Raw genomic sequence first — 161,627 nt, forward strand, 5'->3', positions numbered from 1 at the left:
CCACACCCCCCACCGGGTGTGCCGGCAACCACGGGGCCCCCCGCGGGTACCGGCGCACAAACCGCCGGGGGGGGGGGGGCCCGTCGGGGGGGGGGGCGGGGGGGGGCCCCCGGGCGGGGGCCCCGCCTCCGTCACGTCCTCGGTCAGTTCGCACCGGCGCGCCAGGCCTCCAGTCCGGCCGCCGACGCGGCCTTCGCCTGGTGCAGGGTGCGCTGCGCGAGCGCGGCCGGATGGGTCTCCAGCTGCTGGATCCAGCCCCGGCCCGCGTTCGCCAGGGTCACGCAGACCAGGACCGTACCGGTCAGTCCTACGAGGGCGCCGATTCCCGTGAGGGCCACGCCGACAGTGAGCATGCCGCGGTTCACCTGAAAACCGTCGATGAATTTCTGATTGGTCGCCATAGCACCACCATCGGGCCGCCTCCCGGGCCCCGCACGCCGAACGGGCCCCGCGTTGCCCCCTGCGCGTGGCTCAGCGCGCGCCGCCCGCCAACCCTGCCTAGGGTCGGCCCCGGGGGCCGAAGGAGGAGAACGCGATGACCGAGCAGCCGGCCCGGATCGACCTGAACGCGCTGGCCGAGGAGCACGCCGCCAAGGCCGCCACCAGCCCGCACGGCCGCAGCGCCCACCTGCTGCTGCACGACGGCGTCCTGCGGCAGACGGTGATCGCGCTGCGCGCCGGGGCCTCGCTGGACGAGCACAACGCCCCGGTCGCCGCCAGCCTCCAGGTGCTGCGCGGCCGGGTCGCGCTGACCGTGGCCGGCCGGCAGCAGGACGCGTCGGCGGGCGAGCTGCACTCCGTCCCGCAGGAGCGGCACGGCCTGCTCGCCCACACCGACGCGGTGGTGCTGCTCACCGCCGTCACCGCCTGACGCCGCCTCAGGACCGGCCGAGCACCTCGCCGGACACCAGCGCCATCGCCCGCAGGTAGTCCTCGCCGCCGGGCACCCCGTCCGGGTCGATCAGCCAGTGCGCGGCCTGGCCGAGCAGCAGCGACTGGTAGAACACGCCCTTGGCGAGCTCGTCCGGGGTGTCCTCGTGCTCGGCCTTCCCCTGGAACAGCGCGGCCAGGCCGAGCCGGCCCAGCTTCTGCGCCTCGGCCAGCTGCTCGCGCAGCTTCGGCAGGTTCTCCAGCTGCCCGAGGATCTCGAACTGCACCGTCCACAGGCCCCGATGGGTGGCGAAGCTGTCCCGCATCGCGTCCCAGGAGCGGACGAACCGCTCTTTCGGGTCGGCGATGTCCGCCGAGGAGGCCAGTGCGGAGCCGATGGCGCTGCCCCACTCCCCCATCGCCTCCACCAGCGCCTGGATCAGCAGCGCGTCCTTGGAGCCGTAGTGGTAGCCGATCGCGGCGAGGCTGACGCCCGCCCCGGTGGCGATGTCCCGGGCGGTGGTGCGCCCGTAGCCCTTCTCGTACAGGCAGTGCTTGGCGCTGGCCAGCAGGTCCTCGCGATTTCCCATGCGCCGATGCTACGGCAGTCCAAGACGGTTGTCTCGCTCGAACGTCTGGCACACCCGATTTAGACGCTTGTACTAGACAGCCGTGCAAGACGTCCGTACAGTCCTCGGCATGACCTCCGACCACGGCCGCGCCGGCCGACGCGAATGGCTGGGCCTCGCCCTCCTCCTGCTGCCGACCCTCGTCCTCGCCATGGACATGGGCGTGCTGTTCTTCGCCGTCCCGTTCATCGCCACCGACCTGCGGCCCAGCGGCACCCAGCAGCTGTGGATCATGGACATGTACTCGTTCCTGCTGGCCGGGCTGCTGATCCCGATGGGCGCCCTGGGCGACCGGATCGGCCGGCGCAAGCTGCTGATCGGCGGCACCGCCGCCTTCGCCGCCGCCTCACTGGTGGCCGCCTGGGCGGACGGGGCGAACCAGCTGATCGCCGCCCGGGCCCTGCTGGGCATCGCCGGAGCGGTCTTCGGGCCCTCCACCCTGGCCCTGGTGCGCAACATGTTCCCGGACGCCAAGCAGCGGCAGGCCGCGATCGGCGCCTGGAGCGGCGTGATGATGGCCGGCGCCACCCTCGGGCCGGTGGTCGGCGGGCTACTGCTGGAGCACTACTGGTGGGGCTCGGCCTTCCTGATCGCCGTCCCCGTGATGCTGCTGGTGATGGCCGCCGCGCCGTTCCTGCTCCCCGAGTACCGCGCCCCGCAGGAGGGCCGCTTCGACCTGCTCGGCGCCGCCCTGTCCATCGGCACGGTGCTGCCGGTCGTCTACGGCATCAAGACCCTCGCGGTGGACGGCTGGAGCCCGCTCCCGGTGCTCGCCCTCGTCGCCGGCCTGCTGATCGGCGCCGGCCTCGCCGTGCGGCTGCGCACCGCCGCGAACCCGCTGCTCGACGTCTCGCTGTTCCGGATCCGCACCTACAGCGGGGCGATCACCGTCAACACCATCGCGATGTTCGCCATGATGGGCTTCTGCCTCTTCACCTCCCAGTACCTGCAGCTGGTCAAGGGCTACGGCCCGCTCGCCGCCTCGCTGTGGGCGCTGCTGCCCAGCGTCGGGGTCGGCGCGGCGGTCGGCGGCTTCGGCACCCTGGCCGGCAAGGTGCGGCCCGCGATCCTGCTCACCAGCGGCTTCCTGGCCAGCGCCGTCGGCTTCGCCGCGATGGCCTTCGTCGTCCCCGGCTCCTCGCTGGCCCTGCCGCTGGTCGCCGCCGGGATCATCGCCGCCGGCGCGGTCGGCACCGTCAGCATCACCGGGGAAATGGTGCTCTCCGCCGCCCCCGCCGAACGGGCCGGCGCCGCCGGGGCCACCTCCGAGACCGCCCAGGAACTCGGCAGCTCGCTCGGCATCGCGGTGCTCGGCGCGGCCGGCGCCGCGATCTACCGGGCCCGGATGGACGGCTCCGCCCCCGACGCCGCCCGCGACACCCTCGGCGGGGCCGTCACCACCGCCGCCCGGCTGCCCGCCGACGCCGCCGACCGACTTCTCGCCACCGCCCGCGACGCCTTCACCGCCGGAATGCACGTCGCCGCGGTGGTCGGAGTCCTGGTGATGCTCGGCGCCGCGCTCGCCGCCCACCTGCTGATGCGCCACCTGCGCCCCGTCGGACAGCCCGCCGCGAAGAACTCCCAGGTGGTACAGACCACATGACCCGTATCACCTGCATTTCGGCCGCTGTTTGCCAGCGGGTGTATACGTTCGCCGATAACGCCAGGCATACTGGCCGAGTCGGGCGTTCCGTCCGGCCCAGACGTCACAGCGAGAACTTCCACGAAAGGACCGGTGGTCAGGGATGTTCCGTAACGGTCTTGAGCCCTGGCACATCGCCATCATGGTGGTGGTGCTGGTCCTGCTGTTCGGCTCGAAGAAGCTGCCCGAGATGGCCCGCGGCCTCGGCAAGTCGATGCGCATCCTGAAGGCCGAGACGAAGGCCCTGCGCGAGGACGACGCCCCCGCCGCCGAGGCGCAGAACGGCACCGCCACCTCGCAGGCCGAAGCGCCCCGCCAGGCCGTCGAGCCGACCGTCGTCACCAAGGCCACCGAGACGCCCAAGTCGACCACGGCCTGACACCCGCCGGCCCCCGGGCCGACGCCACAAGGTTTTCCGGAACCCCCGCACCGCCCCTCGGCGGTCCGGGGGTTCCGGCATGTCGGCGCACTCCGAGTGGCTGGCTGAATTGTTCCGGTATCTCCTGGTATTCACCTGACGGCGGATCACCTGGGAGCACTGATGACGGCCGAGTCCCCGGACGAGAGCGAAGTCGCCGCCCTGCGCGCCAGGGTCGCCTCCCTGGAGTCGCAGGAGAAGCCCCGCCGGCACCGGGTCCGGTCGTTCTTCGCCGTCGTGCTGATCGTGCTGGCCGCGCTGCTCACCCCATTGGCGGTGGTCGCCTCCTGGAGCCGGGCGCAGGTCACCGACACCAACCGCTTCGTGTCCACGCTGGCCCCGCTGTCGTCCGACCCGGCCGTACAGGGCGCGGTCGCCAACCGGGCGACGAACGCGATCATGGAGCAGCTGCCGGTCTCCGACCTGCTGAACGAGGTGGCGCCCCCCGACCGGCCGGCCCTGAACGCCGCACTCGGCAGGATCGGGCCGGCACTGACCGACGGGCTGACCGGGTTCGTCCACGACCAGGTGCTGAACGTCGTCCAGTCGGACGCGTTCGCCGGCATCTGGGAGAACATCCTGCGCAACGCGCACGCCACGTTCACCAAGGTGCTGACCGGGCAGGGCGGCGGCGCCGTACAGGTCAAGGGCGACACCGTCACCCTCGACCTGGCGCCGGTGATCACCCAGGTCAAGGACCGGCTGGTGGCGAACGGGGTGGGGCTGGCGGCGAAGATCCCCGAGGTGCACACCGACTTCGTCCTGGTGCAGTCGGACGCCGTGAAGAAGGCCCAGACCGGGCTGCGGCTGCTCGACGTGGCCGGGCTCTGGGTGCCGGTGCTGGCGGTGCTGTGCGCCGTCGGCGGCATCCTGCTGGCGGTGCACCACCGCCGGGCCACCGTCGGGGCGGCGCTCGGCATGGCCTTCGCGGCGGTACTGCTCGGCATCGGACTGACCGTGTTCCGGGCGCTGTACCTCGACAAGCTGCCCGCCGACGTCGACCAGGCCGCCGCGATGGCGGTCTACGACACCATGGTCCGCTACCTGCGGGCCGCCGTCCGGATGCTGCTGGCGCTGGGCATCGTGATCGCGCTCGCGGCCTGGCTGACCGGCTCCGGCCGGCGGGCCGGCTGGGTGCGGCAGCTGTGGCAGGCCGGCCTGGGCGCCGTCCGGCGGGCCGCCGAGGGCATCGGGATGCGGCTCGGCCCGGTCGGCCGGTTCGTGCACCGGCGGAAGGCCTGGCTGGGCTGGGGCGCCGTCCTGGTGGCCGCGATCGTGCTGCTCACCTGGGGCTATCCGACGGCGGTGGTGGTGCTCTGGATCGCGGTGGTGCTGCTGGCCGTGCTGGCGGTGCTGGAGTTCCTCGACACGCCCCCCGAAGAGCCTGTGGCGCCGTCGGACGGAACCGGTGGCGGCGACGGGAAGGCCGGGCCGGCATGAAAGAGCTGGCCCGGACGTACCTCGCCCTGCTGGGCGGGCCGGTAGTGCTGCTGACGGCCTTCTTCACGATCCCGCTGGACTGGTTCGGGCCGCACCACCCACTGCTCAGCTGGGTGACCTTCATCGTCCTGCTCGCACTGGTCGGGGTGGGCCTGCTGCGCGAGGCCCGGCGGCAGTTCCTGGGCCTGTCGGGGCGGCACATCCCGGTGATCCTGACGCTGCTGTCCGGGGCGCTGGTGGTGTTCTCCGCGGCGTACCTGGGGATGTCCAAGCAGCCGGGTGAGCTGGTGGGCCTGACCACCAAGGTCGACGCGCTGTACTTCACGGTGATCACCATGGCGACCGTCGGCTACGGCGACATCCACCCGTCCGGACAGGTGGCCCGGGTCGTGGTGATGATCCAAGTGCTGTACACCGTGGTGTTCCTGACGACGGGTGTGGCGGCGCTGTCCCGCCAGGTGCGGACCCGGGCCATCAGCCGGGCCCGCGGCGGCCAGTAGGACTACTGCTCGTCCGCCTTCGCCTGGGTGTGCACGGCGGAGAGCAGCGCGTTCAGGCGGTTGTTCCAGCCGTTCAGCGTGGCGTTGTCGACGGCCTTGCGCTTCGCGAGGTCGCGCAGCACCCGCTGGGCGTCCTTGAGGGTGCTCTCGGCGTCGTCGGCGCGGTGGTCGCCCACGGCCTGGGCGGCCTGGTCGAGGAGGTTCGTCAGGGTGTCCTGGCGGTCGCGTTCGTGGGCGAAGGCGGCCTGGGCGATGTCGGCGCGCAGCTGGGCGATCTGGGCGGCCACGGTGGGCTTGGCACTGGTGGACGGCTTGGCGCTCGCGGACGGCTTGGCCGAGGCGCTCGTGGACGGGGAGGCCACGGGGGCGCTGCTGTTCGCGGCGGGCGGCGAAGCGGAAGTGGCGGGCTGGGCCGCCGGGGTGGAGTCGCCGCCGCTGAGCGAGAACGCGGCGATGCCGGCCACGCAGGCGAACACGGCGGCGCCGACGCCCGCGTACACCAGCGGGTTGCGGCCGCGCCGGGGCGGCGGCGGCTCCTCCTCCCGGCGGGCGGACATCGGCATCGGCATCGGCATCGGCATCGGCGGGAGCACCGAGGTGCGGTGCTGCTCGGTCCACGGCCGGTGCTGCGGGGGCGGCGGCACGGTCGCGGGGACGGGCGGCAGCACCTGGGTGGCGGCGCCGAGCAGTTCGGCGGTGCGGTCGGCGGGAGTGGCCGGGACGGCGGCGAGCAGCTCGGCGGCGGCCGCGTTCGCGTCGGCGGGGCGTTCGGCGGCGTGCTTGGCGAGCAGCCGCAGGATCGCGGCGTCCAGCGCGGGCGGCACGTCGGGGCGGACGGTGGTGACCGGCACCGGGTACTCGGTGACGTGCTTGAAGGCGATCGCGACGGGGGTGTCGGCGGTGAACGGCGGTGCGCCGGTGAGCATCTCGAACAGCACGCAGCCGACGGCGTACAGGTCGGCACGGGCGTCGACCTCACCGGCGGTGGCCTGCTCCGGGGAGAGGTAGGCGGCGGTGCCCACCACCGAGGCGGCCTGGGTGAGCTGCTGGCCGGAGGAGGAGCCGACCCGGGCGATGCCGAAGTCCACCACCTTCACCCCGCCGTCGTGGGTGATCATGATGTTGCCGGGCTTGATGTCGCGGTGCACCAGGCCCTGGGCGTGCGCGGCGGCCAGCCCGTCCAGCACGGCGGCGGCGATGCCGACGGCGCGCTCCACCGGCAGGGTGCCCAGGTCGGCGATCAGCTTGCCCAGGGTGTCGCCGTGCACCAGCTCCATCACCAGGTACGGGGAGCCCTGGTCGAGGCCGGAGTCGAAGACCGTGACGATCCGCGGGTGCGACAGCAGCGCGGCCAGCCGGGCCTCGCGGGCGAACCGCTCGGCGAACCGGGGGTCGTCGGCGAGCCCGCCGTTGAGCACCTTCACCGCGACCGGGCGGCCCAACTGGTGGTCCAGGGCCCGGTAGACGGTGGCCATCCCGCCGACGCCGAGTATCTCGCCGAGCTCGTAGCGCCCGTTCAGCGCGCGTCCGATCATCGGATACTCCCCTCACCTCGGTCGGGCTCCCGTGAACCATAGCGGGCACCCGCCCGCGTCGTGCCGCGGGCGCTGTACCGGTCCGGCTACGGGCGCTGGACCAGCAGGGCGGCGATCAGGGCGGCCAGCGCGGCGGTGAGCAGGGCGCGGGCGGTCCGCGGCGAGCCGTGCACGGCCAGCCGGGCCGCGCGCTCGGCGCGGGGCGAGGTACGCGGGAAGCTCATCGCCAGCTCGCCTGGCGGTGCGTCAGGTCGGTCACCGGGGACTCCAGAGGTTTCGGGCGGGACGCCGGGGTGAGCCCCGGACGGACGGTGGACCCGGGGGAGTTCAGCCGTCCGTCCGGAGCGGTTCCGGACGGCCGCGGACCCGGGGGAGTCCATGGGCCGACCGGAGGGGTTTCCGGACGGGCGGGGCCCGGGGGAGCCATCTCGCCCGTCCGGAGTGCGGTCCGGGCGGCCGGCGGACACAGGGGAATCCGCCGGCCGTCCGGAGTCGGTGTCAGTCCTGGTCGTCGCCCCCGCCCCTGGACTGCTGGTTGCCGCCGCGAGCGGGCCGCCCCGGCGCGGCGGCCGACGCGGACGCGGACGCGGACGGGCCGGCCGACGGACGGCCGCGGCCGTTCTGCCCGTTGCCGTCCCGCCCGTTCTGCCCGTTCTGCCCGTTGCCGGTCTGGCCGGTCTGGTCGCTGTCGTTCCGGTCGCCGCCGTGGGCGGCGAGCTGCGCGCAGTACCCGGTCACCTTCTCCGCGGCGCCGGCCGCGCGCAGCAGCTCGGCCAGCGCCGGGTCGGCGGCGGCCTCCTTCGGCTTGGCGCCGGACGAGACCCGCGTCGTGAAGCCCCGGCACAGGGTGGCCAGGTCGGGCGCCTGCCCGGGGTCGGCGGACGCCGGGCCGGACGGCCGGTCGGACGCGCCGCCCGGGCGGGTGGCGGCGTTGGACGGCTTGGCGGTGCGGCTCGGGGTGCCGGTCGGCGATCCGTCCGGCGCGTTCGGGGACGACGCGGGCGCGGCGGCGGCCGGCGGGGCCGGGGCGGGACCGCCCAGGACCTCGGGCAGCCGGCCCGTCCCGGCGGCGACTCCGCCGACGGCGGTCACGCCCAGCGCGACGGCCATGGCCTTCGCGCTGAGGGCCCGCGCGAGCGCGGTGTCCGCCATCTTTCGTCTCCGGTGCTGACTGGGGGCCGGCTGGCGACGAGCCTGCCGGAACGCGGCCATGGCCCCCTCTTCGCCGGGCAGCGGACCGTCGTCCGCCGTCCCGGTCGCCGCGGCGGCGGCGAGCAGTGCGGCGAGCTCGGGCCGTCCTGGCGCGGGCTGCTGCCCGGCGGAGGGGTCCTGACCGGCCTCCGGGTCGACCGTCGCGCCGCGGAGCAGCTGCTCCGCGGCGGCGCGATCGATCCGGCGGGATCGGTTGGTGCTCATCTCATATCCCTCAGCGTCGGCACCTGCGCCGGTGTCACACCCTGCGCGGAGATTTTTTTCCCGGCCCCCCGACGGGGCAGCCCGGCGACCGCTCCCCCGGTCTGGTCAAGCGTCTTGGCGAGCCGCCGCAGCCCCCGGTGCGCGGCCATCCGGACGCTGCCGGCCCGTTTGCCCAGCACCTTCGCGGCGCTCTCCGCGTCCAGCCCGAGCACCACCCGCAGCAGCACCGCCTCGGCCTGGTCGGGCGGCAGCGAGGCGATCAGCGCGAGCGCGTCGGAGGTGGCGACGGTGGTCATCGCCTGGCCCGCGGTGTCCTCGACGGCGGCCAGTTCGGCCAGGTACTCCACCGGCAGGTCGGCGACCGGCCGGCGGCGCACCCGGCGCAGGTGGTCCATGGCGCGGTTGCGGGCGATGGTCGCGGCCCAGCCGCGGAAGCCGTCCGCGTCGCCCCGGAAACCCGGCAGGTCACGGGCGATCTGCAGCCACGCCTCGGAGGCGATGTCCTCGGCGTCCTCGGCCTTGCCGCCGACCAGGACCCGCAGGTAGCGCAGCAGCCCGGGCTGGACGGCCCGGAACAGGACCCGGAACGCCTCCTCGTCGCCGTGCTGGGCGGCCAGGACGGCGGCGGCGAGATCCGCCCGCCGGCCGGCCGGGCGGTCCGGCGCGTCCGGACGGCCGCGCCGGTCGCCGTCGCCCGCCCCGTGGTGTTCAGCACTGTGCACCCGCCACATGATGCGCCATCCGGGTGCCCGGCCCAGCCGCGGGGCGTGGCACGGGCGGTGACGGAGCGGTGGCTGCCCGGTGTGGGGCCGGGTGCCGCCGGGTGTGCGCGCGGCGCAGGCCGGCGGCACGTCAGCTTCGGGACCAAGGACCCGGCCCGGGCTGACCTTCGTCCCGCCGGCTGCTGTCGTTCGCCCGCGGATTCGCCCCACTCCCCCGCCATACGGTGCAAACAGGGACATTCCGTCCCGACCCGGAGCCCGGCGGCCGCCCGCCCGCTCCGCTGCACGAGCCATCGAACCGGGAGACGCCATGAGCACCGCCCAGGAGCTGTACACGACGGGAATCCGCGAGCACTTCGCGCCCGCCCTGCGCGCCCTGGGCCTCCAGGGCTGGCGCCACTCGTTCTCGCTGCCGGACCGCGACCGGTGGGCGGTGCTCGGCGTGCAGGCGGTACACGCGGACGGACGGGTGCGCTACACCGTCAACCTCTCCGTCACCGACAAGGCCGCCTGGGACCGGCGGAGCATCCGCCCCTGCGCCAACACCCCTACGGGGCTTGAGCGTTGGCGCGCCCCGATCGGCGAGGTGATGCCGGTCGGCGGCGAGGTCTGGTGGGAGGTCGCGCCCGGCCCGCGCTGGCTGGTCGCCGTCGAGGACTCGGTGGCCGCCGTCCGCGGCTACGCGCTGCCCGAACTGCGCCGCCGGCTGCGCCCCGACGACCGCGGGCCCTACCTGCTGCCGGCCGCCCTCGACGGCGTCAACAACGCCCTCGCGATCGCCGGCGTCGCCCGCATCCAGCGCGCCGAACTCACCGACCACATCCTCGAGTTGCACGGCGCGTGGAGCCGCCACGACCCGGCCGCCCGGCAGGTCCTGGCCGGCGCCGCCCGCGGCTTCCTGTCCGCCCGCGACCGGCGGTTCCGGCTGGTCCGGGCGCTCGACACCCTCGGCCGCCCGCTGTGGGAGTTCCCGGCCGGGAACCACGGCGAAGCGGACTGAGTCTTTCCCAGTACCGGCACGCGCCGGCACAGAAACACCTCCGGGGGGAAGCACATGACGGGGACCGCCACGACGTCCGCGCCGACACTGTCGCACGAGCAGCGCCAACTCGACTGGGACGGCTGCCTGAACGTCCGCGACCTGGGCGGCCTGCCCACCCGCGACGGCCGGCTCACCCGCACCGGCGCGATCGTCCGCGCGGACAACCTCGACCGGCTCACCGCCGAGGGCCAGAACGCCCTGCTCGGCTACGGCGTGCGCACCGTCATCGACCTGCGCAACCCCGTCGAGTACCGGCCGCTGCTGCCCACCCCCGACACCGTCGACCTGGTCCGCGTCCCGCTCGACGCACTGGCCGGCCCCGACTGGTGGGCCCGCTTCGGCGCCCTCGACGGCACCCCGCTGTCCTTCCGCCCCTACCTCGACCACTGCCGGGACGCCGTCGCCCAACTCGTCACCGCCGTCGCCCGCGCCCGGGACGGCGGCATCGTCGTGCACTGCGGCGCCGGCCGCGACCGCACCGGTCTGGCCGCGCTCGTCCTGCTCGCCCTCGCCGGCGTCGAACCCGCCGCGATCGCCGAGGACTACCTGCTGTCCGCCGCGAACCTGCGGCCGCTGTGGACCCTCCTCGACCGCCCCGGCGAAGAGGCCGACATCGCCCGCGTCCTCGCCGACGCCGGCACCACCGCCGAAGGCGCCCTGCACGCGGTGCTCACCGAATTCGACGCCGCGCAGTGGCTGCCCGCCGCCGACGTCGCCGCGCTCCGAACCCGCCTGCTCTCCGCCAACTGACGCCCCATCAAATGGTTCGCGCCCCACGGCGGGCGCGAACCATACTGCGCCGCATGGTGGACTTCTCCGTTTTCGACACCCGCGGCTACCCGACCGTCGACGTCCGCACCGGCTACGCCGGCTGGGTCGACAGCTACGAACAGACCGTGCAGGACGCGATGGACCTCGACGTCCTGGCCCGACTCGCCGTCCCCGCCTGGTCCGACGCCCGCACCGCCGTCGACCTCGGCTGCGGCACCGGCCGCACCGGCGCCTGGCTGCGCGACCGCGGCGTCGGCGCGATCGACGGCGTCGACCTCACCCCCGAGATGCTCGCCCGCGCCCGCGAACGCGGCGCCCACCGCACCCTCACCGAGGCCGACCTCGCCGCCACCGGACTGCCCACCGCCGCGTACGACCTGGCGGCCTGCTCCCTGGTCGACGAACACCTCGCCGACCTCACCCCCCTCTACCGCGAGGCCCACCGCCTGGTCCGGCCCGGCGGCCTGTTCGTCCTGGTCGGCCTCCACCCCGCCTTCATCATGTCCGCCGGCATGCCCACCCACTACGACGGCCCCGACGGCCCCGTCGCCATCACCACCCACGTCCACCTGGTCAGCGACCACCTCACCGCCGGCCTCGCCGCCGGCTGGCACCTCGCCGAAATGCGCGAACAGACCGTCGGCGACGAATGGATCGCCCTCAAGCCCAAGTGGTCCACCCACCGCGGCCAACCGGTCTCCGCGGCCTACGTCTGGCAAGCGTGAACCCAGGGGCGCGTGGGGGCACCTCCCAGCCCCCTAGGGCTGGGGGAGAACTGCGCGAAGCGGAAGGACCCAACCGCAAGATCGCGACGCCGAACAATGACTTGCACGCGCTCGCGACCGTCCAGACCCGCTCAGAACCCCGAGTTCGGCGCCGTCACCACCCGCGTCCGCCCATCCGCCCTCGCAGCCAGCCCCGCCTCCAAGCGGAGCGCCCTCGCCGGCCCGAGCAGGGCCATCGCCTCGGGGACGGTCGCCCACCGGTACGCGTCCAACTCGCCGGCCGGCAGCGCGATGGGGGTGTCCGCCGGGAAGACGCCCAGGTCGAAGAGGAAGTGGCAGGCGGGGTGGCCGAGTTCGCCGCTGGGGTGGGTCCAGGCGACGGCCAGCAGGTCGCCCGCCTCGCGGTGCAGCCCGGTCTCCTCGTGGAGTTCGCGGGTGGCGCACTGCTGCGCGTTCTCGCCGAGGTCGACGGTGCCGCCGACGAACTGCCAGGCGTCCCGGTAGCCGGCCTTGACGATCAGGACCCGTCCGTCGGGGTCGGTGATCAGGCAGCCCGCGGCGGCGTACACGCGGGGCAGGGAGGCGAGCCAGTCCTCACGGGAGGCGAACTCGGGGGCGTCGGCCATGTCACTCCTTCGGCGGGGGTGGGGGGCGTGCGGCCCCACTCTCCCACCCCCTCCGAAGCGCGTGCACCGAGGGTTCCCGTGCCGGACGGCTCAGTGTTCGGAGTGCCGTTCCGCGCCGCGGTGCCGGTGTCCGGGCAGTTCGGTGTGTGCGGCGGGCCCGTCGGCCGGGCCCGCCGTGGCGGGTGTCCGGCGTCCGCCGTGGCTGAACACGGCGTCGCCCGGGTAACCAGCCGTCTCGGCGGCGCGCGTGGTGTCGGTGTGCAGTTGCGGCGCGAGAGGCGCCGGGTCGGCCTCCATGGTGCGGTCCTGCAGCACCTGATGGCTGCCCTCGCGGAGCCTGATCATCCCGTCGGTCGGTTGCTTGGTCATCGCCGGCCTCCCTTCATCGGCTTCGTCAGCCCGATATGCCCATTATCGGCCCGTATCCCTCGCGACGCCTTGAACTCCCTTTACCGAAAGGCCAGCTCAGGCCCCCCGCGATATGGGACCATGCCCCGTGGCCACGGTGATACAAGCCGACGAATCCCAGGAACAGCGCACCACACAATCCGCCCCGCGCGGCGCCCAGACGGACCGGGTCCGGCACCCGGCCGCCCTGATCCGCCTGGTCTCCGGGTTGTGCTGGATCGCCCTGGTGTTGCTGCTGGCGGGCTACGCCCGCTCCTCCGCGCTCGGTCTGGACACCGACGTCTCGCGCGTCACCGACCAGATGCCCTGGCCGCCGGTCAAGCTCGCGGCCGCGCTGTGCGGCGGCGCCCTGCTGCTGGTGCCGCTGGGCTACGCCGTCGACCGGCTGCTGCACGCCGACGGCCGCCGGGTCGCGGACGGTGTCCTCGCCGCCGTCGGCGCGTACGGCCTCTCGCTTCTCCTGGACCTGCTGGCCGGCGACCTCACCACGCTCACCCACCCGCTGTCCGGCGGCGACGGCCGCACCGACCCGGTGTACGGGCACCTCGCGCCGGTGCTGGCGTTCATGACCGCGATCGGGACCACCGGCATGCGCCGCTGGCGCAGCGCGCTGGCCGTCACCCTGACGCTGTCCGGCCTGTCCGGGCTGATCACCGGGTACGCCACCCCGCTGTCGCTGGTGCTGTCGCTGCTGCTCGGCTGGACCACCGCGCACGCCACCCGGTACGCCGTCGGCGAGCCGGTCGGCACGCCCACCGAGGACCAGATCGCCGCCGCGCTGACCGCCTGCGGCGTTCGCCCCGACGCGGTGCTCGCGCTCGGCCCGAGCCGCTACCTGGTCACCCAGCACGACGGCCGCCCCGACCTGGACGTCCACCTGCTCGACCGGCACGTCCAGGCCAGCGGACTGCTCGGCCACCTGTGGCTGGCGCTGCGCCTGCGCACCGCGCCCCGCCCGCTCGGCCTGCGCCCGCTGCGCGCCGGGCTCGAACACCAGACCCTGCTCGGCCACGCCGCGACCGCCGCCGGTGCCCGCACCCGTACACCCGTCGCCGCCGTCGAACTGGGCCCGGACGCCGCGCTGGTCGCCTACCGGCGGATCGACGCCAGCCCGTTCGCCGAACTGTTCACCGAGTGCACCCCGGCCGCTGCCGGGGAAGAACCGGCCGCCGCCGACCCCGGCATCACCCCCACCGACGCGGAACTCCGCGACGCCTGGCAGCAGTTGGCGCTGCTGCAGCGCCGCCGGATCGCCCACCGCACGATCTCCCCGCAGACCGTCCTGCTGGACGCCGAGGGCCGGGTTCACCTGGTCGGACTGGCCCGCGGCGAGATCGCGGCCAGTGACCTGCTGCTGCGCCTGGACGTCGCCGGGATGCTCGCCGTCCTCGCCGTGCACGCGGGGCCGGAACGGGCGGTGCGGGCCGCGATCGACGTCCTCGGCCGGGGCCCGGTCGGCGCCGCGCTGCCGCTGCTCCAGCCGATCGCGCTGGCCCGGGACACCCGCGCCGCGCTCGCCCGACACAAGCAGCTGGCCGGCGAACTGCGCGCCGAGGTGCAGCGGCAGATGCCGCAGGCCGCCACCGAACCCGTCCGGCTGGAGCGGCTGCGCCCGCGCACGCTGCTCAGCATCGTCGCCGGGATCGCGGTCGGGTACGCGCTGCTGAACTTCCTGTTCAACACCGACGTCAACCCGGTCACGCTGGTCGCCGACTCCGACCCGCTGTGGCTGGCCGGCGCGGTGCTCTGGGCCGCGGCCAGCTACCCCGTCGCGACCTTCGCGTTCAGCGGCTTCGTCCCCGAGAAGCTGTCGTTCCGCTCCACGCTGGCCGCCCAGGTCGCCGGCGCCTTCGTCAAGGTGGCCGCCCCGGGCGGCGTCGGCGGCCTCGCCCTGAACACCCGCTACCTGCAGTGCGCGAACATCCCCACCGCGCAGGCGATGTCCAGCATCGGCGTCAGCCAGCTGTTCGGCCTGGTGCTGCACATGATGCAGCTCGCCGTGTTCAGCGCGCTGGTCGGCGTGGACACCACGTCCGGCGACGACTCCTCGGCCCTGACCGGCGGCTGGGTGCTGTGGCTGGCCGGGTTGGCCGCCGCGGTCGTCGCGGTGTCGATCGCCGCAGTGCCGTCGCTGCGGCGGCGCGCCCAGACCCTGCTGCGGCCGCTGCGCGCCGAGGTACTGCCGCGCCTGCTCGACCTGGCCCAGCGGCCCGGCAGGCTCGCCACCGGCGTGGCCGGACAGCTGCTGGTGTCGATGTGCTTCGTGGCCTGCCTGTACTGCTGCACCCGCGCGGTCGGCCAGCACCCCGGGTTCAACGCCGTCGCGGTGAGCTTCCTGGCCGGCAACGCGGCCGGCAACGTGGTGCCGACGCCGGGCGGCGTGGGCGGCGTGGAGGGTCTGACCGCAGGAATGCTCAAGGCGACCGCGGGCATCGATTACGGCACCGCGCTCGCCGCGGTGATGCTGTACCGGCTGCTCACTTTCGTCCTGCCGGTGCTGCCGGGCTGGGCGGCGTTCACCTGGCTGAAGCGCCGCCGGGCGATCTGACCCGCTCCGGTCACTCGCCCCGGTGGTCCTCGTCCCCCACCGCGACCTCCCGGACCTGCTCCACCGCGTCCCCCTCGGCCGCCGGTGCCGCCCCCAGCTCACGCTGCCGCCGCAACACCTCCAGGTCATCCACCTCCGGCTCCACCGCCTCCCGCTCCGCGTCCCCCGCATCCAGCACGGTCGGGGTCGGCTCGTCGACGTCCTCGGGGTATTCGGGGTTCTCCGCATTCAGGCGCATACCACCAGTATCCGGCGCAACCCCGCATAACGGTCACCTTTGGAACGGCGGGTCCCGCACCCGCGCGGAGCGCGTGCGCCCCGGGTGCGCTCGTACGGTGGTCGGTGGGGCCCGTGTGGTGGAGGGTGGTCGGGATGCTGGTGGCGGAGGTGGCCGGGGCGTCGGCGCGGTTGGCGGGGACGACGGCGCGGTCGGAGAAGGTACGGGTGCTGGCGGAGCTGTTCGGGCGGGTGTCGGCCGAGGAGGCGCCGCTGGTGGTGGCGTACCTGGCGGGGCGGTTGCCGCAGCGGAAGGTCGGGGTGGGGTGGCAGACCTTGCGGGAGCGGCCGGAGCCCGCCGCCGGGGCGACTCTCGGGGTGCTGGAGCTGGACCGCCGGCTGTCCGCCCTCGCGGCCCTCGCCGGTCCCGGCTCGCAGCGCGAACGCCGACGCCAGGTGGGCGAGTTGATGGCGCTGGCCACCGGGCAGGAGCAGCACTTCCTGCTCGGGCTGCTCTCCGGCGAGCTGCGCCAGGGCGCGCTGGACGCGGTGGCGGTGGAGGGCCTGGCGGCAGCCGTCGGCGCACCGGCGGAGGCGGTTCGACGGGCACTCATGCTGTCGGGCGAACTCGGGCCGCTGGCAGGCCGGTTGGTCGAGCAGGGCCCGGCCGCGCTGGACGCCTTCCGGCTGACCGTCGGCCGCCCGGTGCAGCCGATGCTGGCGCAGAGCGCGAAGGACGTCGACGAGGCCCTGGACCGGCTCGGCCCGTGCGCGGTGGAGGAGAAACTGGACGGCATCCGGATCCAGGCGCACCGGCACGGCGACACGGTGCGCCTCTACACCCGGACGCTCGCCGAGATCACCGCCCGGCTGCCCGAAGTGGTCGCGCTGGTAAGGGAGTTGCCTCAGGAGCGGCTCATCCTCGACGGCGAGGTGCTGGCGCTGGACGAGGAGGGGCTGCCGCGGCCGTTCCAGCAGACGTCCGGCCGGGTCGGCTCGCACGGCGAGCACACCGAACTCCCGCTGTCCGCCGTCTTCTTCGACCTGCTGCTGACCGGCGACCGGGACCTGCTGGGCGCCCCCGCCGCCGAACGCCGCGCCGAACTCGCCGCCCTGGTCCCGGAATCCGCCCGGGTCCGGCACCTCCGGGTGGACGACCCGTCCGATCCCGAACAGCGGCAGCTGGCCCGCGAGTTCACCCGCGCCGCGACCGCCGAGCACCGGCACGAGGGGGTGGTGGTGAAGTCGCTGGACGCGCCGTACAGCGCGGGGCGGCGCGGTTCGTCCTGGCTGAAGGTGAAGCCCGTCCACACCCTCGACCTGGTGGTGCTGGCCGCCGAGTGGGGGCACGGACGGCGCACCGGCCGGCTGTCCAACCTGCACCTCGGGGCGCGGCGGCCGGACGGCACGTTCGCGATGCTCGGCAAGACGTTCAAGGGCCTCACCGACAGTCTGCTGGAGTGGCAGACGGCGCGGCTGCGGGAGTTGGCGGTCCGCGAGGAACGCTGGGGTGTGGTGGTGCGGCCCGAGCTGGTGGTGGAGATCGCCTTCGACGGCGTCCAGCGTTCCAGCCGCTACCCGGAGGGGGTGACGCTGCGCTTCGCCCGGGTGCTGCGCTACCGGGAGGACAAGCGCGCGGCCGAGGCGGACACGGTGGAGTCGGTGGCGGCGCTGCTTCCTTGACGGCCCATGACATCGGAGGACCCCCAGCGAAACCCGCCCTTAATGCCCCATCATCGCTCCTGCAAACAAGTTGCAATAGGGTGGCCCTCGCAACGGATCATCCGTCGACCGAGAGGGGCTGCTCACCCATGGGTGCCTACACGCTGCCTGACCTGCCCTACGACTACTCCGCCCTGGAGCGGGCGATGTCCGCCGAAATCCTGGAGCTCCACCACTCCAAGCACCACCAGGCGTACGTCAACGGCGCCAACCTGACGCTGGAACAGCTCGCCGAGGCCCGCGACAAGGAGCAGTTCGGCTCGCTGGTCGGCCTGCAGAAGACCCTCGCCTTCAACCTGTCCGGCCACGTCCTGCACTCGCTGTTCTGGCAGAACCTCTCCCCCGAGGGCGGCGACCGCCCGGACGGCGCGCTCGCCGACGCCATCGCCGAGCACTTCGGCAGCTTCGAGGCGTTCAAGCAGCAGCTGACCACCGCCACCGTCGGCGTCCAGGGCTCCGGCTGGGGCATCCTCTCCTGGGAGCCGCTCGGCAAGCGCCTGATCGTCGAGCAGGTCTACGACCACCACGGCAACGTCGGCCAGGGCACCGTCCCGCTGCTCGCCTTCGACGCCTGGGAGCACGCCTACTACCTGCAGTACAAGAACGTCCGCCCCGACTACGTCACCCGCCTCTGGGACGTCGTCAACTGGCAGGACGTCACCACCCGTTTCACCGCCGCCACTTCCGCCTGACGGCCGCACCTCCGCCGGGGCCCGCCACCGCGGCAGGCCCCGGCTCGGCCGTGCGCGCGGCCCCGCTACCGTGGGCGGCATGAACGCGGTACAGGAGTTCGAGACCCACCGGCCGCGGCTGTTCTCGCTCGCGTACCGGATGCTCGGATCCGCCGCGGAGGCCGAGGACGCCGTGCAGGACGCCTACCTGCGCTGGCACGGGGCGCTGCGGGAGCAGATCGCCGCGCCCGGGCCGTGGCTGAACAAGGTGCTCACCAACCTGTGCCTGAACCGCCTCACCTCCGCCCGGGCCCGGCGCGAGGAGTACCCGGGCACCTGGCTGCCCGAACCGGTCGCCACCGGCGCCGGCGCCCTCGGGCCGATGGAGCACGCCGAGCAGCGCGAGGCGGTGTCCTTCGCGGTCCTCACCCTGATGGAGCGGCTCACCCCGCCCGAGCGGGCCTCGGTGGTGCTGCGCGACGCGTTCGGCTACAGCCACCGCGAGATCGCCGGCGTCCTGGACTGCTCCGAGCCCGCCGCCCGCCAGCTCTACCACCGCGGCCACCGGCACCTGACCGACGACGCCCCGCAGCCCGCACCCGACCCGGCCCAGAACGCCGCCCTGCTGCAACGCTTCCTCTCCGCCGCGGCCGACGGCGCACTCGACCGGCTCGAACAACTCCTCGCCGAACAGGTCGTGGTGTGGGCGGACGGCGGCGGCAAGGTCCGGGCCGCGCTGCGCCCGGTGACCGGCCGCGACAAGGTCACCCGCTTCCTCGCCGGGCTGTTCGCCCGCTTCACCACCGGCGTCCGGTTCGAGGCCGCCGAGGCCAACGGGCTTCCGGCGATACTCGGCTGGGAGGGCGACCGGCTCACCTCGCTGGGCTCCATCGACGTCGGCCCGGACGGCGTCACCACCGTCCGGATCCTGCGCAACCCCGACAAACTCGCCCACTTCGCGGCCCACCACCGCCCGCTGTCACAGAACGCCTGACCGCCCGGTTCCTTCCTGTACCGACCCTCCTGGAAGGAACCACCACCATGAACGACCGCACCATGCTGGTGACCGGCGCGACCGGCGTACTCGGCCGCGAAATCCTGCGCCGGGCGCACGAAACCGGCTGCCCGGTCCGCGCCCTGACCCGCCGCACCACCCCGCCGGACCTCCCGGGCGCGACCGGCACCGACTGGCGCACCGGCGACCTCGTCACCAACGTCGGCCTGGACGCCGCCCTGATCGGCGTCGACACGGTGATCCACTGCGCCAGCGACCCGCGCCGCCCCAAGGACGACCTGCCGGCCTTCCGCCACCTGCTCGACGCGGCCCGCCGGGCCGGCGTCCGGCACATCGTCAACATCTCGATCGTCGGAATCGACCAGGTCCCGCTGAAGTACTACCGCGTCAAACTGGAGGTCGAGCGCCTGCTCGCCGAGTCCGGCCTCGGCTGGACCAATCTGCGCGCCACCCAGTTCCCCCAGCTCCTCGACGGCATGCTCACCACCCTCGCCCGGCTGCCCGTCCTCCCGATGCTCGCCGGCACCCCCTGCCAGCCCGTCCACCCCGCCGAGGTCGCCGACCGCCTGATCACCCTCGCCCTCGGCCAACCCGTTGGCCACGCACCGGACTTCGGCGGCCCCGAGATCCACCCCTCCACCGAGCTCGCCGCCAGTTGGCTCCGCGCCACCCACCCTCGACGCCGCCGCGTCCTCCCCGTCCACCTCCCCGGCCGCCTCGGCACCGCCCTCCGCCAGGGCCACCTCACCACCCCCGCCCACCCCGACGGCACCACCACCTGGTCCGACTACCTCGCCACCCGCCGCGCCTGACCTCCCCGGGGCCGCACCTACCCTCCCGTGCGGCCCCCGATCAGCGGTCCAGGAACACTCCTGATGCGGCCGACCGCGCAGCGCCTTCAGCAGGGTTCCGCCGCCGCTCACCGACGGCGCGCCAGCGCCCGCCACCGCCACGGCGTCAGCCACCAGGCCGCCGCGCCCACCGCGAGCGAACCCGCCGCCAGTACCCAGCAGGCCGCACTCCGCGGGTCCGCCCACGGCCAGTTCCACCAGCGCACCGCTCCGGACGCGTCCCAGCCCAGGTACGTCAGTGGGAAGAAGGTGGCAATCGGCAGGACCCAGACCTGCCGACGCCCGAGCAGTCGCCCCGAGAGCACCGCGAGCCCGCACCAGATCAGCACGGCCCGCCCCACCATGACCGCGCTCGCCGGACCGGAGACGATCGCCTCCACGCCGCCCGCCAGGCCCAGCGCCACCGCCCCGGCGGCCAGCAGCTGGACCCGTTCGGCCCGCCGCATCCGGAGCCCGCCCACCGCTTCCCAGCTGTCCATCCCGCTGTGCAGTGATCCCGCCACCAGTGCCGCCCAGACGGCGGCCAGCACCATCCGCAGCTGCATGGTGCTGTCGCCGTACGCCCCGGGAAGCGCCATCGCGACCGAGCCGAACCACAGCTGGACCCCCGTCAACCCCGCGGCGGCGAGCGCCGCCCAGCCGGCCCGACGCGGGCGCGCGAACAGCATCAACCCGTTCTCAGCCACAGTCGCCGCCGCGCGGCAGCCGCTGGTCCACCCAGGCGAGCTGCACCTCCTCGGGCTGGGCGACCAGCCGCCCAACCGCCTCCTGGTCGACGCCGGGCGGCCCGCCGTGGACACTCGCCGGAACGCCGTGACCCGCGAACCGGGCGGTCAGCCAGGCGATCAGCTCCCACTGGCCGGCCCCCTCCCGCCCGCACGACAGCGGGACCGTCTCCGCGGCAGTCCCGATCGCCATCGCCGTCGCCACCTCCCAGACCTCGCCCTCCCGCAGGACGAACCCGTTCCCACGATCGAGCTCCCGCCCGTCCAGCCCCTCCTCCGCGAACTGCGCCGGCACCCGGAACCGCCCGTCAGGAAGCGCCGCCGCCCGCTCGGCCAGCTCCCGCAGCTCGGGCAGGTAACGCCGGCTCTCCGGCCACACGCAGATCTTCGGCACCCCGTCGGTACACAGCGGACGGGAGGGCGCAGACCGCTGCACCACCAGCGGTCCGGCAAGCGCCCACAGCACCAGCGAACCGGCCAGGGCCAGCACCCCTCCCGCCGTGCCGAACGACCTGGCGCGCCACTTCGGCCCGTGCCCCACGGTGCGCACCTGCCGTCCGGCACCCACGGCGAGCCCGACCAGCGCCAGCGCGGCGGCAGCCCGGGCGAGCAGCGGCCAGGCCGCGACCGTCCGGGCCGGATACCCGGACAGCACGGCGAGACCGACACCCGGTGACATGCCCTGCGGCACGAACCCGACCAGCCCGAGAAACACCAGGCACCCCAGCGTGCACACCACCGGAACGACGAAAAGCGACCGGCCCCCGCGCCCCGCCAGGTGCCCCAACGCCGTGCACCCGGTGATCAGCACCGCCCCCATGTTTTCTTCGGGGTGAAGTAGGGCCACGGCTTCGGTCTGTTCGGGAGCCGGTGGTTCATCGGTGAGTTTGGGAGCCAGTCGGTGTGATGGTGTGGAACATGCCGCTTTCGGAGTAATCATGGGGGCTTGCGCCGTCTGGCCGTCACTCTGTGCCTGTTGATCACGGTCCAGGTCAGGGAGACCGCTGGTGCACAGGTCACGTGAGTGGCTGTTCGAGAGGATCCGCCGGGCCAAGCGTGAGCAGGGGTTGTCGGGGCGGGAGCTCGCGGCGCGGTTCAAGGTGTCGCGGAACACGGTGAAAAAGGCGTTGGAGTCGCCGGTGCCGCCGAAGCGCAAGTCGCCGCCGCCGCGCAAGAGCGTGCTGGAGCCGGTGAGGGGTTTCATCGACGCGATGCTGCGCGAGGACCTGGACGCCCCGGCGAAGCAGAAGCACACGATCCCGCGGATCATCGAGCGCCTGGCCGCAGAGCACGACTTCGAGCAGGCCCGTCCCACCACGGTCTGGGACTACGTGTCCAAGCGGCGTCCGGAGATCCGCGCGGAGGCGCTGGAGGGCCGCCGGCATCTGGACGGGATGGTGCCGCAGGCGAAGAGGCCGGGCGAGGAGGCGGAGGTCGACTTCGCGGACTTCTGGCTGGACCTGGCCGGGCAGCGGCGCAAGTGCGTGCTGTTCACGCTGCGGCTTTCCTACTCGGGCAAAGCGGTGCACCGGGTCTATGCGACCGCGTCCCAGGAGGCCTTCCTTGAAGGGCACCTGGAGGCGTTCACGGTGCTGGGCGGGGTGCCGTCGGTGCACATCCGGTACGACAACCTGAAGCCGGCGGTCAAGCAGGTGCTGTTCGGGCGCTCGCGGCTGGAGTCGGCGCGGTGGGCGTCGTTCAAGTCCTGGTACCAGTTCTCGGCGTTCTACTGCGCGCCCGGCGAGGACGGCGCCCACGAGAAGGGCGGGGTGGAGCACGAGGGCGGCCGGTTCCGCCGCAAGCACCTGGTCCCGCCGCCGGTGGTCGACTCGCTGGCGGAGCTGAACGAGCGCCTGGCCGCGATCGACATCGCGGAGGACGCCCGGCACATCCACGGCCGGCCGACCTCGCTCGGCTTCGACTTCGAGGCCGAGCGGGACCGGCTGCGGCCGCTGCCGGCGGACGACTACGACTGCGGGATCGACCTGAGCCCGACGGTCGCGCGGAACTCCCGGATCACGGTGCGGCAGTGCTACTACTCGGTGCCGGCGAAGTTCATCGGCACCAAGGTGCGCGTCAAGCTGCGGGCGAACGAGTTGTGGGTGTTCGACGGGCGCAAGGTCGTCGCCCGCCACCCCCGGCTGACGCGCCGCTACACCTACCACGACTTCCTGGACCACTACCTGGAGATCCTGCTGGCCAAGCCCGGCGCGTTCGCCGGGGCCTCCGCGCTCGCGCAGGCCCGGGCGGAGGGCGGATTCACCAAGGTCCACGAGGCGTTCTGGGCGGCGGCGAAGACCCGGGCCGGTGACCGCGAGGGAACCAGGATGCTGATCGAGGTGTTGCTGCTGCACCGCCAGCTCCCGCCCGAGGCGCTGGTGGCGGCGATGGAGACCTGTCTGCGGGTCGGGTCGGTCTCCACCGACCTGGTCGTGATCGAGGCCCGCAAGGCGATGGAAGGCACCGACGCTGACGACGCCGAGCTCCTGGCCGACACCGGCGGGTCGGCCACGGACGGCTCCACCTCCGCGCCCGCGGCCGCCGGAGCCCAGGTGATCTCCCTGCACGCGCGCCGCCTGCCGCCCGATTCGCGCCCGGCACTGCCCGACATGAGCAAGTACGACCGGTTGCTGAGCCCGGTCGCCAGCCGCGACCGCCAGACCCAGAAAGGCCACGGCGCATGAGGCCGACCATCACCGTCACCGACCAGGACGACGAGCAGGACACCGGAAAGGTCCCCGCCCGCAGGATGTCGCTGCCCGGCGACCCGGAGGACATGCTGATCGACGAGGCCTGCCGCGAGCTTCGCCTGCCGGCGTTCCGCGAGCGGTTCATCGACCTGGCCTCAACCGCCCGGCGCGAACAGGCCACCTACAAACAGTTCCTGCTGGACCTGCTGCAGGTCGAACTCGCCGACCGGGACCTTCGCCGCCAGCAGCGGTTGCTGCGGCTGGCCCGCTTCCCGCGCCCGAAGCGGCTGGAGGACTTCGACTTCGAGAAGAACCCCCAACGTCACCCCCGAGGTCGTCGCGGACCTCAAGTCCCCGACCTGGGTCCGCGAGGGTCGGCCGCTGGTGCTGATCGGCGACTCCGGTACCGGCAAGTCCCATCTGCTGATCGGTATCGGCACCGCGATCGCCGAGACCGGCCTGTCAGTGCGCTACACCACCACCAGCGCGCTGGTGAACGAGCTCGCCGAGGCCGACGCGAGCCGGCGCCTGTCCTCCGTGATCGCCCGCTACAGCAAGATCGATCTTCTGTGCCTGGACGAGTTCGGCTACCTCAACCTGGACCGCAAGGGCGCCAAGCTGCTGTTCCAGATCTTCACCGAACGCGAGGAGCGCAAGGCCACCGCGGTCGCCACGAACTCACCCTTCACCGAATGGGACAAGACCTTCGGCGACGCCCGCCTCTGCGCGGCCATCGCCGACCGGATCACCTTCCGCTGCACCCTGATCCAGACCGGCACCGAGTCCTACCGCTACCAGGCCACCCAGGAATCCCTCTTCCCCGCCGCGAACTGACACGCCGCAGCGAGACGAAGCCGAATGTGAATACGAAGTCGAACGACTGATCAACCGATTGAAGACCTGCCGGGCCATGGCCACACATTCCGACTAAAGACGTACGTCTACAACGGCACCGTGACCGTTGCAATTGGATCGGCGGGGCCCCGGTGTCCCGGAATGTCCGGGTTCATTGGGCATGGCTGCTGCCTGTCGTCAAACGATCGTTTGACGACAGATGCGGGCTCGGCTGCTGGAGGCGCCGGCGGCCGAGCGCCGCAGCGGTGCGAGGCCGACGGAAGCCAGACCACATCAGCGATTGACTACTTCCAGTTACTGCGTGGATACAATACGTGCCGTTGGGTGGTGTGCAGCCGCCCGCCCCTTCGTTGGAAGGCAGTACGCATGGCTCGTACCTCTACACGTCCTCTGCGCGGTGTGGCCCTGGCCGCCGCGGTCCTCGGCTCGGTGCTGTCGCTCACGGCCGCCGCACCCCCGGCGAGCGCCGAACGCGGCCGGGCCGCACAGACACTGAACTGGGTTGCGCTGGGAGACTCCTACAGCGCGAATGTGATGGTCCCTCCATGGGACGCCCCCGCTGACAGCGACGGGTGTGGCCGTTCCGGGTCCAACTGGGAGGCGATGCTGAAGCAGGACCTCAACGCGGCGCACCCCGGTTGGGTGAACTTGACCGACGTGACATGCGGTGGAGCTACGGTCGCGCAAGGGGTTCTCGGGCCCCAGCCGGCTGACCTGCTCTTCGGCCCACCCATCAACGGCAAGGAGCATGGCGGCTGGGTTACCAAGGCGCCGCAGATCGACGCGGTCGACGCCAATACCGACATCGTCACTGTCGGCATCGGCGGCAACGACTTCGGCTTCGGGGAAATCCTGAACAACTGCCTGGCCATCGGCGCCGAGCAGACGCTGCCTGTCAAGTACTGCAAGACCTACTACGAGTCCGAGGAAGGGCAGCACTGGCTCAACGAGCGCTGGCAGATCCTCGAGGACGGTCTGCAGGCCACTCTGGCGGACATCCACTCCCGGGCTCCTCAGGCGAAGGTGTTCCTGCTCGGATACCCCGCCATCGCGCCTTCCGTGTACGGCTGCTCGTACGGCAACTTCCACCAGCTCGGCACGGTCCGGCTGACCAACGACGCACCGTACCTGAACTCCCTGCAGCAGCAGCTGAACCAGCGGATCGCAGATACGGCCGGCGAGAACCAGGCCACGTATGTCGACACCTACACCTCGAGTGAGGGGCATGGCGTGTGCGCCACCGGCTCCAACCGCTGGATGTACGGCGTCTTCTCGAACCTGGTCATGCCGCCCGGAGTGGACAAGCCCGCCGACCCGGCGCAGTACCAGTGCCCGGCCCGCGAACTGGTACCCGCGGGGCTCCCCATGGGCGAGGCATGCACCTTCGTCCACCCCAACTACTACGGCGCGCTCAACCAGCGCAACCAGGCAGAAGCTGCGTTCCAGGCCGCCGGCCTGACCCCGTAAGCGACCGGCCCGCCGACGTGCGACCACCCAGCGCCCCGGCGCTGGGTGGTTGTTCAGTCCGGCCCACCCCCGTCGTCGTCCTCGTCCAGCTCTGGCGCGTCCGGGTCGCGCGGCGGGCGCAGGGCGCCGGCGGTCGGGACGCTGGTGGTGAAGCTGTAGCGGTGCTAGACGGCCATGATCGTTCTCGCCAATAACCGCTGTATCAATGTTCCCCGAGGCCGGAAACCACTCACACCCGGAAGGGCCTGGCCCACGGGCCCAGCCCTTGGCCGTGCCCAAGGGCGAGCCCTGGCCGCGACTTGTCAGGGAGGCGACCCGGGCCCGCGGCCAACCTACCGACGCCCTCACCCCGGCCTCTCCGGACACTCCGCCCGCACCCGCTGGCTCACCCGATCAGTGGCTCCCAATCTCGCCGAAACGGCTCTCGAACTCACCGAAGAACGCCCGCCACAGTCGAGTACGTCAGCGCCACGAACGGCCTACCCCTGGCTCCCGTTCACGCCGAAGAACTGGCTCTCATATGACCCGACAAAATCAGCCCCCAGCAGCACGTAGCCGGGCCACCAGAAACCCGGCCCGCCGTCGCGCACCGTCACCGCGACCGCGGTCAACACGCCGACCGCGTACGCCGCCAGACCGTACGTCAGGCCTGCCGCCACCTGCACGGCCTCGATCCGCCACGACGGCCGGGCCGCGGCGAACCCGACCACCACACCGGCACGGCGCCGGGCGGCCGCCGCCCAGGCCGCCGCACCCGCCATCGCCGGCCCGAGGTAGAACGCCGGGATCTGCGCGGCCGCACTGGCCTGCGACCACACCCCGATCCACGACCTGTCCCGCCCGAACAGCACCAGCAGCACCACCGCCACCAGCACGGGAAACACCCACCGCAGCGGCGAGCGGCGCAGCTCCGTCCGGTACGCCCGGCTCATCGGCCCACCGCCTGCCGCCCGTCGAGGGCGCGCATGTAGCCGCGCTCCAGCGGGCTGTCACCCGGATCGCCCGGACGCGCCAACGCCGCCAACTCCCCCGGCGTGCCCCGGAAGACGAGACGTCCACCGTCCATCACCGCGACCTGGTCGCACACCGCCGCGACATCCTCCACCAGGTGGGTGCTGAGCACCACGCCCGCCCCGGCCAACGAACGGATCAGGGCGCGGAACTCCAGCCGCTGCGCCGGATCCAGACCGACCGTGGGCTCGTCCAGCAGCACCACCTCGGGCTCACCCACCAGCGCGGCAGCGATCCCGGCCCGGCGGAGCATCCCGCCGGACAGCGACTTCATCCGGGCCCGCGCCCGGTCACCGAGCCCGACCGCCTCGACCGCCTTCCGGGCAGCCTCCGCTGCCCGCGCGTCGGGCACCTCGCGCAACCAGGCGCAGTAGCGGACGAACTCCTCCACCGTGTACCCCGGGAAGTACCCGAAGTCCTGCGGCAGAAAGCCGATCCGCCGCCGGGCCACCCGCGCCGCCCTCTCCGAATCGACCGGTCCCCCGCACACCTCCAGCGTCCCGCCGAGCGGCGGCGCCACCGTGGCAAGCGTCCGTAACAGGGTGCTCTTCCCCGCCCCGTTCGGCCCGAGCAGCCCCAACACGCCTTCCCCGACCGCCAGATCCAGCCCCTCGATCACCCGCCGCCCCCGGTACCCCTGCACCAGCCCGACCACCCGCACCCTCGGCTCCACGCCGCGCCTCCCCACCTCAGCCGCACCTCACAGCGCCCCCTGCGACACACCACCGCCGCCTTCCCACAGGCCGGGGAACGCCAACATCACTGAATGACCTGGGCCTCTCTCTGAGCCGCCTATGGGATTCGAACCCATGACCTACGCATTACGAGCCCGGGAGCGATCATGCTGGTGGCTGCCAGCATCGATCACCTGGTGATTAACCCGCAGGTCAGGACATTGCACCGTGATCCACGATCCTGCCTGAGCCAGCACGTGTTGCCCCGTCCGCTCACGCATCGCTCACGAACTCCGTCGGCCGTGGCGCGCTGCGGCGGTGCATCTACGGCACGGCTCGGATAGGCCCTTCATTGAAGATCAATTGTCCGTAGCGCGGGCGGCAAGTGTGCACGGTAGGGGATCAGGCCCAGGCGCCGCTGCCTGACCGTGGCAGCAACGGAGACGTGGGCCCGCACGGTCGCTCCGGTTGGGGCCTTGACCACGACGGTCAAGGTCTCGTCTCCGATCAAGGGGACCGAGCTCGTCGCCTTGAACCGCCATTCGGGGTCGCTGTCGTGCTCACCCATGCCCACCAGGAACAGGTGCTCCTGCTGCTGATCGGGAGTGACATCCAGGGTGGACTCAACGATGGCGAGTTTGGCGGTCAGGGCGACCCGGCCCACTCGACCGGCGGGAGCGAGACGCTTCTTCGGGGCGATGGACCAGGCGATCGGCTGTCGGTCCGCAGGCTCGTCGGGCGCCTCCAATCGGATGCCGAGGCCGGCATCGACGAACGGGTCGTCATTGTCAGACGGCCGGAACGCGCACACCAGGCTGAGGAGCAGGTAGTCGCTGTGCGCGGACTCCGACTCCAGGAAGTCACGCCACTCCTCGTCCCCCTGCGCCGCCTGCTCAGCCGTGAGCCGACGCACCACAGCCACTCCGAGGGACACTCGGCCCCGCAACGGAGATGACGTAGTCGGAGTGTTGAGTCGCGGCACCGGGCGGAGCTCTACATCCCGCAGGACAGGTGCGTCGATGCTGACGTGGTTCACTGCGCTACTCCTCGAGGTGTGTGCGGCGCGCGCCAGTCGCCGATGAAACAGAACGAACCCCAGTCCCGGTACGCGGGGTGCTTGGTACGCGTGTGGCACTGAGCGGAACGGAACGCGGACCGACGGTCTCCGTTTCCGCAGAGCTGTCGGTATAGCTTGGCAAAGAAGTCGGTGGCCACGTCCGGATGCACCGGCCACAAGCATCCGATGACGGCCGAGGCGCCCGCGGCCAGGAAGGCCGCCGGCAAGCCACGCAGGTTGTCGTTCACGTCGTAGCGGCCCAAGGCCGACTCGCACGAGCTCATGGTGACGAGTTCGACGCCCCGCAGGTCGGTTCTGAGGATGTCGTGCGCGAAGACTCGGCCGTCGTTGTCGAAATCGGGTGACAGAAAGAGACACTGGTACCAGGAGGCCCACTCATTGTGCGCGCCATGCGCCGCCACATGCACGTAACGCGAGGTGCCGAGCTCGCGCAGGAAGCGGCTGGGCGTGGCGGCAGCTCCAAGCACGGCTCGGCCACCCATCGACGCCGCCACCGAGGACGCATGGTGCTCCAACGCCGTCTCGGCGACTAGGCCGTGCCGCACACCGCCGGTCGCCGACCCGAACGCCACGAGCTCATGGCGTGCTGTGGGCGGCGTCAGCTCAGCGGTGGTGGCACGGAGCGAAGCGAGGCTCGAAAGCTGTGTCACGGTCCAGTCGTCCGCCACCAGCCCGTCTGCAACGGGAAGCAGCGGATAGGGGACGAAGTGGAGTGGCCCGTTCGGCCAGATGCACAGATGCCGCTTGCCTTCGACCTGCCAATGCCCCATCAGCTCCCCGAATCCGGCCAGGCATTGTGTACCGGCGTACTCCAAAGCGGTGCCCGCCTCGCGGCTCACCAGGCGGTGCAGCGGGTCGGCGGTGACGGCCTGTCGCAGCACGGAAACGGGGCTGGCCACTGGGTGGATAAGCATCGTGTGGAGACCGCGAGTGAGGCGGAGCAGGTCGCCGCCGACGTCGTTGAACGCGACGGTCCGCAGGCGCACCTCCTCGCGCGTCACCGCCAGGCCCACCGTCCCAGTGCGGAGGTCCGTCCCGTTCGGCCCCGGGAACTGCCCCAGGAACAACGACAGCAACACCGTGTCCTCCGGGAGCAGCGTCTGGACCTCGCCCAGCCCCAGGAGGGCGTTGCGCGGGAGGTTTCGGGTCAGGTGGAGTTCCATGCTGATCCGGCGGTCGACGGCCCGCTGCAGATTGCGCTGCCGAGCATCAGGGCCGCTCTCGGGTTCGGCCTCGCCGGTGCCGACGTAGCAGAGGATGGCGTCGTCCGGGCTCAGCGTCCCTTCCGCAGGCGGCGGTTGAGCGGCGTCGAGGCTCGCCTGGTCGATCGCGGCGGCGAGCGCACGTGATGGGGTAAACGGACCGGAGCGTTCGACTGCGATCGAGAAGTCCATACCCTTGGCCACTTGGTGCAGCAGGAAAACGGTGGTCGCATCGACGCGGGCGTGCGCAGAGAGGAGGGCGCCGAGGGAGAGGTACAGCTCTCGGAGCTTCCAGGCGACTCCCTCGTCCGTACTCGCTCGGAGAGAAGTCATACTGCCCAGCAGTGCAGCTGCAGCGATACTTGCTTCCGGATGGTCGCAGTCCCGGACACAGGCCAACCCGGCTTCGAAGGCATACAGCGCCAGATCCTCCTGGTCGGCCATCGTGTACTGCGCGCCGGCCACGGCGAAGCACTCGGCCGCCATCGCCCAGTCCCCCGCGCGGTCAGCGTGCACGGCCAGGTCGTAGGACAAGCGGCCGTACAGGTGCGTCACCATCTCGACGTGCTGGTCCACCCAGTCCGGAGCCGATCGGACGGCCTCCAGGAGCAGGGTTCGGCCCAGGGACTGCTCGTCGTCCTCACCGCAATGCGCGGCGAGGTGGACCAGTGCCGCGGCCCGCTCGGCCGGCTTCCGGGGAGGGTCTGTGGTGAGCTCCTCCGTCGCGGCCCGGACTCCGCCCGGCACCGGGCAGTCGAGCGTGTCCTCATGGAGCAGGTGTACCTCGCTGGCCCAGCGCACCCGTTGCTGGTCGGGCTTCCGAAGCCGGAGGCCCGCTCCGTCAGCGGCCTCGATGAGTGCGGCCTCCAGATCCCGGTGCCCCGTCTCGGCCGCGAGGGCCAGTGCCTCCGTGAACAGGCTCGCTGCCTCGTGCTCGCCCTGGCGCTCCCGAACTTCGTCCAGTGGGACCGGCAGCAGGCCATCCAGTTCGCGGGGCAGGAACAGTTCACCGAGCAGGGCGAGTATCCGCAGCAGGTACAGGTAGCCGAGCGGATCGCGGAACGGGTCCAGGGTCCCGACAGCCTCCCGGGCCGCCGCCCTCGCCTCCTGGTCGTGCGAGGTCCCGGTAAGACCGGCGAGCATGGAGAGGGCCTCGACCAGAGCCTTGAGCGTTCGGCCGCGCTGGTGGCCGGTGGCGAACGCCGCGGCTTCCCTGAGCCGGGCCACGGCCTCCTCGACCGCATACCGCGGGTCCGGCATGGTGACGCCCTCCCACCGCCCGGTGTGGACGCCCATGTACCGGGCCTCGCGGTCGCGCCGGAGCTGCTGGGCCGAGGCGAACGACAGGTCCACCAGCCCCCCGGTGTACGGGGTCAGGCACAACAGGCCGTCCACGAACAGGGTCTCGGCGAGTTCGGCGGTATCCTGCACGGCGTCACGGCCACGTAGTACATCGATCTGCCGGCCGGCCACCTCGCGCGCATGCTGGAACAACACCCCGTTCGGCTGCTCGGCCAGGGCCAGCCGGGCCGCCTCGACGTACGTATCCGCTACCCACCACCACGGGCCGTCCCGATCGGTCCCCCAATGCCGCTCGGCCGCTGCCAGGGTCAGGGCCAGCACGGCAACCGCTCGCCGGGGAGTGCCAATCCTGACCAGGTCGACGGCCACCCTCACCACGATCCGAACGGCGGTCTCCGACAGTTCGCTGCCCGACTTGCCGACCTGCCGCAATGCCTCCTGCTCAGTGACGATCCGTTGGTCCACCTCGTCGCCGAGGGCGATCAGGCGACGTGCTTGAGCTGCCTCGGCCTCGGTCGGTGGCGCTGCAGGAGCCGACGCGTCCTGTGTGCCCTGATCAGTGCCGACGTCGCAAGCACGCCTCAGTCGGAGCGTGTGCTCCAGCAACAGCCCGGTCGCCTTGGCCAGGTTCGCACGGTCCGACCGCCGGCCGTGCTGCAGATCGAGGTCCGCTGCCCGACGCAGCCAGTCGACCGCCTCCCGTAACTGGGCGACGAGGTCACTCTGCTCAATGCCCGGCGCCTCGGCCTGGCGGCCGAACCCCGTCCCCACGCCGATCATCGCCGACACCTGCTCAGGAGATCCCGGTGCTGCCAGCTCCAGAGCCCGACGGTACGAGCGCGCGGCATCCGCCAGATCCGCCTGGTGCCCGGTCAGCTCGAAGTGGCCGACCTGGGCACTACCGAGGGTCAGCAGACGCGACGCGGTCCGCGAAGCCGACGACTCCGGCAGTGCCGCCACAGCGCTCAACAGCTCAACAGCCCGGTCCGCGTCAGCCAGCCGCGACTGATCGTCCCGCGCTGGCGCCATCGCCCGGTATTGGTGGGCCAGGCCCAGCAGGGTGTCCTGGTAGGCACCGTCGCCACCCCGTGGGACGCGCTGCAGTAGCCCAAGAGCCTCGTCCAGAGCAGCCCAGTCTTGCTGCTGCTCGAAGTCCACCACCAGATCGGCCGCATGCTCCAGCGGATCAGCCCATGGGTCGTGCCCAGTCTCCTGTACCAGCTTTGGCCAAAGCTCACGCGGGACTTTCCTGTGGTCCGCAAGGAACAGTAGACCGAAGAGATGGATCGCCATCTCGTGCTCCACCTGCGCGCGATCATCATCGCCAAGCGCTACCGCTCGTGCCCAGTGGAATGCGGCCGCTGTGTACAGAGCCTCGGTGTCTACGTGATGTGACCCCTGAACCTCCTCGGCGACGAGGGCCATGAGCCGCATGGCAGCATCGCGCCCCGCTTCATCAAGTAGCGCTTCCGTCTCAGACTGGTAGACGTACTCGGCAATCCGAGCATCCAAGTCCTCGACAAGTGCGTCCCGCATTGCTCCCCCGTGGTGACCGACCGTCATCGTGACACGATCCGGCTCACTTGACGGCGGAATGTCGGCACTGGCCCCTCGGGGCTTCGCCTGATGGGTGGACACGCTGATACTGGATCTGTTTGATCCGGAGGAACGAGAACACCGCCGATGGCGATGAAGGACTATTCGGACGGGGTCAAGGCCGATGCCGTGGCCCTGTACGAGTCCACGCCCGGGACGGCTGACAAGAACATCGCCGCTGACCTGGGCATCAACAGGGCGACCCTGCGGGAGGGGGTGCTACGAGACCGGGACCGCCGCGGCATCGCGCCCGCGGACGCCCGGCGTCCCGGGACGGGGCTGGCCCGGGCAGGGCAACCGGCTACGTCCGCCGATCCGGATTTACGGATCTGGCAGTTGGAAGCCCGGGTGGCCGGGCTTGAGGCGAGCGAGCGGAAGCAGGCCACCGAGTGGGACACCTTACAAGCGGCTCGGCGGCGCCCGTGCCAGAGCCGTCCGCCAGCGCGAGGGCCAGGTCCTGGCCGAACGGGTCCGCCGGATCACGGGGACTCCGGCGGTTCCTACGACTCGCCCGGGTGACCGCGGAACTGTGTGAACCGGAGAACGGGTCAACCACAAGCGGCGCCCCGGTCATGCGGACCCACTCCATCGCCGGTATCCGCCTGCGAAGAAGGGTCAGCACCACCGTCCCGGATCGGTTCCAACGGGACTTCACCGCCCCGAAACCGGGGCGCAAGTACATGGGCGACTCACGTATCTGCCGCTGGCAGGCGGGAAGTTCCTCTACTTGGCGACCGTGGTGAACTGCTTCAGCCGCAGGGTCGTGCGCTGATCGATCGGCGACCAGGACTTCACGTGCCGCACCACGCGGGAGAGTTGGCGACGGTGGACCGCTTTATTGGCGCGTGCTGAGTGTTACGAGATGACACCAGAGGGTCACCACTTCTGTGCGGTGACGACCGGGTGATCGGTGGATGATGCACCGATCTGGCAGGTGTAGCGGCCAATGCTTCGGCTCCCTACTACCATCTGCCTGGGGTGTCTTGGGACGGGGGCGAGAGTGAGCGGCGCAGATACTGCGCGTGTGCCGTATCGCCGCAACCGTCGCTCGTCCGGTTCTCCCGGATGGGCGCGCACCGAGCAGTGGTCAGAACGGGAAGCGAGACGAGAACCGAGCATGATGTACGACATCGCCGCCCCCGAACCTGCGGGCATGGTTGCTTCCCTCAGCTCGCTCGGGTACTCGTTGCCGGCCGCCATCGCAGATCTCGTGGACAACAGCATCTCCGCCGGAGCATCCACCATCGACGTCGAATTCACCTGGGCTGGACGGGACTCGTGGATAGCCGTGGTCGACGACGGTACCGGGATGGCCGCAGACGGGCTCGTGACCGCCATGACTGTCGCTGCCCGCGGACCTGCGACACCCCGCAGTGCGACAGACCTGGGGCGCTTCGGTGTCGGTCTCAAGTCGGCCTCCTTCTCACAGGCCCGCCAGCTCACCGTCGCCACCGCGACTAGCGGCCTGTGGCAGGTGCGCACGTGGGACCTCGACGTCGTCGAGAAGTCCGGAGAGTGGCGGTTGCTGCATGGTGCCGATGAGGAGACCACTGAGCTGCTCGAGAAGATCCGGGGGACGGCGGAGCACGGCACTGTCGTGCTCTGGCGACGCCTCAACGGTTACCACGCCGACTCGGTGGCGGTGGAGGACGAGCGGACCCAGAAGCAGTTCTATGCGGAGGCCGCCCGAACGGAGTCGCATCTGGGCATGGTCTTCGCCCGCTTCCTCACCGGAGGTCGGCGCCGCAACCTGCGGGTTTCCGGCAGCCCCGTCGAGCCCTGGGATCCGTTCCTGTCCCGCCACCCGTCCGTACAGCCACTTCCCGTCGAGCGTCTGCCGCTGGGATCAGGTTCCGTGCGGGTGGAGGCGTTCGTCCTCCCCAGCACACAGAGGCTCAGCCAGGACGAATACGAGAAGGCTGGCGGCCCACGTGGCTGGCTCGACCAGCAGGGGTTCTACGTGTATCGCCGGGACCGTCTGATCCTGGCCGGCGACTGGCTCGGGCAGCGCGGGTTGCGTCGCGAGGAGAAGTACAACCTGGCGCGGATCGCCATCGACATCCCTGCCGAGACGGATGTCGAGTGGGGGGTTGATGTCCGGAAGTCCAGCGTCGTCCCGCCCGTCGCCCTGCGTTCTCATCTGCGCCGCATCGCCCTTCAGGCCAGGAGAAGGGCCGCTGACGTCCTTCGCCACCGTGGGCAGATCGCAGCCCGAACGCATGGGGACCCGTTGCTGTACGCATGGAACGTCCGTCGTACCGACGACCGGGTCACCTGCAGGATCAACCGCGGGCATCCGCTCGTAAAGGCGGCTCTGCGTCCTGGCAGTACCAGCTCGGCCGACGTGCGTGCACTGATCCGTCTGCTCGAGGAGACCGTGCCAGTTACCGCCCTCCGGGTGATGCACGAGACGGACACCAGCGACGACCCCGAACCCTTCGGTGGTCCCGGAGCCGCCGATGCAGAGGCAACAGAGGTCGCACAGCGGATCTACGAGGCGCTGGTCTCCGACGGCCGCTCACCGGCCGCCGCTCGCGAACGCCTTCGGACGATGCCCCCCTTCGACCAGCTGGAGGGCTTCTGGAACGGGTGAACCAGACGATGTGTCAGTAGCCGACCCTAGCCTGCCCCCAACCGTTTCCGCCCAGCCGGAGGTCCGCTGTGAGTTCCAGCCCCGAGGACTCTCTTGAGTCCCTTGCCAAGGCCCGTCGCCTGGTTCTCGCGCTACTGTCGCAGGACCGTCAGCCGACACCAGCCGAGGTTCAGAACGCGGTCACCGTCATCTTCGGGATGCTGGCTGGCCAGGGCGAGGTCCTTGACCGGGACCAGCTGGCCAAGGAGATCGAGGTCCTGACTGCGGTGTTCCAGGAGGGCTCGTCCGGGCTGGAGAGCAGCAGCGGACACGAGCCATGGCTACCGGAGGCCAAGAACGACCGTTCCTGGGACTTCTGGGAGCGCTACCGCCGGTATTTGGAGGACGTCAGCAGCCTTCCCCCGCTCGTCGTACGTCGGTTGGACCAGAGCACGGACGACGTCCTGAGCCAGCTTGAGGACCCGCGCCGTGTCGGCTCATGGCGCCGGACCGGGCTCGTGATCGGCCAGGTCCAGTCGGGTAAGACCGGGCAGTACATCGGACTCGCTGCGAAGGCCGTGGACGCGGGATACCAGTTCGTGGTGATCCTCGCTGGCATTCACAACGACCTCCGGAGCCAGACCCAGCTGCGCGTCGACGAGGGGCTGCTCGGCTTCGATACCCAGCACCAGCAGCGGTCCAACCAGAACGGCAAGTCCCGCCTCATGGGCGCCGGCCGTATGCCCGGTGCCAAGAAGCTCGACATCGCGTCGCCCACCAACAGCTCGGAGAAGGGTGACTTCGGCCGACAGGCGGCGAACGCCGTCAACTTCCCGCTCGGTCGGTTTCCCGTGGTTCTCGTCATCAAGAAGCACTGGAAGATCCTCGAGTACCTGCGTACGTGGGTGACCGAGGTCCAGGGAACCGAGGACGAGACGGGGAACAAGGTCGTACGCGACATCCCACTGTTCGTCATCGACGACGAGGCGGACAACGCCTCCATCAACACCGAGCGCGATCCTGACGCGGATCCCACCAAGACCAACGGTGCGATCCGCGAACTCATGCAGAGCTTCGAGAAGTCGGCGTACGTCGGGTACACCGCCACCCCCTTCGCCAACATCTACATCGACCCCGACGTCGACCACGCCGAACTCGGCGCCGACCTCTTTCCCGACAGCTTCATCCGCACCTTGCCGTCTCCGACGAACTACCTCGGCCCAGAGCGGGTGTTCGGGCTCAAGGTCGACGCCGACGACGAGGAGGATGTGCCCCCGCTTCCGCTCGTACGCCCCGTGGAAGACGCGGAGAACTGGATTCCCAGCAAGCACAAGTCCTCCTACACGCCCTCCGACGACCTTCCTCCGTCCCTCCGCGAAGCAATTGCCTCCTTCGTGCTCGCCAGTGCGGCTCGAAGGGCACGGGGGCAGGTGAAGGTCCACAACTCGATGCTGGTGCACGTCACCCGCTTCACCGCGGTCCAGGGGATGGTCAAGGACCAAGTGGACGACCATCTGCGCCTCCTGGTGGACTCCCTCCGCGACCGGTACGGACAGGCTCCGCAGCGCATGGCAGAGCTTCAGGCCCTGTGGGAGCGGGACTTCGTCCAGACCACGGGCCACTTCACGGCGGACGAGGCACAGCGTCTCACTTGGGAGGAGGTGTCCACTCAGCTCCTGCCCGCACTACGCAAGATCGTGGTCAAGACGGTGAACGGCACCTCAAGAGACGCTCTTGACTACTACGAGCATCGGAGGGCGGGCCTCTCCGTCATCGCGGTCGGCGGCCAGAAGCTCTCCCGAGGGCTCACCCTGGATGGCCTGACCGTCAGTTACTACCTGCGTACGTCCAGCACGTACGACACCCTGCTTCAGATGGGCCGCTGGTTCGGGTACCGGCCTGGGCACGAGGATCTCTGCCGCCTCTACACCACTCCCGACCTGCAAGCCAAGTACATCGAGGTGACCGCCGCGACGGACGAACTGCGTCGTGAGGTGGAGGAGATGGCTGCCGTGGGCCTCACGCCTCGGCTCTTCGGCCTGAAAGTGCGCGCCTCATCACTGGGCCTCGCGGTCACGGCGGCCAACAAGATGCGTCAAGGCACGAAGGTGATGCTCAGCTACTCCGGTGAAGGGCCGGAGACGGTGATCTTCAATGTGGCCGACGGGGTCGTGGAGCACAACCTCAAGGTCCTCGGAGACTTCGTCCGGAGGCTCGACGGTCTCACGACTGCCAATCAGAAGAAGCCAGGCGCCAGCGTGGTGTGGGAACGGGTGCCCTCCGACGCCATCGTCGACTTCCTCTCGGGCTATGAGACCGATCGCATGGCACAGCGGGTCCGCCCCAGGCTCATTGCCAAGTACATCGAACAGTGCATGGCTGTTGGCGAGCTTCCGCAGTGGACGGTGCGATTGGTCGGCAAGCGGACCACGAAGGACGGGCAGAACGTCGCTGGCTACAGCGTAGGGCCTGTGGAGCGTACAGCGCTCAACGCCGTCAGGAGCGAGGGCCGCTACACGATTCGCCGGCTGCTCAGTCCACCCGACGAGTACCGTGATCTGGACGAAACGCAGGTGGAGGCCGCGAAGGAGAGGACGAAGGAGGCTGCGGCGCGCAAGAAGCGTGAGAAGGTCCCCCAGTCTCCTTCAGGCGAGCAGATCCGCTGGCAACGCCGAACCGACCAGGCGCAGCTGCTCATCTACCTGATCGAGCGCCCGGCAACCGAGGACGATTCAGCGCAGCCGCCGCTGGTGGGCTTCCAGTTGAGTTTCCCGCGTTCCGAGCGCCAGTCCGACACCGAGTACGTCGTCAACAGCATCTGGCAGAAGGAGGGCCTTGACGCCTTCGAAGACGACGAGGAGGACGGGGAGTGACCATCACCGAGGCTGAGTGGCATGACCTGGAGGCACCCCAGGACGCTCCCGGTCGATCCAGGATACGCCTGCATCCGGATGCGCCGGTGGACGTCTTTCTCTCGGTCTCCCACCCGGCACGGCAGCGCATGCTCGTTCTCAGGGCCGACGCCCGCTCGGCGGAGCACATTGTTCGATCCGTGAGCAGGCTGCCCCGTGCGGCCGGTCTCGAGATGAGCCTGAGCGCTGTGTCGCGTCTCGAGTACGAGCTCCAGGTGGTCCTGACTGCCAACGAGTTGCGGGAGGTGTTCAACCCGCTCGTCGCCGACGTCGCCGACACGGTCCGGGATGCCCCGGGGGCTGCAGCCGCTCTGACGGCAGCCGTGGAGAGGTTCGAGCGGTGGCAGGACCTCCTGCGCGCCGTGGGCAGGGACGGTCTCGGTCCCGAGGCCCGCCGGGGACTCGTCGGCGAGCTCCTGGTGCTGCACGACCACATCTTGCCCGTCGTCGCAGCAGATGCGGCCGTCGAGGCATGGACAGGACCGAGTGGGGCCAACCAGGACTTCCAGCTGCCGGGGGTCGCGGTGGAGACGAAAGCGAGCACCGCCAAGCAGCCCCGGAGCATCCGAATCGCAAGCGAGCGCCAGCTGGACGACACCGGAACGCCCTCGCTCCTGCTGTCGTTGGCCATGCTCGACGAACGCCGGGGCGGTTCGGGAGAGAGCCTGAACCGCTTGGTCGATCGGATACGGGACCGCCTCACCAGCCCTGCCGTGCGTGCCGCCTTCGACGGCCGACTCGTGCAGGCCGGCTACCTTCCTGGACAGCGTGACCTGTACGACGAGCCCCGCTACGCGCTCCGTGACCTGCGCTTCTGGCACGTACGAGAGAACTTCCCGAGAATCGTGGAGGCGGATCTTCCCGATGGTGTCGGAGACTGCACGTATCACGTGAGCACCTCGGGGCTGGATCAGCACCGCGCCAGCACCGACGAGGTGACTGCACTGATCGGGGGAACCGATGCCTGAGCTCGACCTGTCCCAGTATTCCCGCGACCTCGTCGCGGACGTCCAAGCGACCGCCGACGCCGAGGGGACCACCACCCCGGAAACGTTCACACGGCGGGTATTCGAGGACTTGGAGCAGGCCGGCATCGCGTCCAACACGTTCACCGCGTATCACGGTGCACATGGGCACCTGGTTCACGGGTACGGAATAGGTGACTCAGGGGAGTGCCTCGACCTCTTCGTCACGGACTTCGAGCTGGACCCCCTGCAGTCAAAGCTGACGAAGGGGCAAACCGAGACCGCGTTCAAACGGCTCCTCACGTTCGTCCGGCGCTGCCGGGACGGACTGCGCCAGCACATCGACGAGTCCTTCGACGTTTACGACATGTGTGCGGCGGTGGAGAAGGCGCTCACCGAGGTGCAGCGGATACGGCTCTTCCTCCTCAGCAACCGTGTCGGCACGGGCACTGTGGTCCCGCCCACCGACTTCGACGGGCTCCCCGTGACCCACGAGGTCTGGGACTTGGCGCGACTGCACCGCCACGCGACCTCCGGCAGCATCAGCGAGCCCATCGTGGTTTCGTTCGACCCTCCACTGTCCTGCGTCTCGGCGCCCAGCAGTGAGCCGGACCACTCGGTGACCCTGGCGGTTATCCCCGGTCAGAGACTGGCCGCGCTGTACGGGGAGTACGGCACGAGGCTGCTCGAACTGAACGTCCGTTCCTTCCTGCAGGCCCGTGGGTCGGTCAACCGCGGTATCCGGGAGACTCTGCTGAACTCTCCAGGCAGGTTCCTGGCATACAACAACGGCATCACTGCGACCGCCTCACAGGTCGAATTCGCCTGCGGTCCGGACGGCAGGCCGACGGGCATCTCCCGGGTGCACGGGCTCCAAGTGGTGAACGGCGGTCAGACGACGGCCTCGCTGCACTACGCGTCCAGCCGCGACAAGGCAGACCTGTCACAGGTGATGGTGCAGATGAAGCTGACCGAGGTCTCTCCGGAACGGCTCTCGGAGATCGTCCCGATGATCTCCGAGTACTCCAACACGCAGAACCGTGTGACGTTGGTCGACTTCAGCTCGAACCACGAGTACCACGTGGCCGTCCAGCGGATCACCAGGTCCCTGTGGGCGCCGGCGACTGACGGCAGCGGTCAGGAGACCCACTGGTTCTACGAGCGGGCTCGCGGCCAGTACACCGACGAGGTGGCCAAGGCCCGGACTCCCGCGAAGCAGCGCACGTTCAAGAAGCTCAACCCGACAAAGCAGAAGTTCACCAAGGCGGACCTCGCAAAGTACGTGAACTCCTGGAACCACCTTCCTTTCCAGGTTAGCCGTGGTGCGCAGAAGAACTTCGCCGTGTTCATGGACCAGATCGGTGAGGCGCCGCCTCGCGTCGACATCCAGTACTGCCAGCGCGTGATCGCCATGACCATCCTCTTCAAGGCGGTAGACCGCATCGCCGCGAACCACGAGGCTGGCAGCTATAAGAGCATGATCACGACGTACGCCATGGCCCGCCTGTCGCTCGCGACGGAGCAGCGCATCGACCTCGACAGGATCTGGCGGGAGCAGCAGATCTCCCCAGTCCTCGAGGCCGCGATCGATGACCTCTGCCCCAGGGTCATGAGGGCGGTGACCAGGCCGCGTGAGGGCAACCACGTGGGCGAATGGGCCAAGAAGGCCGTCTGCTGGGACGCTGTCTCCCGCGTGGCCTGGTCCGTGCCTCGGGACCTGGCGGCGGAGCTGCGTGACCGTCCGCTGGACGATCAGGCACTCGCTGGAGGCTCGGAGGGCGCCACAGGAGCGGGCGACGAGTTGGCTTCGATCCCCGCGGACGAGTGGTTCGCCATAGAACGCTGGGCGAAGGAGACACACAACCTCGACCCCTCGCAGCGCCAGCTCACCCAGTACGTCGGCCGGCGGCTCGAACTCGACCAGGCGATCCCCGAGGCACAGGCGGTACAGGCACTGCACGCTCGGAACGAGGCACTGTCCCTCGGGTTCCTTCCCGGCCCGTAGGCTCGACCCCTTGTCGGCCCTCAGAGCTCCCCACGTTCGAGTAGATCCCTTATGGCGTCCTCGGCGCGGCGGAGCACGATCCGCCCATTTCCGTCGCTGAAGGCGAGGAGGTCCGCCCCGGGGGCGATACCCGCCTCCGCGAGCAGACCGATCGGGAGCTCGACCAGACCCTGGTCGTCGACACGGAGCTCTGCAGGTTCCCGAAGCATGGGATGAGTGGGCCCCCCTCAACGCTCGTAGGGCTGACGACGGGCAGGCCGGAGGCATGACACGACGTGACGACGCAGAGTTGAGTCAGCACCCGAACAACCACCTGCGCGGCGCACGAGCAACACCGAGCCGGAGATGGCCCTCCGGTCGGCTGTCCACAAACTCGGCCCAGGTTCCGTCTACAGCGCAAGGTGGCTGCTCGTTGCACTGCGGACTTCGTCCTACCCAGGTACAGCGTGGCAGTGTTCGTCGACGGGTACTTCTGGCACGGTTGTCCTGTTCACGGTCCGAAGTCGTTCCGCAGCCCCAACGCCTCGCTGTGGGCACCGAAGATCGAGTCGAACAAGCAGAGGGACCGCCGCAACACCGAGGCCGCCGAAGCGGCTGACTGGATCGTCGTACGTGTCTGGGAGTGCGAGATCCGGAAGAACGCGGAACACGCCGCGCTCAGCGTGGCTCAGCAGTGCAACCGGCCTCGCGAGCCTAAGCCGGCACGGTCTCCCGACCGTGAGTCCGACTCATCGCGTCCGTGAACAGGTCGCTCGAGACGCTGTCTCTGGCAACGCAGTACTTGCTCAAGGGGCATTCGTCGCAGAGCGGCTCCTTGGCTCTGCAGACACTGCTCCCTATAAGGCGAAGCGCTGCCATACGCAGAGGCGCTTCCTCACCGGCCCCAACCAGCTTCACCAAGTCGACGCGGCCATCGCTGAGCCTGTTCGTGCGGTCCGAATCGCTACCGTGCAGACGGGCGGCGACGCGCAGCGCTCCCTGCCCCACCCACAGGAGGTCGTCACCGACGAGCAACTGGTAGAGCCTCGCCTCGGCTGGCTTGAGGTCCAGTTGCTCGCGGACCTTCTCTTCGTCACCCCAGACAGCCGATTTACCGACCAACGTCGCAAGCCGGTCAACCCGCTTCCTCGCCGCCTCGGTGGGTGCCGCCGCGGCGAGGGCCGTGAGCGCGGACTTGCTCAGACTCGTCCGCCCCCTCACAACCTTGACTATCCCGGCCAGCTGTGTCGGCTGCATCTTCGTCCCGGACAGTATGGCCACCACGGCTGCCTGCAACCCGGACATCTGCTCACCTGGAAGCTGGTACCAGTGCTCCGACTCGCGCTGGCCTTCGGCCCAAGCCGTCAGGTCCATTCGCACCGTACGCCATCGCGGCTGGAGTCCACCCTCGGGTGGCTGCTCGTCACTCACGGGCAGCAGCGCTTCGGCTGCGGCCTCACCGAGGAGTGGCGGCACCGCGTTACCGATCTGACGGAAGGCGTCACTGCGCGTGCCGGCGAAACGGAACCGGTCCGGGAAGGTCTGCACCCGTGCTGCCTCCCGCACGGTGAGCGTGCGCGGCTGGTCCGGGTGGATGTACCAGTAGCCGTCCTTGGCGATGTGGGCGGTGATCGACCTGCTGAGGTCCGACCAGTCGAGCTTTTTGTACTTGTCCGTGAAGTGGTCGGCCTTGTAGCGCTGCAGGTCCGGGGAAATCTCCGAGTACAGGGTCTTGGAGTCCATGCTGGAGAAGATCTCCCAGTCATCCTTCCGGACCCGTCGGGTCATGTGGTCCCAGACTTGGTCCTTGCGGGCCCACTTGCGCATGTCCTGCGCGAACTTGGAGGGCTTGGACGGGCTGGTGTATGGCAGCACACGCTGCCCAACACGCTCCGTGGCTACGACAGGCAGGGCAGGAAGGTCACCGATGGCGTCCTGGAGTGTGGTCCGGTTCTCCTGGTCCAGCTCTTGGCGCCACTCGAACCGCTCGACGTCGTTCCTCGCTAGGAGGATCAGACGCTTCCTGTGCTGGGGAACGCCGTAACGCCACGCGTCGACCAAGCGCACCTGCGTTGCGTAGCCGAGGTCCTCCAGCTGTTCCTCGATGGTGCGCACCACGAAGAAGTCGTCGCCGAGGCCCATGTCAGGCACGTTCTCCATGAGGACTGCACGCGGCCGGAGACGCTTAACGACGTCGAGATAGGCGCTCCACAGTTCCTTGCGGCGATCGTGGGGGTCACGCCCGTGATGCTCCACGAGACTGCGGATCTTGCTCCTGCCGGCCCTGCTGAACGGCTGACAGGGAGGGCCGCCTGCCACCAGGTCGATCTTGGCTGGTTCCAACAGCTCCACGAGGCGGTCGCGCTCGTCAGGGTTGCCCAGGTCCATCTTGAGGCTCATACCCGGGAAATTCGCTGCGTGCGTCTGAAGGGCTCGCTCGTCGAAGTCGACTGCGGCTGCGACCGTCCACTTGGCTCGCTCCAGCCCCAGGCTCAGTCCGCCCGCCCCGGAGAAGAGGTCGACGGCCAGACGCTTGCCGCTGCCGAAGCCGTTGAGCCACTTGACGAAGTTCTCGGGCTTGCAGCTGTTCCTGTGGCGCTTGAGTTCCAGGCAGTCGCTCCGCTCCAGAGGCACCCCGTAGTGCTGCTTGCGCACAGTGCGAACCTCCGTATGACGAGACGAACGAGCACCAGGAGATCACACATCTTCCGGCAGGATCAAGTGATCTGCTGTCTACCTCGGAGAACAACGTCGATCACTGCCTCCGAGGGCCCGCGGACGCTGCGCACTTGCCGTTGTCCGGCGCAACGCCAAAGGGGTGCCCAGCCGGAGATTGTACTGTGCGCCGCCGACAAGATCATCCAGGGGGCCCGATATGACGTGCCACATCATTAAGTCGGAAGATCGCATGCCTGGCAGACCGATGGACCAAGTGCTGACGGCCACAGGCCTGGCCATCTGGCGCGAGTCTCGCGCGCCCCGAGGCGCCGCAGTTGCCCACGCCGCCCTGAGTCTTCGACGATACCCCCACGGCGCGCGCCCCCGATCGTGTCCGTCATGCCCGGACCAACGACCGCTGGACCCTCCCGTTCCGGGGCGATGGCGCACGAAGACCTCGGAACGTATCGCGTTGTTGCCCGAGATCAAGGGAAACTGCGGTGGCAACGACATCCCTCACGCCGGACAAGCGGACGGGGCCAGCGGCGCCAGACGCCCCCAGTTGTTGATCTCCTTCCCACTCCATCACACCGTCCGCCTGATCCACGCCATCGAACTTCTCGGCGAGGCCCGCGCCATGGTGGGTGTCCCGTCCAACATCGGACTCAATCTCAATTCCACGCCAAGCTCGGAACCGGGACATGGTGTCGGATGCCGTGAGGCCGCTCGACCTGGCGGATGCCAGGCTCCTCAGCTTGGGCTGCGCCGGTGTAGAGCTAAGAGAATGTGGGTGCCACCGTCGCGCGCACCGAGGCTTGCGCAGGCCTCGGCCTCGTAGGCGAGGAAGCGTTCCCAGAGCCGAGGGCGGCCCTCGATGCTGGCGAGGACGGTTGGGTCTTCGAGGCTTGCCCAGTTGCTTGCCGATCCGGCGAGGATCTCGCCGCCGCACTCGGTGACGAGGGCGGTGAGCTGTTCCCAGGTGAACATGCGGCAGACGTGGGCCATGCCGGGTACGTGGCGGAGGTCACCGGTACGGACGACGGCGTCAGTGATGTCGGTGCCGTGGCGGACGGCAAGCTGGGCAGATCCGGGAAGGCGCGCTCGCCAGCTGCCCCAGAGGGACATGACCGAGGCGACGACGACGCCGTCGGGCTTCACGACGCGGAGGAGGCCGGCGAGGGCTTGGCGCTCTTGGTCGAAGGCGTACGAGAGTGGGCCGCCGTAGGCGAGGACCAGGTCGAACGATGCGTCGGGGAAGCGGCTGGTGTCTCGGATGTCGAGTGCGTGGCGGGCTTCGACGGCACGCTCGTGCCCAGCGGCGGTGACGTTGGCTTCGTTCAGGTGAAGTTGGACGGGTGAGATGTCGGTGACGACGATGCGGGCGCCGTGTTCGGCAAGCACCGTGGTGAAGCGGCCGAGACCGGCCCCGATCTCCAAAATGTGCTGATCTACCGTCAGGTATGGTTCCAGGAAACGACGGTGGATTTCGAAGGACACTCGACCCGCGACGCCCTTGGCGAGCCGGCCGTGCTCTTCCTCGCCGAAGGCGTCGTAGTAGCGGCGGATGGCGTCGACGGACTGATCGCTGTCTGGCGTCTCGTCCGGTGTGCCGGTCACCTGTCTCCGTCCGCGCCGTTTCGGCAATGTGGCTCCGCGCGCCGACCTCTGACCTGGGCTTCTCAAAACAGCGCGATTCGGGCAGCGCTCCGCCACTAGACTGCGGTCCCCGTCGTGATGCCGGCGAGAGCGCCGCCGCGACACTCCGCAGTTTCACCGAGAGGACGGTCTCCGGTCCTATGCGTTGGTCTCAGCTGTACGTGCCCACTCTCCGGGAGGACCCGGCGGACGCGGATGCGGTGAGCCACCGCCTGCTGGTGAGAGGAGGGTTCGTCCGGCAGCTGATGGCCGGCCACTACTCCCTGCTGCCGCTGGCGGTGCGCGTCCGCGCCAAGATCGTGGAGATCATCCGCGAGGAGATGACCGCCATCGGTGCGCAGGAGTTCGTCCTGCCCGCCCTGCACCCGGCGGAGATCTGGCAGCGCAGGAGGTGATGGGCGAGGAGATGTTCCGGCTGAAGGACCGCAAGGGTGCGGACCTGGCGCTGGGCATGACGCACGAGGAGATCTTCACCGTCCTGTCGCAGGAGCTGAAGTCGTACCGGGACCTGCCGCAGATGTGGTTCCAGTTCCAGACCAAGTTCCGCGACGAGGCCCGCCCGAAGAGCGGTCTGCTGCGGGTGCGCGAGTTCACGATGAAGGACTCGTACAGCTTCGACGTGGAGGCCGGCGGTCTCGACCGTTCCTTCGACCTGCACAAGGCCGCCTACGAGCGGATCTTCGCCCGCCTCGGGCTGTCGGCGATCCCGGTGCAGGCGTCCAGCGGCAGCATGGGTGGCAGCGCGTCGGTGGAGTTCATGAGCCCGTCGAACGCCGGCGAGGACCTGGTTGTCCGCTGCCCCGGCTGCGACTACGCCGCGAACACTGAGAGGGCGACCTCCGCACTGCCCACCGTGGTGGACGGCCCGGGCCTGGACGCCCCCGAGCGGTTCGACACCCCGAACGCGCGCACCATCGAGGAACTGTCCGTCCAGCACGGCGTCCCGGCCGAGCGGCAGATCAAGACGCTCGTGTACGTGGTCAACGACCGGCTGACCCTGATCCTGGTCCGCGGCGACCACGCCCTGGTCGAGCAGAAGCTCATCGACACCCTCGCCGCCAAGGCGGTGCGGCACGCGACTGCCGAGGAAATCCAGGCGGCCCTCGGTGCTTCCCCCGGCAGCCTGGGCGCGGTCGGCGTCACCGAGCTGCCCGTCCTCGCGGACGAGGCCCTGCGCGGCCGTACCGACATGACCACCGGCGCCAACGCCGACGGTGTCCACCTGCGCGGTGTGTCGGTCGAGCGGGACATCGCGGTGCAGCAGTGGGCGGACCTGCGCGAGGTGTCCGCCGGCGAGCCCTGCCCGCAGTGCGGCACGCCGCTGGAGGTGGTGGTCACGATCGAGGTGGGCCACATCTTCAAGCTCGGCCGCAAATACACCGAGACCCTCGGGGTGACCGTGCTCGGGCGGGACGGCGAGCGCGTCACACCGATCATGGGCAGCTACGGCATTGGCGTGGAGCGGGCGTTGGCATCCATCGTGGAGACGCACCACGACGACAAGGGCATCATCTGGCCGGTCGCGGTCGCCCCGTTCTAGGTGGCCGTCGTCATGCTCGGCACCAGCGACGAGAAGGTGGCCGAGGCCGCCGAAGGCCTGTACCGGCAGCTGCGGGGCGAGCGGGCAGACGTGCTGCTCGACGACCGCGACGAACGGCCCGGTGTGAAGTTCCGCGACGTCGAGCTGATCGGCATCCCGTACCGGATCACGGTCGGCGCCCGCGGCCTGGCCGACGGCACGGTCGAGGTCACCACCCGGGCCACCGGCGAGACCCAGTCCGTGCCGGTGGCCGAGGCGGTGGAACACGTCCGCAAGCTGCTGACCGCCGCTGCGTGACGTGCTGGCGCGTCAGCCGGACGCCCGGTGGAACGCCTCGGTGAGAAGCGTCTCCGGGTAGCAGCGAAGGATCTTCGCGACGCTGCGCGCCTGGGTCTCGTAGTGGCCCATGGCGCGCAGCTTCACTTCCAGCGCGTCGCCCATCGGCATCCGCAGGGTCGCCGGCAGCCGCGTCGCCTCGACCTGGCCGGGATCGAGGAAACCGGGCCTGGCCGGCTCGGTGTATGGGGTCGTGCTGGTCACCAGGAGCACGTCCGGGCCGGCGGCGTAGCGGTCGAGCGCGGCCAGGGCGATCCGATGTGCGGCTCGGTGGTCCGGGTGGCCGTTCATTCCGTTGGGCGGGAACGCCACCACGCGTGCGGGCTTCCAACGGCGCAGTGCTTCCAGAACGAGGGTTGTCCCGGTGGCCTCGTGGTCGGCGAAGCCACCGTCAGGCAGGTCGTGCACCTCGGCGCGGGTGACTCCGAGCGCCTCGGTGGCGGCGATCTCGTAGCGCATCGCTGACGCCTGCCCACACGCCAGGAAACAGCAAAAGACCCAGGTCACGGGCTATGTGACCTGGGCCTTCTCCGAGCCGCCTGCGGGATTCGAACCCGCGACCTACGCATTACGAGTGCGTTGCTCTGGCCAACTGAGCTAAGGCGGCACCGCTGCCGGGAGAGACCGGGCTGGTGGGCCCAGGGTCGCATTGGCAACGCGGGTCAGTCTACACAGTTTCCGGGGGTGGTCCGTACGCGGTGCTGGGTGGGCGGGTCAGGCGGAGGAGACGGCGAGCTTCGCGGCGAAGCCGGCGAAGAGGACGGCGACGGAGGAGGTGAGGCCGGCGGAGAGGCGCTTGCGGCGGCGGAAGGCGTTGGCGAGGGAGGTGCCGGCGAAGATCAGGAGGGAGAGGTAGAGGAAGGAGAAGGTCTGCAGGACGCTGCCGAGCAGGGCGAAGGAGAGGGCGGGCGCGCCGTAGCCGGCGTCCACGAACTGGGTGAAGAAGGAGAGCAGGAAGAGGATCGCCTTGGGGTTGAGCAGGCTTATGACCAGCGCGCGGCGGAACGGCCGCTCGGTGTCCTCGTCGGTGGGGTCGGCGGCGGAGGCGGTGGAGACGGCCGACCGCTCGCGCCACATCTGCCGGGCGGCGCGCAGCATGCCGAGGCCGATCCACAGCAGGTAGGCCGCGCCGCCGAACTTGACCACGGCGAAGACGGCGGGGTTGGCGCGCAGCAGGGAGGCCGCGCCGAGCGAGGTGAGGCTTATCAGGGTGAGGTCGCCGAGGAAGACGCCGCAGGCGGCGCGGTAGCCGGTGCGGACACCCTTGCGGGCGGCGACGGAGAGCACGTAGAGGGAGTTGGGTCCGGGCAGCAGGACGATGACCAGTGCGCCGAGGACGTAGGTGGTCAGGTCGTGGACGCCGAGCACTGCGGTCTCCAAGGTGTCCGGGAGGCAGGAACGCCGAAGGGGCTGCGCCATGTTAGCTCCAGCCCCTTCAGTCACATACGTCCCTGACAGAACCGTCCGTCATCCGGACAAAACGAACCCCGGCAGCGGATCGAGGACGGATCCGAGGACGGATCCCGCGACGGCTCCCGACAGGCCGCGTCAGTCCTTGCAGACCTTCCCGTTGTCGGGCGCCGCCCCGCCGAGCAGGTACCGGTTCACCGCGTCGTCGATGCAGGTGTTGTGCCGCCCGTACGCGGTGTGCCCGTCGCCGTCGTAGCTGAGCAGCCGCCCGGACTCCAGCTGCCCGGCCAGGGACTTGGCCCAGGCGTAGGGGGTGGCGGGGTCGCGGGTGGTGCCGACCACGACGATCGGGTCGGCACCGGCCGCGCGGACGGTGTGCGGGGCGCCGGTGGGCTTGACCGGCCAGTACGCGCAGCTGAGCGCCATCCAGGCCATGTCGCGGCCGAAGTGCGGCGCGGCCTTCTCGAAGTCCGGGAGTGCGGCGGTGACGGCCGCCGGGTCGGTGAACGAGGCCGGCAGGTCGAGGCAGTTGACGGCCATGTTGGCGTACATCAGGTTTTCGTACGAGCCGTCCTCGGAGCGGCTGTAGTACTCGTCGGCGAGCCGCAGCAGCCCGCTGCCGTTGCCGCCCTGCGCGGTGGCCAGGGCCGTGCGCAGGTGCGGCCACAGGGCCTCGGTGTACATCGCCTCGGCGACGCCGGTGAGCGCCTGGGCCTCGGTGAGCGGGCGGTTGGTGTCGGTGGGCATCGGCTGCGCGTCGAGCTTCTTGAACAGCGCGGTGAGCTGGTCGCCGGCCTCCTGCTCGGTGTGGCCGACGGGGCAGTCGTCGCGCTTGACGCAGTCCTTGGCGAACGCCGTCCACGCGGTCTCGAAGCCGCCGGCCTGGGTGAGGTTGCCGGTGCGGGCGTCCAGCGACGGGTCCATCGCGCCGTCCAGCACCACCTTGCCGACCTTGCTCGGGAACAGCCCCGCGTACGTGGCGCCGAGGAAGGTGCCGTACGACTTGCCGACGTAGTGGAGCTTCTGGTCGCCGACCAGTGCCCGCAGCATGTCCATGTCCCGGGCCGCCTCGACGGTGGAGACGTGGGCGAGCAGTTCACCGGCCCGGGCCGAGCAGCCCGCCGCGAACTCCTTGTCGACGGCCACCAGGGCGTCGATCTCGGACCGGTCGTCGGGGGTGATGTCGGCGGCCGCGTAGGCGTCCATCCGGTCGTCGGCGAGGCAGGTCACCGGCGCGGACTTGCCGACGCCGCGCGGGTCGAAGCCGACCAGGTCGTAGCTCGCCCGCACCCCGGGGTCGTAGCGCGACGCGATGGCCTGCACGTACTCGGTCGCCGAGCCGCCGGGGCCGCCGGGGTTGAGCATCAGCGAGCCCAGCCGGTGCGCCTTGTCGGTGGCGGGCTTGCGGATCGCGGACAGTTCCACGTCGTGGCCGTCGCCGGGGTGGGCGTAGTCCAGCGGCACCTTGAAGGTGGTGCACTCGAAGTCCGTGGTGCACGGCTTCCAGTTCAGCTGCTGCGCGTAGTAGGGCGCGAGGCCGGCCGGCAGGTCGGTGGGCAGCGGCTCCAGCGGGGTGGCGCCGTTCGCGGGAGCCGGGGCGGGCTGGCCGGGCGGGCCGCCCGCCGTGGGTGCCGGGTGGCCCGAGGTGCAGCCCGCCAGCAGCAGGGACGCGGCGGCGGCCAGCGCGGCGGCGGGCACGAGCCGGCGGGGTCGGGCGACTCTCATGAACGTGGGTCCTCTCCCCTGGAAGCGGGCCGACCCGGGAGCCGACCGTCCCGGCCGTCGCCGGAACACCCGAGCCTAGCGGCCGCAACCACCGCACCCGGGACGCCGCCCGGCCGCCACCTCGCTCGGCCGCCGGGCCCAAAATCCGATCACCACACTGACCAAATGCCCCTCAGGGCTTCGGCAGCTGCTCCGCCAGGTACTGCACCGCGACCCGCACCAACCGCATCCGTTCCCCGTCCGCCGAGAAGTCCTGGACGATGTCGGAGATCCGCACCTCCGCCCGCACCCCGGCGTCCCGCAGCGCCTCCCGCACCGCCCGGGCGGACTCCAGCCCGCCCGAGTCCCGCCTGGCCGCGGCCAGCAGCAGCCGCGCCGACGACCCGGCCGGCGCCTCGCCCGCGGCGCTCGCCAGCGCCCGCCCGTCGTACTGGCCGGACACCGCCGCGGCCGCCCCGTACAGGTCGGGTCTGGTCAGTCCGGCCGCAACCGCGCAGGGGGCGCCGTCGTCCACGCCCAGCACGGCCCAGCTGTCGGGGCCGGCCGGCCGGGTGCGGAAGACCGCGCCGACGGCCGCCCGCAGTGCCGCGTCGTCCGCGACCGCCTGCGGGGCGGCGGCCACCAGGTCGCAGGGGTGGCCGGTGCCGCTCGGGGCCTCGGGGGCGACCAGCACGAACGGGCGGGCCCTGCCCAGCTCGACGGCCGACGCCACGCCGTCGAACACGCCCGGCACGTCCTCGTCGGCGGTCCGCCCGGCCGTCCCGGAGTGCACCACGATCACCGGGAACCGGGCCGCCGGCTCCTCCTTGTACTCGGCGGGCAACCACACCCGCACCGCCCGCGGCCGCCCGTCCGGGCCGGGCACCTCGCCCTGCAGCAACTCGCCGCCCGCCGGACGGCTCACGTTGCTGAACAACGCCGGCACCGCCGGAGCCGACACCGGAGCCGACACCGGGGGCGCCGCCGGGACGGACCGCTCCGCGACGACCACCGCCCCCGCCTGCCGTACCGCCACCCGGCCGAAGTCCACCCCCGGCAGCACCGCCACCCCGAGCGCGCTCACGCACATCAGGCACACCACCGCCGCCCCGGCCCGCACCAGCACCGGCCGCGCCTCCGCCGCCAGCTCGTACGTCTGCGCGGCCCGCAGGTCCCGCCAGCGCGACATCGCCGACCGGGCCAGCCAACCGCCCGCCACCGCAGCCACCAGCAACAACAGGAAGAGGAGCGATCGGGGCATGGGGGACGCACCACCTCGGGGAAGGACCGGCCGGACGCGGGCGCGTGGCCAGTGCACAGGGTGCAAGACCGCGCGCCCGCGGACCGCCGGGCGGTACGGGCGACTCCCCACCTTCACTCGAACGAGCTAACGGCAACGGCCCCCGAAGCCTTCAGCCCATGGCCACGGCAACCGAGGCCATGGCCACGGCAACCGAGCCCGTCGCCACGGCAACCGAGCCCGTGGTCACGGCAACCGGCCCCACGGCCACCACAGCAGCTCAGCCGGCCCGCAGCGCCACCGTCATCGCCTCGACCGCCAGCAGCGGGTCGACGTTCCGGTACAGCGCCCGCCGGCAGGCCAGCACCGCCTCCATCCGGCGCAGCGTGTTCTCCGCCGCGCCCTCGCCGGCCACCCGCTGCACGGCCGTCCGCTGGTCCTCGTTGGCCAGCGCTCCGCCCGAGCCCAGTTGGATCGCCAGCACGTCCCGGTAGAAGCCCAGCAGGTCGCCGAGCGCCACGCCCAGCGTCTCCCGGCGGGTCCGGGTGGCCCGGCTCTTCTGCCGCTTCTCCAGATCCTTCACCGCGCCCGCCATGCCGCGCGGCGCCCGGCTGCCCTCGGCCGCGCCGTACGCGGCCCGCAGGTCGTCGGTCTCCTTGGCGTCCTGGGTCTCGGCCAGCGCCTCGGCGTCCGCCTTCGCGGTGTCGACCAGCCGCTGCGCGGCGGCCAGGCAGCCACCCAGGTCCGCGACCTCCAGCGGGATCCGCAGCACCTCGGCACGGCGGGCCCGGGCCTGCTCGTCCACCGCGAGCCGCCGGGACCGGTCGATGTCGCCCTGCCCGGCCAGCGCGGCCAGCCGGGCCGCCTCGGGCTCGACGCCGTCTCGCTGGACCAGCATGTCGGCGACGGCCTCCGCGGGGGGCGTGCGCAGCACCAGCAGCCGGCAGCGCGAGCGGATGGTCGGCAGCACGTCCTGCACGGACGGCGCGCACAGCAGCCACACCGTCCGCGGCGACGGCTCCTCGACGCCCTTCAGCAGCGCGTTCGCGGCCGCTTCGGTGAGGCGGTGCGCGGCGTCCACCAGGATCACCGACCAGCGGCCACCGGTCGGGTAGCTCGATGCCCGCAGCACCAGGTCGCGCATGTCGCCGACGCCGATCGACAGGCCGTCGGTCCGCACCTGCTTGACGTCGGCGTGGCTGCCGGAGAGCACGGTGTGGCAGCCGTCGCAGAACCCGCAGCCGGGCGTCCCGCCCAGGTCCAGGTCCGGGCTGGTGCACTGGAGGGCCGCCGCGAAGGCCCGGGCGGCCGTCACCTGCCCCGCGCCGGGCGGTCCGGTGAACAGCCAGGCGTGCGTCATCAGCGAGGCGTTGCCCTCGGGGGCTTCCCCGCGGCCCGCCAGCACGGAGGCCCGGGCCGCCCGCGCGGCCGCCTGCAACTGTTCGACCACCCGGTCCTGTCCGACCAGGTCGTCCCACACACTCACGCCGCGCTCCTCCTCGCCCACACCGACCCGACGAGCCTAACGCCGCGCGGAGACACCGACGGCGACGCGGAGACCCCGACGGCGCCCCCGGACGCGGCGCGGGGAGCTGCGCGGCCGGTCCTGCGCCGCGCGGCTCCCCGCGTCCCTACCGAATCCTGCCGCCGGTGGTCAGTCCTTACGGCGGCGCCAGCCCCGCTTCGGCTGCTCGTCCTGCGCCGTCCCGGGGGCCTCGGCCTCCCAGCGGGCCCACTCCTCGCGGGAGCCGAGCAGGCTGTCGGTCAGGCTGGGCAGGTCGTCGAGCGGGGTCTCCTCCGCCCAGTCCGGCCGGGGCCGCAGCTCGCGGGTGCGGGAGGAGTCGTCCTCGTCGCGGAACAGCCCGGGCGGCACCTGCTTGGCCTCGGGCTTGGACCCCGGGTCCGACTTGGGCTTGGGCGCCGGCTCGGCCTTGGGCAGCACCGCGGTCTCGGCGTCCTCGACCTTCGGCAGCACCGCGGTCTCGTCGACCTTCGGCAGCACCGCGGTCTCGTCGATCACCGGCTTCGGCAGCTCCCGGGTGGTCTCGCTGTCGGACTCGGCGGCCGGCTCCTCGACCTTGGGGAGCACAGCGGTCCGGTCCGCCTCGGCCTCGGCTGCCTTCCGGGCCTCCTCGGTCCGGTCCGCCTCGGCCTCGGCTGCCTTCCGGGCCTCCTCGGTCCGGTCCGCCTCGGCCTCGGCTGCCTTCCGGGCCTCCTCCGCACGCTGCAGCGCCTCTTCGGCGCGCCGCCGCTGCTCCTCTCGCTGCAGGTCGCGCTGGCGCTGGAGTTCGGCGCGGGCGGCCTCCTCGGCGGCGGCCCGGCGGGCGGCGGCGGCCTCGGCGGCGAGGCGGGCCTGTTCGGCGGCCTGCCGTTCGGCCTCCTCCTCGGCCTTGCGTGCGGCTTCCTTCTCGGCGGCGAGGCGGGCTTCCTCGGCGGCCTTGCGCGCGGCCTCGGCCTCGGCGCGGGCGGCTTCCTCGGCGGCCAGGCGGTCCTTCTCGGCCTGCTCGGCGCGCAGTTCCTCGAGCAGCGCGAGGCGCTTGCGCTCGGCCTCCTCGGCGGCCTTGCGGGCTGCTTCGGCCTCGGCGGCCTTGCGGGCGGCCTCCTCGCGGGCCTTGCGCTCCTGCTCGGCCTTGGCGGCCTTCTCCTGGTCGGAGAGCGGCAGCTCGCGGTCGAGCCGGTGCCGGATGGCGGTGGTGACGGTGGCGGGCGTCTGGCTGCCGTCGACGACCAGGTAGCGGGCGGGGTCGGCGGCGGCCAGCGCCAGGAACCCGGAGCGGACCCGCTGGTGGAACTCGGTGGGCTCGGACTCCAGCCGGTCGAGCGCCTCGGTGAAACGATCCCGCGCGGCGGTGGGGTCGACGTCGAGGACGACGGTCAGGTCGGGCACCAGCCCGCCGGTGGCCCAGCGGGAGATCCGGGCGACCTCGGTGGCCGCCAGGTCGCGGCCGGCGCCCTGGTAGGCGATGGAGGAGTCCATGTAGCGGTCGGTGATGACGACGGCGCCGCGCTCCAGGGCCGGCCGGATCACGTTCTCGACGTGCTCGGCCCGGTCGGCGGCGTAGATCAGCGCCTCGGCGCGGTGCGACAGGCCGGTGTTGCCGACGTCCAGGACGAGGGCGCGCAGCCGCTGCCCGATCGGGGAGCCGCCGGGCTCGCGGGTGACGACGACCTCGTGGCCCTTGGCGCGGATCCATTCGGCGAGCGCCTGCGACTGGGTGGACTTGCCGGCGCCGTCGCCGCCCTCCAGGGCGATGAAGTAGCCCTTGCCGGCCACCCGGTGCGGTGCGGCCCCGGCGCCGCCGCGGACGGCCTGGACGAGTTCGCGGCCGAACGGGACCACGCCGCGCTGGTCGTCGGTCTTCAGCAGGACGACGGCGGCGAGCACCAGGGTGAGCAGTCCGGCGGTGGAGACGGCGAGCGCGGCGCCGCCGTGGATGAAGGTGAAGCTGCCGGTGCCGACGTGGCCGAGCGAGACCTCGCCGTAGGCGGCGGCCAGCAGCGGCATGCCGATCAGGGCGACGGCGACGACCACCCGCAGCACGGCGTACAGGTGCTCGGTGACCTTGCCGAGGCGGATCTCCTCGATCTCCTGGGCGAGCAGCCCGCGTCCGGTGGCGATGACCACGCCGGCGGCGAGGCCGGCCAGCACGGTGAACAGCAGCACCAGGACGAAGTCGAGGACCAGCCCGGCGAGGATCAGCGCCACACCGGCGGTGACCAGGCCGAGGGCGAGCAGCCGACGGCGGGACAGGCCCGGCAGGGTGGCGCGGCTGAGCCGGATGCCGACGGCGGGCGCGCCGGCGGCGGCGAGCACCACCAGGCCGTAGCCGATCGGGCCGGCCAGGTGCTCGGTGGCGGTGAGCAGTCCGAGCGCGGCGACGCCGGCCATCGAGGCGTAGGCGGCGGCGATCGAGAAGGTGAAGTACGGGGCGGAGCCGGTACGGCCCTTCTTCAGGGACGGGCCGGGCGTGGCATCGGTGGGCGCGCGCAGGCCCTGCAACGGGGAGCGCGGCGCGGTGTTGGCGCCGGCGGGCAGCTCCTGGAAGTACAGCAGCCCGGCGTTGACGGCGAACAGCACGGCGGCGCCGAGCGCGGCGACGGTGAGCTGGTGGCCGCGCAGCCAGTGCAGGCCGACCGCGGCGAGCACGTTGTTCAGCAGCGTGAAGCCGATCAGGCCGGTGGCGGCCAGCGGCAGGGCGGCCCAGCCGGTGCGCAGGTCGAGGGTGCGGACGGCGTCCAGCGAGGCGGCGGCGGGCGGGCCCGCCTGTTCGGGGACGGCCAGCAGCGCGGGGACGGCGGATTCCTTGCCGATGGTCCAGACCCGTTCGGCGGCGCCGGCCACGAACACCGAGCCGAGCAGCGCCCACGTGGCGGAGCTGGGCGACCAGACCACCCACCAGGGGGCGAGGCCGATCAGCAGGGCGCGGACCAGGTCCGCGCCGAGCAGGCTCCAGCGCCGGTCGATCCGACCGCCGACCAGGGCGTGCACCGGGCCGAGCAGGGCCGCCCCGAACAGGCCGGAGGCGAGCAGCCGGGCCGCGAACAGGGCGGCGACGGCCAGCGCGAGCGAGCGGTAGCCGTGCCCGAACTGCCCGCCGAGCACGGCGGCGACCACGGTGAGCGGAACGAGCACCAGAACGGACAGCCGGTCGGCGGCACCGCCGAGCAGCTGGGTGGTCCACAGCTTCCGGTAGGGCCGCAGCCGGAGCAGCGCGCGGGCCCGTTCACCGGGTGTCCCCGCGGGGGCGACCTGGGCGGCGCGTGCGGTGGGGGGCAGCTCCTCGCTCGTCATACCGTCAGCGTAGCGAGTGCGCGGCCCCGACCTTAACGGGCCCGCCCGGATTCGAACAGGCCCGTTACGCAGCGTCCGTCAGCTCTCCTCGGATGTGTTCTCCGCGGTGGCGGACTCCTTCGCCGCCGTCTTCTTCGCCGTGGTGGTCTTCTTCGCGGCCGCGGTCTTCTTCACCGCGGTGGTCTTCTTCGCCGCAGTCTTCTTGGCCGCCGTGGTCTTCTTCGCGGCCGTGGCGGTCTTCTTCGCCGGGGCCTTCTTGGCGGCCTTCTTCACCGGTCCGCGGGCGCGCTTCTCGGCGAGCAGCTCGAACGCCCGCTCCGGGGTGATGGTCTCGACCTCGTCGTCCTTGCGGAGCGTCGCGTTGGTCTCCCCGTCGGTGACGTACGGGCCGAACCGGCCGTCCTTGACCACCACCGGCTTCTCGCTGACCGGGTCGTTGCCGAGCTCCTTCAGCGGGGCGGCCGCGGCGGCCCGGCCGCGCTGCTTGGGCTGGGCATAGATGGCCAGCGCCTCGTCCAGGGTGATGCTGAGCAGCTGGTCCTCGCTGGTCAGCGACCGCGAGTCGGTGCCGCGCTTGAGATACGGGCCGTAGCGGCCGTTCTGCGCGGTGATCTCGTTGCCCTCGGGGTCGGTGCCGACCACCCGGGGCAGCGAGAGCAGGCGCAGCGCGTCCTCGAGCGTGACGGTGTCCAGGTCCATGGTCTTGAACAGCGACGCGGTGCGCGGCTTGACGGCGTTCTTGCCGGTCTTCGGGGTGCCCTCGGGGAGCACCTCGGTGACGTACGGGCCGTAGCGGCCGGCCTTGGCGACCAGCGGGTTGCCGCTGATCGGGTCGGTGCCGAGCTCGCGCTCGCCGCTGGGCTTGGCGAACAGCTCCTCGGCGAGCTCGACGGTCAGCTCGTCCGGCGGCAGCTCGTCGGGGACGTCGGCGCGCTGCTCGGGCTCGCCCTCGACGGCGGCCGGGCGGGTCACGTACGGGCCGAACCGGCCGACCCGGAGCACGATGCCGTCGCCGATCGGGAAGGAGCTGATCTCCCGGGCGTCGATCGCGCCGAGGTCGGTGACCAGTTCCTTCAGGCCGCCGAGGTGGTCGCCGTCGCCGTTGCCCGCGTCGGCGGCGCCGGCTGTGGCGGATCCGTTGGCCTCGCCCTCACCGAAGTAGAAACGCTTGAGCCACGGCACGGACTCGGCCTGGCCGGCCGCGATCCGGTCGAGGTCGTCCTCCATCTTCGCGGTGAAGTCGTAGTCGACCAGCCGGCCGAAGTGCTTCTCCAGCAGGTTGACCACGGCGAAGGAGAGGAAGGAGGGCACCAGGGCGGTGCCCTTCTTGAAGACGTACTTCCGGTTGATGATCGTGTCGATGATCGACGCGTAGGTGGACGGGCGGCCGATCTCGCGGTCTTCCAGCTCCTTGACCAGCGAGGCCTCGGTGTAGCGGGCCGGCGGCTTGGTGGCGTGGCCCTCGGGGGTGAGCCGCTCGGCGGCCAGCGGGTCGCCCTCGGCGACCTGCGGCAGCCGGCGCTCGCGGTCGTCCAGCTCGGCGTTCGGGTCGTCGGCGCCCTCGACGTAGGCCTTCAGGAAGCCGTGGAAGGTGATGATCTTGCCGGAGGCGGAGAACTCGGCGTCCCGGCCGTCGGCGGAACGGCCGCCGACCTTGACGGTGACGGACTGGCCGACCGCGTCCTTCATCTGGGAGGCGACGGTGCGCATCCAGATCAGCTCGTACAGCCGGAAGTCGTCGCCGGACAGCCCGGTCTCGGCGGGTGTGCGGAACCGGTCGCCGGACGGGCGGATCGCCTCGTGCGCCTCCTGCGCGTTCTTCACCTTGGAGGCGTAGGTGCGCGGCGCGGACGGCAGGTAGTCGGCCCCGTACAGCTGGGTGACCTGCGCGCGGGCCGCGACGATCGCGGTCTCCGACAGCGTCGTCGAGTCGGTACGCATATAGGTGATGAAGCCGTTCTCGTACAGCTTCTGCGCGACCTGCATGGTCCGCTTGGCGCCGAAGCCCAGCTTGCGGCTGGCCTCCTGCTGCAGCGTGGTGGTGCGGAACGGCGCGTACGGGGAGCGGCGGTACGGCTTGGACTCGACGCTGCGGACGCTGAACGCGGTCTGCTCCAGGGCGGCGGCCAGCGTGCGGGCCGCCTGCTCGTCCAGGTGCAGGGTGTTCGCGGCGTTCTTCAGTCGGCCGTCGGTGCCGAAGTCGCGGCCGGTGGCGACCCGCTTGCCGTCGACGGAGACCAGCCGGGCGCCGAAGTTCTCGGGGTTGGCGGCGTCGGCGGCGGTGCGGCCGGTGGCGAAGGTGCCAACCAGGTCCCAGTAGGAGGCGGAGGTGAAGGCGATCCGCTCGCGCTCGCGCTCGACCACCAGGCGGGTGGCGACCGACTGGACGCGGCCCGCCGACAGCTTCGGCATGACCTTCTTCCACAGCACCGGGGAGACCTCGTAGCCGTAGAGGCGGTCCAGGATGCGGCGGGTCTCCTGCGCGTCGACCAGGCGCTTGTTCAGGTGGCGCGGGTTGCGCACGGCCTCCTGGATGGCGTCCTTGGTGATCTCGTGGAAGACCATCCGGTGCACCGGCACCTTCGGCTTCAGCACCTCCTGCAGGTGCCAGGCGATCGCCTCGCCCTCGCGGTCCTCATCGGTGGCCAGGAAGAGCTCGTCGGACTCCTTGAGCAGCGACTTCAGCTTGGTGACCTGGGACTTCTTGTCCGGGTTGACCACGTAGATCGGCGCGAAGTCGTGGTCCACGTCGACCCCGAGGCGGCGCACCTCGCCGGTGTACTCGTCCGGAACCTCGGCGGCCGTGCCGGGCAGGTCGCGGATGTGACCGACACTGGCCTCGACGATGTAGCCGGGGCCGAGGTAGCCCTTGATCGTCTTGGCCTTGGCCGGCGACTCGACGATGACGAGTCGCTTGCCGTGCGCGGTCTCGCTGCTCGGGGACACCTTCGCTCTTCTCTCCCGGTCGTAAACCAAAGCTCCTGGGCTGTCGCACCGCGACGGTCCCACCAGCGGAGTGTGACCGTACCCTGGCCACCCTTGTCAAACGGACGGATGCCGCTTTTTCACCGGCAAGGCCGACCGACGCCACTCGAACGGTAACCCGATGGCCGCTCTTCGGGCATGTCTTTCCGGGGCAAACAGGCCTTCCACCGGGCCCGGACCGACGCATCCACGGGCGGTCCGGGCGGGTTTCCGCGCACTCCGGGCACTGCGGAAAGCGGACCGGACGGCGGTGGAGAAAAGAGGAGCGGAACAGTGCGCTCCGTAATCGGGCGGGGCCCTCGCGGCGCAGGGCAGGGTCAGCGCAGGACGAGCGCGAGCAGGGTGGGGTCAGCGCAGGGCGAGCGCGAGCAGGGTGGGGTCAGCGCAGGGCGAGCGCGAGCAGGGACAGGCCACCCGCCAGCGCCGAGGTGCCGAGCAGCGCCCAGAACAGGTCGGCGGGCAGCGAGGGCAGTTCCTGGCGCGCGGCCAGCACCACCCGCTCCGGCCGCCTCGGGTCGTACGCGACCTGAACGGCCGCACCGGCGGCCAGCTGCGGCGGGCGGCGCAGCGGCGTGTGCCCGCGCGGACGGGCCAGCACCAGGTGTCCCAGCGGATCGGGGTGCAGTTCGTGGACGGTGCCGAGCCCGGCCTCGACGAACCCGTCGGCGGTGTCCACGGAGTAGGAGAGCAGCGGGCTGCTGTCCATCGCGTCGGTCCGGTCCCGGTCGGCGACCACCTGGGCGGTGGCGGGCACGCCGTACCGGCGCAGACGGTGGCGAAGGCGCAGTTCCACGGCGCACCACAGCAGCAGCGCGCTCCCGAAGACCACCAGGACCGCCCCGCCCACCAGCGTCGTCGGCGTCTCCACCAGGTCCTCCCCCGCACTGCCCACAGCCTGTGGACAGCACCCTGGCACTTGGTGGACAACCTGCGGCGGACTCCCGGCGTCCGAGGGGCCACACCCGGGGAACGCCCGGGTGAACACGGCCGCCGGCCGGGGCCTTCGGTGTCCAACGCGGCTGGACCGCACAGGTCACCCGAAGCACCGACCACGCGGACGCGTCATGCCGATACTTCAGGTGACCAATGTCACCGCCCGGACAACGACCGGTTCGGGCCCGGCCGGCTCCGCTCAGGGCCGGTTCAGCCTCGGCCGGTTCAGCCTCGGCCGGCTCCGCTCAGGGCCGGTTCAGCCTCGGCCGGCTCCGCTCAGGGCCGGTTCAGCCTCGGCCGGTTCAGCGGACCGGCTCGATGAACCCCTGCTCGGTGAGCAGCCGCAGCGACTCGGGCACCCGGGCCCGCAGCTGCGCCGCGTCCTCGCCGAGCAGCTGGGCGATCGCGTCGACGATCTCCCCGGCGGCCAGCGTGCCGTCGCAGACGCCGACGAAGCCCGCGCCGACGGTGTCCACCTTGGTGGCGCGCCGCATGCCCCGGTTGTGACGGAGCACCACGTGCTCGGGGTCCTCGGAGCCGGGTGCGCCGATCTGCTCCTGCACCACCTCGTCGGCGAGCAGGTAGCGGGCGGCCAGCAGCCCGGCGTCGTCGTGGCCGCGCAGGAAGTCCTGGCGGGCGAACCACTCCTCGATGTGCGGGCCGAGCGGCTGCTCCACCGGGTGCGGCCACTCCTCGATCCGCACCACCGGGTCGGCCGCGCCGGACGCCCGCAGGGTGATCCAGCCGAAGCCGATGCCCTCCACGCCGGCCGCCTCGAAGCTGTCCAGCCACTCCTCGTACCGGGTGCGGTACTCGTCGCCGCGGTGGTCGCCGCCGTCGCGCAGCCACAGTTCGGCGTACTGGGCGACGTCCTGCACCTCGCGCTGCACCACCCAGGCGTCCAAGCCGGTGCCGGCCACCCAGCCGGCCAGCCGGTCGCGCCAGTCCTCGCCCTTGACGTGCTGCCAGTTCGCCAGCAGCTGGCAGTAGCCGCCGGGCTCCAGGTGGTCGGCGGCGCCGCGCACCACACTGCGGCACAGCTCGTCGCCGGCCATCCCGCCGTCCCGGTAGGTGAACCGGCCGGCCGGGGAGATCACGAACGGCGGGTTGGAGACGATCAGGTCGAAGCGCCGCTCGCCGATCGGCTCGTACAGGCTGCCCTCGGCGGTGGTGACGTTGTCGAAGCCGGACAGCGCGGCGGTCAGCCGGGTGAAGTGCAGGGCGCGCGGGTTGAGGTCGGTGGCGGTGACCCGCTGGGCGTGCCGGGCCGCGTGCAGCGCCTGCACACCGGAGCCGGAGCCCAGGTCCAGCACCTCGCGGACCGGGCGGCGCACCGTCAGGTTGGCCAGCGTGGTGGACGCGCCGCCCACCCCGAGCACCAGGTCGCGGCGCTCGACGCCGGCGTCCGTCCGCCCGGAGCCGATGCCGCCCGCGCCGCCGACGGCGCAGCCGAGGTCGGACACCACCCAGGCGTCCGCGCTGGGCAGGCCGGCCACCTCGTCGGCGTACGGCCGCACGTCCACGATGGCGCGCAGCTCGGCGCCGTCGCGCACCAGCCAGCCGTCGGTCAGCAGGCCCTCGACGGGCAGGGCGGCCGCGGCGGCGGCCTCCGGCACCGGCTGTTGCAGCAGGAACAGCCGCACCAGGGTCTCCAGCGGCGAGCCGCCGCGGGTCGCCCGCAGCGCCGGGACGGCCTCGCTGCGGGCCAGCGCCGCGTACGCGGCCGGGCCGAGCAGGTCGAGCAATCCATCGGCGGTGAAGGAGGCCTTCAGCAGCGCCTCCCGCAGTTCCGCCGTCCGGGCGGTATCAAGAACGGGGCTGTTCGTCACCCCGCCATTCTCCCCCGTCCACCGGCGCGGCCCGTCCACCGCACCCGGCGACGGGCCGACCGGGCGTCAGCTCTTGCTCGGCGAAGCCGATCCGGCGCCCTGGTCGGGCGCCCCCGAGGACGGCGCGCCGGATGACGGGGCACCGTTGCCGCCGGGCGACGCGGACCCGGACGGGTTGGCGCCGGACGACGGGTTGGCGCTGCCGGACGGGTCGGCGGCGGGTGCGCCGGCGCCGGCCGCCTTGCAGCCGGGCTGCTTCTTGATCGCGTCGCCGAGGTCGCCGCTCTGCAGGGTGGCGAGCGCGCCGGTGGAGACCTGGGACAGGCGCTGCACCTGGTCGCCGACGCTGCGCAGGCCGTCCGCGAACTTGGCCTGATCGGCGTTGGTCAGCCCGTCCAGCTTCTTCTGCGCGTCCAGGTAGCCCTGGGCGACCTGCTTCAGCTCGTTGACGGCGTCCTGCTGGACCTTCGCCCCGTTGTCGATCTTCGGCACGCCGGCCTTGTCCACCGCGTCCGCCAACTGCTGGTTGGTGGTGGCCAGCGCGGCCAGGTCGGTGGACAGCCGCTTCTGCAGGTCGACGGGGGACTCGCCGTCCTTGACGTTCCCGGTGTCGGCGAGCGCCGCCCGGGACTGCGAGATCGGGTCCCGCGCGGCATCGCAGACGTTCTTCGCCCAGCCGTCGAGCTTTTTCGCCGAATCGTCGGCGGAACAGCCGACGGCGGCGAGCGCGAGCAGCGCGCCGAGCGTGGAGACGGTGACCAGTCGCTTCTTCACCGGGGCCCTTTCGGTCGCTGACACCCGGTCCCGGGCATCGACCAGCGAACCTACACGGCCACCCGCCCCCGGCTGCGCGGAAGGCCGCGGCCAGCGACATCCGGGCAGCTCAGCGGGCCCGGCCCGGCGCAGGGACTCCAGGCGGGAGCGCGCGGACGGGTCGGGGGTGGCGGCGTCGACGGGCTCGGTGGGCTGACTCCAGGCGGGAGCGCGCGGACGGGTCTCAGGCGTCGGGCGGGTCTCAGGCGTCGGCGTCGGGCGGGGCGACCGACCAGCTCATCCGGATCACACCGCCGTCGTCGCCGTTGCCGACCTCGACGTCCTCGACCAGGCCGGTGATGACCGCCAGGCCGAGCGCGTCCTCGTCCTCGGAGCCGCCGCCCGCGGCACCGGCGGCGTGCGCCGGGCCGGCCTCGTCGGCGACCTCGATGAGAAAACGCTTCTCCTGCTCGATCAACGCGACCCGGACCGCCCCGTCGACGCCGTTGCGCTGGTGCAGCGCCACCGCGCGGGAGCAGGCCTCGCCCACCGCGAGCCGCAACTCGTCGAGCACCGACTCGTCCACCCCCGCACGTCTGGCCACCGCGGCGGCCACCAAACGGGCGGTCCGCACGTGCTCGGGCAGTGCGCTGAATCGAAGTTCGACGGTTGCCATGTCTCCCCTCCGGGGTTGCTCCCCACCGCCGGGCACACCGGCCCGCACGGCGGAGGCGGGAACACCGACCGCGCCGGCCGGGCAGGGCTCAGCGCCCGGCCGACCGGCGGCGGTCGATCGAGAAGATTCGGTTGGAACGGCGGACCGACGGAAGGTCAGTCGGTCGCCGCGACGGCGTCGTCCACCGAGTTGTGGATCGGGAACACCTTGGTCAGACCGGTGATCCGGAAGATCTTCAGGATGCGCTCCTGGTTGCACACCAGGCGCAGCGAACCCTCGTGCGCGCGCACCCGCTTCAGGCCACCGACCAGCACACCGAGGCCGGTGGAGTCGAGGAAGTCCACGCCCTCCATGTCCACGACCAAGTGGTAGTTGCCGTCGTTGACGAGCTCGACAAGCTGCTCGCGCAGCTTGGGGGCGGTGTACACATCGATCTCGCCGCCAACCTCGACGACCGTGCGATCGCCGACAGTACGGGTCGACAGGGACAGGTCCACGGAACCTCCAGCACCTTGCCTTGCTACGTCATTGCGATCTTCAGCCCCACGGCTGCGACCACGTGGTCGCAGGCCCAGGGCGCGGCAAACCGGCAGGTCGGAGCCTCGGTTTCTGCGGCCCTCGGCCATGCGGCCGTCACGGGCTTCATTCAACCACTTGCGACCATGGGCGCACGATGGTTAACAGCGATTCTCCGTCACGCCGGTGACACACTGGGTCTTCATGCCGCCCCGTCACCACCAGCCCGAGGCCCTGCTCGCGACGCTTTCCACCGAGCGCGGCAGGTCGGATCGCCTCACCCATACGGAGCAATTGCCCGCACGCGAGGCGCGCTATGCGCCTTGGCCGGAAGGAATCCGTCAGGAGGTGGTCGCGGCCGCCGCCCAGCTCGGCGTGCTGCTGCCCTGGGCGCACCAGGCCGAGGCGATGGACCTGGCCGCGGCCGGGCGGACCACCGTGATCGCGACCGGTACCGCCTCGGGCAAGTCGCTGGGCTATCTGGCCCCCGTGCTGAGCGACCTGCTGACCGGCACCGAGGCCCGCAACGGGCGCGGCGCCACCGCGCTGTACCTCGCCCCCACCAAGGCGCTGGCCGCCGACCAGCGCCGGCGCGCCGCCGAACTCGTCCCCGACCGGGTCCGGGTGGCGCTCTACGACGGCGACACGCCCCCGCAGGAGCGCGAGTGGGTCCGCCAGTACGCGTCGTACGTGCTGACCAACCCCGACATGCTGCACCGCGGCATACTCCCCGCCCACCCACGTTGGTCGTCCTTCCTGAAGGCGCTGAAGTACGTGGTGATCGACGAGTGCCACACCTACCGTGGGGTGTTCGGCTCGCACGTCGCCCAGGTACTGCGCCGGCTGCGGCGGTTGTGCGCCCGCTACGGCGCGTCGCCGACCTTCCTGCTGGCCTCCGCCACCACCGCCGAGCCGGCCGTCACCGCGCAGCGGCTCACCGGCCTGCCCGCGACCGCCGTCACCGAGGACTGCTCGCCACGCGGCCCGATGGTGTTCGCGCTGTGGGAGCCGCCGCTGACCGAGAACGTCGGCGAGCACGGCGCGCCCGTCCGCCGCTCCGCCACCGCCGAGGCCGGCTACCTGCTCACCGACCTGGTCCACGGCGGCACCCGGACGGTGGCCTTCGTCCGCTCCCGCCGGGCCGCCGAACTGGTCGCCCTGCAGGCCCAGGAGCAGCTCGGCCAACCGCTCGCCGCCCGGGTCGCCGCCTACCGCGGCGGCTACCTGGCCGAGGAGCGGCGGGCCCTGGAGCGCGACCTGCACACCGGGCGCCTGCTCGGCCTGGCGTCCACCTCCGCACTGGAACTCGGCGTGGACGTCTCCGGCCTGGACGCCGTCCTGCTGGCCGGCTACCCCGGCACCCGGGCCTCGCTCTGGCAGCAGGCCGGACGCGCCGGACGCGAGGGCCAGGGCGCGCTGGCGGTGCTGATCGCCCGCGACGACCCGCTGGACACCTATCTCGTCCACCACCCCGACGCGCTGTTCGCCACCCCCGTCGAGGCGACCGTCCTCGACCCCGACAACCCGCACGTGCTCGCCCCGCACCTGTGCGCCGCCGCCGCGGAACTCCCGCTCACCGACGCCGACCTGGAACTGTTCGGCCCGTCCAGCGAGCCGCTGCTCCCGATACTGGAGCGACGCGGCCTGCTGCGCCGCCGGAGCGACGGCTCCTGGTACTGGACCCGCCGGGAGCGCGCCGTGGACGGCGTGGACTTGCGCGGCAGCGGCGGCAGCCCCGTGCAGATCGTCGAGGCGGACACCGGACGGCTGCTCGGCACCGTGGACGCGGAGGCCGCGCACACCACCGTGCACACCGGCGCCGTCCACCTGCACCAGGGACGTACCTATCTGGTCCGGGAGTTCGACCTGGAGTCCTCGGTCGCCCTGGTCTCCCCCGCGAATCCGCCGTACACCACCTCCGCTCGGGACGTCACCTCGATCTCGATCCTCTCCACCGACACCACCGAGGAGTGGGGCGAGGCCCGGCTCAGCTTCGGCTCGGTCGAGGTGGTCAACCAGGTCGTCGGCTACCTGCGCAAGCGGATCTCCACCGGCGAGATCCTCGGCGAGAGCAAGCTCGACCTGCCGCCCCGCACCCTGCGCACCCGCGCCGTCTGGTGGTCCGTCACCGAGGACCAACTCCTCGACGCGACCATCCCGTTCGACCAGCTCCCCGGCGCGGCCCATGCCGCCGAACACGCCTCGATCGGCCTCCTTCCACTGTTCGCCACCTGCGACCGCTGGGACATCGGGGGCGTCTCCGTACCGCTGCACCCCGACACCGGCCTTCCCACGGTCTTCGTCTACGACGGCCATTCCGGCGGCGCGGGCTTCGCCGAACGCGGCTTCCGCCGCGCCGTGGAGTGGCTGACCGCTACCCGGGACGCCATCGCCGCCTGCGAGTGCGACCGCGGTTGCCCGTCCTGCGTCCAGTCCCCCAAGTGCGGCAACGGCAACGATCCCCTCGACAAGGCCGCCGCCATCCGCCTGCTCACCACCCTCCTCGCCCACGCTCCCGACCGGCCGGACAGCACCGACACTCTCGGCCCCTCCGACGCCCCCGATGCCTCCGGCGACGGCGCGGCCGGCCCGCTCGACTGACGGCCCGTCCGTTTCAGCGGCGTTGTCGCCCCAGGCCCACAGCGGGCCGGCCCGGGAGCGGGCTCGGGCCGGCCCGAGCGGGACGGGCAGGCCCCGGATCGGGACCTGGACGACCACCTCCACCGCGTCCCGGTCCGGCAGGACGCGGCAGGAGACGAGATCGGCTCGCTCCTGGGCCCGGGTCAGTTCGACTGCCCGGCCACAGCCGCCGTCCGGGTCGAGCAGTAGGCGGTCGGCGGCGGCCAGCGCGGCCAGGTCAGCCGCCGACTCGGCGCGGTGGCGGGCGACCACGACCTGCCCCACCATCAGGCAGGCCGAGAAGACCACCACGCCCAGCAGGCCCAGCGCGACCAGCCACACCGTCGCCGACCCACGGTCGGACGCGGCGGCCTCGGCAGGCAGACGGTGTCGCTCTCGCACGGCAGTTACCTCCTCTCGACTTCAGCTTTCGTCGGTCAGCACGTCCTCGCGGGCGCTCACCGCGGTGGCGGTGAGGCGGACCGACAGGAGGGCGGCGAGGCGGCCTGGGCCCGGGCAGGGGGCCTCGACGGTGACGCGGGCGGTGGTCGCGTCCAGCGCGACGGCAACCTTCGCGCCCTCCGGGGCGGCTGCCGCGGCAACCGCTGCCGCGTCGCCGTCCCCGCGGGCGGCGGCCCGGGCGCCCGCCCGGGCCGCGTCCACACAGCGGATCTGGGCACCGGCGGCAACCACTCCCCAGATCAGCATCGCCGCGAGCAGCACCAGGGCAGGCAGGGCCACCGCTGTCTCGGCGGTGACCATCCCCGAGTCCGGCGCCCTCGTGCGGCCGGCCCGGCGCTCACGCCGCATGCAGGGCGCGATCGAGGATCTCCGACAGCGCGCCGGAGACCGTGCCACTGGTCACCACCTTGTAGAGCACCGCCGCGAAGGCACACGCCGCCACCGTGCCGATCGCGTATTCGGCCGTACTCATCCCGGCGTCCGGCGGCCCCTCCGCCATCGTTCGGTACCGGTGGCGCAGCCAGCCGCCGATTCTGCGGGTGGCGCGCACTGCGAGCGCCGGCCGGACAGGCGGGGAGAGAGTAATCATCGGTGAAATCCCTTCGTTGGAGTGGAAATTCGGCAGGTACGGATCAGAGCCGCTGGGAGAAGGTGCCGGTCAGGCCCATCACCACTGGCACAACGCCGATCAGCACGAACGCGGGCAGGAAGCAGAGCCCGAGCGGTGCGGTCGCCAGGACGCCGGCCCGGCGGACCCTCGCGTGCGCCGCCCGTGCGGCCGCCGCCCGCTGGGACTGTGCGAGGCCGGCGAGCGCGGTGGCCGGTGGTGCGCCGCTGAGGGTGGTGCGGGCCAGGCAGCGGGCGAGCGGGGCCATCGGTGGGCAGTCGGTGGCCAGTTGCTCCCAGCAACGCTCCGGGGAGGCACCGAGGGAGAGCTGGGCCGCGACGCCGGACAGGCGCTCCCGCATCGGGGACGGGACGCTGTCCGCGACCGCGAAGGCCGCTCCGGCCGGGGAACCGCTCGAACCGAGACAAGCCGCCAGCAGGTCGGCGGTCAACGGCAGTTGACGGACCAGCCAGTCATGCTCGGCGGTCCGCCGCCGCTCGCCGGGCGACCGAATCCTGGGCAGCGACCGCCACCCCGCCCAGCCCGCCACCAAACCGACCACCGGGCCCGCCCAGCCGCCGACCAGGACGGCGGCGGACACCCCGAGCAGCACGGCCAACGGCCGGTCGCCCACCACCCAGCGGATCGCCCGTCGTACGGCATCCCCGCCCCGGCCACCCCGCCCATCCCGCGCGGGGACGGCCGCCACTGCCGGGACGCAGCGCCCGACCCTGCGCCGGATCGCCCGCCCTCGCACCACCGCCAGTGCCTCGCCGGCCAGGCCCACGGCGGCCACCGGCACCAGGATCACCATGGCGCCCACCTCACCTCCATCGAAACCTCCACCAGAACCTCCATCGATGCCTCCGTCGACTCGAACTCGGATCATTCGTCGACCAGTTGGCGCGCATACCCACGCCGCCCGGCGGGTCACCCCGGCCCCGGACCGGGCCACCGGACCCGTTCACTCCCACCGGTCCGCCCGGACGGCCGGCTGGTCCCCCGCGAGGGGCGATGCGGCGGCAAGCCACCGGTCCTGCCGGGATCGGGAGATCCCACACCCGGAAGCCACCGCCCGGACCGAGTCGGACCGCGACTCGGACCGAACCTCGGGCTGAACCTCAGGCCGGACCGGACGGGGCCCGGCCGGGGCGTCCTCGGCTGCCCGGACGATCCGGGCGGTCCAGGCGATGCCGGCGGCCTCCAGGACAGCCCCAGCGAGCAGGCTGAGCAGGCCCGCCGGGGTGTGCAGTAGGACCTGCGCCGGTTGGGCGCCGAGCGTGCTGCCCAGCCCCATGCCCACGGCGGGCAGGGCGGCCAGCACGATCACGGTGGTGCGTGGACCTGCGAGTTCGCCCGCGATCTCCTCCGCGAGCGCCCGCTCGGCGCGCAGCGCGTCCGCGACCTGCTCAAGGCCGAACGCCAGCCCCGTACCGCTCTCGGTGCTGACCCGCCAGCAAGCCGCGACGGCCGCCGCGCCCTCCCCGCCGGGCAGTTCGGCCACCTGCCCGAGGGCTGCGGGCAGGTCCGCCCCGTAGCGGCCGGCGGCCAGCCGGGCAGTCGGCTCGGGGCCGAGGCGACCGGCCCAGTCGGGGGCGGCCCTGGAGATCACCGAGTGCATGGCCTGTTCGGGTGTCGCGCCGCTGCGCAGTTCGGCCGCCAGGCCGGCGCACAGGTCGATCACAGCCGCGGCCCGTCGCCGCGCCGCCCGACCCGCGGCGTACCGCGCACGCCATCTGCGGAGCGGAACCACCGCACAGGCCGCCCCGATCAACGGCAGCACCGAGGCGGTGCTCTGCCCGGCTGCCGCTCCAGCGGGGAACAGCAGCAGTTCGGGCACCAGCCAGCGCGGTCGCCGTCGCCGCCATCCCGCCCGAATCCGGGCGAGCCGACCGTCCGGCACCCGATGCCCGTTCAGCATCCGCCGCAGCCGCCCGTCACCACGCTGCCGGTGCCGGGCCGCCGCCAGCCAGACCGCCCCGAGCAACGCCGCGCCGAGCCCGGCGACCGCACCGAGCAAAGCTGCCGCGCCGGCGGCGCCGGCCGACGCCACCGCCGCCAGGGCCCCGAACTCCCCTGCCATCACGACCTCCTGACCTCGGAGCGCAGCAGTCGCCACGCCACCGCCCCGATCACGCAGAGCCCGACCACCCACAGCAGTTCGATCTGACGCAGCGTCATGACACCTCCACCTGGGGTTCGCAGGAGGGAACGTCAACCGAACCGGTGTCCTGCTCGACCGGATCGGGTTCGGAGACCGCCTCGGGGTGCGGGGGCAGCTCGACGCCGCGTTCGGCGCAGAGGTCCCGCAGCCTGGTCCAGCCGGGGCCGGGTCGGCTGCGTCCGTCACGGTCGAAGTGGACGGCGGCTGTGGTGCCCGTCAGGCCGCCCGGGTCGGCGATCAGCAGGTGCAGGCCGGTGACCCGGCGTCGGCCGTCGGCGCGGTCGCGTCCGAGGTGGACGACGGCGTCCAGCCCGGCCCGGAGCTGGCTGTGCAGCGACTGCCGGTCGAGTCCGGCGAGCGAGCCGAGGGCTTCCAGGCGGGCAGGCACGTCGGCCGCCGTGTTGGCGTGGACGGTGCCGCAGCCGCCTTCGTGGCCGGTGTTGAAGGCGGCCAGCAGGTCGACCACCTCGGCTCCGCGGACTTCTCCGACCACCAACCTGTCGGGTCGCATCCGGAGTGCCTGCCGCACCAGGTCGCGCAGGGTCAGTTCCCCCAGTGACTCCTGGTTGGGCGGGCGGGACTGGAGCCGGACGACGTGCGGATGGTCCGGCCGGAGTTCGGCGGAGTCCTCCGCCAGCACGATGCGTTCGTTGACCGGGACGAGCCCGAGCAGCGCTGCGAGCAGGGTGGTTTTGCCGCTGCCGGTACCGCCGGAGATCAGCAGCGACAGTCGGGCCCGGAGCGCGGCGGCCAGCAGGTCGGCGCCGGACGGTGGCAGGGCCCCGGCGGCCACCAGTTCGGCGAGGGTGAAGGGCGTGCTGCGGCACGTGCGAAGCGAGATGTGGGTGCAGTCGGCGGCGATCGGCGGGAGGACGGCGTGCAGGCGGGTGCCGTCGGACAGCCGGGCGTCCACCCAGGGTCGGGCGTCGTCCAGGCGTCGCCCGGCGGCGGTGGCCAGTCGGTGGGCGAGCCGGCGAACGGCATCGGTGTTCGGGAAGCGCACCTGGGGCGCGCGTTCCAGGCCCTTGCCTCGGTCGATCCAGATCTGGTCGGGTCCGTTGACCAGGACGTCGGTGACGCCGGGCTCGGCCAGCAGTGGGTCGAGCGGCCCGGCGCCGACGATCTCGGCGCGCAGACTGCGGACGGTGTTGAGCACGTCGGCCCCGCCGAGCGGTGGCCGGGCGGCGCGCAGCGCGGCGGCGACCGAGCCCGCAGTGGGTGCCGCGCCCGCCTCGGCGAGCCGAAGCCGGACGACATCGACGAGTTCGGCGGCCCCGTCCGCGGGCAGGCCGCCGGGCGGCCCGTCCCGTTCGGGCGCGGCCGACGCATGTCGGCGGACCAGGTAGCGCACCGGCGGGCCGGCTTCGGCCGGTGCGACGTCCTCGGCGGGCCCCGGCAGGGTGCCGCGCAGGGCCCGGGCGCGGGGTACGGGGATGCGCCGGTGGGTGCGGGTGATCGGCTGCCGGGCGGGCCTCGGCTCGCCGGTGTGCCCGTCGGTGGTGTCGGGGTGGGTGTCGACGGCGTGCAGGCGGTTGGCCATGGGTTCTCCTCAGGCCGCCACGACGGGCGGCATCGCTTCGGTCAGGAATTGCCCGCAGAAGCGGGCCAGCGGCCCGCCGTCCCGCAGGCCGGGCGGGGCGCCCCGTTCGGCGTCCAGGGCGAGGCCGGGCTCGGGGGCAAGCTCCCCGGCCAGGCGCAGGTGCAGGCCGCGGGCGACATCGGCGGCCGTGAGGCCGGACGGGCCGGGGGTGCGGACGACGGCCCGCAGGTCGGCGAGCCGTATCCGGACGGCCCCGGCGACCCGGTCGGCGGCGGCCAGCGCGCGCAGTTCGGCGGGAACCACGAGCAGCCCGGTGTCGGCCTGTTCGAGGGCCTGGGCGGCCGCCGCGTCGAGGTGTCTGGGCAGGTCGAGGACAACCAGCCCGCCGCGTCTGCGGGCGGCGGCCAGGACGCTGCACATGGCTTCGGCGGGGATGGTCAGGGTGTCGGAGCGGTCCCAGGACAGCGCGCTGAGCCGGTGTGGCTCGGGCAGCGCCCTGGCGAGCTCGGCACCGCTGATCCGGCCGCGCGAGGCGGCCAGGTCCGGCCAGCGCAGGCCGCCGGCCTGTTCGGCGCCGAGCAGGACGTCGAGTCCGCCGCCGAGTGGGTCACCGTCGATCAGCATCGTGCGGTGTCCGGCCCGGGCGGCGCGGACCGCGAGCGCGCAGGCCAGTGTGGAGGCCCCGGCGCCGCCGCGGCCGCCAAGCACGGCGACGGTGAGCGCGGGTGGTCCGACGCCTTCGGTGGCGTCGGCGATCCGGTCGAGCAGCCAGGGCTGCGCGTCCGGCAGGAACAGCACGTGCTCCGCGCCCAGCCGGACGGCGCGGACCCAGATCTCGCCGTCGTCGAGGTCGAGTCCGAGCAGCAGCACGCCGGGGCGGCGGGGCAGGCCAGCGCACTGCTCGGCGAGGTCGTCGCCGACCAGCACCAGTGGGGCGTTCTCCCACAGCGGGGCGGGCGGTGGGGCGCTGCTGAGCAGCCGTGGTTCGGCTCCGGCGGCGGCGCACAGACGGGTGAGCTGTTCGGCGAGGGTCTCGTCGCCGGTGAGGATCAGCGGCCCGGGCGGGGGCTCGGGGCCGGTGGCGTGCGGGTCGGTGACGAATGCGGACAAGGCGGGCCTCCGCGTGGTGCGGGATCGGTCTGACGGCGCGTCGGACGCGGCGGCCCGGGTGGGTCGGCGCGGCGACGCGGACACCACGGTGGAGCACGGCACGGAATGCGTCAGCCGAGTTCGCAATGCCTGTGGATAACTCGCCCCTGTGGATAACCGAGCTCACTCGGACGGGGGCCAAAACAGTTCGGAATTGACGCATCGGAGATGCCAATATGACGCTCAATCCGCTACGGAGAGTGACATATGACTGAGTGCGAAGAACCCTCGACAGCGGCTCGGAAACCGCCGGAACACCCCCTCCGAACCGCCCGTCACGCCACTCCCTGGAGGCTCAATTGCCTAGGAAAATGGCCCCGGACATGCGACGACCCCCGCCGGGGGGGAGAGCGGGGGTCGTCTATCCACGGCCCGACTCGGGGGGGAGGAGCCGGACCGGGTTAGCACGGTCGCGCGAACGATCCGTGACTTCCATGGTGTACCCGACCGCCCAGAAACACAAACCCGCACGCCCGCGGGTCCACCGAATGGCCGCCTGTTTTGCCGATCCCTCTATCCTCGGTTCCCGTGGACACCACCGAGAACGCCGACTTCGCCGACCGCGGTGCCGACTCCGACGCACCGGACTCCACCGAGCCCGTGACGGACACCACAGCGCCCGTCCGACCCGGATACGGCGTGCCGCGGACAGCCGCCTTCTTCGACCTCGACAAGACGATCATCGCCAAGTCCAGTGCCCTCGCCTTCAGCCGGCCGTTCTACCAGGGCGGCCTGATCAACCGTCGTTCGGTGGTGAAGAGCGCCTACGCCCAGTTCGTCTTCCTGGTCGGTGGCGCGGACCACGACCAGATGGAGAAGATGCGGGCCTACCTGTCGGCGCTCACCCGGGGCTGGAACGTCCAGCAGGTGCGGGAGATCGTCGCGGAGACCCTGCACGGCATGATCGACCCGATCATCTACGACGAGGCCGCGTCGCTGATCGAGCAGCACCACGCGGCCGGCCGGGACGTGGTGATCGTCAGCAGCTCCGGCTCCGAGGTGGTCGAGCCGATCGGCCAACTCCTGGGCGCCGACCACGTGATCGCCACCCGCCTGCACGTCGAGGACGGCCGCTACACCGGCGAGATCGAGTACTACGCGTACGCCGAGAACAAGGCCGCCGCGATCCGCGAGTTGGCCGAGCGAGAGGGCTACGACCTCGCCAACTGCTATGCGTACAGCGACTCCTCGACCGATCTGCCGATGCTGGAGACGGTCGGCCACCCGGCCGCGGTGAACCCGGACCGGGCGCTGCGCAAGGAGGCGGTGGCCCGCGAGTGGCCGGTGCTGGTGTTCAGCCGGCCGGTCGAACTGACGCGCAGGCTGCCAGAGTTCCACGCGCCCAGCCGTTCGGTGCTGGCCGCTGTGGCGGTCGGCGCGGCGGCGCTGACGGCCGGGGTGCTCTGGTACAGCGCGCGGCGCCGTCGCCCGGTGGTCTGAGGCCGCGCCGGGCGGATCGGTCCCGCGCGAAGCGGAACGACCCGACGCGGGGTGGAACGACCTCGCGTCGGGCGACGGTTCGCCATATCGGACAAACCGCACGGGAACCCGTCAAAGCATCCCTTTTCGGGTTCCCCTTTTGTCTGATCTGCGGTAGAAATGGGTTAGGCCCGCGAGACCCGGTCAGGACCCCAAAGGGGTCGTTCCGACAACGCAGTTCAGGCCCCACGGACCCGTGTACGGACAACTGGGCACCCACATGCAGCCGACCCGCTGTCGGGCCGCCGCACCAGGCGAAGGGCAACAGGACCCCGCCTGATGGGCATTGCACGGTGCATGCACTGGTAACCCGGTCTCCGTACCAGCGGCGACGCCCGGAAGTCTCGGACGTCGCCGCAACTGCATTACTGGGGCTTCCCGTTCAGCCCGGCCACCCGCCTCGAACGGTCGGAAGGTCAGACCATCCCGCGCTGCATCGCCTCGCACACCGCGGTGCTCTCGCGGACGCCGAGGCCGAGCCCGGCGGCGCAGTGGGTGAGCCAGCGGGCCATGCCCTCGGGGGTGCCCTCCAGGTAGCCGAGCAGGGCCTGCCGGTAGGCGGCGGTGCCGAGTTCGGCGAGGCCGACCTCGGCGGGGCAGATCGCCTTCGGGTCGAGGCCCTCGGCGATCAGCACGATCCGCTGGGCAGCCCGGGCGACCAGGCCGTTGTAACTGCCGAACGGGCGCAGCGCGAGCAGTTCGCCGTGCACGACGGCGGCGACCACCAGGGCGGGCGCGCCGCCGGTGGGGCGTTCGGCGCGGGCGGCCAGCAGTCCGGCGAGCTGGTCGAGGCGGGCGGCCGCCTCGTCGGCCGGGGGCGGCGGCGGGAGTTCGCCGACCGGACCGTCGGGCGCGGCGCCTTCGGTGGCGGCGATTTCGCGTGGGAACAGCGGTGCGGCGTTCTCACCGGCCCGGCGCGGGCGGCCGGCGGACGGGTCGGCCTCGCCGACGGCGAGCAGGTGGAGGCGGGCCAGCACCTGGAGCGGGGAGGTGCGCCAGACACTGAGCAGCTGGCCGGCCTCGGCGGAGAGGCGCAGGGCCGCGCCGATCGTCCGGGCATCGGGGTCGGCGCCGAAGTCGGTGCGGCGGCGGACCTCCTCCAGCGGCCAGTCGGCGCCCTCCAGGGCGGCGGAGGCGCGGGCGCCGCGCAGTGCGGACTCGGACGTCACCTCGCCGGCCCGGCGCCGCATCACGCGGTGTCCGTAGAGGCGGTCGACGTTCTTGCGCACCTCGGCGACGGCCTCGGGGACCCCGGCCAGCTGGGCCAGCGGGGCGAGCGGGTCTGTTCCTGTGGTCACCTACCCGAGAGTAATGAATCGTCCGGGCCGTCGGGCGGCAACCCCCGGGTCACCCTTTCGTGGCAATCCGCCTTTCCCCCATGTGCGACACCCCAAACCACCGCTAGCATGAGCCGCAATCGGTGACGATAACGATTTCCAACAAGCGTCCTGCCGCGGCGGCAGTGCCATCGCACCCCGCGGCAGCCCGTGGCACACAGAGCCACAGCACCCCAGAGCTACAGCACTACAGAGCCAAAGAGCCGGAGACTCAGATGAAGATCGCCTTCGTCGGCAAGGGCGGCAGCGGCAAGACCACCCTGTCCGCACTGTTCATCCGCCACCTGGCCGCCGCCGGCTGTCCGGTGGTCGCCGTCGATGCGGACATCAACCAGCATCTGGGCCCGGCCCTCGGCCTGACGGATGCCCAGGCGGCTTCGCTGCCCTCGCTCGGCGCGCACCTGCCGGAGATCAAGGAGTACCTGCGCGGCGCCAACCCGCTGATCCGCTCCGCCGAGGAAATGATCAAGACCACCCCGCCCGGCCCCGGCTCCCGGCTGCTGCGGATCGTCGAGGAGAACCCGGTGTACGCGGCCTGCGCCCGGCCGGTCGCCCTGGACGAGGGCTCGGTGCGGCTGCTGGCGACCGGCGCGTTCACCGAGGAGGACCTCGGGGTGGCCTGCTACCACTCCAAGGTCGGCGCCGTGGAACTGCTGCTCAACCACCTGCTGGACGGCCCGGACGAGTATCTGGTCACCGACATGACGGCCGGCTCTGACTCGTTCGCCTCCGGCCTGTTCACCCGCTTCGACCTGACCTTCCTGGTCGCCGAACCGACCCGCAAGGGCGTCTCGGTGTACCGCCAGTACAAGGAGTACGCCCAGGACTTCGACGTCCACCTGCGGGTGATCGGCAACAAGGTGCAGAGCGCGGACGACCTCGAGTTCCTGCGCCGCGAGGTCGGTGACGACCTGTACGCCTCGTTCGGGCACTCCGACTGGGTGCGGCGACTGGAGCGCGGGGACGAGCCGCCGCTGCGCGAGCTGGAACCGGCCAACCGAGAGGTGCTGGGCCGGCTGCGGACCGCCGCGGACGCCGCCCACCAACTGCGCGACCGCGGCCGCTACAGCGCCCAGGCGGTCCGCTTCCACCTGCGCAACGCGGAGAGCTGGGGCAACGCCAAGATCGGCGCGGACCTGGCCACCCAGGTGGACCCGGACTACGTGCTGGGCGCCGAACAGGCCCGGACCGCCGGGGTCTGAACCGCCCGCCCGAGGGGCCGGCCCGTCCTGCTGGACGGGCCGGCCCCTCGGCGTTTGCGACGAATTCCCGCTTGGTTCGAGTACCACACGATGTGGTGAAAAGCCCTTTTTGCGCTTCCACCGAACGCGCACGCTGTGCAAAGGTCTCATTACTCTCGGTTTACCAAGTCTTGAACCCGGGTCGCCACTGGCCGTCGCCGCGCACCCCGGTCCCCGCGCGGCCACCCACCGTCAGGCCGCCCCGCCACACCCGCTGCGACCCACGACAGCCGATCCGACCGAGACCTCACCGCCGGACCTGACTGCGTTCGTTCCCCCGGAAGAAGACGGGAAGAGACATGACCCTCGACATTTCCAGCGCCCCCATCGCCTCCGACACCACCGACCACGCCCCGCCGGGCACCCCCGCCACCCCGGACGGGGGCACCTCCGCCGGGCAGCGGGTGCGCGCGCTGCTGGCGCACGACCTGCCGGCCTCGCTCGCGGTGTTCCTGATCGCGGTGCCGTTCTCGCTCGGCATCGCGCTGGCCACCGGCGCGCCACTGACGGCCGGCCTGGTCGCGGCCGCCGTGGGCGGATTGGTGGCCGGCCTGCTCGGTGGGACCCACTTGCAGGTCAGCGGGCCCTCCGCCGCGCTCACCGTGGTCACCGCCGGGGTGATCGCCCAGTACGGCTGGCAGACCGCCTGCCTGGTGACGGTCGCCGCCGGCCTGCTGCAGCTGCTGCTCGGCTCGCTGCGGGTGGCCCGCGCCGCGCTCGCGGTCTCCCCCGCCGTGGTGCACGGCCTGCTGGCCGGAGTGGGCCTCACCATCGCTATTGCCCAACTGCACGTCATCCTCGGTGGTTCGCCGCAGAGTTCGGCCCTCGCCGACCTGCGCTCGCTCCCCGGCGAACTGGCCGGCCCGCACCCACCCGCGCTGGTGGTCGGCCTGCTCGCACTCGCCGTGCTCTTCGGCTGGCCGAGGCTCGGCCGGCTGCCCGGCCCGGTCGGCCGGTTCGGCACACGGCTGGCTCGGCTGCCCGCCGCCCTGGTCGCGGTCGCCGCCGCCACCACGCTGTCGCTGATCGCCGAACTGCGCCTCGCCCGGGTCGAACTCCCGGTCTGGGAGCACCACCAGTTCTTCTCGCCCCCCTCACCGGGCATGCCGGCCGGCCACTGGGCGGCCCTGCTCGGCCTGGTGCTCACGGTCGCCGCGGTGGCCGGTGTCGAGTCCCTGCTGTCCTCCGTCGCCGTCGACCGGATGACCCGCCGGGCCGGCGACCTGGATCGCGAACTGCGCGCCCAGGGTGTGTCCAACCTGCTCTCCGGGCTGCTCGGTGGCCTCCCGGTGGCCGGCGGCGCGGTGCGCTCCACCGCCAATGTGCAGGCGGGGGCGGCCACCCGGATGTCGGCGGTGCTGCACGGCTGCTGGGTGCTGGTCGCCGCGCTGGCGCTGACCGCCGGGCTGCGCCGGATCCCGCTGGCCGCACTCGCCGCGCTGGTGCTGGTGGTCGGCGTGCAGATGGTGAGCTTCGCGCACATCCGCCGGGTGCACCGGCACCGCGAGTTCCCGGTCTACCTGGCCACCGTGCTCGGCGTGGTGCTGCTCGGCGTCCCGCTCGGGGTGGTCCTCGGCGGCTCGGTCGCCGTGCTGCTCGCCCTCTACCGGCTGACGCGGGCGCACGTCGAGGTGATCGCCGAACCGGACGGCTCCTGCACCGTCCGCACCCACGGTCCGCTGACGTTCGTGGCGGTGCCCAGGCTGAGCCGGGCGTTCGCCCGGATCCCGGCCGGCGCCCGGGTGACGGTCCGGCACGACGGATCATTCCTCGACCACGCCGCGTTCGAGGCGTTGCACGCCTGGCGCGCCGACCATCAGGCCACGGGCGCCCAGGTCTCGATGCTGACCGACCGCCAGGCACAGGAGGTGCTCGACCCGGACGGCACCGTCCTGATCGACGACGCCCCGGGCGGGCACCGCTGCAGTGCCTGGACGCCCTGGGTCGGCCACCACTGCATCGAGCCGGACGAGGACGATCCGCACGTCCGGCTGCTGCACGGCGTGCGCGGCTTCCAGCAGCACACCGCCCCGCTGGTCCGCCAGGAACTGGCCCGGCTGGCCCGCGACGGCCAGACCCCCTCGCAGCTCTTCCTCACCTGCGCGGATTCCCGGATGGTCACCAGCATGATCACCAGCTCCGGCCCGGGCGATCTCTTCACCGTCCGCAATGTCGGCAACCTGGTGCCCGCCCCGTACGAACCGGGCGCGGCAGACGATTCGGTGGCCGCCGCCGTCCAGTACGCGGTGGAGGTGCTGGAGGTCGCCTCGATCACGGTCTGCGGGCACTCCGGCTGCGGCGCGATGAAGGCCCTGCTGGACGGGGTGACGGAGCAGACAGGGCCGCCCACGGCGCTGGCCCGGTGGCTGCGCAACGGACGCGGGTCACTGGCCCGACTGCGGCGGGCCCCAGCGGAGTTCGAGGGCCGCGCGGCGGCGGATGTGGCCGAGCAGCTGTGCATCACCAATGTGGTGCAGCAGCTCGACCAGTTGATGGCCAATCCGGCCGTCGAACGCCGGGTGTCGGACGGGTCGCTGCGCCTGGTCGGGATGTACTTCGACTTCGCCACCGCCCAGGCCTATGTGATGGACAGTCGGTCGGGCCGCTTCGCGCCGGTGCACGCGGAGGCCGAGCACCCAGCCGGGCAGACGCCGAAACCGGAACTGGCCGCGTAGCCGACAGCGCGACCGGGCAGCCGCCGGCCGTCGGCCACCGACCGCCGGAGACCCGACGCCGGCCGCAGTCCACGAACGGCAACCGCAAAGGCAGCCGCTGGGCGCAGACCGCCAACTGCCGGTCGTGAAGAAGAAGACAGGGGCGCATGGAGACAACTCCAGCGCCCCTGATTGTGCGTCAACCGCCGGTTCGGTGGTTGAGCAGGTTGGCCAGGTCCGCGGGGGTGACGTAGCCGGGCCAGCGATGGTCGTCGAACAGGTGGACGCCGGCGTCCTGGTAACACTGGTCGACCAGTTGCGAGCAGATCATGTGTTTGGTGGAGGCGACGTACTTGCGCAGCGGCGGGCCTGCGGGGAGGTGCAGGCGGTGGGCGGCGAGGGCGAGGTAGTCGGTGAAGGAGTAGGGGGTGCCGAGGTAGGAACGGGCAGCGGTGGTGATGGCGGTGCGCTGGTCGTCGGTGAGCGGTATGCGGCCGGTGGACCAGAGCACGGGGTGTCCGTCGTAGTCGCCGAGCGGATCGAGTGTCGCTCCGCCTGGCTGGGCCTCGACCACGTGGCCGTCGCCGACGAAGACGAAGGCGTGTTCGTAGTCGGAGAAGCCGTCGCCGTTGAGGAATTGTCCGATCCGGATCAGGCGGCCGGTGCGGCCGTCCATGCGGACGACCGCGAAGTCGCCCGGCCGGGGTGAGGTGTCGGTCATGCAGAACCCCCGTCACTGTCGCGTACGGTGATGGGTTGCGTACTGACAGTGGAGTACCGGGGCCGGGGGTCGTCAAGGTGCCGTGCGGGATTGATCGCCCCTGGGGGCGGGAAGTCGTCGGGTACGACCGGCCGAGCGGCATCGGAGGCATCCACCCGGGGCGCAGCCTCCTGCCGATCAAAGGTCTACACCAATTTTCCGGAGCCTCTTGTCAACACGGCTCTTGGCCTGGTGAGCTGTGCGCTGGGACACACGGGACCATCCTCCGCACGGGGTTCCCGGTATTTGAGACTCGATGAGGAGTGCGCGTTGAGCAACGAGAGCCTGGCCAACCTGCTCAAGGAGGAGCGGCGCTTCGCCCCGCCCGCGGAGCTCGCCGCCTCCGCCAACGTCACCGCCGACGCCTACGCCCAGGCCTCCGAGGACCGGCTGGCCTTCTGGGCCGAGCAGGCCCGCCGGCTGAGCTGGGCGGTCGAGCCCACCGAGACCCTGGACTGGTCGAACCCGCCGTTCGCCAAGTGGTTCGCGGACGGCAAGCTCAACGTGGCGTACAACTGCGTCGACCGCCACGTCGAGGCCGGCAACGGCGACCGGGTCGCGATCCACTTCGAGGGTGAGCCGGGCGACAGCCGGGCCATCACCTACGCGCAGCTGAAGGACGAGGTCTCCAAGGCCGCCAACGCGCTGCTGGAGCTGGGCGTGGCCAAGGGCGACCGAGTCGCCGTCTACCTGCCGATGATCCCCGAGGCGGTGGTCTCGATGCTTGCCTGCGCCCGCATCGGCGCCGCCCACTCGGTGGTCTTCGGCGGTTTCTCGGCCGACGCGGTCGCCTCCCGCATCCAGGACGCCGACGCCAAGGTGGTGATCACCGCCGACGGCGGCTACCGCCGCGGCAAGCCGTCCGCGCTGAAGCCGGCCATCGACGAGGCGCTGACCAAGGTCGACGGCGTGGAGAAGGTCCTGGTCGTGCGCCGCACCGGCGAGGAGGTGGCCTGGACCGAGGGCCGCGACGTCTGGTGGCACGAGCTGGTCGACAGCCAGTCCGCGGAGCACACCCCGGAGGCGCACGACGCCGAGCAGCCGCTGTTCATCCTCTACACCTCGGGCACCACCGGTAAGCCCAAGGGCATCCTGCACACCTCCGGCGGCTACCTGACCCAGGCGAGCTACACCCACCACGCGGTGTTCGACCTGAAGCCGGAGACCGACGTCTACTGGTGCACCGCCGACATCGGCTGGGTCACCGGCCACTCGTACATCGCCTACGGCCCGCTCGCCAACGGCGCCACCCAGGTGATCTACGAGGGCACCCCGGACACCCCGCACCAGGGCCGGTTCTGGGAGATCGTGCAGAAGTACGGCGTCACCATCCTCTACACGGCGCCCACCGCGATCCGCACCTTCATGAAGTGGGGCGACGACATCCCGGCCCGCTACGACCTGTCGAGCCTGCGGGTGCTGGGTTCGGTCGGCGAGCCGATCAACCCGGAGGCATGGGTCTGGTACCGGGAGCACATCGGCGCGGGCAAGACCCCGATCGTCGACACCTGGTGGCAGACCGAGACCGGCGCAATGATGATCAGCCCGCTGCCGGGCGTCACCGAGACCAAGCCTGGCTCGGCCCAGCGTGCCCTGCCGGGCATCGCCGCCACCGTGGTGGACGACGAGGCCCGCGAGGTGCCGAACGGCTCCGGCGGCTACCTGGTGCTGACCGAGCCGTGGCCGTCCATGCTGCGCACCATCTGGGGCGACGACCAGCGCTACATCGACACCTACTGGTCGCGCTTCGAAGGCCGCTACTTCGCCGGTGACGGTGCGAAGAAGGACGAGGACGGCGACATCTGGCTGCTCGGCCGGGTGGACGACGTGATGCTGGTGTCCGGTCACAACATCTCGACCACCGAGGTCGAGTCGGCGCTGGTCGGGCACCCGGCGGTGGCCGAGTCCGCGGTGGTCGGCGCGAGCGACGCCACCACCGGCCAGGCGATCGTGGCGTTCGTGATCCTGCGCGGCAGCGCCACCGACAGCCCCGACCTGATCGCGGAGCTGCGCAACCACGTGGGCAAGACGCTCGGCCCGATCGCCAAGCCGAAGCAGATCAAGGTGGTCTCCGAGCTGCCGAAGACCCGCTCCGGCAAGATCATGCGCCGCCTGCTGCGCGACATCGCCGAGGGCCGCGAGGTGGGCGACACCACCACGCTGGCCGACTCCACGGTGATGAACCTGATCCAGTCCCAGCTGCCGGGCGGCACCGAGGGCTGATCCACCGTCAGACAACGGGCCGGGCCCGCTCCGTGAGACCTCGGAGCGGGCCCGGCCCGTTGTCGTTCCCGGGCACCCAAACACTCATAAAGTGAGACAGAACGACATACCTCTTGCCGCACCCCGTTAGGATGTCAAGGAACCATCAAGGTTCTGAGGCGCGCCGGGAAGTCTGGTCGGCACTGCACCACCCGTGTGTCCGCATGCCGCCCGCCTCAGGAGGTCCCCCCGTGGCCAGCCCGTCCAACGAGCGCCGCCAGTTCCTTGGTCTGCTCCCGCTGCCCGAACGCCGCTTCATCGCCGACGCGCTGCGCACCGAGACGGTCGGCGGGGTACTGCTGCTGGGCGCCGCCCTGGTCGCGCTGATCTGGGCGAACGTCTGGCCGCACGCCTACGAGACGGTCCGCGGGCTGACCTTCGGCCCCTCCGAGCCGCTGCACCTGGACCTCCCGCTGGAGGCCTGGGTGCAGGACGGACTGCTGACGATCTTCTTCTTCGTCGCGGGCATCGAGCTGAAACGCGAGTTCGTGGCCGGGGAGCTGCGCACGCCGAGCGCGGCGCTGCTGCCGGTGGTGGCGGCGGTGTGCGGTGTGGCGCTGCCGGCGGTGCTGTACACGGTGGTGAACGTGGTCGGGAACGGCCATCCGGCGGGCTGGGCGATCCCGACCGCCACCGACATCGCGTTCGCGCTGGGCGTGCTGGCCGTGGTGGGCAGCCACCTGCCGTCCGCGCTGCGGGCGTTCCTGCTGACCCTGGCGGTGGTGGACGACCTGATCGCAATCCTGATCATCGCGGTCTTCTACTCGACCGGGATCACCTTCTGGGCGCTGGGCGCGGCGTTCGCGGGCCTGGTGCTGTTCTGGTTCCTGCACCGGCGCGGGCTGGGCCGCTGGTGGGTGATGGTGCCGCTGGGCGTGGTGATCTGGGCGCTGATGCACGAGAGCGGCGTCCACGCGACGGTGGCCGGTGTGGCGATGGGCCTGATCCTGCGCTGCCACCGCGAGGAGGGCGAGGAGCATTCCCCCGGCGAGCACGTCGAGCACCTGGTGCGTCCGCTGTCGGCGGGGTTCGCGGTGCCGATGTTCGCGCTGTTCGCTGCGGGGGTGCCGGTGTCCGCGAAGGCGCTGGGCGAGGTGTTCACCGAGGCCGCGCCGCTGGGCATCCTGATCGGCCTGCTGATCGGCAAGTCGGTGGGCATCTTCGGCGGTACCTGGCTGGCCGCCCGCTACACCAGGGCCACCCTGAACCCGCAGCTGACCTGGTCCGACATGTTCGCGCTGGCCACCGTGGCGGGCATCGGTTTCACAGTGTCGCTGCTGATCAGCGACCTGGCGTTCGTCGGCGACCCGCACCTGGCCGAGCTGTGCAAGGAGGCCGTCCTGGTCGGCTCGCTGACCTGCGCGGTGGTCGGCACCCTGCTGCTCAAGCGCCGCAACCGGTACTACCGGCAGCTGTGCGAGGACGAGGAGCGCGATTCGGACGGCGACGGCATCCCCGATGTGTACCAACAGCGGGGGTGACACGCCGTCCGCCGGGGACCCGGAGTGGTGCCCGACTCACCGGTAGGGGCATGATGCTGAGCTGACACCCGTGCGTGACGCACCCTCAGCGCGCCGCACCAAGCCCGCGAAGTGGAGACCGCCGATGGCCGCAGGAGCCACCAACCCGAACGGCAACGGCCGCATCCCGCACGAGGGCGAGCGCACCGTCGGCGAGCTGTTCGCCGCCGCCTCCGCCGAGCTCTCCAGCCTGGTGCACGACGAGATCGCGCTGGCCAAGGCCGAGATCAAGGCGGACGTGGTGCGCGGCGGCATCGGCACCGCGGCCGGGGTGGTGGCCGGCGTGGTGGCGCTGGCATCGATCCCGATGTTCTCGTTCGCCTTCGCCTGGGGCCTGCAGGCGCTGGGCATCACCACCGGCTGGTCGTTCGCCATCGTCGGCGGCGCGTACGTGCTGATCGCGCTGCTGCTGGCGTTCATGATGATCCGGTACTTCAAGAAGGTCCGGAAGCCGGAGCGCACCATCGCCGGTGCGCAGGCCACCGCGCAGGTGCTGAAGAACGCCCGGCCGCGGCCGGCCACCAAGGAAGAGATCGACCGGGCGCTGGGCCGGATCCAGTGACCGACGGCCGGTAACGGTTTACGCCCGGGTGTGAGTGCCGGGCAGGTACGGAGGGCGCGGGTATGACAGGCTGCGGGTATGTCGTTGGACCAGAAGCCCGTGGATGAGCCCGCCTCCGTTCCCGTCCGGCCGGGTGCCGGGGAGCCGTGGAGCGTCCGCTCGGCCGGGCCGTGGACGCACCGCGATCTGGCCGCGAACGGCGCGCGTTTCCACATCGCCGAACTCGGCGAGGGCCCGCTGGTGCTGCTGGTGCACGGCTGGCCCGAGTACTGGTGGGCGTGGCGGCACCAGCTGACGGCGCTCGCCGAGGCGGGCTTCCGGGCGGTGGCGCTGGACCTGCGCGGGATGGGCGGTTCGGACCGCACGCCGCGCGGCTACGACCCCGGCAACCTGGCGCTGGACGTCACCGGCGTGATCCGTTCGCTCGGCGAGCGGCAGGCGCACCTGGTGGGCCACGGCACCGGCGGCACGCTGGCCTGGGTGGCCGCGGTGATGCGCCCCTCGGTGATCCGCAGTCTGACGGTGGTGTCGGCCGCGCACCCGCGGCACCTGCGGCGGGCGCTGCTCACCGACCGCCGGCAGATCGCCGCGTTCGAACACGTGCTGGGCTTCCAGCGGCCGTGGATCCCGGAGCGCCGGCTGGTCGCGGACGACGGGGCGCTGGTCGGCGACTACCTGCGGGCCTGGACCGGGCCGAACACGCTGCCCGAGGAGGCGGTGACGTCCTACCGCCAGGCGATCCAGGTGCCCAGCACCGCGCACTGCTCGATCGAGCCGTACCGCTGGCTGATGCGCTCGATGGCCCGGCCGGACGGCATCCAGTTCGCGCGCCGGATGAAGAAGCAGATCACCGCGCCGGTGCTGCACGTGCAGGGTGCCGCCGACCCGGTGCTGCTGTCGCGCACCGCGCTAGGGGCGGGCGAGTTCGTCTCCGCGCCGTACCGGTGGCGACTGCTTCCGGGGGTGGGGCACTTCCCGCACGAGGAGGTGCCGGAGGAGTTCACGTCGGAGCTGATCGGGTGGGTCCGGCAGCACAAGGACGGCTGACCCTCCGACGCCAACGCCGGTACGCCGAAGCAGACTTGACGGCGTTCATATGACAAGCGCATAGGCCAGTCGCATGCCGCCAGGGCGGTTACTCCGGGCGGCCCCAGGGAATCCCTCCGGTATGACCTGGATGCCCGATCGAGAAGCCCAGCCGCGCCGAGGCCGCCGTGGCAGCAGCAACTCGCAGCAGCACGTTCCGCAGCCGGACTGGCCCTACCAGCCGACCGAGCGGACGCCACGCGGCGCGGGGTACCGGCTCGGAATTCCGAAGATCATCGGACGGCGCGCCCGCTGGGTCGGCGCGAGGCTCCGCCGGGAGGGGTGAGCCCGCGAAGCGGCCGGGGGCGCGAAACCGGGGGCGCGGGGAACTGCGCGACAAGCGCAAAGCCCGTCCGCAAGGTCGCGAGCACGTGCAAGTCATTGCCCTGCATCGCGATCTTGCGGTTGGAGCCTTCCGCTTCGCGCAGTTCCCCGCGCCCCTGGTGGGGCTTCAGCCCAGCACGCTCGGCGAGATCGCGGTGGACCAGAGCAGCAGACCGAAGGTCGCCACCGACATCACCGGGACCAGGATCTTGGTCTCCATGTCGTTGCCGGTGCGCTTGATCAGCACGACCTCGTAGCGCTCTTTGTGCGGCCACAGCAGTGGCGAGCCCTGCTTGGTCAGGCAGTCGCCGAGCAGGTGCGCCAGGGTGCCCAGGGCCACCGCGTACGGCAGCCAGCCCGGGGCGTCGGGCAGCCAGGTGAGCATGCCGAAGGTGCCGAGCGCGGCCAGGCCGACCACGATGATCCACGGCGCGTGCCCGTGGCCCGGCGGGTGCAGGCGCAGCGCCTTGATCGCCATGGCGAGCAGGAAGAACGTCAGGCCGATGGTGAAGTACCGGCCCAGGAAGGTGATGCCAGCCCAGCTGCCGGCGCCCATCAGGGCGACGAACAGCAGCGAGTGGGTGGCGTGCCGGTGGCCGCCGGAGGCCCAGGCGACGAAGCGGCACAGCGCCTTGGAGATGGGGCCGAGGAAGTTGGCGATCGTCCCGTCGTGGTGGTCGAGGTCCGGCAGCAGCGCCGCGCCCGCGCACAGCACGGTGCCCATCAGCACGCCGGCCGGCGTCAGGTGAATGCCCATCAGTGGTGGGACGAACGGCGCGGTGGCCGCGAACAGCAGCGCGCCGCTGACCGCGTGCGAGTGACCCATCATGACGTCTGTCGAACCTCCCGTCGGGCTCCGCCGGGGGCGACCCGGCTGGGCCGTTCGGGTGAGCTCCGCCGACGCTACCAGGCAGGGCCGACGGGTCGTCAGGGAACGCTCGGCGGGTGGACGGTCAGAGCGCGCAGCCCTCGGTGCCGACCTTGCCGGTGGCGGTGGCACCCTCGGTGACGTCCTCCTTCACCTCGGCGGCGGTCAGCACGTAGCCGGTGTCGGAGCTGTCCAGGGACTTGGCGAACACCACCCCGTACACCTGGCCGTCCGGGGTGAGCAGCGGGCCGCCGCTGTTGCCCTGGCGGACCAGTGAGCGGACCGAGTAGACGTCGCGGACCACCTGGCCGCGGTGGTAGATGTCCGGGCCGTTGGCCTGGATGCGACCGCGGATGCGGGCGGGCTGGACGTTGAAGGCGCCGTTCTCGGGGAAGCCCGCGACGATCGCCGAGTCGTTGGTCCGCGCCTCGCCGGCGAAGGTCAGCGGCGGGGCGTTCAGCCGGGGGACGTCCAGCACGGCGATGTCGCGCTGCCAGTCGTAGCGGACCACGGTGGCGTCGTAGAGCTGGCCGGTGCCGCCGATCTGCACGGTCGGCTCGTCGACGCCGCCGACCACGTGCGCGTTGGTCATCACCCGGTGCGGGGCGAACACGAAGCCGGAGCCCTCCAGGGTCTTGCCGCAGGAGGGGGCGGTGCCCAGCACCTTCACCAGCGAACCCTTGGCCTTCTGCACGCCCGCGCTGCCGGCCAGTGCCGGGTCGGGCGGTTCCACCTCGGTGATCGGCTCCTGCTCGAACGGGTTGAACACCTGCGGGAAGCCGTTGCGGGCGAGTTCCTTGCTGAAGTCGGAGAACCAGTTCGGGGCGTCGGACGGCAGCGCCGACTGCACCGAGCCGAGCACCTTGGAGGTGCGCACCTGCTTGGAGACCGTCGGCAGTGAGGTGCCCGCCAGTGCCGAGCCGATCAGCCAGGCCACCAGCAGCATGGACATCACGTTCACCAGCGAGCCGCCGACCGCGTCCAGCGCCTTGACCTTGCCGCGGCCGATCCGTCCGCGCAGCTTCCAGCCGAAGTGGGTGGTGATCGCCTGGCCGATCGCGGCGAGCACGATCACCACGACGACCGCCACCACCGAGGCGGTGGTGCCCTGGGAGAGGTGGCGCAGCAGGAGCGGGAGCAGCTGGACGGCGATCAGGCCGCCGCCGAGGAAACCGAGCACCGAGAGCACGCCGACCACGAAGCCCTGCCGATAGCCGGAGACGGCGAAGCCCAGTGCGGCGGCGATCAGCAGCAGATCCAGGACGTTCACCCGGATACCCTCCCACGTCCCACCGGGCGGGGGACACCGGCCACCGGTGGTCGCCCGATCGGGTCAGCCCGGCGGGCAACGCGCCCGGATTGGTTGCGACTGTCTGACCATCCGGACAGCTGACGAGGGACCAGGGAGTCGTGCCATGGAACAGCCCAGGTGGGACGTGCCCGTCGTGGAGCGCACCGAGTTCCAGCCGGCCCTGGACCTCCCGCCGTCCGCCCGCCAGAACCGGCTCACCGTGCTGCTGCGTCTGCTGCTGCTGATCCCGCAGTTCATCGTGCTGTGGCTGCTGTCGATTGTGGCCTTCGTGGTCACGGTGATCGGCTGGTTCGGCGCGCTGTTCACCGGCCGGCTCCCCCGGTTCGCCGCCGAGTGGCTCTCCGGGTACCTGGCGTACGACACCAGGGTCTACGCCTCGATGCTGCTGCTGGTCGACCGCTACCCGCCGTTCCGCTTCGCCGCACCCGAGCACCCGGTGCGGATCGAGGTGCGCCCCGGCGAGCCGCTGAACCGGCTCGCGGTGTTCTTCCGGCTGCTGCTGGTCATCCCCGCCGCGATCATCCAGGGCCTGCTGCAGGCCGGCTGGTGGACGCTGTCCGTGATCAACTGGCTGATCGTGCTGATCATGGGCCGGATGCCGCAGGCACTGTTCGAGGCCACCGCCGCCGTGCTGCGCTACCGGATGCGGTTCCAGGCGTACCTGATGATGCTCACCTCCGCCTACCCCAAGGGCGTGTTCGGTGACCCACCGAACTCCGAGCCGCAGCGCTCCGCGACCCGGCCGCTGGTGCTGACCGGGGCCGCGAAGGCGCTGCTGGTGATCTACCTGGTGCTCGGGGCGGCGTCGTGGGCGGCGAGCTCGGCGAGCGACGAGTGGAACAACGAGGACAAGAACCCCGGCACCAATGGCGTGATCTCGACGCTCGCCCCGCTGCGCGTCGAACGCTGAGCGGTGGTCAGGAGCGGTGGCGCAGCGACAGCGCCACCGCCTCCTCGGAGAGTTCGACGGTGCGGCCGCTGTCCCAGGGCCGCTCCAGGCCGCTGAAGTGCAGCACCCGGTCGATCACCCCCGCCGTGAAGCCCCACACCAGTCGGCCGGCCACCTGGAACGCCGGGCCGGTGGTCCCGGACGGGTGGCGCAGCCGGGCCCGGTTCGCCGGGTCGGTCAGCTCCGCCAGCGGCACCCGGAACACCGCGCCGGTCTCCGCCGGATCCACCACCGCGACCGGCGACTCGTGCCGCCACCAGCCGAGCACCGGCGTCACCACGAAGCCGCTCACCGGGATGTACAACGCGGGCAGCCGGGCGAACAGCTGCACGCCGGACGGGTCGAGCCCGGTCTCCTCGGTGGCCTCGCGGAGCGCCGCCGCCAGCGGGCCGGCGGTGGCCGGGTCGCCGTCCTCCGGGTCCAGCGCGCCGCCCGGGAAGGACGGCTGGCCGGCGTGCGAGCGCAGGCTGCGGGCCCGCTCGATCAGCAGCAGGTCCGGGCCGGTCGGGCCCTCGCCGAACAGCATCAGCACCGCCGACGGCCTGCCTCCCTCGGCGGGCGGCAGGAACCGGCTCAGCTGCTCCGGCACCGCCCGCTCGGCGGCGTCGCGCACCGGCAGCAGCCAGTCGGGCAGACCGTCCCGAAGCACTGAGGGCCCCGTCATGCCTTGCCTCCCACGTTCTTCCGGGCCGCCCGCACCGCGGCTGGGGCGGTGTCGGGCAGCGGGTGTCCGGCCGCGACCTCGGCGCGGGCCGCCGCCTCGCCCGGGAAGTCGGCCGGGGGGCGCAGACGCTGACCGGGCTGTCCGGCGAGCTCGTACTTGAGCAGCTTGCGGGCCTGCTCGGGGTCGGTCTCGCCGATGCCGTACGACGGGCAGAGCGGCGCGATCGGGCAGGCCCCGCAGGCGGGCTTGCGGGCGTGGCAGACCCGGCGGCCGTGGAACACCACGCGGTGCGAGAGCATCGTCCACTCGGACTTCGGGAAGATCGCCATGATGTCGGCCTCGACCTGCTCCGGGTCCTCGGCCGTGGTCCAGCCGAAGCGGCGGGAGAGGCGTCCGAAGTGCGTGTCGACGGTGACTCCTGCCCCTCCGAAAGCGTTCCCGATCACAACATTGGCGGTCTTGCGGCCGACTCCGGGGAGGGTGACCAGGTCCTCCAGTTTGCGCGGTACCTCGCCGTCGTAGCGGTCGCGGAGCGCGATCGACAGGCCGATCAGCGACTTCGCCTTGGCCCGGAAGAACCCCGTCGGGCGGACGATCTCCTCCAGCTCCTCGGGGACGGCCGCCGCGAGATCCTCCGGCGTCGGGTACTTGGCGAACAGTGCCGGGGTGGTCTGATTGACCCTCAGGTCCGTGGTCTGCGCCGACAGCACGGTCGCCACCAGCAGCTGGAACGGCCCGTCGAAGTCCAACTCCGGGTGCGCGTACGGGTAAAGCTCCGCCAGCTCACGGTTGATCTTCCGGGCCCTGCGCACCATCCCCAGGTGCGTCTCGGGCTTCTTCCGCCCGGCCTTCGCGACCTTGCTCTCTGCCATGCACGAAGGCTACGCCGATCTGCGGGGCCCCCGGCCGCTTTGCCCCGAGGACGACGCACTGCCCGGCGCTCCACCGGGGAGCGTCGGGCAGCCGGTGCGGACGGGGTGGATCAGGCGGCGGCCTCCACGGGCTCGGTGGCGGGGGCCGGGGTGCGCAGGGTCAGGAGCGAGGCCAGGGCGCCGAGCAGGGCCAGGGCGGCGGCGCCGAGGAAGGCGGCGGAGAAGCCGTGGGTCAGGGCGACCGGGTTGCCGATCTCACGGGCGCCGTTGGCGGCGGCGACGGCGGTCATGGCGGCCAGGCCCAGGGCCGAACCGACCTGGTAGGAGGTGTTGACGATGCCGGAGGCGAGGCCGCCCTCGGCGGGGTTCGGGACGGCGAGCGCGGTGCCCAGCGACGGGATGAAGGCGAGCGCCATGCCGACGGCGGCGAGCAGCGAGGCCGGCAGGACGTCGACCGCGAAGCTGCCGTCCGGGCGGGCCAGCGACAGCCAGTACATGCCGGCTGCGAGCGCGGCCAGGCCGGTGACGATCAGCGGCTTCGGGCCGAATCGGGCGATCAGGCGGGGCGCCAGGACGATCATCATCAGCATGATCGCGGCGGTCATCGGCAGCAGCGCCGCACCCGAGGCGAACGCCTTCAGGCCGAGCACCTGCTGCAGGTAGAGGTTGAGGAAGAACCACATCGGGATCCAGGCCGCCGCCATCAGCAGCTGCGCCAGGTTGGCGCCCGCCAGGTTCGGGCTGCGCCAGATGCCGAGGCGCATCAGCGGCTCGCTGCGGCGGGACTGGATGGCGACGAACGCGGCGATCAGCAGGAGACCGGCGGCCAGCACCAGCCAGGTCTGCGCGGAGTCCCAGCCGACCTCGGGGGCACGGACGATGGCGAACACGGTGACGGCGAGGCCGGCGGTGACGGTGATCGCGCCCAGCCAGTCGATCGAACCGCGGCGGACCGCGGCGGCGGGCATCACGGACGGGCTCATCGCGAGCACGATCAGCGCCACCGGGAGGTTGATCCAGAACACCCACTCCCAGCTGGCGTACTGGGTGATCAGACCGCCGAGGAAGACGCCCGCGGTGCCGCCGGCCGGGGCGGCCGCGCCGTACAGGGCGAAGGCCTTGGGCAGTTCGGTGGGACGTCCGCCGAACAGGGTCATCAGCAGGGTGAGCGCGGCCGGGGCGATCAGCGCCGAGCCGGCGCCCTGGGCGGCGCGGCCGACCAGTTCGACCCAGGCGGTGCCGGCCAGGCCGGCCACCAGGGAGCCGGCGGCGAGGACGATCCAGCCGGCGGCGAAGACGCGCTTGGCACCGAGCAGGTCGGACAGGCGGCCGCCGAGCAGCAGCAGACCGCCGAAGGCGATCACGTAGGCGTTGAACACCCAGGACAGGTTCTCCTGCGAGAACCCGAGCGCGGTCTGCATCTTCGGCAGGGCCACGCCGATGATCGAGGTGTCCATGATGACCATGAACTGGGCGAGGGCGATTAAGGCGAGCGCCGTCCAGCGGCGGGGTGTGGGGGGTGCGGTGAGGTCTGACATGGCCGGGGGCTCCTCTGGAGATATACCGGGAGGGGGTATGTGCGCGACGTGGGTGTGCGCGGGCCTGGAATCCGCGCGGGGGGTGGGGCGGCCGATCAGTGGTGGTGGGCCGACTCGCTGGGGGTCGGGCTCGGGGCCGGGGTGGTGGCGGGGGCGCCGTCCGCGCCGGCGGTGAGGGTGAAGACGGCGGTGTGGACGGTGCCCGCGTGCTGGAAGTCCAGGAACAGCCGATAGTCGCCCGCGGTGGGGGCGGTGGCCGCAAAGTCGATCTCCGGGCCGGGCTTGGTGACGCCGTCGCCGGGCTCGCCGTTCGGGTGGACGTGCAGGTAGCCGAGGTCTCCGGCGCGCAGCACCACCAGGTGGCCGTAGGCGGCGAGGTAGGGGTCGAGGTCGGCGACCGGCCGGCCGTCCTTCGACACCGCGAAGGCGAGCTTGCTCGCCTTGCCGGACGTCAGGTCGCCGGTGAGGGTCACGGTGTAGCCGTCGACGGCGACCGAGCGGCCGGTCTCCGGGAGGGCGGCCGGCTGGTAGTCGCCGCCGGCGTGCAGGTCCGCACCGAGCGTCAGCGCCTCGTCCCCCGCGGCCGGGGTGAAGTCGGCGAACACCCGGTAGTCGCCGGCCTTGGCGATGTTCGCCGGGACGCTCCAGGTACCGTCCGCCGCGCGGACCGGGTGCAGGTGCTGGAAGGACGTCAGGTCGCGGCTGGCGATGATCAGGTGGAGCTCCTTCTCGTGCGCCGGCCGGTACGCGGTGAGCGGCTTCCCGTCCGCGGCCAGCACCCGGAAGCTCAGCTCGGTCGGGCCGGCGGCCGGGACCACCGGGTGGTCGAGGCTCAGGGTGTAGCCGCCCTCCGAGATCTGCAGACCGCCGACCGGGTGGTCGTCCTTGCCGGCGCTGCCGCCGTGTTCCTCGTGACCGGCGGCGCCGTGGTTCTCGTCGGCGCCGTGCGCGGCGTGGGGCGCGGCCGGGGTGCCTCCGACGGCGTGGCCGACTCCGAAGGCGGCGCCGAACGCGACGGCGAGTCCGGACGCGAAGACGGCGACTTTGAGTGCGGTGTTCATGGCGGACTCCCTTGGCGTTGGCGGTGCCTTGCGACATCACGGAGTAGATACCCCCCAGGGGTATGTGTCAAGCGCCTCGAAGCGTGGAGACAGACCACTGCGAGGCTTGCGCGGAGCGAGAGTTGCGAGGTCAGGGGCGGTGCGGGCCGGGAACGGATCGGTGCCGGAAATTTTTCGCAGCCGGAGGAGTGGCCCGCCACCGGCGGGAACTACACCGGGCCCACACCCCCTATAGGGCCGGACCGGCCCTGGATTCGGACCGGGAAGCCCTTGCGCTGCATACCCCCCAGGGGTATAAATGTTGTCACCGGGAGGGATACCCCCTCCGGGTATTGAGAACTTCAACGGAGGATCCCATGTCCTGCTGCTCCAGCGACGGCACCTGCTCCACCACCGCGACCATCACCGCGCCGGCCGCCGTCACCACCGTGTTCGCGGTGTCGGGGATGACCTGCGGGCACTGCGAGAAGACCGTCGGCAAGGCGATCGGGGCGCTCGAGGGCGTCGAGGCCGTGCAGGTGGACGTGAAGAACGGGCTGGTCACCGTCGGTTCGGTGGCCGAGCTCGACGACGAGACGGTGCGCGCCGCCGTCGACGAGGCCGGCTACGAGCTGACCGGCCGCGCCTGAGGAACGAAGGAACCCGGCCACCCGCCGGGATGTTCGAGACCCACGAGGAGCCCCTGATGACCACCCAGGCAGCACCCGCCTCCACCGAGGTGGAACTCCGCATCGGCGGCATGACCTGTGCCTCTTGCGCCGCGCGGATCGAGAAGAAGCTCAACCGCATGGACGGCGTCCAGGCCACGGTCAACTACGCCACCGAGAAGGCCAAGGTGGTCATCGACGGGCCCGTGGAGGTCTCCGCCCTGATCGCCACCGTGGAAGCCACCGGCTACACGGCCGCGCTGCCGGAGCCCCCGGCCGAGGACAAGGGCGAGCAGGCCGCCGACGCGGCCGACGAGCTGGCCCCGCTGCGGCAGCGGCTGATCACCTCGCTGACCCTGGCCGTGCCGGTGATCGCGATGGCGATGGTGCCGGCGCTCCAGTTCGACAACTGGCAGTGGCTGTCGCTGACGCTGGCCGCACCGGTCGTGACATACGCGGCGTGGCCGTTCCACCGCGCCGCCTGGACCAACGCCAAGCACGGCGCCGCCACCATGGACACCCTGGTCTCGCTGGGCACCGGCGCCGCGTTCCTGTGGTCGCTGTGGGCGCTGTTCTTCGGCGACGCGGGCATGCCGGGCATGCGGCACGGCTTCGAGTTCACCATCGCCCGCTCCGACGGCGCGTCGAACATCTACCTGGAGGCGGCGGCCGGCGTCACCGCGTTCATCCTGGCCGGCCGGTACTTCGAGGCCCGGTCGAAGCGGACGGCGGGCGCGGCACTGAAGGCGCTGCTGGAACTGGGCGCGAAGGACGTGACGGTGCTGCGGGACGGCCGCGAGGTGCGGGTCCCGATCGGGCAGCTGGCCGTCGGGGACCGGTTCGTGGTCCGTCCCGGCGAGAAGATCGCCACCGACGGCACCGTGGTCGAGGGCAGCTCCGCCGTGGACGCCTCGATGCTGACCGGCGAATCGGTGCCGGTCGAGGTCGGCCCCGGCGACGCGGTGACGGGCGCGACCGTCAACGCGGGCGGCCGGCTGGTGATCGAGGCCACCCGGGTCGGTGCGGACACCCAGCTGGCCCGGATGGCGAAGCTGGTCGAGGACGCGCAGAACGGCAAGGCCGCCGCGCAGCGCCTGGCGGACCGGATCTCCGGCGTGTTCGTGCCGGTCGTGATCACCCTGGCGCTCGCCACCCTGGGCTACTGGCTGGGCACCGGCGAGGGCTGGACCGCCGCCTTCACCGCCGCCGTCGCCGTCCTGATCATCGCCTGCCCCTGCGCCCTGGGCCTGGCCACTCCGACCGCGCTGCTGGTCGGCACCGGTCGCGGTGCCCAGCTGGGCATCCTGATCAAGGGCCCCGAGGTTCTGGAGAACACCCGCAAGGTCGACACCATCGTGCTGGACAAGACCGGCACCGTGACCACCGGCAAGATGACCCTGGTCGGCGTGCACACCGTCGAGGGCACCACCGAGGACGAGGCGCTGCGGCTGGCCGGCGCGCTGGAGCACGCCTCCGAGCACCCGATCGCCCAGGCCGTGGCCACCGCCGCGCAGGAGAAGTTCGGTGAGCTGGAGGCGGTCGAGAGCTTCGAGAACGTCCCCGGCCTGGGTGTGCAGGGCGTGGTCGACGGCCACGCGGTGGTCGCCGGACGCGAGGCACTGCTGGCCGACTGGGCGCAGCACCTGCCGGCGGAGCTGGTGACCGCCAAGGCCGAGGCCGAGCGGGCCGGCCGGACCGCGATCGCGGTCGGCTGGGACGGCGCGGCGCGGGCCGTGCTGGAGGTGGCGGACGCGGTGAAGCCGACCAGTGCGGAGGCGATCGCCGAGCTGCGGGCGCTGGGCCTGCGTCCGGTGCTGCTGACCGGTGACAACAGGCTGGTGGCGGAGTCGGTGGCGGCCGAGGTTGGCATCCCCGCCGAGGACGTGATCGCCGAGGTGCTGCCGGAGGACAAGGTCGCCACCGTGCAGCGGCTGCAGGCCGAGGGCCGGACGGTCGCGATGGTCGGCGACGGCGTCAATGACGCGGCCGCCCTCGCCCAGGCCGACCTGGGCCTGGCCATCGGCACCGGCACCGACGCCGCCATCGAGGCCGCCGATCTGACCCTGGTCCGCGGCGACCTCCGCTCCGCGGCGGACGCGATCCGGCTGTCGCGGCGAACCCTCGCCACCATCAAGGGCAACCTGTTCTGGGCCTTCGCCTACAACGTCGCCGCCCTGCCGCTGGCGGCGACCGGCCTGCTCAACCCGATGATCGCGGGCGGCGCGATGGCCTTCTCCTCGGTCTTCGTGGTCGGCAACAGCCTGCGGCTGCGGACCTTCAAGGCCCGCTGAGCCTCAGGTGGAAGGAGTCCGGTCCGGGAGTCTCCCGGACCGGACTCCGGCGGTTCCCGGACCGACCGGTCGACCGATCAGTTTCTGAGAAGCCGGGGCGGTGGCCCCGTTCCTACGATGAAGAACGTCACCAGGGAACGGGACGGGAGAGCGGGTCATGGCGGAGAAGCACGAGGGTTTCACGGCGGACGAGCGCGCGGCGATGAAGGAGCGCGCCAAGGAGCTGAAGGCGGAGTCCAAGCGGGCCTCGGCCGCCGCCAAGGCCGCCGAGGCGGAGCGGGACTTGCTGGAGAAGATCGCCGAGATGCCGCCGGAGGACCGGCTGCTGGCGGAGCGTTTCCACGCGATCGTCACCTCGGTCGCGCCGGAGCTGGCGCCGAAGACCTGGTACGGGATGCCCGCGTACAACAACAAGGACGGCAAGCCGGTGTGCTTCTTCCAGAGCGCCGCCAAGTTCAAGTCCCGGTACGCGACCATCGGCTTCAGCGACCAGGCACGCCTGGACGACGGCGACCTGTGGCCGACGTCCTACGCGGTCGCCGACCTCGGCGAGGCCGAGTCGGCGCGCATCGCCGAGTTGGTGAAGCGCGCCGTCGGCTGAGCGGCCGGGTTCAGGGGGAGTACGCGCGCAGGGTGAGCAGAGCGGCGAGGGTGACGCCCGGGCGGGCCTCGTGCTCGGTGGACTCGGACCAGCGGGCCCAGTTGATCGGCCAGCCGCCGTCCGGGAGTTGGGCGGACACCAGATGCACGAGTCCGCGCTCCAGCTCGGCGTCGGAGAACCAGGCGCGGGCCAGACTGTCCGGGCGGGGCGCGAAGTCGTGCGGCAGGTGGTACTCGCGGGGCGCGTACCCGGGGGCGATCCGGACCTCCTCCGGGTGCGCCGGGTCCAGCAGCACCAGCTGCTGCTTGCGCACCAACTCGCCGAGGCGGGCGGCCTGTTCGGTCGCCCAGGCACGGTCCGGCGAGGTGTCCAGGATGCCGACGGCGGTGAACACCTCGTACGGGTGGGTGTGCTCGATCGCCTCGACGGCGCGGCGGCAGAACGCCTCGGCGGCCGTCAGCCACGGGTGCTGGACGCCGTGGCGCAGCAGCGGGGCGGCGATCTGGCCGGTGGAGAGCAGTTCGGCAGGCGGGTCGTCGGCGATCGGCAGGAACGGCGGGTGCGGGTAGCGGCGCAGGGTGGGCAGCACGGCGGGCACGCCGCCGTCCGGGGTGGTCAAAGTGACGGCCCAGTCGCAGAGTTCGCGGCCGCGCGGGCCGGTCAGCGCGCCGGCCTCGCCGAGGATGCGGGCGGCGGCACCGGCCGCCAGCGGCTGGGCGGCCGGGCCGCGGACGTCGGGTTCCAGGCCGTACGCCCAGCCGCCGTCCGGGGTGCGGTAGGCGTCCAGGGCGGCGAGGACGCCCGCTTGGTCCGGGGCGTCGAGCAGGTGGGTGAAGCGCCGCTGTTCCAGGACCCGGCCCGCGGTCCACAGGTAGTCGGCGGCGCGCTCGATCGTGCTGTCGTCGATCCATGCCATGACCCGACCGTAGGCCGCCGGAGGGGGACGCGTTCGGTGTTCGCGGGACGCCACGAGAAAGTCGCGAAAAAAGATTCACGGGGAGCGATGAGTTCCGCCCGGGCCGCCCGTCCATACCTGTGACGGCAACGACAGCAGACGACAGCGGCGGCCCCAGCGGCAGCGCGGAACGCGGAGGAACCCGGGATGAGCGTCAAGGGACCGGCCAGCTACTTCCCCTCCATCGAACAGAAGTACGGGCGTCCGATCGCCGACTGGCAGGAGCTGATCAGCAGCTCGCCGCTGACCAAGCACATGGAGCTGGTCACCTGGCTGAAGACCGAGCACGGCATCGGACACGGCCACGCCAACGCGCTGGTCGCCCACACGCTCGCCACCGCCGGCCGGCCCTGACCTCCCCCGGCCCCCACCACCCCCACCCCCCACCCCGCAGGAGTTGAAGATGACCGAGTACGTGACCTCCACCGACGGCACCCGGATCGCCTACCAGGCCGCGGGCGAGGGCCCCGCCGTGGTGATCGTGGACGGTGCGATGTGCCACCGCGGCTTCGGCCCGTCCGCCGGGATCGCCGGACAACTCGCAGACGGGCACCGGGTGTTCAGCTACGACCGGCGCGGGCGCGGGGAGAGCGGCGCGGACGGCGCGGACGGGGCGAGCGGCGCGGACGTCGTCGAGCGGGAGATCGAGGACCTGGCGGCGGTCGTCGCGGCGGCGGGCGGCAGCGCGACCGTGCTCGGACTGTCCTCCGGCGGTGCGCTGGCGCTTCGGGCGGCCGGCGCGGGCATCGGCGTCGAGCGGGTCGCCGTGTACGAGCCGCCGTTCAGCACCAGCGACGAGCAGCGGGCCCGGTTCGCGGACTACCGGGCGGGCGTGGCACAGGACGTCGCCGCCGGTGACCGCGGCGCGGCGATCGCCCGCTTCATGACCTTCGTCGGCACCCCCGAGCCGATGCTCGACGGGCTGCGCAACTCGCCCGTCTGGCCGCTGTTCGAGTCGGTCGCGCCGACGCTGGTCAACGACGCCGAGGTGCTGGACGGCGCGGCGGGCGCCGCCGTACCCACCGAGCTGCTGGCCGCGCTGACCGTGCCGGTGCTGGTCCTGGACGGCGGCCTCAGCACCGACCTGCTGCGGGACGCGGCCCGGGCGACCGCCACTGCGGCCGCCGGGTCCGCGTACCGCACCCTGGAGGGTCAGACCCACGAGGTGGCGCCGGAGGTGCTGGCGCCAGTGCTCGCGGAGTTCGTCGCCAAGGGCTGACCGTGCGGGCTCCGGTCGGTCGGGGCGGCCAACTGCCTCAGGGCGCGTCGACCAGGTGGCGGAGCAGCCGGCTGAGGGCGACTCCGTCCATGGCCGGGCGGCCCGGTCCGGGGAAGGCGGCGGGGGCGAAGAACGAACGGTCGGCGGCCTCGACGTCGGGGATCGCGGCGCGGGCCAGGCCGACGCCCTGCGAGGTGATGCGCAGGCGCAGGGACCGGGTGTCGTCCGGGTCGGTGGTGCGGGTCAGCAGGCCCTTGGCCTCCAGCTTCCGCACCACCTGCGAGGTGGTGCGGACGTCGGTACCGGCCTGCTGGGAAAGCTCCTGCTGATTGGGGGTCTTGCCCTGCTCGTTGAGCCACCAGGCGCAGGAGAGCAGGACGAACTGGGGGTGCGTCAGGTCGTAGGGGGCGAGCGCGGCGGCGACTTCGCGCTGCCAGCGCATGGTGGCGTGCCACAGCCAGAAGCCCGGGCTGTGCACCGGGCCGTCGGCCAGCAGGTCCTGCTCGACGATCGCCGCGTCTTCGGGGTGAATCTTCATCGGGCCACTCGCTCCGCCTGGGCCAGCAGGCCGGCCATTGCCTCGGGGAAGTCCTCGGTGATCATCGGGCCGAGCTCGGGGCCGAGCCCGTCGGCGTCGGGGCCGGTGATCTCGAGGCGGTGCAGGACGCGGGTGCCGCCGTCGGGCAGGGCGGTGAGGGTGTGCGAGAAGCTCAGCGTGGTCCCGCCGAACTCGGTCTCGTCGGCGTAGACATGGTTCTCCTCGATCCGGGTGATCACCGAGACGATCGGCTCCTGGCCGGTCGGCGTCATGGCGACCTTGCTGCCGACGGCGAACGGGCCGTCGAGCGTCACCGACTCCATCGAGGTGTCCCAGTTCGGCCAGGCGTTCAGGTCGCTGAGCACCGCCCAGACGGCGTGCGGCGCGGCGGTGGTGTCGGCGGTGTGCTCGTGCTGCCACATGGTGAGGTCCCCCTGCAGAGTCGGTCGTGTTTCCGAGTTGCTCTACGCAGAGATTATCTCCGCGTAGAGCAACTCGCAAGCGTGACCGAACCTGACCGAACCCGATCACTTCTGACCACACCCACCGACCCCCCACCCGCCCCCACCGCCCCCCAAAGCCCGTGCACCCCGATCCGCCCCCCTGCTACGGTCGGGACACTTCACCTGGCTGTCCCGAGGAGCAGACTCCGATGCATGATGCCCGCGCCCTGATCGACCTGGGGGACGAAGCCGTCCGGCGGCTCGCACGTCGCGGCTACCGGCTCGACCTGTCCGCACTGGAGGCCCTGCAGTCCCGGCGCAACGCGGGCATTCAGGCCGGTGACGAGCTGCGGGCCAGGTCGAAGCAGGTCGCGCAGGAGGTGCAGCGGACGGCGAAGCAGGGCGGGGACGTCTCGGAGCTGAAGGAGAGCGCCCGCGCGCTGAAGGAGCAGATCCAGCAGAACGAGGCCGAACTGGAGACGGTTCAGCAGGAGTTGACCGATCTGCTGCTGACCATCCCGAACCTGCCGGCCGACGAGGCGCCGGACGGGTTCTCGGACGAGGACGCCCTCGAGGTGCGCCGGGTCGGGGAGCCGCAGGCGTTCGGCTTCGCGCCCAAGGACCACGTCGACCTGGGCGAGACCATGGGCATCATGGACTTCGGCCGGGCCACCAAGCTGTCGGGTTCGCGGTTCAGCGTGCTGCGCGGCACCGGTGCGGCGCTGGAGCGGGCGATCGTCGCGCTGCTGCTGGACCTGCACACCCGCCGGCACGGCTACGTGGAGCACGCGGTGCCGTACCTGGTGAACCGACGCACGATGACGGGCACCGGCCAGCTGCCGAAGTTCGAGGAGGACCTGTTCCGGACGGGCGTCGCGGACCGGGACCTGTTCCTGATCCCGACCGCCGAGGTGCCGCTGACCAACCTGTACGCGGACGAGATCGTCGCCCCGGCCGAGCTGCCGCTGGCGCTCACCGCGCACACCCCGTGTTTCCGTTCGGAGGCCGGTTCGTACGGCCGCGACACCCGCGGGCTGATCCGGCTGCACCAGTTCTCGAAGGTGGAGATGGTGCGGATCTGCGCCGCCGAGCAGGCGCGGGAGCAGATGCTGCTGATGGTGTCGCACGCCGAGGCGTGCCTGCAGGAGCTGGAACTCGCCTACCGCGTGGTCACGTTGGCGGCCGGCGACACCGGCTTCTCCTCGCAGCTGACGTACGACCTGGAGGTGTGGCTGCCCAGCCAGGACACCTACCGGGAGATCTCCTCGGTGTCGGACTTCGGCACCTTCCAGGGCCGCCGGGCCGGTATCCGTACCCGCGACGAGAACGGCAAGCCGACCCCGGCCGCGACGGTGAACGGTTCGGGTCTGCCGCTGGGCCGCACCATCGCGGCGGTGCTGGAGCAGCACCAGCAGGCCGACGGTTCGGTGCTGCTGCCGAAGGCGCTGCACAAGTACCTCGGCTTCGCCCGGATCGCCGCCGACGGCACCCCCGTCGAGGAGTAGAGCCCGAGAGCCAGGACGGCGCGTGGCCACCCCGACGCAAGGGGCGGCCACGCGCCGTCGGCGTGTCCGGGCGCGGGTGCGGTCACAGCTACCGGTGCGTTCAGCCGGTCGGCAGCGTCGCCGCCACCCGCCAGCCGGGGCCGTGCGGGCCGGCGGTCAGTTCGCCGCCGAGGTCGGCGATCCGGGTGCGCAGGGCGGTCAGGCCGGTGCCGCCGCCGGGGCGGGCGTGGGGGTGGGCGGGGCCGGTGTCGGTAACGGTGACGGTGAGGCCGGTGCCGGGATGGTGGGCGACGGCGACGGTGATCCGGTCGGCGGCGGGCGCGTGGCGGCGGATGTTGGTGAGCGCTTCCAGCGCGACCCGGTAGGCGGCGTCCTCGACGGCGGGCGGCAGCGCGGGCAGATCGGTGGGGTGGTGCAGCGCGGGCCGGTCGGGGAAGTGGTCGAGCAGGGCGGGGAGTTCAGTGAGGGCGTGGCGGCGCGGGGCGGCGTCGTCGGGGGCGCGCAGGGTGTCGAGGGTGTGGTCCATGGAGGCGAGGGCGCGCTGTCCGGCGGCTTCCAGCCGGGTCAGCAGCCGGGCGTTCTCGTCCGGGTCGTAGCCGCTGACCTGGGCGGCCTGCACTTCGAGCAGGATGCCGGTGAGCTCGTGGGCGACGTAGTCGTGCAGGTCGCGAGCGACGGCGAGGCGCTGTTCGTGGCGGGCGTCGCGGACGGCGCGGGCCCGGCGGTCGTCCTGGCCGCGCAGGTAGAGGGCGGCGCCGAGGGCGGTGGCGACGGGGGCGACGGCGATCACCAGGCCGGCCACGGAGGCGTCCAGCGGCACGGGTTGGCGGAGCGCGAAGCGCAGCGGCAGGGCCAGGGCGGCGGCGGTGGTGAGCGCGCCGGCGGCCCAGGCGCGGCGGGCCGGCAGGCGTCGTACGGCGCGTACCACCAGGGCCAGCAGGGCGGCGAACTCGGCGGGCATCCAGAGCAGTTCCAGCCCGTGGTCGCCGAAGTAGCCGGCGTCGACGGCGAGTGAGAGCAGGGCGGCGGCGACGGGTGCGAGGACGGGTGAGCGCGGGCCGAGCGGTCGGTGCAGCGCGGCGAGGGCGAGGACCAGGACGGCGGTGCCGCCGGGGATCCAGCCGGCCGGGGGCCCGAGCACGGCCGGCACGAGCAGCAGCACGGCCGCGACGGCGGTGAGGGCGCGGCGGACGGTCATGCGGGCAGGTCGGTGAGGTAGCCGAGTTCGAAGGCGCGCATGGCGATGCCGACCCGGTTGCGGACGCCGAGTTTGCGCTGGATGTGTGCGACGTGGGTCTTCACGGTGCCGGCCGAGATGAACAGCGCGGCGGCGATGTCGGCGTTGGTGCGTCCGGCGGCGACTTCGCGGGTGATCTCCTGTTCGCGGGTGGTGAGGGGTTCGGCGAGCGGAGCGGCCTCGGGGCGGCGGCCGGTGACGTGCTGGAGCAGGCGGACGGTGACGGACGGGCTGATCAGGCTGTCGCCGGCTGTGGCGGCGCGGACGGCTTCGATCAGCAGGGCCGGTCCGGAGCGTTTGAGCAGGAAGCCGGAGGCGCCGCCGCGCAGCGCCGGGTACACGTACTCGTCGAGGTCGAACGTCGTCACCACGACCACTTTGACCTGTGGGTCGGCGGTGGGCCCGCAGAGTTGGCGGACGACTTCGAGGCCGTCCATCCGGGGCATCCGGACGTCGACGAGGGCGACGTCCGGGCGCAGCGCGCGGGCGGCTTCGACGGTGGCGATGCCGTCGGCGGCCTCGCCGACCACCTGGATGTCCGGTTGGGTTTCGAGGATGCGGCGCAGTCCGCGTCGCACCATCTCCTGGTCGTCGGCGAGCAGTACCCGGATGGTCACCCGGCGGATTCTGCCACAGCCCGATCGTCTTTCCGGGTCCGATGGTTGACGGGGCGTTACCGTCGGTGGATGGGTGAGGTGGTGCGGGCGAAGTGGCTGGCGCGGGCCGCGATCGGGTGCGGGACGGCGGCGGTCGGGGTGCTGGCGGCGGGGGCGGGGCTGCGCGGGGCGCTGGTGGTGGGGGTCGGGGTGGCGGCGTTGGCGCTGATCGCGGTGGGGGTGTGGTGGGCGTTGTCGCGGCGCGGGCCGGCGCGTTGGCTCGGGGCGCTGTTGGCGGTGGCGGCGCCGGTGGGTGCGGTGGCGCTGGTCGTCGGGGCGGAGACGTGGCCGTGGGTGCTGGGCGCGGTGGCGCTGTGGTCGGCGGGCCTGTCACTGGGACGGTCGGCGCTGCGCTCGGCGCGGGGGCCGCGCGAGGTGCGGGAGCGGGAGGCGCCGGGGCCGCGCAGGCCGGTGCTGATCATGAATCCGGAGTCCGGCGGCGGGAAGGTGCGGGAGTTCCGCTTGGCCGACCGGGCCCGGGAGTTGGGGGCCGAGGTGGTGCTGCTCGACCCCTCTGCCGGACCGGAGCAGGACGTGGCGCTGCTCGCGGAGCGGGCCGTGGCGGACGGCGCGGATCTGCTGGGTGTGGCCGGCGGGGACGGCACGCAGGCGCTGGTGGCACAGGTCGCGGCCCGGCACGGGTTGCCGTTCCTGGTGGTGGCGGCGGGCACCCGCAACCACTTCGCGCTGGATCTGGGCCTGGACCGGGACGACCCGGCGAGCGGCCTGGACGCGTTGACGGACGGTGTGGAGCTGCGGGTGGACCTGGGCGAGGTGGCGGGTCGGGCGTTCGTGAACAACGTGTCGTTCGGCACCTACGCGGAGGTCGTGCGGAATCCGGAGTACCGGGACGCGAAGGCGTCGACGATGCTGGCGATGCTGCCGGACCTGCTGGTGGGGTACGCGGGCGCGGAGCTGCGGGCCGAGGTGGGCGGGGAGGTGCTGGAGCGGCCGCACGCGGTGCTGGTCAGCAACAACCCGTACGACGCGGGGGACCTGCTGGATCCGGGGCGGCGTTCGCGGCTGGATCTGGGCCGGCTGGGGGTGCTGGGGGTGAGGGTGGACGGCGCGGCGCAGGCGGCGGAGCTGGCGTTGCGGGGTACGAATGCGGAGGCGGTGCGGACCCTGGTGGGGCGTGAGGTGCTGGTGACGGCGGAGGCGGCGAGGATTCCGGTGGCGGTGGACGGCGAGGCGTTGGAGCTGGACGTCCCGGTGCGGTGCGTGATCCGGCCGGGGGCGCTGCGGGTGCGGGTGCCGCGGCGCCGTCCGGGTGCGGTGCGGCCGGCGCCGCCGCTGTCATGGGGGCTGCTGTCGCGGCTGGCGGCGGGCCGCGTCGAGGCGAACGACGGTGCGCGGTGAGGGCGGTGGAGCGGTGGGTGCCGGCCGGGCGCCGGGTGATGGCGGACGTGTCGGCGGTGGACCTGGCGGTGTACGTGGCGATCGCGGCGACGCCGACGCCGGCGCTGGACGAGGGCCTGCGGCGGCTGTCGACGGCGGCGAACCACTCGAAGCTGTCGGTGGCGGTGGCGTGCGGCCTGGCGCTGGTGCCGGGGGCGTCGCGCCGGGCGGCGCTGGTGGGGCTGGGGTCGGTGGCGGTGGCGTCGGCGGCGGCGAACGTGGCGGGCAAGTCGCTGGCGCGGCGGGCCCGGCCGGACCGGGTGGCGGGGAAGGTGCCGCAGGCGCGGCAGGTGCCGATGCCGGAGTCGGGGTCGTTCCCGTCCGGGCACACCGCGTCGGCGTTCGCGTTCGCCACCGGAGTGGCCTCCCAACTGCCTTGGGCGGCGGCCCCGTTGGGCCTGCTCGCGGCGTCGGTGGGCTACTCGCGGGTGCACACAGGCGTGCACTACCCGGGGGACGTGGTGGCGGGCGCGCTGCTGGGGACGGTCGCGGGCAGTGTGGTGGCGGGCGTGGGCCGGCGGCTGGTGGCCCGTCAGGGAAGGTAGCGGTAGCCGAGGCCGGGTTCGGTGATCAGGTGGCGGGGGCGGTGCGGGTCGCGTTCGAGTTTGCGGCGCAGGGCCGCGAAGTGGACCCGCAGGTAGTTGCCGTGTTCTTCGTGGCCCGGTCCCCAGACGGCGGTGAGGAGTTGTTGGCGGCCGACGAGCCGGCCGGGGGCCGCGAGCAGCACGGAGAGCAGTTTCCATTCGATGGGGGTGAGGCGTACGGGGCCGTCGGGTCCGGTGGCGCGGGCGGCGGCGGGGTCGACGGCGTGGTCGCCGATCCGGGCGAGTGGCGGGGCGGTGGCGGGTGCGGGGCGGCGCAGGACGGCGCGGAGCCGGGCGAAGAGTTCGTCCATGACGAAGGGTTTGGTGAGGTAGTCGTCGGCGCCGCCGTCGAGGGCGTGGATGCGGTCGGCGGGGTCGGTGCGTCCGGAGAGCACGATGACGGGTGCGGAGCTGTGGCGGCGCAGGGCGCGCAGGACGTCCATGCCGTCCTGGTCGGGCAGGCCGAGGTCGAGCAGGACGGCGTCGGGCGGGGTCTGCTCGGCGAGTTCGAGGGCCTGTCGGGCGGTGCCTGCGGTGAGGGCCGCGTACTGGCGGGCGACCAGGTTGAGGCGCAGGGTGCGCAGCAGGCGGGGTTCGTCGTCGACGGCCAGGACGCGGGTCATGAGGCTTCCTGTTCGGTGGTGGCGGCGGGCAGGGTGAGCAGCAGGGTGGCGCCGCCGCCGGGGGTGTCCTCGACGTCGAGGCTGCCGCCCATGGCTTCGGCGAGGCCGCGGGAGAGGGCGAGGCCGAGGCCGAGGCCGGTGGTGTTGTCGGTGTCGCCGAGGCGTTGGAACGGCAGGAAGACGCGGTCGCGGTCCTCGGGCGGGATGCCGGGTCCGCGGTCGACGATGCGGATCTCGACGCGGTCGGCGTGGGCGGAGGCGGTGACCAGGACGGGTGCGCCGGGTGCGTTGTGCCGGAGCGCGTTGGTGACGACGTTGGCGAGGACGCGTTCGAGCAGTGGCGGGTCGGCGAGGACGGGCGGGGCGGTGTCGAGGTCGAGGGGTTGGACGGGCGCGTCGGGGTCGGGCAGTGAGTCGAGGGCGCGGGGCAGGATCTCGTCGAGGTGGGTGGGTTGCAGGTGCAGGGTGAGGGCGCCGGCCTGGAGGCGGCTGAGGTCGAGCAGGTTGTCGACGAGTCGGGTGAGTTCGACGAGGGATTCGTCGGCGAGGGCGAGCAGTTCGTTCCGGTCGTCGGCGGAGAATTCGACGTCGGGGCTGCGCAGGGAGCCGACGGAGGCGAGGGCGGTGGCGAGCGGGGTACGCAGGTCGTGGCTGACGGCGGCGAGCAGGGCGGTGCGCATCCGGTCGGCGGCGCGGATGGGTTCGACCTCGGCGGCGGCGGTGGCGAGGCGGTCGCGTTCGAGGGCGGCGGCGAGGTGGGCGGCGAACGCGGCGAGTACCCGGTGGTCGGTGTCGGACAGTCGGCGTCCGGTGAGGACGAGCAACGCGTCGGCGCCGACGGGCAGTTCGGTGGTTTCGGGGTGTTCGTCGGCGGCCGCGGGGGTGTCGGTGCGGGCGAGGACGTCGCCGGTGGCGGGGTCGAGCAGGGCGGCGGTGTCGAGGCCGAAGGAGGTGCGGGTGCGTTCGAGCAGGGCGGGGACGGCGTCGGCGCCGCGCAGGACGGAGCCGGCCAGGGTGGAGAGGGTTTCGGCTTCGGCGGTGGCGCGGGCGGCGCGGGCGGTCTGCCGGGTGGAGTGGTCGACGACGGTGGACACGCAGAGGGCGACGGCGGCGAAGACGGCGAGGGCGATGAAGTTGTTGGCCTCGCCGATGGTGAAGGTGTGCACGGGCGGGATGAAGTAGTAGTTCAGCAGCAGTGAGGCGACCACCGAGGCGAGCAGGGCGGAGGTCGCTCCGCCGAGCAACGCGACGGCGACGACGCCGAGTTGGAAGATCAGCGCGTCGGTGGTGAGGTTCAGCGCGTGGTGGCCCTGGGAGAGCACGGCGGTCAGCACCCAGGGGACGGCGAGTCCGGCGGCGTATCCGGCGAGGGTGCGGCGGCGGGAGTGCCGGCGGCCGAGCGAGGGGAGCCGGCCGCGGCCGGTGAACGCGTGGGTGACCATGTGGACGTCGATGTCCTCGGACCGGTCGACGGTGGTTTCGCCGATGCCGGGTCCGGTGAGGAAGCGGCTGGTGCGGCCGCGCCGGCTGGTGCCGAGGACGAGTTGGGTGGCGTCGCGGGCGCGGGCGAAGGTCAGCAGTGTTTCGGGGATGTCGTCGCCGACGACCAGGTGGTAGCTGCCGCCGAGGGATTCGACCAGGCTGCGCTGTTCGGCGAGCCGGCCGGGTGAGGCGCCGGCCAGGCCGTCGCTGCGGGTGACGTGCACGGCGAGGAGTTCGCCGCCGGCGGTGCGGTCGCAGATCCGGGCGGCGCGGCGGATCAGGGTGGGGCCTTCGGGTCCGCCGGTGAGGGCGACGACGACGCGTTCGCGGGTCTCCCAGACCCGGTCGATGTTGTGCACGGCCCGGTAGTCGCGCAGTCCTTCGTCGACCCGGCCGGCCAGCCAGAGCAGGGCGAGTTCGCGCAGTGCGGTGAGGTTGCCGACCCGGAAGTAGTTGGCGAGCGCGGCGTCGACCTTCTCGGCCTGGTAGACGTTGCCGTGGGCGAGGCGGCGGCGCAGTGCCTGCGGGGCCATGTCGACGAGTTCGATCTGGTCGGCGCGGCGCACCACTTCGTCGGGGACGGTTTCGCGCTGCGGTACGCCGGTGATCTTCTGCACCACGTCGTTGAGCGATTCGAGGTGCTGGATGTTGACGGTGGTGACGACGTCGATGCCGGCGGCGAGGAGTTCTTCGACGTCCTGCCAGCGCTTGGCGTGCCGTCCGCCGGGGATGTTGGTGTGGGCGAGTTCGTCGACCAGGGCGAGTTCGGGCCGTCGGGCCAGCAGCGCGTCCAGGTCGAGTTCGGCGAATTCGGCGTCGCGGTAGCGCCTTGTGGTGCGCGGGAGTTGTTCCAGTCCGTCGAGCAGCCGGGCGGTGCGGGGCCGGTTGTGCGTCTCCAGGAAGCCGACGACCACGTCGGTGCCGCGCTCCTGGCGGCGGTGCGCCTCGTCGAGCATCCGGTAGGTCTTGCCGACGCCGGGGGCCGCGCCCAGGTAGACCCGTAGCCGGCCCCGCCGGTGGGCGGGCATCCGGGCTCCGAAGGCCTGTCCTGGGTCAACTGGCATGGCGGCTCGTCTCACGGTCGGGTCGGTAGGGGCGGGTACGCGGCCGGCCGACCCGGGCGGGGGAGCGCCCGGGTCGGCCTGCTTCGGTAAGGGACGCATCGTCACTTCAGGTCGGCGACCGCACGGTTGAGCAGCACCACGTTGACGCCGCCCTGGCCGAGGAAGCCGAGCGAACGGCCGTCGGTGAACTCGCCGATCAGCCGGTCGAGTTGCTCGGGGCTGACGCCGCGGGCCCGGGCGACGCGCTGGACCTGTTCCTTGGCGTACGCGACGGAGATCTGCGGGTCGAGTCCGGAGCCGGAGGCGGTCAGCGCGTCCGGGGGGACGCTCGCCGGGTCGACGCCGTCGAACGCGGCGACGGCGGCGCGGCGCTCCTCGACGGCCTTCAGCAGGTCGGCGCTGTTCGGGCCGAGGTTGGACGCGCCGGAGGACTTCGGGTCGTAGCCGCCGGCCGACGGGCGGGGCTGGAACCACTTCGGGTCGGGCTGCGCCTGCTCGTCCGGGTCGTCGGGGTTCTGCTTGGGCAGGTCGAAGCTCTGGCCGAGCAGGCTGGAGCCGATCTCCTTGCCGTCGTTCTTCACCACCGAGCCGTTGGCCTTGGCGGGGAACGCGAGTTGGCTGATGCCGGTGATCAGCAGCGGGTAGGCGATGCCGAGGATCACGGTCATCACCAGCAGCATCCGCAGCGCGGTGAGGTGGGTACGCAGGAAGGTGGGCATGTCTCGTTCTCCTCTCTGTCAGCTCAGGCCGGGGACGAACTGGACGATCAGGTCGATGGCCTTGATGCCGACGAACGGCACCACCAGGCCCCCTATGCCGTAGACCCCGATGTTCCGGGACAGCAGCGAACTGGCGTCGGACGGACGGTACTTGACGCCGCGCAGGGCGAGCGGAATCAGGCCGATGATGACCAGGGCGTTGAAGATGATCGCCGAGGTGATCGCGGAGGTCGGGCTGTGCAGGCCCATGATGTTCAGGTGCCGCAGGCCGGGGTACACGCCGGCGAACATCGCGGGGATGATCGCGAAGTACTTGGCCACGTCGTTGGCGATCGAGAAGGTCGTCAACGCGCCGCGGGTGATGAGCAGTTGCTTGCCGATCTCGACGATCTCGATCAGCTTGGTCGGGTTGGAGTCCAGGTCCACCATGTTGCCGGCCTCCTTGGCCGCCATGGTGCCGGTGTTCATCGCCACGCCGACGTCGGCCTGGGCGAGCGCCGGGGCGTCGTTGGTGCCGTCGCCGGTCATCGCGACCAGCTTGCCGCCCTCCTGTTCCTTGCGGATCAGGGCCATCTTGTCCTCGGGGGTGGCCTCGGCGAGGAAGTCGTCGACGCCTGCCTCCTGGGCGATCGCCCGGGCGGTCAGCGGGTTGTCGCCGGTGATCATCACGGTCTTGATGCCCATCCGGCGCAGCTCCGCGAAGCGCTCGCGCATGCCCTCCTTGACCACGTCCTTGAGGTGGATCACGCCGAGCACCCGGGGCGGCCGTTCGCCCTCGCGGTCGGCGACCACCAGCGGGGTGCCACCGGCGGCGGAGATCCCGTCGACCAGCTGCGCGACCTCGGGGCCGACCGAACCGCCGTTGCCCGTCACCCAGTTGGCGACCGAGGCGGCCGCGCCCTTGCGGACCTCGCGGCCGTCCCCCTCGGGAAGGTTGACGCCCGACATCCGGGTCTGCGCGGTGAACGGCACCCATTCGGCGTGCGCCAACTCGCCCTGGGCGCGGGCCCGCAGGCCGTACCCGGTCTTGGCGAGCACCACGATCGAGCGGCCCTCGGGGGTCTCGTCGGCCAGCGAGGACAGCTGCGCGGCGTCCGCGAGTTCCTCGACGCTCACGCCCTCGGCGGGCTGGAACTCGGCGGCCTGCCGGTTGCCGAGCGTGATGGTGCCGGTCTTGTCGAGCAGCAGGGTGTTGACGTCGCCGGCGGCCTCCACGGCCCGGCCCGACATCGCCAGCACGTTGCGCTGCACCAGCCGGTCCATGCCGGCGATGCCGATCGCCGAGAGCAGCGCGCCGATGGTGGTCGGGATCAGCGCCACGATCAGCGCGACCAGCACCACGGTGGGCTGCGGGGCGCCCGCGTACGTCGCCATCGGCTGCAGGGTGACCACCGCGATCAGGAACACGATGGTCAGCGAGGCCAGCAGGATGTTCAGCGCGATCTCGTTCGGCGTCTTCTGCCGGGCCGCGCCCTCCACCAGGGCGATCATCCGGTCGATGAAGGTCTTGCCCGGTTCGGAGCTGATCTTCACCACGATCCGGTCGGACAGCACCTTGGTGCCGCCGGTGACGGCCGAGCGGTCGCCGCCGGACTCGCGGATCACCGGCGCGGACTCGCCGGTGATCGCCGACTCGTCGACGCTGGCGATGCCCTCGACCACGTCGCCGTCGCCCGGGATGACCTGCCCGGCCTCGACCACCACGTGGTCGCCGAGCCGCAGCGCGGTGCCCGGCACCTCCTCCTCGGTCTGCGCCGCAGGCCAGTTGACGAGACGTCGGGCCATGGTGTCGGACTTGGCACGGCGCAGCGTGTCGGCCTGTGCCTTGCCGCGGCCCTCGGCGACCGCCTCGGCCAGGTTGGCGAACACCGTGGTCAGCCAGAGCCAGACGGTGATCGCCCAGGCGAACACCGACGGGTCGGCGATCGCGGCGACGGTGGTGACCACCGAGCCGACCTCGACCACGAACATCACCGGGTTCTTCACCATCACCCGGGGGTCGAGCTTCTTCACCGCGTCGGGCAGCGAGGCGAGCAGCAGCTTCGGATCGAGCAGGCCCGCGGAGACTCTGTGCGGCGCCTGTTCGGGGGCCGCCGGTTCAAGGGTGGTGGACATCAGTGGAGACCTTCTGCGATCGGCCCGAGGGCCAGGGCCGGGAAGTAGGTGAGGCCGACGACGATCAGCACCACACCGGAGAGCAGTCCGACGAACAGCGGCTTGTGGGTGGGCAGGGTGCCCGCGCTCGCCGGGACGGGCTGCTGCTTGGCCAGCGAGCCGGCCAGTGCCAGCACGAACACCATCGGCAGGAACCGTCCGAACACCATCGCCAGGCCCAGCGCCGTGTCGTACCAGGTGGTGTTCACGGTGATGCCGGCGAACGCCGAGCCGTTGTTGTTCGCGGCCGAGGTGAACGCGTACAGCACCTCGGAGAAGCCGTGCGCCCCGGAGTTGAGCATCCCGGCGCGCTCGCCGGGCAGGGCGATCGCGGTGCCGGCGCCGATCAGCACGATCGTCGGGGTGGTGAGGATGTACAGCGAGGCGAACTTCATCTCCCGGCCGCCGAGCTTCTTGCCCAGGTACTCGGGGGTGCGGCCGACCATCAGACCGGCCACGAACACCGCGACGATCGCCAGGATCAGCATCCCGTACAGGCCGGAGCCGGTACCGCCGGGCGCGATCTCGCCGAGCATCATGTTGAAGATCGCCAGACCGCCGCCGAACGGCGAGTACGAGTCGTGGAAGGAGTTCACCGCACCTGTCGAGGTGAGCGTGGTGGACGCCGCGAACAGGCTCGACCCGGCGATGCCGAGCCGCTGCTCCTTGCCCTCCATCGCCGCGCCGGCGGCCTGCAGGGCGGTGCCGCCGTGCTGGTGCTCGAAGAACGTGATCAGCGCGGCCGAGGCCACCCAGAACAGGCCCATCACCGCGACGATCGCGTAGCCCTGGCGGTGGTCGCCGACCATCCGGCCGAAGGTGCGCGGCAGCGAGAACGCGATCACCAGTATCAGGAAGATCTCCACCAGGTTGGTGAAGCCGGTCGGGTTCTCGAACGGGTGCGCCGAGTTGGCGTTGTAGAAGCCGCCGCCGTTGGTGCCGAGCAGCTTGATGACCTCCTGCGAGGCCACCGGCCCGCCCGGGATCGCCTGCTGAGCGCCCGTCAGCGTGCCGACCTCGTGGAAACCGTGGAAGTTCTGCACCACGCCGTTCGCGGCCAGCACCAGCGCGAACACGATCGCGATCGGCAGCAGCAGGCGCAGCGAGATCCGGGTCAGGTCCACCCAGAAGTTGCCGACCCGGTCGGTGCGGTTGCGGGTGAAACCGCGGATCAGCGCCGCGACCACGGCGATGCCGACGGCCGCGGAGACGAAGTTCTGCACCGCCAGGCCCGTCATCTGCACCAGGTGGCCCATCGCGGACTCGCCGCTGTACGACTGCCAGTTGGTGTTGGCGGTGAACGAGATCGCGGTGTTCCAGGCCTGGTGCGCCTCCATCTCGGGCACGCCCAGGCTCAGCAGCAGGTGCGTCTGCAGCCGGATCAGCCCGTACAGGAACAGCACCGACAGCGTCGAGAACGCCAGCACCGACCGCAAGTACACCGGCCAGCGCTGGTCGGCGTCGCCGTCGACGCCGACCAGTCGGTACAGGGCCTTCTCGGCTCTCAGATGTTTCGCGGTGGTGAGCAGCCGCGCGATGTAGTCACCCAGCGGCCGGTAGCAGAGAGCCAGCGCACCGACCAGGGCGATCGCCTGGAGCCAGCCGGCAAGAGTGGCACTCATGTCAGAACTTCTCCGGGTGGATCAACGCGAGAACGAGGTAACCGACCAGCGCGGCGGCGACGATGAGACCGACGATGTTCTCCGCGGTCACAGCTTCTCCACCCCCCGCGCGATCAGGGCGATGACGGCGAACACGGCGACCGTGACACCGACATAGATCAGATCCGACATGGCATCCACCAAGGTGGCTCGGGACAACGGCCTGCGTATCTCGCCGGCCCTCAGAGCCAATCAGCGCAGCCGCCCGCATTTACGGTCCCTGACGCCCCCCATACGGGTGGTTCCCCAGCCTTGACGCCCCCTTGACGCCCCACCTCCGGGCCCGTGGGTGTGGGTCCGGCCCGGTGGCCTCACAACAGAGGAGAGGAGCCAGTCATGAGCCGGGCCGCGTCCGAGGAGACGGAGCTCATCCCCCGGCCGGACAAGACCCCGGCCGCCCTGAAAGCCGCGCTGGCCGTGGTCGCCCCCGACCGGCTACCGGAGATGATCGAGGGCCAGACCGGAGCCATGGCCGAGGCCATCGCCACCGGCGGCGTCCAGCCCATCCGCTCCTTCGTCGCGCACTGGGCTGCCGTGCTGGAGATCGAGCGCCTCCCGGCGGCCTCCCGGGCCTACCACCGGTCGAACTACCTCGCCAACCACGCGGCGAGCATCGAAGAGTGCCGTCGGCACGCCGTCACGGTCGCCGAGCTGTACCGAGCCGCGTTCGCGGCGGTGAACGAGTGAGCTGGAGCTGGGAGTATCCGCCCGACGCCGAACACGTCACCGGCGGGCTGCTCACCCACTACGTCGTGCCACGGCTGGAGCTCGTCGCGATCTGCCGGCCCACCGCGCCGGCGGCGGCGTGAGCCCGGGCCGCTCGGGGCTATGCGCCGAGTCGCTCGGCCAGGGCGGTCAGGGTCTCGCCGAGGGGGCGGTCGAGGTGGAGGGTGGCGAGGTCGTCGGCGCGGGTGGGGCCCTGGTTGATGATGGCGACGGGTTTGCCGGCCTTCGCGGTGCGGCGGACGAAGCGGAGGCCGGAGAGAACGGCCAGGGAGGAGCCGAGGACGAGCAGGGCGCGGGCTTCGTCGACCAGGCGGTAGCAGTGCTCGACGCGCGCCTTGGGGACGTTCTCACCGAAGAACACCACGTCGGGTTTGAGGACGCCGCCGCAGCGGGCGCAGTCGGCGACGGTGAAGGACGTCACCAGGTCGTCGGGGAGTTCGACGTCGCCGTCCGGGTTGATGCGTGAACCGGCCTCCCGGAAGGCGGGGTTGAGGGCGGTGAGGCGTTCGTCGAGTTCGGCGCGGGGACTGATCGCGGCGCAGGAGAGGCAGATCACCCGGTCGAGGCCGCCGTGCAGTTCGACGGCGTCGGTGGTGCCCGCGGCGCGGTGCAGGCCGTCGACGTTCTGGGTGATCACCGACGCGAGCGGTCCGGCGGCGCGCAGCCGGGCCACCGCGAGGTGGCCGGCGTTCGGGCGGGCCCTGGCGATCACGGCGCGCCCGGCGTGGCTGCGCGCCCAGTAGCGGCGGCGGGCCGGCTCCCCCGCCAGGAACTCCTGGTAGGTCATCGGCGCCCGGTGCCGTCGGATCCCGTCCGGCCCCCGGTAGTCCGGGATCCCGGACTCGGTCGACAGTCCGGCACCGCTCAGCACCGCCACGCCACCCCGGGCGAGCAGCCGGGTGAGCGCGGGCAGGCCGTCCTCGTGCGCGGTCATACGTCCATTGTGGACGCCCGCACAGGCGAGCGGCCCGGGAAGTGCCCCCACGCACCACCCGGGCCGCCCCGTTCGCGGCCGAGCGGGCCCCCACAGCCCGAACTGCCGCCGTCTCCTTTGTACTTGTGCTCACTTCCGGGAGCGCACCCGGCCCCGCGGGAGGGCGGCGAGCAGGGCCGCCGCAGTGAACAGCGCGAGGTGGCCGGCCTCGGGGCCGGGGCCGGCCCAGCCGATCTCGGCGTAGCGGTGTTCGGCGAAGCCGTTGTGGAAGAGCCAGGCCGCCAGGCCGACGAGCGGCGCGGCGGCGGGCCGGGAGCGGGTGCCGAGGGCGGCGCACCCGGCGGCGAACGCGGTGAGGGCGAACCAGCCGGCGCGCAGTTCGCCGAGCGGTGCGAGCGTGAGCGCGGTCGCCGCGCCCAGCAGCAGGGCCGCCGCGCCGGACAGTGCGACGGGCAGCCGATCAGGCACCGCCGGACACCGCCACCAGCCCGCGCAGCTCCGCGTCGAGGGCCCGGGCGGCGAACAGGCGTCCGCTCACCTCGTCCAGGGTGGAGGCGAGTTCGGAGCGCGGGACGACCAGCACGGGGCAGTTCGCCCGGCGCACGCAGTACGCGGGGACGGAGCCGCGCAGGCCGCGGTGCAGCCAGGAGCCGGACGGGCCGAGGACCAGCAGGTCGCCGGGCCGGCCGGCGGCGGCCAGCAGGGTGGGGGCGGTCCGGCCGCGGACGGTGCGGGCGGTGAGCGGGACGCCGGGGTCGGTGCCGCCGAACGCCTCGGCCATCGCCTCGGCCAGCGTGGTCGCGGCCAGTTCGCGCACCGCCGACATCAGCGGCGGGCAGGGCGAGCGGCGGTGGCCGAACTCGCCGCTCGGCGGCTCCCAGGCGTGCAGGGCCAGCACCTCGCCGCCCAGCCGCCGGGCCTCGGCCACCGCGCGGTGCACGGCCGCCAGGCTGCCGAGCGATCCGCTGACCCCGACCACGATGCGCGGCCGCTGCTCCATCACGTCCTCCGTCCGGAATTCGCGGGCCCCGGCGGGGCCCGCAGGCACCAGCAGATCGCGCCGCAGGCCGCCCCCGGCCGTCCTTGACGGCTCCCTGACGCCCGCGGCCGGTTTCCCAACGCCGCCCTGACGCCCGGGCCGCCGCCGGCGGCGTTCACTGAAGGAGGGGGACGAGGAGGCCGGTCATGGAACCGAACGAGACCCATGTGGTGGTCGGTGTGGACGGCTCGCCGGACAGCCTGGCCGCGCTGCGCCGGGCCGCGATGGAGGCGGCGGTACGCGGCGCCGTGCTGGTCCCGGTGCTCGCCCGCCGCCCGTCCGACGCGGTGCCCGCCCGCGCCGCCGGGATGCTGCTGGACGCCGCGTTCGACGCCGCGCTCGGCGGCTGGCCGGGCGACGTGCTGGTCCGCCCCGCCGTGGTCACGGGAGCGGCCGGCCCGGCCCTGGTCGCCGCGGTCACCGGCCCGGCCGACCTGCTGCTGCTCGGCACCCCGCACCGCCACTGGCCGCACCCGCACGGCGACCACACCGCGCGGCACTGCCGCGGTCACGCCCCGTGCCCGGTGCTGACCGTCGCCGCCCCGACGACCGGCACGACGGCCGCCAACTCTCTTGCCAAAACGCCGAGTTGACTACCTCGCCGGAACCGGATCGACTGCTCCCGGAAGCCCCGTTCAGCACCTCCCCGGGAGTGAACCGATGCACGCCACGCTGTTCCGCCAGGTCCGCCCGACCGGCGACACGCCGCCGGACCCAGGCCGCCGCGACCGTCACTCCAAGTGCGCGAATGGCCGCGTAGGCCGCACCCGGCACACCCCCCTCCTCATATGATCGGAGCGACATGCGTCATCCTTGGTGGTGAATAGCACTGCCCATGACACCAGCAGGAGGAAGCTCGTGGACGACGTTCTGCGGCGCGCCGCGCTGTTCGCGGCACTCGACGACGACCAGGCTGCCGAGCTCCGCGCTTCCATGACCGAGGTGACGCTCGCCCGTGGCGAGTCGCTGTTCCACGAGGGCGACCCGGGCGACCGGCTGTACGTCGTGGTCGAGGGCAAGGTCAAGCTGCACCGCGCGTCCCCGGACGGCCGCGAGAACATGCTCGCCGTGCTCGGCCCCTCCGAGATGATCGGCGAACTCTCGCTGTTCGACCCGGGCCCGCGCACCGCCACCGCCACCGCCCTCACCGAGGTCAAGCTCCTCGGCCTCGGCCACGGCGACCTGCTCCCGCTGCTGCACGCCCGCCCCGAGGTCTCCATCGCGCTGCTCCGCGCGATCGCCCGCCGCCTGCGCCGCACCAACGACGTGATGTCCGACCTGGTCTTCTCCGACGTGCCCGGCCGCGTCGCCAAGGCCCTGCTCGACCTCTCCCGCCGATTCGGCGTCCAGTCCGACGAGGGCATCCACGTCGCCCACGACCTCACCCAGGAGGAACTGGCCCAGCTGGTCGGCGCCTCCCGCGAGACGGTCAACAAGGCCCTCGCCGATTTCGCCGGCCGCGGCTGGCTCAAGCTGGAGGCCCGCGCGGTCGTCCTGCTGGACGTCGAGCGCCTGTCGCGGCGCTCGCGGTAGTACTCGGCTGCGAGATCGCGCCCACGTGCAAGTGATTGCTCGGGGCGCGATCTCGCTGTTGTCGCTTTCCGCTTCGCGCAGTTCCGCCCCCTCGCTTCGCTGGGGGTACCCCCAGCGCCCCTGTTTTCGCGCCCGCCTGCGTTTCGCGACCCGCCTCAGATGAGGCCGTGCTCCTCCAGGTACGTGAGCTGCGCCCGCACCGACAGCTCCGCCGCAGGCCACAGCGCGCGGTCCACGTCCGCGTACACCCGGGCGACCACCTCGGCCGCCGTGCGGTAGCCCGCCTCGACGGCGGTTTCGACCTGGGCGAGCCGGCCGGCCCGGTGGGCGAGGTAGTAGTCGACGGCGCCGAGTGCGTCCGCGAGGACGGGGCCGTGGCCGGGCAGGACGGTGCGGACGCCGTGTTCGGCGGCCATCGCGTGCAGGTGGCGCAGCGAGGTCAGGTAGTCGCCGAGCCGCCCGTCGGGGTGGGCGACCATGGTGGTGCCGCGGCCGAGGACGGTGTCGCCGGTGAGGATCGCGCCGTCGGCGGGCAGGTGGAAGGTCAGCGAGTCGGAGGTGTGCCCGGGGGTGGCCACGACGCGCAGGTCGAGGCCGCCGATCTCCAGCCGCTGGCCGCCGTGCAGGCCTTCCTCGCCGAGTCGCAGGGCGGGGTCGAGGGCGCGTACCGAGGTGCCGGTGAGTTCGGCGAACCGGGCGGCGCCTTCGGCGTGGTCGGCGTGGCCGTGGGTGAGCAGGGTGAGGGCGATGCGTTTGCCCTGCTGTTCGGCGGTGCTGACGACCCGTCGCAGGTGGGTTTCGTCGAGCGGGCCCGGGTCGACCACGACGGCGAGGTCGGAGCCGGGTTCGGAGAGCAGCCAGGTGTTGGTGCCGTCCAGCGTCATCGGGGACGGGTTGGGTGCGAGCACGCACTGGGCGCGTGGGGTGGCGGCCCCGCCGACGCGGTCGGCGGGGTCGCCCGGAAGCAGACCGCTCACGCGGCGTCCGCCTCGGCCCGGCTGAGTCGTCGCAGCGGGAGCGGCCGCACCAGTGCCCGGGCGGGCAGCTCGCGGACCAGCAGGCGGGTGGTGGTCGCGGCGGGCGCGGGCGCGTCGCAGGCCGCGGCGCGCGGGGTGACGGTGCGGGTGGGCATGGCCGAGGTCCGGCGAGCCACGTCGTTGTGAGTCATCGGAGGTCTCCTTCCGGGGGTGTACGCGGGCGGTGCTGTCGCAGCCAAAAGGCGCTGGTCGGCGCGGCTTTCGCCGAGCTTCCCGGGGGAAGGCTCTCACGCCGGGAACACGCCGTCGACAGTCAGTTCGTCATACCCGGGCCAGCGCACCGTCATGCGGTCCCCGGCCAGCTCGGCGCGCCCCAGGACCGGAGTCACCTTGCGGTCCGCGGCGGCGGTCAGTACCTCGGCGGCGCTGGGTACCGGCGTCAGTTCGCGGAGCACGGTGACGGTGGGCGGCATCATGCCGAACCGGCCTTCGTGGAAGCCGGCCACCGCGTCGGCGGGTGTCATCCAGGTGACCCGGTCGGCCTCGCCGACGGTGTCGGCGGCGGCCTGTCCGGCGGGCAGGGCGGCGACGAAGAACCAGGTGTCGAAGCGGCGTTCCTCGAACTCGGGGGTGATCCAGCGCGCCCAGGCGGCCAGCAGGTCGCTGCGCAGCACCAGGTTGTGCTGTCCCAGGAAGTCGGCGAGGGAGAGCTGGTGGGACTCCAGCGCGGCGCGTTCGGCGGCCCAGTCGCCGGGTTCGACCAGGGTGCGGTCGTCGGGGCCGGCCAGCAGTACGCCGGCCTCTTCGAAGGTCTCCCGGACGGCGGCGCAGACCACCGCGCAGGCGGTCGGCTCGTCCACGCCCAGGCGCTCGGCCCATTCCGCGGTGCTCGGGCCGGCCCACGGCGGGCGTACCTCGCGGTCGCGCGGGTCGACTCCGCCGCCGGGGTAGGCGTACATACCGCCGGCGAAGGCCATCGTGGTGCGCCGGCGCAGCAGGTACGCCTCGGGGCCGGTGGCGCCGTCGCGCAGCAGCACGACGGTGGCGGCGGGCCGGGGCGCGGCGGGGGTGAGTTCCCCGGTGGCCAGGGCGCGGATTCGGGCGGGCCAGGACGGCGGCATCTCGGGCATGTTCACGGATGTTAACGGCCGTCGACCCGGGCGGACAGGCCCCAACGCGAGGGGCCCGCCACCGCATTGCGGCGACGGGCCCCTCGGCAGTGCGATCAGTCGCGGAAGCGGACCATCAGCTCGACCTCGACCGGCGCGTCCAGCGGCAGCACGGCCACGCCGACGGCGCTGCGGGCGTGCACACCCTTGTCGCCGAAGACCTCGCCCAGCAGTTCGCTGGTGCCGTTGACCACGCCGGGCTGGCCGGTGAAGTCGGGGGCGGAGGCGACGAAGCCGACCACCTTGACGACCTGCTCGACCTTGTCGAGGTCGCCGATCACGGACTTGATCGCGGCGAGCGCGTTCAGCGCGCAGATCCGCGCCAGGTCCTTGGCGTCCTCCGCGGTGACCTCGGCGCCGACCTTGCCGGTCAGCGGCAGCTTGCCGCCGACCATCGGCAGCTGTCCGGAGGTCATCACGTAGTGGCCGGTGCGCAGCGCCGGAACGTACGCGGCGACGGGGGCCGCCACCTCGGGCAGGGTCAGCCCGAGCTCAGCGAGCTTCTGCTCTACCTTGCTCATGACTACTCCTTCTCGCGCTTCAGGTACGCGACCAGCTGCTCCGGGTTCGGCCCGGGAACGACCTGGACGAGCTCCCAGCCGTCCTGGCCCCAGGTGTCGAGGATCTGCTTGGTGGCGTGCACGAGCAGCGGCACGGTGACGTATTCCCACTTGGTCATGGGGGTGACTCTAGCCGCCCGGGCCGGTGTGAGGTGGGACACAAAGGGGCCACCAATCGCCGGGGCGGCCGGGATGGTCCCGTCATCCGGAGCGCGCGCTCGTTACCCTCGCGGTGAGGGGTGCCCGTGGGGTCCCCCGGCAGGAGCAGGCAGCGACGGACGGAGAGCGGGCGTGGCGGGCAGCAGCGGTACGGCGGGGCCGACCGGGCAGGCGTCGCCGCGGGAGCCGGACTGGGAGGGCGTCAGGCTGCACGTGGTCAGCGGAAAGGGCGGCACCGGCAAGACCACGCTGGCCGCGGCGCTGGCGCTGGCGCTGGCCGCGGAGGGCGGCCGCACCCTGCTGATCGAGGTGGAGGGCCGGCAGGGCATCGCCGAGCTGTTCCAGATCGCCGCGCTGCCGTACGAGGAGCGCCGGGTGGCGACCGTGACGCCGGCTCAGCTGGGTCTGCCCGGCAAGGGCCACGGCGAGGTGCACGCGCTGGCCATCGACACCGAGCAGGCGCTGCTGGAGTACCTGGAGATGTTCTACAAGCTGGGCCGGGCCGGGAAGGCCCTGCAGAAGGTCGGCTTCGTGGACTTCGCCACCACCATCGCCCCCGGCGTGCGCGACGTGCTGCTCACCGGCAAGGCCTGCGAGGCGGCCCGCCGCAAGGGCCCGGACGGCCGGCGGGCGTACGACGCGGTGGTGATGGACGCCCCGCCGACGGGCCGGCTCACCCGCTTCCTGAACGTCAACTCCGAGGTGGCGGGCCTGGCCAGGTTCGGCCCGATCCACACCCAGGCGCAGGCCGTGATGCGGGTGCTGCGTTCCCCGGAGACGGCGGTGCACTTCACCACCCTGCTGGAGGAGATGCCGGTGCAGGAGACGGTGGACGGGATCGCCGACCTGCGCGAGGCCGGGCTGCCGGTCGGCGGCGTCCTGGTGAACATGGTGCGTCCGCCGATCCTGGACGCGGCGGCGGTGGAAGCCGCCCACGGCGACCACCGCGAGGAGGTGGCGCTGGCCCTCGGCGAGGCCGGCCTCGGCGGGCGTTCGCGCAAGCCGGAGACCGTGCGGGCCGCCGTGGAGCCGCTGCTCGACCCGCTGCTGGAGCAGGCCCGGGAGCACGCCGAACGGGTCGAACTGGAACGCACCCAGCGCATCGACCTTCAACAACTGCGCCTGCCCAGTTACGAGTTGCCACTGCTCGGCGAGGGCATGGACCTGGCCGGCCTGTACCGGCTGGCGGGCGAACTGAAGCGGCAGGGAGCGGCATGACCGGGCTGGACATCGACACCCTGATCGACGACCCGGAGACCCGGATCGTGGTCTGTTGCGGCTCCGGCGGCGTCGGCAAGACCACCACCGCCGCGGCGATCGGCCTGCGCGCCGCCGAACGCGGCCGCCGCGCCGTGGTGCTGACCATCGACCCGGCCCGCCGGCTCGCCCAGTCGATGGGCCTGACCGAGCTCGACAACACCCCGAGGGTGGTCAAGGGCACCCGCGGGGACGGCGAACTCCAGGCGATGATGCTGGACATGAAGCGGACCTTCGACGAGGTCGTGCTCGCCCACGCCGAACCCGAACGGGCCCGGGCCATCATGGAGAACCCGTTCTACCAATCGCTGTCGGCCGGTTTCGCGGGCACCCAGGAGTACATGGCGATGGAGAAGCTCGGCCAGCTCCGCGCCGAGGACCGATGGGACCTGATCGTCGTCGACACCCCGCCGTCCCGCTCCGCGCTGGACTTCCTGGACGCCCCCACCCGCCTCGGGTCCTTCCTGGACGGCAAGGTGATCCGGCTGCTCACCGCCCCCGCCAAGGTCGGCGGCCGCTCCGCGATGAAGTTCCTGAACGTCGGCATGGGGCTGATCACCGGCACCCTCGGCAAGATCTTCGGGGCCCAACTGCTCACCGACGTGCAGATGTTCATCTCCGCGACGGACTCGATGTTCGGCGGCTTGCGGGAGCGCGCCGACCGCACCTACCAGCTGCTGAAGGCCGACGGCACCGCGTTCCTGGTGGTCGCCGCGCCCGAACGCGACGCGCTGCGCGAGGCCGCGTACTTCGTCGACCGGCTCGCCGCCGACGCCATGCCACTGGCCGGGCTGGTACTCAACCGGGTGCACACCAGCGGCGCCCAGCAGCTCACCTCGGAACGCGCGCTGGCCGCCGCCGAGGCGCTGGAGGAGAACGGCACCGCCACCTCGACCGTCGAGGCCGAGACCCTGGCCGCCGGACTGCTACGCCTGCACGCCGAACGGATGCAGGTCATGACCCGGGAACGGCGCACCCGCGACCGCTTCGCCTCGGTCTACCCGGACGTGCCGATCGTCGAGGTGCCCGCACTGCCCGGAGACGTCCACGACCTGGACGGACTGCGGGCCATCGGCGACCGCCTCGGCTCCCCCGCCGAGTGAGCCGACGGCCCACCGCACCGCCCTGCTTGACGGAGCGTCAGCCCGCCTGGGCGTAGTCCCGCAGGACCACCCCGGTGGCCAGCGACTCCTCGTACTCGGTGCGCGCGGTCTCCAGCAGCCTCCGCCAGGACCCCACGGTCGGCCGCCGGCGCAGCAGCGCCCGACGCTCGCGCTCCGTCATTCCGCCCCACACGCCGAACTCGACACGGTTGTCGAGTGCGTCCGCGAGGCACTCGGTGCGCACCGGACAGCCGCTGCACACCGCCTTGGCGCGGTTCTGCGCCGCCCCCTGCACGAACAGTTCATCCGGATCACTCGTGCGGCACGCGGCCTGCACGCTCCAGTCGTCCACCCAGCCCATCCCGGCGCCGTCCTCTCCCGATTCGGGGCTCCCCCACGGCGGCAACGGCATATTCACCGTTGCCAGTTGAGGACGTTACGGAAGAACGACACAACGCAACAGCCCCTGTCGGCCCAATCTCGAATGACCCGATCGGACTATGGGTGTCCGACAGCTCACTCGTTGGAGTGATTGCAGGTCGCGGGCCTTGCGGGGGCCGAATGGTGCGTTTTCGTCACGGTGTGCAACAGCGGCCCGCCGTGCAGCCGCCTGAAAGTGGCTCAGAATGCCCCGAATCGGACAAAGCTCATCACTCACAAGAGTGACGGTGATGAGCAGAGCGAAGCTGTCGCAGTTCTGTGACAAGCGTAGGCGAACACCTGCCCCCCTGTACGGGATTCCGCAACGTAGGGTTCTCCCCATGGCAGCTACCCGATCCGAGGGCACCGCACTGGACAAGGCAGGGCTCGGCGTCAAGTTCCTGGGCAGCGCCGTGCTCGCAGGCATCCTGGTCGCCGGCATGGCCCTGCCGGCCGTCGGCGCGTTCGGCCTGACGGCCAAGGACACCGCCGAATCGTTCGACAACATCCCGGACGACTTCAAGACGCCCACGCTCTCGCAGGTGTCGATGATCTACGACGCCAAGGGTGGCCTGATCGCCAAGGTCTACGACCGCGACCGCACCATCCTCACCAAGGAGCAGATGGCGCCGATCATGCGCCAGGCCCAGGTGGACATCGAGGACAACCGCTTCTACGAGCACGGCGCCGTCGACCTCAAGGGCGTACTGCGCGCGGCCACCAAGAACGCGGAGTCCGGCACCACCGCCCAGGGTGCCTCCACGCTCACCCAGCAGTACGTGAAGAACGTCTTCGTCGAGCAGGCCGGCGACGACCAGCAGGCGTTCCTGGAAGCCACCAAGAAGAGCATGGGTCGCAAGATCCAGGAGCTCAAGTACGCCATCAAGCTGGAAGAGGACCTGAGCAAGGACCAGATCCTCACCAACTACCTGAACATCACCTTCTACGGCCACCAGGCGTACGGCATCGAGTCCGCCGCCAAGCGCTACTTCAACAAGAGCGCCAAGGACCTCACCCTCCCCGAGGCCGCGATGCTGGCCGGCCTGGTGCAGAACCCCTCGGCGTACGACCCGATCACCCACCCGCAGGCCGCGCAGACCCGCCGCAACACGGTGATCAACAAGCTGCTGGAGTACAAGCACATCTCGCCGGACGAGGCCAAGGCCGCGATCGCCGCCGACCTGGGCATCAAGTACACCGAGCCGCAGAACGGCTGCATCACCGCCAGCAACGGCATGGGCTTCTTCTGCGACTACGTGCGCCACGTGATCAAGCAGGACCCGGCGTTCGGCAAGACCGCCGCCGACCGGCAGAAGCTCTGGTCGCAGGGTGGCCTGAAGATCAACACCACCATCGACCCGGACAAGCAGCAGGCCATGAACAAGGCCGTCACCAAGAAGGTCAACGTGACCGACAAGGTGTCCGCCGCCGGCACCATGGTCAAGCCCGGCACCGGCGAGATCCTCGCGATGGCGCAGACCCGCCCGTACGGCCTGGACGAGTCCAAGAAGCAGACCGTCCTCAACCTGAACGCCGGCGCGGCCATGGGCGGCGGCAACGGCTTCTCCCCCGGCTCGACCTTCAAGCCGATCCTGGCCGCGGCCGCCCTGGAGAACGGCGTCCCGCTCAGCCAGGAACTCTCCTCGCCGAACAAGATGGAGTACCCCCGGGTCTCCACCTGCCAGGGCACCTGGAACGACACCTCCAAGCCCACCGTGCAGAACGAGTCCACCTACGAGATCGGCCCGTACAACATGACGGTCGCCATGCAGAAGTCGGTCAACACCTACTTCGTGCAGCTGGAGCAGCAGACCGGCCTGTGCCCGATGAAGCAGATGGCCGACAAGCTCGGCGTCGGCACCCTGGCCAACGGCAAGCCCCTGCAGGAAGTCCCCTCCATGGTGCTCGGCACCCAGGAGGTCAGCCCGCTCCAGATGGCCTCGGTCTACGCGTCCTTCGCCGCCCGCGGCGTGTACTGCTCCCCGATCGCGCTGACCTCCGTGGTCACCAGCGACGGCAAGAAGCTCGACGTGCCGAAGGCCAACTGCAACCAGGCGATGTCCCAGTCCACCGCGGACAACGTCAACAGCCTGCTGATGGGCGTGACCGAGAAGGGCACCGGTTCCTCCCTCGGCCTCGACGACGGCCGCCAGATCGCCGGCAAGACCGGTACCACCGACGAGCGGTACGCCGCCTGGTTCACCGGCTACACCCCCGACCTCGCCACCTCGGTCTGGCTCGGCGGCGTCGGCGGCAACGTGTCGATGAAGAACATCACCATCGGCGGCAAGTACTTCTCGGCGGTCTACGGCGCCGACGGCCCCGGCCCGATCTGGCAGATGGCCATGAACGACGCCCTGGACGGCACCCCCGTCACCAGCTTCAGGAACATCGTCACCACCCCGCCGGCGACCACCACCCCGCCCGCCACCGACAACCCCGGCGACCCCTCCGGCGACAACGCCGGCGCGACCACCGGCGGTGGCAACGGTAACGGTGGCGGCAATGGCGGGGGCAACGGCGGGGGCAACGGCGGTGGCGGCAACAACGGCGGCACCACCGGCTTTCCGGCCGGCGGCCTGACCACCGGCGGCTTCTCCTTCCCGCCGCCCACCGGCGGCAACAGCGGCAAGCCCGGCCGCCACTGACCGCGCCCCGCACACACTGAAGCCGCCCGCCCGGAGACGATCTCCGGGCGGGCGGCTTCAGCAGTTGTAGGGGCAGCCGAGGGTCAGCCGGCCAGTGCGGCCTTCACCGCGGCGGCCACCCGGCCGCCCTCCGCCTTGCCCTCGACCTGCGGACGCACCAGCTTCATCACGGCGCCCATGCCCTGCGGGCCGCTCGCCCCGGACTCCGCCACCGCGGCGGCCACGATCCCGGCCAGCTCCTCGTCCGTCAGCTGCTTCGGCAGGTACGCGTCCAGCAGCTCGCCCTCTGCCCGCTCGCGCGCCGCCTGCTCCGTACGACCGGCACCCTCGAACGCCTCCGCGGCCTCCCGCCGCTTCTTCGCCTCCTTGCCGATCACCTGAAGCACCTCGGCGTCGGACAGCTCGCGCTTCTGCTTGCCCGCCACCTCCGCGCTCGTCACCGAGGCCAGCGTCAGCCGAAGGGTGGACGAGCGCAGCTCGTCCCGTGCCTTGATGGCAGCCGTCAGGTCCTCGTGCAGCTGCTCCTTGAGCGTCGTCATGCCGCCGATTCTGACACCTGTCACGCCCCGACGCCGCCCCATTACCTGCCGGTTCGTGCTGACGACCCGTCACCCTCCGGCGTCCCCCGGGCGCTTGCCCGTCTTTTCGAACAGTCTGCGACCATGGACCGATGCGACCGCTGTACTCCGTCCCGCTCGGTGTCGCCGCCACCGGCGCCGCCTGTCTCGTCTACGCCGCCGGGTACGAGGTCCGCTCGTTCCGCCTACGCCGCGTCGAGGTACCGATCCTGCCCGCCGGCGCCCGGCCGATCCGGATCCTCCAGGTCTCCGACATCCACATGGTCACCGGACAGACCAAGAAGCAGCGCTGGCTGCAGAGCCTCGCCGGGCTCCGCCCCGACCTGGTCGTCAACACCGGCGACAACCTCTCCGACCCGCTCGGCGTCCCCGCCACGCTCGACGCGCTCGGCCCGCTGATGGACTTCCCCGGCGTCTACGTCTTCGGCTCCAACGACTACTACGGCCCCGCCCGCAAGTCCCCCACCCGCTACCTCAAGGCCCTGCGCAGCGGCATCCACGGCCTCAACAACCCCGACGGCACCGGCCGCCGCGGCATCTCCGGCGCCGTCCACAACCCCTGGCAGAAGCTCCGCGACGGCTTCGACCGGTCCGGCTGGCTCGACCTCAACAACGCCCGCGGCCGCCTCGACATCGCCGGCCTCGACATCGAGTTCACCGGCCTCGACGACCCGCACATCCGCCAGGACGACTACGCCGCGGTGGCCGGCGGCCCCTCCCCCGACGCCGACCTCTCCCTCGCCGTCGTCCACGCCCCCTACCTCCGCACCCTCGACGCCTTCACCGCCGACGGCTACCCCCTGATCCTGGCCGGCCACACCCACGGCGGCCAGCTCTGCATCCCCTTCTACGGCGCCCTCGTCACCAACTGCGACCTCGACACCGACCGCGTCAAGGGCCTCTCCACCCACACCGCCGCCGGCCACCGCGCCCACCTCCACGTCTCCGCCGGCTGCGGCACCAACCGCTACACCCCCGTCCGCTTCGCCTGCCCCCCCGAGGCCACCCTCCTCACCCTCACCCCCGCCCCACGCTGACCAGCCACTAAACCGGATTTCGTGTCTGGCCCCACCTCCTGTAGAGTTCTACTCGTTGCACCGGAGACGGAAAGCAACAAAGCAGGACCGGGGTATAGCGCAGCTTGGTAGCGCGCTTCGTTCGGGACGAAGAGGCCGTGGGTTCAAATCCCGCTACCCCGACCGAGCAGTGAGGGCCGTATCGGAGAAATCCGGTGCGGCCCTCACTCGTTGTGGGGCTGTGGGGGTTTGGGCGTCACCTGTGTCGGGTCGGGCCGTTGTGATGGCATGAGTGCGTTTGCGATGACACAGGCGTTCCCTGGTGGGCCGGGGCCGACGAGCGTTCCGGTGTTCTGGTCGGGGTACTGGTTGCGGCCGGGGTACATGCAGCGGGTGGATGACGAGCAGTGGGATCTGCGGGTGCCGGCGGGGCAGTTGGCGGGGCTGGGTGGGGCGGTGGATGCGGCTGAGCGGTTGGGGGCTCGGCGGGAGTTGTTGGCGAGTCCGCAGAATGCGGCGCGGGCGCATCTGTTGCGGGAGTGTCCGGAGCTGTTCGGGATCGTCGGGCGGGTGGTGCTCGGGGTGGACGAGCGGTTGTGGCGGGCGGAGCCGGACTGGGGTGGTTGCAGTGTGGAGCTGTCGGGGATCGAGTGCATCGACGGGTTCCAGACGCTGGGGCTGCTGGCACGGGGTGCGGGCGAGTTGTCGGTGGAGCATCTGGACCGGGCTGTGCTGGATGTCCGGATCGTCAGTGGTGCGGCGCGTGCTCTCGCCCGGGTGGCCCATGACGAGGCGCACCGGCATCACAATCCGACGGCCGCACAGGATCTACTGCTGCGTCAGCCGGTGATGCGCAGGCTGGTGGGGCAGTTCGAGCGGGACGGGATTCCGTTCCGGTTGCGGCGCGGTGAGCGGCGGGGGCCCAGCCGGGAGGGGTACGGGGTGGACGAGGCGACCACCGCGTTGGCGTTCTTCCTGGCGGGGGGTGAGCCGGCGCTCGCGTTCCAGACGCTGACGCCGGAGGGCCGGGAGGAGATCTGGCGGGATCCGTCGGGGCCGAAGTTCCGGGCGTTGTTCGGCCCGCACACGGAGGCGACCGGGGTGCGGATCGCGATCACGTTCCGGCGGGCGGTCCTGCGGGAGTTGGAGGGGTTGTTCGGCGAGCGGTCGGCGAATCATTGGCATCTGTTGGCGGATGCGCCGGATCTGGTGGTGTGGGCGGTGGCCCGCGAGTTGCCGCTCGGCGCGTTGCACCGCGATCCGGCGGATCCGTCGGCGCCGGAGTGGGACCGGATCCTCGACCAGCGGGTGCCCGTGCTGACCAGGTTGACGGCCGAGCGGCTGGTCGCCGCGTACCGGGGTCTGCGGGCGCGGGTGTACCGGCGGGACGAGGTCGAGAAGTTGGAGTGGTGGGTGCGCATCCTGGGCGGCACGGCGTCCTGAGCACGCGCGAGGCGGCGCGTGACGGGGCATGATCGGTGGGGTTGTGCCGGTTGCTGCGGAGAAGGGACGTACGTGGTGGGCGAGTTGGCCGAGCGGGTTGCCGGTTTGATGGGGCGGGCCCGGGGGGATCTGGCGGAGCTGGTGGCGATTCCTTCGGTGGCGGATCCGCGGCAGCAGCCGCCGGAGCGGTGCCGGGAGGCCGCGGAGTGGGTGGCCGCGGCGTTCGCGGGGGTGGGGCTGCGGGACGTGCGGCTGGTGGAGACGCCGGACGGGAGTTTCGCGGTGCTGGGGCACCGTCCGCCGCCGCCGGGGGCTCCGACGGTGCTGTTGTACTGCCATTACGACGTGCAGCCGCCGTTGGACGACGAGGCGTGGGTGTCGCCGCCGTTCGAGCTGACGGAGCGGGACGGGCGCTGGTACGGGCGCGGGGCGGCGGACTGCAAGGGCAATGTGGTGATGCACCTGACCGCGTTGCGGGCGCTCGGGGACGAGTTGCCGGTGGGCTTGAAGCTGGTGGTGGAGGGGTCGGAGGAGCAGGGGACGGGCGGTCTGGAGGAGTATCTGGCGCAGCATCCGGACGAGTTGCACGCCGATGCGCTGCTGATCTGCGACACCGGCAACGCGGCGGTGGGGGTGCCGACGGCGACCGTCTCGTTGCGCGGGATGGCGAACGTGGTGGTGTCGGTGCGGACGCTGGAGTCGGATCTGCATTCGGGGATGTTCGGCGGTCCGGCCCCGGACGCCCTGGCGGCGCTGATCCGGATGCTGGACTCGTTGCGCGACGCCGACGGCGGGACGCGGGTGGAGGGCCTTCCGGCGGACGGCAGCTGGGAGGGCATGGGGTTCGACGAGCAGCAGTTCCGGTCGGACGCGGGGGTGCTGGACGGGGTCGCGCTGATGGGGTCGGGGACGGTCGCGGACCGGCTGTGGGCCCGTCCGGCGGTGACGGTGCTGGGCATCGACTGTCCGCCGGTGGTGGGTTCGGCGTCGGCGGTGCCTTCCGAGGCGCGGGCGCGGGTGAGTCTGCGGGTGCCGCCGGGGATGGATCCGGAGGTGGCGCAGCAGGCGTTGACGGCGCATCTGGTGAAGGCCGCGCCGTGGGGTGCGCGGGTGTCGGTGGAGCCGGAGTCGAAGGGTTCGCCGTTCCGGGCGGCGACGGACGGGAAGGCGTACGGGGCGCTGGACCGGGCGGCGCGGGAGGCGTACGGCCGGCCGCTGTCGTTCCTCGGGCAGGGCGGTTCGATTCCGCTGTGCAGCGCTCTTGCCGCGCACTACCCGGAGTCGGAGATCATCCTGATGGGTGTGGAGGAGCCGCGTTCGCTCATCCACGCGCCCAATGAGAGCGTCGACCCGGGCGAGATCGAGCACATGGCCCTGGTCGAGGCGCTGTTCCTGCGTCACTACGCGGCCGTCGGCCGCTGACCCCGAGGGAGGGGATCCTGATGCCCGAGCCGTTCACCACGGCCGATTTCCAGGCCCGGATGGCCCGTGCCGCGACGGCCGCCGCCGATGCGGGCCTGGCGGGGCTGGTCGTCACGCCCGGCCCGGACCTGACGTACCTGACGGGGTACCTCCCGGTGAACACCGAGCGGTTGACGGCGCTGCTGGTCGCGCCGGGTGCCGAGCCGGTGCTGCTGGTGCCGAGGCTGGAGCGTCCGGACGCGGAGCGGGCGGCGGGTGCGGAGGCCGTCCGGATGGCCGACTGGATCGACGGCGAGGACCCGTTCGCGGTGCTGGCGCCGCACATGGACCGGGCCGGCCGGTACGGGGTCTCCGACAACGCCTGGGCGATGCACCTGCTGGGGTTCCAGGAGGCGCTGCCGGGTACCTCGTACGCCTCGCTGACGGCGGTGCTGCCGATGCTGCGGGCGGTGAAGGAGCCGGACGAGCTGGCCCGGCTGGCGGCGGCGGGCGCGGCGGCGGACCTGGTGTACGGGGCGATCCTGGGCGTGCCGTTCGCCGGCCGCACCGAGCGCGAGGTGGCCTCCGACCTGGCGGCGCTGCTGCTCGAGCACGGGCACAGCCAGGTGGACTTCACGGTGGTGGGTTCCGGCCCGAACGGGGCGAATCCGCACCACGAGGCCGGGGACCGGGTGATCGAGCGCGGGGACACCGTGGTTCTGGACTTCGGCGGGCTGAAGGACGGCTACGGCTCGGACACCACCCGCACGGTGTTCGTCGGCATCGAGCCGCCCTCGGAGGTGCAGCAGGTGCACGACCTGGTGCGGCGGGCCCAGCAGGCCGCGTTCGACGCGGTGGCGCCCGGGGTGACCTGCCAGGAGATCGACCGGGTGGCCCGGGCGGTGATCACCGAGGGCGGGTACGGCGAGTACTTCATCCACCGCACCGGGCACGGCATCGGGCTGACCACGCACGAGCCGCCGTACATGATCGAGGGCGAGACCCGGCCGCTGGTGCCGGGGATGTGTTTCTCGATCGAGCCGGGCGTCTACCTGCCGGGCCGGTTCGGTGTCCGGATCGAGGACATCGTGACGGTGACGGAGACCGGCGGCCTGCGGTTCAACGGGACGCCGCACGAGCTGGCGTTCGTGAACTGACCAGCCCCCGCCGGGCGTTCGGTTTCAGCGGCTGAACGCCCGGCGCAGCTCGGCCAGCAGTGCGCGCAGCGCCGGGGCGGGGCCGGGGCGGGAGACCAGGGCGAGCAGGCCCGGGGTGGTGAGGTCGGTGACGGGGACCGGCACCAGGGCGGGGAACGCCTCGGCCATGGAGCGGCTGAGCACGGCGACGCCGAGGCCGCGGGCGGCGAGGTCGGCGATCGCGGAGGCGGCGGAGGCCTGCAGGGCGATCCGCGGGGTGAGTCCGGCGGCGGCGCAGTCGCGGTCGAGGACGGTGCGGACGCCGGTGCCGGGCGGCAGGCAGATCAGCGGGTGGGTGAGCAGTTCGGCGAGTGTGCTGCCGGGCCCGGCCAGTGGGTGGCCGGGTGGGACGGCGGCGACCAGGGGTTCGCTGATCAGGGTGTGCGCGTCCAGGCCGTCGGGGGTGGTGCCGGCGCAGCCGATCAGTGCGAGGTCGAGGGTGCCGGCCCGGACGGCTTCGGTGAGGTGGTCGGAGTCGCCTTCCAGCAGGGCGAGTTCGACGCCGGGGTGGGCGCGGTGGAAGGCGGCCAGGCCGTCGAAGAGCGGGGTGAGGGTGCAGCCGGCCACCATGCCGACGGTGAGGCTGCCGCGGATCAGGTCGCTGACCTCGCCGACCGCCTGCCCGACGGCACGGGCGGCGGCGAGCGCCTGCCGGGCGTGTTCGAGGGCGGCCTTGCCGGCCACGGTGAGGATGACGGTGCGGGCGGAGCGGTCGAAGAGTTCGGCGCCGAGTTCGCGTTCCAGCTGCCGGATCTGGGCGCTGACCCCGGACTGGCTGATGTGCACCCGCTCGGCAGCGCGGGTGAAGTTGCGCTCCTCGGCGACGGCGAGGAAGTACTCGAGCTGCCTCAGTTCCATGACCACGGATTCTAGTTCTGATGAGAACCAGCTGTTGGACTTCTGATCAGGCGGACGGGAGGCTGGAGGCACGACGACGAGGAGGCCGTGATGAGCGAGTACGAGAAGGCGATGCGCCCCGAGGACCTAACCCGGCTGTTCGTGGAGCGCTCCAACGCGGGCGACGCCGCCGGGGTCGCCGCGCTGTACGAGGAGCACGCCGTGGTGGCGTACCCGCCGGGGCAGTTCACGGTCGGCCGGGAGGCGATCCGGGTGCTGTGGGAGCGGGTGCTGACGCACCGCCCGCAGTTCACCCCGGAGCCGCCGCTGCCGACGCTGGCCGCGGACGGCATCGCGCTGACCGCCACCCCGCCGAAGGACGGCAGCGGGGCGCGCGCCCAGGTGGTGCGGCAGCAGCCGGACGGCAGCTGGCTGCGGCTGCTCGACCAGCCCGAGTTCCTCCGGCCCGGCGCCGGCGCCTGAGCAGGCAGAAGCCGGTTCAGCCGGTGAGCTGCTTGTAGTAGTACGTGGTGTCGGCGAGGACGCCGTCCGGGGTCGCGGCGTGGCCGGGGACGGTGCCGAATGCCGTCCAGCCGGCGCTGCGGTAGAGGTGTTCGGCGGCGCTGCCGGTCTGGGTGTCGAGCAGCAGCAGGGTGGCGCCGCCGTCGCGGGCGGCCTGCTCGGCGGTGGCCAGCAGCCGCCGGCCGAGGCCCGCGCCGCGGGCGTCGCGGTGCACCAGCAGCTTGGAGACCTCGGCGCGGTGGCGGCCGTTCGGCCGGTTCTCGCGGACCAGTGCCACGGTGCCCAGCAGGCGGCCGTCGGGGCCGGTCGCCGTCCACAGCAGCCGGGTGCCGTCCGCGACGGACGGGTGCAGGGTCCGCCACCAGGCGGCGGCCTCGTCGCGGGGGGTGCCGGCCAGGAAGCCGACCGAGGCGCCGTCGTCGACGGCGTCCAGCAGCAGATCGGCGAGGGCGTCGCAGTGGGCGGGAAGCTCGTCGGCGCTCAGTGGGCTGATCACGGTGGCCACCCTACGGGTGCGGCGGCACCCGGCGGTCGGGGCCGGTGTCAGGAATGGTTACCGTGGTGGGGTGTACCGGTTCCTGTTCAGCCCGCGATGGCTCGTCGGCTCGGTCGTCGCGGTGGCGGCGATCGGGGTCTGTCTGATGCTCGGCTCCTGGCAGTTGGGCCGGTTCGAGGACCGGGTTTCGACGCACAAGGAGATCGACAAGGCGGCCGCCACGGCCTCCCAGGCGCAGGCGAGTCCGCTGGCGGAGGTGCTGCCGGAGGCCGCGTCGAAGGTCGGCACCGACACCCTGGGCCGGACGGTGAGCGTCACCGGCTCCTACGACGTCGCGCACCAGCTGCTGGTGCCGAACCGCACGGTGGACGGCCGGACCGGCTACTACGTGCTCACCCCGCTGCTCACCGACGGCGGCCGGGCGGTGCCGGTGGTCCGCGGCTGGGCGGCGGGCTCCCCGGGCGAGGCGCCGGAGGTGCCGTCCGGGCAGGTCAGCGTGACGGGCCGGCTGCAGGCCCCGGAGAACAGTGGCAGCGGCGGCGCGGTGGCGGGCGGTCTGCCCGCCGGGCAGCTGGGCACGATCAGTCCGGCGACGCTGGTGAACGTGCTGCCGTACCCGCTGTACGACGGCTGGGTGGCGGCGGACGACGTCCCGACGGGGCTGACGTCGGTGCCGACGGTGCAGCCGCAGGGCGGCGACGGGCTGAGCCTGCGGGCGTTCCAGAACCTGGGCTACACCTTGGAGTGGTTCGTCTTCGCCGGGTTCGTGGTCTTCATGTGGTTCCGGCTGGTCCGCCGCGAGGCGGAGGCCGCCCAGGACCGGGCCCTCGGACTGGACCCGGCCCTGGACTGACCTCCGCCCGCCTGCTGGTTCAGCGCGTCCCGGACCGCGACGCGCTGGGCGACGCCGGGGCCGAGGGCGACGGGAGCGCGGACGGCGAGGCCGAGGCGCTGCCGGACGGCGACCCGCTCGGGCAGGGCACCGGCGGGGCGGCGGCGCTCGGCGCGGCGGACCCGCTCTGCACCGCCGAGGGCGAGCCGCCGGCGGGGCTCGCGGCGGGCAGCGCGTTCGGGCTCGGGCAGTCGGTGCCGAAGCCGCCGAAGCCCGCCGGGGGCGACGGGTTGCCGCACTCGTCGACGTAGTCGTCGCTGCGGCTGGAGCCCGGCCGGTGGTGGTAGTGGTGCACCACCCTGGTGCCGCCGCCCCCCGTGTACGGCGAGGTGCCGGACCCGTTCCTGCCGCCGCTGGACCCGCCCGACCCCTTCGAACCGCTGGACCCGCTGGAGCCCTTGGAGCCGCGGCTCCCGTTCTTGCCCTTGGCAAGGACCTGCAGGTCGATGCCGGTGTCGGCCTTCGCGGGGGCGGCGGCCTCCACGCAGTCGTACTTCTGGTTGTTCGAGCACCCGGCCAGGGTCAGCACGATCGCGCCGACCGCGGCGGCGGCCAGCGCGGCGCGTCCACCCATCGGTTGTAGTCCCCCCCTGTCGACCGGGTCTACCTGGTCATCGGACGGTGCCGGGGGCCAGGTGTCGCCGGACGAAGTCGATCTCCAAGCGAAGCTGCTTGATCCGCTCGTCGACGACCAGCGAACCGTGCCCGGCATCGTAGCGGTACACCTCGTGGACCTTGCCGAGCTCCTCCAGCCGCTGGACGTAGTTGTCGATCTGCCGGATCGGGCAGCGCGGGTCGTTGACGCCGGCGCTGATGTAGACCGGGGCCTTGACCTGCTCGACGTACGACAGCGGCGAGGAGGCGTGCCAGCGCTCGGGGACCTCCTCGGGGGTGCCGCCGAACAGCGTGCGGTCCAGCGACTTCAGCGCCTCCATCTCGTCCGCGTACGCGGTGAGGTAGTCGGCGACCGGGACGGCGGCCAGGCCGAGCGTCCACCGGTCGGGCTGGGTGCCGAGGCCGAGCAGGGTCAGGTAGCCGCCCCAGGAGCCGCCGGACAGCACCAGCCGGTCCGGGTCGGCCAGGCCGGAGGTGACCGCCCAGTCGCGGACCGCGCCGATGTCCTCCAGCTCGATCAGGCCGACGCGTTCGGTGAGCGCGTCGGTCCAGGCCTGCCCGTAGCCGGTGGAGCCGCGGTAGTTGACCCGGACCACCGCGAAGCCGTGGTCGAGCCAGGCGGCGGGGCCGGCCGCGAAGGAGTCGCTGTCGTGGTGCGTGGGGCCGCCGTGCACCTCGAACACCGTCGGGAACGGGCCCTCGCCGGTGGGCCGCTGCACCAGGGCGTGCACCCGGCCGCCGGGGCCGTCCACCCAGACGTCCTCGACCGGCACCGAGCCGGGCGGCACCGGGCCGGGCGCGCGCAGCACCACGGTGCCCGCGGTGGAGCGCACCGCGGACGGCTCGGCGGCCGAGGACCACAGGAACTCGACCGTGCCGTCGGGGCGGGCGGTGGCCCCGGCGACGGTGCCGCGCGGGGTGTCCAGCCTGGTCAGCTCGCCGGTCTCCAACTGGTAGGAGAACAGCTCGGAGCGGGCCTCGTACTCGTGCTCGATGAGCAGCGAGCGGGCGTCGGGCCGCCACTGCGCGGACAGGTCGCCGGGGAACGGGCGGCCCTGCTCGTCGCGCAGCGCCAGCTCGGTCTCGGCACCGGTGGCGACGTCCCACAGCATCGGCTCCCAGCGCCCGGTGCGCTGGTGGGCGACCAGCAGCCGGGTGTCGCCGGCGGCGGGCGCGAAGCCCAGGCAGGACACGCCGCGCGGCTCGGCGCGGCCGGTGACCTCGTCGAGCTGGGCGACGGTGACGCCGTCGGACAGCCGCAGCACCCGGATCGCGCCGTGCATGGCGTCACCGTGCTCGGTGTGGTCGACGGCCAGCAGGGTGCTGTCGTGGGAGAGGTCGCCGACGCCGCCGTACTCGGCGTGGTGGTAGACCACCGTGGGCTCGGCGGCGCCGGGGCGGCGCAGGTACAGGGTGGTGCCCTCGTCGTCGGTGGAGGTTCCGATCACCACGGTGCCGTCACGGCCGAACGCCAGGCCCGCCTCGTAGGCGGCGGGGACGCCGGGCACGGCCTCCTGGTCGGGGCCGCCGGCGAACGGCTGGCGGCGCCAGACGCCGAACTCGTCGCCGTCGGTGTCGTCGAACCACCAGATCCACTCGCCGTCCGGGCTGAGTTCGGCGTCCGTGGTGCCGTGCGGACGGTCGGTGACCCGGCGGTGCTCGTCGGTGGCGCGGTCCCACGCGTACACCTCGTAGGTGCCGGTCGCGTTGGACACGTACAGCGCCCGATCGGGTGCTTCGTCCGCCCAGTCGGGCAGCGAGACCCGCGCTGCCCGGAACCGCTGCTCCCACGCCGGCACGACGTTCGTCTGCTCGTTCATACCCTCATCCAACCCGATTCCGGGCGTTGATCGGAACGGCGGACAGCGAACGGTGGGGACACGAAACGGCTGCGGTGCGGCTCCTGATGGACGATCAGCGGAAGAGGTACAAATACGACATAACGACCGGAGGAGTTGTACCATGCCCGCTTCAGCGCCGTCCTTCGACCGGCTCGACCGACTCGACCTGCCCGTCCTCGCCCAGCACCTGGGCCTGGTCGAGGAGATCGAGCAGTACCTGGCCGGACTCCCCGCCCCCGACCGGCTGCCCCTGCTGCCGCTGCCCGCACTGCCGCCGGTGGAGCCCGGCTGCGACGGCGGGCTGTACGGCTCCGTCCACCGGCCGTGGAACTTCGGCTACCCGCTGCCCCGCCGCACCGTGCTGGACCGGCTGGTCCGCCGCCCCGCCCGCCCGGTACCGGTCACCGTCGCCGGGCACCTGCGGCTGACCTCCCACTACCTCGCCGAGGCCGGCTGGATCCAGGGCGCGATGTGGGACGCCGCCGGCCGGGTCTGCCTGCTCGGCGCGCAGACCGCCGTCCTCGCGCACGGCTACGGCACCGCGTACACGGTGCGGCGGGCACGCAACCAGGTCATGGAGGTGCTGCACGCCACCGGCCGCCCGGCCGCCTCCCCCGACGCCTGGAACGACCGCCCGGGCCGCCGCCAGGCCGAGGTGCACGCCCTGCTGTGCCGCGCCGAGGCGCGCGCCGAGTCGCTGGGCATCTGAGCAGCCGGCCTCAGATCCGGGCGGCGTCCGCCAGCAGCGCGAGCCGCTCCGCGGTGGGCGAGCCGGGCTCCGCGGTGTAGACGACCAGCTGCAGCCCGGGCTCGCCGGGCGGGGTGAGCGTCTCGTAGCCGAGGTCCAGCTCGCCCACCCGCGGGTGCAGCAGCAGCTTGCGGCCGTGGCTCTTCTCCCGGACGCCGTGCCGGGCCCACAGTTCGGCGAACAGCGGGTCGGCGGCGAGGTCGGCGAGCAGAGCCGCCAGTTCCGGGTCGTCCGGGTGCCGGGCCGCGTCCACCCGCAGGAACGCCGCGGTCTCGGCGGCGACCCGTTCGAACTCGGGGTAGAGCCGGCGTCCGGCCGCCGACAGGAACGCGTGCCGGGCCACGTTGCGCTGCCCGGGCGGCATGTCGGAGAACCCCATCACCGCGTCGCCCAGGGCGTTCCAGGCCACCACGTCCAGGCACCGGCCGAGCGCGAACGCGGGCGCGTCCAGCGCGTCCAGCACCAGCCGCAGGCCGCCCCGCAGCTGCCGCGGGCCGGGCCGGGCGGGCTCCCGCGGCGGCCGGGCCAGGTCGTGCAGGTGCTGCCGTTCGGTGCGGTCCAGGCGCAGCACCCGGGCGACCGCGTCCAGCACCTCCGCGGACACGCCGTCGCCGCGGCCCTGTTCCAGCCGCACGTAGTAGTCGACGCTCACCCCGGCGAGTTGCGCGACCTCCTCGCGGCGCAGCCCCGGCACCCGGCGCCGCCGCCCGAACTCCGGCAGTCCGACGTCGGAGGGCCGGATCCGGGCCCGGCGCAGGCGCAGGAACTCCCCCAGTTCGCTCATGCCCCGACGATACGGCCGGTGTCACGAAGGTGGTTCTCGCAGACCCAGGAAAAGCACAGCCCTGGGTCCGCCGGCGGTCCGCGCCGAGACTCGTGGACGTCACCGCAGCAGACTCGAACAGGAGCGTGACTTCCATGGCACACCAGACCCTCGACGGCCGGACCGCCGTCGTCACCGGCGCCGCCAGCGGCATCGGCGAGGCCGTCGCCCGGCAGCTGGTCGCGGACGGCGCCCGGGTGGCGCTGCTGGCCCGCCGCAAGGACCGCCTGGAGCGGCTGGCCGCCGAGCTCGGCCCGAACGCGCTGGCGGTGCCCGCCGACGTCACCGACCAGGCCTCGGTGGATGCGGCCCGGCAGCTGACGCACGCCGCCTTCGGGCGGGTCGACCTGGTGGTGAACGCGGCCGGCGTGATGCTGCCCAACCCGGTGGACGACGGCCGGATCGACGAATGGACCCGGATGATCGACACCAACCTGACGGGGGTGCTCCGGGTGATCGGCGCGTTCGGCCCGGACCTGGTGGCCGCCGCGGCCGCCGGCGCCACCGCGGACCTGGTGAACGTCTCCTCGATCGGCGCCCACGTGGTCTTCCCGAACTACGCGGTGTACGGCGCCACCAAGGCCGCCGTCACCCAGCTGTCGGCCGCCCTGCGCTCCGAGTACGGCCCGCGCGACGTGCGCGTCACCGCCGTAGAGCCCGGGCTGACGGACACCGAGCTGGGCAGTCACATCGACAACCCGGTGCTCGGGCCGGACGGGCAGCTCGGCGCCATGTTCGAGGCGATCGGCGCGCTCTCCCCCGCCGATGTCGCCGACCTGGTCGGGTACGTCGTCGGCCGGCCGCGGCACGTCAACCTGCGGCACGTGGTGGTGCTGCCGACCCGGCAGGCCTGAGCGGGCGGTCAGGCGCCGGCGCTCGGCGAGGGGGCCGGAAGGCCGGTGGTGGGGGCCGGTTCGGGGGCCGAGTGGTAGACGGTGCCGCCGCAGCCGGTGGGCAGGACCGTGGTGGCGGCGAAGCCGGTGGCCGGGTCGGGGGTGTAGCCGAGCCGGAAGGTGTCGCGCGGCGACTGGTGGCCGGCGGGGGCGTACGCGCCGGTGGGGCTGGGGTCGACCGCGGGGGGGCTGCCGGCCGGGGTGTCGGTGCCGGGCATTGCGCCGCCGCTGGGGGTGGGGCTGGGCTGCGGGTTTACCGGTGAGGGCGAGGTGGTGGGGCAGCCGGTGGGCACCCAGGCGAACCGGACCAGGTAGGAGCCGCCGGGCGTGAGCAGCAGTTCGCGGGGCAGCCCGGCCGGATCGGGCAGCGCCTCGGCCGGGTCGCCGACGGTGTGGGCGAGCAGGCGGACGCCGATGGTGCCGGGGTCGATGGTGACGGCGCCCGGGCCGGTGATCCGGCACGGATGCCCGGCGGTGTTGGTGAGTTGGAACCAGCCGTAGATCCGGCCGTCGGCCGTGGCGGCGGCGGCCTTCTGGACCTCGCCCCGGCCGAGGTCGGTGCCGGTGCACAGCGGCACGACGACGGGCGACCCGCCCGGGCTGCTGTCGGCGCTCGGGTCGGCGGAGGTCTCGGGGCCGGCGCCGTCGGGCCCGGCGGCGGTCGCGCCGGCGGGGTTGCGCGGGTGGCCGGGGGCGGCCACCGAGGCGTCCGGGGTGGCGGTGGCACCGGGCGCGGCCTGGCCGCCGGTGGGGTCGCCGGACAGGTGGAACGGCTGGGCGGCGTGCACCACGGGCAGTCCGACGACGGCGGCGGCCAGCACCGCGGCGCCGCCCCAGGCGCGCCGCCGGGCGGCCCGGCGGCGGGGGACGGCGGTGCGCAGCCGGGGCAGCGCCCCGGGTTCGGGCTGGACACCGGCGACGGCGCGGTGCAGCCGGTCGCGGAGCTGGTCCTCGCTCAGTTCGTGCTGCGGGCCGGGCCGGTGCGGGTCAGTCATCGGCGGACCCCAGCCGCACCCGCAGGGCAGCCAGTCCGCGCGACCCGTAGGCCTTGACCGAGCCGATGGAGATGCCGAGCACCTCCGCGACCTGTGCCTCCGTCAGGTCCGCGTAGTAGCGCAGCACCAGCACCTCCCGCTGACGGCGTTGCAACCCCCGTAGCGCGGCCTTCAGTGCGTCGCGCTCCAGCGCATCGTATGCCCCCTCTTCTGCACTGGCCATGTCAGGCATGGGCTTGGGCAGGAGGCGCAGGCCGAGCAGTCGGCGCCGCAGCGTGGAGCGGGAGAGGTTGACCACGGTCTGCCGCAGGTACGCGAGGGTCTTCTCGGGATCGCGGACCCGGCGCCGGGCGGCGTGCACCCGGATGAACGCCTCCTGCACGACGTCCTCGCAGGAGGAGAGGTCGTCCAGCAGCAGTGCGGCAAGCCGCAGCAGGGAACGGTAGTGGGCCCGGTAGGTGTCGGTGAGCTGGTCGACGCTGGCCCCGGTCGCGTCCGCTGCCGCCGCAGCAAAGCCCATCCGACTACCGGCCCGCCGGGCCGCCCCGGGCAGGGTGATCGCCACCACCGCCCCTGTCACGTTCGTCACGCTGGTTGGACACCCGATCCCCTGTCCTGGTTGCCCCGCGCCGGGGGAGTTCTTCCGCAGAGAGGAATCCCCCTCCGGAACACATCGCTCCGAAGGGGGATTCTGGCAGACCCGGCGGACGGTCAGGGTCCGCTTCACCCGTCCCGCACACAACCTCTGCGCTGTGCGCGGACCTCAGGTGCGGGCAATCCTGCTGGATGAGCCTCAGCGGCCGGTGCCGCCGTAGACGACCGCCTCGTCGCCGGAGCTGTCCAGCCCGAAGGCGGTGTGCACGGCGCGGACCGCCTCCGGCACGTCCTCGGCGCGGGTGACCACCGAGATCCGGATCTCCGAGGTGGAGATCAGCTCGATGTTCACGCCCGCCTCGGACAACGCCTCGAAGAAGGTCGCGGTGACGCCCGGGTTGGAGCGCATGCCGGCGCCGACCAGCGAGATCTTGCCGATCGCGTCGTCGTAGCGCAGCGACTCGTAGCCGATGCCCGCCTTGACCCGGCTCAGCGCGTCGATGGCCTTCTGGCCCTCGGTGCTGGGCAGGGTGAAGGAGATGTCGGTCAGGCCGGTGGCGGCGGCGGAGACGTTCTGCACCACCATGTCGATGTTGACCTCGGCGTCCGCGATGGCGCGGAAGATCCGGGCCGCCTCGCCCGGCTTGTCCGGCACGCCGACGACGGTGACCTTGGCCTCCGACGTGTCGTGGGCGACTCCGGAGATGATGGCCTGCTCCATCTCGCCCCCTTCGGGCTGGTTCGGGTTGGTGCCACTGACGATGGTCCCCGGCAGACCGGAGAACGACGATCGTACGTGAATGGGGATGTTGTAGCGCCGCGCGTACTCCACACAGCGGTCGAGCAGCACCTTGGAACCAGACGAGGCCAGTTCCAGCATGTCCTCGAAGGCGATCCAGTCGATCTTGCGGGCCTTCTTGACCACCCGCGGGTCGGCGGTGAACACGCCGTCCACGTCGGTGTAGATCTCGCAGACCTCGGCGCCCAGCGCGGCCGCCAGCGCCACCGCGGTGGTGTCGGAGCCGCCGCGGCCCAGCGTGGTGATGTCCTTGGAGACCTGCGAAACGCCCTGGAAGCCGGCCACGATCGCGACGTTGCCCTCGTCCAGGGCGTTGCGGATCCGGCCCGGCGTCACGTCGATGATCCGCGCCTTGTTGTGCGTCGAATCGGTGATCACACCGGCCTGGCTGCCGGTGAACGACTGGGCATCGAAGCCCAGCGTCTTGATCGCCATCGCCAGCAGCGCCATGGAGATGCGCTCTCCGGCGGTCAGCAGCATGTCGAACTCACGGCCGGACGGAATAGGCGTCACCTGTTCCGCGAGTTCGATGAGCTCGTCCGTGGTGTCACCCATCGCGGAGACCACGACGACGACCTCATGGCCGGCCTTCCGGGTGTCCACGATTCGGCGGGCGACGCGCTTGATGCCTTCGGCATCAGCGACGGATGAGCCGCCGTACTTCTGCACGACAAGGCCCACGGGGGCTCCTCGACTTGGGGTGTTGGGTCACCGTCAGTCTAACGAGCAGGGATGTTGCGACCGACGTCTTCCACATCGTGAGATGTGAATATCGAAATCTGATCACCGGGGACCGTCAGGTCTGCGGGCTCCGGCGGCCCACCCCGAAGAATCGCCGCCCGCACACCGCCCCCGGTACCGGAATCTTCGCCTCCGCCGCGCGGGTGACGGATGCGTCACACTCCCCCTGGCTCCGGCCTAGAGCCCGAGCTCGGCCGCCATCAGGTCGCCCGCCTGCTGCTCCAGCTGCTCGTCCGTCAACCCGTCGTCGTCGGTGTCCGCCCCGTCCGGCACCGCGCCCAGCGGCGAGTCCAGCCGCACGTGCGCGATCAGCGACTGCAGCGCCCGCAGCACCGCCGTGCAAGTCGAACCCCAGTTGGACAGGTACGAGAACTGCCACCACCACAGCGCCTCCGACACCCGGCCCTCGCGGTAGTGCGTCAGGCCGTGGCTCAGCTCGCTGACCACCCCGGCCAGGTCGTCCGAGATCCTGAACGCGCTCGGCTTCTCCGGCGGGCCGTACGGGTCGAACACCTCGTGGTAGACGTCGATCGGCGCCAGCAGCTCGGCGAGACGCTCGCGCAGCTCCACCCCGTCCGGCTCCGGGCCGGCGTCCGGCTCGAAGCGGTCATCCGGCAGCACGTCCTCGATCGCGCCCAGCCGGCCGCCCGCCAGCAGCAGCTGCGACACCTCCAGCAGCAGCAGCGAGATCGCGCTGCCCGGCTCGTCGCCCTTGGCGACCTCGGTGACGGCCAGCACGAAACTCTCCACCGAATCCGCGATCTGCACCGCGAAGTCGTCCGGGGCCTCGGTCCGGCCCAGCAGCGCGGCCGGGTCCGACGGGTGGGGACGGTCGGCGGTGTCGTGGCGCGCGGCGTCCTGGCGCGTGGCGTCCTGGCGCGCGCCGGCAGTGTCGCGGAGCGCGGTGTCGCGGTGTGCGGCGTCGGTTCGGTGAGCGGTGTCGGTTCGGTGAGCGGTGTCGGTTCGGTCAGACATCGAGCAGTCGTCTCCCTTCGAACGCCCGGCCGAGGGTGACCTCGTCGGCGTACTCCAAGTCCCCGCCGACGGGCAGTCCGCTCGCCAGCCGGGTGACCTTGAGGCCCATCGGCTTGCACAGCCGGGCCAGGTAGGTCGCGGTCGCCTCCCCCTCCAGATTGGGGTCGGTGGCCAGGATCAGCTCGGTGACCGTGCCGTCCGCGAGCCGGGTCATCAGTTCGCGGATCCGCAGATCGTCCGGACCGACCCCCTCGATCGGGCTGATCGCCCCGCCCAGCACGTGGTAGCGGCCGCGGAACTCACGCGTCCGCTCGATCGCCACCACGTCCTTGGGTTCCTCCACCACGCAGATCACCGCGAGGTCGCGACGCGGATCCAGGCAGACCCGGCACTGCTCGGACTCCGCGACGTTGCCGCAGACCGCGCAGAACCGCACCTTCTCCTTCACCTGCTGCAGCGCGAACGCCAGCCGCCGCACGTCCGTCGGATCGGCCTGCAGGATGTGGAAGGCGATCCGCTGGGCGCTCTTCGGACCGACTCCGGGCAGCCTGCCCAGCTCGTCGATCAGGTCCTGCACCACGCCCTCGTACACCGCCACGCCTTCCTTCGACCGGGGTTCGCACTCCGGTGCCATCATCCAACGAATCGGGCGCCGGACACACCGCCCGACGCCCTACTGGCTCATAAATCACACAACTCACTGGCAGCGAGCGTTCAGTAACCGCTCAGCGCTGCACGGTGCCGCGTGTGGTTCAGAACGGGAGGCCCGGGATGCCGCCGCCCAGGCCCTGGGTCAGCGGGCCCATCCGCTCCGCCTGGAGCTTCTGCGCCGCCGCGTTGGCGTCCCGCACCGCGGCCAGCACCAGGTCGCCCAGGGTCTCGGTGTCCTCCGGGTCGACCGCCTCCGGGGAGATGGTCACCGACGTCAGCTCGCCGGCGCCCGTCACCGTCACCTCCACCAGACCGCCGCCCGCGGAGCCGCGGACCACGGTCTCGGCGAGCTCCTTCTGAGCCCGGCCGAGCTCCTCCTGCATCTTCTGCGCCTGCTTCAGCAACTGCTGCATGTTCGGCTGGCCACCAGGGAACACGGCACTCTCCTCGATCCATCGGCACTCACACAGGCCGACGCGAACCACCGCGGGCACCCGCGCCGACACCTGCCCCCGAGCCTACGCGGCCGCCCGTCGGCCCCACGTCAGTTCCGGAAGCCCCGTACTGCCTGCGACGACTCAGCCCGGACGGTGGTGGATCTCCTCCAGCACCGTCGCCCCCAGCTCCCGGACGATCAGGTCCTGCGCGGAGAACACGTCCTCGTTCAGGTCCGGGTCGTCCTCCTCCGGGATGTCGTCCTCCGGCGCCACCGCGGGGGGCGCCTGCACCGGCGGGGCGGCCGGCGCCTGCTGCACCGGCGGCGCGACGGGCGCGGACGGCTGCGGGGCCGGGGCCTGCGGAGCCTGCTGCACCGGCGGCGCGACGGGCGCGGGCGCGGACGGCTGCGGGGCGCGCGCCTGCGTGCCACCCCAGGCACCGCCCGCCGGCGCGGCCGGAGCCGGGGCCATCGGGGCGGCCGGAGACACGTACGAGGCGGCCGACTGGCCGGACGGCGAGGACGTGCCACCCGACGGGTCGACGATGCACTCCACCCGCCAGTCCACGCCCAGCGCGTCCGTCAGCGCCTGCTTCAGCACCTCGTCGCTGTGGCTGCCGACGAAGCTGTCCCGGGCGCCCGCGTTCACGAACGACACCTGCAGGGTGCTGCCGTCGAAGCCCGCCACCTGGCCGTTCTGGCTGAGCAGGATCCAGGTGAACCGGCGGCGGTTCTTCACCGCCTCCAGGATCTGCGGCCACATCTGCCGGATCTGGCCCGCGCCCTGCTGCGCCGCCACCGAGGGCTGGGCAGTGGGCGCGGCCTGAGCCTGCGGCTGCGGGGCGTGCTGCTGCGGGGCAGGGGCCGGGGCCTGCGGGGCCGCCGTGGCGGGCGGGGCGGGCGGCGGCGGGGTCTGGTCGGCCGGGGGGAAGCTGCGTGCGATCGGCCACGCGCCCGGGGCCGGGCCCGCCGGGGCGGGCGCCGGAGCGGGTGCGGGCACGGGTGCGGGGGCCGGGGCAGCGGGGGCCTGCGGCTGGGCTGCCGGGGCCTGCGGCTGCACGGGCGCCTCCACCGGCGCGGGCTGGAACGCCATCGGCGCGGCGAACCCGCCTGTGGCGGCCCGGCGCTCCAGCTTGTCCAGCCGGGCCTGCGTCGACAGCTCGTCCCCGTACGCGCCGGGCAGCATCACCCGGGCGCAGATCAGCTCCAGCTGCAGGCGGGGAGCGGCGTTGCCGCGCATCTCCGTCAGGCCGGTGTTGACCAGGTCCGCGGCGCGGCTCAGCTCGGCCCGGCCGAAACGGTCGGCCTGCGCCTGCATCACCGCGACCCGGTCGGCCGGGGCGTCGATCAGGCCCTTCTCGCCCGCGTCCGGCACCGTGGCCAGGATCACCAGGTCGCGCAGCCGCTCCAGCAGGTCCGTGACGAACCGGCGCGGGTCGTGCCCGCCCTCGACCACCCGGTCGACCACCTGGAACACCGTCGCGCCGTCCTGCGCCGCGAACGCGTCCACCACCTCGTCCAGCAGCGAGGAATCGGTGTACCCCAGCAGCGAGGTGGCCATCTGGTACGTCACACCGGCCTCGCCGGCACCCGCCAGCAGCTGGTCCATCACCGACATCGAGTCACGCACCGACCCGGCGCCGGCCCGCACCACCAGCGGGAACACCGAGTCCTCGACCTGGATGCCCTCGCGACCGCACACCTGCGCCAGGTAGTCGCGCAGCGTGCCGGGGGGCACCAGCCGGAACGGGTAGTGGTGGGTCCGGGACCGGATCGTCCCGATCACCTTCTCCGGCTCGGTGGTGGCGAAGATGAACTTCAGGTGCTCCGGCGGCTCCTCCACCACCTTCAGCAGCGCGTTGAAGCCGGCCGAGGTCACCATGTGCGCCTCGTCCAGGATGAAAATCTTGTAGCGGCTGTGCACCGGCGCGAAGAACGCCCGCTCCCGCAGCTCACGCGCGTCGTCCACACCACCGTGCGACGCGGCGTCGATCTCGATCACATCGATCGAACCCGGCCCGCCGGTCGCCAGGTCGCGACACGACTGGCACTCCCCGCACGGCTCCGGGGTCGGCCCCTGCTCACAGTTCAGGCAGCGGGCCAGGATGCGGGCACTGGTCGTCTTTCCACACCCGCGCGGCCCGCTGAACAGGTACGCGTGGTTGACCCGGTTGTTACGCAGGGCCTGCTGGAGCGGGACGGTCACGTGCTCCTGCCCGATGACCTCCGCGAAGGTCTCGGGGCGGTAGCGGCGGTACAGGGCTAGGGACACGCCACCGACGATATCGGGACCAACGGACAAACGTGGCTCCCCACCACCACCGGCCCCAGAAACGCAAGGACCCCTCGCGCACCCGCCAGAGCCCTCCTACCCTTGCTGCCTTCCGGCCCTGGGGGGGTTCAGAGAGATGACGCCACACGAGGGGCTGCCCCAAGAGTAGCGGATCCCGGCCCCCATTCCCCCCACCCACCTCAACCTCCTCCCCGATCTCCGATCCGCAGGCCACCCCCTCCACCCACCTGCGAGAGCGTGGTCGCAACCACCCCTCAACATGTACTAAGCTCTCCCACGGAGGATTCGCCTAGAGGCCTAGGGCGCACGCTTGGAAAGCGTGTTGGGGGCAACCCCTCACGAGTTCGAATCTCGTATCCTCCGCCTCCGCCCGCCAGGGCAAGCGGAAGGCCCCGACCGCTCAGCGGTCGGGGCCTTCGTCGTTCTCCGTCTCAGTTTCCGTCTCAGTCGGTCGTTTCCGGGACCTCGCCCGGCGCTCCGGCCAAGCTTCCCCAGAGGAGTCCACCGATCTTCTCGGCGGTCTCGTGGAGCATGGGGTCGGTCACGTGCTGGTAGCGCTTCGCCATCGAGGCGGACGACCACCCCATGATGGCCATCACGATCCGCTCCGGGACCTTCAGGAGCAGCAACACCGTCCCGGCCGTGTGGCGAGCGTCGTGCAGTCGGGCCTCGCGGACTCCGGCGGCCGCGAGAATGTCCTTCCACTCGTGGTAGTCGGTGTTCGGGATCAGGGGCTCCCCGGTCGGCGACGCGAACACGTAATCCTTCTCAGCCCAGAGCTGCCGGGCCAGGTGACGCTCTCGAGTCTGCCCCTCCTCGTGCTTCCTGAACAGCCGGATCAGCTCGTCCGGGAGAGGGATCAGGCGGCGGCTGGCCCGGGACTTGGTGTCCTTGGTCTCCCGCCGTACCTGCACCCGCTGCTTGCAGTACCCGGCCTTGCGCCCGCAGTCGGTGGCACAGCCGTGTGCGTACTTCGGGCGGAGCCGGCCGCGCCTCAAGCGGATCACGCCGCGCTCCAGGTCCACGTCCGCCCACTTCATTCCGAGCGCCTCGCCCTGTCGCAGACCCAACGCCAGGGCGATCACCCATCGTGCGGGGTGTCGGCGACGGCCCACCTCAAGAAGGATCTTCTGGACCTCCTCGACCGAGTAGGGCTCGATCTCGTCCTCATCGAGCCGGGGGGCCTTGGCGTCCTTAGCGACGTTGATCGTGAGGTGGCGGCGCCGCACCGCCTCACTCAGGGCGACCCGGATGGTGCGGTGCGCCTGGTGGGCGGTGGCGGGCTTGCTGCCGTTGTCCTGCATCCGCTTGTAGAACCGCTCCAGGTGCTCCGGCTCCAGCTTCTCAAGCCGGTGGGCACCGACCCCGGGGATCAGGTGCACCCGAACGGCCACTTCGTATCCGGCAAGCGTGTTCTCCGTGACGCCTAGCGGGGCGATGTTCTCGATCCAGTGGGTCAGCCACTTCGCCACAGTCCAGGCGCTGCCGACCTTGCGGACGGTTCCCGCGTCGCGCTGCTTCTCCAAGTCCCTTACTGCTTTGATGACTTCAGCCTGCGTCTTGCGCTCGACGTGCCGTCGGTCCGGTCGGCCGTCGTCCTTGATGCCGACGGTGACTCGACCGTGCCACTTGCCGTCGGCGCCCTTGTAGATGGATGAGGTGCCGTTGGGCCGGCGGGTGCGGTTCTCGTTCTCGGTCAACAGGTCTTCTCTCAGGCTGCGATCGGGGTGAAGCCGGACTCCTGCATCCGGCGACGGACGTACTCGGTCAGGGCTTCGGCTGGCACTCGGCGGAGGCGACCGATGGGGATGCTCGGGACCTCGCCCGTACGGATGAGGGCGAACATGGTGGTGCGGCCAACCCCGAGTCGGCGGGCCGCCTCCTCAACGGTGAGGGCGACCAGGGTCAGGTCCATCTCCGTAGTGGGGATCTCCGGGCTGTCCAAGGTGTGGTCCTTCCCTGTGCTGTGAGCGGGGTGGAAGGGGTCGGCTGGCCAAAGCTTCGGCGTCGCGTCGTGGTGCGCGTGTGTCGGAGGTAGGGATTTCTGCGTCACCGCGTCATTAGCGTCATTCGGGCTTCTGACCTGCGATTTTGGGTGTCGCGGCGGTTGGGCTCTGCGTCACCCGTGCGTCACCGTGACGTAGCCGGGTGACGCAGGTGACGCAGGATGACGCAGAGCCAGCCGTCTGCGTCACCCGCTTTCCCGCAGGTCAGGGGCTGCATTTCGGCCCGGGTGACGCAGGTGACGCAGCGTCTTCCTACTTAAGAAAGAAAGAGGGGCTGTCTGTGAGTAGTTAGGTGCGCCTCAGAGCGAACAGAAGGAGCCGCTTCGCGGCGCGCTCTGGGGCGGCGCCGCCGCCAAACAGCAAGAGGAGCACCCCGCGCTCGGCGGCCGGTGCTCTTCTTGCCGTTTGGTCGGCGGCCCGGTCAGTGCAGCGGCGGCTGCTCGTGCGGCGGCATGGGGGCCGGGCGGGTCATTTCGAGGTACCGGCCCGCTTTCGTCCGGCCGGACTCGATGAGCACCTGCCGGGCCGCCAGCGTGGGTTGGAGGCGCTTGAGCCGGTCGGAGAGGACTTTGCCGGTGGTCGGCCAGCCCTTCGGCAGGGCCCGGAGTTCGTCCCCGGCGTAGACGCGGCCGAGGCAGGCCAGCCACTCGGTCGAGGTCATGCGCTGGGCGGTGCCCGGGGCAATGGTCTCGGCGTGCTGCAGGACGGTCTGCGCGAGCAGGTCGCCTTCGATCACGTCGTCGTTCAGGTCGTCAGGCTGGCCCGGTAGGCGGGCAGGGCACCCAGGCCGGTCGCGGCGTCGAGCTGCGCGCACAGGTGGGCGAAGTCCGCCATCCGTAGGTCGGTCGGGGTCTCCGCTTCCACGGCCCGGACCTTGACCGTCAGGTCGAGCAGCGACCCGAGCACGATCGGCAGGGCTTCCGCGTAGTCGGCCCACAGCTCCGCTTCGGTGCGGCGGACGGTGGGCCGCTCCAACCGCAACGGCAGAAGGCGCTCCGCCAGGTCGGGCCGGATGACGCCAACGTCGATGCCGGTCAGGAGCAGGGGCCGGCGGTAGCTGGCCCGGTGCACATCGCCGTCGGTGAACAAGGCACGCTTCACGCTCTCGGCGCCGGTCACGATGCAGCACATCGCATCCGACATGTCCGGGCTCATGTGGGAGAGGTTGTCCAGGGCCGTCACCCAGCCGGCCGCCACGGCGGCGATCAGGTTCTCTTCGTCCTTCGGGGCCCGCCGCAGGTCGCCGCTCATGCCCTCGACGATCCGCACCAGCATCCGGCCACCGGTGGACTTTCCCGCGCCCTGCGGCCCGGTGAGGAACGGAGCCGGGACCGGCACGGACGGTCCAAGACAGCCGATCAGCCACGCCATGGCCAGGCACTCGGAGCTGGCGTTCGCGAAGTTGCACAGCCTGAACAGCAGGTCGATGCCCTTCCCATCGGTGCCCATGGCCGGGAGCGGTAGTTCCCCGGTGAGCTGAGTCCGGCGCCAGCAGACCTCACGCGGGTCCGGGACGGTGATCTCCCAGCCGGTGGGGTGGATCCGCACGGACTGCCCGTCGGTGCGCCCGAGGTCGAGCCAGGTCGCCCCGTCGAACCCGGGGGCGACGCGGATGTAGACGGCTTGCACCTCTTCGGAGAGGGCAAGCGCTTCGATGAGGTCGAGCGCTTCCTTGATGGCGGTCCCGCTGAACACACCGATGCCGTCCTTGAACAGGCCGACCATGAGTTCCTGCCGGTGGCTGCCCGTAGTGCCCTGGGAGCGAATCGGCCGGGCTACCGGGTGCCCCTTGCGCTGCGCGTAGACGGTGCCTTCGGCGGTGCGGAAGTAGCGGAAGTGCTCGCGGGCGTACTTGGCGATGACCTCCCGTGCCGGGTTCTTCTCGTCATCGGCCACGGTCACAGCCCCAACCGGGTCAGGGCGTTGGCCCAAGCGTCCGCGCAGTGTCGGGGCGACTCTCCCTTGGCCTGCACGGCAGCGAACAGCCGCTCCGTGTGCGCCTCGGTCAGGCAGCCGCACCGCCCGTGCGTCGAGAGGACGGCGAGAAACGTCGCGAACACGGTCGCGTGCACCGCGCTGGACGCCTCCGTGATGCGCTGCTCGGCCATGGCGATACCGCGCTCCAGGAACGCTGGCATGCGGTGCGGGCACCTCCCGCCCCCGGCCGGCACAGCAGCGGGCGCCGCCCGGACCGGGGCAGGCTCCTTCACCAGCAGGGCGCGGACTGCGTCCGGGAGGGCCGTCAGGGTGCCGGTGCCGGGTCCGAGCCACCGGGCGTAGGACATGGACGACTTGACGTCCACGCCCGGCCGCACCGCGTTGGCGGAAGGCATGACGCCCCGGTAGATCCAGTGCTCGCCCCGGGTGGTGGGCACGACTCGGGTGGCGGGCAGATTGGCCCGGGCCCAGGCGATGGCGTCCGCGTTGTCGAGGTCCACGACCGTCAGCCCCGCGCCGCCGGGGTAGTAGGCCACCCCGGCGGCCTGCAGCCAGGCCCGCGCCCATGCGGGCGAGTTGAGGATGTCGGGGTCGGTGGTGGCGGCGGCCCAGCCGTGGCAGGGGGCCGGGCAGGTGCAGGGGCCGGGGGTCTTCATGTTCGGCCGGCCGCCGCATGCGTTGCCGGTGCAGTCGGGGCAGTTGCCGAACGGCACTTTCCCGGCCCGCAGCGGCAGCAGGGGCACGCCGACGGCTGCGAGGGAGAGAGCCGCGGGCAGGTGCTCTCCCTGAACCAGGGTCTGTTGGGTCATGCTGGTGTCTCCAGTTCTCTAGGACAGTGCTGGATTGGCGGCAGCCCCGTTTCTTGGCAGAGGGGGGCCGCCGCTGTCGTTCGTCGCGTTCTCGGCGCAGACCTTGTGTGCGGGTCTGCGCTGTTCGTCGCGGAGCGGGGTGGGGTGGCCGCACCAGCGGCACGGGAGGGTGCGGGTGCGGTCGTAGTGCCGGGCGTCGCGCCAGTCGAGGGCGGCCACGACCGGGCCTCAGGCGGCGCGTTGGGCGGGCAGAGTGGCGGCGTTGTGGGCACCGAGGAGCAGGCCGTAGGCGTGGTGGGCCTGTTGGGGGACGACGCCGTTGCCGAGGATGGTCAGCTCGGCCTTGGGGCCGAGGCCGAGGCCGGTGACGTGGCCGTCGGGCAGACCCATGAGCCATTCGGTGAAGCGGGGGGCCAGGCGCACGCCGCCCCGGGGGCCGAGCATGGTCGGGGCCGGCGCGGGCCGACCGAGGATCGTCTCCCACCGGCGGATCGCGGGTCCGTAGTCGATGCCGTCGCTGGTCACCCACCGCCCGTCCAGCGGGGCCAGGACGTTGACGGCGAACTCGTTCAGCGGCCGGGCGTTGCGTGTGAGCAGGTTGGACGCGCCGGACTTCCAGTCCCGGGCCGCCGGAGTGGGCAGCAGCCTCAGTCGCCGGGGCGCGGGAGCCTGGTCACCGCCGTGCGCAGGTTCATTCCGCCCTTGCGTTTGGGGGAGGTTCCCGGTCCGCCAGTGCCGTCCGAACTCGTCGGGATGGGCATCAGCGGGATGGGCGACGGCGAACCACCGGTCGCGCTGGTGCGGGGCCCCGACTTCGACGTCACCAGCGCGTACGCATGTCCACCGCGCGTCATACCCGACCTGGGCCAGGTCGTGGGCGACGACGTCCAGCCCGCGCGAGCAGATCGCCGCCACGTTCTCCAGGAAGACGATTCGCGGTTCAAGGACGCGAACAGCTTCAGCAACGTTCGTCCAGATCCCGGAGCGCTTGCCACGGATGCCCTCCCTGGGGCCGGCGTTGGAGATGTCCTTGCAGGGGAAACCGGCGATCAGCACGTCGGGCCGGTACAGCTCCCGGACCGTGTGCCAGTCGGTGCGGGTGATGTCGCCGAGGTTCGGTACCCCGGGGTGGTGGTGGGCGAAGACGGCGGCGGCGTCGGCGTCGAGTTCGGCGCCGACGACGACCTGGCCGTCGAGAGCGCCGAGGACGGCCAGCTCCAAACCGCCGTAGCCCGAGCACAGCGATGCGATGCGATGCGTCATGAAGTCCCTTCCGCGCGTCAGAGCAGGCGTCAGGAGGGGGTGTCAGACGGTGTCAGGGACCGTCTGACACCCCGTCTGCCTAGGGGTTCGGGTGTCAGGGGGTGTCAGGTGTCAGGGGGTGTCAGACGTCGGCCATGGCGGGCACGATGCGGTACCGGCCGCCCTTGGCGGTGGGGGCCAGGCGGCCGTCCTCGACCACGCGGCGGAACTCGCCGGACACCCACGGGCGCTTGCGGCCGAACCGCTCGGCGTGCTCCATGACGTCCTTCGGGCCGATGACCATCACGCCGTTGTGTTCGAACTCGGCGACGATGGCCTCCATCGCGGCGCGGGCTTCCTCGGGGGTGAAGTCGGGGCCGCCGGCGGGCTCCCCGGCGAACGTCCAGCTCGCCAATTCGGCCGGGACCGCGCCGAGTTCGGCGTTCGGGTCCAGCTCGGCGTCCTCGGCGTCCACCCGGCCCACCGCACCGTCCAGGGCGTCGTCGTCGTTGATGTACACGCTGGGCCCGTCCTCGGCGTCGGTGTCGGTCTGCTGGTGGCGCTGGGTGTAGGCGTTGCCGACGGCGGCGGCAGCGGCCTTCGCGGTGACGGGGTCGACCTTCGCGCCGTTGCGCACGGACCACACGGCGAGCTGTTCCATGACGCGGGCGGCCCGGCCGGTGAAGCGCCAGGTGCGGCCGGGGGCGCTGTAGCGCTGCTCGTCCACGCCCGGGGTTACGAGGTAGCAGTAGCCGGGGCGGCGGTTGCCCCACGCCCCGGGGCGGGCTCCGGCGTCGAGGACCGGGCTGGGCAGGGCCATGCCCTCGTCGCGCTGGTCGAGGCCGAAGGCCAGGACCGAGGGGAGGGAGGCGCGGGTGCTGGTGGAGATCTGGTCGTGGCTGGGCCGCTGGAGGGAGATGACCACGGCCATGCCGGCGGAACGGGCTTCCTGCGCGGCACCGGTGAACGCGTCCTCGCCCATGAAGCGCAGGGTGTTCGCGGCCTCCTCGAACCAGCCGACCAGGAACGGCATGCCCTCGCAGCCGCACGCTCCGTCTTTGCGGCAGGAGTGCGCGGGGTCGGTCTGGGGCTCGGCCGCCTGCGGGGCCCACTGGCGGTAGCCGTGGGCCCCCAGCCAGCGGGTGCGGGCGGGGATGACCGCCTGCAGCGCGGTGACCATCGTCTCGGTCGGCGCGCCGCCTTCGACGGCCCAGTCGAGGCCGGGCCGCAGCGGGCCGAAGTCCTGGAAGGACTTGGGGTCGAACAGCCAGACGATGACGTCGCAGCGGCCGAGGATCTCGCACAGGACGTTGAGCGCCCCGTCGCCCTTCCCGGAGCCGGAGATGCCGCAGATCAGCAGGTGCGTGCTGTTGCGGCCCGCGCCGGGGTCGCCGGGCAGCCACAGCATCAGCGGCGCGCCGTCGTCGTAGCGGCCGATGACGAGCGGGTCGGCGATGGAGCCGCCCACGTGGGTGGGCGTCTGCCACTCGACGACCTCGGCGAGCATGTCGCGGGGGACGACGACCAGGTCGCCGCGGCGGGCGGAGCCCGGGTCGGGCAGGTATCGCACGGCGTTGGGGGCGACGTCGAGCGCCGAGGCGAGGTTGCCCAGCGACTTGGTGACGTCGTCGTTCGTCAACTCACCGGCGGGCAGGACGAGTTCGGCGGTGACGCGGTTCGGCTCGACCGCCGCGCTGCGGATCTTCGCCCCGGCGAGCTTCACCTTCTCCAGCAGCGACCCGTCCGCGTCGGACGCGGCCTGCACGGCGTCGGGGTTGCGGCGCATCACCTGGCGCACGTTCCAGGACGCGGCGAGCGCGCCGCCCCGAGCCAGAACGCGCCGAAGGTCAGGTCGTTCCAGCCGAACAGGGCCAGCGCGGTGAACCAGCTCGACCCGGCCGCGACCGTGATCGCCGAGTGCAGACGGCGCTGGGTGCCGGCGGCCTTGCCGATCCAGGCGGTGCCGGCGGTCAGCCCGGTGGAGGCGAGGGTGAGGCCGACGCCGTAGCCGGCGGAGCCGTGCGCGGGCACCCACGCGGCCGACGCGGCCACGCCCGTCGCGCCGGCCAGGATCCACGGCGTCGTGTAGGGCTTGGCGCGGTGCGCGATCCACGCGAGGATCCCGCGTCCGTTGCTGGCACCTTCCAGGGACTCGCGGTGCTGCACCTCCTGGTCGGCGGTGCTCGTGCTGTGGTTCCTCGCCATGGTCGAATCTCCTCTCAGAACTGGAACGGGCGGCGCTGCTGCTGCGGGCGCTGGGGGGTCATGACGTCGGCGTACTCGCGCTGGAACGCGGCCCACGCAGCGGCGGCGTCCTTCGCCACGTCGGTCATCGCGTCGGCGGCCTTGGCGAGCTTCTTGGCCACCGACCGGGCCCGGGTGCGCTGCTGGAAGACGTGGTCGCTGGGGACGGGCGGGGCCTGCTCCAGCGCGGCCTTGAGGATCTCCGCGCCGACCTCGATCTCGATCGCGGCGTAGGAGGCGAACGCCCGCAGGGCCTCGCAGTACGCGCGCACGTCGGCGGCGGAGTAGAACGCGGGCTCGGGCAGCGCGAGCGCGCTGGAGCGCTCCAGCCCGACGCCGGGGTTGGCCGCCGCGCCCGTCTTCGGGGCGGCGCTCTTGTTGACGTTGACGGTGAAGCCGGGGGAGAACGACGCCCCGGAGCCGAAGCCGTTGCGGGTGTTGTGGGTGGTGCCGCCGGTGGACGTCGACGCGTTGCTGGCCATGTGCGTGCCTCCCATGCGGGCCGGGACTATCCCGGCTCCCCACCCCCGCCCGGCGGTTCGGCCGGGCGGGGACGGGCAGCCGTCAGTTCTGGCGCATGTCGCGGATGATCCACCGGATCACCAGCGCGGAGACGGCGAGCGCGAGCGCGGCCATCCCGACCGCGACCAGCGCGGCCGTGGTCGCCAGCAGCACCGGGATCAGCACCGCCGCCGCCCCGGCGCCGGCCGCCACGTACCCGCCCATCCGGGCCGCCGTGCCGTCGACCGCCGGGGCCGGGGCGGTCGCGGCCGGCGCGGGGGTTGGGGCGGTCGCGGCCGGCGCGGGGGTTGGGGCGGTCGCGGCCGGCGCGGGGGTTGGGGCGGTCGCGGCCGGCGCGGGGGTTGGGGCGGGCAGGAGGTGCGTGTTCTGGTTGGTGTGGAGCTGGGCGGCGACCAGCAGCGCCAGGCGTTCCAGGTCCACCGGCTGGCCGTCCGGCTGCGGGACGGCGGCGAGGTGACGGCTCATCGGGCAACTCCGGTGAAGGTGCTGGCGGGCAGGGGGACGGCGCGGCACTCGGCCGCGTGCGAGTTGGCGTCCTGGCGGACGACGGGGCGCTCGTCGGCGAAGACGCTGTGCTCGCCGCAGCCCAGGCAGTACCAGTGGAAGGCGGGGCGGCCGTAGTCGGTGACGCACGGGGTCTGGCACAGGGCGACCAGCGCGGACCCGAGGCCGAGGAACGTGGCGACCGTCCCGCCCGGGAGTCCGGTCGCGGGGTCGAGGTGAACGACCATGTCGGACACGGCGGTTTCTCCTTCGCAGGTCAGGCGGAGACGATGAGGGCGGCGGCGGTCTCGAAGGCGTGGTGGAATGCCTGGTCGAGCGCGTACGCGCCGTTCATGCCGTGGTCGGTCAGGCGGTAGAACGGGCCGGAGCCGGTGGCGTCGGCCAGGCGACGCAGGGGCTCGCGCCGGTCGGCGACGTAGTGCGTGACGGCGGACAGCGCCAGCGCGACGGCCACCCGGCCCGGGCGCAGACGGAAGCCGAGCAGGCGGGAGCCGGCCAGCAGGACCAGCGCCTGGGTGGCGGTGTAGGTGGCGACATGAGCCGCGCACGCCGCGCGGCCGGCGGCGCTGGACTGGCCGCCGTTGTGGTCGTGCTGGCCCTTGGTGCCGGCCTGGTGGTCGGTCTGGACCCAATGGTCCGCGACGTCGGCGGCGGCACGGAGCAGGGCGTAGGAGGCGGCGAACCGCGCGGCACGGGCGGAGGTCATGACGAAACTCCAAACGGGGTGCAGTGCAAGGAAGTTGAGTGGAATTTGCGACCGCGGCTCAGGCGGCGAGCGGCGCGGCGTCGGCGCAAGGCAGGCAGGTACCGAGGTGCGCGGGCAGGACGTATCCGGCGTCGCGCCGGCACTGCGGGCAGGTGCGGCGGGCGGCGTTCGCGGCGTCCAGCGCCCGGCGCTTCGCCAGCGTGAAGGGCCTTACCGGCTTGGCGAGTTGGGCGCGGTAGAGGTAGGCGGCGCGCGGGCCCTTGGAGCGGCGCGAGGACCACAGGATCTGGGCGGCCACGGGCTGGCCGCCGGGGCGAAGGCCGCGTGCGCGGAGCTGGCGGCGGGTCAGCAACCCGTCCGGGGCCATTCGCCACGGGTAGGTCGGAATCCCGAACCGCTCCCCGTGCGGATCCCAGAACCGCGGGCAGCTCACTGCGGCTCGCCGGGGTCGGCGAAGCGGAAGTACCCGATGATCTGGACGGGGACGCCGGACCAGGTGCCGGAGACCTGCAGCCAGTTCGTGAGGTCGTCGTCGTCCAGGTAGGCCGTGACATCGTCGGTGTCGAGGCCGAGTGCGGCGCGCCACTGCTCGAAGTGCCCGAGGCCGTCGTGGATGGACACGTTCACGCCCCACGCGTACGTGCCTCCCGCCTTGCCCGGGGGCAGGATCTCCAGTCGCAGGCCGGGCGCGGGCAGGTGGGGGAAGACGGTGACCATCGCCAGCAGCGCGCCGGCGGCGTTGGTCTGGGTCCGGGTGAGGTCGCGGGAGTCGGCCTGGGTGGTCACTGTGCGTTCTCCTCGCCGGGGGTGGTGCGCTCGGCCTCGACGGCGGCGCGAAGGCGGACGGCGTAGTCGTTGCGGCAGCCGAGCAGCAGGCGGACCTTGCGGGTCGTCAGCTCCTCGCCGGAAGCGGCGAGGTCGGCGGCCAGCAGGCGGATGCGGGCGAGGTCGACCGGGTCGAGGGAACGTTCCCCGGCCGAGCCGGAAGCGTTCCCGCCGCCGTCGGACGAGGGCCCGTCCACGGGTCCGCCGGGGTTCTGTGCGGACACGTCCAACCCCGTTCCGTAAAGGGATTCGAGCGCTTCCGTCGTGATCGGGGAAGCGTTCCCGAGGTCCTCGGGAACGGTGTCGAGGTAGACGCTGTCAGGGCCGCCCGGGGGCAGCGGGAGGGTGAGGGCGGGGAACGGGTCGTCGGGCATTCCCGGCCACAGATCGGCCGGCGCGGGAAGCGCGCTCAGCTCCGCCACCCGGGCCCTGGCGTTGAGTCGCTGGGCGAGCAGGTCGGCGGTCAGGCCGGGGGTGGTGACGCCGTGGACGTACTCCCACGCGACGCGCCACGCCTCGTCCGTCGACAACGCTCCGTAGGCGGCGGCGGACAGCAGGCGGTCCGCGACCTCCCGCACCTTCGGGTGGTGCTCGGCCCGGCGCCGGGCGTGCTCGGCGCGCTCCTTCGCTTGCTTCTTCTCCGCCGTGGTCGGGCCGCGCCCGCCGTGGGTCTGCAGGTCGGTCAGCCAGACCGCGCCGATGCTGGACAGGGCCAGCACGAACGCGACCCAGTGGTGGGTCGGGTACTGGGACCAGCCGTGGGCGAAGTTGATGCCCGCGGCGACCGCGCCGGCCGCCCACGCGCCGAGGCGGTAGGTGCGGGTGGAACGCTCGCCCTCGGCCTGGGATCCCATGGCGACCAGCGCCCACGCGCCGCCCTCCAGCATCGCGGCCAGCAGCACCGCGAGCAGCAAGTACACCTTCGCGTCGCCGAGAGCGGCGACCTGGGAGACGACGGCCGGGACGATCGAGCACGCCTGCACCAGGCGGACGAACGCCCGCGCCGGGTTCGCCGACACCCAGCCGGTCACCCGGCCCAGCCGCGCGGCCCGCGCCGCCCGCCGCCGGTCCCGGGCCTGCTCGTCGGCGAGCCGGTCGGCCTCGCGCCGCTGGCGGGCAGCCTCGGCGCCCAGCCTGGTCTGCTCGCGCTCGTCCCGCCGGTCCGCACGGGCGTTGTCCCGGTCGGCCTGACGGTCGGCGCGCCGCTCGGCGCGGAACTCGCTCAGCCCGCTCACGCCGCCACCCGCTCGACACTGGCGGTGCGCTGGATGACCGCAGGGCGCCGCAGCGGCACCGGCGCGATGCTCAGCAGCCGCTCGGCGTAGGCGGCCAGCTCCGGGTCCTCGCGACGCAGGTCCGCCAGCACCGCCAGCGCCACGTCCATCCGGGCCCGCCGCTCGATCACCGACTCGCCCGGCACACCGGCGAACAGCTCCGAGTCCACGCCCAACGCCAGCTCCGCGAACTCATCGCGGTTCACGGCGTACTGCCCTGCAACAATCGACTTCACGGGTCTACCTCTTCCAAGAAGGGGGTGGGCCCCAGGGCCACCGCGCACTCCATGGCCGGAGCGCGGCGGCCCGCTTCATGGGCCCAGACCACTCGTCACGCACGAGTAGCCATGGATCCCGGCCCGCCTCACGCGGGGGCGGGCCGGTCACCAAAGTGACTCGTTCGTTGATCAACGCGCTGTTGAGTTCTCAAAGGACAGCCACGATCACGGCGAGCCGTAGGCGTGCGGCAGAACCGCCTTCCCCGACACCAGCCAGTCGCATTTGCACAGGTCAGAGCAGCCCAAAGAAGGCCCCTCTTTGCCGCTCCCGCATCTCTCGGTTGCGACACACTCAACATAGACAACCTGCCTAGGTAGGTAGGTCAAGACAGTTGGGTTTCTCGCGCATGTTGGGCATCTGCCCTAGCATGGGTGCATGAGCCTCGACCCGGATGACTCCCGCCCGCCGTATCAGCAGGTCAGCAGCTCTTTGCGGGCCTCGATTCTCACGAATAAGCCCGGCTTCGAAATCGGCGACAAGCTCCCGTCCGGCCCCGAACTCGCCAAGCACTTCGGCGTAGCGCGCGGCACGATCGACAAGGCACTCGATCTGCTCAGGACTGAGGGACTGATCGTGACCCGTCAGGGCAGCGGGTCCTTCGTGCGTGAGCGCACGTCACGACCCGTCGGTCTTCGGCCGCACCTCGAAGCAGCCTTCGAGCAGAAGCAGGTGACGCTGGACTTCGCCGGCTTCTCCAGCGAGACCCTTCACAACGCCCTGCAGGAACCGCTCGACAAGGTCCGCTCCGGCAGGCTCGCCCCGGAGTCCATCACTGTGCGTCTTCTGCTTCCGGACACCGACGAGCCCATGGCCGTGCCGGTCCTGGTGGACGGCCTCAAGGACGAACCGGCACTCCGGGAGCGCGCCCGGAACATCGCACTGACCAACGCAGGCGGCATCGCCCACTCGGTCGAGGTGCTGGCAGAGCTTGGGCTCGTGCAGACGGCCTCGGTCCAGGTGAAGGTGCACCGGGCATCCAGCCTCTTCAAGCTGTACATCCTCAACCGCACGGAGGCGTTCTTCGGCTTCTACCCGCTCCGGGAGCGGACGGTCACAATCAACGGCGACGACCACACGTTCTACGACGTCACCGGCAAGGACACCACGCTGTTCCACCATGCTGCCGGCCCTGACGATGCCTCACTCGGCTCGCGGTATGTCCAGCAGGCACAGATGTGGTTCGACAGCGTGTGGTCCACGATCGCGTACGAGCGTCAGCCATGACCGGCGCTACCCCGTCGCTCGCCGACGTGCTTCGTCCGGTGAAGCACGTCCTGCTCGACTTCGACGGCCCGGTCTGCTCGGTCTTTGCCGGGCTTCCGGCCCCAGAGGTCGCACGACGCCTTCGCGCGGGTCTGCTCGCTGCTAACAAACAAGCCCTGACTGGGGGCGATGCCGAGACGGACCCTCTCGCCCTGCTCCGCCTGATCGCAGATACCCACCCGGACCTCGTCGTGGCGGCTGACAGCGCGCTGACTTCGCTTGAGATGGAGGCTCTGCGGAGCGGTCAGCCGAATCGGGGGGGTGAATCAGTTCTGCGGGCTTGCGCAAGGTCTGGTCGGTCCGTCTCAGTAGTCAGCAACAACGCGGGCGCGGCGATCGAGGCCTACCTGCGCGATCGGGGACTCAACGGATATGTGGCTGGTGTCTTCGGCCGCACCCCGGGCGATCCTTCATCCATGAAGCCAAGCCCACGGCTCCTCCTCGAAGCTATGGAAACCGCCAGCAGCAAGCCAACGCAATGCATCTTCATTGGCGACGCTGTCCGCGATGTGGAAGCTGGCGACGCGGCGGGAGTGGCAACTATCGGATACGCCAATAAGCCAGGCAAATACGCAAAGCTGGCCGCCGCCGGCGCGGTCTTCATCGTGGATTCCATGGAACTCATCGCTAAGGCCGCCTGATCCCTCCCGACTGACAGAATGACCGCCCTGGCGAATGCCAGGGCGGTCATTCTGCGCCAGATTATCCCCGCGTCGAGAAGCTCTTCGCAGGAGGAGCCGAGGCGGGGACCTCTAGATCACAGCCCATATGGCTGACCGTAGGCCATTGGCCTATCAATGATCTCCATTACGCCCCGCGCCATCCACAGCGTCATTCCGCCACGCCCGATGGCGCCCACCTGCTCAATCCAGTTATACTTCTCGGCTGCCTTTTCCATCAGGTTTCGAGCACCCTGAGGGGTTACCTGGAGTTCACGCTGAACACGACGCGCATGGAGAAACGGGTTTCCGAACATCATAGGGATAAGCGCAGAAACACTCGACCTGTCCATTCGGCAATCCGCGTAATACTTTTCCCGGAGATTCACCAGATCACGCGCTCGCGAAACAGCATCCTCCGATTGCCTCCGGACTGCCACCAGGAAGAACTGAAGCCACTCCTGGATCTCTCCATCTTCGCGGACCGCTTGGAGTCGCTCATAGTACTCGCGGCGGTGGGTCTCCAAGTATCCCGAGAGATAGAGAAGGGGAGACTGGAGACGCTGCTCCTGCAGCAGGAGCAGGCCAACCAGGAGGCGCCCAATTCGCCCATTTCCATCAAGGAACGGGTGAATCGTCTCGAATTGATAGTGCATCAGCCCACACTTGACCAGTGTCGGAATCCTGACGGGGTCATTCACAAACTTCTCCCAGTCATGGAGAAGATCGGGCAGATGCTCGGGAAGCGGAGGAACGAACCGCGCCGTATCGGGCGTATCATCTGCGGCTCCAACCCATACCGGCGTACTTCTAAACTCCCCGGGGATCTTCTCCTCGCCACGCACACCACTCATTAGCGTCTTATGGATCTTTTTGATCAAGCGCTGGCTGATCGGAAGAGTCTTTACAAGCTCCAGGCTTTCATAGGTGGCGGCGAGATACCTTTCAACCTCCGCCACATCGTCAGTCTTGCGCTCCTCGGTGGATTCCTCGGCTCGCAGAACTTCAGACAGTGACGCCTTGGTGCCTTCAATTCGCGAGCTGGCTAGCGCCTCGGTGGTCACAAAAGGCCCGAGGAAGACCTGCGGGTCTTGGATCAGCTGAGCCAGACCGTTAAGCAGCCCAAGGGCATTGTCTGCTTCCGACAGGGCCAGGACTGTATTCGAGTCAAGGTCGAGCGACCGCGGCAGGGGACTCGGGCGATAATAGGTAAATGCCCACTTGTCCCCCGGACGCGTCGCTGCCTGTCCGAAGGCTGTCTCTGCAAAGCGCTTAGGGTCCATGGCCCGTACGATACAACGAAACCGGTCATTTTGTTGCCGCGTGGCAAGGAGGCACCCACTCGCGTTGGGAGATCCCCACCGCCCTGCAACAGCCCCTGCCCCGCTGTTGCCACGTCTGTCACACGCAA

Annotated in this window: 149 protein-coding genes, 3 tRNA genes, 1 other RNA gene and 4 pseudogenes; 61 read left to right on the forward strand and 96 right to left on the reverse strand. The window is 72.0% G+C overall.

The genetic code is table 11. The features are described 5' to 3' along the window. Nucleotides 1–143: 143 nt before the first annotated feature. Nucleotides 144–401 carry a hypothetical protein gene (locus ACFYS8_RS11040; RefSeq protein WP_387638915.1) on the reverse strand — a complete coding sequence of 86 codons (258 nt, stop codon included), beginning with the start codon at nucleotides 399–401 and terminating at the stop codon, nucleotides 144–146. Nucleotides 402–535: 134 nt separating this feature from the next. Here ACFYS8_RS11040 and ACFYS8_RS11045 point away from each other — a divergent pair, with 134 nt between their 5' ends. Next, the gene (locus tag ACFYS8_RS11045) at nucleotides 536–871 is read left to right on the forward strand and encodes a cupin (protein WP_387638917.1); all 336 of its coding nucleotides are present in this window, start codon (nucleotides 536–538) and stop codon (nucleotides 869–871) included. Nucleotides 872–878: 7 nt separating this feature from the next. On the opposite strand, the gene ACFYS8_RS11050 is transcribed toward ACFYS8_RS11045, so the two are convergent. Beyond that, nucleotides 879–1,460 (reverse strand): TetR/AcrR family transcriptional regulator, encoded by a 582-nt coding sequence (locus ACFYS8_RS11050; protein WP_387638919.1) that lies wholly within the window; start codon nucleotides 1,458–1,460, stop codon nucleotides 879–881. A 109-nt stretch (nucleotides 1,461–1,569) separates the two neighbouring features. On the opposite strand from ACFYS8_RS11050, the gene ACFYS8_RS11055 reads away from it, so the two are divergent. The 4 genes from ACFYS8_RS11055 (at nucleotide 1,570) to ACFYS8_RS11070 (ending at nucleotide 5,499) form a co-directional block, all read left to right on the forward strand. Beyond that, the gene (locus ACFYS8_RS11055) at nucleotides 1,570–3,102 is read left to right on the forward strand and encodes an MFS transporter (protein WP_387638922.1); all 1,533 of its coding nucleotides are present in this window, start codon (nucleotides 1,570–1,572) and stop codon (nucleotides 3,100–3,102) included. A gap of 142 nt (nucleotides 3,103–3,244) precedes the next feature. Then, a complete protein-coding gene (tatA, locus tag ACFYS8_RS11060) occupies nucleotides 3,245–3,520 on the forward strand; it encodes a Sec-independent protein translocase subunit TatA (protein ID WP_387638925.1) in 276 nt (91 codons plus the stop codon). A gap of 162 nt (nucleotides 3,521–3,682) precedes the next feature. Then, nucleotides 3,683–4,999, forward strand: coding sequence for a hypothetical protein (locus ACFYS8_RS11065; protein WP_387638928.1), 1,317 nt, complete (start codon nucleotides 3,683–3,685; stop codon nucleotides 4,997–4,999). Beyond that, the gene (locus ACFYS8_RS11070; RefSeq protein ID WP_387638931.1) at nucleotides 4,996–5,499 is read left to right on the forward strand and encodes a potassium channel family protein; all 504 of its coding nucleotides are present in this window, start codon (nucleotides 4,996–4,998) and stop codon (nucleotides 5,497–5,499) included. Before ACFYS8_RS11065 ends, ACFYS8_RS11070 begins: the two co-directional genes overlap by 4 nt. Nucleotides 5,500–5,501: 2 nt before the next feature. Here the strand turns inward: ACFYS8_RS11070 and ACFYS8_RS11075 are convergent, their stop codons facing one another. From ACFYS8_RS11075 to ACFYS8_RS11090, 4 genes are all read right to left on the reverse strand, one after another. After that, a complete protein-coding gene (locus ACFYS8_RS11075) occupies nucleotides 5,502–7,034 on the reverse strand; it encodes a protein kinase (protein ID WP_387638934.1) in 1,533 nt (510 codons plus the stop codon). Between the two features lie 86 nt (nucleotides 7,035–7,120). Beyond that, nucleotides 7,121–7,258 (reverse strand): hypothetical protein, encoded by a 138-nt coding sequence (locus ACFYS8_RS11080; RefSeq protein WP_387638937.1) that lies wholly within the window; start codon nucleotides 7,256–7,258, stop codon nucleotides 7,121–7,123. Between the two features lie 274 nt (nucleotides 7,259–7,532). Further along, nucleotides 7,533–8,450, reverse strand: coding sequence for a hypothetical protein (locus tag ACFYS8_RS11085; RefSeq protein WP_387638940.1), 918 nt, complete (start codon nucleotides 8,448–8,450; stop codon nucleotides 7,533–7,535). Continuing rightward, nucleotides 8,447–9,181 (reverse strand): RNA polymerase sigma factor, encoded by a 735-nt coding sequence (locus tag ACFYS8_RS11090; protein WP_387638943.1) that lies wholly within the window; start codon nucleotides 9,179–9,181, stop codon nucleotides 8,447–8,449. The genes ACFYS8_RS11085 and ACFYS8_RS11090 overlap by 4 nt, the downstream gene beginning before the upstream one ends. Nucleotides 9,182–9,482: 301 nt before the next feature. On the opposite strand from ACFYS8_RS11090, the gene ACFYS8_RS11095 reads away from it, so the two are divergent. Genes ACFYS8_RS11095 through ACFYS8_RS11105 form a run of 3 tightly spaced genes read left to right on the forward strand, consistent with a single transcriptional unit; the run spans nucleotide 9,483 to nucleotide 11,710 of the window. After that, on the forward strand, nucleotides 9,483–10,172 hold the full coding sequence (locus ACFYS8_RS11095; protein WP_387638944.1) for a hypothetical protein: 690 nt from the start codon (nucleotides 9,483–9,485) through the stop codon (nucleotides 10,170–10,172). 54 nt (nucleotides 10,173–10,226) lie between these two features. After that, nucleotides 10,227–10,964 (forward strand): tyrosine-protein phosphatase, encoded by a 738-nt coding sequence (locus ACFYS8_RS11100; RefSeq protein ID WP_387638946.1) that lies wholly within the window; start codon nucleotides 10,227–10,229, stop codon nucleotides 10,962–10,964. A gap of 53 nt (nucleotides 10,965–11,017) precedes the next feature. Next, nucleotides 11,018–11,710, forward strand: a complete 693-nt coding sequence (locus ACFYS8_RS11105; RefSeq protein WP_387638949.1) for a class I SAM-dependent DNA methyltransferase — start codon at nucleotides 11,018–11,020, stop codon at nucleotides 11,708–11,710. A gap of 131 nt (nucleotides 11,711–11,841) precedes the next feature. Here ACFYS8_RS11105 and ACFYS8_RS11110 read toward each other — a convergent pair whose 3' ends face one another. Next, nucleotides 11,842–12,336, reverse strand: coding sequence for an NUDIX domain-containing protein (locus tag ACFYS8_RS11110; RefSeq protein ID WP_387638951.1), 495 nt, complete (start codon nucleotides 12,334–12,336; stop codon nucleotides 11,842–11,844). A gap of 90 nt (nucleotides 12,337–12,426) precedes the next feature. Then, nucleotides 12,427–12,705, reverse strand: coding sequence for a hypothetical protein (locus tag ACFYS8_RS11115; protein WP_387638954.1), 279 nt, complete (start codon nucleotides 12,703–12,705; stop codon nucleotides 12,427–12,429). Between the two features lie 127 nt (nucleotides 12,706–12,832). Here ACFYS8_RS11115 and ACFYS8_RS11120 point away from each other — a divergent pair, with 127 nt between their 5' ends. Continuing rightward, nucleotides 12,833–15,292 (forward strand): YbhN family protein, encoded by a 2,460-nt coding sequence (locus tag ACFYS8_RS11120; RefSeq protein WP_387638956.1) that lies wholly within the window; start codon nucleotides 12,833–12,835, stop codon nucleotides 15,290–15,292. Between the two features lie 10 nt (nucleotides 15,293–15,302). On the opposite strand, the gene ACFYS8_RS11125 is transcribed toward ACFYS8_RS11120, so the two are convergent. Next, the gene (locus tag ACFYS8_RS11125; protein WP_387638959.1) at nucleotides 15,303–15,530 is read right to left on the reverse strand and encodes a hypothetical protein; all 228 of its coding nucleotides are present in this window, start codon (nucleotides 15,528–15,530) and stop codon (nucleotides 15,303–15,305) included. A gap of 134 nt (nucleotides 15,531–15,664) precedes the next feature. Here ACFYS8_RS11125 and ACFYS8_RS11130 point away from each other — a divergent pair, with 134 nt between their 5' ends. The 4 genes from ACFYS8_RS11130 (at nucleotide 15,665) to ACFYS8_RS11145 (ending at nucleotide 19,728) form a co-directional block, all read left to right on the forward strand. Next, complete coding sequence (locus ACFYS8_RS11130) at nucleotides 15,665–17,191, forward strand: ATP-dependent DNA ligase (protein WP_387638962.1); 1,527 nt, start codon at nucleotides 15,665–15,667, stop codon at nucleotides 17,189–17,191. Between the two features lie 128 nt (nucleotides 17,192–17,319). Continuing rightward, a complete protein-coding gene (locus ACFYS8_RS11135) occupies nucleotides 17,320–17,922 on the forward strand; it encodes a superoxide dismutase (RefSeq protein WP_387638965.1) in 603 nt (200 codons plus the stop codon). Nucleotides 17,923–18,001: 79 nt separating this feature from the next. Then, nucleotides 18,002–18,895 carry an RNA polymerase sigma-70 factor gene (locus tag ACFYS8_RS11140; RefSeq protein ID WP_387638968.1) on the forward strand — a complete coding sequence of 298 codons (894 nt, stop codon included), beginning with the start codon at nucleotides 18,002–18,004 and terminating at the stop codon, nucleotides 18,893–18,895. Between the two features lie 47 nt (nucleotides 18,896–18,942). Further along, nucleotides 18,943–19,728 carry an SDR family oxidoreductase gene (locus tag ACFYS8_RS11145; RefSeq protein ID WP_387638971.1) on the forward strand — a complete coding sequence of 262 codons (786 nt, stop codon included), beginning with the start codon at nucleotides 18,943–18,945 and terminating at the stop codon, nucleotides 19,726–19,728. A gap of 107 nt (nucleotides 19,729–19,835) precedes the next feature. On the opposite strand, the gene ACFYS8_RS11150 is transcribed toward ACFYS8_RS11145, so the two are convergent. Both ACFYS8_RS11150 and ACFYS8_RS11155 read right to left on the reverse strand, forming a co-directional pair. Next, the gene (locus ACFYS8_RS11150) at nucleotides 19,836–20,435 is read right to left on the reverse strand and encodes a hypothetical protein (RefSeq protein ID WP_387638974.1); all 600 of its coding nucleotides are present in this window, start codon (nucleotides 20,433–20,435) and stop codon (nucleotides 19,836–19,838) included. Between the two features lie 10 nt (nucleotides 20,436–20,445). Then, nucleotides 20,446–21,231, reverse strand: a complete 786-nt coding sequence (locus ACFYS8_RS11155) for a hypothetical protein (protein ID WP_387638977.1) — start codon at nucleotides 21,229–21,231, stop codon at nucleotides 20,446–20,448. A gap of 268 nt (nucleotides 21,232–21,499) precedes the next feature. On the opposite strand from ACFYS8_RS11155, the gene istA reads away from it, so the two are divergent. From istA to ACFYS8_RS11175, 4 genes and pseudogenes are all read left to right on the forward strand, one after another. Then, nucleotides 21,500–23,176 carry an IS21 family transposase gene (gene istA, locus ACFYS8_RS11160; RefSeq protein ID WP_387638980.1) on the forward strand — a complete coding sequence of 559 codons (1,677 nt, stop codon included), beginning with the start codon at nucleotides 21,500–21,502 and terminating at the stop codon, nucleotides 23,174–23,176. Nucleotides 23,177–23,268: 92 nt separating this feature from the next. Beyond that, a pseudogene (locus ACFYS8_RS11165) lies at nucleotides 23,269–23,433 on the forward strand (ATP-binding protein); the annotation flags it as partial. Nucleotides 23,434–23,554: 121 nt separating this feature from the next. Then, nucleotides 23,555–24,016 (forward strand): annotated as a pseudogene (locus tag ACFYS8_RS11170) (ATP-binding protein); the annotation flags it as partial. Between the two features lie 420 nt (nucleotides 24,017–24,436). Beyond that, nucleotides 24,437–25,504: an SGNH/GDSL hydrolase family protein gene (locus ACFYS8_RS11175; RefSeq protein WP_387638981.1), complete on the forward strand. Its 1,068-nt coding sequence runs from the start codon at nucleotides 24,437–24,439 to the stop codon at nucleotides 25,502–25,504. Between the two features lie 479 nt (nucleotides 25,505–25,983). Here the strand turns inward: ACFYS8_RS11175 and ACFYS8_RS11180 are convergent, their stop codons facing one another. The 4 genes from ACFYS8_RS11180 to ACFYS8_RS11195 form a co-directional block, all read right to left on the reverse strand. Continuing rightward, nucleotides 25,984–26,436, reverse strand: coding sequence for a hypothetical protein (locus tag ACFYS8_RS11180; RefSeq protein WP_387638984.1), 453 nt, complete (start codon nucleotides 26,434–26,436; stop codon nucleotides 25,984–25,986). Further along, on the reverse strand, nucleotides 26,433–27,188 hold the full coding sequence (locus ACFYS8_RS11185) for an ATP-binding cassette domain-containing protein (RefSeq protein WP_387638987.1): 756 nt from the start codon (nucleotides 27,186–27,188) through the stop codon (nucleotides 26,433–26,435). Before ACFYS8_RS11185 ends, ACFYS8_RS11180 begins: the two co-directional genes overlap by 4 nt. A 350-nt stretch (nucleotides 27,189–27,538) precedes the next feature. Beyond that, the gene (locus ACFYS8_RS11190) at nucleotides 27,539–28,105 is read right to left on the reverse strand and encodes a hypothetical protein (RefSeq protein WP_387638989.1); all 567 of its coding nucleotides are present in this window, start codon (nucleotides 28,103–28,105) and stop codon (nucleotides 27,539–27,541) included. A 116-nt stretch (nucleotides 28,106–28,221) separates the two neighbouring features. Continuing rightward, nucleotides 28,222–32,409, reverse strand: coding sequence for a CHAT domain-containing protein (locus ACFYS8_RS11195; protein WP_387638992.1), 4,188 nt, complete (start codon nucleotides 32,407–32,409; stop codon nucleotides 28,222–28,224). 1,075 nt (nucleotides 32,410–33,484) lie between these two features. Here ACFYS8_RS11195 and ACFYS8_RS11200 point away from each other — a divergent pair. From ACFYS8_RS11200 to ACFYS8_RS11215, 4 genes are all read left to right on the forward strand, one after another. Then, on the forward strand, nucleotides 33,485–34,960 hold the full coding sequence (locus tag ACFYS8_RS11200) for an ATP-binding protein (protein WP_387638995.1): 1,476 nt from the start codon (nucleotides 33,485–33,487) through the stop codon (nucleotides 34,958–34,960). Nucleotides 34,961–35,028: 68 nt separating this feature from the next. Then, the gene (locus ACFYS8_RS11205) at nucleotides 35,029–37,812 is read left to right on the forward strand and encodes a Z1 domain-containing protein (RefSeq protein ID WP_387638997.1); all 2,784 of its coding nucleotides are present in this window, start codon (nucleotides 35,029–35,031) and stop codon (nucleotides 37,810–37,812) included. Further along, the gene (locus tag ACFYS8_RS11210) at nucleotides 37,809–38,819 is read left to right on the forward strand and encodes a PD-(D/E)XK motif protein (RefSeq protein ID WP_387638998.1); all 1,011 of its coding nucleotides are present in this window, start codon (nucleotides 37,809–37,811) and stop codon (nucleotides 38,817–38,819) included. Before ACFYS8_RS11205 ends, ACFYS8_RS11210 begins: the two co-directional genes overlap by 4 nt. Beyond that, nucleotides 38,812–40,821 carry an AIPR family protein gene (locus ACFYS8_RS11215; protein ID WP_387639001.1) on the forward strand — a complete coding sequence of 670 codons (2,010 nt, stop codon included), beginning with the start codon at nucleotides 38,812–38,814 and terminating at the stop codon, nucleotides 40,819–40,821. The genes ACFYS8_RS11210 and ACFYS8_RS11215 overlap by 8 nt, the downstream gene beginning before the upstream one ends. 20 nt (nucleotides 40,822–40,841) lie before the next feature. Here ACFYS8_RS11215 and ACFYS8_RS11220 read toward each other — a convergent pair whose 3' ends face one another. Next, nucleotides 40,842–41,030, reverse strand: coding sequence for a hypothetical protein (locus tag ACFYS8_RS11220; RefSeq protein WP_387639004.1), 189 nt, complete (start codon nucleotides 41,028–41,030; stop codon nucleotides 40,842–40,844). 192 nt (nucleotides 41,031–41,222) lie between these two features. On the opposite strand from ACFYS8_RS11220, the gene ACFYS8_RS11225 reads away from it, so the two are divergent. Beyond that, a complete protein-coding gene (locus ACFYS8_RS11225; protein ID WP_387639007.1) occupies nucleotides 41,223–41,564 on the forward strand; it encodes a hypothetical protein in 342 nt (113 codons plus the stop codon). Here ACFYS8_RS11225 and dcm read toward each other — a convergent pair. Further along, on the reverse strand, nucleotides 41,515–43,455 hold the full coding sequence (dcm, locus tag ACFYS8_RS11230; protein WP_387639010.1) for a DNA (cytosine-5-)-methyltransferase: 1,941 nt from the start codon (nucleotides 43,453–43,455) through the stop codon (nucleotides 41,515–41,517). The genes ACFYS8_RS11225 and dcm overlap by 50 nt on opposite strands. 753 nt (nucleotides 43,456–44,208) lie before the next feature. After that, nucleotides 44,209–45,075 carry a class I SAM-dependent methyltransferase gene (locus tag ACFYS8_RS11235; RefSeq protein ID WP_387639013.1) on the reverse strand — a complete coding sequence of 289 codons (867 nt, stop codon included), beginning with the start codon at nucleotides 45,073–45,075 and terminating at the stop codon, nucleotides 44,209–44,211. 179 nt (nucleotides 45,076–45,254) lie between these two features. Between ACFYS8_RS11235 and ACFYS8_RS11240 the strand changes: the two genes are divergently transcribed. From ACFYS8_RS11240 to ACFYS8_RS11250, 3 genes are read left to right on the forward strand one after another with little or no spacing between them, the layout of a single operon-like run. After that, a complete protein-coding gene (locus ACFYS8_RS11240; protein WP_387639015.1) occupies nucleotides 45,255–45,509 on the forward strand; it encodes a hypothetical protein in 255 nt (84 codons plus the stop codon). Beyond that, nucleotides 45,509–46,654 carry a proline--tRNA ligase gene (gene proS, locus ACFYS8_RS11245; RefSeq protein WP_387639018.1) on the forward strand — a complete coding sequence of 382 codons (1,146 nt, stop codon included), beginning with the start codon at nucleotides 45,509–45,511 and terminating at the stop codon, nucleotides 46,652–46,654. The genes ACFYS8_RS11240 and proS overlap by 1 nt, the downstream gene beginning before the upstream one ends. A gap of 12 nt (nucleotides 46,655–46,666) precedes the next feature. After that, nucleotides 46,667–46,951: a His/Gly/Thr/Pro-type tRNA ligase C-terminal domain-containing protein gene (locus ACFYS8_RS11250; protein WP_387639021.1), complete on the forward strand. Its 285-nt coding sequence runs from the start codon at nucleotides 46,667–46,669 to the stop codon at nucleotides 46,949–46,951. 12 nt (nucleotides 46,952–46,963) lie between these two features. Here the strand turns inward: ACFYS8_RS11250 and ACFYS8_RS11255 are convergent, their stop codons facing one another. From ACFYS8_RS11255 to bldG, 13 genes are all read right to left on the reverse strand, one after another. After that, nucleotides 46,964–47,449, reverse strand: coding sequence for a PIG-L deacetylase family protein (locus tag ACFYS8_RS11255; RefSeq protein ID WP_387639024.1), 486 nt, complete (start codon nucleotides 47,447–47,449; stop codon nucleotides 46,964–46,966). Between the two features lie 74 nt (nucleotides 47,450–47,523). After that, nucleotides 47,524–47,597, reverse strand: a tRNA-Thr gene (locus ACFYS8_RS11260). Nucleotides 47,598–47,704: 107 nt separating this feature from the next. Beyond that, the gene (gene leuE, locus ACFYS8_RS11265) at nucleotides 47,705–48,358 is read right to left on the reverse strand and encodes a leucine efflux protein LeuE (protein WP_387640677.1); all 654 of its coding nucleotides are present in this window, start codon (nucleotides 48,356–48,358) and stop codon (nucleotides 47,705–47,707) included. A 180-nt stretch (nucleotides 48,359–48,538) separates the two neighbouring features. Further along, on the reverse strand, nucleotides 48,539–50,125 hold the full coding sequence (locus ACFYS8_RS11270) for an alpha/beta hydrolase (RefSeq protein WP_387639027.1): 1,587 nt from the start codon (nucleotides 50,123–50,125) through the stop codon (nucleotides 48,539–48,541). 172 nt (nucleotides 50,126–50,297) lie between these two features. Continuing rightward, a complete protein-coding gene (locus ACFYS8_RS11275) occupies nucleotides 50,298–51,365 on the reverse strand; it encodes a hypothetical protein (RefSeq protein ID WP_387639030.1) in 1,068 nt (355 codons plus the stop codon). A gap of 259 nt (nucleotides 51,366–51,624) precedes the next feature. After that, complete coding sequence (locus ACFYS8_RS11280) at nucleotides 51,625–52,830, reverse strand: DNA polymerase III subunit delta' (RefSeq protein ID WP_387639033.1); 1,206 nt, start codon at nucleotides 52,828–52,830, stop codon at nucleotides 51,625–51,627. Between the two features lie 168 nt (nucleotides 52,831–52,998). Further along, nucleotides 52,999–56,136, reverse strand: coding sequence for a dTMP kinase (tmk, locus tag ACFYS8_RS11285; RefSeq protein ID WP_387639036.1), 3,138 nt, complete (start codon nucleotides 56,134–56,136; stop codon nucleotides 52,999–53,001). 78 nt (nucleotides 56,137–56,214) lie between these two features. Then, nucleotides 56,215–59,082: a type I DNA topoisomerase gene (topA, locus tag ACFYS8_RS11290; RefSeq protein WP_387639038.1), complete on the reverse strand. Its 2,868-nt coding sequence runs from the start codon at nucleotides 59,080–59,082 to the stop codon at nucleotides 56,215–56,217. Nucleotides 59,083–59,500: 418 nt separating this feature from the next. Beyond that, nucleotides 59,501–59,989 (reverse strand): DUF3592 domain-containing protein, encoded by a 489-nt coding sequence (locus ACFYS8_RS11295; RefSeq protein WP_387639041.1) that lies wholly within the window; start codon nucleotides 59,987–59,989, stop codon nucleotides 59,501–59,503. Nucleotides 59,990–60,356: 367 nt separating this feature from the next. Continuing rightward, nucleotides 60,357–61,883 carry a methyltransferase gene (locus ACFYS8_RS11300; RefSeq protein WP_387639044.1) on the reverse strand — a complete coding sequence of 509 codons (1,527 nt, stop codon included), beginning with the start codon at nucleotides 61,881–61,883 and terminating at the stop codon, nucleotides 60,357–60,359. A 66-nt stretch (nucleotides 61,884–61,949) separates the two neighbouring features. Further along, nucleotides 61,950–62,657, reverse strand: a complete 708-nt coding sequence (locus tag ACFYS8_RS11305) for a small secreted protein (RefSeq protein WP_387639046.1) — start codon at nucleotides 62,655–62,657, stop codon at nucleotides 61,950–61,952. Between the two features lie 241 nt (nucleotides 62,658–62,898). Further along, a complete protein-coding gene (locus ACFYS8_RS11310; RefSeq protein WP_387639049.1) occupies nucleotides 62,899–63,312 on the reverse strand; it encodes an ATP-binding protein in 414 nt (137 codons plus the stop codon). A gap of 155 nt (nucleotides 63,313–63,467) precedes the next feature. Next, complete coding sequence (bldG, locus tag ACFYS8_RS11315; RefSeq protein WP_073807489.1) at nucleotides 63,468–63,809, reverse strand: anti-sigma factor antagonist BldG; 342 nt, start codon at nucleotides 63,807–63,809, stop codon at nucleotides 63,468–63,470. A gap of 223 nt (nucleotides 63,810–64,032) precedes the next feature. On the opposite strand from bldG, the gene ACFYS8_RS11320 reads away from it, so the two are divergent. Continuing rightward, on the forward strand, nucleotides 64,033–66,429 hold the full coding sequence (locus ACFYS8_RS11320; protein WP_387639051.1) for a DEAD/DEAH box helicase: 2,397 nt from the start codon (nucleotides 64,033–64,035) through the stop codon (nucleotides 66,427–66,429). 102 nt (nucleotides 66,430–66,531) lie between these two features. Here ACFYS8_RS11320 and ACFYS8_RS11325 read toward each other — a convergent pair. From ACFYS8_RS11325 to ssd, 7 genes and pseudogenes are all read right to left on the reverse strand, one after another. Then, nucleotides 66,532–66,849 (reverse strand): annotated as a pseudogene (locus tag ACFYS8_RS11325) (Rv3654c family TadE-like protein); the annotation flags it as partial. 21 nt (nucleotides 66,850–66,870) lie between these two features. After that, complete coding sequence (locus ACFYS8_RS11330; RefSeq protein ID WP_387639054.1) at nucleotides 66,871–67,209, reverse strand: TadE family type IV pilus minor pilin; 339 nt, start codon at nucleotides 67,207–67,209, stop codon at nucleotides 66,871–66,873. 37 nt (nucleotides 67,210–67,246) lie between these two features. Then, nucleotides 67,247–67,498 (reverse strand): DUF4244 domain-containing protein, encoded by a 252-nt coding sequence (locus ACFYS8_RS11335; RefSeq protein ID WP_387639057.1) that lies wholly within the window; start codon nucleotides 67,496–67,498, stop codon nucleotides 67,247–67,249. Between the two features lie 43 nt (nucleotides 67,499–67,541). Then, the gene (locus ACFYS8_RS11340) at nucleotides 67,542–68,330 is read right to left on the reverse strand and encodes a type II secretion system F family protein (RefSeq protein WP_387639060.1); all 789 of its coding nucleotides are present in this window, start codon (nucleotides 68,328–68,330) and stop codon (nucleotides 67,542–67,544) included. A gap of 150 nt (nucleotides 68,331–68,480) precedes the next feature. Continuing rightward, nucleotides 68,481–69,599 carry a type II secretion system F family protein gene (locus ACFYS8_RS11345; protein WP_387639063.1) on the reverse strand — a complete coding sequence of 373 codons (1,119 nt, stop codon included), beginning with the start codon at nucleotides 69,597–69,599 and terminating at the stop codon, nucleotides 68,481–68,483. A gap of 94 nt (nucleotides 69,600–69,693) precedes the next feature. After that, nucleotides 69,694–71,220: a TadA family conjugal transfer-associated ATPase gene (locus ACFYS8_RS11350; protein ID WP_387639066.1), complete on the reverse strand. Its 1,527-nt coding sequence runs from the start codon at nucleotides 71,218–71,220 to the stop codon at nucleotides 69,694–69,696. Between the two features lie 9 nt (nucleotides 71,221–71,229). Further along, nucleotides 71,230–72,330, reverse strand: a complete 1,101-nt coding sequence (gene ssd / locus ACFYS8_RS11355; RefSeq protein WP_387639069.1) for a septum site-determining protein Ssd — start codon at nucleotides 72,328–72,330, stop codon at nucleotides 71,230–71,232. A 639-nt stretch (nucleotides 72,331–72,969) separates the two neighbouring features. Here ssd and ACFYS8_RS11360 point away from each other — a divergent pair. After that, nucleotides 72,970–73,809 carry an HAD family hydrolase gene (locus tag ACFYS8_RS11360; protein WP_387640679.1) on the forward strand — a complete coding sequence of 280 codons (840 nt, stop codon included), beginning with the start codon at nucleotides 72,970–72,972 and terminating at the stop codon, nucleotides 73,807–73,809. A gap of 455 nt (nucleotides 73,810–74,264) precedes the next feature. Here ACFYS8_RS11360 and ACFYS8_RS11365 read toward each other — a convergent pair whose 3' ends face one another. Next, entirely contained in the window at nucleotides 74,265–75,146 is an 882-nt protein-coding gene (locus tag ACFYS8_RS11365) for an oxidoreductase (protein WP_387639072.1), read from the reverse strand. 254 nt (nucleotides 75,147–75,400) lie between these two features. On the opposite strand from ACFYS8_RS11365, the gene ACFYS8_RS11370 reads away from it, so the two are divergent. Beyond that, nucleotides 75,401–76,387, forward strand: a complete 987-nt coding sequence (locus tag ACFYS8_RS11370; protein ID WP_387639075.1) for an ATP-binding protein — start codon at nucleotides 75,401–75,403, stop codon at nucleotides 76,385–76,387. 338 nt (nucleotides 76,388–76,725) lie between these two features. Beyond that, on the forward strand, nucleotides 76,726–79,101 hold the full coding sequence (locus ACFYS8_RS11375; protein ID WP_387639077.1) for a SulP family inorganic anion transporter: 2,376 nt from the start codon (nucleotides 76,726–76,728) through the stop codon (nucleotides 79,099–79,101). Between the two features lie 178 nt (nucleotides 79,102–79,279). Here the strand turns inward: ACFYS8_RS11375 and ACFYS8_RS11380 are convergent, their stop codons facing one another. After that, the gene (locus ACFYS8_RS11380; RefSeq protein ID WP_387639080.1) at nucleotides 79,280–79,801 is read right to left on the reverse strand and encodes a hypothetical protein; all 522 of its coding nucleotides are present in this window, start codon (nucleotides 79,799–79,801) and stop codon (nucleotides 79,280–79,282) included. Between the two features lie 309 nt (nucleotides 79,802–80,110). Between ACFYS8_RS11380 and acs the strand changes: the two genes are divergently transcribed. From acs to ACFYS8_RS11400, 4 genes are all read left to right on the forward strand, one after another. After that, the gene (gene acs, locus ACFYS8_RS11385) at nucleotides 80,111–82,063 is read left to right on the forward strand and encodes an acetate--CoA ligase (protein ID WP_387639083.1); all 1,953 of its coding nucleotides are present in this window, start codon (nucleotides 80,111–80,113) and stop codon (nucleotides 82,061–82,063) included. Nucleotides 82,064–82,293: 230 nt separating this feature from the next. Continuing rightward, on the forward strand, nucleotides 82,294–83,583 hold the full coding sequence (nhaA, locus tag ACFYS8_RS11390; RefSeq protein ID WP_387639086.1) for a Na+/H+ antiporter NhaA: 1,290 nt from the start codon (nucleotides 82,294–82,296) through the stop codon (nucleotides 83,581–83,583). 124 nt (nucleotides 83,584–83,707) lie between these two features. Beyond that, nucleotides 83,708–84,184 (forward strand): phage holin family protein, encoded by a 477-nt coding sequence (locus ACFYS8_RS11395; protein WP_380471970.1) that lies wholly within the window; start codon nucleotides 83,708–83,710, stop codon nucleotides 84,182–84,184. Between the two features lie 99 nt (nucleotides 84,185–84,283). Continuing rightward, a complete protein-coding gene (locus ACFYS8_RS11400) occupies nucleotides 84,284–85,231 on the forward strand; it encodes an alpha/beta fold hydrolase (RefSeq protein ID WP_387640681.1) in 948 nt (315 codons plus the stop codon). Nucleotides 85,232–85,721: 490 nt separating this feature from the next. On the opposite strand, the gene ACFYS8_RS11405 is transcribed toward ACFYS8_RS11400, so the two are convergent. Further along, nucleotides 85,722–86,423 (reverse strand): metal-dependent hydrolase, encoded by a 702-nt coding sequence (locus tag ACFYS8_RS11405; protein ID WP_387639088.1) that lies wholly within the window; start codon nucleotides 86,421–86,423, stop codon nucleotides 85,722–85,724. A gap of 124 nt (nucleotides 86,424–86,547) precedes the next feature. Then, complete coding sequence (locus ACFYS8_RS11410) at nucleotides 86,548–87,732, reverse strand: MarP family serine protease (protein ID WP_387639090.1); 1,185 nt, start codon at nucleotides 87,730–87,732, stop codon at nucleotides 86,548–86,550. 145 nt (nucleotides 87,733–87,877) lie between these two features. On the opposite strand from ACFYS8_RS11410, the gene ACFYS8_RS11415 reads away from it, so the two are divergent. Continuing rightward, nucleotides 87,878–88,684 (forward strand): DUF4389 domain-containing protein, encoded by an 807-nt coding sequence (locus ACFYS8_RS11415; RefSeq protein ID WP_387639092.1) that lies wholly within the window; start codon nucleotides 87,878–87,880, stop codon nucleotides 88,682–88,684. A gap of 7 nt (nucleotides 88,685–88,691) precedes the next feature. Here the strand turns inward: ACFYS8_RS11415 and ACFYS8_RS11420 are convergent, their stop codons facing one another. The 4 genes from ACFYS8_RS11420 to ACFYS8_RS11435 form a co-directional block, all read right to left on the reverse strand. Beyond that, nucleotides 88,692–89,387 (reverse strand): NUDIX hydrolase, encoded by a 696-nt coding sequence (locus tag ACFYS8_RS11420; RefSeq protein ID WP_387639094.1) that lies wholly within the window; start codon nucleotides 89,385–89,387, stop codon nucleotides 88,692–88,694. Next, the gene (gene nth / locus ACFYS8_RS11425; RefSeq protein WP_387639097.1) at nucleotides 89,384–90,259 is read right to left on the reverse strand and encodes an endonuclease III; all 876 of its coding nucleotides are present in this window, start codon (nucleotides 90,257–90,259) and stop codon (nucleotides 89,384–89,386) included. The genes ACFYS8_RS11420 and nth overlap by 4 nt, the downstream gene beginning before the upstream one ends. 110 nt (nucleotides 90,260–90,369) lie before the next feature. After that, the gene (locus tag ACFYS8_RS11430) at nucleotides 90,370–91,797 is read right to left on the reverse strand and encodes an MFS transporter (RefSeq protein ID WP_387639099.1); all 1,428 of its coding nucleotides are present in this window, start codon (nucleotides 91,795–91,797) and stop codon (nucleotides 90,370–90,372) included. Nucleotides 91,798–91,892: 95 nt separating this feature from the next. After that, nucleotides 91,893–92,858, reverse strand: a complete 966-nt coding sequence (locus tag ACFYS8_RS11435; protein ID WP_387639102.1) for a hypothetical protein — start codon at nucleotides 92,856–92,858, stop codon at nucleotides 91,893–91,895. Nucleotides 92,859–93,214: 356 nt separating this feature from the next. On the opposite strand from ACFYS8_RS11435, the gene ACFYS8_RS11440 reads away from it, so the two are divergent. The 3 genes from ACFYS8_RS11440 to ACFYS8_RS11450 all read left to right on the forward strand — a co-directional run bounded on the left by ACFYS8_RS11440 (nucleotide 93,215) and on the right by ACFYS8_RS11450 (nucleotide 96,397). Beyond that, a complete protein-coding gene (locus ACFYS8_RS11440; protein WP_387639105.1) occupies nucleotides 93,215–93,487 on the forward strand; it encodes a heavy-metal-associated domain-containing protein in 273 nt (90 codons plus the stop codon). A gap of 56 nt (nucleotides 93,488–93,543) precedes the next feature. Beyond that, nucleotides 93,544–95,796, forward strand: coding sequence for a heavy metal translocating P-type ATPase (locus ACFYS8_RS11445; protein ID WP_387639107.1), 2,253 nt, complete (start codon nucleotides 93,544–93,546; stop codon nucleotides 95,794–95,796). 157 nt (nucleotides 95,797–95,953) lie between these two features. Beyond that, on the forward strand, nucleotides 95,954–96,397 hold the full coding sequence (locus ACFYS8_RS11450; RefSeq protein WP_387639110.1) for an iron chaperone: 444 nt from the start codon (nucleotides 95,954–95,956) through the stop codon (nucleotides 96,395–96,397). A 10-nt stretch (nucleotides 96,398–96,407) separates the two neighbouring features. Here ACFYS8_RS11450 and ACFYS8_RS11455 read toward each other — a convergent pair whose 3' ends face one another. Next, complete coding sequence (locus ACFYS8_RS11455) at nucleotides 96,408–97,313, reverse strand: hypothetical protein (protein WP_387639113.1); 906 nt, start codon at nucleotides 97,311–97,313, stop codon at nucleotides 96,408–96,410. Nucleotides 97,314–97,499: 186 nt separating this feature from the next. Here ACFYS8_RS11455 and ACFYS8_RS11460 point away from each other — a divergent pair, with 186 nt between their 5' ends. After that, nucleotides 97,500–97,706 carry a DUF4287 domain-containing protein gene (locus ACFYS8_RS11460; protein ID WP_387639115.1) on the forward strand — a complete coding sequence of 69 codons (207 nt, stop codon included), beginning with the start codon at nucleotides 97,500–97,502 and terminating at the stop codon, nucleotides 97,704–97,706. Nucleotides 97,707–97,755: 49 nt separating this feature from the next. Continuing rightward, entirely contained in the window at nucleotides 97,756–98,571 is an 816-nt protein-coding gene (locus ACFYS8_RS11465) for an alpha/beta fold hydrolase (RefSeq protein ID WP_387639118.1), read from the forward strand. 37 nt (nucleotides 98,572–98,608) lie between these two features. Here ACFYS8_RS11465 and ACFYS8_RS11470 read toward each other — a convergent pair whose 3' ends face one another. Both ACFYS8_RS11470 and ACFYS8_RS11475 read right to left on the reverse strand, forming a co-directional pair. Then, the gene (locus ACFYS8_RS11470; protein ID WP_387639121.1) at nucleotides 98,609–99,109 is read right to left on the reverse strand and encodes a MarR family winged helix-turn-helix transcriptional regulator; all 501 of its coding nucleotides are present in this window, start codon (nucleotides 99,107–99,109) and stop codon (nucleotides 98,609–98,611) included. Next, nucleotides 99,106–99,531, reverse strand: a complete 426-nt coding sequence (locus ACFYS8_RS11475; protein ID WP_387639124.1) for an SRPBCC family protein — start codon at nucleotides 99,529–99,531, stop codon at nucleotides 99,106–99,108. Before ACFYS8_RS11475 ends, ACFYS8_RS11470 begins: the two co-directional genes overlap by 4 nt. 230 nt (nucleotides 99,532–99,761) lie before the next feature. Between ACFYS8_RS11475 and serS the strand changes: the two genes are divergently transcribed. Further along, on the forward strand, nucleotides 99,762–101,057 hold the full coding sequence (gene serS, locus ACFYS8_RS11480; RefSeq protein ID WP_387639127.1) for a serine--tRNA ligase: 1,296 nt from the start codon (nucleotides 99,762–99,764) through the stop codon (nucleotides 101,055–101,057). A gap of 100 nt (nucleotides 101,058–101,157) precedes the next feature. Here serS and ACFYS8_RS11485 read toward each other — a convergent pair whose 3' ends face one another. Further along, complete coding sequence (locus ACFYS8_RS11485) at nucleotides 101,158–102,255, reverse strand: sensor histidine kinase (protein ID WP_387639129.1); 1,098 nt, start codon at nucleotides 102,253–102,255, stop codon at nucleotides 101,158–101,160. Then, on the reverse strand, nucleotides 102,252–102,911 hold the full coding sequence (locus tag ACFYS8_RS11490; protein ID WP_387639131.1) for a response regulator: 660 nt from the start codon (nucleotides 102,909–102,911) through the stop codon (nucleotides 102,252–102,254). The genes ACFYS8_RS11485 and ACFYS8_RS11490 overlap by 4 nt, the downstream gene beginning before the upstream one ends. A 69-nt stretch (nucleotides 102,912–102,980) precedes the next feature. Here ACFYS8_RS11490 and ACFYS8_RS11495 point away from each other — a divergent pair, with 69 nt between their 5' ends. Together ACFYS8_RS11495 and ACFYS8_RS11500 are read left to right on the forward strand one after the other, a co-directional pair. Beyond that, the gene (locus ACFYS8_RS11495; RefSeq protein WP_387639134.1) at nucleotides 102,981–104,309 is read left to right on the forward strand and encodes a diacylglycerol/lipid kinase family protein; all 1,329 of its coding nucleotides are present in this window, start codon (nucleotides 102,981–102,983) and stop codon (nucleotides 104,307–104,309) included. Between the two features lie 38 nt (nucleotides 104,310–104,347). Beyond that, entirely contained in the window at nucleotides 104,348–104,893 is a 546-nt protein-coding gene (locus tag ACFYS8_RS11500; RefSeq protein ID WP_387640683.1) for a phosphatase PAP2 family protein, read from the forward strand. On the opposite strand, the gene ACFYS8_RS11505 is transcribed toward ACFYS8_RS11500, so the two are convergent. The 6 genes from ACFYS8_RS11505 to kdpF all read right to left on the reverse strand — a co-directional run bounded on the left by ACFYS8_RS11505 (nucleotide 104,881) and on the right by kdpF (nucleotide 112,687). Then, entirely contained in the window at nucleotides 104,881–105,555 is a 675-nt protein-coding gene (locus tag ACFYS8_RS11505) for a response regulator (protein ID WP_387639137.1), read from the reverse strand. The genes ACFYS8_RS11500 and ACFYS8_RS11505 overlap by 13 nt on opposite strands. Then, complete coding sequence (locus tag ACFYS8_RS11510; protein ID WP_387639140.1) at nucleotides 105,552–108,065, reverse strand: ATP-binding protein; 2,514 nt, start codon at nucleotides 108,063–108,065, stop codon at nucleotides 105,552–105,554. Before ACFYS8_RS11510 ends, ACFYS8_RS11505 begins: the two co-directional genes overlap by 4 nt. 137 nt (nucleotides 108,066–108,202) lie before the next feature. Continuing rightward, entirely contained in the window at nucleotides 108,203–108,820 is a 618-nt protein-coding gene (gene kdpC, locus ACFYS8_RS11515; protein ID WP_387639143.1) for a K(+)-transporting ATPase subunit C, read from the reverse strand. An 18-nt stretch (nucleotides 108,821–108,838) separates the two neighbouring features. Further along, nucleotides 108,839–110,935 carry a potassium-transporting ATPase subunit KdpB gene (kdpB, locus tag ACFYS8_RS11520; protein WP_387639145.1) on the reverse strand — a complete coding sequence of 699 codons (2,097 nt, stop codon included), beginning with the start codon at nucleotides 110,933–110,935 and terminating at the stop codon, nucleotides 108,839–108,841. Continuing rightward, complete coding sequence (gene kdpA, locus ACFYS8_RS11525; RefSeq protein WP_387639147.1) at nucleotides 110,935–112,596, reverse strand: potassium-transporting ATPase subunit KdpA; 1,662 nt, start codon at nucleotides 112,594–112,596, stop codon at nucleotides 110,935–110,937. The genes kdpB and kdpA overlap by 1 nt, the downstream gene beginning before the upstream one ends. A gap of 1 nt (nucleotide 112,597) precedes the next feature. Then, on the reverse strand, nucleotides 112,598–112,687 hold the full coding sequence (gene kdpF, locus ACFYS8_RS11530; protein ID WP_043915087.1) for a K(+)-transporting ATPase subunit F: 90 nt from the start codon (nucleotides 112,685–112,687) through the stop codon (nucleotides 112,598–112,600). Nucleotides 112,688–112,971: 284 nt separating this feature from the next. On the opposite strand from kdpF, the gene ACFYS8_RS11535 reads away from it, so the two are divergent. Both ACFYS8_RS11535 and ACFYS8_RS11540 read left to right on the forward strand, forming a co-directional pair. Next, a complete protein-coding gene (locus ACFYS8_RS11535; RefSeq protein WP_387639150.1) occupies nucleotides 112,972–113,322 on the forward strand; it encodes a hypothetical protein in 351 nt (116 codons plus the stop codon). Further along, nucleotides 113,319–113,444: a hypothetical protein gene (locus ACFYS8_RS11540; protein ID WP_387639153.1), complete on the forward strand. Its 126-nt coding sequence runs from the start codon at nucleotides 113,319–113,321 to the stop codon at nucleotides 113,442–113,444. Before ACFYS8_RS11535 ends, ACFYS8_RS11540 begins: the two co-directional genes overlap by 4 nt. A 17-nt stretch (nucleotides 113,445–113,461) precedes the next feature. On the opposite strand, the gene ACFYS8_RS11545 is transcribed toward ACFYS8_RS11540, so the two are convergent. From ACFYS8_RS11545 to ACFYS8_RS11555, 3 genes are all read right to left on the reverse strand, one after another. Next, nucleotides 113,462–114,295: an NAD-dependent protein deacetylase gene (locus tag ACFYS8_RS11545; protein ID WP_387639156.1), complete on the reverse strand. Its 834-nt coding sequence runs from the start codon at nucleotides 114,293–114,295 to the stop codon at nucleotides 113,462–113,464. Between the two features lie 129 nt (nucleotides 114,296–114,424). Further along, entirely contained in the window at nucleotides 114,425–114,763 is a 339-nt protein-coding gene (locus ACFYS8_RS11550; protein WP_387639159.1) for a hypothetical protein, read from the reverse strand. Next, entirely contained in the window at nucleotides 114,756–115,295 is a 540-nt protein-coding gene (locus tag ACFYS8_RS11555; protein ID WP_387639161.1) for a universal stress protein, read from the reverse strand. Before ACFYS8_RS11555 ends, ACFYS8_RS11550 begins: the two co-directional genes overlap by 8 nt. A 185-nt stretch (nucleotides 115,296–115,480) precedes the next feature. On the opposite strand from ACFYS8_RS11555, the gene ACFYS8_RS11560 reads away from it, so the two are divergent. Continuing rightward, nucleotides 115,481–115,927 carry a universal stress protein gene (locus ACFYS8_RS11560; RefSeq protein WP_387639164.1) on the forward strand — a complete coding sequence of 149 codons (447 nt, stop codon included), beginning with the start codon at nucleotides 115,481–115,483 and terminating at the stop codon, nucleotides 115,925–115,927. 265 nt (nucleotides 115,928–116,192) lie between these two features. Then, nucleotides 116,193–116,867 (forward strand): Crp/Fnr family transcriptional regulator, encoded by a 675-nt coding sequence (locus tag ACFYS8_RS11565; RefSeq protein WP_014136744.1) that lies wholly within the window; start codon nucleotides 116,193–116,195, stop codon nucleotides 116,865–116,867. Between the two features lie 155 nt (nucleotides 116,868–117,022). Here the strand turns inward: ACFYS8_RS11565 and ACFYS8_RS11570 are convergent, their stop codons facing one another. From ACFYS8_RS11570 to ACFYS8_RS11590, 5 genes are all read right to left on the reverse strand, one after another. Beyond that, nucleotides 117,023–117,844 (reverse strand): MBL fold metallo-hydrolase, encoded by an 822-nt coding sequence (locus tag ACFYS8_RS11570; protein ID WP_387639168.1) that lies wholly within the window; start codon nucleotides 117,842–117,844, stop codon nucleotides 117,023–117,025. After that, nucleotides 117,841–118,035, reverse strand: coding sequence for a hypothetical protein (locus ACFYS8_RS11575; RefSeq protein WP_387639171.1), 195 nt, complete (start codon nucleotides 118,033–118,035; stop codon nucleotides 117,841–117,843). The genes ACFYS8_RS11570 and ACFYS8_RS11575 overlap by 4 nt, the downstream gene beginning before the upstream one ends. Before the next feature lie 96 nt (nucleotides 118,036–118,131). After that, entirely contained in the window at nucleotides 118,132–118,974 is an 843-nt protein-coding gene (locus tag ACFYS8_RS11580) for an NUDIX hydrolase (RefSeq protein ID WP_387639173.1), read from the reverse strand. A 95-nt stretch (nucleotides 118,975–119,069) separates the two neighbouring features. Beyond that, nucleotides 119,070–119,534, reverse strand: coding sequence for a RidA family protein (locus ACFYS8_RS11585; protein ID WP_387639176.1), 465 nt, complete (start codon nucleotides 119,532–119,534; stop codon nucleotides 119,070–119,072). Nucleotides 119,535–119,536: 2 nt separating this feature from the next. After that, nucleotides 119,537–119,692, reverse strand: coding sequence for a DUF4177 domain-containing protein (locus ACFYS8_RS11590; protein ID WP_014136749.1), 156 nt, complete (start codon nucleotides 119,690–119,692; stop codon nucleotides 119,537–119,539). A 247-nt stretch (nucleotides 119,693–119,939) separates the two neighbouring features. On the opposite strand from ACFYS8_RS11590, the gene ACFYS8_RS11595 reads away from it, so the two are divergent. Together ACFYS8_RS11595 and ACFYS8_RS11600 are read left to right on the forward strand one after the other, a co-directional pair. Further along, nucleotides 119,940–120,950: an ArsA-related P-loop ATPase gene (locus ACFYS8_RS11595; protein WP_387640685.1), complete on the forward strand. Its 1,011-nt coding sequence runs from the start codon at nucleotides 119,940–119,942 to the stop codon at nucleotides 120,948–120,950. Continuing rightward, on the forward strand, nucleotides 120,947–122,092 hold the full coding sequence (locus ACFYS8_RS11600; protein ID WP_387639178.1) for an ArsA family ATPase: 1,146 nt from the start codon (nucleotides 120,947–120,949) through the stop codon (nucleotides 122,090–122,092). The genes ACFYS8_RS11595 and ACFYS8_RS11600 overlap by 4 nt, the downstream gene beginning before the upstream one ends. Nucleotides 122,093–122,129: 37 nt before the next feature. Here ACFYS8_RS11600 and ACFYS8_RS11605 read toward each other — a convergent pair whose 3' ends face one another. Further along, nucleotides 122,130–122,453, reverse strand: a complete 324-nt coding sequence (locus tag ACFYS8_RS11605; RefSeq protein WP_380487904.1) for a WhiB family transcriptional regulator — start codon at nucleotides 122,451–122,453, stop codon at nucleotides 122,130–122,132. 400 nt (nucleotides 122,454–122,853) lie between these two features. On the opposite strand from ACFYS8_RS11605, the gene ACFYS8_RS11610 reads away from it, so the two are divergent. Beyond that, nucleotides 122,854–125,160: a transglycosylase domain-containing protein gene (locus tag ACFYS8_RS11610; protein WP_387639181.1), complete on the forward strand. Its 2,307-nt coding sequence runs from the start codon at nucleotides 122,854–122,856 to the stop codon at nucleotides 125,158–125,160. An 83-nt stretch (nucleotides 125,161–125,243) separates the two neighbouring features. Here the strand turns inward: ACFYS8_RS11610 and ACFYS8_RS11615 are convergent, their stop codons facing one another. Continuing rightward, nucleotides 125,244–125,699, reverse strand: a complete 456-nt coding sequence (locus ACFYS8_RS11615) for a GatB/YqeY domain-containing protein (protein ID WP_387639184.1) — start codon at nucleotides 125,697–125,699, stop codon at nucleotides 125,244–125,246. 131 nt (nucleotides 125,700–125,830) lie between these two features. On the opposite strand from ACFYS8_RS11615, the gene ACFYS8_RS11620 reads away from it, so the two are divergent. The 5 genes from ACFYS8_RS11620 to ACFYS8_RS11640 all read left to right on the forward strand — a co-directional run bounded on the left by ACFYS8_RS11620 (nucleotide 125,831) and on the right by ACFYS8_RS11640 (nucleotide 130,755). Continuing rightward, nucleotides 125,831–126,775 carry a metallophosphoesterase gene (locus ACFYS8_RS11620; protein WP_387639186.1) on the forward strand — a complete coding sequence of 315 codons (945 nt, stop codon included), beginning with the start codon at nucleotides 125,831–125,833 and terminating at the stop codon, nucleotides 126,773–126,775. An 88-nt stretch (nucleotides 126,776–126,863) separates the two neighbouring features. Then, nucleotides 126,864–126,937 (forward strand) — tRNA-Pro (locus ACFYS8_RS11625). A 210-nt stretch (nucleotides 126,938–127,147) separates the two neighbouring features. After that, entirely contained in the window at nucleotides 127,148–128,197 is a 1,050-nt protein-coding gene (locus ACFYS8_RS11630) for a hypothetical protein (RefSeq protein WP_387639189.1), read from the forward strand. Between the two features lie 72 nt (nucleotides 128,198–128,269). Continuing rightward, nucleotides 128,270–129,619 (forward strand): dipeptidase, encoded by a 1,350-nt coding sequence (locus ACFYS8_RS11635; protein ID WP_387639192.1) that lies wholly within the window; start codon nucleotides 128,270–128,272, stop codon nucleotides 129,617–129,619. A 20-nt stretch (nucleotides 129,620–129,639) separates the two neighbouring features. Beyond that, entirely contained in the window at nucleotides 129,640–130,755 is a 1,116-nt protein-coding gene (locus ACFYS8_RS11640; RefSeq protein WP_387639194.1) for an aminopeptidase P family protein, read from the forward strand. Between the two features lie 24 nt (nucleotides 130,756–130,779). On the opposite strand, the gene ACFYS8_RS11645 is transcribed toward ACFYS8_RS11640, so the two are convergent. Beyond that, nucleotides 130,780–131,652 (reverse strand): LysR family transcriptional regulator, encoded by an 873-nt coding sequence (locus ACFYS8_RS11645; RefSeq protein ID WP_387639197.1) that lies wholly within the window; start codon nucleotides 131,650–131,652, stop codon nucleotides 130,780–130,782. 90 nt (nucleotides 131,653–131,742) lie between these two features. Between ACFYS8_RS11645 and ACFYS8_RS11650 the strand changes: the two genes are divergently transcribed. Beyond that, nucleotides 131,743–132,114, forward strand: coding sequence for a YybH family protein (locus ACFYS8_RS11650; protein ID WP_387639200.1), 372 nt, complete (start codon nucleotides 131,743–131,745; stop codon nucleotides 132,112–132,114). Nucleotides 132,115–132,130: 16 nt separating this feature from the next. Here the strand turns inward: ACFYS8_RS11650 and ACFYS8_RS11655 are convergent, their stop codons facing one another. Beyond that, nucleotides 132,131–132,649: a GNAT family N-acetyltransferase gene (locus tag ACFYS8_RS11655; protein WP_387639203.1), complete on the reverse strand. Its 519-nt coding sequence runs from the start codon at nucleotides 132,647–132,649 to the stop codon at nucleotides 132,131–132,133. 70 nt (nucleotides 132,650–132,719) lie between these two features. Here ACFYS8_RS11655 and ACFYS8_RS11660 point away from each other — a divergent pair, with 70 nt between their 5' ends. After that, complete coding sequence (locus tag ACFYS8_RS11660) at nucleotides 132,720–133,502, forward strand: SURF1 family protein (protein ID WP_387639205.1); 783 nt, start codon at nucleotides 132,720–132,722, stop codon at nucleotides 133,500–133,502. 19 nt (nucleotides 133,503–133,521) lie between these two features. Here ACFYS8_RS11660 and ACFYS8_RS11665 read toward each other — a convergent pair whose 3' ends face one another. Together ACFYS8_RS11665 and ACFYS8_RS11670 are read right to left on the reverse strand one after the other, a co-directional pair. Beyond that, nucleotides 133,522–134,115: a hypothetical protein gene (locus tag ACFYS8_RS11665; protein ID WP_387639208.1), complete on the reverse strand. Its 594-nt coding sequence runs from the start codon at nucleotides 134,113–134,115 to the stop codon at nucleotides 133,522–133,524. Between the two features lie 37 nt (nucleotides 134,116–134,152). Further along, entirely contained in the window at nucleotides 134,153–135,976 is a 1,824-nt protein-coding gene (locus ACFYS8_RS11670; protein WP_387639210.1) for a prolyl oligopeptidase family serine peptidase, read from the reverse strand. Between the two features lie 142 nt (nucleotides 135,977–136,118). Between ACFYS8_RS11670 and ACFYS8_RS11675 the strand changes: the two genes are divergently transcribed. Continuing rightward, nucleotides 136,119–136,706 carry a hypothetical protein gene (locus ACFYS8_RS11675; protein ID WP_387639212.1) on the forward strand — a complete coding sequence of 196 codons (588 nt, stop codon included), beginning with the start codon at nucleotides 136,119–136,121 and terminating at the stop codon, nucleotides 136,704–136,706. 10 nt (nucleotides 136,707–136,716) lie between these two features. Here ACFYS8_RS11675 and ACFYS8_RS11680 read toward each other — a convergent pair whose 3' ends face one another. Continuing rightward, complete coding sequence (locus ACFYS8_RS11680; protein ID WP_387639214.1) at nucleotides 136,717–137,529, reverse strand: helix-turn-helix transcriptional regulator; 813 nt, start codon at nucleotides 137,527–137,529, stop codon at nucleotides 136,717–136,719. Between the two features lie 134 nt (nucleotides 137,530–137,663). Here ACFYS8_RS11680 and ACFYS8_RS11685 point away from each other — a divergent pair, with 134 nt between their 5' ends. Next, nucleotides 137,664–138,422, forward strand: coding sequence for an SDR family oxidoreductase (locus ACFYS8_RS11685; RefSeq protein ID WP_387639217.1), 759 nt, complete (start codon nucleotides 137,664–137,666; stop codon nucleotides 138,420–138,422). Between the two features lie 8 nt (nucleotides 138,423–138,430). On the opposite strand, the gene ACFYS8_RS11690 is transcribed toward ACFYS8_RS11685, so the two are convergent. The 8 genes from ACFYS8_RS11690 to ffs all read right to left on the reverse strand — a co-directional run bounded on the left by ACFYS8_RS11690 (nucleotide 138,431) and on the right by ffs (nucleotide 146,080). Further along, nucleotides 138,431–139,456 carry a hypothetical protein gene (locus tag ACFYS8_RS11690; RefSeq protein WP_387639220.1) on the reverse strand — a complete coding sequence of 342 codons (1,026 nt, stop codon included), beginning with the start codon at nucleotides 139,454–139,456 and terminating at the stop codon, nucleotides 138,431–138,433. Beyond that, nucleotides 139,449–139,976 carry a SigE family RNA polymerase sigma factor gene (locus ACFYS8_RS11695; protein ID WP_387640688.1) on the reverse strand — a complete coding sequence of 176 codons (528 nt, stop codon included), beginning with the start codon at nucleotides 139,974–139,976 and terminating at the stop codon, nucleotides 139,449–139,451. The genes ACFYS8_RS11690 and ACFYS8_RS11695 overlap by 8 nt, the downstream gene beginning before the upstream one ends. Nucleotides 139,977–140,249: 273 nt before the next feature. Continuing rightward, nucleotides 140,250–141,530: an aspartate kinase gene (locus ACFYS8_RS11700; RefSeq protein WP_387639223.1), complete on the reverse strand. Its 1,281-nt coding sequence runs from the start codon at nucleotides 141,528–141,530 to the stop codon at nucleotides 140,250–140,252. A gap of 237 nt (nucleotides 141,531–141,767) precedes the next feature. Next, nucleotides 141,768–142,565, reverse strand: a complete 798-nt coding sequence (locus ACFYS8_RS11705) for a DUF5063 domain-containing protein (RefSeq protein WP_387639225.1) — start codon at nucleotides 142,563–142,565, stop codon at nucleotides 141,768–141,770. Beyond that, nucleotides 142,558–143,157 (reverse strand): recombination mediator RecR, encoded by a 600-nt coding sequence (gene recR / locus ACFYS8_RS11710; protein ID WP_387640690.1) that lies wholly within the window; start codon nucleotides 143,155–143,157, stop codon nucleotides 142,558–142,560. The genes ACFYS8_RS11705 and recR overlap by 8 nt, the downstream gene beginning before the upstream one ends. Nucleotides 143,158–143,317: 160 nt before the next feature. Next, nucleotides 143,318–143,629 (reverse strand): YbaB/EbfC family nucleoid-associated protein, encoded by a 312-nt coding sequence (locus tag ACFYS8_RS11715; protein WP_380487984.1) that lies wholly within the window; start codon nucleotides 143,627–143,629, stop codon nucleotides 143,318–143,320. A 165-nt stretch (nucleotides 143,630–143,794) separates the two neighbouring features. Then, nucleotides 143,795–145,924: a DNA polymerase III subunit gamma and tau gene (locus ACFYS8_RS11720; protein ID WP_387639227.1), complete on the reverse strand. Its 2,130-nt coding sequence runs from the start codon at nucleotides 145,922–145,924 to the stop codon at nucleotides 143,795–143,797. A gap of 65 nt (nucleotides 145,925–145,989) precedes the next feature. Further along, nucleotides 145,990–146,080: signal recognition particle sRNA small type (gene ffs / locus ACFYS8_RS11725), an RNA gene on the reverse strand. 143 nt (nucleotides 146,081–146,223) lie between these two features. Here ffs and ACFYS8_RS11730 point away from each other — a divergent pair. After that, nucleotides 146,224–146,308, forward strand: a tRNA-Ser gene (locus tag ACFYS8_RS11730). 80 nt (nucleotides 146,309–146,388) lie between these two features. On the opposite strand, the gene ACFYS8_RS11735 is transcribed toward ACFYS8_RS11730, so the two are convergent. The 15 genes and pseudogenes from ACFYS8_RS11735 to ACFYS8_RS11805 form a co-directional block, all read right to left on the reverse strand. After that, entirely contained in the window at nucleotides 146,389–147,645 is a 1,257-nt protein-coding gene (locus ACFYS8_RS11735; RefSeq protein ID WP_387639230.1) for a tyrosine-type recombinase/integrase, read from the reverse strand. A gap of 11 nt (nucleotides 147,646–147,656) precedes the next feature. Continuing rightward, entirely contained in the window at nucleotides 147,657–147,890 is a 234-nt protein-coding gene (locus tag ACFYS8_RS11740) for a helix-turn-helix domain-containing protein (RefSeq protein WP_387639232.1), read from the reverse strand. A gap of 482 nt (nucleotides 147,891–148,372) precedes the next feature. After that, nucleotides 148,373–149,847 (reverse strand): annotated as a pseudogene (locus ACFYS8_RS11745) (ATP-binding protein). 2 nt (nucleotides 149,848–149,849) lie between these two features. Further along, the gene (locus ACFYS8_RS11750) at nucleotides 149,850–150,698 is read right to left on the reverse strand and encodes a bifunctional DNA primase/polymerase (RefSeq protein WP_387639235.1); all 849 of its coding nucleotides are present in this window, start codon (nucleotides 150,696–150,698) and stop codon (nucleotides 149,850–149,852) included. Nucleotides 150,699–150,926: 228 nt separating this feature from the next. Next, nucleotides 150,927–151,961: a DNA cytosine methyltransferase gene (locus ACFYS8_RS11755; RefSeq protein WP_387639238.1), complete on the reverse strand. Its 1,035-nt coding sequence runs from the start codon at nucleotides 151,959–151,961 to the stop codon at nucleotides 150,927–150,929. A gap of 121 nt (nucleotides 151,962–152,082) precedes the next feature. Next, on the reverse strand, nucleotides 152,083–153,729 hold the full coding sequence (locus ACFYS8_RS11760; RefSeq protein WP_387639241.1) for a sporulation protein SsgA: 1,647 nt from the start codon (nucleotides 153,727–153,729) through the stop codon (nucleotides 152,083–152,085). Then, complete coding sequence (locus tag ACFYS8_RS11765; protein ID WP_387639243.1) at nucleotides 153,726–154,145, reverse strand: hypothetical protein; 420 nt, start codon at nucleotides 154,143–154,145, stop codon at nucleotides 153,726–153,728. Before ACFYS8_RS11765 ends, ACFYS8_RS11760 begins: the two co-directional genes overlap by 4 nt. A gap of 14 nt (nucleotides 154,146–154,159) precedes the next feature. Continuing rightward, entirely contained in the window at nucleotides 154,160–154,666 is a 507-nt protein-coding gene (traA, locus tag ACFYS8_RS11770) for a plasmid transfer protein TraA (protein ID WP_387639246.1), read from the reverse strand. Nucleotides 154,667–154,748: 82 nt separating this feature from the next. Then, nucleotides 154,749–155,171 carry a hypothetical protein gene (locus tag ACFYS8_RS11775; protein ID WP_387639249.1) on the reverse strand — a complete coding sequence of 141 codons (423 nt, stop codon included), beginning with the start codon at nucleotides 155,169–155,171 and terminating at the stop codon, nucleotides 154,749–154,751. Next, nucleotides 155,168–155,446, reverse strand: coding sequence for a hypothetical protein (locus tag ACFYS8_RS11780; protein WP_387639251.1), 279 nt, complete (start codon nucleotides 155,444–155,446; stop codon nucleotides 155,168–155,170). The genes ACFYS8_RS11775 and ACFYS8_RS11780 overlap by 4 nt, the downstream gene beginning before the upstream one ends. A gap of 20 nt (nucleotides 155,447–155,466) precedes the next feature. Next, nucleotides 155,467–155,916, reverse strand: coding sequence for a hypothetical protein (locus tag ACFYS8_RS11785; RefSeq protein ID WP_387639254.1), 450 nt, complete (start codon nucleotides 155,914–155,916; stop codon nucleotides 155,467–155,469). 58 nt (nucleotides 155,917–155,974) lie between these two features. After that, nucleotides 155,975–156,349, reverse strand: coding sequence for an RRQRL motif-containing zinc-binding protein (locus tag ACFYS8_RS11790; RefSeq protein WP_387639256.1), 375 nt, complete (start codon nucleotides 156,347–156,349; stop codon nucleotides 155,975–155,977). Then, the gene (locus ACFYS8_RS11795; RefSeq protein ID WP_387639259.1) at nucleotides 156,346–156,702 is read right to left on the reverse strand and encodes a hypothetical protein; all 357 of its coding nucleotides are present in this window, start codon (nucleotides 156,700–156,702) and stop codon (nucleotides 156,346–156,348) included. The genes ACFYS8_RS11790 and ACFYS8_RS11795 overlap by 4 nt, the downstream gene beginning before the upstream one ends. Next, on the reverse strand, nucleotides 156,699–157,976 hold the full coding sequence (locus ACFYS8_RS11800; RefSeq protein ID WP_387639262.1) for a hypothetical protein: 1,278 nt from the start codon (nucleotides 157,974–157,976) through the stop codon (nucleotides 156,699–156,701). Before ACFYS8_RS11800 ends, ACFYS8_RS11795 begins: the two co-directional genes overlap by 4 nt. After that, nucleotides 157,973–158,251, reverse strand: coding sequence for a hypothetical protein (locus tag ACFYS8_RS11805; protein WP_387639264.1), 279 nt, complete (start codon nucleotides 158,249–158,251; stop codon nucleotides 157,973–157,975). The genes ACFYS8_RS11800 and ACFYS8_RS11805 overlap by 4 nt, the downstream gene beginning before the upstream one ends. A gap of 418 nt (nucleotides 158,252–158,669) precedes the next feature. Here ACFYS8_RS11805 and ACFYS8_RS11810 point away from each other — a divergent pair, with 418 nt between their 5' ends. Both ACFYS8_RS11810 and ACFYS8_RS11815 read left to right on the forward strand, forming a co-directional pair. Beyond that, a complete protein-coding gene (locus tag ACFYS8_RS11810) occupies nucleotides 158,670–159,518 on the forward strand; it encodes a GntR family transcriptional regulator (protein ID WP_387639267.1) in 849 nt (282 codons plus the stop codon). Next, nucleotides 159,515–160,198, forward strand: a complete 684-nt coding sequence (locus ACFYS8_RS11815; protein ID WP_387639270.1) for an HAD family hydrolase — start codon at nucleotides 159,515–159,517, stop codon at nucleotides 160,196–160,198. Before ACFYS8_RS11810 ends, ACFYS8_RS11815 begins: the two co-directional genes overlap by 4 nt. A 116-nt stretch (nucleotides 160,199–160,314) precedes the next feature. Here ACFYS8_RS11815 and ACFYS8_RS11820 read toward each other — a convergent pair whose 3' ends face one another. After that, a complete protein-coding gene (locus ACFYS8_RS11820; protein WP_387639272.1) occupies nucleotides 160,315–161,499 on the reverse strand; it encodes a Fic family protein in 1,185 nt (394 codons plus the stop codon). Between the last annotated feature and the right edge of the window lie 128 nt (nucleotides 161,500–161,627).

The sequence above is a fragment of the Kitasatospora sp. NPDC004615 genome (assembly GCF_042873545.1).
GTDB lineage: Bacteria > Actinomycetota > Actinomycetes > Streptomycetales > Streptomycetaceae > Kitasatospora.

Coding starts and splice junctions, on each gene's coding strand:
- ACFYS8_RS11310 (WP_387639049.1), bottom strand. CDS start 63,312: ATGGCAACCGTCGAACTTCGATTCAGCGCACTGCCCGAGCACGTGCGG.
- ACFYS8_RS11705 (WP_387639225.1), bottom strand. CDS start 142,565: ATGTCTGACCGAACCGACACCGCTCACCGAACCGACACCGCTCACCGA.
- ACFYS8_RS11715 (WP_380487984.1), bottom strand. CDS start 143,629: ATGCAGCAGTTGCTGAAGCAGGCGCAGAAGATGCAGGAGGAGCTCGGC.
- ACFYS8_RS11135 (WP_387638965.1), top strand. CDS start 17,320: ATGGGTGCCTACACGCTGCCTGACCTGCCCTACGACTACTCCGCCCTG.
- ACFYS8_RS11380 (WP_387639080.1), bottom strand. CDS start 79,801: ATGACCGACACCTCACCCCGGCCGGGCGACTTCGCGGTCGTCCGCATG.
- tmk (WP_387639036.1), bottom strand. CDS start 56,136: ATGACGAGCGAGGAGCTGCCCCCCACCGCACGCGCCGCCCAGGTCGCC.
- ACFYS8_RS11275 (WP_387639030.1), bottom strand. CDS start 51,365: ATGCCCCGATCGCTCCTCTTCCTGTTGTTGCTGGTGGCTGCGGTGGCG.
- ACFYS8_RS11140 (WP_387638968.1), top strand. CDS start 18,002: ATGAACGCGGTACAGGAGTTCGAGACCCACCGGCCGCGGCTGTTCTCG.
- traA (WP_387639246.1), bottom strand. CDS start 154,666: ATGGCCAGCAACGCGTCGACGTCCACCGGCGGCACCACCCACAACACC.
- ACFYS8_RS11150 (WP_387638974.1), bottom strand. CDS start 20,435: ATGCTGTTCGCGCGCCCGCGTCGGGCCGGCTGGGCGGCGCTCGCCGCC.
- ACFYS8_RS11340 (WP_387639060.1), bottom strand. CDS start 68,330: ATGGTGATCCTGGTGCCGGTGGCCGCCGTGGGCCTGGCCGGCGAGGCA.
- ACFYS8_RS11110 (WP_387638951.1), bottom strand. CDS start 12,336: ATGGCCGACGCCCCCGAGTTCGCCTCCCGTGAGGACTGGCTCGCCTCC.
- ACFYS8_RS11130 (WP_387638962.1), top strand. CDS start 15,665: ATGCTGGTGGCGGAGGTGGCCGGGGCGTCGGCGCGGTTGGCGGGGACG.
- ACFYS8_RS11465 (WP_387639118.1), top strand. CDS start 97,756: ATGACCGAGTACGTGACCTCCACCGACGGCACCCGGATCGCCTACCAG.
- ACFYS8_RS11215 (WP_387639001.1), top strand. CDS start 38,812: ATGCCTGAGCTCGACCTGTCCCAGTATTCCCGCGACCTCGTCGCGGAC.
- kdpA (WP_387639147.1), bottom strand. CDS start 112,596: ATGAGTGCCACTCTTGCCGGCTGGCTCCAGGCGATCGCCCTGGTCGGT.
- ACFYS8_RS11640 (WP_387639194.1), top strand. CDS start 129,640: ATGCCCGAGCCGTTCACCACGGCCGATTTCCAGGCCCGGATGGCCCGT.
- nth (WP_387639097.1), bottom strand. CDS start 90,259: ATGGCAGAGAGCAAGGTCGCGAAGGCCGGGCGGAAGAAGCCCGAGACG.
- ACFYS8_RS11460 (WP_387639115.1), top strand. CDS start 97,500: ATGAGCGTCAAGGGACCGGCCAGCTACTTCCCCTCCATCGAACAGAAG.
- ACFYS8_RS11255 (WP_387639024.1), bottom strand. CDS start 47,449: ATGCGCTACGAGATCGCCGCCACCGAGGCGCTCGGAGTCACCCGCGCC.
- ACFYS8_RS11580 (WP_387639173.1), bottom strand. CDS start 118,974: ATGCCCGAGATGCCGCCGTCCTGGCCCGCCCGAATCCGCGCCCTGGCC.
- ACFYS8_RS11510 (WP_387639140.1), bottom strand. CDS start 108,065: ATGCCCGCCCACCGGCGGGGCCGGCTACGGGTCTACCTGGGCGCGGCC.
- ACFYS8_RS11350 (WP_387639066.1), bottom strand. CDS start 71,220: ATGGCCAACCGCCTGCACGCCGTCGACACCCACCCCGACACCACCGAC.
- ACFYS8_RS11455 (WP_387639113.1), bottom strand. CDS start 97,313: ATGGCATGGATCGACGACAGCACGATCGAGCGCGCCGCCGACTACCTG.
- ACFYS8_RS11375 (WP_387639077.1), top strand. CDS start 76,726: ATGACCCTCGACATTTCCAGCGCCCCCATCGCCTCCGACACCACCGAC.
- ACFYS8_RS11240 (WP_387639015.1), top strand. CDS start 45,255: ATGCGTTGGTCTCAGCTGTACGTGCCCACTCTCCGGGAGGACCCGGCG.
- ACFYS8_RS11785 (WP_387639254.1), bottom strand. CDS start 155,916: ATGACCTCCGCCCGTGCCGCGCGGTTCGCCGCCTCCTACGCCCTGCTC.
- ACFYS8_RS11200 (WP_387638995.1), top strand. CDS start 33,485: ATGATGTACGACATCGCCGCCCCCGAACCTGCGGGCATGGTTGCTTCC.
- ACFYS8_RS11220 (WP_387639004.1), bottom strand. CDS start 41,030: ATGCTTCGGGAACCTGCAGAGCTCCGTGTCGACGACCAGGGTCTGGTC.
- ACFYS8_RS11250 (WP_387639021.1), top strand. CDS start 46,667: ATGCTCGGCACCAGCGACGAGAAGGTGGCCGAGGCCGCCGAAGGCCTG.
- ACFYS8_RS11445 (WP_387639107.1), top strand. CDS start 93,544: ATGACCACCCAGGCAGCACCCGCCTCCACCGAGGTGGAACTCCGCATC.
- ACFYS8_RS11095 (WP_387638944.1), top strand. CDS start 9,483: ATGAGCACCGCCCAGGAGCTGTACACGACGGGAATCCGCGAGCACTTC.
- ACFYS8_RS11560 (WP_387639164.1), top strand. CDS start 115,481: ATGGAACCGAACGAGACCCATGTGGTGGTCGGTGTGGACGGCTCGCCG.
- ACFYS8_RS11430 (WP_387639099.1), bottom strand. CDS start 91,797: ATGTCAGACCTCACCGCACCCCCCACACCCCGCCGCTGGACGGCGCTC.
- ACFYS8_RS11180 (WP_387638984.1), bottom strand. CDS start 26,436: ATGAGCCGGGCGTACCGGACGGAGCTGCGCCGCTCGCCGCTGCGGTGG.
- ACFYS8_RS11500 (WP_387640683.1), top strand. CDS start 104,348: ATGGCGGACGTGTCGGCGGTGGACCTGGCGGTGTACGTGGCGATCGCG.
- serS (WP_387639127.1), top strand. CDS start 99,762: ATGCATGATGCCCGCGCCCTGATCGACCTGGGGGACGAAGCCGTCCGG.
- proS (WP_387639018.1), top strand. CDS start 45,509: ATGGGCGAGGAGATGTTCCGGCTGAAGGACCGCAAGGGTGCGGACCTG.
- ACFYS8_RS11065 (WP_387638928.1), top strand. CDS start 3,683: ATGACGGCCGAGTCCCCGGACGAGAGCGAAGTCGCCGCCCTGCGCGCC.
- ACFYS8_RS11775 (WP_387639249.1), bottom strand. CDS start 155,171: ATGAGCCGTCACCTCGCCGCCGTCCCGCAGCCGGACGGCCAGCCGGTG.
- ACFYS8_RS11555 (WP_387639161.1), bottom strand. CDS start 115,295: ATGGAGCAGCGGCCGCGCATCGTGGTCGGGGTCAGCGGATCGCTCGGC.
- ACFYS8_RS11435 (WP_387639102.1), bottom strand. CDS start 92,858: ATGAACACCGCACTCAAAGTCGCCGTCTTCGCGTCCGGACTCGCCGTC.
- ACFYS8_RS11765 (WP_387639243.1), bottom strand. CDS start 154,145: ATGGCGAGGAACCACAGCACGAGCACCGCCGACCAGGAGGTGCAGCAC.
- ACFYS8_RS11320 (WP_387639051.1), top strand. CDS start 64,033: ATGCCGCCCCGTCACCACCAGCCCGAGGCCCTGCTCGCGACGCTTTCC.
- ACFYS8_RS11585 (WP_387639176.1), bottom strand. CDS start 119,534: ATGAGCAAGGTAGAGCAGAAGCTCGCTGAGCTCGGGCTGACCCTGCCC.
- kdpC (WP_387639143.1), bottom strand. CDS start 108,820: ATGCCCACCTTCCTGCGTACCCACCTCACCGCGCTGCGGATGCTGCTG.
- ACFYS8_RS11505 (WP_387639137.1), bottom strand. CDS start 105,555: ATGACCCGCGTCCTGGCCGTCGACGACGAACCCCGCCTGCTGCGCACC.
- ACFYS8_RS11405 (WP_387639088.1), bottom strand. CDS start 86,423: ATGATGGGTCACTCGCACGCGGTCAGCGGCGCGCTGCTGTTCGCGGCC.
- ACFYS8_RS11045 (WP_387638917.1), top strand. CDS start 536: ATGACCGAGCAGCCGGCCCGGATCGACCTGAACGCGCTGGCCGAGGAG.
- ACFYS8_RS11495 (WP_387639134.1), top strand. CDS start 102,981: ATGGGTGAGGTGGTGCGGGCGAAGTGGCTGGCGCGGGCCGCGATCGGG.
- ACFYS8_RS11755 (WP_387639238.1), bottom strand. CDS start 151,961: ATGACGCATCGCATCGCATCGCTGTGCTCGGGCTACGGCGGTTTGGAG.
- ACFYS8_RS11370 (WP_387639075.1), top strand. CDS start 75,401: ATGAAGATCGCCTTCGTCGGCAAGGGCGGCAGCGGCAAGACCACCCTG.
- ACFYS8_RS11090 (WP_387638943.1), bottom strand. CDS start 9,181: ATGTGGCGGGTGCACAGTGCTGAACACCACGGGGCGGGCGACGGCGAC.
- ACFYS8_RS11535 (WP_387639150.1), top strand. CDS start 112,972: ATGAGCCGGGCCGCGTCCGAGGAGACGGAGCTCATCCCCCGGCCGGAC.
- ACFYS8_RS11815 (WP_387639270.1), top strand. CDS start 159,515: ATGACCGGCGCTACCCCGTCGCTCGCCGACGTGCTTCGTCCGGTGAAG.
- ACFYS8_RS11085 (WP_387638940.1), bottom strand. CDS start 8,450: ATGAGCACCAACCGATCCCGCCGGATCGATCGCGCCGCCGCGGAGCAG.
- ACFYS8_RS11690 (WP_387639220.1), bottom strand. CDS start 139,456: ATGACTGACCCGCACCGGCCCGGCCCGCAGCACGAACTGAGCGAGGAC.
- ACFYS8_RS11695 (WP_387640688.1), bottom strand. CDS start 139,976: ATGGGCTTTGCTGCGGCGGCAGCGGACGCGACCGGGGCCAGCGTCGAC.
- ACFYS8_RS11415 (WP_387639092.1), top strand. CDS start 87,878: ATGGAACAGCCCAGGTGGGACGTGCCCGTCGTGGAGCGCACCGAGTTC.
- ACFYS8_RS11345 (WP_387639063.1), bottom strand. CDS start 69,599: ATGGCAGGGGAGTTCGGGGCCCTGGCGGCGGTGGCGTCGGCCGGCGCC.
- kdpB (WP_387639145.1), bottom strand. CDS start 110,935: ATGTCCACCACCCTTGAACCGGCGGCCCCCGAACAGGCGCCGCACAGA.
- ACFYS8_RS11470 (WP_387639121.1), bottom strand. CDS start 99,109: ATGAAGATTCACCCCGAAGACGCGGCGATCGTCGAGCAGGACCTGCTG.
- ACFYS8_RS11075 (WP_387638934.1), bottom strand. CDS start 7,034: ATGATCGGACGCGCGCTGAACGGGCGCTACGAGCTCGGCGAGATACTC.
- ACFYS8_RS11750 (WP_387639235.1), bottom strand. CDS start 150,698: ATGACCCAACAGACCCTGGTTCAGGGAGAGCACCTGCCCGCGGCTCTC.
- ACFYS8_RS11810 (WP_387639267.1), top strand. CDS start 158,670: ATGAGCCTCGACCCGGATGACTCCCGCCCGCCGTATCAGCAGGTCAGC.
- ACFYS8_RS11615 (WP_387639184.1), bottom strand. CDS start 125,699: ATGACGACGCTCAAGGAGCAGCTGCACGAGGACCTGACGGCTGCCATC.
- ACFYS8_RS11080 (WP_387638937.1), bottom strand. CDS start 7,258: ATGAGCTTCCCGCGTACCTCGCCCCGCGCCGAGCGCGCGGCCCGGCTG.
- ACFYS8_RS11395 (WP_380471970.1), top strand. CDS start 83,708: ATGGCCGCAGGAGCCACCAACCCGAACGGCAACGGCCGCATCCCGCAC.
- ACFYS8_RS11820 (WP_387639272.1), bottom strand. CDS start 161,499: ATGGACCCTAAGCGCTTTGCAGAGACAGCCTTCGGACAGGCAGCGACG.
- ACFYS8_RS11680 (WP_387639214.1), bottom strand. CDS start 137,529: ATGAGCGAACTGGGGGAGTTCCTGCGCCTGCGCCGGGCCCGGATCCGG.
- ACFYS8_RS11125 (WP_387638959.1), bottom strand. CDS start 15,530: ATGCGCCTGAATGCGGAGAACCCCGAATACCCCGAGGACGTCGACGAG.
- ACFYS8_RS11675 (WP_387639212.1), top strand. CDS start 136,119: ATGCCCGCTTCAGCGCCGTCCTTCGACCGGCTCGACCGACTCGACCTG.
- ACFYS8_RS11645 (WP_387639197.1), bottom strand. CDS start 131,652: ATGGAACTGAGGCAGCTCGAGTACTTCCTCGCCGTCGCCGAGGAGCGC.
- ACFYS8_RS11665 (WP_387639208.1), bottom strand. CDS start 134,115: ATGGGTGGACGCGCCGCGCTGGCCGCCGCCGCGGTCGGCGCGATCGTG.
- ACFYS8_RS11685 (WP_387639217.1), top strand. CDS start 137,664: ATGGCACACCAGACCCTCGACGGCCGGACCGCCGTCGTCACCGGCGCC.
- ACFYS8_RS11610 (WP_387639181.1), top strand. CDS start 122,854: ATGGCAGCTACCCGATCCGAGGGCACCGCACTGGACAAGGCAGGGCTC.
- ACFYS8_RS11050 (WP_387638919.1), bottom strand. CDS start 1,460: ATGGGAAATCGCGAGGACCTGCTGGCCAGCGCCAAGCACTGCCTGTAC.
- ACFYS8_RS11040 (WP_387638915.1), bottom strand. CDS start 401: ATGGCGACCAATCAGAAATTCATCGACGGTTTTCAGGTGAACCGCGGC.
- ACFYS8_RS11115 (WP_387638954.1), bottom strand. CDS start 12,705: ATGACCAAGCAACCGACCGACGGGATGATCAGGCTCCGCGAGGGCAGC.
- ACFYS8_RS11330 (WP_387639054.1), bottom strand. CDS start 67,209: ATGGTCACCGCCGAGACAGCGGTGGCCCTGCCTGCCCTGGTGCTGCTC.
- ACFYS8_RS11545 (WP_387639156.1), bottom strand. CDS start 114,295: ATGACCGCGCACGAGGACGGCCTGCCCGCGCTCACCCGGCTGCTCGCC.
- ACFYS8_RS11670 (WP_387639210.1), bottom strand. CDS start 135,976: ATGAACGAGCAGACGAACGTCGTGCCGGCGTGGGAGCAGCGGTTCCGG.
- ACFYS8_RS11070 (WP_387638931.1), top strand. CDS start 4,996: ATGAAAGAGCTGGCCCGGACGTACCTCGCCCTGCTGGGCGGGCCGGTA.
- ACFYS8_RS11420 (WP_387639094.1), bottom strand. CDS start 89,387: ATGACGGGGCCCTCAGTGCTTCGGGACGGTCTGCCCGACTGGCTGCTG.
- ACFYS8_RS11055 (WP_387638922.1), top strand. CDS start 1,570: ATGACCTCCGACCACGGCCGCGCCGGCCGACGCGAATGGCTGGGCCTC.
- tatA (WP_387638925.1), top strand. CDS start 3,245: ATGTTCCGTAACGGTCTTGAGCCCTGGCACATCGCCATCATGGTGGTG.
- ACFYS8_RS11575 (WP_387639171.1), bottom strand. CDS start 118,035: ATGACTCACAACGACGTGGCTCGCCGGACCTCGGCCATGCCCACCCGC.
- ACFYS8_RS11650 (WP_387639200.1), top strand. CDS start 131,743: ATGAGCGAGTACGAGAAGGCGATGCGCCCCGAGGACCTAACCCGGCTG.
- ACFYS8_RS11270 (WP_387639027.1), bottom strand. CDS start 50,125: ATGAGAGTCGCCCGACCCCGCCGGCTCGTGCCCGCCGCCGCGCTGGCC.
- ACFYS8_RS11145 (WP_387638971.1), top strand. CDS start 18,943: ATGAACGACCGCACCATGCTGGTGACCGGCGCGACCGGCGTACTCGGC.
- ACFYS8_RS11105 (WP_387638949.1), top strand. CDS start 11,018: ATGGTGGACTTCTCCGTTTTCGACACCCGCGGCTACCCGACCGTCGAC.
- ACFYS8_RS11475 (WP_387639124.1), bottom strand. CDS start 99,531: ATGTGGCAGCACGAGCACACCGCCGACACCACCGCCGCGCCGCACGCC.
- ACFYS8_RS11440 (WP_387639105.1), top strand. CDS start 93,215: ATGTCCTGCTGCTCCAGCGACGGCACCTGCTCCACCACCGCGACCATC.
- ACFYS8_RS11100 (WP_387638946.1), top strand. CDS start 10,227: ATGACGGGGACCGCCACGACGTCCGCGCCGACACTGTCGCACGAGCAG.
- ACFYS8_RS11485 (WP_387639129.1), bottom strand. CDS start 102,255: ATGACCGTCCGCCGCGCCCTCACCGCCGTCGCGGCCGTGCTGCTGCTC.
- ACFYS8_RS11450 (WP_387639110.1), top strand. CDS start 95,954: ATGGCGGAGAAGCACGAGGGTTTCACGGCGGACGAGCGCGCGGCGATG.
- ACFYS8_RS11605 (WP_380487904.1), bottom strand. CDS start 122,453: ATGGGCTGGGTGGACGACTGGAGCGTGCAGGCCGCGTGCCGCACGAGT.
- ACFYS8_RS11620 (WP_387639186.1), top strand. CDS start 125,831: ATGCGACCGCTGTACTCCGTCCCGCTCGGTGTCGCCGCCACCGGCGCC.
- ACFYS8_RS11335 (WP_387639057.1), bottom strand. CDS start 67,498: ATGATTACTCTCTCCCCGCCTGTCCGGCCGGCGCTCGCAGTGCGCGCC.
- ACFYS8_RS11590 (WP_014136749.1), bottom strand. CDS start 119,692: ATGACCAAGTGGGAATACGTCACCGTGCCGCTGCTCGTGCACGCCACC.
- ACFYS8_RS11600 (WP_387639178.1), top strand. CDS start 120,947: ATGACCGGGCTGGACATCGACACCCTGATCGACGACCCGGAGACCCGG.